General features: G+C 64.5%; 204 protein-coding genes and 1 tRNA gene (1 of these 205 cut by a window edge). 102 read left to right on the top strand and 103 right to left on the bottom strand.

Annotated features, from left to right (window positions below):
• Nucleotides 1-1,015, bottom strand: the 5' portion of a protein-coding gene (gene yccS, locus H3H45_RS03345; RefSeq protein ID WP_182832322.1) for a YccS family putative transporter. Its footprint begins 1,178 nt before the window's first position; 1,015 of the gene's 2,193 nt are visible here — the first part of the coding sequence; it begins with the start codon at nt 1,013-1,015; the stop codon falls past the left edge of the window.
• A gap of 247 nt (nt 1,016-1,262) precedes the next feature.
• Here yccS and H3H45_RS03340 point away from each other — a divergent pair, with 247 nt between their 5' ends.
• The gene (locus tag H3H45_RS03340; RefSeq protein ID WP_182832321.1) at nt 1,263-2,000 is read left to right on the top strand and encodes a substrate-binding periplasmic protein; all 738 of its coding nucleotides are present in this window, start codon (nt 1,263-1,265) and stop codon (nt 1,998-2,000) included.
• Nucleotides 2,001-2,023: 23 nt separating this feature from the next.
• On the opposite strand, the gene dbpA is transcribed toward H3H45_RS03340, so the two are convergent.
• Nucleotides 2,024-3,400, bottom strand: a complete 1,377-nt coding sequence (gene dbpA, locus H3H45_RS03335) for an ATP-dependent RNA helicase DbpA (protein ID WP_182832320.1) — start codon at nt 3,398-3,400, stop codon at nt 2,024-2,026.
• 118 nt (nt 3,401-3,518) lie between these two features.
• Between dbpA and torT the strand changes: the two genes are divergently transcribed.
• Nucleotides 3,519-4,547 (top strand): TMAO reductase system periplasmic protein TorT, encoded by a 1,029-nt coding sequence (gene torT / locus H3H45_RS03330; RefSeq protein ID WP_182832319.1) that lies wholly within the window; start codon nt 3,519-3,521, stop codon nt 4,545-4,547.
• Nucleotides 4,548-4,568: 21 nt separating this feature from the next.
• On the opposite strand, the gene H3H45_RS03325 is transcribed toward torT, so the two are convergent.
• The gene (locus H3H45_RS03325) at nt 4,569-5,456 is read right to left on the bottom strand and encodes an acyltransferase (protein ID WP_182832318.1); all 888 of its coding nucleotides are present in this window, start codon (nt 5,454-5,456) and stop codon (nt 4,569-4,571) included.
• Nucleotides 5,457-5,627: 171 nt separating this feature from the next.
• On the opposite strand from H3H45_RS03325, the gene H3H45_RS03320 reads away from it, so the two are divergent.
• From H3H45_RS03320 to H3H45_RS03285, 9 genes are all read left to right on the top strand, one after another.
• Nucleotides 5,628-6,872, top strand: coding sequence for an HD-GYP domain-containing protein (locus tag H3H45_RS03320; RefSeq protein WP_182832317.1), 1,245 nt, complete (start codon nt 5,628-5,630; stop codon nt 6,870-6,872).
• A 75-nt stretch (nt 6,873-6,947) separates the two neighbouring features.
• A complete protein-coding gene (gene creB / locus H3H45_RS03315) occupies nt 6,948-7,628 on the top strand; it encodes a two-component system response regulator CreB (RefSeq protein WP_182832316.1) in 681 nt (226 codons plus the stop codon).
• A complete protein-coding gene (gene creC / locus H3H45_RS03310) occupies nt 7,628-9,052 on the top strand; it encodes a two-component system sensor histidine kinase CreC (RefSeq protein WP_182832315.1) in 1,425 nt (474 codons plus the stop codon). Before creB ends, creC begins: the two co-directional genes overlap by 1 nt.
• 139 nt (nt 9,053-9,191) lie before the next feature.
• On the top strand, nt 9,192-9,626 hold the full coding sequence (locus H3H45_RS03305; RefSeq protein ID WP_182832314.1) for a CBS domain-containing protein: 435 nt from the start codon (nt 9,192-9,194) through the stop codon (nt 9,624-9,626).
• A gap of 206 nt (nt 9,627-9,832) precedes the next feature.
• A complete protein-coding gene (creD, locus tag H3H45_RS03300; RefSeq protein WP_182832313.1) occupies nt 9,833-11,182 on the top strand; it encodes a cell envelope integrity protein CreD in 1,350 nt (449 codons plus the stop codon).
• A 43-nt stretch (nt 11,183-11,225) separates the two neighbouring features.
• Complete coding sequence (locus tag H3H45_RS03295) at nt 11,226-11,528, top strand: hypothetical protein (protein ID WP_220494115.1); 303 nt, start codon at nt 11,226-11,228, stop codon at nt 11,526-11,528.
• Nucleotides 11,525-11,656, top strand: coding sequence for a hypothetical protein (locus H3H45_RS20260; RefSeq protein ID WP_268939301.1), 132 nt, complete (start codon nt 11,525-11,527; stop codon nt 11,654-11,656). The genes H3H45_RS03295 and H3H45_RS20260 overlap by 4 nt, the downstream gene beginning before the upstream one ends.
• A complete protein-coding gene (locus H3H45_RS03290; RefSeq protein WP_182832312.1) occupies nt 11,647-11,916 on the top strand; it encodes a hypothetical protein in 270 nt (89 codons plus the stop codon). Before H3H45_RS20260 ends, H3H45_RS03290 begins: the two co-directional genes overlap by 10 nt.
• Before the next feature lie 8 nt (nt 11,917-11,924).
• Nucleotides 11,925-12,437 carry a hypothetical protein gene (locus tag H3H45_RS03285; RefSeq protein WP_182832311.1) on the top strand — a complete coding sequence of 171 codons (513 nt, stop codon included), beginning with the start codon at nt 11,925-11,927 and terminating at the stop codon, nt 12,435-12,437.
• On the opposite strand, the gene H3H45_RS03280 is transcribed toward H3H45_RS03285, so the two are convergent.
• From H3H45_RS03280 to H3H45_RS03255, 6 genes are all read right to left on the bottom strand, one after another.
• Nucleotides 12,434-13,057 carry a glutathione S-transferase family protein gene (locus H3H45_RS03280; RefSeq protein ID WP_182832310.1) on the bottom strand — a complete coding sequence of 208 codons (624 nt, stop codon included), beginning with the start codon at nt 13,055-13,057 and terminating at the stop codon, nt 12,434-12,436. The two genes, H3H45_RS03285 and H3H45_RS03280, sit on opposite strands and share 4 nt — an antisense overlap.
• 140 nt (nt 13,058-13,197) lie before the next feature.
• Nucleotides 13,198-14,670 (bottom strand): flavin-containing monooxygenase, encoded by a 1,473-nt coding sequence (locus H3H45_RS03275; protein WP_182832309.1) that lies wholly within the window; start codon nt 14,668-14,670, stop codon nt 13,198-13,200.
• Between the two features lie 66 nt (nt 14,671-14,736).
• A complete protein-coding gene (locus tag H3H45_RS03270; RefSeq protein WP_182832308.1) occupies nt 14,737-14,901 on the bottom strand; it encodes a hypothetical protein in 165 nt (54 codons plus the stop codon).
• Nucleotides 14,898-16,025: a PepSY-associated TM helix domain-containing protein gene (locus tag H3H45_RS03265; RefSeq protein WP_182832307.1), complete on the bottom strand. Its 1,128-nt coding sequence runs from the start codon at nt 16,023-16,025 to the stop codon at nt 14,898-14,900. Before H3H45_RS03265 ends, H3H45_RS03270 begins: the two co-directional genes overlap by 4 nt.
• A 117-nt stretch (nt 16,026-16,142) precedes the next feature.
• Nucleotides 16,143-16,850: a 3'-5' exonuclease gene (locus tag H3H45_RS03260; protein ID WP_182832306.1), complete on the bottom strand. Its 708-nt coding sequence runs from the start codon at nt 16,848-16,850 to the stop codon at nt 16,143-16,145.
• The gene (locus H3H45_RS03255; protein WP_182832305.1) at nt 16,847-18,775 is read right to left on the bottom strand and encodes a DUF294 nucleotidyltransferase-like domain-containing protein; all 1,929 of its coding nucleotides are present in this window, start codon (nt 18,773-18,775) and stop codon (nt 16,847-16,849) included. Before H3H45_RS03255 ends, H3H45_RS03260 begins: the two co-directional genes overlap by 4 nt.
• A 149-nt stretch (nt 18,776-18,924) precedes the next feature.
• On the opposite strand from H3H45_RS03255, the gene H3H45_RS03250 reads away from it, so the two are divergent.
• Nucleotides 18,925-19,968 carry an NAD(P)H-dependent flavin oxidoreductase gene (locus tag H3H45_RS03250; RefSeq protein ID WP_182832304.1) on the top strand — a complete coding sequence of 348 codons (1,044 nt, stop codon included), beginning with the start codon at nt 18,925-18,927 and terminating at the stop codon, nt 19,966-19,968.
• Between the two features lie 214 nt (nt 19,969-20,182).
• Here the strand turns inward: H3H45_RS03250 and H3H45_RS03245 are convergent, their stop codons facing one another.
• The 3 genes from H3H45_RS03245 to H3H45_RS03235 are packed head-to-tail and all read right to left on the bottom strand — an operon-like array spanning nt 20,183 to nt 23,384.
• Nucleotides 20,183-20,587, bottom strand: coding sequence for a type 2 periplasmic-binding domain-containing protein (locus H3H45_RS03245; RefSeq protein ID WP_182832303.1), 405 nt, complete (start codon nt 20,585-20,587; stop codon nt 20,183-20,185).
• A gap of 11 nt (nt 20,588-20,598) precedes the next feature.
• On the bottom strand, nt 20,599-21,738 hold the full coding sequence (locus tag H3H45_RS03240; protein ID WP_182832302.1) for a porin: 1,140 nt from the start codon (nt 21,736-21,738) through the stop codon (nt 20,599-20,601).
• 23 nt (nt 21,739-21,761) lie between these two features.
• Entirely contained in the window at nt 21,762-23,384 is a 1,623-nt protein-coding gene (locus H3H45_RS03235; protein WP_182832301.1) for a methyl-accepting chemotaxis protein, read from the bottom strand.
• A gap of 263 nt (nt 23,385-23,647) precedes the next feature.
• Between H3H45_RS03235 and H3H45_RS03230 the strand changes: the two genes are divergently transcribed.
• The gene (locus H3H45_RS03230) at nt 23,648-25,327 is read left to right on the top strand and encodes an ABC transporter substrate-binding protein (RefSeq protein WP_182832300.1); all 1,680 of its coding nucleotides are present in this window, start codon (nt 23,648-23,650) and stop codon (nt 25,325-25,327) included.
• Nucleotides 25,314-26,024 (top strand): substrate-binding periplasmic protein, encoded by a 711-nt coding sequence (locus tag H3H45_RS03225; protein WP_182832299.1) that lies wholly within the window; start codon nt 25,314-25,316, stop codon nt 26,022-26,024. Before H3H45_RS03230 ends, H3H45_RS03225 begins: the two co-directional genes overlap by 14 nt.
• Nucleotides 26,025-26,161: 137 nt before the next feature.
• On the opposite strand, the gene H3H45_RS03220 is transcribed toward H3H45_RS03225, so the two are convergent.
• The gene (locus H3H45_RS03220; protein ID WP_182832298.1) at nt 26,162-28,339 is read right to left on the bottom strand and encodes a malate synthase G; all 2,178 of its coding nucleotides are present in this window, start codon (nt 28,337-28,339) and stop codon (nt 26,162-26,164) included.
• 169 nt (nt 28,340-28,508) lie between these two features.
• On the opposite strand from H3H45_RS03220, the gene H3H45_RS03215 reads away from it, so the two are divergent.
• Entirely contained in the window at nt 28,509-28,958 is a 450-nt protein-coding gene (locus tag H3H45_RS03215) for a GNAT family N-acetyltransferase (protein ID WP_182832297.1), read from the top strand.
• Between the two features lie 102 nt (nt 28,959-29,060).
• On the top strand, nt 29,061-29,579 hold the full coding sequence (locus H3H45_RS03210; RefSeq protein ID WP_182832296.1) for a glycine cleavage system protein R: 519 nt from the start codon (nt 29,061-29,063) through the stop codon (nt 29,577-29,579).
• Nucleotides 29,580-30,291: 712 nt separating this feature from the next.
• Here H3H45_RS03210 and rarD read toward each other — a convergent pair.
• From rarD to H3H45_RS03195, 3 genes are all read right to left on the bottom strand, one after another.
• Nucleotides 30,292-31,185: an EamA family transporter RarD gene (rarD, locus tag H3H45_RS03205; RefSeq protein WP_182832295.1), complete on the bottom strand. Its 894-nt coding sequence runs from the start codon at nt 31,183-31,185 to the stop codon at nt 30,292-30,294.
• Between the two features lie 149 nt (nt 31,186-31,334).
• Nucleotides 31,335-32,309 carry a serine/threonine protein kinase gene (locus H3H45_RS03200; protein ID WP_182832294.1) on the bottom strand — a complete coding sequence of 325 codons (975 nt, stop codon included), beginning with the start codon at nt 32,307-32,309 and terminating at the stop codon, nt 31,335-31,337.
• A 74-nt stretch (nt 32,310-32,383) separates the two neighbouring features.
• A complete protein-coding gene (locus H3H45_RS03195; RefSeq protein WP_182832293.1) occupies nt 32,384-33,121 on the bottom strand; it encodes a ComF family protein in 738 nt (245 codons plus the stop codon).
• Nucleotides 33,122-33,193: 72 nt separating this feature from the next.
• Here H3H45_RS03195 and bioB point away from each other — a divergent pair, with 72 nt between their 5' ends.
• From bioB to H3H45_RS03110, 17 genes are all read left to right on the top strand, one after another.
• Nucleotides 33,194-34,252, top strand: a complete 1,059-nt coding sequence (gene bioB / locus H3H45_RS03190) for a biotin synthase BioB (protein WP_182832292.1) — start codon at nt 33,194-33,196, stop codon at nt 34,250-34,252.
• Between the two features lie 85 nt (nt 34,253-34,337).
• Nucleotides 34,338-35,507, top strand: a complete 1,170-nt coding sequence (bioF, locus tag H3H45_RS03185) for an 8-amino-7-oxononanoate synthase (protein ID WP_182832291.1) — start codon at nt 34,338-34,340, stop codon at nt 35,505-35,507.
• Nucleotides 35,500-36,231 carry an alpha/beta fold hydrolase gene (locus H3H45_RS03180; protein ID WP_182832290.1) on the top strand — a complete coding sequence of 244 codons (732 nt, stop codon included), beginning with the start codon at nt 35,500-35,502 and terminating at the stop codon, nt 36,229-36,231. The genes bioF and H3H45_RS03180 overlap by 8 nt, the downstream gene beginning before the upstream one ends.
• Nucleotides 36,224-37,027: a malonyl-ACP O-methyltransferase BioC gene (bioC, locus tag H3H45_RS03175; RefSeq protein ID WP_182832289.1), complete on the top strand. Its 804-nt coding sequence runs from the start codon at nt 36,224-36,226 to the stop codon at nt 37,025-37,027. Before H3H45_RS03180 ends, bioC begins: the two co-directional genes overlap by 8 nt.
• Before the next feature lie 9 nt (nt 37,028-37,036).
• On the top strand, nt 37,037-37,726 hold the full coding sequence (gene bioD, locus H3H45_RS03170) for a dethiobiotin synthase (RefSeq protein WP_182832288.1): 690 nt from the start codon (nt 37,037-37,039) through the stop codon (nt 37,724-37,726).
• A gap of 92 nt (nt 37,727-37,818) precedes the next feature.
• Nucleotides 37,819-38,112, top strand: a complete 294-nt coding sequence (locus H3H45_RS03165; RefSeq protein WP_182832287.1) for a hypothetical protein — start codon at nt 37,819-37,821, stop codon at nt 38,110-38,112.
• A gap of 216 nt (nt 38,113-38,328) precedes the next feature.
• The gene (locus H3H45_RS03160) at nt 38,329-38,922 is read left to right on the top strand and encodes a putative metalloprotease CJM1_0395 family protein (RefSeq protein WP_235983315.1); all 594 of its coding nucleotides are present in this window, start codon (nt 38,329-38,331) and stop codon (nt 38,920-38,922) included.
• A 169-nt stretch (nt 38,923-39,091) separates the two neighbouring features.
• Nucleotides 39,092-40,897 (top strand): phenylacyl-CoA dehydrogenase, encoded by a 1,806-nt coding sequence (locus tag H3H45_RS03155; RefSeq protein WP_182832285.1) that lies wholly within the window; start codon nt 39,092-39,094, stop codon nt 40,895-40,897.
• 134 nt (nt 40,898-41,031) lie between these two features.
• The gene (locus H3H45_RS03150; RefSeq protein WP_182832284.1) at nt 41,032-42,366 is read left to right on the top strand and encodes a GGDEF domain-containing protein; all 1,335 of its coding nucleotides are present in this window, start codon (nt 41,032-41,034) and stop codon (nt 42,364-42,366) included.
• Between the two features lie 250 nt (nt 42,367-42,616).
• Nucleotides 42,617-44,395: an acyl-CoA dehydrogenase C-terminal domain-containing protein gene (locus H3H45_RS03145; protein ID WP_182832283.1), complete on the top strand. Its 1,779-nt coding sequence runs from the start codon at nt 42,617-42,619 to the stop codon at nt 44,393-44,395.
• 325 nt (nt 44,396-44,720) lie between these two features.
• Nucleotides 44,721-48,329 (top strand): DUF2339 domain-containing protein, encoded by a 3,609-nt coding sequence (locus H3H45_RS03140; RefSeq protein WP_182832282.1) that lies wholly within the window; start codon nt 44,721-44,723, stop codon nt 48,327-48,329.
• On the top strand, nt 48,326-49,690 hold the full coding sequence (locus tag H3H45_RS03135) for a DUF3999 domain-containing protein (protein WP_182832281.1): 1,365 nt from the start codon (nt 48,326-48,328) through the stop codon (nt 49,688-49,690). Before H3H45_RS03140 ends, H3H45_RS03135 begins: the two co-directional genes overlap by 4 nt.
• A gap of 136 nt (nt 49,691-49,826) precedes the next feature.
• On the top strand, nt 49,827-51,719 hold the full coding sequence (estP, locus tag H3H45_RS03130) for an esterase EstP (RefSeq protein WP_182832280.1): 1,893 nt from the start codon (nt 49,827-49,829) through the stop codon (nt 51,717-51,719).
• Nucleotides 51,720-51,889: 170 nt separating this feature from the next.
• Nucleotides 51,890-52,897 carry a class 1 fructose-bisphosphatase gene (locus tag H3H45_RS03125; RefSeq protein ID WP_160492483.1) on the top strand — a complete coding sequence of 336 codons (1,008 nt, stop codon included), beginning with the start codon at nt 51,890-51,892 and terminating at the stop codon, nt 52,895-52,897.
• A 3-nt stretch (nt 52,898-52,900) separates the two neighbouring features.
• A complete protein-coding gene (locus H3H45_RS03120) occupies nt 52,901-53,500 on the top strand; it encodes a DUF924 family protein (RefSeq protein WP_182832279.1) in 600 nt (199 codons plus the stop codon).
• Nucleotides 53,501-53,570: 70 nt separating this feature from the next.
• Complete coding sequence (bamE, locus tag H3H45_RS03115; RefSeq protein WP_182832278.1) at nt 53,571-53,825, top strand: outer membrane protein assembly factor BamE domain-containing protein; 255 nt, start codon at nt 53,571-53,573, stop codon at nt 53,823-53,825.
• Nucleotides 53,822-54,394, top strand: coding sequence for a lipocalin family protein (locus H3H45_RS03110; protein WP_235983313.1), 573 nt, complete (start codon nt 53,822-53,824; stop codon nt 54,392-54,394). Before bamE ends, H3H45_RS03110 begins: the two co-directional genes overlap by 4 nt.
• 285 nt (nt 54,395-54,679) lie before the next feature.
• Here the strand turns inward: H3H45_RS03110 and H3H45_RS03105 are convergent, their stop codons facing one another.
• Nucleotides 54,680-55,126 (bottom strand): DUF2141 domain-containing protein, encoded by a 447-nt coding sequence (locus tag H3H45_RS03105; protein ID WP_182832277.1) that lies wholly within the window; start codon nt 55,124-55,126, stop codon nt 54,680-54,682.
• A gap of 32 nt (nt 55,127-55,158) precedes the next feature.
• Between H3H45_RS03105 and H3H45_RS03100 the strand changes: the two genes are divergently transcribed.
• From H3H45_RS03100 to H3H45_RS03085, 4 genes are read left to right on the top strand one after another with little or no spacing between them, the layout of a single operon-like run.
• Nucleotides 55,159-56,076, top strand: coding sequence for a dialkylrecorsinol condensing enzyme (locus tag H3H45_RS03100; RefSeq protein WP_182832276.1), 918 nt, complete (start codon nt 55,159-55,161; stop codon nt 56,074-56,076).
• 19 nt (nt 56,077-56,095) lie between these two features.
• Entirely contained in the window at nt 56,096-57,241 is a 1,146-nt protein-coding gene (locus tag H3H45_RS03095; RefSeq protein WP_182832275.1) for a beta-ketoacyl-ACP synthase III, read from the top strand.
• Between the two features lie 3 nt (nt 57,242-57,244).
• Nucleotides 57,245-57,652: a hypothetical protein gene (locus H3H45_RS03090; protein WP_173210004.1), complete on the top strand. Its 408-nt coding sequence runs from the start codon at nt 57,245-57,247 to the stop codon at nt 57,650-57,652.
• Nucleotides 57,649-58,662: a BtrH N-terminal domain-containing protein gene (locus H3H45_RS03085; RefSeq protein WP_182832274.1), complete on the top strand. Its 1,014-nt coding sequence runs from the start codon at nt 57,649-57,651 to the stop codon at nt 58,660-58,662. Before H3H45_RS03090 ends, H3H45_RS03085 begins: the two co-directional genes overlap by 4 nt.
• Nucleotides 58,663-58,740: 78 nt before the next feature.
• Here the strand turns inward: H3H45_RS03085 and H3H45_RS03080 are convergent, their stop codons facing one another.
• From H3H45_RS03080 to H3H45_RS03055, 6 genes are read right to left on the bottom strand one after another with little or no spacing between them, the layout of a single operon-like run.
• Complete coding sequence (locus H3H45_RS03080) at nt 58,741-59,298, bottom strand: hypothetical protein (RefSeq protein ID WP_182832273.1); 558 nt, start codon at nt 59,296-59,298, stop codon at nt 58,741-58,743.
• Nucleotides 59,289-60,413 carry a beta-ketoacyl synthase N-terminal-like domain-containing protein gene (locus H3H45_RS03075; RefSeq protein ID WP_182832272.1) on the bottom strand — a complete coding sequence of 375 codons (1,125 nt, stop codon included), beginning with the start codon at nt 60,411-60,413 and terminating at the stop codon, nt 59,289-59,291. The genes H3H45_RS03080 and H3H45_RS03075 overlap by 10 nt, the downstream gene beginning before the upstream one ends.
• Nucleotides 60,410-60,679 (bottom strand): acyl carrier protein, encoded by a 270-nt coding sequence (locus tag H3H45_RS03070; protein ID WP_182832271.1) that lies wholly within the window; start codon nt 60,677-60,679, stop codon nt 60,410-60,412. Before H3H45_RS03070 ends, H3H45_RS03075 begins: the two co-directional genes overlap by 4 nt.
• Nucleotides 60,661-61,848, bottom strand: a complete 1,188-nt coding sequence (locus H3H45_RS03065; RefSeq protein ID WP_182832270.1) for an ABC transporter permease — start codon at nt 61,846-61,848, stop codon at nt 60,661-60,663. The genes H3H45_RS03070 and H3H45_RS03065 overlap by 19 nt, the downstream gene beginning before the upstream one ends.
• Nucleotides 61,845-62,729 carry an ABC transporter ATP-binding protein gene (locus H3H45_RS03060; protein ID WP_182832269.1) on the bottom strand — a complete coding sequence of 295 codons (885 nt, stop codon included), beginning with the start codon at nt 62,727-62,729 and terminating at the stop codon, nt 61,845-61,847. Before H3H45_RS03060 ends, H3H45_RS03065 begins: the two co-directional genes overlap by 4 nt.
• Nucleotides 62,722-63,129: a hotdog family protein gene (locus H3H45_RS03055; protein ID WP_182832268.1), complete on the bottom strand. Its 408-nt coding sequence runs from the start codon at nt 63,127-63,129 to the stop codon at nt 62,722-62,724. Before H3H45_RS03055 ends, H3H45_RS03060 begins: the two co-directional genes overlap by 8 nt.
• Before the next feature lie 105 nt (nt 63,130-63,234).
• On the opposite strand from H3H45_RS03055, the gene H3H45_RS03050 reads away from it, so the two are divergent.
• Nucleotides 63,235-63,789, top strand: a complete 555-nt coding sequence (locus tag H3H45_RS03050) for a methyltransferase family protein (RefSeq protein WP_182832267.1) — start codon at nt 63,235-63,237, stop codon at nt 63,787-63,789.
• A 75-nt stretch (nt 63,790-63,864) separates the two neighbouring features.
• Here H3H45_RS03050 and H3H45_RS03045 read toward each other — a convergent pair whose 3' ends face one another.
• Nucleotides 63,865-64,296, bottom strand: a complete 432-nt coding sequence (locus H3H45_RS03045; protein WP_182832266.1) for a hypothetical protein — start codon at nt 64,294-64,296, stop codon at nt 63,865-63,867.
• A 142-nt stretch (nt 64,297-64,438) separates the two neighbouring features.
• Here H3H45_RS03045 and pip point away from each other — a divergent pair, with 142 nt between their 5' ends.
• Both pip and dtd read left to right on the top strand, forming a co-directional pair.
• Nucleotides 64,439-65,410 carry a prolyl aminopeptidase gene (gene pip, locus H3H45_RS03040; RefSeq protein WP_182832265.1) on the top strand — a complete coding sequence of 324 codons (972 nt, stop codon included), beginning with the start codon at nt 64,439-64,441 and terminating at the stop codon, nt 65,408-65,410.
• Nucleotides 65,407-65,844, top strand: coding sequence for a D-aminoacyl-tRNA deacylase (dtd, locus tag H3H45_RS03035; RefSeq protein WP_182832264.1), 438 nt, complete (start codon nt 65,407-65,409; stop codon nt 65,842-65,844). The genes pip and dtd overlap by 4 nt, the downstream gene beginning before the upstream one ends.
• Before the next feature lie 73 nt (nt 65,845-65,917).
• Here dtd and H3H45_RS03030 read toward each other — a convergent pair whose 3' ends face one another.
• The 10 genes from H3H45_RS03030 to ubiE all read right to left on the bottom strand — a co-directional run bounded on the left by H3H45_RS03030 (nt 65,918) and on the right by ubiE (nt 72,365).
• On the bottom strand, nt 65,918-66,331 hold the full coding sequence (locus tag H3H45_RS03030; RefSeq protein ID WP_182832263.1) for a UPF0158 family protein: 414 nt from the start codon (nt 66,329-66,331) through the stop codon (nt 65,918-65,920).
• Between the two features lie 51 nt (nt 66,332-66,382).
• On the bottom strand, nt 66,383-67,090 hold the full coding sequence (locus tag H3H45_RS03025) for a 16S rRNA (uracil(1498)-N(3))-methyltransferase (RefSeq protein WP_182832262.1): 708 nt from the start codon (nt 67,088-67,090) through the stop codon (nt 66,383-66,385).
• Entirely contained in the window at nt 67,087-67,875 is a 789-nt protein-coding gene (tatC, locus tag H3H45_RS03020) for a twin-arginine translocase subunit TatC (RefSeq protein ID WP_182832261.1), read from the bottom strand. The genes H3H45_RS03025 and tatC overlap by 4 nt, the downstream gene beginning before the upstream one ends.
• Complete coding sequence (gene tatB, locus H3H45_RS03015; RefSeq protein WP_182832260.1) at nt 67,872-68,237, bottom strand: Sec-independent protein translocase protein TatB; 366 nt, start codon at nt 68,235-68,237, stop codon at nt 67,872-67,874. Before tatB ends, tatC begins: the two co-directional genes overlap by 4 nt.
• Nucleotides 68,238-68,246: 9 nt before the next feature.
• Nucleotides 68,247-68,516 carry a twin-arginine translocase TatA/TatE family subunit gene (locus tag H3H45_RS03010; protein ID WP_182832259.1) on the bottom strand — a complete coding sequence of 90 codons (270 nt, stop codon included), beginning with the start codon at nt 68,514-68,516 and terminating at the stop codon, nt 68,247-68,249.
• A 21-nt stretch (nt 68,517-68,537) separates the two neighbouring features.
• The gene (locus tag H3H45_RS03005) at nt 68,538-68,873 is read right to left on the bottom strand and encodes a phosphoribosyl-ATP diphosphatase (protein ID WP_182832258.1); all 336 of its coding nucleotides are present in this window, start codon (nt 68,871-68,873) and stop codon (nt 68,538-68,540) included.
• Nucleotides 68,866-69,267 carry a phosphoribosyl-AMP cyclohydrolase gene (gene hisI, locus H3H45_RS03000; RefSeq protein WP_182832257.1) on the bottom strand — a complete coding sequence of 134 codons (402 nt, stop codon included), beginning with the start codon at nt 69,265-69,267 and terminating at the stop codon, nt 68,866-68,868. Before hisI ends, H3H45_RS03005 begins: the two co-directional genes overlap by 8 nt.
• A gap of 127 nt (nt 69,268-69,394) precedes the next feature.
• Entirely contained in the window at nt 69,395-70,984 is a 1,590-nt protein-coding gene (ubiB, locus tag H3H45_RS02995; protein ID WP_182832256.1) for a ubiquinone biosynthesis regulatory protein kinase UbiB, read from the bottom strand.
• Complete coding sequence (locus H3H45_RS02990) at nt 70,981-71,595, bottom strand: ubiquinone biosynthesis accessory factor UbiJ (protein WP_182832255.1); 615 nt, start codon at nt 71,593-71,595, stop codon at nt 70,981-70,983. Before H3H45_RS02990 ends, ubiB begins: the two co-directional genes overlap by 4 nt.
• Nucleotides 71,595-72,365 (bottom strand): bifunctional demethylmenaquinone methyltransferase/2-methoxy-6-polyprenyl-1,4-benzoquinol methylase UbiE, encoded by a 771-nt coding sequence (gene ubiE, locus H3H45_RS02985; RefSeq protein ID WP_173209962.1) that lies wholly within the window; start codon nt 72,363-72,365, stop codon nt 71,595-71,597. The genes H3H45_RS02990 and ubiE overlap by 1 nt, the downstream gene beginning before the upstream one ends.
• A gap of 114 nt (nt 72,366-72,479) precedes the next feature.
• On the opposite strand from ubiE, the gene H3H45_RS02980 reads away from it, so the two are divergent.
• From H3H45_RS02980 to H3H45_RS02970, 3 genes are all read left to right on the top strand, one after another.
• The gene (locus H3H45_RS02980) at nt 72,480-72,758 is read left to right on the top strand and encodes a polyhydroxyalkanoic acid system family protein (protein WP_160078213.1); all 279 of its coding nucleotides are present in this window, start codon (nt 72,480-72,482) and stop codon (nt 72,756-72,758) included.
• 119 nt (nt 72,759-72,877) lie between these two features.
• On the top strand, nt 72,878-73,321 hold the full coding sequence (locus H3H45_RS02975) for a phasin family protein (protein WP_173209960.1): 444 nt from the start codon (nt 72,878-72,880) through the stop codon (nt 73,319-73,321).
• Between the two features lie 11 nt (nt 73,322-73,332).
• A complete protein-coding gene (locus tag H3H45_RS02970; protein ID WP_182832254.1) occupies nt 73,333-74,088 on the top strand; it encodes a phasin family protein in 756 nt (251 codons plus the stop codon).
• Nucleotides 74,089-74,138: 50 nt separating this feature from the next.
• On the opposite strand, the gene H3H45_RS02965 is transcribed toward H3H45_RS02970, so the two are convergent.
• The 10 genes from H3H45_RS02965 to H3H45_RS02920 form a co-directional block, all read right to left on the bottom strand.
• A complete protein-coding gene (locus H3H45_RS02965) occupies nt 74,139-74,753 on the bottom strand; it encodes a TetR/AcrR family transcriptional regulator (protein ID WP_182832253.1) in 615 nt (204 codons plus the stop codon).
• 77 nt (nt 74,754-74,830) lie between these two features.
• Complete coding sequence (phaC, locus tag H3H45_RS02960; RefSeq protein ID WP_182832252.1) at nt 74,831-76,513, bottom strand: class II poly(R)-hydroxyalkanoic acid synthase; 1,683 nt, start codon at nt 76,511-76,513, stop codon at nt 74,831-74,833.
• A 156-nt stretch (nt 76,514-76,669) separates the two neighbouring features.
• Nucleotides 76,670-77,527: a poly(3-hydroxyalkanoate) depolymerase gene (gene phaZ / locus H3H45_RS02955; protein WP_182832251.1), complete on the bottom strand. Its 858-nt coding sequence runs from the start codon at nt 77,525-77,527 to the stop codon at nt 76,670-76,672.
• A gap of 200 nt (nt 77,528-77,727) precedes the next feature.
• A complete protein-coding gene (gene phaC / locus H3H45_RS02950; RefSeq protein ID WP_182832250.1) occupies nt 77,728-79,407 on the bottom strand; it encodes a class II poly(R)-hydroxyalkanoic acid synthase in 1,680 nt (559 codons plus the stop codon).
• A 270-nt stretch (nt 79,408-79,677) separates the two neighbouring features.
• Nucleotides 79,678-80,049, bottom strand: a complete 372-nt coding sequence (locus H3H45_RS02945) for a gamma-butyrobetaine hydroxylase-like domain-containing protein (protein ID WP_182832249.1) — start codon at nt 80,047-80,049, stop codon at nt 79,678-79,680.
• 55 nt (nt 80,050-80,104) lie between these two features.
• Nucleotides 80,105-81,445 carry an HslU--HslV peptidase ATPase subunit gene (gene hslU, locus H3H45_RS02940; protein WP_182832248.1) on the bottom strand — a complete coding sequence of 447 codons (1,341 nt, stop codon included), beginning with the start codon at nt 81,443-81,445 and terminating at the stop codon, nt 80,105-80,107.
• A 27-nt stretch (nt 81,446-81,472) separates the two neighbouring features.
• Nucleotides 81,473-82,003 carry an ATP-dependent protease subunit HslV gene (hslV, locus tag H3H45_RS02935; RefSeq protein WP_068824557.1) on the bottom strand — a complete coding sequence of 177 codons (531 nt, stop codon included), beginning with the start codon at nt 82,001-82,003 and terminating at the stop codon, nt 81,473-81,475.
• Between the two features lie 96 nt (nt 82,004-82,099).
• Nucleotides 82,100-82,789 carry an SPOR domain-containing protein gene (locus H3H45_RS02930; RefSeq protein ID WP_182832247.1) on the bottom strand — a complete coding sequence of 230 codons (690 nt, stop codon included), beginning with the start codon at nt 82,787-82,789 and terminating at the stop codon, nt 82,100-82,102.
• Nucleotides 82,790-84,529, bottom strand: a complete 1,740-nt coding sequence (gene argS / locus H3H45_RS02925) for an arginine--tRNA ligase (RefSeq protein ID WP_182832246.1) — start codon at nt 84,527-84,529, stop codon at nt 82,790-82,792.
• 148 nt (nt 84,530-84,677) lie between these two features.
• Nucleotides 84,678-86,897 carry a primosomal protein N' gene (locus H3H45_RS02920; RefSeq protein WP_182832245.1) on the bottom strand — a complete coding sequence of 740 codons (2,220 nt, stop codon included), beginning with the start codon at nt 86,895-86,897 and terminating at the stop codon, nt 84,678-84,680.
• Nucleotides 86,898-87,057: 160 nt separating this feature from the next.
• Between H3H45_RS02920 and rpmE the strand changes: the two genes are divergently transcribed.
• The 4 genes from rpmE to H3H45_RS02900 all read left to right on the top strand — a co-directional run bounded on the left by rpmE (nt 87,058) and on the right by H3H45_RS02900 (nt 90,896).
• Nucleotides 87,058-87,270, top strand: coding sequence for a 50S ribosomal protein L31 (gene rpmE, locus H3H45_RS02915; protein ID WP_182832244.1), 213 nt, complete (start codon nt 87,058-87,060; stop codon nt 87,268-87,270).
• Between the two features lie 26 nt (nt 87,271-87,296).
• Nucleotides 87,297-88,097: a thermonuclease family protein gene (locus H3H45_RS02910; protein WP_182832243.1), complete on the top strand. Its 801-nt coding sequence runs from the start codon at nt 87,297-87,299 to the stop codon at nt 88,095-88,097.
• Nucleotides 88,098-88,099: 2 nt separating this feature from the next.
• Entirely contained in the window at nt 88,100-89,533 is a 1,434-nt protein-coding gene (locus H3H45_RS02905; protein ID WP_456237032.1) for a M48 family metalloprotease, read from the top strand.
• A gap of 94 nt (nt 89,534-89,627) precedes the next feature.
• Nucleotides 89,628-90,896 carry a malic enzyme-like NAD(P)-binding protein gene (locus H3H45_RS02900; RefSeq protein WP_182832242.1) on the top strand — a complete coding sequence of 423 codons (1,269 nt, stop codon included), beginning with the start codon at nt 89,628-89,630 and terminating at the stop codon, nt 90,894-90,896.
• A 63-nt stretch (nt 90,897-90,959) separates the two neighbouring features.
• On the opposite strand, the gene H3H45_RS02895 is transcribed toward H3H45_RS02900, so the two are convergent.
• On the bottom strand, nt 90,960-93,371 hold the full coding sequence (locus H3H45_RS02895) for a penicillin-binding protein 1A (RefSeq protein WP_182832241.1): 2,412 nt from the start codon (nt 93,369-93,371) through the stop codon (nt 90,960-90,962).
• A gap of 184 nt (nt 93,372-93,555) precedes the next feature.
• Between H3H45_RS02895 and H3H45_RS02890 the strand changes: the two genes are divergently transcribed.
• The 12 genes from H3H45_RS02890 to hemE all read left to right on the top strand — a co-directional run bounded on the left by H3H45_RS02890 (nt 93,556) and on the right by hemE (nt 109,872).
• Entirely contained in the window at nt 93,556-94,620 is a 1,065-nt protein-coding gene (locus H3H45_RS02890; protein WP_182832240.1) for a pilus assembly protein PilM, read from the top strand.
• Nucleotides 94,620-95,243 (top strand): PilN domain-containing protein, encoded by a 624-nt coding sequence (locus H3H45_RS02885; protein ID WP_182832239.1) that lies wholly within the window; start codon nt 94,620-94,622, stop codon nt 95,241-95,243. The genes H3H45_RS02890 and H3H45_RS02885 overlap by 1 nt, the downstream gene beginning before the upstream one ends.
• Nucleotides 95,243-95,866 carry a type 4a pilus biogenesis protein PilO gene (pilO, locus tag H3H45_RS02880; RefSeq protein WP_182832238.1) on the top strand — a complete coding sequence of 208 codons (624 nt, stop codon included), beginning with the start codon at nt 95,243-95,245 and terminating at the stop codon, nt 95,864-95,866. The genes H3H45_RS02885 and pilO overlap by 1 nt, the downstream gene beginning before the upstream one ends.
• A complete protein-coding gene (gene pilP / locus H3H45_RS02875; RefSeq protein WP_182832237.1) occupies nt 95,863-96,390 on the top strand; it encodes a type 4a pilus biogenesis lipoprotein PilP in 528 nt (175 codons plus the stop codon). The genes pilO and pilP overlap by 4 nt, the downstream gene beginning before the upstream one ends.
• A 53-nt stretch (nt 96,391-96,443) precedes the next feature.
• Nucleotides 96,444-98,501 (top strand): type IV pilus secretin PilQ, encoded by a 2,058-nt coding sequence (pilQ, locus tag H3H45_RS02870; protein WP_182833117.1) that lies wholly within the window; start codon nt 96,444-96,446, stop codon nt 98,499-98,501.
• A 4-nt stretch (nt 98,502-98,505) separates the two neighbouring features.
• Nucleotides 98,506-99,024 (top strand): shikimate kinase AroK, encoded by a 519-nt coding sequence (gene aroK / locus H3H45_RS02865; protein ID WP_182832236.1) that lies wholly within the window; start codon nt 98,506-98,508, stop codon nt 99,022-99,024.
• A 50-nt stretch (nt 99,025-99,074) separates the two neighbouring features.
• Nucleotides 99,075-100,178, top strand: a complete 1,104-nt coding sequence (gene aroB / locus H3H45_RS02860) for a 3-dehydroquinate synthase (RefSeq protein WP_182832235.1) — start codon at nt 99,075-99,077, stop codon at nt 100,176-100,178.
• A gap of 10 nt (nt 100,179-100,188) precedes the next feature.
• Nucleotides 100,189-101,787: an AAA family ATPase gene (locus H3H45_RS02855; RefSeq protein ID WP_182832234.1), complete on the top strand. Its 1,599-nt coding sequence runs from the start codon at nt 100,189-100,191 to the stop codon at nt 101,785-101,787.
• Between the two features lie 245 nt (nt 101,788-102,032).
• Nucleotides 102,033-106,478: a glutamate synthase large subunit gene (gltB, locus tag H3H45_RS02850; protein WP_182832233.1), complete on the top strand. Its 4,446-nt coding sequence runs from the start codon at nt 102,033-102,035 to the stop codon at nt 106,476-106,478.
• A gap of 32 nt (nt 106,479-106,510) precedes the next feature.
• Nucleotides 106,511-107,929, top strand: a complete 1,419-nt coding sequence (locus H3H45_RS02845) for an FAD-dependent oxidoreductase (RefSeq protein WP_182832232.1) — start codon at nt 106,511-106,513, stop codon at nt 107,927-107,929.
• A gap of 220 nt (nt 107,930-108,149) precedes the next feature.
• On the top strand, nt 108,150-108,590 hold the full coding sequence (gene cynS / locus H3H45_RS02840; RefSeq protein WP_182832231.1) for a cyanase: 441 nt from the start codon (nt 108,150-108,152) through the stop codon (nt 108,588-108,590).
• 214 nt (nt 108,591-108,804) lie between these two features.
• Nucleotides 108,805-109,872 carry a uroporphyrinogen decarboxylase gene (gene hemE / locus H3H45_RS02835; protein WP_182832230.1) on the top strand — a complete coding sequence of 356 codons (1,068 nt, stop codon included), beginning with the start codon at nt 108,805-108,807 and terminating at the stop codon, nt 109,870-109,872.
• Between the two features lie 43 nt (nt 109,873-109,915).
• Here the strand turns inward: hemE and H3H45_RS02830 are convergent, their stop codons facing one another.
• From H3H45_RS02830 to H3H45_RS02725, 22 genes are all read right to left on the bottom strand, one after another.
• On the bottom strand, nt 109,916-110,374 hold the full coding sequence (locus tag H3H45_RS02830) for an Sbal_3080 family lipoprotein (RefSeq protein ID WP_182832229.1): 459 nt from the start codon (nt 110,372-110,374) through the stop codon (nt 109,916-109,918).
• Nucleotides 110,375-110,521: 147 nt separating this feature from the next.
• Nucleotides 110,522-110,971: an excinuclease gene (locus H3H45_RS02825; protein ID WP_182832228.1), complete on the bottom strand. Its 450-nt coding sequence runs from the start codon at nt 110,969-110,971 to the stop codon at nt 110,522-110,524.
• Between the two features lie 24 nt (nt 110,972-110,995).
• The gene (locus H3H45_RS02820) at nt 110,996-111,397 is read right to left on the bottom strand and encodes a hypothetical protein (protein WP_182832227.1); all 402 of its coding nucleotides are present in this window, start codon (nt 111,395-111,397) and stop codon (nt 110,996-110,998) included.
• A gap of 20 nt (nt 111,398-111,417) precedes the next feature.
• Complete coding sequence (locus H3H45_RS02815) at nt 111,418-112,644, bottom strand: beta-ketoacyl-ACP synthase (protein WP_182832226.1); 1,227 nt, start codon at nt 112,642-112,644, stop codon at nt 111,418-111,420.
• Nucleotides 112,644-113,372: a 3-oxoacyl-ACP reductase FabG gene (gene fabG, locus H3H45_RS02810; protein ID WP_182832225.1), complete on the bottom strand. Its 729-nt coding sequence runs from the start codon at nt 113,370-113,372 to the stop codon at nt 112,644-112,646. Before fabG ends, H3H45_RS02815 begins: the two co-directional genes overlap by 1 nt.
• Nucleotides 113,369-113,833 (bottom strand): ApeP family dehydratase, encoded by a 465-nt coding sequence (locus H3H45_RS02805; RefSeq protein ID WP_182832224.1) that lies wholly within the window; start codon nt 113,831-113,833, stop codon nt 113,369-113,371. The genes fabG and H3H45_RS02805 overlap by 4 nt, the downstream gene beginning before the upstream one ends.
• Nucleotides 113,830-115,014 carry a beta-ketoacyl-[acyl-carrier-protein] synthase family protein gene (locus tag H3H45_RS02800; RefSeq protein WP_182832223.1) on the bottom strand — a complete coding sequence of 395 codons (1,185 nt, stop codon included), beginning with the start codon at nt 115,012-115,014 and terminating at the stop codon, nt 113,830-113,832. Before H3H45_RS02800 ends, H3H45_RS02805 begins: the two co-directional genes overlap by 4 nt.
• Entirely contained in the window at nt 115,014-115,517 is a 504-nt protein-coding gene (locus H3H45_RS02795; RefSeq protein WP_407926670.1) for a DUF3261 domain-containing protein, read from the bottom strand. Before H3H45_RS02795 ends, H3H45_RS02800 begins: the two co-directional genes overlap by 1 nt.
• 7 nt (nt 115,518-115,524) lie before the next feature.
• Nucleotides 115,525-116,772 (bottom strand): NAD(P)/FAD-dependent oxidoreductase, encoded by a 1,248-nt coding sequence (locus tag H3H45_RS02790; RefSeq protein ID WP_182832222.1) that lies wholly within the window; start codon nt 116,770-116,772, stop codon nt 115,525-115,527.
• A complete protein-coding gene (locus tag H3H45_RS02785) occupies nt 116,759-117,916 on the bottom strand; it encodes a cation:proton antiporter (RefSeq protein ID WP_182832221.1) in 1,158 nt (385 codons plus the stop codon). Before H3H45_RS02785 ends, H3H45_RS02790 begins: the two co-directional genes overlap by 14 nt.
• Nucleotides 117,913-120,255: an MMPL family transporter gene (locus H3H45_RS02780; protein WP_235983311.1), complete on the bottom strand. Its 2,343-nt coding sequence runs from the start codon at nt 120,253-120,255 to the stop codon at nt 117,913-117,915. The genes H3H45_RS02785 and H3H45_RS02780 overlap by 4 nt, the downstream gene beginning before the upstream one ends.
• Nucleotides 120,245-120,841 carry an outer membrane lipoprotein carrier protein LolA gene (locus H3H45_RS02775; RefSeq protein WP_182832219.1) on the bottom strand — a complete coding sequence of 199 codons (597 nt, stop codon included), beginning with the start codon at nt 120,839-120,841 and terminating at the stop codon, nt 120,245-120,247. Before H3H45_RS02775 ends, H3H45_RS02780 begins: the two co-directional genes overlap by 11 nt.
• A complete protein-coding gene (locus H3H45_RS02770) occupies nt 120,838-121,263 on the bottom strand; it encodes an acyl-CoA thioesterase (RefSeq protein ID WP_182832218.1) in 426 nt (141 codons plus the stop codon). The genes H3H45_RS02775 and H3H45_RS02770 overlap by 4 nt, the downstream gene beginning before the upstream one ends.
• Nucleotides 121,264-121,373: 110 nt before the next feature.
• The gene (locus tag H3H45_RS02765; protein ID WP_182832217.1) at nt 121,374-122,915 is read right to left on the bottom strand and encodes an HAL/PAL/TAL family ammonia-lyase; all 1,542 of its coding nucleotides are present in this window, start codon (nt 122,913-122,915) and stop codon (nt 121,374-121,376) included.
• Nucleotides 122,896-123,840, bottom strand: a complete 945-nt coding sequence (locus tag H3H45_RS02760) for an LpxL/LpxP family acyltransferase (RefSeq protein ID WP_182832216.1) — start codon at nt 123,838-123,840, stop codon at nt 122,896-122,898. The genes H3H45_RS02765 and H3H45_RS02760 overlap by 20 nt, the downstream gene beginning before the upstream one ends.
• On the bottom strand, nt 123,837-124,571 hold the full coding sequence (locus tag H3H45_RS02755; RefSeq protein WP_182832215.1) for a glycosyltransferase family 2 protein: 735 nt from the start codon (nt 124,569-124,571) through the stop codon (nt 123,837-123,839). The genes H3H45_RS02760 and H3H45_RS02755 overlap by 4 nt, the downstream gene beginning before the upstream one ends.
• Complete coding sequence (locus H3H45_RS02750) at nt 124,564-126,228, bottom strand: acyl-CoA synthetase family protein (RefSeq protein ID WP_182832214.1); 1,665 nt, start codon at nt 126,226-126,228, stop codon at nt 124,564-124,566. Before H3H45_RS02750 ends, H3H45_RS02755 begins: the two co-directional genes overlap by 8 nt.
• The gene (locus tag H3H45_RS02745; RefSeq protein ID WP_182832213.1) at nt 126,225-126,770 is read right to left on the bottom strand and encodes a COG4648 family protein; all 546 of its coding nucleotides are present in this window, start codon (nt 126,768-126,770) and stop codon (nt 126,225-126,227) included. Before H3H45_RS02745 ends, H3H45_RS02750 begins: the two co-directional genes overlap by 4 nt.
• Nucleotides 126,771-126,772: 2 nt before the next feature.
• Nucleotides 126,773-127,036, bottom strand: coding sequence for an acyl carrier protein (locus H3H45_RS02740; RefSeq protein ID WP_160082829.1), 264 nt, complete (start codon nt 127,034-127,036; stop codon nt 126,773-126,775).
• A gap of 10 nt (nt 127,037-127,046) precedes the next feature.
• Nucleotides 127,047-127,307 carry a phosphopantetheine-binding protein gene (locus H3H45_RS02735; RefSeq protein WP_160082827.1) on the bottom strand — a complete coding sequence of 87 codons (261 nt, stop codon included), beginning with the start codon at nt 127,305-127,307 and terminating at the stop codon, nt 127,047-127,049.
• Nucleotides 127,288-128,097 (bottom strand): lysophospholipid acyltransferase family protein, encoded by an 810-nt coding sequence (locus H3H45_RS02730; protein ID WP_182832212.1) that lies wholly within the window; start codon nt 128,095-128,097, stop codon nt 127,288-127,290. Before H3H45_RS02730 ends, H3H45_RS02735 begins: the two co-directional genes overlap by 20 nt.
• On the bottom strand, nt 128,070-128,786 hold the full coding sequence (locus H3H45_RS02725; protein WP_328822237.1) for a beta-ketoacyl synthase chain length factor: 717 nt from the start codon (nt 128,784-128,786) through the stop codon (nt 128,070-128,072). The genes H3H45_RS02730 and H3H45_RS02725 overlap by 28 nt, the downstream gene beginning before the upstream one ends.
• 238 nt (nt 128,787-129,024) lie before the next feature.
• Here H3H45_RS02725 and H3H45_RS02720 point away from each other — a divergent pair, with 238 nt between their 5' ends.
• Nucleotides 129,025-129,786 (top strand): ParA family protein, encoded by a 762-nt coding sequence (locus H3H45_RS02720; protein WP_182832210.1) that lies wholly within the window; start codon nt 129,025-129,027, stop codon nt 129,784-129,786.
• 82 nt (nt 129,787-129,868) lie between these two features.
• Here H3H45_RS02720 and H3H45_RS02715 read toward each other — a convergent pair whose 3' ends face one another.
• From H3H45_RS02715 to H3H45_RS02685, 7 genes are all read right to left on the bottom strand, one after another.
• A complete protein-coding gene (locus H3H45_RS02715; RefSeq protein WP_182832209.1) occupies nt 129,869-130,663 on the bottom strand; it encodes a universal stress protein in 795 nt (264 codons plus the stop codon).
• 175 nt (nt 130,664-130,838) lie between these two features.
• Nucleotides 130,839-134,084: a response regulator gene (locus H3H45_RS02710; protein ID WP_182832208.1), complete on the bottom strand. Its 3,246-nt coding sequence runs from the start codon at nt 134,082-134,084 to the stop codon at nt 130,839-130,841.
• A complete protein-coding gene (locus tag H3H45_RS02705) occupies nt 134,081-134,983 on the bottom strand; it encodes a transporter substrate-binding domain-containing protein (RefSeq protein WP_182832207.1) in 903 nt (300 codons plus the stop codon). The genes H3H45_RS02710 and H3H45_RS02705 overlap by 4 nt, the downstream gene beginning before the upstream one ends.
• A 129-nt stretch (nt 134,984-135,112) precedes the next feature.
• Nucleotides 135,113-135,556 carry a PaaI family thioesterase gene (locus H3H45_RS02700; protein ID WP_182832206.1) on the bottom strand — a complete coding sequence of 148 codons (444 nt, stop codon included), beginning with the start codon at nt 135,554-135,556 and terminating at the stop codon, nt 135,113-135,115.
• Between the two features lie 91 nt (nt 135,557-135,647).
• Nucleotides 135,648-136,082, bottom strand: a complete 435-nt coding sequence (trxC, locus tag H3H45_RS02695) for a thioredoxin TrxC (RefSeq protein WP_182832205.1) — start codon at nt 136,080-136,082, stop codon at nt 135,648-135,650.
• A gap of 59 nt (nt 136,083-136,141) precedes the next feature.
• Nucleotides 136,142-137,419 (bottom strand): bifunctional O-acetylhomoserine aminocarboxypropyltransferase/cysteine synthase, encoded by a 1,278-nt coding sequence (locus H3H45_RS02690; RefSeq protein WP_182832204.1) that lies wholly within the window; start codon nt 137,417-137,419, stop codon nt 136,142-136,144.
• Nucleotides 137,420-137,549: 130 nt separating this feature from the next.
• Nucleotides 137,550-138,530, bottom strand: coding sequence for a sulfite exporter TauE/SafE family protein (locus tag H3H45_RS02685; RefSeq protein ID WP_182832203.1), 981 nt, complete (start codon nt 138,528-138,530; stop codon nt 137,550-137,552).
• A 201-nt stretch (nt 138,531-138,731) separates the two neighbouring features.
• On the opposite strand from H3H45_RS02685, the gene H3H45_RS02680 reads away from it, so the two are divergent.
• Nucleotides 138,732-139,982, top strand: a complete 1,251-nt coding sequence (locus H3H45_RS02680) for an MFS transporter (RefSeq protein WP_182832202.1) — start codon at nt 138,732-138,734, stop codon at nt 139,980-139,982.
• Between the two features lie 42 nt (nt 139,983-140,024).
• On the opposite strand, the gene H3H45_RS02675 is transcribed toward H3H45_RS02680, so the two are convergent.
• The 5 genes from H3H45_RS02675 to H3H45_RS02655 form a co-directional block, all read right to left on the bottom strand.
• Complete coding sequence (locus H3H45_RS02675; RefSeq protein WP_182832201.1) at nt 140,025-140,816, bottom strand: substrate-binding periplasmic protein; 792 nt, start codon at nt 140,814-140,816, stop codon at nt 140,025-140,027.
• A 108-nt stretch (nt 140,817-140,924) separates the two neighbouring features.
• Nucleotides 140,925-142,388, bottom strand: a complete 1,464-nt coding sequence (selO, locus tag H3H45_RS02670; protein ID WP_182832200.1) for a protein adenylyltransferase SelO — start codon at nt 142,386-142,388, stop codon at nt 140,925-140,927.
• 87 nt (nt 142,389-142,475) lie between these two features.
• On the bottom strand, nt 142,476-145,835 hold the full coding sequence (gene mscK / locus H3H45_RS02665; RefSeq protein WP_182832199.1) for a mechanosensitive channel MscK: 3,360 nt from the start codon (nt 145,833-145,835) through the stop codon (nt 142,476-142,478).
• A 94-nt stretch (nt 145,836-145,929) separates the two neighbouring features.
• The gene (locus tag H3H45_RS02660; RefSeq protein ID WP_182832198.1) at nt 145,930-147,678 is read right to left on the bottom strand and encodes a potassium/proton antiporter; all 1,749 of its coding nucleotides are present in this window, start codon (nt 147,676-147,678) and stop codon (nt 145,930-145,932) included.
• Nucleotides 147,679-147,936: 258 nt separating this feature from the next.
• On the bottom strand, nt 147,937-149,739 hold the full coding sequence (locus tag H3H45_RS02655) for an acyl-CoA dehydrogenase (RefSeq protein ID WP_182832197.1): 1,803 nt from the start codon (nt 149,737-149,739) through the stop codon (nt 147,937-147,939).
• Nucleotides 149,740-149,942: 203 nt separating this feature from the next.
• Between H3H45_RS02655 and H3H45_RS02650 the strand changes: the two genes are divergently transcribed.
• Entirely contained in the window at nt 149,943-150,782 is an 840-nt protein-coding gene (locus H3H45_RS02650) for a 23S rRNA (adenine(2030)-N(6))-methyltransferase RlmJ (protein ID WP_182832196.1), read from the top strand.
• Between the two features lie 40 nt (nt 150,783-150,822).
• On the opposite strand, the gene H3H45_RS02645 is transcribed toward H3H45_RS02650, so the two are convergent.
• Nucleotides 150,823-152,082 carry an HD-GYP domain-containing protein gene (locus H3H45_RS02645; RefSeq protein WP_182832195.1) on the bottom strand — a complete coding sequence of 420 codons (1,260 nt, stop codon included), beginning with the start codon at nt 152,080-152,082 and terminating at the stop codon, nt 150,823-150,825.
• Nucleotides 152,083-152,197: 115 nt separating this feature from the next.
• Nucleotides 152,198-152,734, bottom strand: coding sequence for a PadR family transcriptional regulator (locus H3H45_RS02640; RefSeq protein ID WP_182832194.1), 537 nt, complete (start codon nt 152,732-152,734; stop codon nt 152,198-152,200).
• 126 nt (nt 152,735-152,860) lie between these two features.
• Between H3H45_RS02640 and H3H45_RS02635 the strand changes: the two genes are divergently transcribed.
• The gene (locus tag H3H45_RS02635; RefSeq protein ID WP_182832193.1) at nt 152,861-154,510 is read left to right on the top strand and encodes a phytoene desaturase family protein; all 1,650 of its coding nucleotides are present in this window, start codon (nt 152,861-152,863) and stop codon (nt 154,508-154,510) included.
• Between the two features lie 394 nt (nt 154,511-154,904).
• On the opposite strand, the gene H3H45_RS19995 is transcribed toward H3H45_RS02635, so the two are convergent.
• From H3H45_RS19995 to H3H45_RS02620, 3 genes are all read right to left on the bottom strand, one after another.
• Nucleotides 154,905-155,600: a methyl-accepting chemotaxis protein gene (locus tag H3H45_RS19995; RefSeq protein WP_407926679.1), complete on the bottom strand. Its 696-nt coding sequence runs from the start codon at nt 155,598-155,600 to the stop codon at nt 154,905-154,907.
• A gap of 441 nt (nt 155,601-156,041) precedes the next feature.
• Nucleotides 156,042-156,689, bottom strand: coding sequence for a peptide-methionine (S)-S-oxide reductase MsrA (msrA, locus tag H3H45_RS02625; protein WP_182832192.1), 648 nt, complete (start codon nt 156,687-156,689; stop codon nt 156,042-156,044).
• Nucleotides 156,690-156,827: 138 nt separating this feature from the next.
• Entirely contained in the window at nt 156,828-159,518 is a 2,691-nt protein-coding gene (locus H3H45_RS02620; protein WP_182832191.1) for a putative bifunctional diguanylate cyclase/phosphodiesterase, read from the bottom strand.
• A 79-nt stretch (nt 159,519-159,597) separates the two neighbouring features.
• On the opposite strand from H3H45_RS02620, the gene H3H45_RS02615 reads away from it, so the two are divergent.
• The gene (locus tag H3H45_RS02615) at nt 159,598-160,125 is read left to right on the top strand and encodes a hypothetical protein (RefSeq protein WP_182832190.1); all 528 of its coding nucleotides are present in this window, start codon (nt 159,598-159,600) and stop codon (nt 160,123-160,125) included.
• 64 nt (nt 160,126-160,189) lie between these two features.
• Here the strand turns inward: H3H45_RS02615 and H3H45_RS02610 are convergent, their stop codons facing one another.
• The 3 genes from H3H45_RS02610 to aceE form a co-directional block, all read right to left on the bottom strand.
• The gene (locus H3H45_RS02610; RefSeq protein WP_182832189.1) at nt 160,190-160,399 is read right to left on the bottom strand and encodes a hypothetical protein; all 210 of its coding nucleotides are present in this window, start codon (nt 160,397-160,399) and stop codon (nt 160,190-160,192) included.
• Nucleotides 160,400-160,511: 112 nt separating this feature from the next.
• Nucleotides 160,512-162,194, bottom strand: a complete 1,683-nt coding sequence (gene aceF, locus H3H45_RS02605) for a dihydrolipoyllysine-residue acetyltransferase (RefSeq protein WP_182832188.1) — start codon at nt 162,192-162,194, stop codon at nt 160,512-160,514.
• Nucleotides 162,195-162,205: 11 nt separating this feature from the next.
• Nucleotides 162,206-164,851, bottom strand: a complete 2,646-nt coding sequence (gene aceE, locus H3H45_RS02600) for a pyruvate dehydrogenase (acetyl-transferring), homodimeric type (protein ID WP_182832187.1) — start codon at nt 164,849-164,851, stop codon at nt 162,206-162,208.
• 243 nt (nt 164,852-165,094) lie between these two features.
• On the opposite strand from aceE, the gene glnE reads away from it, so the two are divergent.
• From glnE to H3H45_RS02520, 16 genes are all read left to right on the top strand, one after another.
• Nucleotides 165,095-167,998 (top strand): bifunctional [glutamate--ammonia ligase]-adenylyl-L-tyrosine phosphorylase/[glutamate--ammonia-ligase] adenylyltransferase, encoded by a 2,904-nt coding sequence (glnE, locus tag H3H45_RS02595; protein WP_182832186.1) that lies wholly within the window; start codon nt 165,095-165,097, stop codon nt 167,996-167,998.
• 61 nt (nt 167,999-168,059) lie between these two features.
• On the top strand, nt 168,060-168,983 hold the full coding sequence (locus H3H45_RS02590; protein ID WP_182832185.1) for a branched-chain amino acid transaminase: 924 nt from the start codon (nt 168,060-168,062) through the stop codon (nt 168,981-168,983).
• 59 nt (nt 168,984-169,042) lie between these two features.
• A complete protein-coding gene (gene waaF / locus H3H45_RS02585; RefSeq protein ID WP_182832184.1) occupies nt 169,043-170,077 on the top strand; it encodes a lipopolysaccharide heptosyltransferase II in 1,035 nt (344 codons plus the stop codon).
• Between the two features lies 1 nt (nt 170,078).
• Nucleotides 170,079-171,083: a lipopolysaccharide heptosyltransferase I gene (gene waaC / locus H3H45_RS02580; RefSeq protein ID WP_182832183.1), complete on the top strand. Its 1,005-nt coding sequence runs from the start codon at nt 170,079-170,081 to the stop codon at nt 171,081-171,083.
• Nucleotides 171,083-172,204, top strand: a complete 1,122-nt coding sequence (locus tag H3H45_RS02575) for a glycosyltransferase family 4 protein (protein ID WP_182832182.1) — start codon at nt 171,083-171,085, stop codon at nt 172,202-172,204. Before waaC ends, H3H45_RS02575 begins: the two co-directional genes overlap by 1 nt.
• Nucleotides 172,205-172,292: 88 nt before the next feature.
• A complete protein-coding gene (gene rfaP, locus H3H45_RS02570) occupies nt 172,293-173,123 on the top strand; it encodes a lipopolysaccharide core heptose(I) kinase RfaP (RefSeq protein ID WP_182832181.1) in 831 nt (276 codons plus the stop codon).
• On the top strand, nt 173,120-173,857 hold the full coding sequence (locus H3H45_RS02565) for a lipopolysaccharide kinase InaA family protein (protein ID WP_182832180.1): 738 nt from the start codon (nt 173,120-173,122) through the stop codon (nt 173,855-173,857). The genes rfaP and H3H45_RS02565 overlap by 4 nt, the downstream gene beginning before the upstream one ends.
• Nucleotides 173,854-174,597, top strand: a complete 744-nt coding sequence (locus tag H3H45_RS02560) for a lipopolysaccharide kinase InaA family protein (RefSeq protein WP_182832179.1) — start codon at nt 173,854-173,856, stop codon at nt 174,595-174,597. The genes H3H45_RS02565 and H3H45_RS02560 overlap by 4 nt, the downstream gene beginning before the upstream one ends.
• A complete protein-coding gene (locus tag H3H45_RS02555) occupies nt 174,597-176,075 on the top strand; it encodes a lipopolysaccharide kinase InaA family protein (protein WP_182832178.1) in 1,479 nt (492 codons plus the stop codon). The genes H3H45_RS02560 and H3H45_RS02555 overlap by 1 nt, the downstream gene beginning before the upstream one ends.
• Entirely contained in the window at nt 176,066-177,820 is a 1,755-nt protein-coding gene (locus tag H3H45_RS02550; protein WP_182832177.1) for a carbamoyltransferase family protein, read from the top strand. The genes H3H45_RS02555 and H3H45_RS02550 overlap by 10 nt, the downstream gene beginning before the upstream one ends.
• Complete coding sequence (locus tag H3H45_RS02545; protein WP_182832176.1) at nt 177,807-178,943, top strand: glycosyltransferase; 1,137 nt, start codon at nt 177,807-177,809, stop codon at nt 178,941-178,943. The genes H3H45_RS02550 and H3H45_RS02545 overlap by 14 nt, the downstream gene beginning before the upstream one ends.
• The gene (locus H3H45_RS02540) at nt 178,940-180,205 is read left to right on the top strand and encodes a capsule biosynthesis protein (protein WP_182832175.1); all 1,266 of its coding nucleotides are present in this window, start codon (nt 178,940-178,942) and stop codon (nt 180,203-180,205) included. Before H3H45_RS02545 ends, H3H45_RS02540 begins: the two co-directional genes overlap by 4 nt.
• Nucleotides 180,206-180,209: 4 nt before the next feature.
• Nucleotides 180,210-181,286, top strand: a complete 1,077-nt coding sequence (locus H3H45_RS02535) for a polysaccharide pyruvyl transferase family protein (protein WP_182832174.1) — start codon at nt 180,210-180,212, stop codon at nt 181,284-181,286.
• A gap of 57 nt (nt 181,287-181,343) precedes the next feature.
• Nucleotides 181,344-182,453, top strand: a complete 1,110-nt coding sequence (locus H3H45_RS02530) for a capsular polysaccharide export protein, LipB/KpsS family (RefSeq protein ID WP_182832173.1) — start codon at nt 181,344-181,346, stop codon at nt 182,451-182,453.
• The gene (locus H3H45_RS02525) at nt 182,395-183,639 is read left to right on the top strand and encodes an O-antigen ligase family protein (protein WP_182832172.1); all 1,245 of its coding nucleotides are present in this window, start codon (nt 182,395-182,397) and stop codon (nt 183,637-183,639) included. The genes H3H45_RS02530 and H3H45_RS02525 overlap by 59 nt, the downstream gene beginning before the upstream one ends.
• 4 nt (nt 183,640-183,643) lie before the next feature.
• Nucleotides 183,644-184,462 carry a lipopolysaccharide core biosynthesis protein gene (locus H3H45_RS02520; protein ID WP_182832171.1) on the top strand — a complete coding sequence of 273 codons (819 nt, stop codon included), beginning with the start codon at nt 183,644-183,646 and terminating at the stop codon, nt 184,460-184,462.
• On the opposite strand, the gene H3H45_RS02515 is transcribed toward H3H45_RS02520, so the two are convergent.
• A complete protein-coding gene (locus tag H3H45_RS02515; RefSeq protein WP_182832170.1) occupies nt 184,432-185,046 on the bottom strand; it encodes a BUD32 family EKC/KEOPS complex subunit in 615 nt (204 codons plus the stop codon). The two genes, H3H45_RS02520 and H3H45_RS02515, sit on opposite strands and share 31 nt — an antisense overlap.
• Nucleotides 185,047-185,080: 34 nt before the next feature.
• Here H3H45_RS02515 and msbA point away from each other — a divergent pair, with 34 nt between their 5' ends.
• Together msbA and hldE are read left to right on the top strand one after the other, a co-directional pair.
• Complete coding sequence (msbA, locus tag H3H45_RS02510) at nt 185,081-186,904, top strand: lipid A export permease/ATP-binding protein MsbA (RefSeq protein ID WP_182832169.1); 1,824 nt, start codon at nt 185,081-185,083, stop codon at nt 186,902-186,904.
• A 181-nt stretch (nt 186,905-187,085) separates the two neighbouring features.
• The gene (gene hldE / locus H3H45_RS02505; RefSeq protein WP_182832168.1) at nt 187,086-188,507 is read left to right on the top strand and encodes a bifunctional D-glycero-beta-D-manno-heptose-7-phosphate kinase/D-glycero-beta-D-manno-heptose 1-phosphate adenylyltransferase HldE; all 1,422 of its coding nucleotides are present in this window, start codon (nt 187,086-187,088) and stop codon (nt 188,505-188,507) included.
• Between the two features lie 40 nt (nt 188,508-188,547).
• Here hldE and H3H45_RS02500 read toward each other — a convergent pair whose 3' ends face one another.
• From H3H45_RS02500 to H3H45_RS02485, 4 genes are all read right to left on the bottom strand, one after another.
• Complete coding sequence (locus H3H45_RS02500; protein WP_182832167.1) at nt 188,548-189,450, bottom strand: metal ABC transporter ATPase; 903 nt, start codon at nt 189,448-189,450, stop codon at nt 188,548-188,550.
• Between the two features lie 163 nt (nt 189,451-189,613).
• Nucleotides 189,614-190,432 (bottom strand): aldo/keto reductase, encoded by an 819-nt coding sequence (locus H3H45_RS02495; protein ID WP_182832166.1) that lies wholly within the window; start codon nt 190,430-190,432, stop codon nt 189,614-189,616.
• Nucleotides 190,429-191,604, bottom strand: a complete 1,176-nt coding sequence (locus H3H45_RS02490; protein ID WP_182832165.1) for an NAD(P)/FAD-dependent oxidoreductase — start codon at nt 191,602-191,604, stop codon at nt 190,429-190,431. Before H3H45_RS02490 ends, H3H45_RS02495 begins: the two co-directional genes overlap by 4 nt.
• 63 nt (nt 191,605-191,667) lie before the next feature.
• Nucleotides 191,668-192,000, bottom strand: a complete 333-nt coding sequence (locus tag H3H45_RS02485) for a DMT family transporter (RefSeq protein ID WP_182832164.1) — start codon at nt 191,998-192,000, stop codon at nt 191,668-191,670.
• 83 nt (nt 192,001-192,083) lie between these two features.
• Here H3H45_RS02485 and H3H45_RS02480 point away from each other — a divergent pair, with 83 nt between their 5' ends.
• The gene (locus tag H3H45_RS02480) at nt 192,084-192,968 is read left to right on the top strand and encodes a LysR family transcriptional regulator (RefSeq protein ID WP_182832163.1); all 885 of its coding nucleotides are present in this window, start codon (nt 192,084-192,086) and stop codon (nt 192,966-192,968) included.
• Nucleotides 192,969-193,001: 33 nt separating this feature from the next.
• Nucleotides 193,002-194,276 carry a lipid IV(A) 3-deoxy-D-manno-octulosonic acid transferase gene (gene waaA, locus H3H45_RS02475; protein WP_182832162.1) on the top strand — a complete coding sequence of 425 codons (1,275 nt, stop codon included), beginning with the start codon at nt 193,002-193,004 and terminating at the stop codon, nt 194,274-194,276.
• On the opposite strand, the gene H3H45_RS02470 is transcribed toward waaA, so the two are convergent.
• Both H3H45_RS02470 and H3H45_RS02465 read right to left on the bottom strand, forming a co-directional pair.
• On the bottom strand, nt 194,250-194,798 hold the full coding sequence (locus H3H45_RS02470; protein WP_182832161.1) for a metal-dependent hydrolase: 549 nt from the start codon (nt 194,796-194,798) through the stop codon (nt 194,250-194,252). The two genes, waaA and H3H45_RS02470, sit on opposite strands and share 27 nt — an antisense overlap.
• On the bottom strand, nt 194,795-196,339 hold the full coding sequence (locus H3H45_RS02465; RefSeq protein WP_182832160.1) for an AhpA/YtjB family protein: 1,545 nt from the start codon (nt 196,337-196,339) through the stop codon (nt 194,795-194,797). Before H3H45_RS02465 ends, H3H45_RS02470 begins: the two co-directional genes overlap by 4 nt.
• Nucleotides 196,340-196,505: 166 nt before the next feature.
• Here H3H45_RS02465 and serB point away from each other — a divergent pair, with 166 nt between their 5' ends.
• On the top strand, nt 196,506-197,720 hold the full coding sequence (gene serB, locus H3H45_RS02460; RefSeq protein WP_182832159.1) for a phosphoserine phosphatase SerB: 1,215 nt from the start codon (nt 196,506-196,508) through the stop codon (nt 197,718-197,720).
• A 60-nt stretch (nt 197,721-197,780) separates the two neighbouring features.
• On the opposite strand, the gene H3H45_RS02455 is transcribed toward serB, so the two are convergent.
• From H3H45_RS02455 to H3H45_RS02430, 6 genes are all read right to left on the bottom strand, one after another.
• Nucleotides 197,781-199,850 carry an EAL domain-containing response regulator gene (locus H3H45_RS02455; RefSeq protein WP_182832158.1) on the bottom strand — a complete coding sequence of 690 codons (2,070 nt, stop codon included), beginning with the start codon at nt 199,848-199,850 and terminating at the stop codon, nt 197,781-197,783.
• Nucleotides 199,851-199,915: 65 nt separating this feature from the next.
• Entirely contained in the window at nt 199,916-201,724 is a 1,809-nt protein-coding gene (locus tag H3H45_RS02450) for a molecular chaperone (protein ID WP_182832157.1), read from the bottom strand.
• Between the two features lie 157 nt (nt 201,725-201,881).
• Entirely contained in the window at nt 201,882-202,847 is a 966-nt protein-coding gene (locus H3H45_RS02445) for an HPP family protein (RefSeq protein ID WP_235983306.1), read from the bottom strand.
• A 9-nt stretch (nt 202,848-202,856) separates the two neighbouring features.
• Complete coding sequence (gene asd / locus H3H45_RS02440; protein ID WP_220494111.1) at nt 202,857-203,717, bottom strand: archaetidylserine decarboxylase; 861 nt, start codon at nt 203,715-203,717, stop codon at nt 202,857-202,859.
• 70 nt (nt 203,718-203,787) lie between these two features.
• Nucleotides 203,788-204,603 carry a rhodanese-like domain-containing protein gene (locus H3H45_RS02435; RefSeq protein ID WP_182832156.1) on the bottom strand — a complete coding sequence of 272 codons (816 nt, stop codon included), beginning with the start codon at nt 204,601-204,603 and terminating at the stop codon, nt 203,788-203,790.
• A 113-nt stretch (nt 204,604-204,716) separates the two neighbouring features.
• Entirely contained in the window at nt 204,717-206,234 is a 1,518-nt protein-coding gene (locus H3H45_RS02430) for an HDOD domain-containing protein (protein ID WP_182832155.1), read from the bottom strand.
• A gap of 119 nt (nt 206,235-206,353) precedes the next feature.
• Here H3H45_RS02430 and motA point away from each other — a divergent pair, with 119 nt between their 5' ends.
• Together motA and motB are read left to right on the top strand one after the other, a co-directional pair.
• Nucleotides 206,354-207,205, top strand: a complete 852-nt coding sequence (gene motA / locus H3H45_RS02425; RefSeq protein ID WP_182832154.1) for a flagellar motor stator protein MotA — start codon at nt 206,354-206,356, stop codon at nt 207,203-207,205.
• A gap of 5 nt (nt 207,206-207,210) precedes the next feature.
• Nucleotides 207,211-208,254: a flagellar motor protein MotB gene (gene motB, locus H3H45_RS02420; protein ID WP_182832153.1), complete on the top strand. Its 1,044-nt coding sequence runs from the start codon at nt 207,211-207,213 to the stop codon at nt 208,252-208,254.
• 54 nt (nt 208,255-208,308) lie between these two features.
• Here the strand turns inward: motB and rsgA are convergent, their stop codons facing one another.
• Nucleotides 208,309-209,340 (bottom strand): small ribosomal subunit biogenesis GTPase RsgA, encoded by a 1,032-nt coding sequence (gene rsgA, locus H3H45_RS02415; RefSeq protein ID WP_182832152.1) that lies wholly within the window; start codon nt 209,338-209,340, stop codon nt 208,309-208,311.
• A gap of 122 nt (nt 209,341-209,462) precedes the next feature.
• Between rsgA and H3H45_RS02410 the strand changes: the two genes are divergently transcribed.
• Together H3H45_RS02410 and orn are read left to right on the top strand one after the other, a co-directional pair.
• Nucleotides 209,463-210,233: a class I SAM-dependent methyltransferase gene (locus H3H45_RS02410; RefSeq protein ID WP_182832151.1), complete on the top strand. Its 771-nt coding sequence runs from the start codon at nt 209,463-209,465 to the stop codon at nt 210,231-210,233.
• Between the two features lie 41 nt (nt 210,234-210,274).
• The gene (gene orn, locus H3H45_RS02405) at nt 210,275-210,820 is read left to right on the top strand and encodes an oligoribonuclease (protein ID WP_182832150.1); all 546 of its coding nucleotides are present in this window, start codon (nt 210,275-210,277) and stop codon (nt 210,818-210,820) included.
• A 17-nt stretch (nt 210,821-210,837) separates the two neighbouring features.
• Here orn and queG read toward each other — a convergent pair whose 3' ends face one another.
• Nucleotides 210,838-211,908, bottom strand: coding sequence for a tRNA epoxyqueuosine(34) reductase QueG (queG, locus tag H3H45_RS02400; RefSeq protein ID WP_182832149.1), 1,071 nt, complete (start codon nt 211,906-211,908; stop codon nt 210,838-210,840).
• Nucleotides 211,909-211,972: 64 nt separating this feature from the next.
• On the opposite strand from queG, the gene H3H45_RS02395 reads away from it, so the two are divergent.
• The 13 genes from H3H45_RS02395 to H3H45_RS02335 all read left to right on the top strand — a co-directional run bounded on the left by H3H45_RS02395 (nt 211,973) and on the right by H3H45_RS02335 (nt 227,010).
• Nucleotides 211,973-213,472: an NAD(P)H-hydrate dehydratase gene (locus tag H3H45_RS02395; protein WP_182832148.1), complete on the top strand. Its 1,500-nt coding sequence runs from the start codon at nt 211,973-211,975 to the stop codon at nt 213,470-213,472.
• Nucleotides 213,460-213,924 (top strand): tRNA (adenosine(37)-N6)-threonylcarbamoyltransferase complex ATPase subunit type 1 TsaE, encoded by a 465-nt coding sequence (gene tsaE, locus H3H45_RS02390; RefSeq protein ID WP_182832147.1) that lies wholly within the window; start codon nt 213,460-213,462, stop codon nt 213,922-213,924. The genes H3H45_RS02395 and tsaE overlap by 13 nt, the downstream gene beginning before the upstream one ends.
• A gap of 19 nt (nt 213,925-213,943) precedes the next feature.
• Nucleotides 213,944-215,395, top strand: coding sequence for an N-acetylmuramoyl-L-alanine amidase (locus H3H45_RS02385; RefSeq protein ID WP_220494110.1), 1,452 nt, complete (start codon nt 213,944-213,946; stop codon nt 215,393-215,395).
• Nucleotides 215,392-217,269, top strand: coding sequence for a DNA mismatch repair endonuclease MutL (gene mutL / locus H3H45_RS02380; RefSeq protein WP_182832145.1), 1,878 nt, complete (start codon nt 215,392-215,394; stop codon nt 217,267-217,269). The genes H3H45_RS02385 and mutL overlap by 4 nt, the downstream gene beginning before the upstream one ends.
• A gap of 31 nt (nt 217,270-217,300) precedes the next feature.
• Nucleotides 217,301-218,272 carry a tRNA (adenosine(37)-N6)-dimethylallyltransferase MiaA gene (miaA, locus tag H3H45_RS02375; protein WP_182832144.1) on the top strand — a complete coding sequence of 324 codons (972 nt, stop codon included), beginning with the start codon at nt 217,301-217,303 and terminating at the stop codon, nt 218,270-218,272.
• 96 nt (nt 218,273-218,368) lie between these two features.
• Nucleotides 218,369-218,623: an RNA chaperone Hfq gene (gene hfq / locus H3H45_RS02370; protein WP_173209726.1), complete on the top strand. Its 255-nt coding sequence runs from the start codon at nt 218,369-218,371 to the stop codon at nt 218,621-218,623.
• Between the two features lie 12 nt (nt 218,624-218,635).
• Nucleotides 218,636-219,937, top strand: a complete 1,302-nt coding sequence (hflX, locus tag H3H45_RS02365) for a ribosome rescue GTPase HflX (protein WP_182832143.1) — start codon at nt 218,636-218,638, stop codon at nt 219,935-219,937.
• A gap of 96 nt (nt 219,938-220,033) precedes the next feature.
• A complete protein-coding gene (hflK, locus tag H3H45_RS02360) occupies nt 220,034-221,182 on the top strand; it encodes an FtsH protease activity modulator HflK (protein ID WP_182832142.1) in 1,149 nt (382 codons plus the stop codon).
• Nucleotides 221,182-222,051, top strand: a complete 870-nt coding sequence (gene hflC / locus H3H45_RS02355) for a protease modulator HflC (RefSeq protein WP_173209720.1) — start codon at nt 221,182-221,184, stop codon at nt 222,049-222,051. The genes hflK and hflC overlap by 1 nt, the downstream gene beginning before the upstream one ends.
• 111 nt (nt 222,052-222,162) lie before the next feature.
• Nucleotides 222,163-222,348 carry a DUF2065 domain-containing protein gene (locus H3H45_RS02350; RefSeq protein WP_182833113.1) on the top strand — a complete coding sequence of 62 codons (186 nt, stop codon included), beginning with the start codon at nt 222,163-222,165 and terminating at the stop codon, nt 222,346-222,348.
• Nucleotides 222,349-222,383: 35 nt separating this feature from the next.
• Nucleotides 222,384-223,571, top strand: a complete 1,188-nt coding sequence (locus H3H45_RS02345) for an ATP phosphoribosyltransferase regulatory subunit (RefSeq protein ID WP_182832141.1) — start codon at nt 222,384-222,386, stop codon at nt 223,569-223,571.
• Nucleotides 223,572-223,626: 55 nt separating this feature from the next.
• A complete protein-coding gene (locus H3H45_RS02340) occupies nt 223,627-224,922 on the top strand; it encodes an adenylosuccinate synthase (protein ID WP_182832140.1) in 1,296 nt (431 codons plus the stop codon).
• A 153-nt stretch (nt 224,923-225,075) separates the two neighbouring features.
• On the top strand, nt 225,076-227,010 hold the full coding sequence (locus H3H45_RS02335) for a methyl-accepting chemotaxis protein (RefSeq protein WP_182832139.1): 1,935 nt from the start codon (nt 225,076-225,078) through the stop codon (nt 227,008-227,010).
• A 96-nt stretch (nt 227,011-227,106) separates the two neighbouring features.
• Here H3H45_RS02335 and H3H45_RS02330 read toward each other — a convergent pair.
• A tRNA-Leu gene (locus H3H45_RS02330) sits at nt 227,107-227,193 on the bottom strand.
• Nucleotides 227,194-227,204: the final 11 nt, after the last annotated feature.

The following is a 227,204-nucleotide window of genomic DNA, read 5'->3' as shown; positions in this document are numbered from 1 at the left end:
GCGAGCGCAGCAGGCGGCGCCAGGCCGGGTTGTTCTGCTCGCGCAGGTAGGCCATGGAGGCGTTGAGGTCGGCCATGGCCTGGCTGTTGTCGTTGTAGTCGAACGGCTGGCGCATGCGGATGGCCGTGCCGAGAGCCTGGCAGGCCTTGCCCTGCTGACTGAGCAGGCGCCCGCAGCGGAACATCACGTCGCTGTGGAAGAAGGCCTCGGCCAGGGCGTTGTAGGGGTGGTGTGAGGAACTGGCGCGCTCGTGAATGTCCTGGGCGATGAAGTACAGCTTGAGGTAGCGGTTGGTCTTCTGCCCGCTGCGCTTGCGGCTCATGCGGTTGAGGATGATGTCCTTGGCCTGGTTCAGCGCGCTGACCACCTTGCCGTTCTGCTTGGCCACGGCCAGGCGCCGGGCTTCGATGTCGAGCTGGCGCTGTGGCTCGAACAGCGCGGCTTTCAGGCGCAGGAACGCGCCCAGCTCGATGAACACCCGCGCCAGTGCCTGCTGCACCGGCTGCTGGCTGAACAGCGCGCTCCAGATCACCCCGAGCAGGCCGTACCAGGCGGCGCCGGCGATCAGCAGCAACGGTTCCTGCCAGAAGCTGCCCATGCCGCCGCCCCGGTGTTCCAGGCCGATGGCCGTGTAGATCGCCAGGATCAGGGTGGCCGAGGCCACCGCCGCATAGCGTTCGCCGATGCCGCCTAGCAGGGTCATGGCGAATGCGGCCAGGGCCAGGCCGATGCCGAACAGCCAGGGGTAGGGGAACAGCAGCTGCACCGCCGTGGCGGTGGCGGCGAAGCAGACCAGGGTTACCAGCAGCGCCTGCAGGCGGCCGCGCCAGTGGTCGTCGCTCTCGGCCAGGGCGCTGGCGATGCAGCCGAGGAACAGCGGAATGACCAGGGCGATCTTGTCCAGGTACCAGCACAGGGCCATGGAGCCGGCCAGCGCGATGAACACGCGGATGCCGTAGGTGAATTTTTCGCGCGCCCACAGGCTGCGCAGGGTGAAGTCGAGCGATGAAGGCATGGGCGAACGGCTACCCGCCGGGTGATGAAATAAAAAATGGATACCGGGAAAAGACGGTTGCGAGTGCGCCTGAGGCACGCGGTTATCGACCGACTGATCAAAAATAGCAGGTCACGACGCTGGCTTCTGCAGGGGAGTGGCGAGTGGCAGACGCTTGAATGAAATTGTCACGTTTTGCCCGGGCCTGTTTGGCGAGAAAACTCAGTTGCTGACTACGCTTGAATGATTCTCTGCGCCAGGGGCGGGCATGAGCCGAGTTGGTGGTATTGCATTGTTGCTTGTGCTGCTCACAGGGATTCCCGCCAGCGCCGAACACCTGCGCCTGGCTGGTGACGCCTGGCCGCCGTTCACCGATCAGAAACTGGCCGACAATGGCCTGGCGGTGGACCTGGTCAGCACTGCACTGCGCCGCGCCGGCTATACCAGCGAGTATGTCGAAGTGCCTTGGGCGCGGGTGTTGCGCGGTCTCGAACAGGGCGACTACGACATCATCGTCGCCGCCTGGTACAGCGCCGACCGTACCCGTTTCGGCCTGTTTTCCGACCCCTATCTGGTCAACCGCATTCGTTTCCTCAAACGCAAGGGCGCATCGCCGCAGGCCTATACCAGCCTGGCCGAGCTGCGTCCGTACAGCATCGCGGTGGTGCGTGGATACAGCTATGCGCCGGCGTTCGATCAGGAACCGGGGCTGACCCGGGTGCCGGTACTGGAGTTCGGCATGGGCGCGCGGATGTTGGCCGCCGGGCGGGTACAGTTGACCCTGGAGGATGAACTGGTGGCGCAGTACCACCTCAATCGCGAGCTGAAGGAAGTGCAGAACGCCCTGGAGTTCCTGCCCGAACCGCTCAGCGAGAGTCCGCTGCATATCCTGGTGCGGCGTAGTCATCCGCAGCACCAGCAGATCGTCGAGGACTTCAATCGGGCCATCGAGCAGATGCGTGCGGATGGCACCTACCAGCGCATCTACCAGCGCCACGGTTTGTAGGGAGGGGGCTGAGCGCCCGCCTTCTAGAGTGTGCGCACGCGCAGCGAGCGGCCCTTGATCTTGCCTTCGCTGAGGCGCTTGAGCGCGAGTTTGGCCACATCGCGCTCGACGGCGACGAAGGCCTGGTAGTCGAACAGGGCGATCTTGCCGATCTTCGCCCCAGGCAGGCCGGCCTCGCCGGTGAGGGCGCCGAGGATGTCGCCGGGGCGCAGCTTCTCCTTGCGCCCGGCGCCGATGCACAGGGTCACCATCGGCGGTTGCAGTGGCTCGTTGCTCTGCACCTTGAGGCTGCTCAGCGGGTGCCAGTTCAGTGGGCTCTTCTGCAGGGTTTCGATGGCCTGGGCGCGATGGCCTTCGGCCGGGGCGACCAGGCTCATGGCCAGGCCCTTGGCCCCGGCGCGACCGGTACGGCCAACGCGGTGGATGTGGATTTCCGAATCCCGCGCCAGTTCGACGTTGATCACCATGTCCAGGGCATCAATATCCAGGCCACGGGCCGCCACGTCGGTGGCGACCAGTACCGACAGGCTGCGGTTGGCGAACATCGCCAGCACCTGATCACGGTCGCGCTGTTCCAGGTCGCCATTCAGCGCGGCGGCGGAAATGCCGTTGGCCGTCAGGTGCTCGACCAGCTCCTGGCACTGCTGCTTGGTGAAGCAGAAGGCCACGCAGGACTCCGGGCGGTAGCTGTGGAGCAGCTTGAGCACGGCATCCATACGCTGCTCGGGTGCGATCTCGTAGAAGCGCTGTTCGATCTGCGCATCGTCGTGCAGGGCCTCGACCTTGACCTGCTGCGGGTCGCGCATGAAGGTCGCGCTGAGCTGCTTGATGCCCGTCGGGTAGGTGGCGGAAAACAGCAGGGTCTGCCGCTTGGCCGGGGTCTGGTTGATGATCTCGGCGATGCTGTCGTAGAAGCCCATGTCGAGCATGCGGTCGGCTTCGTCGAGGACCAGGCAGTTGAGGCCGTCGAGCTTGAGGGTGCCCTTCTTCAGGTGTTCCTGAATACGCCCCGGGGTGCCGACGATAACGTGGGCACCGTGCTCCAGCGAGCCGATCTGCGGGCCGAACGGCACGCCACCGCAGAGGGTGAGGATCTTGATGTTGTCGGCGGCGCGGGCCAGGCGGCGCAGCTCCTTGGCCACCTGGTCGGCCAGTTCGCGGGTCGGGCACAGCACCAGCGCCTGGCAGCCGAAGAAGCGCGGGTTGAGCGGGCTGAGCAGGCCGATGCCGAAGGCCGCGGTCTTGCCGCTGCCGGTCTTGGCCTGGGCGATCAGGTCCATGCCCTTGAGGATCACCGGCAGGCTCTGCGCCTGGATCGGCGTCATCTCGGCATAACCGAGGGCGTCGAGGTTGGCCAGCATGGCGGCGGAAAGGGGCAAGGAGGAGAAAGCGCTGTTCACGGGAGGAGCCTGCAAGAAGGAATGAAGCGAAGTGTATCAGGCGAGGCTGCAGCTACCCTTGGGAAAATCCTGCTGCAGTGCCTAAGCTGCAGAACAAGTCATCGCCAAGGCATTATCGATGCATCTGCTCAAGGGTCTTTTGTTCTGCCTTTGCCTGACCAGCCTGCAGGCTCTGGCTGACTGGTATCCAGTGGCCGTGCAGGCCGTAGGGCAGCCGCTGAACTACCAGCCACTGGCCCGTGCGGCGCAGCCTTGGCGTATCTGCGCCCTGCTGCCGCATGGCAAGGATCGCTACTGGTGGGGCGTGGCCTGGGGACTGGATGGCGAGGCCTCGCGCCAGGGGGTGCGTCTGGGCATCTACGAAGCCGGCGGCTACGAGAACCCGCAGACGCAGATCGCGCAGCTGCAGGCCTGCCGTGCGCAGCAAGCCGATGCCTATGTGATCGCCGCAATCAACACCACGGATCTATGCCCGCAGATCGCCGAACTGCAGGCCCAGGGCAAACCGGTCATCGACCTGGTCAACCGTCTGGATTGCTCGGGCATCACTGCCCGCTCGCAGGTGAATTTCGCCGACATGACCCGCGAAGTAATGGCCTATATCGAGGGGCGCCGGGAAAGCGGGGCGTTCAGCCTCGGCTGGTTGCCAGGGCCGCAGGGCGCGGGCTGGGTGATGGACTCCGAAAGCGGGCTGCGACAGGCGCTGCTGGGACAGTCGGTGGCGCTCTATCACGGCGGCTATGGCCCGGTGGATCGGGCCAGTCAGGCGCAACTGGTGCGCCGTCTGCTTGATGCCCATGCCGATGTCGACTATCTGTTGGGCAATGCCGAAGCTGCCGGCTTTGCCGCGCAACTGGTGCGAACCTCAGGCAACCAATATCGCACGCAGGTGCTGGCGACCTATGCGACAGAGCGCATCATCGAGCAGATTCGCGATGGTTTCATTCTCGCAGCACCCACCGATTCACCGGTGCTGCAGGCGCGTATTGCCATCGACCTGGCCGTGCGTGCGCTTGAGGGGAAGCCTTATGAGCCACTTGTCAGCCCACTGATCGAAGTGCTCGATCAGCGCAGCTTGCAGCAGTTCGACATCAGCCGCCTCATGCCACCCGAGGGGCATTGGATGATCCGCCGCGAATTGCCATAGCCATAGCAAGTCGGTGCTGCCTTACAGCTGCCGCTTCAAGTCGGCGATCCGCACATCCTTTTCTTCCCACAGCCCGCTGACCCAACCCTGCACCAGTTGTCGGAATTCGGGATCACGCTCGTAGTCGCCGGCCCACAGCTGCGGGTCGAGTTCGCGGGGCTGGATGTCGACGATGATCGTCGGTATCTGCCCACTGAGCAGCGCCCAGAAGCCCGGAGCACGGTTGCCCGGATAAACCACCGTGACATCCAGCAAGGCATCCAGTTGCGGGCCGAGTGCGGCCAGGGTGAAAGCCACGCCCCCGGCCTTGGGTTTGAGCAGGTGCTGGTAGGGCGAGCCTTGCTGGGCCTGCTTGGCCGGGGTGCAGCGGGTGCCTTCGAGGTAGTTGACCACGGTTACCGGCAAGTCCTTGAAGCGCTCGCAGGCGGCTTTGGTGATCTCCAGATCCTTGCCCTGCATATGCGGATGCCTGGCCAGGTAGGCCTTGGAGTAGCGTTTCATGAAGGGGTAGTCGAGGGCCCAGAAGGCCAGGCCGAGGAACGGCACCCAGATCAGCTCCTGCTTGAGGAAGAACTTGAAGTAGGGCGTCTTGCGGTTGAAGGCCAGGACCAGCGCCGGGATGTCGACCCAGGACTGGTGGTTGCTCACCACCAGGTAGGAGCGGTCGCGGCGCAGCCCGGCACCGCCGCGGATGTCCCAGACGGTTGGGACGAGCCAGGCGAAGATCAGTTTGTCGATTTCCGCCCAGGTCTCGGCGACCCACATCACCCCACGCGAGAACAGCGCGCGCAGGCGCCGATTGGGGGCAGCCAGCTTGAGCACAGCGATCAGCAGCAGCGGGCCGATCAGGATCAGGGTATTGAGCAGAAGCAGCAGGATGATGCTGCCGGCGGTCAGCAGTCGACGCATGGCAAGTCCTTGTCGCCTTCGTGGAGGATGCATGATAACCGCTCGTCTGCCGGCTGCATCCGACTCGACTAAAGAGCTGTCGGTTGACTGATGTCAATGTGCCTCTGTGGCGTTCTATCGCATATGCTTGGTGGGTCGTTGCATTTCTCTTACCTGCCCCTGGTTTCTACCGTGCTCAAGCGCATTGCGGTTTCCGAGCTGTGTCTCGGTATGTATATCCACGAATTCTGCGGCTCATGGATGGACCACCCCTTCTGGAAAGGCCGCTTCCTGCTCGACAGCGAACGCGACCTGCTGCGCATCCATGCCAGCGAAGTCAGCGAGGTGTGGATCGACGTCGGCAAGGGCCTCGACCTGGCGCCTGGCCAGGTCAGCAAGACGGTCGAGGAAGTCGAGGTGGAAACCGAGGCGCGCCTGCTGGCTGCCGAGAGCAAGACGCCCCCGGCGCGGGTCAGCCTGGAGCAGGAGTTGGCACGGGCGCAGAAGCTCTGTGCGCGCTCCAAGGCGGCGGTGGTCGAGATGTTCAGCGATGTGCGCATGGGCCATGCCGTTGAGCTGGAGCACGCCGCCGAACTGGTGGAGGAAATTTCCGACTCGGTGCTGCGCCACCCCAATGCACTGATCAGCCTGGCGCGGCTGAAAACCTCCGACGAATACACCTACATGCACTCGGTGGCGGTGTGCGCGCTGATGATCGCCCTGGCCCGCCAGTTTGGCCTGGCTGAGGACCAGGTGCGTGAGGCGGGCATGGCCGGGCTGCTGCATGACATCGGCAAGATGGCGATCCCGGATGCGATCCTCAACAAACCGGGCAAACTCACCGACGCCGAATTCGGCACCATGCGCAGTCACCCCGAAGCGGGCAGCAAGATGCTGCGTGACCTGCAGCAGGTTAGCGCCCTGGCGCTGGATGTGTGCCTGCACCACCACGAGAAATTCGATGGCACCGGCTATCCGCACCGCCTGGTCGGCGAGCAGATCAGCCTGTTCGCGCGCATGGGCGCGGTGTGCGACGTGTATGACGCGATCACCTCAGACCGCCCCTACAAGCAGGGCTGGGATCCGGCCGAGTCGATCCGCAAGATGGCCGAATGGAAGGGCCATTTCGATGAGAAGGTGTTCCAGGCCTTCGTCAAATCGGTCGGTATCTACCCGGTCGGCGCGCTGGTGCGCCTGGAAAGCGGCCGCCTCGGCGTGGTTATGGAGCAGCATGAAAAGTCGCTGCTGACGCCACGGATCAAGGTGTTCTTCTCCACCCGCTCGAAGGTGCCGATTCCCCCGGAGATCATCGATCTGGCCAAGCTGGTTGGCCGCGACAAGATCGTCGGCCGTGAGTCAGCCGAGGATTGGGGCTTCAAGAATATCGAAGAACTCTGGTCTGGCCTGCCATCGCGCAAGGGCTCGTACTTCGACTGAATGCCGCGCCCGGATTGACGCCGCGCCTGGTGCTGCGGCACCGTGCCGACATCAGCCCCTGTTTGCACGGACGCCATGCCGCACATCCTGATTGTCGAAGACGAAGCCGCCATCGCCGACACCCTGGTCTATGCCCTGCAGGCCGAGGGTTTCACCACCACCTGGCTGCAACTGGCCGAGCCTGCTCTGGCGTTGCAGGAGCGAAGCCCGGCTGATCTGCTGATCCTCGATGTCGGCCTGCCGGATATCAGTGGCTTTGAGGCCTGCAAACGGCTGCGGCGCTTTTCCGACGTGCCGGTGATCTTCCTCACCGCCCGCGATGCCGAGATCGATCGCGTGGTGGGTCTGGAAATCGGTGCCGACGACTATGTGATCAAACCCTTCAGTCCGCGTGAAGTGGCGGCGCGGGTAAAGGCCATCCTCAAACGTATGGCACCTCGCATGACCGCCCCGGTCGAGCCTGCGAACAGCCCGTTCCAGCTGGATGCCGAACGGGTACAGATCCACTACCACGGCCAGTTGCTCGGCCTCACCCGCCACGAATTCCGCCTGCTGCAGACCCTGCTCGGCCAGCCGGAACGGGTGTTTTCCCGCGAGCAGCTGCTGGATGGCGTCGGCGTGGCCGCCGATGTCGGCTACGAGCGCAATGTCGACAGTCACATCAAGAGCCTGCGCGCCAAGCTGCGCCAGGTAGCTGCCGACGCCGAGCCGATCCAGACCCATCGTGGCCTGGGCTACAGCCTGAGGCTGGTGTAATGCCCTTAGGCGTACGGATCTTCCTGGTTTATTTCCTCTTCGTCGGCCTGGCCGGCTGGTTCGTGCTGAGCACGGTGATGGACGAGATCCGTCCCGGCGTGCGCCAGAGCACCGAGGAAACCCTGGTCGATACGGCCAACCTGCTGGCGGAAATCCTCCGTGACGAGGTCAAGGCCGGCAGCCTGGCGCAGAGTCGTCTGCCCGCGCTGCTCAAAGCCTACGGCCAGCGTCAGCCGCAGGCGCAGATCTGGGGTGTGCAGAAGAGCGCGGTCAATCACCGCATCTATGTCACCGATGCCCAGGGCATTGTCCTGCTCGACTCCAGCGGCGCGGCTCTGGGCCAGGACTACTCGCGCTGGAACGATGTCTACCTGACCCTGCAGGGCCAGTACGGCGCCCGCTCGACCCGCGAAGATCCGGCCGACGAGGACAGCTCGGTGATGTACGTGGCCGCACCGATCAAGGATGGTGAGCAGATCATCGGCGTGGTCTCGGTGGCCAAGCCGAACAAGTCGCTGCAACCCTATATCGAGCGTTCACAGCGCCGCTTGGGCTGGCTTGGCGCCGGGTTGATCGTGCTCGGTCTGCTGATTGGCGGGCTGCTGTCCTGGTGGCTCAGCGGCTCGCTACGCAAGCTGACCCGCTACGCCCAGGCGGTCAGCCAGGGCCAGCGCGCCGAGTTGCCGGCCCTGCGCGGTGGCGAGCTGACCCAGTTGGCGACGGCGGTGCAGAAGATGCGTACCGAGCTGGAGGGCAAGGACTATGTCGAGCGCTACGTGCACACCCTCACTCACGAACTGAAGAGCCCGCTGGCAGCCATCCGCGGTGCCGCCGAACTGCTCGAAGGCGAGATGCCGGCCGAGCAGCGTCAGCGCTTCGTGGCCAATATCGCCAGCGAGGGCGCGCGCCTGCAGCAACTGATCGAACGCCTGCTCAACCTGGCCCTGGTCGAACAGCGCCAGGGACTGGAGGAGCGCGTGCCGGTGCTGCTACGCGAGCTGGTCGAGGAGCTGCTGCTAAGCCAGGCGGCGCGTATCGAGGCGGCCGGGTTGCAGGTAGAAAATCATGTCGACGCCGGGTTGAGCGTCAGCGGTGAGCGCTTTCTGTTGCGCCAGGCCATCGCCAACCTGCTGGACAACGCCCTCGACTTTACCCCGCCCGGCGGCTTGCTGCGCTTCTCTGCCGAGGAGCAGGGCGACGCCATACTGCTCAGACTGTTCAATCAGGGCGAGGCCATTCCCGACTATGCCCTGCCACGCCTGAGTGAGCGCTTTTACTCGCTGCCGCGCCCCAGCAGTGGGCGCAAGAGCACAGGTCTGGGGCTCAACTTCGTGCAGGAAGTGGCCGGCCTGCATGGCGGTTCGTTACAGGTCGGCAATGTGCCCGGCGGTGTCCAGGCTGTGCTGCGGCTGGCCTTGAGTTAGCGCCGCTGATGCGCGCGGGCCCGCTTGTTGCATTTGTCCGTATGTCGAGAGTGATTTGGCCTGCGAGCTATGCCGATAGTCGTGAAACGCGCCGGTCTCTGCTAAAACAATGGGGTCATTGCCAGGGAGTAGAACAAGAGTGAGATCAGTCGCAGAAATTCTCAGAACCAAAGCCAATGCCCATATCTACAGCGTCGGCCCCGATGACACGGTGCTCGCGGCCGTGCAGCTGATGGCGGAAAAAGGCGTCGGCGCGCTGGTGGTCATGGCCGGTGGACGCCTGGTTGGCATCGTCAGTGAGCGTGACTATGCACGCAAGGTGGCCCTGTTGGAGCGTTCGGCATTCGGCGCCAAGGTTAGTGAAATCATGACCGCCGAGGTGATCACCGTCGGCCCGCGTCACACGACCCAGCAATGCATGCAACTGATGACCGATCGTCACCTGCGCCACCTGCCGGTGCTGGCCGAGGGCGAACTGATCGGCCTGTTGTCGATCGGTGACCTGGTCAAGCAGACCATCGCCGACCAGGCCAGCCTGATCCAGCAACTGGAGCAGTACATCCGCGGCGAGTAAGCCGGACCTGCTACCGGCGCCGGGTCTGCTCGTGTGGGGGCGGATTTATCCGCGATGTGCTCTAGCGCAAAGCATCGCGGCTGAAGCCGCTCCCACAGAGTCCCTTGCACCACACAAACTCCACGCGCTCTCCATAATCCGCGCATTCGCCGCCCACAACCCCGTCGCAGACTCTCCCCCACATTAACCCCCCGGAGAGTCTCACCATGAACCGAAGCCTTGCCATCAAGCTGGGGCTGATCGCCCTGCTGATCTTCCTGCTGATGATCCCGATCATCATGATCGACGGCATGATCGAGGAGCGTCAGGGGCTGCGCGACGAGGTGCTGCAGGATATCGCCCGTAGCTCCAGCTACAGCCAGCAAATCACCGGTCCGCTGCTGGTGCTGCCATACCGCAAGACCCTGCGCGAGTGGAAGACCCACGCCAAGACCGGCCAGCGCTACCTCGAGGAAAGCGAGGAGCGCGGACGCCTGTACTTCCTGCCCGAGCGTTTCGTCATGGGCGGCGATGTCACCACCGAGCTGCGTGCCCGCGGCATTTATGAGGCGCGCCTGTACCACAGCAACAACCGCATCAGCGGCCATTTCGAGCTGCCGGCGCAGTTCGGCATCAGCGAGGATTTCGCCGACTACCGCTTCGAGGCGCCGTTCCTCTCGGTCGGCATCAGCGATATTCGCGGCATCAAGAACGACCTCAAGCTGCAGCTCAATGGCCAGACCCTCGGCTTCCAGCCGGGCAGTGCCGACAGCCTGCTCGGGGCCGGCGTGCATGCCCCGTTGCCGGTGCTCGATCCGTCCGCGGCGCAGCGCCTGGAGTATTCGTTCGACCTGCAGCTGCAGGGTACCGGCCAGCTCGACGTGACCCCGGTCGGTCGCGAAAGCCAGGTCGAACTCAAGGCCGACTGGCCGCATCCGAGCTTCGTCGGCGAGTACCTGCCGAGCGAGCGCGAGATCCGCCAGGATGGTTTCAACGCGCGTTGGCAGACCAGCTTCTTCGCCACCAACCTGGAAGAGGCGTTGGCTGATTGCGTCGGCGGCGGCGAGTGCCGGGACTTCCAGGCCCGCCACTTCGGCGTCAGCTTCGTCGACCCTGTGGACCAGTACCTGAAGAGCGACCGGGCGATCAAGTATGCCCTGCTGTTCATCGCCCTGACCTTCGCCGGCTTCTTCCTCTTCGAAGTACTCAAGCGTCTGGCCGTGCACCCGGTGCAGTACGGCCTGGTCGGCCTGTCGCTGGCGTTCTTCTACCTGTTGCTGCTGTCGCTGGCCGAGCACATGGACTTCGCCCGTGCCTACGCCCTGGCTGCCTCGGCCTGCGTGCTGCTGATCGGCTTCTACGTTAGCCACGTGCTGCACAGCTGGCTGCGCGGTGCGGCGTTTACCGCCGGCCTGGCCGGGCTCTACGCGATGCTCTACGCCCTGCTCAACGCCGAGGATTACGCCCTGTTGATGGGCTCATTGCTGGTCTTCGGTCTGCTGGCTGCGGTGATGGTGCTGACCCGCAAACTGGACTGGTACGGCATTGGTAAAACCCCTTCCGTAACGCCCGCCTGATCACTGCGGGCGCGGCCCCCGGCCGCGCCCCGAGGAGTCTCTGATGATTCGCCTGATGATGCAGTTTTCCGCCTGTTTCGCCCTAGGCCTGGTAGTGGCTGGGCTGTTGCTGATCGGCCTGATGTTCGTCGGCCAGTTCAGCCTGATCGATGGTCTGATACTGACCGGCAAGCCGCTGGCCAGCGTCGGCCTGCTGCTGCCGGAGGCCTTCTGGAACGGCCTGACCGGTGTTCCGGATGCCGCCGCCAATAGCCATGTGCAGTCCTTCCTGCAGCTGTGCGTGGCGCTGGCCCAGGTCGCCCTGTTGCTGGCGTTGGGTTTCTTCCGCCTGTGGTACGTGCGATGAGCGGCCATGTCGGCTTGCGCGAGGATGCGCGCCACGGCCATCTGCTGGCGCGGCGCATCGCCCGCCTGTTCGCTGTGCAACGCGGGCTGGATAAACCGCAGCACAAGGAACTGCCGAAGTGTCGCTAAGCAGATTTCACGCGTGGGACTTCAGCGTAGGCCTGATGAGCGGCAGCACCCTGGCTTACCTGTTGGCGGTACTGCTTGGCCTGCTGCTGCCGTCCTGGCCGTTCAATGCTTTCTTCACGCCGTTGGCGCTGCTCAGCCTGGCGCTGCAATGGCCGTCCTGGGCGGTGGCCGATGTCGAGCGCGGCGCCTTCCAGCGCCGCGGTCTGCAGGTCGGCGGAGTGTTGGTGGTGGTGCTGTGGCTGGGTTATTTCCTGTGCTGAACACGCGATTGGCGAGAGCTGTCCGCTGGCTCGGCCGCCTGCTCTATCGCGGCCTGTTGCTGTACTGCTGGTTGCTGTTGGTGCTGTACCTGGGGTTCAAGGTCGCCGAACGGCAACATTCCATTGCGGCCTTGCCGGCAAGCATCGAACCGGCCGGGGTGCTGCTGATCGGTAGTGAGAGCGGGCTGCGCGAGGGTTGCGGGGTGGCGGTGTGGCGCATGTCGGCGGCCATGCGGCAGCGTCTGGCCAGCCATGGACTGGAGGCGTTGGCAGAGGCCCGTCAGGCCCGTGGGCATGCCGACGAGCCTTATTACCGCTATGCGCCCTGGCAGCCGACCCCGGTTCCGGAGTCGGCTTCTCAGGTGGCGCTGGGTTTGAGTTGCGCCGGCGCTGACGAAGCGCTGACGCAGCGGATCGGTCGCGCGCAGGGCAGCCCGGGCGCCTTCTATAGCCGTAAGGACGAAGGTCTGCTGCTGATGATCCCGGCCGAGGGGCTGATCGTGTTCGGCTACTTCGGTTAAGCCGGCGGCATGCTCGCCAGCATCGACGGACGCTGGCTGACCTCGGCGTACCAGGCGGCCAGCCCGGCATAGCGCTCGCGCCAGCCCAGCTCGGGTTGGCGCAGGTCGAGATAGCCGAGGGCGCAGGCCAGGCTGAGTGCGGCGATGTCGAAGTGGCTGCTCAGCTCGGCCAGGCAGTCCTGCTCGAAGTAGGCCAGGGCCCGTTCGATTTTCTCCTGTTGCCCGGCCAACCACTCGTCCCAACGCTTTTCCGGCGGCCGCAGGAAGGTCTCGTAGCGCATCAGCACCGCCGCATCGAGTATCGCATCGGCCAGCGAGGCCAGGGTCAGGCGCCGCCAGCGCGCACTGCCACTGGGCGGGATCAACGGCGCGCCGACATGCTGCTGGTCGAGGTAATCGAGGATCACTCGGCTGTCGTGCAGCACCGAGCCATCGGCCAGGCGCAGGGCGGGAATCTTGCCGGCCGGGTTGCTCTCGACGACCCCGGCGTCCGGGCTGATCGGCGTCAGCTGCGCTGCCTGCAGGGCCACACGGTCGCTCTGGCCGGTCTCGTGCAGCAGTACCAGCACCTTGCGCACGAAGGGCGAAGAGGGCGAATGGAACAGGGTCATGGTGCTCATCGGGGTTCCTTGGCAGGTGTAGCCCGGATGCAATCCGGGAGCGGGATTTCCCCGGATTGCATCCGGGCTACGGTGTGGGCGTAATGCTCGTTTATACATCAGGCAGCGCCGACTTTGCCTTGCCTGGCACTACGCAGAACTCAGGCCCGGCTTTCCAGAACAAATTCACTGGCGCGCCAGTGCCGGGTACGGCGCCAGTAGGCCAGGGTGCTGGCCGGCCACAGGGTAGTGTTGAGGCCGGCGGCGTCCAGGTACCAGCTGCGGCAGCCGCTGGCCCACACCGAGCCGGCCATGCGCTGGCGCACTTCGTGGGCGAAGGCCTGCTGCACCTCGCGGCGCACTTCGATGCTGCGCAGGTTGGCGCGGCGCAGGTGCTGGATGGCCTGGCGGATGAAATGGATCTGCGCCTCGATCATGAAGATCATCGAGCTGTGGCCCAGGCCGGTATTCGGCCCGGTGAGCATGAAGAAGTTGGGAAAGTCGGCGCAGGCGATGCCCAGGTAGGACTCGGCGCCCGCCTGCCAGGCCTGGCTCAGGAGCAGCCCGGCGCGGCCGCGGATATCCACGCCGCTGAGGTATTCGGTGGCGCGAAAGCCGGTGGCGAAGATCAGCGTATCGACCGGGTGGCGCCCGCCGTCGGCGCTGACGATGCAGTCCGCACCGACCCGAGTGATGGCGCTCTGCACCAGCTGCACGTTGGGCCGTTGCAGGGCCGGGTAGTAGTCGTTGGCGATCAGAATGCGCTTGCAGCCGATGCGGTAGTCCGGGGTCAGCGCGGCGCGTAGGGCCGGGTCGGCGACCTGGCGCTGCAGATGATGGCGGGCCATGGCTTCGGCCGGCTTGAGCAGCCAGTCGCTGCTGCGGGTAAAGCCGGGCGCGCGGGACTCGTTGATCCAGTAGATCAGCGCGCGGTAGGCCTTCTGCCAGGGCGCCAGCTGCAGCAGGCGCTGCTCCGTGGCGCTGAAGCGCCGGTCGGCCTTGGGTAGGATCCACGGCGGCGTGCGCTGGAACAGCAGCAGCTGCGCGGCCTGCTGGGCGATCTGCGGGACGAACTGGATGGCGCTGGCGCCGGTACCGATCACCGCCACGCGCTTGCCGCGCAGGTCGTGCTGATGATTCCACTGCGCCGAGTGGAACTGCACCCCGCGAAAGTCCGCCAGCCCCGGCAGCGGCGCAATGCTCGGCTCGCTGAGCGCGCCGACCGCGCTGATCAGCACCCGCGCGTGCAGCGTCTCGCCATCGGCCAGGTGCAGGCACCAGAGGCCGGCCGCCTGGTCATACTCGGCGGCAGCGAGCGCGGCATTGCAGCGGATGCGCGAGGCCAGGCCGTAGCGCGCCACGCAGTGCTGCAGGTAATCGAGGATTTCCGCCTGCCCGGAGTACTTCCGTGACCAGTGGGCGCGCGGCTCGAAGGAGAACGAATAGAGATGCGATTCGACATCGCAGGCCGCGCCCGGGTAGTGGTTGTCGCGCCAGGTGCCGCCGATGCCGGCGGCCCGTTCGAGGATCAGGTAATCGTCGATGCCGGCCTGTTGCAGGCGGATCGCCATGCCGATGCCGGAGAAGCCGGCGCCGATGATGGCAACGCCGAGAACGGGGGATTCGCTGACCATGAACTCACCTGCTGGGGCTGGTGCGCCCACTCTAGGCGATCATTCCGGGCCGCGCGAGTGCAGGCTTCAGGCGCGCCGTGGCAACAGCGGCCAGACGCCGAGCACGGCCGGCAGGCCCAGGCCGAGCCAGGCCAGGGCATCCCACCAGCCGTCGCCGAGCAGGGCGGCGAACAGCCCGGTGGCGCCCAGCAGGGCCAGCACGGCGGGAATGGCGAAGGTCGCTTGCCTCATGCCACGACCTCGTCGCGCAGGGCCGCGCGGGGGGCGCGGCGGCGCACCCACCAGAGGTACAGGCCACTGCCCAGCACGATGATGGTCAGGACATCCAGAACGGCCCAGAGGATCTGCATCGGCCGGCCGCCGTAGTCGCCGAAGTGCAGCGGCTGCGACATGGCCAGGGCGTCCATGTACCAAGGGCGCGTGCCGACGGCGGTGACGGCCAGGGTCTGCGCGTCGATCAGCACCGGGGTCCACAGATGCGCGGTGAGGTGCGTGCTGCCGACCATGAACACTGCGTAATGATGCTCACTGGAGAAGCGCGTGCCGGGGAAGGCGATGAAGTCGGCCTGCATGCCCGGTGCGGCCTGGCTGGCGATCTGCAGCAGGTCGCTGGCCGGGGCGCGCTGGGTCAGCGGCGGGGCGTCGCGGTAGGGCGCGACCATCGCCGCCAGGGTGTCATTGCGCCAGGCCTCGATCAGCAGATCGGCGGTGGCGCTGATCACCCCGGTGACGCCGACCACCAGGGCCCAGGTCAGGGTGACGATGCCGATCAGGTTGTGCAGGTCGAGCCAGCGCAGGCGCGTGGACTTGTCGCGGCGCACGGCGGCGAAGGGCAGGCGGCGCATGAACGGGGCGTAGAGCACCACGCCGGAAATGATCGCGACGACGAACAGGATGCCCATAAAGGCCAGCAGCAGCTTGCCCGGCAGGCCGGCGAACATATCCACGTGCAAACGCAGCATCAGCATCATGAACCCGCCGTTGGCCGCCGGCATGGCCACTGCCTCGCCGCTGCGCGCGTCGAGCATGAAGGTGTGCGAGGAGTTGGGTTCGGTGCCGGCGGTGGCGGCCATGATGGTGACCACGCCGTTGGGTTCGTCCGCCTCCCAGCCGAGGTATTGCACCACCTCATGGGGACGTGCCCGTTCGGCCGCCTCGACCAGTTGCTGCAGATCCAGGCGCGGGCTGTCGGCCGGCAGCTCGCGCAGTTGCGGCGCCTCGCCGAGCAGGTGTTCCAGCTCGTGGTGGAAGATCAGCGGCAGGCCGGTCAGCGCCAGCATCAGCAGGAACAGGGTGCAGACCAGGCTGCTCCAGGTGTGGATGACGGACCAGCGGCGGATCGTGCGTGCGTGCATGGGGTTCAGGTGCGCAAAAGCTGTCGGCAGGAGAAGTGCCGCCATTCTAGTGAGCGCCTAGTGTCAGGGGAATCGAGAATTGTTTACTAATGATATTGAGTCAGGCTATCAGCCGATCTACAGCGAAGGTGCGCGCTGGCGTCGCCGCCGACCCTGCAGACGCTGGTCGAGGACGAGCAGGCTGTCCAGCTGCTGGCGGCGCGCCTTGCTGAACAGGATCAGCGCCAGCTCGGCGGTGGCCAGGGCGTCGGCGCTGGCGTTGTGGCGCTCGGCGGCCTGCAGCTGGAAGTGCGCCAGCCAGTCATCCAGCCCGGCGTGGCGCAGGCTGACCTCGGGGCACAGCAGCGGCGCCAGCTCGGCGACATCGAGAAACGGGTGACGCAGGCGGTAACCGAGGCTTTCGCGCAGGGCGCGACCGAGCATGTGCTGGTCGAAGCCGGCGTGGAAGGCCAGCAGCGGGCTGTCGCCGAGGAATTCCATGAATGCCAGCAGCGCTTCGACCGGGTCGGTGCCGGCGGCGATGGCGCTGGGCGCTATGCCATGGATCAGGGTGCTGGCGCTGGCCTGGTGTCCGGCGCGGTGCAGGGTACATTCGAACTGCTGGCTGAAGTCGATGGCGCCACCTTCGATCACCACCGCGCCGATCGCCAGCAACTGGTCACGTTGCAGGTTGAGGCCGCTGGTTTCCAGGTCGAGCACCACCAGGCGCTGCCTGGCCAGGGGCGTATCGCTCAGGGCCGCGGCCGCCGGCAGCGCGGCCAGGCGCTGCTGCTGGGCATCGCTCAGTTGTGGGGTGTCGCGGCGGATCCAGTTGAAGATGCTCATAGCTGGTAGCGTAGCGTCAGGCTGGCTTGCAGGCGCTGGGCCTGGCGGAAGGACTCGCGCAGGATGCGCCGGTCCAGCTGGTTGAGACTGTCCGGGTCGAGGCGGTTGGAGAACGGCAGGCCCTGCAGCGCCTGCTGCTGGTGCAGCTGCAGGCGGGTCTGCTGGATGAAGTGGTAGGCCTCCTCGTAGGCGGCGCCGTCGAGGGCATCGATCACCCCTTTTTCGACCAGTTTGGCGAAGCGTCGCTGGGTGTTGCAATCCTCGACCCCGTGGACCAGGGCGAGCAGCCGCGCACCGTCGACGAAGGGGGTGAGGCCTTCGATCTTGAGGTCGAGGGTGTCTTTTTCCGCACCGCTGCGGGCCACCACGAAGTCGCGGAAGCGCCCCACCGGCGGCCGGTGCTGCAGGGCGTTGGCCGCCAGCATGCGCTGGAACAGGCTGTTATCGCGGATATCGGCGAACAGCTGCTCGCGCAGTTGCTCGCCGCCGTCCTCGGCGCCCCAGACCACGCGCAGATCGAAGTAGATGCTGGAACCGAGCAGGTTCTCCGGACTGGCCTCGCGCACGAAGCTGCTGAAGCGTCGCGCCCACTCGCTGCGTGACAGGCACAGCGCCGGGTTGCCGGCCATGATGTTGCCCGGACAGAGGCTGAAGCCGCAGTGCGCCAGCTGCTGGTTGATGCGCCGGGCCAGGGGCAGCAGACGCTGGCGGATGGCTTCGGCTTCCGCGCTGCTGGCGGCATCGAACAGGATGCCGTTGTCCTGGTCGGTGTGCAGGGTCTGCTCGCGGCGGCCTTCGCTGCCGAAGCACAGCCAGCTGAACGGCACGCCGGGGTCGCCGAGTTCCTCGATGCACAGCTCGATCACCCGGCACACGGTGTGATCGTTGAGCAGGGTGACCAGCTGGGTGATCTGCGTCGAGCTGGCGCCGTGGGCCAGCATGCGCTCGACCAGCAGGCGAATGTCGCTGCGCAGGGCAGCCAGGGTCTCGACCTTACCGGCATGGCGGATGGTGCGCGCCAGGTGCACCAGGTCGACACGCTGCAGGGAGAACAGGTCGCGCTCGGAGACCACGCCGACCAGCTGGCCGTGCTCGACCAGGCAGACGTGGGCGATATGCCGCTCGGTCATCGCCAGGGCGGCGTCGAAGGCACTGGCCTGGGGTGACAGGTGGAAGGGGCGCTGGGTCATCAGGGCCTCGATCGGCTGCTCCAGCGAGCTGCCGTCGGCGACCACCCGGCGCAGGTCGCGCAGGGTGAAGATGCCCAGCGGGCGGTTGCCTTCATCGACGATGACGATGCTGCCGACATGCTGCTCGTGCATGCGCCGCACCGCCTCGCGCAGCGGCGTTTCGGCACCGCAGCCGACCGGTTGCTGCATGGCCAGTTCGCGCAACGAGGTGTCCAGCGAATACTGCGCACCAAGGCTTTCCGCGGCGCGCAGCTGCACCTGCTGGTTGACCTGGTCGAGCAGGCTGCTCACCCCGCGCAGGGCGAAGTCGCGAAACGGCGCGCTCTGGGAAAACAGGCGGACGAAGGCCTGCTTGCCCAGCAGCAGGCAGAAAGTATCTTCGCCGGCCAGGTGTTCGGTGCGGGTGGCGCGTTCGCCGAGCAGGGCGGCCAGCGGGAAGCACTCACCGCTGGCGATCTCGAAGGTAGTCTCGCTGCCGCGCTTGGCCGAGTGCGGGCGCTCGCCGACCACCAGGCCCTGCTTGACGATGAAGAAGTGCTGCACCGGGCCGTCGGCGGGCTTGATGATGCTCTCGCCGGCGCCGTAGAAGCGCAGCTGGCAGTGCTCGACCAGATAGGCCAGCTGGGCGCTGTCCATCTGGTTGAACGGCGGGTACTTGCGCAGGAACTCCATGGTGCCGTGGATGTTCTGCAGCACGGCGGTCTTGCCGGCGGCGCTGCTTTCCTTGGACTGCATGCGGGCTGCCCTGATGGCGGAGATACCAGCATGGTCGGCGATTGCCGCACATCTGCCCATTGGACCTAGGTCGAAGAGCGGACCTGGCGCTGGCGGCGCGGCGCGGATTGCGGCAGATTGATGGCCCCTCGAGTCAGGAGTTCTTCGCCATGTCTGCCGCGCTTACCGAACTGCTGGGTATCCGCCATCCGCTGATCCAGGCGCCGATGGTCGGCGTGTCCACCCCGGCGCTGGCGGCGGCGGTGTCGAACGCTGGTGGCCTGGGCTCGCTCGGCATCGGTGCCAGCACGCCGGAGCAGGCGCGCGCGCTGATCAGTGCAACCCGCGCGCTGACTGCCGCACCCTTCAACGTCAACCTGTTCTGCCACCGCCCGGCGCAGGCCGATGAGTTCCGCGAGGCGGCCTGGCTGGAGCAGCTGCGGCCGTTGTTCGGCGAATTCGGCGCCGAGCCGCCGGCCCGCCTGACGGAAATCTACCGCAGCTTCCTGGCTGATCCGGCCATGCAGGTGATGCTGCTGGAGGAACGTCCTGCGGTGGTCAGCCTGCACTTCGGGCTGCCACCGCAGGCCTGGATCGCGGCGTTGCAGCAGGCTGGCATGCGTGTGCTGGCCTGCGTCACCAATCTGGCCGAAGCACGTCTGGCCGAAGCGGCGGGCGTCGATGCGCTGGTCGCCCAGGGCATCGAGGCCGGCGGGCACCGTGGGGTGTTCGAGCCCGAGGCGGGCGATGCGGGTCTTGGCACCCTGGCGCTGGTGCGCCTGCTGGTGACACAGACCACGCTGCCGGTGATCGCCGCCGGCGGCATCATGGACGGCGCCGGGATCAACGCGACGCTGGCCCTGGGCGCGGCCGGCGTGCAGTTGGGCACGGCCTTCGTGCTCTGTCCCGAGTCGGCGGCCAATGCGCCGTACCGGGCGGCGCTGCGCAGCGAGCAGGCCACGCGCACGCAGATCACCGCGAACATCTCCGGGCGCGCGGCGCGCGGCCTGCCCAATCGCCTGTATGGCGCGTTCGCCGCGCCGCTGCCGGATTACCCGATTGCCTACGACGCCGCCAAGGCCCTGCACGCGGCGGCCAGCGCCCAGGGCTGCCATGACTTCGCCGCGCAGTGGGCCGGGCAGGGCGCGCCGCTGGCCCGTGAGCTGCCGGCGGCCGAACTGGTTGCCGTGCTGCTGGCCGAGATGGCGCAATAGCAGACTGTTGAAAAACTACCTGCGTTGCCATCGCGGCGTTAAAAACAGGCTAAAAATGCTCATTTACAGCTCGTAAACTGCGCTTTTTCGCCTGTTTTTGCCTTGCGCTGGCTGCCTCGCCAACGTTTTTCAACAGCCTGCTAGCGCAGGATTTCTGCGGGCAATAAAAAAGCCGACGGGTCGCCCCGTCGGCTTTTTCACCGCAACCCCCGCCTTACGGCAGGGTCAGTAGCACTTTCACCTGGTCGGTGACTGCGGCCTTGTCGACATAGCCGATGGCATCGGCTTCGGCGGCGACCTTGGCCACCACTTCGGCATCGCCGGCTACGCTCGGCAGCGGCTGGCCCTTGCCGGTGAACACCAGGCCGGACCAGTAGGACTTCAGCTGCGCTTCACTCTTGCTGGCGACCGTGGCGTAGAACTTCTCCTTGGTCGGGTTCCAGTCTTTCTGGTCGACGCCTTTCAGCGACTTGTTCTTGCCCAGGAAGATGTTGGCCACGTCGGCCTGCGACGGGCTGGCAGTGGCGGCCGGGTTGACGATCACGGCGACTTCCGCCTGGACCAGGCCGGTGGCAGCCAGCAGAACGGTGGTGCACAGAGCACGGATGGATAGGTTCATCGATGCTCTCCTCAGAACACGAAGTCAACGCCGACACTGAAGATGTCGCCGTCGAAGTTGTGAGCGGGAGCCAGGCCGAGACGGTCGTCCACGGTCTGCTGGGCGTTGCGTACGAATACGCCTTCGTAGCTGTCGCCACTGGTTTCAACGCGCTTGTACTCGCCCTTGAGCACCACGGTGGGCATCAGGTTGTAGTTCAGACCGAAGGTCCAGGAGTTCTGCCGGCCGGCATCTTCGTCCAGCTGGGCATAGGTGACGTGCGGCAGGAACTCGCCGAAACGACGGCCGCCCATCAGGTAGAAGGCATCGGTGCTACCCGAACCATCGGCCTCGATCACGCGACTGGTCCACTCGTTGGCGGTCAGCCAGGTGCCGTTGTCGTACTGGTAGCCGAAGCTGGTGAACTTGCCTTTCTGGTGGTCCAGCGGGTTGAGGCTGACGTTGATGTTGCCGAAGAACGGCACGGTGACGTCATCTTCGATGTTGGCCTTGATGTCGGCCTCGACGTAGCCGGCGCGGAAGGTACCGAAGTCGTTGGTGGACAGGCTGATGTTGCCGCCGAAGATGTCGTTGTAGTCGATGTCGTGCATGTCATCGACGGCGAAGATGTCGCGATTCTTGGCCATGCCGCCGGCGACCTGGAAGGACACGGTGCCGAAGGAAACCGGCAGGTTGTAGACCACGTCGGCGCCTTCGTAGTTGGACAGCTGGACCTGGCTGTAGACCTCGTCGGGCAGGCGCAGCCAGGGGTAGCTGAAGCCCACGTCGATGCTTTCCGAGTACATGTACACCGGTGTACGCAGGCGGCCGGTGCGGACCATCAGGTTGTCGCTGGCCTGCCAGGACAGGTACAGCCACTCGACATTGGCCTGCCACTCGTCCTGGGCGGGTTTGATGGTGCCCTGGGCGGTGAAGCCGATGGTGTCGGTGATGCCGTACTGGAATTGACCACCCAGCTTGCTCAGCTGATCGCCGCGCCAGGAGTCGGTAGTCTGGCCGTTGACGCCGTAGCCCTTGCTATCGTCTTCGCCGCCCAGGTAGGTGAGGCCGGCAGTGCCGAAGCCGTTGAGCCGGTATTCGCCTTGCTCCAGCGCCAGGGCTGGGGTACTGGCCAGGCAGATGGCCAGACCAAGGACGCGTGCTGTAGTCATGTAGAGGTGCTCCGTTAGCAGTGTTAAACGCGGAATTGGGCCGTCGCCGAGCGCAGGTGATCCCCTGTGCTGACCAGTTGCTCGCCTAGACGGGCAGTGGCCTCGGCCCCATGTGCGGTTGCTTGTGCGTCCTGCTGCAACACTTGGGTTTCTTGTTGGATCGAACTCGACAGGCCGATCTGTTCATGGGTGAACTGAGCGATGCCGGCGTTGAGCTGGTTGATCTGGTCGACGGCCTGGGCAATCGCTTCGAGCACCTGGGTAGCCTGTACCGAGCGTTCGATGCTGGCCTGGGCCTTCTCGCCGTTGCTGGTCATCACGTTGAGCACACCATTGGCGCTGCTCTGCAGCCGCTGGATGATCTGCTGGATCTCGGCGGTGGAGGCGGCGGTCTTCTGCGCCAGGTTGCGCACTTCGTCGGCGACCACGGCAAAGCCACGGCCCTGCTCGCCGGCACGGGCCGCTTCGATGGCTGCGTTGAGGGCCAGCAGGTTGGTCTGCTCGGCGATGCTGCGGATCACGGTGAGGACCGAGCCGACCTGCTGGGTTTCTTCTTCCAGCTGCTCCATGGCCTGCACGGCGCTCATCACGCTGCTGCCCAGGTCGCTGATGCTGGTCGACAGGCTGCCGATGCTCTGCCGTGCGGTATCCGCCTGGCGGGCTGCGGCATTGGCTTCTTCGGAGGCCTGCTGGGAGCGGTGGGCGACTTCCTGGATGCTGCTGGTCATGGTCTGGATGTCGCGGCCGATCGAGTCGGTGTGCTGCTGCTGCGACTGGGCGTTCTGCTTGGCGCCCTGGGTCAGTTGATACAGCTCCTGCGACATCTGCCCCAGCGGGCTGGCGGCATCGATGGTCTGGCGGATGGTGCCCTGGAGTTTTTCCAGGAAGCGGTTGAACAGCTGGATCATCTCGCCGATCTCGTCATTCGAGTCGACGTTGACCCGCCGGGTCAGGTCGCCTTCACCGCGGGCGATGGCTTTCAGCGAGTCGATCACGCCATGCACGTTGCCCATGATGCCGCGGATCACCAGCACCGAACCGATGCTGACCAGCGCCACCAGCAGGATCGACAGGCCATAGCCGACGCGGGTGGTGGTGGCATTGTCGGTGCGGGCTTGCGCCAGGGTGGTCTGGAAGTCTTCGTAGGCATGGGCGCGGAAAGCATCGCCGAGCTTCTGCGCCTGGCTCAGGTCAGTGGCCATGCGGTCGAGGCTGGGGCGCAGATCCTCGAAGCTGGCGCTGCCCTTGACCAGTTGCTCGGAGGCGGCCAGGGCATTGTCGGCATAGCGCTGGATGGCGCTGCGCCAACCCTGCAGTTCATCGCTGCGGGTCGCGTTGTCCTTGGCCAGGCCCTGCAGCTCCTGCTGTTTACTGGCGATTTCTGCGAGCACCTTGCGCGCATCGTCGAGGGTCGCCAACTCGCCGGCGGCCACTGCGTTGTTAAACAGACCGGGCAGGCGCGAGAACTGGAAGATCACCGCGTCGGCTTTCTCCAGGGTAGGGAAACTATGGGTTTCCAGCGCCACCAGGCGCACATCGTTATCCGCCAGCTGCAACGAGCTGTAGCCCACATAGAGCAACAGGCCGCACAGGGCAACGGCGGGTAACAGCGACAACTTCAAGGTTAGCGACAGATTCTTCAACATGGCAGGTGTACCCAAATGGGGGCGCGAAGTGTACAGGAAGCCAGTTAGCAGCCTAGAGGCCACTTATTGGTCATGGTTTGACCATGCTCTTTTTGATGGTCTGCCCTAACTGTCGGCCGACCGTTGTATTGCTATAGCTAGAAAACCGCGCTTTTGCCCGCCAACCGCGGCAAATCGCCATATTTGCGCCGGTATTGGCTCGGTTGGAGGGACGAACGGCAGATGCCGCACTAGAATGGCCAGATAAGAAAAAGGAGAGACGAATGCGCTCCGTGATGTGGCTCGTCTTGCTATTCAGTACCCTGACCCACGCTGCCAACCCCCTGCAGGAAGCCATCGCCGAGCTGCAACCCAGCTCTCTGGCGGCGGCCGAGCAGCGCGCCGAGCTGGCCTGGTTCGCTGCTGCGGGCAAACCGTTTGCGGGGGTGCAGGTGCGCGTCATCGCCGAGCATATTCCCACTCACTGGTACGAGGCGACGGTGCTGGCGCCGTTGTTCAGCCGGCTCACCGGCATCCGCGTGATCCACGAGATCAGTGGCGAAGACGACGTGGTGAACAAGCTGCGCACCCAGCAGCAGACCGGTTTGCCCCTCTACGATGCCTATGTCAGTGATAGCGATCTGCTCGGTCAGCACTTTCGCGATGGCCAGGTGCTGGTGCTCTCCGACTTCATCGACGGCGAGGGTGCCAGCGTCACCTCGCCGACCCTCGACCTCGCCGATTTCATCGGCCTGCCCTTCGTCACCGCGCCGGACGGCAAGCTCTACCAGCTGCCGGACCAGCAGTTCGCCAATCTCTACTGGTATCGCCAGGACTGGTTCGAGCGTCCGGAGCTGCGCCAGGCCTTCCGCGAGCGCTATGGCTACGAGCTGGATGTGCCGCAGAACTGGTCGGCCTATGAGGACATCGCGGCCTTCTTCACCGAGCAGGTCGGCGAGATCGACGGCCAGCGCGTCTATGGCCACATGGACTACGGCGGCTACGACCCGTCGCTGGGCTGGCGCCTGTCCGATGCCTGGCTGGGCATGGCCGGGGTGGCTGACCTCGGTTTACCCAACGGCCTGCCGGTGGACGACTGGGGCATTCGCGTCGAAGGCTGTCGCCCGGCGGGTGCCAGCATGGCCCGTGGCGGTGGGCTGGACAGCCCGGCGGCGGTCTATGCGCTGCAGCAGTATGTCGACTGGCTCAAGCGCTACGCGCCGCCGGAGGCGCAGCAGATGAGCTTCAACCAGGCCGGCAATATCGCCGCCCAGGGCCATGTGGCGCAGCAGATCTTCTGGTACACCGCCTTCACCGCCGACTACACCAAGCTTGGTACGCCGGTGGTGGATGGCGAAGGCAAGCCCAAATGGCGGGTCGCGCCGTCACCGCGCGGCGCCTACTGGCAGGACGGCATGAAGTCCGGCTACCAGGATGTCGGCGCCTGGACCCTGCTCGCCAATACGCCGCTGCGTCAGCGCCAGGCTGCCTGGCTCTACGCCCAATTCGTCACCGCCAAGAGCGTGTCGCTGCGCAAGACCCTGGTCGGGCTCACGCCGATCCGCCGCTCCGATCTGGATTCCCCAGCCCTGCTCGCCGAGGCACCACGCCTCGGGGGACTGGTCGAGTTCTATCGCAGCCGCGCGGCGCGGCGCTGGACCCCGACCGGGGCCAACGTGCCCGACTACAGCGGCATGGCCAGTCTATGGTGGCGCCAGCTGCACCCGGCGATCAGCGGCCAGCTCAGCGCGGCGCAGGCGCTGCACAACCTGGCGGGCGCCTTCGACCAGCACCTGCAGGTTGTGGCGCAGCGCCAGCAGAATGCCTGTGCACCGCAGCTCAACCCACCGCGCGGGGCGCAGTACTGGTTGCCACAGCCGGGCGCGCCCTGGCCGCAACTGGCGGATGAACGCCCGCCGGGCCGTACCTTGAAGTACCAGGAGGCCTTGCGTGCGTGGGATTAGCCTGTTGTTACTGGGCCTGCTCAGCTTGCCGTGCGCGGCCGCCGAAATCGAGCTGTACGCCTGGGAGCGGCCACCGCTGGTGCAACAGACGCTGGATGGCCAGGGCGCCGGGCTGGTGCCCGAGTTGACCCGCGAGCTGTTCCGCCGTGCCGGCATCTCCTACCAGTTGAGTTTTCTGCCGCTGCAGCGAGCGCTGGTGAAGGTCCAGCAGAAGCCCAACAGTTGCGTGTTGCTGGTCGAACGTCGGCAGGAGCGCGAGCCCTACTATGCCTGGATCGGTCCGCTGCTGATCTCGCGTCTGGGGCTGTACGCCAAGGCTGATGACGATCTGCAGCTGGACAGTCTGGAACAGGCGCGCGGCCTGCGCATCCTCAGTCACCAGGGTTCTGGTGCCGGTGACTACCTGCAAGGCGTCGGGCTCGACGTGCTGTATTCGAACAAGGAGTCGCTCAACCTGAGCATGCTGCAGCGCAGTCGCGCGCGACTGTGGGCAACCAGCGCGGCGGTGGTTCACTCGCTGGGGGCCAAGCCCGCACCGCGTGAGGTGCTGCCCTTCCTGACGTTGATGGAAGACATCGCCTGCCACCCGCAGGTCGATCCGGCGCTGCTGCAGCGCCTGCAGACGAGCTTGCAGCAGATGTACCGCGAAGGCTGGGTGCAGGCGCTGTACCAGCAGCATGGGGTGAGTCTGGAGTAAGCGGCGGGGTGGCTCAGCCGCGCCTGGCTGCCAGTGCCGGCATGAGGCCCGTTCACTGAGTGCCTAGTTAAGGCAGGCTGATTCACGGGCATAAAAAAAACCGCCCCGGAGGGCGATTTTTTCACAGCAGCGACGAGTTACAGACCGTTGGCGGCCTTGAACTCGCGGCGGCGGCGGTGCAGCACCGGCTCGGTGTAGCCGTTCGGCTGCTTGGTACCTTCGACCACCAGTTCCAGGGCAGCCTGGAAGGCGATGTTGCTGTCGAAGTTCGGCGCCAGCGGACGGTACAGCGGGTCGTTGGCGTTCTGCCGGTCAACCACCGGCGCCATGCGCTTGAGGCTGGCAACGATCTGCTCTTCGGTGACGATGCCGTGACGCAGCCAGTTGGCCAGTAGCTGGCTGGAGATGCGCAGGGTGGCGCGGTCTTCCATCAGGCCGACATCGTTGATGTCCGGCACCTTGGAGCAGCCGACGCCCTGGTCGATCCAGCGCACCACGTAGCCGAGGATGCCCTGGGAGTTGTTGTCCAGTTCGTTCTGGATTTCTTCCGGGGTCCAGTTGGTGTTCGGCGCCAGCGGGATGCTCAGGATGTCGTCCAGCGAGGCGCGCTCGCGCTTGGCCAGCTCGGCCTGGCGGGCGAACACGTCGACCTTGTGGTAGTGCAGCGCGTGCAGCGCGGCGGCGGTCGGCGACGGCACCCAAGCGGTGTTGGCACCGGCCAGCGGGTGGGCGATCTTCTGCTCGAGCATGCCGGCCATCAGGTCGGGCATGGCCCACATGCCTTTGCCGATCTGCGCGCGACCCTGCAGGCCGGTGGCCAGGCCGATGTCGACGTTCCAGTTCTCGTAGGCGGCGATCCACTTCTCGCTCTTCATGGCGGCCTTGCGCACCACGGCGCCGGCTTCCATGGAGGTGTGGATTTCGTCACCGGTGCGGTCGAGGAAGCCGGTGTTGATGAACACCACGCGCTCGCTGGCGGCCTTGATGCAGGCTTTCAGGTTGACGGTGGTGCGGCGCTCTTCGTCCATGATGCCGACTTTCAGGGTGTTGCGCGGCAGGCCGAGCACGTCTTCGACGCGGCTGAAGATTTCGCTGGTGAAGGCGACTTCTTCCGGGCCGTGCATCTTCGGCTTGACGATGTACACGCTGCCGGTGCGGGTGTTCTTGCGGCTGGTGTTGCCATTCAGGTTGTGGATGGCGATCAGGCTAGTGAACAGGCCGTCCTGGATGCCTTCAGGAATCTCGTTGCCCTGGGCATCGAGGATCGCCGGGTTGGTCATCAGGTGACCGACGTTGCGCACGAACAGCAGGCTGCGGCCGTGCAGGGTCAGCTCGCTGCCGTCGGCCTTGGTGTAGACGCGGTCCGGGTTCATGGTGCGGGTGAAGGTCTGGCCACCTTTGGCCACTTCTTCCGCCAGGTCGCCTTTCATCAGGCCCAGCCAGTTGCGGTAGACGATGACCTTGTCATCGGCATCGACGGCGGCGACCGAGTCTTCGCAGTCCATGATGGTGGTCAGGGCGGCTTCCATCAGTACGTCTTTGACGCCGGCGGCATCGGTCTGGCCGACCGGGCTGTTGGCGTCGATCTGGATCTCGAAGTGCAGGCCGTTGTGCTTGAGCAGCACGGCTTTCGGTGCGGCAGCTTCGCCCTGGAAGGCGATGAACTGGGCGGCGTTCTTCAGGCCGGTGCTGCTGCCGTTTTTCAGGCTCACGGCCAGTTGGCCGTTCTTCACTACATAAGCAGTGGCGTCGACGTGGGAAGCACCTTCCAGCGGCGCGGCTTCGTCGAGGAAGGCGCGGGCGAAAGCGATGACCTTGTCACCACGGACCTTGTTGTAGCCCTTGCCTTTCTCGGCGCCGTTTTCTTCGCTGATCACGTCGGTGCCGTACAGCGCGTCGTACAGCGAACCCCAGCGGGCGTTGGAGGCGTTCAGGGCGAAACGGGCGTTCATTACCGGCACTACCAGCTGCGGGCCGGCCAGGCGGGCGATTTCTTCGTCGACGTTCTGCGTGGTGGCTTGGAAGTCAGCCGGTTCTGGCAGCAGGTAGCCGATTTCCTGGAGGAAGGCTTTGTAGGCGGCGGCGTCATGCGCCTGGCCGGCACGGCCTTGATGCCAGGCGTCGATCTTGGCCTGGAAGTCATCACGCTTGGCGAGCAGGGCGCGGTTTTTCGGGGCCAGATCGTTGATCACGGCTTCGGCGCCAGCCCAGAACTTGTCGGCAGCGATGCCGGTACCGGGGATGGCTTCATTGTTGATGAAGTCGTAAAGGGCTTTGGCGACCTGCAGGCCACCGACTTGAACGCGCTCAGTCATTGCTTGCCTCACTTGATTCCAGACAGCTCTAAATCCGGGCCGGACGGCCATGTAGTACGAGCCGCGGGATACTACATGACTCAAACGAAAAAATCAGTCACGGCCTGTGAGTGCCCGCCAGGCGGCGCTCTACCTATACTGGCGCGATCAACTGACAGTGGAGGTTGCAATGCGCGTGGTGCAAGCGGGTGTGAATGATCTGGATGAACTGGTCGGCCTGTTCGCCGCCTACCTCGAGTTCTACGAGGTGCCCAGGGCGGCCGGGGAGATCGCCAAGTTCATCGGCGCGCGCCTGCAGCGTGGTGATTCGACCCTGTTCATTGCTCGCGATGAACAGGGTGTGGCACAGGGCTTCGTGCAGCTCTACCCGTTCTTCGCCTCGCTGCACATGGCCCCGGCCTGGCTGCTCAGCGACTTGTATGTGGCGCCCAGTGCGCGCCGCCAGGGGGTCGCCGAGGCACTGATGAACAACGCCCGCGCCCACGGCGTGGCCACGGGTGCCTGTGGTCTGCAGCTGGAAACGGCAAAGAGTAACCTGGGCGGCCAGGCGCTCTATGAAAAGCTAGGCTATGTACGAGATGAGGTGTTTTATACCTATTGGCTGAGCCTGGCGGATTGAAGGCTTACAGTCGCAGGAGCGAGCTCCGCTCGCGAAGCATCGTGCTGATCGGGTTCGCGAGCAGAGCGCGCTCCTACATTTAAAAACAACAGGGGTTTCTCCATGAATCATCTGGTACTCACGGTAATCGCCCCGGACCAGCCAGGCCTGGTCGAGCGCATCGCCCAGTGCATCGCCGGCCACGGTGGCAACTGGCTGGAAAGCCGCATGTCGCGCATGGCCGGGCAGTTCGCCGGCATCCTGCGCGTGGCGGTACCGGCGGAAAGCTACGACGAGCTGGTCGAGGCGCTGCAGGCCCTGAACGCCCAGGGCATCCGCGTGCTGGTGGCGGAAAGCGGCATCGAGCCGTCCTGCACCTGGAAACCGATCCTGCTCGACCTGGTCGGCAACGACCGCCCCGGCATCGTCCGCGACATCACCCGCCTGCTGGCCGAGCAGGGCGTCAACCTGGAAAGCCTGACCACCGAAGTGGCGCCCGCGCCGATGAGTAGCGAACCGCTATTCCATGCCGAGGCGGTGCTGGCGGTGCCACTGACGCTGTCGCTGGATGTGCTGCGCGACAAGCTGGAAAACCTCGCCGATGATCTGATGGTTGAGCTGAACCTGCGCACCGATCCCTGAGAATCTGCCGACGATCTCTTGATCGTCGGCCATGCTGCGTTGAAATTGGGCTCGGGCTGCTCATTTACAGCTCGTAAACTCCGCGCCCTCGCCCAATTTCGCCTTGCCTGGCTCTAGCTCAAAAGATCGTAGACAGATTCTGATATCCCCGATTAGCGGGGATGGAGCTGTGGATAAACTGGGGAGCCCCGGCGCACGCACTAGTGCCCCGGGGCTTTTCTTTAAGTGCTTAAAAAACCAGCAGTTTCCCAATGTTGTGCACAAAGGCCGGGGATGCTTCTGTGGATAACCACGGGATGAACGGCCACAGGCCAGGGCTGCTGTGGGTTACGCCGGGTTGAGTGTTTTCTGAGCGACTATGCGACGGCTTCAGTCTTGGCAGCCGAGCCTTTTGCGCTAGGTTGCCCAGCGCAGTTCAGCGCATGGTGATATCCCCGATTAACGGGGATGGGCTTGTGGATAAGCTGGGGAGTGGCGGCGCCACCCCTAGTGCCCCGCAGCTTCTCGGTAACTGACTAAAAAACCAGCAGTTTCAAGGCGTTGTGCACAAAGACCGGGGATGCTTCTGTGGATAAGGCGGGGATGACTGGCGCCAGGCCAGGTGTGGCGCCGTCTGTGGCTGATTGGGTGTTTTCTGCACAATGGCCCTCGCAGGCTGTCGCATCGTCGTAGGGGGCGTTGTGTGCACGATGCCCCCTACGCTGGACTCTCCTCAGGTCGCCTGCCGGCGGCGCAGGCTCAACCAGATATCCAGGCTGTACAGCGCCAATCCGGCCCAGATACAGATAAAGGCCAGCAGCTTGCTCGGGTCGAAATGTTCGCCGAACAGAAAGATCGCCTGCAGCATCACCAGCGTCGGCGCCAGGTACTGTAGGAAGCCCAGGGTGGTGTAGGGCAGATGGCGCGCGGCGGCGTTGAAGCACAGCAGCGGCACCAGGGTGATCGGGCCGGCGGCGATCAGCCATAGTGCCTCCGAGGTGCTCCAGAAGGCGCCTTGCGTGCTCATGGCTGCCGGATGCCAGAGCAGCCAGCCGAGCGCCAGCGGCAGCAGCAGCCAGGTTTCCACCACCAGGCCGGGCAGGGCGGCCACTGGCGCCTGCTTGCGGATCAGGCCGTAGAAGCCGAAGGTCAGCGCTAGCACCAGCGAGACCCAGGGAATGCTCCCCACCTGCCACAGCTGCTGCAGCACGCCCAGCGCGGCCAGGCCCACGGCCAGCCACTGCAGGCGGCGCAGGCGTTCGCCGAGCAGCAGCATACCGAGCAGCACGTTGATCAGCGGGTTGATGTAGTAGCCCAGGCTGGCTTCGAGCATGCGCCCGTTGTTCACCGCCCACACATAGACCAGCCAGTTGCTGGCGATCAGCAGACCGCTGATGGCAAGCACGCCGAGACGCCTGGGATTGCTGCGCAGCTCGCGCAGCCAGCCCGGATGTTTCCACGCCAGCAGCAGGGCGGCGCCGAACAACGCCGACCACAGCGCGCGATGAACGATGATCTCCAGCGCTGGCACGTTCTGGATGGCTTTGAAATACAGCGGGAACAGACCCCAGATGGTGTAGGCGATGATGCCCAGCAGATACCCGCGCTGCGGGTTGGCGGTGGCCATGCAGAATCCTTGGTTAGGCAGCTAACTAAGCCAGCGATTCTAGTGGGGTAGGGCGAGCTTGTCTGGTCGTTCAGCTTTGTTCGAGCGGTCGCTGCAGCGATTCCCGTCAGGCTTTCTTTACGCTAGCCCGGATGTAATCCGGGCCATGCTCAGAACAGCTTCAGCGGCTCTTCATCCAGCGCCGCCATCTGCTCGCGCAACATCAATATTTGTTCGCCCCAGTAACGTTCCGTGCCGAACCAGGGGAAGCTCATGGGGAATGCCGGGTCGTCCCAGCGCCGTGCCAGCCAGGCGCTGTAGTGCATCAGGCGCAGGGCGCGCAGGCCTTCGATCAGTGGCAGTTCGCGGCTGGCGAAGTCGTGGAACTCGTTGTAGCCGTCGACCAGTTCGGCCAGTTGCCCCAGGCGCTCGTGGCGTTCGCCGGCGAGCATCATCCAGATGTCCTGCACCGCCGGGCCCATGCGGCAGTCGTCGAGGTCGACGATATGGAAGCTGTCGTCGCGGCACAGCAGGTTGCCCGGATGGCAGTCGCCGTGCAGGCGGATCGGCGTGTAGCGCACGCTGGCGAACAGCTGGTCGAGGCGCTTGAGCAGGTCGCGCGCTACCGATTCGTAAGCCGGCAGCAGGCTGCGCGGGATAAAGTTGCCATCCAGCAGGGTGGCCAGCGATTCGTGACCGAAGTTGACCACGCCCAGCGCTTCGCGATGGGCGAAGGGGCGGCTGGCGCCGACCGCGTGCAGGCGTCCGAGCAGTTGGCCGAGGCGATACAGCTGGTCGAGATTGCCCGGCTCCGGGGCGCGGCCGCCACGGCGCGGGAACAGGGCGAAGCGGAAGCCGGCGTGCTCGAACAGGGTCTCGCCGTCGCGCACCAGGGGCGCCACCACCGGGATCTCGCAGTCAGCCAGTTCGGCACTGAAGGCATGTTCCTCGCGGATTGCCGCATCGCTCCAGCGTGCCGGGCGGTAGAACTTGGCGATCAGCGGCGTCTCGTCCTCGATGCCCACCTGATAGACGCGGTTCTCGTAGCTGTTGAGGGCCAGCACGCGGGCGTCGCTGAGGTAGCCGAGGCTCTCCACGGCATCCAGCACCAGGTCGGGGGTCAGCGTGGCGAAGGGATGGGACATGGGCGACTCCGGTTGCGGGGCGCAGAGTGTAACCCCTGGCCGGCGCAGGTCGTGCGTCATCTTTCAGAACCGCTTTAGCTGTCGCCGGGCTTGGGCGTGCGTGCCAGGCAATAGATATCCACCCGCGCCGCACCGGCCTTGCGCAGCAGGCGGGCGACGGCCTCGGCGGTGGCGCCGGTGGTCAGCACGTCGTCGATCACCGCCAGGTGTTTGCCCTTCACCTCCGCCCTGGCAGCCAGGGCAAAGGCGCGGCGCAGGTTGCGCAGGCGTGCGGCGGCGTCCAGATCCTGCTGGTGGGCGGTGTCCTGCGGGCGCTGCAGCCAGTGCTTCTGGGTGGGCAGGGCGAGGCTGGCGCCGAGCCAGTCGGCGAGCATTTCGGCCTGGTTGAAGCCACGCTGGCGCAAACGCTTGCCGGCCAATGGCACCGGTAGCAACAGGTCGGGGCGCGGCAGGCCTTCGGCGAAGGCGTGCTGCAGATGATGTGACAGCAGGTCGGCCAGCAGACGTCCCAATGGCCAACGTGCCTGGTGCTTGAAGCGGGTGATCAGGCTGTCGATCGGGAAGGCGTAGCGCCACGGCGCTTCCACTCGTTCGAAAGCCGGCGGTCGCTTGAGGCAGGCACCGCAGACCAGACCGCTATCCGGCAGTGGCACGGCGCAGACCGCGCAATGCCCGCCCAGCCAGGGCAGTTCGCTCTCGCAGGGGCCGCATAGCGGCAGCGCGGATTCACTGGGTTCGGCGCAGAGCAGGCAGGATTGTTTGTTTTTTGTCCAGATGTAAACCTGGTTATCCCGGTGTGGTTGACAGCGCATGGTCCTTCCCTGACGATGCCGAACAGCCGTGTTGCGACCAGCCTAGCAGCCAACGAATAAGGAATACCCCCGATGAGTGCCAGCATTTCTTCCGTCACCCGTCACGACTGGAGCCTCGCCGAGGTCAAGGCCCTGTTCGAACAGCCGTTCAACGACCTGCTGTTCCAGGCCCAGACCGTACACCGCGCGCATTTCGACGCCAACCGCGTGCAGGTCTCGACCCTGCTGTCGATCAAGACCGGCGCCTGCCCGGAAGACTGCAAGTACTGCCCGCAGTCCGGCCACTACAACACCGGCCTGGACAAAGAAAAGCTGATGGAAGTGCAGAAGGTGCTGGAGGCGGCTGCCGAGGCCAAGGCCATCGGCTCCACCCGCTTCTGCATGGGCGCGGCGTGGAAGCACCCGTCGGCCAAGGACATGCCCTACGTGCTGAAGATGGTCGAAGGCGTGAAGAAGCTCGGCCTGGAAACCTGCATGACCCTCGGCAAGCTCGACCAGGAGCAGACCCGCGCCCTGGCCGAGGCCGGTCTCGACTACTACAACCACAACCTGGATACCTCGCCGGAGTTCTACGGCAACATCATCACCACCCGCACCTACAGCGAGCGCCTGCAGACCCTGGCCTACGTGCGTGAGTCCGGGATGAAGATTTGCTCTGGCGGCATCCTCGGCATGGGCGAGTCGCTCGATGACCGCGCAGGGCTCTTGATCCAGCTGGCCAACCTGCCGGAACACCCGGAAAGCGTGCCGATCAACATGCTGGTCAAGGTCAAGGGCACGCCGCTGGCCGAGGAGCAGGACGTCGATCCGTTCGACTTCATTCGCATGCTCGCCGTGGCGCGGATCATGATGCCGAAATCCCACGTGCGCCTGTCCGCCGGGCGCGAGGCGATGAACGAGCAGATGCAGGCTCTGGCCTTCATGGCCGGCGCCAACTCGATCTTCTACGGCGAGAAGCTGCTGACCACCAAGAACCCGCAGGCGAGCAAGGACATGCAGCTGTTCGCCCGTCTCGGCATCAAGCCGGAAGAGCGCGAAGAGCATGCCGACGAAGTGCACCAGGCCGCCATTGAGCAAGCCCTGGTCGAGCAGCGCGATTCCAAGCTGTTCTACGACGCCACTTCGGCCTAAACCGCTCTTCATGTAGGAACCAGCTTGCTGGCGATCCGTCGTCATAACCGATCGCCAGCAAGCTGGTTCCTACCGGGTATTGCATATGCCTTTCGATCTTGCCGCCCGCCTCGCCGAGCGTCACGCCGCCCACCTGTTCCGGCAGCGGCCCTTGCTGGACAGCCCGCAGGTGCCGTTGGTGCAGGTCGACGGACGCCAGCTGCTGGCCTTCTGCTCCAACGACTATTTGGGACTGGCCAATCATCCCGAGGTGATTCGCGCCTTGCAGCAGGGGGCGGACAAGTGGGGCGTTGGTGGCGGCGCCTCGCACCTGGTGATCGGCCACAGCGCCCCGCACCATGAGCTGGAAGAGGCCCTGGCCGCGTTCACCGGCCGGCCGCGCGCATTGCTGTTTTCCACCGGCTACATGGCCAACCTGGCGGCTGTTACCGCGCTGGTCGGGCAGGGCGACACGGTGCTGGAAGACCGCCTCAACCACGCCTCGCTGCTGGATGCCGGTCTGCTCTCCGGCGCGCGGTTTTCCCGCTACCTGCACAACGATGCGGTCAGCCTGAGCAACCGCTTGCGCAAGGCCACGGGCAACACCCTGGTGGTCACTGACGGCGTGTTCAGCATGGATGGCGACCTGGCCGATCTGCCCAACCTTTGCGCGGAGGCCAAGGCCAGCAACGCCTGGGTGATGGTCGACGATGCCCACGGCTTCGGCCCGCTGGGCGCCAGCGGTGGCGGCATCGTCGAACACTTCGGCCTGGGGCTGGACGATGTGCAGGTACTGGTCGGCACCCTGGGCAAGGGGTTCGGTACGGCCGGGGCTTTCGTCGCCGGCAGCGAGGAGTTGATCGAGACGCTGATCCAGTTCGCCCGTCCTTACATCTACACCACCAGCCAGCCGCCGGCGGTGGCCTGCGCCACCCTGAAGAGCCTTGAACTGCTGCGCACGGAAGGCTGGCGCCGCGAGCACCTGAACAAGCTGGTCGCGCGCTTCCGCCAGGGCGCGGCCGAGATCGGCCTGAGCCTGATGGACAGCCCGACACCGATCCAGCCGATCCTGATCGGTGACAGCGAGCGTGCGCTGAAATTATCTGCACTATTGAAAGAGCGTGGCCTGCTGGTCGGCGCGATCCGTCCGCCGACGGTGCCGGTGGGCAGCGCCCGCCTGCGCGTGACCCTGTCTGCGGCGCACAGTGAGGCGCAGCTGGAACAACTGCTCGCAGCCCTGGCCGAGTGCTGGCCGCAGGTACGCGACGATGCGTGAGCAACTGATTCTGCTACCCGGCTGGGGCCTCGGCAGCCTGCCCCTGGAAGTGCTGGTCGAGGCCCTGCGCGGCCTGGCCCCGCAACTGCAGGTGACTATCGAAGCGCTGCCTGAACTAGAAAGTGGCGAGCCGCGCGACTGGCTGCTGGAACTGGACGAGCGCTTGCCCGAGCACACCTGGCTGGGCGGCTGGTCGCTAGGCGGCATGCTCGCCAGCGAGCTGGCGGCGCTGCGCGGCGAGCGCTGCCGTGGCCTGCTGACCCTGGCCAGCAACCCCTGCTTCGTGGCCGGCGGCGACTGGCCGCACGGCATGCCCGAGGCGACCTTCAACGCCTTTGTCGACGCCTGCCGGCAGGATCCGCGCGCCACCCGCAAGCGCTTCAGTCTGCTCTGCAGCCAGGGCGCCGACACCGCGCGTGATCTGGCGCGCCAGCTGCAGGCCGGCGCACCGCAGCTGCCGCCCGAGGTGTTGCTAGCTGGGCTGGAGGTGCTGGGTAATTTCGACGGGCGCAGTGCCATCCAGCGCTTCGCCGGGCCGCAACTGCATCTGCTGGCCGGCGCCGATGCGCTGGTGCCGGCCGAGGTGGCGGGTGATCTGCTGGCGCTGCAGCCGGATATCGAGGTTGGCCTGATCGAAGACGTCAGCCACGCCTTCGTGCTGGAGCGCCCGCATGAAGTGGCGGCGGCGATCCTGGCGTTCCTCAGCGAGGCGGATGATGACTGACTGGCACGAACAGAGCGGCTTGCCGGACAAACGCCGGGTCGCCGCTTCCTTCTCCCGCGCGGCAGAGAGTTACGACAGCGTCGCCGCTCTGCAGCGTGCGGTGGGTGTCGAACTGCTGGCGCGCCTGCCGCTGCAGTTGGCGCCGCAGCGCTGGCTGGATCTGGGCTGCGGTACCGGGCATTTCAGTCGGGTCCTGGCGGTGCGCTTCCCCGGCGCCGAGGGCGTGGCTCTCGATCTCGCCGAAGGCATGCTGCGCCATGCCCGTCCGCTGGGCGGTGCGCAGCGTTTCGTCGCCGGCGATGCCGAGAGTCTGCCGCTGCGCGATGGCTGCTGCGACCTCCTGTTTTCCAGCCTGGCAGTGCAATGGTGTGGCGATTTCTCCGCCGTGCTCGCCGAGGCGCGCCGCGTGCTCAGGCCCGGCGGCGTGCTGGCTTTCACCAGCCTGTGCGTCGGCACCCTGCAGGAGCTGCGTGACAGTTGGCAGGCGGTGGATGGTTTGGTTCACGTCAATCGTTTCCGCCGTTTCGCCGACTACCAGCAGCTGTGTGCGGATAGCGGTTTGCAGGTGCTCGGGCTGGAGCGTCGGGCCCAGCGCCTGCACTTCCCCGATCTGCGCGAGCTGACCCATGAACTCAAGGCGCTCGGCGCGCACAACCTCAATCCGGGACGCCCCGGTGGTCTGACCGGGCGGGCGCGGATTCGCGCGCTGGTCGAGGCCTATGAGGTTTTCCGCCAGCCCGAGGGCCTGCCAGCCACCTACCAGGTGGTCTATGGCGTGCTGCAGAAACCGTTCTAGAGAGTCGCCATGACCCAGGCTTATTTCGTCACCGGCACCGACACCGAAGTCGGCAAAACCACCATCGCCGCCGGCCTGTTGCACGCCGCGCGTCTGGCCGGGCTGAGCACGGCAGCCGCCAAGCCGGTGGCCTCCGGTTGCGAGGTGACGGCAGAGGGGCTGCGTAACAGCGATGCCTTGGCCCTGCTCGGTGAATGCACGCTGCCGCTGACCTACGCACAGGTCAATCCGCTGGCCTTTGCCCCGGCCATCGCTCCGCATCTCGCCGCGCGCGAAGCAGGCGTGGCCTTGACGCTCGACGCGCTGCTCGCCCCGGTGCAGCAGGTGCTTGCTCAGGGCGCCGACTTCACCCTGGTCGAAGGCGCGGGTGGCTGGCGCGTACCGCTGGCCGGGCAGGCGAACCTGTCCGACCTGCCGATTGCCTTGGGGCTGCCGGTGATCCTGGTAGTTGGTGTGCGTCTCGGCTGCATCAACCATGCGCTGCTGACCGCCGAGGCGATTGCCCGCGACGGCCTGACCCTGGCCGGCTGGGTGGCGAATATCGTCGACCCGCACACCGCGCGTCTGGAAGAGAACCTGGCGACCCTCGCCGAGCGCCTGCCTGCACCGTGTCTGGGGCAGGTGCCGCGTCTGGCGCAGGCAAGCCCGGCGGCGGTGGCGGCGTACCTGCAATTGGACTTGCTGGAGATTCCGACATAAGTAGTGACATGGCCATAGCCATTTGCTTGTACAAAAAATGAGCATTTTCTGCTTAACTCTTTTGCACATCTCTGTACGAGTGGGATCGCAGCATGGAAATCTCTGGTAGTGCCTTCAATTCCGGCCTGAACGCCATTCAGGCTGGACAGCGTCGCGTTGACCAAGCCGCCACTGAAATTGCCAGCAACACCTTGCCTCAGGCTCCGCTGGAAACCCCGCCAACCCAGCAGGTCAACCCGCCGCCGGGCAGCGCGTCGAACACCCAGGCCGACCTGGCGGAAAGCTTGGTCGCCCTCAATGTCGGAAAGACCGAGGCACAAGCGGGTGCCAAGGTCGTGGAAACGGCTGACGAAGTACTGGGTACCCTGATCGATACCCGCGCGTAAGCGCACGCAAGAGCAGTCTCGCCCGGCAGCGGGGCGAGGAGGAGTTGGATGCAGATCGGCAGCGCTACGCCTTATGTCGCGCCTTCGCCGTCATCCTTGCCGGCGCGTGCGCTCTCGTCCGCTGATTCCGTTGCCCCTTCTTCTCCTGAGCTTAATCGCAGCAATCAAGCCCCTGTAACGTCTACCTCGGCTACTGGCTCGGATGAGCAGGCGTCGTTGCGCGAGGAAGCCGACAGTCCAGGCAATGGCGAAGACGCCAAGCCTTCTGCACGTGAAACCCAACAGGTGCGACAAGAGCAACTGCAGGTCGCCGAACTGGCCAGTCGTGATCGTGAGGTGCGTGCCCATGAGCAGGCCCATGCCGCCGTGGGGGGCGCCTATGCTGGCGCGCCCGCCTACACCTACAAGCGCGGTCCGGATGGCAAGTCTTATGTGGTGAGTGGCGAAGTCAGCATTGATGTCAGCCCGATTCCCAATGACCCGCAAGCCACCTTGCGCAAAATGGAAGTGGTGCAGCGCGCAGCCCTGGCGCCGGCAGAGCCTTCCTCCCAGGACCGTCGCGTGGCAGCGCAAGCCCAGGCCCTGGCTGCCCAGGCGCGTACGGATCTGGCCCAGCAACGGCGTGAAGAGGCTGCAGCGGCCAGCGAGGAGCGACGCCTGCTTGCCGAAGAGCGCGAACAGGAACAGCAAGAGAAGGAGAAAGAGGAGAAATCCGTGCAGCAGCCTCCGATATCTGCGCCTAGTCTTGATCTGTATCGGGGACTCAGCCAGTTGCAGAGCCCCGAACCGACGGTCGATCTGCTTGCCTGAGCGGTTGCTTTCGGATGCTTGACAAGGTTGGGGCGTAAACGTATGTTTCAAACGCCTGTTTGATTGCTGCGCCAGCTCATGGCTGCCGGGCTCTGGGAGAAATCCCACAAGCGACCGCGATTGTTCCGGTCAAACAAAATCAAGGAATCCACCGTAGAGGTTTACCGCTATGCCTGAGTACAAGGCCCCCTTGCGTGATATCCGCTTCGTTCGCGACGAACTGCTCGGCTACGAAGCGCACTATCAGAGCCTGCCTGGCTGCCAAGACGCCACCCCGGACATGGTTGCCGCCATTCTGGAAGAAGGCGCCAAGTTCTGTGAGCAGGTAATCGCCCCCCTCAATCGTGTGGGTGACCTGGAAGGTTGCACCTGGTCCCCGGAAGGCGTGAAAACTCCGACCGGTTTCAAGGAAGCCTACAAGCAGTTCGTCGAAGGCGGCTGGCCTTCCCTGGCCCACGACGTTGACCACGGTGGCCAAGGCCTGCCGGAGTCCCTGGGTCTGGCGATCAGCGAAATGGTCGGTTCGGCCAACTGGTCCTGGGGCATGTACCCGGGTCTGTCGCACGGTGCGATGAACACCATCTCCGAGCACGGCACCGACGAGCAGAAGCACACCTACCTGACCAAGCTGGTATCCGGCGAGTGGACCGGCACCATGTGCCTGACCGAACCGCACTGCGGTACCGACCTGGGCATGCTGCGCACCAAGGCCGAGCCCCAGGCTGACGGCACCTACAAAGTGTCCGGCACCAAGATCTTCATCTCCGCTGGTGAGCACGACATGGCCGATAACATCGTCCACATCGTACTGGCCCGCCTGCCCGACGCGCCGCAAGGCACCAAAGGCATTTCCCTGTTCATCGTGCCGAAGTTCTCGGTCAATGCTGACGGCACCGTTGGTGCGCGTAACGCCGTTTCCTGTGGCTCGATCGAGCACAAGATGGGCATCCACGGCAACGCCACCTGCGTGATGAACTTTGACGGCGCCACCGGTTACCTGATCGGCCCAGCCAACAAAGGCCTGAACTGCATGTTCACCTTCATGAACACTGCCCGTCTGGGTACTGCTCTGCAGGGTCTGGCTCACGCCGAAGTCGGCTTCCAGGGTGGCCTGAAGTACGCTCGTGAGCGTCTGCAGATGCGTTCCCTGACTGGCCCGAAAGCGCCGGAAAAAGCCGCTGACCCGATCATCGTCCACCCGGACGTGCGTCGCATGCTGCTGACCATGAAGGCTTTCGCCGAAGGCAACCGCGCCATGGTGTACTTCACCGCCAAGCAGGTTGACATCGTCAAGTACAGCCAGGACGAAGCCGAGAAGAAAGCCGCAGACGAACTGCTGGCCTTCCTCACCCCGATCGCCAAGGCGTTCATGACCGAAGTCGGTTTCGAAGCCGCTTCTCATGGCATGCAGATCTATGGTGGCCACGGCTTCATCGCCGAGTGGGGCATGGAGCAGAACGTTCGCGACTGCCGCATCTCCATGATGTACGAAGGCACCACCGGCATTCAGGCCCTCGACCTGCTGGGTCGTAAGATTCTGATGACCCAGGGCGGCGCACTGAAGAACTTCACCAAGATCGTGCACAAGTTCTGCCAGACCAACGAAGCCAACGAAGCCATCAAAGGCCTCGTCGAGCCGCTGGCCAAGCTGAACAAGGAGTGGGGCGACATCACCATGAAGATCGGCATGGCTGCGATGAAAGATCGCGAAGAAGTCGGTGCCGCTTCCGTGGACTACCTGATGTACTCCGGCTACGCCTGCCTGGCCTACTTCTGGGCTGACATGGCGCGCCTGGCTGCCGAGAAGATCGCTGCTGGTACTGAAGACGAGGCCTTCTACAAGGCCAAGCTGCAGACTGCCAACTTCTACTTCGCACGCATCCTGCCGCGTACCCGTGCGCACGTTGAGGCCATGCTGTCTGGCGCCAACAACCTGATGGACATGGCCGAAGAAGACTTCGCCCTGGGTTACTAAACCCGGTCCGACCTCAGGTCAGAAAAACCGCGACCCTCGGGTCGCGGTTTTTTTTCGCCTGCACGAAAGCGACGGACGCAACCTGTCGAAAATGCGAGCTATTACTGATGCTGGAATACCTAGGTGCAGGCAGAATGCCGCATTCCGTTGCAGTGCCCTGTCGCACTGGAGTGCTTGCCGTGTTCCCGCTTGCCGCCGTCCGTTTCAGTCACTTCCTGTTGCCGTTGCTGTTGCTGCTTGGCGGGGTGTTGGCTGCACGTCTGGCCGTGCTCAACGAGTTTTTCCTGTCGTTGTTCAATGTGCTGCCGACCCTGCTGTTGCTGCTCGGTGGCGCCTTTTGCGTGGTCTACAACCGTCAGCGCGAGCTGTCGCTGCTGGTGGTGGTCTATCTGGGCTACTTTCTGCTCGATACGCAGACCGACTACTTCCGCCAGCACGCCAAGGTGCGTGAGGACGCCGCGCTGGTGTTCCACCTGTGCAGCCTGTTGCTGCCGTTGCTGTATGGCCTGTTTGGTGCCTGGCGCGAGCGCAGCCATCTGCTGCAGGACTTGGTGGCGCGCGCCGCTGTGCTGTTGGCGGTCGGGGGTGTGGCGGTAGCCCTGGCGCAGCGTTATCCCGATGCTTTGCAACGCTGGCTGACGGAGATCCACTGGCCGCTGCTGCATGGCAGCTGGATGAGCCTGATCCAGCTGGCCTATCCGCTGTTCTTGATTGCCAGCGTGTTGCTGCTGGTGCAGTACCTACGCCAGCCGCGGCCGCTGCATGCCGCCCTGCTGTTTGGCCTGCTCGCGCAGCTGTGGATGTTGCCGCAGACCTTCATCCTGCCCCATGCCCTGCAGGTGATGAGCAGCCTGAGCATGCTCATGCTGGTTTCTGCCGTGGCGCACGAGGCCTATCAGATGGCTTTTCGCGATGAACTCACCGGTCTGCCGGGGCGCCGTGCGCTGAATGATCGCCTGGAGCGCCTGGGACGCAGCTATGTGATCGCCATGGCCGACGTCGATCACTTCAAGAAATTCAACGACACCCATGGTCATGATGTCGGCGATCAGGTGCTGCGTCTGGTTGCCGCGCAACTGCGCAAGATCGGTGGCGGCGGCAAGGCCTACCGCTATGGCGGTGAGGAATTCACCCTGGTGTTCCCCGGCAAGACGCTGGCCGAATGCCTGCCGCACCTGGAGGTGGTACGCCAGGCCATCGAGGTCTACCGCATCCAGCTGCGTGACAAGCAGCAGCGTCCGCAGGACGACAAGCAGGGCCGTCAGCGCCGTGCCGGCAGCAAGGCCAGCGAGGTTTCGGTGACGGTGAGCATGGGCGTAGCTGAGCGCGGTCTGGAGCAGAGTCGCCCGGAAGAGGTGATCAAGGCCGCAGACAAGGCGCTCTACAGCGCCAAGAGTGCCGGGCGCAACTGCATTCGCAGCCCCGGCCAGCGGCGTGGCGCGGTCAAGCTGGAAAGTGTCGACAATTGAGCAGGGTGCTCTGGCGGATCGGTGCCGCGTCTGGTGGCGAGTACCTGCTGTGTTTGCCGGCTGAGCGTTGCGCTCCCTGACCAGTGGTCGAGCGGCGCAAAAGCCCGCCTTTTGGCGGGTTTTTTCTGTATCGCATGCAGTGCACGGCACGTGACCAATTGGTCACTACGCGACCCTATGTGTCTGAAAAGTTGTTCGGTTAAACTCTGAGCACTTCCGTATACCTGTTGGTTCGTTCGAGGATTGCTCCATGGCTGACTACAAAGCTCCCCTGCGCGACATGCGCTTCGTGCTCAATGAAGTGTTCGAAGTTTCCAAGCTGTGGGCCCAGTTGCCGGCCCTGGCCGAAGTGGTGGACGAAGACACCGCCAGCGCCATCCTCGAAGAAGCGGGCAAGGTCACTGCCGGCACCATCGCTCCCCTGAATCGCAGCGGCGATGAAGAAGGCTGCTCCTGGGAAGGCGGTGTGGTGAAGACTCCGGCCGGTTTCCCGCAGGCCTACCAGACCTATGCCGACGGCGGCTGGGTTGGCGTCGGTGGCGACCCGGTATTCGGCGGTATGGGCATGCCCAAGGTGATCTCGGCCCAGGTCGAGGAAATGGTCAACTCGGCCAACCTGTCGTTCGGCCTGTACCCGATGCTGACCGCCGGGGCCTGCCTGTCGATCAACGCCCACGCCAGCGAAGAGCTGAAAGAAAAATACCTGCCGAACATGTATTCCGGCGTCTGGGCCGGTTCCATGTGTCTGACCGAGCCGCATGCTGGCACCGACCTGGGTATCATCCGCACCAAGGCCGAGCCGCAGGCTGATGGCAGTTACAAGATTTCCGGTACCAAGATCTTCATCACCGGTGGTGAGCATGACCTGACCGAGAACATCATTCACCTGGTACTGGCCAAGCTGCCGGACGCCCCGGCGGGCCCGAAAGGCATCTCGCTGTTCCTGGTGCCGAAAGTCATGGTCAACGCCGACGGCTCGCTGGGCGAGAAGAACTCGCTGTCCTGCGGCTCGATCGAACACAAGATGGGCATCAAGGCCTCGGCTACCTGCGTGATGAACTTCGACGGCGCCACCGGCTGGATCGTCGATGCGCCGAACAAGGGCCTCGCTGCCATGTTCACCATGATGAACTACGAGCGTCTGGGTGTTGGCATCCAGGGCCTGTCCCTGGGCGAGCGCAGCTACCAGAACGCCGTGGAATACGCCCGCGACCGTATCCAGAGCCGTGCGCCAACCGGGCCGGTGGCTAAAGACAAAGCCGCCGACCCGATCATCGTGCATCCGGACGTGCGCCGCATGCTGCTGACCATGAAAGCGCTGAACGAGGGCGGTCGCGCCTTCTCCAGCTACGTGGCCATGCAGCTCGATACCGCCAAGTTCAGCGAAGACGCCGCCACCCGCAAGCGCGCGGAAGAGTTGGTCGCCCTGCTGACCCCGGTAGCCAAGGCCTTCCTCACCGACATGGCACTGGAAACCACCGTGCACGGGCAGCAGATCTTCGGCGGCCACGGCTTCATCCGCGAGTGGGGCCAGGAGCAGCTGATCCGCGACTGCCGCATCACCCAGATCTACGAAGGCACCAACGGTATCCAGGCGCTCGACCTGGTCGGCCGTAAAGTGGTCGGCAGCGGCGGTGCGTTCTACAAGCACTTCGCCGAAGAGATCAAGGCCTTCACCGACAGCGCTGATGCCTCGCTGGCCGAGTTCGTCAACCCGCTGAAAGACGCCATCGCCAACCTGGAGCTGATGACCGCCGACCTGCTGGAGCGTGCCAAGGCCAACCCGAACGAAGTCGGCGCCGCCTCGGTCGAGTACCTGCAGGTGTTCGGCTACACCGCCTATGCCTACATGTGGGCCCTGATGGCGCGTACCGCCCTGGCCAAGCAGGATCAGGATGAGTTCTACCGCACCAAGCTGGGCACCGCGCGCTTCTTCTTCGCCCGCCTGCTGCCGCGTATCCACTCGCTGACCGCTTCGGTCAAGGCCGGTAGCGAAAGCCTGTACCTGCTGGACGCCGCGCAGTTCTAAGATTGACGCAGCAACAGCAAAAGCCCCGGCCTAATCAGCCGGGGCTTTTTTTGCCTCATAAAAATGTTCGCCGGCTTACCGGAGGATAGCGACGCGATCATGACGTAGCCCGGATGAAAGCCGGGAGCGAAGTCGCCGGCCCCCCCGGATTTCATCCGGGCTACCTTATTGAGCCGGGTAGGGCAGATGTGCCTGTGGCCCAGTTGGCAATCGTCTCTGTGTGGTCAGGCGAGCGCGTCGATATACTCGGCCATCCGCGGTCGCACGAGCAGCGCCGGCTGCCGCGCGGAATGGATTTCGCCTCAACGGCTCGGGAAGCAAACGCATGCAATGGATCTTCATGCTGGTCGGCCTGGTGCTCGGTGCACTGGCCGGTGAATCGATCACCAGTGCCCTGCTCGGTGGCCTGATCGGGCTGGGGCTGGGGCAGGCCTTGCGTCTGCACCAGTTGGCGGGCGAGAACGCCAGGCTGCGCCAGGAGCTCAAGGGCTTTGCCGAGCGCTTCGAGCGTGGCACCACCGCCCTCTACGAGCGCTTGCTCAAGCTGGAGCAGGGCGGCCAAGCCTCCGAGCAACCCGTGCCCGCCGAACCGGCTGCCGTTGTGCCAGAGTTGGTGCTGCCGGCGGCGTCTGCACCGGCGCCGGTTGAGGCGGACAGCGAGCTGGTCTTCGAGCTGCCAGAACTGCCGCCCATCATCGAGCCGGCGCTATCCCGCGAGCAACCAGACAGCTGGCAGTCGACGCAGGCCCAGCCAGCACGCCCTGTCGAACCCGCCGCTCCACCGGCTCCGCGAAAGCCCCGCGAACCTTCGCCCATCGAGCGCGCCATCGGTCTGGCCAAGGCCTGGCTGTTCGGTGGCAATACCGTACTGCGGGTTGGTGTGGTGCTGCTGTTTCTCGGCCTGGCCTTCCTCCTGCGCTATGCCACCGAAGGCATGGTGGTGCCGGTCGAGATGCGTTATGCCGGCGTTGCCGCCAGTGCCATCGCCCTGCTCGGGCTGGGCTGGTGGTTGCGCGAACGGGTCGGCAGCTATGGCTTGATCCTGCAAGGCACCGGCGTGGCGGTGCTGTATCTGACCACCTTCGCGGCCATGCGCCTGCATCCGCTGCTCGACCCCAAGATGGCCCTCGGTTTGCTGGTGCTGGTCACCGTGTTCTCGGCGATCCTCGCAGTGGCGCAGAACGCCCTGGGCCTGGCGGTGGCGGCGGCGCTGGGCGGTTTCGCCGCACCGATCCTGACCTCCACGGGTAGCGGAAACCATGTGGCACTGTTCTCCTACTTCATCCTACTCAACAGCGGCATCTTCGCCATCGCCTGGTTCAAGGCCTGGCGCCTGCTCAACCTGGTCGGTTTCCTCGGCACCTTCGGCATCGGCTTCGCCTGGGGGCTGCGCTCTTACACGCCAGAGCTGCTGTGGAGCACCGAGCCGTTCCTGATCCTGTTCTTCCTGATGTACGTGGCTATCGGCCTGCTGTTCGCCCGGCGCAAGCTGCGCGAGGCCGAGGCGGCGCCCCAGGAGCGTGGCGAGCTGTTGCGCTGGGCGCGGGACAAGGCCGATTACGTGGATGGCAGCGTGCTGTTCGGCACCCCGCTGGTGGGCTTCGGCCTGCAATACGCGATCGTGCAGCATATCGAGTTTGCCGCCGCCTTCAGCGCCCTTGGCCTGGGCCTGTTCTACCTGCTGCTGGCCCGTGTGCTCAGCGGGCGCGCGCCGGGGCGGACGCTGTTGCTGGTGGAAACCTGCCTGGCCCTCGGGGTGATCTTTGCCAGCCTGGCCATCCCGCTGGGCCTGGACGCGCGTTGGACTTCCGCTGCCTGGGCAGTGGAAGGTGCCGGCATTTTTTGGCTCGGCCTGCGCCAGGGGCGGCCGCTGGCGCGCGCCTTTGCCCTGCTGCTGCAGTTGGGCGCAGCGCTGGCGTTCCTCGGTGAGCTCAGCTTCAGCATGCCCAGTGCCACGGTGCTGGAGGGCGCGCCATTGGGCGCGTTGATGCTTGGTGCGGCGCTGCTGTTCAGCTTCTGGCAGCTGCGCCAGGCTCCGCTGGAGGCCAGCAAGGCCTGGGAGCGCCGCGGCCTGCCGTTGCTGGCCGTGGGCGGGTTGCTGTTCCTCTATCTGATCGCGCCGCTGTGTTTCGCCGCCGAGGGCACCGCGATCAGCTGGGCTCTCGCCGGGTTGGCGACCTTTTGGGTCGGTCTGCGCCTGCAGTCGCGCACGTTCCTGTTCAGCGCCTTCGCCGTGCAGCTGCTGGGTGGCCTGATCTTCCTCACACGGCTGAAGGGTTCGGAGCTGGGCCATGCTGGCGTGCTCGATTCCGGCTGGCGTGGTCTGCTGGTCTGCTCGCTGATCGGCCTGGCGCTGGTGGCCGGCATGCTGATCGCGGCGCGCGACAAGCTGGTCAGCAACGATCGCGGCCTGCTGCGTGGCTTGTCACTGGTGATGCTGGTCGGCCTGGTGTTCATCAATCTGGCGGTGCTGTTCGTGCTGCCCTGGCACAGCGCCAGCGCGGTGTGGGCGGGCACTGGCCTGCTGATCATCTGGCTCAGCCTGCGCCTGCAGCTGCGCGTCAGCTTCTTCTTCGGCCTGCTGCTGCAGGTGGTCGGTGGCATTGCCTTCCTTGCGGCCAGCCCGCTGCTGCTCGGCTATTTGCCCAGCGAGGGGCTGCGTCCGCTGGCCCATGCCGGCTTCTGGACGCCGCTGGTGCTGGCGATTGCCGCGCAGATTGGCGCCTGGCGTCTGCGCCATGTGTTGCTGCGCCAGCAGGCCGGCGAATTGGGCAGCCTGAGCCTGCAGCGCCTGTCGCAGCTGCTGCTGGTGTGGGGGGCGGGTTGGTGGGCGCTGGCTCTGGCGGCGGAAATCGTGCGCTTTGTCGCGCCAGGTCTACAGGGTTCGCTGCTGTTGCTGGCCGCAGCGCTGAGCGTGGCGCTGTGGGCCTGGCTGGCCGAACGTCTGCGTTGGCGCTCCCTGGCCCTGCTGTGCACGCTGCTGATGCCGGTGGCTGGGGTGATCCTGCTGCAGATCGGCGAACGTAATTATCACCCGGCAGCGGATTTCGGCTGGTTGGCCTGGGGGCTGCTGTTCGCTGTGCACCTGCTGTCGCTGCGCCGCCTCGCTGGCCTGTTGCCGGGCGGCGCCTTGAGTGCCGCCCATGTGTTGGGCTGCTGGTTGATCCTCGGGGTATTGGCGCTGGAGCTGCGTTACCTGCTGATGCTGTTGTCCGAGCAGTACAACGCCTGGCGCTGGCTGGGCTGGGCGTTGCTGCCGAGTGCCTTCCTTCTGCTGATGGCAGCGCCGCGGCAATGGCCGTGGCCGGTGGCGGCTTATTCACGCGAATACCGAGTGTGGGCGGCGGCCCCGCTGGCGGTGCTGATGCTCGGCTGGTTCTGGCTGGCCAATATCGCCAGCGATGGCGGGGCCGAGCCGCTGCCTTACCTGCCGCTGGTCAACCCGCTGGAGCTGGGCCTGCTGTTTAGCCTGCTCGGGGTGTTCCAGTGGCTGCGCAGCGGATTGCCGCAGCTGGGCGTGGCTCCGCTGCGCACGGAGCAGGTGGCGCAGCTGCTGGCCGGCGTTTCGCTGTTTGCCTTGTTTACCGCCACGGTATTCCGCGCCGCTCATCACTGGGGCGGCGTGCCGTACCGGCTCGATCTGCTGCTCGACTCAATGCTGGTGCAGGCCGGCCTGTCCATCGTCTGGACTCTGATTGCCCTGCCGCTGATGATCGTCGGCCACCTGCGTGGCCGGCGCGAGCTTTGGCTGGTGGGTGCCGCGCTGATCGGCGTGGTGGTGGCCAAGTTGTTCTTCGTCGAGCTGGGCAACCGCGGTGGCCTGGAGCGCATCGTGTCCTTTATCGGCGTCGGCGTGTTGCTGCTGGTTGTCGGCTATTTCGCACCGCTGCCGCCACGCAAGGCGGAAGGTGAATCCGCACAGGTGAAAGCATGAGTAAAGTCTTGTTGTGTCGTCCGTTGCTGCTGGCCGCGCTGCTCCTGACGCCCTGGGCGAATGCGGATGAGCAGGCTGGCGACTACGCCACCCGCGTGCCGCTGACGCTGGCTGGTGAAGGTCCCTGGTATCGCCTGGAGCTGCCGCCAGCCCTGCATTTCGCTGCCCGCCATGCGGACTTGCGTGATCTGCGAGTATTCAACGGCGAAGGCGAGGCCCTGGCCTATGCGCTGACCCTTGGTACTGCGCAGGCCGCCGAGCAGCGCCAGCAGGTGGCGGTCAAATGGTTTCCGCTAATGGGCGATGCAGCGGCGTCGGGTGCTCCGGCCATCCGCGTGCAGCGCAGCACCAGCGGCACTCTGGTCGAAGTGGCGCCGGAAGAGTCGGCGCCGGTCGAGCAGGTCCTGCGCGGTTGGTTGCTCGACGCCAGTGCCGTGGACCTGCCGCTGCATCGCCTGCTGCTGGACTGGAGCGCCGATAGCGAAGGCTTCCAGCGTTTCACCATCGAGGCCAGCGACGACCTGCAGCATTGGAGCAGCTGGGGCGAAGGCAGCATCGCCCGCCTGAGCTTCGCCAATGAGCGTATCGACCAGCGCGAGGTCGCGCTGCCGGGATATAAGGCGCGCTATCTGCGCCTGCTCTGGCTGGCACCGCAGCAGGCAACGGCCCTGACGGCCGCGCAACTGGTCAGCATCGGCAATGCCGACGCGGCGCCGCCGCTGGTCTGGTCCGCAGCGTTGCCGGCACGCAGCACCAAGGCTGGCGAATACAGCTGGGAGCTGCCGCTGTCGCTGCCACTGCAGCGGGTCAGGTTCAGTCTCGATCAGGCCAACACCCTGGCGCCGGTGAGCCTGTCCAGTCGCCGTGATGGCAAGCTGGAGTGGCAGCCACTGGCCCGCGGTCTGCTCTATCGCCTGCCGCAGAATGGCAAGGAAGTGCGGCAGGACGAGATCGAGCTGTATGGCACGCCGGTGCAGCAGCTGCGCCTGCAGGTCGACGAGCGCGGCGGTGGCCTGGGCCAACAGGCGCCACAGTTGCAGGTGGCAATGCGTAGCACTCAGGTGGTGTTCCTCGCCCGTGGCTCGGCGCCTTACCAGCTGGCCATTGGCAACGCGGCCGGGCAGTCGGCGGCCTTGCCACTGAGCACGCTGATTCCCGGTTACGAACCGGCGCGCCTTTCCAGCCTAGGCGTGGCGACGGCGCCGCAGCAGGTGCCGGCGGCCGTTGAGGCTGCCGCGCAGCAGGCACAGTCGCAGGCGGACTGGAAGCGTGTCGGCTTGTGGACGGTGCTATTGGCTGGCGTGGCGCTGCTTGGCGGGATGGCCTTCAGCCTGCTGCGCAAGCCGCAAAGCGAGGCGTGATGCGGCGATCAAGTCGCCATCACAGGCGATCTACGACTTCTGGTCGATTCAAACAAGAGTTTGATGAATTGCGATACAAATCACGCTAAAGTCGGCGCGTAGCACCCAGTCCAATAACAATCACAAGGACATTTTAATGAAGCGCGTTCTGACTCCGCTGGCCGCGGCTTGCCTGCTTGCCAGTGCTTCCCTGCCCCTGCAGGCATCTCCCTATTCGACCATGGTGGTGTTCGGCGACAGCCTGGCCGATGCCGGACAGCGCGCCGACGCCGATGGCCCGGCGGGTGCCACTGAGCGTTTCACCAACCGTACCGGCCCTACCTATCAGCCTGGTAGTGGCGAGTCGTATGGCCTCAATGCCACTCAGATTCTGAATGGCAAGCTGGGGTTGGGCAGCATGACCGGCTCCACCTCACCGGTGAACCAGGCGCTGGGCCTGCCCGATGGCGATAACTGGGCTGTGGGTGGCTATCGTACCGATCAGATTCTGAACTCCATTACCGGCGTGGGCGGTTCCATCGTCGACTCGCGCTCCCGCGATGGTTACCTAGTGGAGCGGGGCTTCCGTGCTGATCCTAATGCTCTTTACTACCTCACCGGTGGCGGCAATGACTTCCTCCAGTTCCAGGTGACCAGTACGGCTACCGCCCAAGCCTCTGCTGGGCGCTTGGTCGACAGCGTTGAGGCGCTGCAGCAAGCGGGCGGCAAGTACATCATGGTCTGGTTGCTGCCGGACGTGGGGTTGACGCCCAACTTCTTTGGTGGCGGTCTGCAGAGCACCGTTTCGGGCCTGGCCCAAGACTTCAATACCGAGTTGGTTGCCCAACTCGCCCAGGTCAATGCGGAAGTCATTCCCCTCAACGTGCCCCTGATGCTCTCGGAAGTACTGGCTGACCCGGCTCGCTACGGACTGCTGGCGGATCGTAACGCTCTGCTCAGTACCTGCTTTGACGACTGCACCAACCAGAACCCGGTCTTCGGGCTCAACGGAACCAGCCCCGATCCGACCAAGCTGCTGTTCAACGACAGCGTACACCCGACTATCGCTGGGCAAACGTTGATCTCCGACTATGCCTACTCGTTGCTGTCTGCCCCTTGGGAAATCAGCCTGCTGCCGGAAATGGCGCATGGCAACCTGCGCTCGCACCAGGATCAGTTGCGTGCTCAGTGGCAGGCCGACTGGGAAGCCTGGCAGGCGGTCGGTCAATGGCGCGCATTCGTCAATGGCGGTGGCCAGCGTCTCGATTACGACATCTATGAAAGCTCTGCTGATGGCAACGGCTACAACCTCAACTTCGGCGGCAGCTACCGTCTCAATGAGGCTTGGCGCCTCGGTTTGGCGGCCGGCTTCTATGAGCAGAGCCTGGAAGCCGGCGATGCCGATTCCGATTATGAACTCAACAGCTACATTGGCACTGCCTTTGCCCAGTACCAGGAGAACCGCTGGTGGGCCGAGTTGGCGGCCAGCGTCGGCCACCTCGATTACGCCAATCTTGAGCGCAAATTCGAGCTTGGGACTGCCAACCGTACCGAGGAAGGTGATACCGATGGCTCGCTGTGGGCCTTCAGCGGCCGCTTCGGCTACGACATCGCCCAGCCGGGTAGCCAGTGGCACCTGAGCCCGTTCATCAGTGCTGACTATGCCCGTGTCGAACTGGATGGCTACTCGGAAGATGGCCAGCGTTCCACTGCGCTGACCTATGACGACCAGGAACGCACCTCCAAGCGTCTGGGTATTGGCCTGCAGGGCATCATCGACCTCAGTGCGCAGACCCGCCTGTTCGCCGAAGTGGCGCAGGAGCGCGAGTACGAGGATGACGTCAGCGAAGTGAGCATGTCGCAGAACGCTCTGTCGGGTATCGAGTACACGCTGGAAGGCTATGTGCCGACCGACAAGACCACTCGCGCCAGTCTGGGTGTCAGCCACAAGTTGGCCGAAGGCTTGTCGCTGCGCGGTAGCTACAGCTACCGCAACAGCGACGACGATGACCAGCAGGGCATCAACGTCTCCCTGTCCTGGGATTTGTAAGCCGTCTACTGCGACCGCGGCCCCGCAACGGGGTCGCGGTTACGGTTGGTTGTTGAGCTTCCCCCACCCGTGTCGCCATCCTCTCATCAGCTGTCGGGTTCTGCAGAGGCGCTGGCGCCCGCAAACGGTTAAACTGCGCGCGATTTTGACTTCCCTTCCGGAGCTCCTCCATGTCGCGCGTCACCCTCAGCCGCTATCTGATCGAACAGACCCGCAGCCACAACACCCCGGCTGATCTGCGTTTCCTCATCGAAGTGGTCGCACGTGCGTGCAAGGAAATCAGCCACGCCGTGTCCAAGGGCGCCCTCGGTGGCGTGCTCGGCAGCATGGGCACCGAGAACGTGCAGGGTGAAGTGCAGAAGAAGCTCGACGTGATCTCCAACGAGATCCTTCTCGAAGCCAACGAATGGGGCGGTCACCTGGCCGGCATGGCGTCCGAAGAAATGGACAATGCCTACCAGATTCCTGGCCAGTACCCGAAAGGCGCCTACCTGCTGGTATTCGACCCGCTGGACGGCTCCAGCAACATCGACGTCAACGTCTCGGTCGGCACCATCTTCTCCGTACTGCGTTGCCCGGATCGCAATGGCGAAAGCGGTGATCTCGGCGAAGAGGCCTTCCTCCAGCCGGGTACCCAGCAAGTCGCGGCCGGTTACGCCATCTATGGCCCGCAGACCATGCTGATGCTGACCCTCGGCGACGGCGTGATGGGCTTCACCCTGGATCGCGAAATGGGCAGCTTCGTGCTCACCCACGAGAACATCCGCGTACCGGAAAGTACCGCCGAATTCGCCATCAACATGTCCAACCAGCGTCACTGGGAAGCCCCGGTGCAGCGCTACGTCTCCGAGCTGCTGGCCGGCAAGGAAGGCCCGCTGGGCAAGAACTACAACATGCGCTGGATTGCCTCGATGGTGGCCGACGTGCACCGCATCCTCACCCGTGGCGGCCTGTTCATGTACCCGCGCGACGCTCGCGAGCCGGAAAAGCCGGGCAAGCTGCGTCTGATGTACGAGGCCAACCCGATGTCGATGCTGATCGAGCAGGCTGGCGGCGCTGCCACCAACGGCACCCAGCGCATTCTCGACATCCAGCCGGAGTCCCTGCACCAGCGCGTGGCGGTCTTCCTCGGTTCCAAGGAAGAAGTCGAGCGCGCCACGGCCTACCATCAGGCCTGACGCGTGTCTGCCTGGCAGCCCTTGCTCGACTGGTGGTTCGGTGACGCCGAAGCCGCCAGCGTGGTGGCGGCTCAGCGCAGCAAACTGTGGTTCGGCTATCAGGCCAGTCAGGATGCCGAGGCGCGTGAGCGCTTCGGTGAGCTGAGTGCCCAGGCCCTGGCCGGCGGACTGCAGGATTGGGCCGAGCAGGCCGAGGGCTGGCTGGCGCTGATCCTGCTGCTCGACCAGCTGCCGCGAATGATCCATCGCGCTACGCCACAGGCCTTTGCCGGCGATGCCCGCGCCCAGCAACTGGTGCGTTGGGGGCTGGCGCAAGGCCTGGAGCGGCAGCTGCCGGCGATTCGCCAGGTATTCGTCTACCTGGTGCTGGAGCACGCCGAAGACCTGACCACGCAGAACCTGGCCGTCGAACGTTTCCGTGCCCTGTGCGAACAGGCACCAGTAGCCGAGCGCGAGTTGTTTGGCGGATATCTCGACTATGCCGTGCGCCACCAGCAGGTGATCACCCGTTTCGGCCGCTTTCCCCATCGCAACGCGATTCTTGGCCGTGCCTCGACGCCAGACGAATTGGCCTTCCTGCAGGAACCCGGCTCACGCTTCTGACGTCCAATGGCGCACAAGCGGGCTGACTGTGCCAAGCTCTCCCGCAGTTAAAACCCCTCAGGAGTCTCCCATGTCGCTGCGCAATCTTGCCCTGCTGTCCGTCTGTGTCCTGCTCGCCGCGTGCAGCAAGGTCAATCAGGAAAACTACGCCAAGCTCAAGGCCGGCATGCCCAAGGCCGAAGTGGAAAGCCTGCTCGGCAGCCCCACCGAGTGCTCCGGCGCTATCGGTATTACCAGCTGCAACTGGGGTGATGAGAAAGTCTTCATCAGCGTGCAGTACGCTGGTGACAAGGTGATGATGTTTTCCGGCCAGGGCCTGAAATGATGGCGCGCAAATGGTATGGCCTGGGGCTCCCGCTGGTTCTGCTGGGCCTGATCGGTTGCGCCGGCCCGGGTGCCAGCAGCGAGGCGCCGCAGACTGCCGGCGCGGTGGACCTGCAACGCTACCAGGGCACCTGGTACGAGCAGGCGCGCTTGCCGATGTTTTTCCAGCGCAACTGCGCGCAGTCCGAGGCGCATTACCAGCTGCAGGACGATGGCGCGGTTGGCGTGCTCAACCGCTGCCGTACCCTCGACGGCGAGTGGATCGAAGCCAAGGGCCAGGCGACCCCGCAGGTGGCCGGGCAGACGGACAAGCTGTGGGTCAGCTTCGATAACTGGTTCAGCAATCTGTTCCCCGGCGTGGCCAAGGGCGATTACTGGGTGCTGTACCTGGATAGCGATTATCGCACCGCGCTGGTCGGCAATCCCAATCGCGAGTACCTCTGGCTGTTGACGCGTGACGCGCAGATTTCTCTGGAGACGCGCTCCGAAATGCTGCGGCAGGCCCAGGCGCGCGGCTACGACACCAGCGAGCTGATCTGGCGCGTGGCGGATGACAAGATCGGTCAGTAACAAGACCTGTAATGATCTTTCTTGCATCAGCGAGGCGGCGATAGGCAGATACCCGCGCTTCTGCCCTCTCTCCCGTTCACGGGAGAGGGCTGGGGAGAGGGGCGCTTCTCTGTGCCTGCTTTGTAGATACTGTTATTCAGCACAAGCTTTTGTAGGAGCCAGCTTGCTGGCGATCAGCGGGACGCTGTCTGCCTATCGCCAGCAAGCTGGCTCCTACAGGATCAGGCCGTGTGGATAACGCTCCGCTTATCCACCATTGCCGTCGACGTCGAGGCCTAAGCGTTTCTAAGGCTTGCCCCGCGGCGCCTGCAAACGAATCGTCAGCTGACTATCCGTCGCCCCATGCACGAACAGGCAATCCAGCGGCCTGGGCTTGCCATTGAGCAGGGCGGGGTTGTTCGAGAAACCCACCGGCTCCAGCGGTATGCCGCGTGGACTGAGGTCGAGACGGCCGTTGCCGTTGCTGTCCTGAAACAGCTGGATGGCGAAGCGCCCAGGCGGCAGGTTGCGCAGGCGCAAGACCGGCTCCTCGCCCTGGATTAGACGTAGCGGTGGCTCCTGCCACGCAGGGCGGTCGGCGAAGACCAGCGCCAGGTGCACGGCGCCATTGGCCTGTTTGCCTTCGAGGTTGACCAGAATGTCACCGGCCCAGGCTGGCGAGCTGACGAACAGCAGGCCTAACAGGCTTTGATAGCCGGCCCGGGTTACGGTTTGAAGAATTCGCTGTGGCATAATTCGGCCATTTTGCAGGGAATTCGCTCGCGATGCGCCAGGTTTTGGTGGTCCATTTTTCGCAAACCGGCCAGCTAGATCGGCTGGTGCAGTCGGTGTGCGCGCCGTTGCAGGCGTGCAGCGATATCCAGGTGGACTTCCTCGCCTTGCAGCCGGCGCAGCCCTTTCCCTTTCCCTGGCCGTTCCTCGGCTTCTTCCGCATCTTCCCGGAGACCGTGCTGCAGCGTCCGCAGCCGCTGCTGCCGCTGACGGTGGAGGCCGACAAGCGTTACGACCTGGTGATTCTCGCCTACCAGGTGTGGTTCCTCTCGCCATCGCTGCCGTTGACCAGCTTCCTCGCCTCACCCGAGGCCGCACGCCTGCTCAAGGACACCCCGGTGGTGACCCTGATCGGTTGCCGCAACATGTGGCTGATGGCCCAGGAGAAGGTCAAGCTGCGGCTCGCCGAACTGGGCGCGCGGCTGGTGGATAACATCGCCCTGACCGACGCCTGCGGCACCGCGGCGAGCTTCCTGGCTACCCCGCTGTGGCTGTTCACCGGCCGGCAGAAGGCTTACAGCTGGGTGCCGCGTGCCGGCATAGACCCGGCCGAGATCGCCGCCGCCAGCCGTTTCGGCGAGGCCATGGTCACGCGCCTGAGCGCCGACGGACTACCGATCGAGCAACCGATGCTCAAGGGCCTGGGCGCGGTGACAATCGACGAGAAGCTGATCGCCAGCGAGAAGGTCGGCAACCGCAGCTTTCAGCTGTGGAGCCGCCTGCTCGCCGCCCTCGGCCCGCAGCAGAGTCGTCGGCGCGGTGTAGGGCTGGTGGTCTATATCGTTTTCCTGTTGTGCCTGATCGTCACCGTGGTGCCGCTCAGTGCTCTGTTGAAGAAGTTGCTGGCGCCGTTGTTCAAGGCGCGTATCCAGCGTGAGAAGGCCTACTTTGCCGGCCCGTCCGGCGAGTGAAGTGACCCGAGGAATGCCCGTGGTACAACCCGTATTCATCAATCGCATCAGCGCCTGCCTGCCGCACGACCCGGTGGACAACGAGCAGATGGAAGCACGCCTCGGCCTGGTCGGCGGCCAGCCGTCGCGGGCGCGCAAGCTGGTGTTGCGGCGCAACGGCATCCAGCAGCGCCACTATGTGATCGACCCCGTCAGCGGCGAGCCGAGCCTGAGCAATGCCCAGCTCAGCGCCGCCGCCGTGCGCGGCCTGACCGGTGGCGGTTTCGAGCTGGCCGAGCTGGACTGCCTGGTGGCCAGCAGCTCGTCGCCGGACCAGGTAATGCCCAACCATGCAGTGATGGTCCAGGGCGAGCTGGGCAACCCGCCGTGCGAGGTGGTCTCCACCGCCGGCATCTGCCTGTGCGGCATGACCGCGCTGAAGTACGCCTGGATGAGCGTGGCCAGCGGCGAGAGCCGCAACGCCGTGGCTTGCGGCTCGGAAGTCGCCTCCAGCCTGATGCATGCGCGCAACTTCAACGCCGAATATGAGAGCCGCGTCGACGAGCTGGAACACCACCCGGAGATCGCCTTCGAGAAGGACTTCCTGCGCTGGATGCTCTCCGACGGTGCAGGCGCAGTGCTGCTGCAGGGGCAGCCGAATGCCAGCGGGCCGAGCCTGCGTATCGACTGGATCGACATCCTCTCCTTCGCCGACCAGATGCCGCCGTGCATGTACGCTGGCGCCGACATGCAGGATGGTCAGCTGACCGGCTGGAGCCGCTTTGATGGCGAAGAGCGCAACCGCCGCTCGGTGATGGCGATCAAGCAGGACGTCAAACTGCTCAACGACAACATCGTCAAATACACCGTGGAAGAGACGCTCAAGCGCATCATGGCGCGCCGCGAGCTGCGCGTGGCGGAGATCGACTACTTCCTGCCGCACTACAGCTCGGAGTTCTTCCGCGAGCCGCTGGCCGTGGGCCTGGCCAATGCCGACCTGCCGATTCCGCAGGAGCGCTGGTTCACCAACCTGACCAGCAAGGGCAACACCGGCGCGGCCTCGATCTTCATCATCCTCGAAGAACTGTTCAACGGCGGCAGCCTGCGCAGTGGTCAGCGCCTGCTTTGCTATGTGCCCGAAAGCGGGCGTTTTTCCAGTGCCTTTATGCACCTGACGGTGATTTAGCCCATGAAGCTCGACGAAGTGCCCCAGGACCATAGCTCCACCTACGGCGGTCACAGCAAGCTGGTCTACGCGGTGGACGCCAGTGGTCATTACCAGCGCGCGCAGAGCGATGGCTGGGAGCCGGAGGCCTATGCCACCCAGCTGGCGGTGGCCGAGCTGCAGGAGCAGGAAGCCGCCGCCGAAGCCGCCTGGCAGCGCGGCGAACTGTCGCCGCTGAAATGCCTGATGTACCGCTACCGCCTGGATGAGCCGGCGCTGGCGCAGATCACCGGGCTGTGGCAGTGGCGCATTCGCCGGCATTTTCGTCCGGCCATCTACCGGAATCTGAGCGCTGCCATCCTGGCTCGCTACGCCGATGCGTTCGGCCTGCCCGTCGCGCAACTGATCGCTTACCAGAAGGCCCCGGCATGACCCGCTTCGAACCGCATTTCCAGCACCGCCAGAGCGCCCATTGCGAGAGCGGGGTGATGGCCAGCCTGCTGAGCCATGCCGGCTTGCCGATGAGCGAGCCGATGGCCTTCGGTCTGGCGTCCGGCCTGGCCTTCGCCTACCTGCCGATCGTCAAGCTCAGCGGCATGCCGCTGATTGCCTACCGCATGCCGCCCAAGCAACTGATCAAGACCCTGAGCAAGCGCCTCGGCGCACGCCTGCACAGCCGCACCTTCGGCAACCCCGAACAGGGCCGTCGTGAGCTGGATGCGCTGCTCGACAGCGGGCGCCTGGCCGGCCTGCAAAGCTCGGTGTTCTGGCTGCCGTACTTCCCGCCGGAGATGCGCTTCCACTTCAACGCGCACAACCTGCTGGCCTACGGCCGTGACGGCGACGAGTACCTGATCAGTGATCCGGTGTTCGAGGAGCCGGTGCGCTGCGCCAGCGCCGACCTGCAGAAAGCGCGCTTCGCCAAGGGCGCGCTGGCGGCCAAGGGTCTGATGTACTGGCTTGACGACGTACCGCAGGAACAGGATTGGGAGAAACTGATCCGCCAGAGCGTGCTGTCGACCACACGTATCCTCGATGGCATGCCGCTGCCGTGGATCGGCATCCGCGGCATCCAGCACCTGGCCAAGCAGATCGAGCGGCTCGATCCTGCGCAGGCCAAATACAACCGCCTGTACCTCACCCATATCGTGCGCATGCAGGAAGAGATCGGCACCGGCGGCGCGGGCTTTCGCTTCATGTACGCCAGCTTCCTGCAGGAGGCGGGCGAGCTGATCGGCGCTGCCCCGCTGCAGCAGGCCTCGGTCCATCTCACCGCCATCGGCGACGACTGGCGCCAGTTTGCCTCGGCCTGCGTGCGTGCCAGCCGCAACAAGGGCGAGGCGCCGGATTTCCGCCCGATCGCGGAGATGCTGCGCGGTATTGCCGGGCAGGAGCGGGTATTGATGCAGGAGCTGGGCGCCTGGGCCAAGCGCAAGGGCTGAGGGGGAACGCCGAAGTCGTAGGGTGCGCCGTGCGCACCTCAAGATCCGTGCGAGGCGATCAGGTGCACACGGCGCGCCCTACAAACTGAGGCGCCGTACCTCGATGCCGGCGGTCAGCGCGGCGAAGTCCGTAGCTGGCGCGCCTGGCTGATTGCCTTCCAGCAACACCCCTTGCACGCGGAAGTCCTCGCTTTCCTCGACCAGCAGCAACAGCGCCTGGCCGATCAGCCCATCCTGCAAGTCCAGTTGGGCCAGCGCCTGTAGCTGCGTCCAGGCTCGTGGCCCGGCGCCGATAAACAGGTTAGGCCCTTCCAGGCCCAGCTGCTGGGCGACGTGGAAACCGGCGGCATTGCTCACGCTGTTGACGAATTCGAAGGGTTTCGGCTGCTTGTGCTGCACGCACACGGCATCCAGCAGCGCGCCCATGGTCGGTCGCGCCGGGTGGCGTGAGGCCAGGTACAGGCCGCAATCGCTGTGCACTTGCGCCTTCAGGGCCGCAGCTCCGAGCAGGGCCTGGAAGATCAGGCGGTCGATGCGTCGGGGCGGGCTTTCCAGCCACTGGCTCAGCGCCGCTTTCAGCTGCTTGTCGCTGGTGGCGGCGCTGCCGTGGATTTCACTGGCGGCGATCACTCGCATGAGGGTACTCCCGCGCTGCAGCCTTGCAGCACCAGGCTGGCATTGTTGCCACCGAAGCCGAAAAAATTGGCCAGCAGCAGGGCATCCGTTGCCACGTCGAGGGGCTTGTCCGGCAGGGGCAACAGCGCCTCGCTGGCGTAGTCCAGGCCAGGCAGGGTGCCCTGCTGCAGGCGCTGGGCCAGCAGCAGGGTTTCACTCAGGCCGCAGGCGCCCAGGGTGTGGCCGAGCCAGGGCTTGAGTACGCACAGCGCCGGCAGTTGTTCGCCGAATAGGCGGCGCATGCCGTTGTTTTCCGCGTGGTCGTTGGCGCCGGTGGCGGTGCCGTGCAGCTTGACCAGGGCCACCTCGGCGGCGTTGCGTCCGGCACTGCGTAGGGCCTGCTGCATCACCGCGTCGATATGGCTGCCGTCTTCGCGGGTGGTGGTCAGGCTGCTGGTGTCGCAGGCGCTGTAGCCGCCGAGCAGGCGCGCCAATGGTGCCGGGCCGGGTTGCAGGCTAAGCAGGCTGGCGGCATAGCATTCGCCGAGGATCAGGCCGTCGCGCTCGGGATGGAACGGCCGGTACTGGCCGCTGGCGCTGGTCAGCTCCAGCGCGCCGAAGCCCTGCATGGCCAGGGCGCTGGGCGTCTCGAAGGCCAGCACCACCACCCGTTGGAAGGCGCCGGCGGCGAGCAGGCGGGCGCCATACAGCAGACCGTTGGCCGCGCTGGTGCAGGCGGTGTTGAGGGTGAAAGCATCTAAGAAGCCGCGGCGCTGGCGCAGTCGCTCGGCCAGCAGATCGAGTGGCGTCGAGTGTTCCGGGCGAAAGCCCTGTTCGGCACTGGTGCGGCTTTCCAGCTCGGTGATATCCAGGCTGGTGCTGGCGATGATCAGCAGACAGTCGCTCAGATCCTTGGCGTCGGCACCGAGCAGCTCATCGAGCAGATGCTCCAGGCGCTGACCGAGGTCATCCGCGCTGGCGCCGGCATACAGGAAAGGGCGCGGCTGCTGTTGCTCATGCAGGAGGAACTGCTCTGCCTGCGGCAGCGTACCCTGGCCGAGGGCGCGGGCGGCACTGGCCAGGTCGTCGCCCAGGCAGCTGTGCAACACGCCGCGTTGCAGATAGACCGGAATCACTTTGTGCTGCTACGGATGTAGTCGGCAATGCTGGCGATGCTGCCAAGGATGCGCCGACCGTCCTTGGCGCCTTCGATACGCACGCCGTAGTGCTGTTGCAGGGCCAGGGACACCTGCAGGGCGTCCAGGCTGTCCATCGCGATGCGGCTCTTGCTGCCGAACAGCGGCTCGTCGTCGGCGATGCTCTGCCAGTCGATATCGTCTTCCTTGTCGCACTCGCGAATCAGCAGTTGCTTGAGTTGTTGTTCTAGTAGTGTGTGGTCCATTGCGTTTGCTGCACTCGGTGACGGAACAGGAGCAGCCCGGCGACCCCGCACACCGCTGCAAACAGCAGCAGGCGCGCGCAGTAGGGGGCGATGTCGAGCGATGAGCCGTGGCCCACCAGCAGGGTGAGGAAGGCGTCCAGCGCCCAGCTCATCGGGGAAACTTCGGCCAGTTGGGCCATGGCCGCCGGCATCACGCTTTTCGGCACCATGATCCCGCCGATGGCGGCGAGCAGGATGTTCAGCCCGCCGCCGAGCAGCAGCGCCTGCTCGCTGCTGCGCGCCAGGGCGGCCAGCAGCAGGCCGAGGCTGCAAGTGGCCAGGGCCACGCTGACTGCCAGCAGGGCATAAGCGGCGGTGCTGCCGGGCAGGCTCAGGGCCTGCAGGCCGATGGCGGGCAGGCCATACACACCGAGCGCCAGAAGCAGGGCGAACTGCAGCAGGTTGAGGGCGAAGTAGGGCAGCAGCTTGCTCAGGGCCAGGGTGCCGAGGCTCAGCCCCAGGCAGCGGAAACGCAGCAGGGTGCCGCTCTGCTGTTCGCGCTGGAAGCCGCCGGCCATCGGCAGGGTGATGAAGAACATGCCGAAGATCAGCCAGGCCGGCACGCTCAGCTGGCTGGCGTTGGCGCGGCCGCTGAGGTCGCCGCTGGCCAGCTCTTCCTGCTCGTCGATCTGGCTCTGGGTGCGTTGCTGCACCTGCTGCAGGCGTTCCTCCAGGCTCAGCGTCGGGTCGAGCATGCCGCTGTCGGCGAGGAAGGCCTGCAGGCGGGTCTGCGCCAGGGCGATGCTTACCGCGCTGTGCAGGCGCTGGCGCGCCAACTTGTCGAACTGCGCGGGGAAACTCAGGCTGGGGCCCTGGTGCGGGCTGTCCAGCAGGGTGGCGGCAAACTCGGCACTCAGGCGCACATGGGCCAGTGGCTCGGCGCTCTCGGCCAGCAGTTCGCTGCCTGGTAGCTGCGCCTGCAGGGCCGCCTGGAAGAACTGGCTGGAGTCGCTGGCGCTGGGGATGTCGAGCACCAGGCGCAGGGCTGGCGGGCGGTCCTGCAGGTAGCTGGACATGGCGCCAGCCATTAGCACTAGGAACAGCGCCGGCATGATGAACAGCACGGCCAGGGCATGGGGGTCGCGCAGCAGCAGGCGGATTTCCTTGCGCACCAGGGCTTGCAGCCTCATAGCCGGCCTCCGTTAAGGCGCAGATAGAGCTGCTCCAGCGACGGACGGCCGAAGCGCAGCAGACTGGGCAGCTGTTTTTGCGCGGCGATGAACTGGCTGATCTGCAGCAGTTGTTGCCCATCCAGCTGGGGTATGCGCAGGCCGCCGGGCAGTACCTCGACCGTTAGCTGCAGGCTGGCGAGCAGTTCCTGCAGGCCCGCCGGTGCGGCGTCCGGCCATTCCAGCAGCAGGCCATGGTCGTCGCCGAGCAGCTGGTGCTTGTCCAGGTCCAGGCGCACCTCTCCTTCGTGCAGCAGGAGGATGCGCTGGGCGACCCGTTCGACTTCTTCCAGGTAGTGGCTGGTGTAGATCACCGTCTTGCCGGCCGCACTCAGCTGTTCGATGGCGCCGAGCAGCAGTTGGCGGTTAGTGGCATCGACGCCCACCGTGGCTTCGTCGAACAGGTACAGGTCGGCCGGTTGCAGCAGGCCAATGGCGAAGTTCAGCCGGCGCTGCTCGCCGCCGGACAGGCCTTCGGCGCGGCGTGACAACTTGTCTTCTAGGGCGCAGGTGGCGATGCACTGCTCGAGGCGCAGGCGGCGCTCGTCGCCGCGCAGGCGATAGAGGTCGGCGAACAGGTCGAGGTTCTCGCGCACCTTGAGCCCGGCGTAGAAGGCCAGTTGCTGCGGCACCAGGCCCAGGCGCGGGGTGGCGCTCCAGCGCAGCTCGCCCTGTTGCAGCGGCAGCATGCCGCTGAGCAGCGAGAGCAGGGTGGTCTTGCCGGCGCCGTTGCTGCCGAGCAGGCCCAGGCACTGGCCGGCCTGCAGCTGCAGATTGATGCCCTGCAGCGCCGCCCGTTCGCTGCCCGGGTAGCGGAAACCGAGGTCGCGCAGCTCAAGCACGGACCAGCACCAGCAGCAGTTTGCCGTCGAGCAGCAGGCGCTCCTCGGCGTGGATGGTGAAGGCGTACAGTGCGCCGGCTGGGCTCAGGGTCTCCTGGCTGGCGGCGACCCGCAGCGCGCCCTGGCGCAGGCTCGGCTGGTGGTGCAGCTGCAGCTGCGAGAGCTTGCCGACCAGGGCCATTTCGATGGCACTATCGGCGCCGTATAGGGCACCATGCGCCGCGCACAATTGCGCCGCCGCCTCGAACAGCAGGCAGGGCGAGGCATCAGCGCCGAAGGCGGCGAGATGCTGCCAGGCGCTGAGCCCTTCGATACGCCGGGCGTCATGCGTCAGCAGGCCGTCCAGCCAGAGGGCGGGGCCTTGATGGGGCAGGAGCCTGTGCAGTTGGGTGCGATCCATTGCGGGCGGTCGAAACAGGTGGTCGGGCAGTGTAACAGAGGGCCTGCAGCAGGCGCAGCGCCTGGGCTGTGGCCTGCGGGGCAGATTGAACAAAGGAGTGCAAGGATGATGTGGCAGCAGTGGTTGGCCTTTGCCCTGGGCTCGGTAGCCCTGATCGGTATTTCCTGGCGGGTGCTGCGCCGTCCGCAGTCCCATGGTTTCTACCGCTTCTTCGCCTGGGAGGTGATGCTGGCGCTGCTGGTGCTGAATGCGCCGGTCTGGTTCGAGGACCGCTACGCCCTGCACCAGAAGCTGTCCTGGCTGCTGCTGTTCACCTCGTTGCTGGTGCTGGGGCTGGGCATCTTCCAGCTGCGCCGCGATGGCCGGCCGAGCGAGCAGCGGGTCGACGACGAGCTGTATGCCTTCGAGCGTACTTCGCAACTGGTCACCGGCGGCATCTACCGTTTTATCCGCCACCCGCTGTTCTGCTCGCTGCTGCTGCTGACCTGGGGCATCGCCTGCAAGCGCCTCGATGGCTTGACCCTTGGCCTGGGCCTGCTGGCCAGTGTGTTGCTGTACCTGGCGGCGCGGCGCGACGAGGCCGAGTGCCTGGCCTACTTCGGCGACGCGTACCGGGCGTACATGGCGCGCAGCAAGATGTTCGTGCCCTACCTGTTCTGAAGTCGTTGGCTTTGTAGCCCGGATGCAATCCGGGGGTGGAGTCGCCTGCTTCCCGGATTGCATCCAGACTCCCCATTATTCCCAGTCGAGCTTGGCCAGGCGCCATTCGCCGTCTTCCAGCCACCACTCCAGCTTGACGCTGTAGTGCTGGGCGCTGTCCGGGATCAGGCCCTCGGCGCCGCTCATGGCAATCTGCGCCTCGGTGTAGCCCTTGCTGCTGTAGGTCGGGTCGATGCGGCTGCTCTTGCTCAGGGCCAGTATCTTGACCTGCTTGTGGCGCAGGAACAGCAGGGCCATGGTGCGCCCCGCCCATTCACTGTCGTACTGCTGCTGGGCGCTGAACTGCGTGTGCAGCTGTTCCATGACCGTACTGGCTTTCTTGGCCTCCAGATTGTCCTGCAACTGCTGCACGGCGGCTTCCAGCGCCGCCTGCGGGTCGCTTTTGGTGCAGCCACCAAGCAGGGCGAGCAAGACGAGGAAAGGCACAGCAAATAGCTTGGTAGGCATGCTCAACTCCGTTTTCATGGTTATGATGGCCGCCACGACAGATGTTCGGCACCTGATCAAAAGGGACCTTAAAGTCTGCGCGGGATGGCTGCGAATACGCCGCGCCCGGGCAGGCTCTTTCGCACAGATTCGGGAGTGCAGCATGCAGACTTTGTATCCGGAGATTAAACCCTTTGCCCGCCACGAGTTGGCGGTGCAGGAACCGCACGTCCTCTATGTTGACGAAAGCGGCACTCCGGATGGGCTGGCGGTGGTGTTTATCCATGGCGGCCCGGGTGCCGGCTGCGATGGCGCCAGCCGCCGCTATTTTGACCCCAACCTGTATCGCATCGTCACCTTCGACCAGCGCGGCTGCGGCCGCTCCACCCCGCACGCCAGCCTGGAGAACAACACCACCCAGGAACTGGTGGCCGACATGGAGCGCATCCGTGAGCATCTCGGCATCGATAAGTGGGTGCTGTTCGGCGGTTCCTGGGGTTCGACCCTGGCCCTGGCCTATGCACAGACCCATCCGGAGCGGGTGCATGGGCTGATCCTGCGCGGCATCTTCCTGTGCCGCCCGCAGGACTTCCACTGGTTCTATCAGGAAGGCGCCAGCCGCCTGTTCCCGGATTTCTGGGAAGACTACCTGGCGCCGATCCCGGCCGATGAGCGCGGCGACCTGATGCAGGCGTTCTACAAGCGCCTCACCGGCCCCGACCAGATCGCCCAGATGCATGCGGCCAAGGCCTGGTCGACCTGGGAAGGGCGTACCGCCACCCTGCGCCCCAATCCGCAGGTGGTCGATCGTTTCAGCGAGCCGCACCGCGCCCTGTCGATCGCCCGCATCGAGTGCCACTACTTCGTCAACAATGCCTTCCTCGCCCCCGATCAACTGCTGCGCGATATGCCGAAGATCGCCCATCTGCCGGGGGTGATCGTGCATGGTCGCTACGACCTGATCTGCCCGCTGGACAATGCCTGGGCGCTGCACCAGGCCTGGCCCAACAGCGAGCTGCAGATCATCCGCGATGCCGGCCACGCCGCCGCCGAAGTGGGCATCACCGATGCTCTGGTGCGCGCCGCCGACCAACTGGCGCGGCGCCTGCTCGACCTGCCTCTCGAAGAAGCATGAAGGCACTGATCCAGCGCGTGAGTGGCGCACGCGTCGAAGTGGCCGGCGAAATTGTTGGTGCCATCGATCAGGGCTTGCTGGCGCTGGTCGGCGTCGAGCCGCAGGACAACCCGGCCAGTGTCGCCAAGCTGCTGCACAAGCTGCTCAACTACCGGGTGTTCAGCGATGCCGACGGCAAGATGAACCTGTCGCTCAAGGACGTCTGCGGCGGCTTGCTGCTGGTCTCGCAGTTCACCCTGGCCGCCGATACCAAGAGCGGCCTGCGCCCGAGCTTCTCCAGCGCTGCAGCCCCGGCGCTGGGTGCTGAACTGTTCGAACAGCTGGTCGAGCTGGCCCGCCAGCAGCACCCGCAGGTGGCCACCGGGCGTTTCGGCGCCGATATGCAGGTGCACCTGGTCAACGACGGGCCGGTGACCTTCCTGCTGGAAAGCTGAACGGTTCACTTTCGCTGCCCTAGCCCGGATGCAATCCGGGTTGGTGTTGCCGGTTTCCCGGATTGCATCCGGGCTACACACGCAACTCCAGTTCATTCTCCGCCAGCCAATCCAGCGCCAGCTCGCGCAGGCGTTCGGCCTCGAAGGCCTGCCAGGCAGATTGCACGTCGGGGAACTGGTTGAGAGCGTTGTGGAAGCTGCGTAGCGGCTTGCGGCTGTCCAGGGCGGCTTGCAGGGCGGTGTAGGCGGCCAGTTGCTCGACTTCCGGGAGAAACTCGGCCATCAACGCGAGCATCGCCCCTGGCGTCAGGCTATCCACCGCCAGCAGGCGCTCGGGCTCTTCTTCCAGCAGTTGTTCGATCTGTGGATCGGCGCCGACGGGTGGAATGTCGAGAATCCTGCCGCTGAGCAGGTCGAGGCGAAAGTCGCCGTTGGTGCTGACGAAGGCGGCGGCCAGGCGGTCGAGGTCGATGGTCAGTGGGCGCATGACGGACTCCGCAGTAGCTGGCGGTGTCTCAGACTATGCCGAAATCGATGATCAGAACAACCGCGCCAGCAGCACCGGCACCGCCGTTTCCACGCGCAGGATGCGTTCGCCCAGCTGCACCGGTTGCAGGCCGGCTTCGCGCAGCTTGTCCACCTCGTAGGGAATCCAGCCGCCTTCCGGGCCGATGGCCAGGGTCACCGGTTGCTCGATCGCGCGCGGGCAGGCTGGGAAGTCACCGGGATGGCCGACCAGGCCGAGGCTGCCGGCGGCGATGCCCGGCAGGCGGTCTTCGACGAAGGGCTTGAAGCGTTTCTCGATGATCACCTCGGGCAGCACGGTGTCGCGCGCCTGTTCCAGACCGAGGATCAGTTGCTCGCGCAGCGCTTCCGGTTCGAGAAAAGGGGTCTGCCAGAAGCTTTTTTCCACCCGGTAGCTGTTGAGCAGGATCAGCCGTGGCACGCCCATGGCGCTGATCGTCTGCAGCACGCGCTTGAGCATCTTCGGCCGCGGCAGGGCCAGCAGCAGGGTCAGTGGCAGTTTGGCCGGCGGCGTCTGGTCCAGGCTGACCTGTAGTGCGGCATGTTGTTCGCTCAGTTCCAGCAGGGTGCCGCTGCCCATCAGGCCGCCGAGGCGACCGACCCGCAGGCTGTCGCCGACAGCGGCGCGGTGCACTTCCTGCAGGTGCTTGAGGCGCCGCCCGGCGAGGACGACGCGATCCGCCGCAACGAAGTCGGCGTCTTCCAGTAGCAGCAGGTTCACGGCTGCGTTGCGGGCGGCTGGTCGCCGGCGTCGTCGTCCGGCTCATGCTCGCTGCGCTTGCGCACCAGGCCGCCAAACAGCAGGCCGACCTCGAACAGCATCCACATCGGCACGGCCAGTAGAGTCTGCGAGAAGATGTCCGGCGGGGTGAGGATCATGCCGACTACGAAGCAGCCGACGATCACGTAGGGACGGCTCTTCTTCAGGGTGTCGATGTCGACCACGCCGACCCAGATGACCAGGAATGTCGCCACCGGGATCTCGAAGGCCACGCCGAAGGCGAAGAACAGGGTGAGGACGAAGTCCAGGTACTCGTTGATGTCGGTCATCATCGCCACCCCTTCCGGGGTCACGCTGGCGAAGAAGTGGAAGATCAGCGGGAACACCAGAAAGTAGGCGAAGGCCATGCCGCCGTAAAACAGCAGGATGCTGGAGACCAGCAGGGGCATGGCGATGCGCTTCTCGTGTTTGTACAAACCCGGCGCGATAAAGCCCCAGACCTGATGCAGGATGATCGGCACAGCGAGGAACAGCGCGCACCAGGCGGTCAGTTTGAACGGCGTGAGGAACGGCGAGGCGACGCCGGTGGCGATCATCGTCGCGCCTTCCGGCAGGTAAGCGCGCAGCGGTGCCGAGACGATGGTGTAGATGTCCTGGGCAAAGTAGAACAAGCAGGCGAATACCACGAAGATCGCGATCACACAGCGCAACAGACGCGTACGCAGCTCGGTGAGGTGCGCTACCAGGGGCATCTCGGCATCCGGTTCGGTTTGGCTTTGACTCATGGCAGGCGCGTGGCCTCCGAAGGCTGGACGGGGGCGTTGCTGGCGGGACTCGGCACGGGCTCTGCGCTGGTTGCTGCGGGCGACTCGCCGGGCGCAGTGTCAGCCGGAGCAATGGCCGGCGGCAGGATCGACTGCTTGAGCTCGCGTTCCATCTGCAGGATCTGCTCGTTATGCAGCTGACGGCGTACCTCGTCGGCGCCGATCTCGCGTTCCACCTCGGCCTTGATCGCACTGAAGCTGCGCTTCAGCCGGCCGACCCACAGGCCGGCCGTGCGCGCGGCACCGGGCAAGCGCTCGGGGCCGAAGACGATCAGCGCCACCAGGCCGACCAGCAGCAGTTCGGAAAAGCCGATATCGAACATGGCCTGGGGTCAGTCCTTGCGCGCAGGCTCTTCGACCCGCTGGGCCTGGGCGTCAATAGTCTGCGGCTTGTGCAGCTGCTCGCCGGTGGCCGGGGCCGGGGCCGGTTGTTGCGGCTGCGGCTCGGCGGACTTGTCGTCTTCTTCGGTGTTCATTGCTTTGCGGAAGCCCTTGATGGTCTCGCCCAGGTCGGAACCGAGGTTCTTCAGGCGCTTGGTGCCGAACACCAGTACCACCACGATCAGAATGACGACCCAGTGTTTCCAGTCGAAAATGCCCATGTACTCAGTCCTCGCAAATGATCAGTCGGATGTGGGGCGCGCCGCTTTTTCGACGTGCCCGGACAGGCCGAAACGCCGGTCCAGCTCGTCCAGCACGGCCTGCGGGTGCTGGCCGAGAGCGGCGAGCATGACCAGGCTGTGGAACCAGAGGTCCGCGGTTTCGTAGATCAGGTCGCTGCAATCGCCGTTGATGGCTGCGTCCTTGGCCGCAAGAATGGTTTCGATCGACTCTTCGCCGACTTTTTCCAGAATCTTGTTGAGGCCCTTGTGATACAGGCTGGCAACGTAGGAACTGTCCGGCGCCGCGCCTTTGCGCGCCTCCAGCACCTCGGCCAGGCGGGTGAGGGTGTCACTCATGCTTGTGTTCCGTATGGTAGATGGCGTGCGGGTCTTTCAGTACCGGATCGACGGTGTGCCACGCGCCTTCTTGCCACACCCGATAGAAGCAACTTTCGCGCCCGGTATGGCAGGCAATCCCGCCTAGCTGTTCGACCATCAGGATGATCACGTCGGCATCGCAGTCCAGGCGCAGTTCGTGGAGCTTCTGCACATGGCCGGATTCCTCGCCCTTGCGCCACAGCTTGCCACGCGAACGTGACCAGTAGATGGCACGCTGCTCCGCGGCGGTGAGGGCCAGAGCCTCGCGGTTCATCCAGGCCATCATCAGCACGCGCCCGGTCTTGTGGTCCTGGGCGATGGCCGGAACCAGGCCATCTTCGTTCCAGGTGATTTCGTCGAGCCAGTCAGTCATCGCTATTCCGCCCGTCAGGGCTTGTCTCATGCTGCGCTGGGCGCAGCCGGTAAATGCTGGGCGCTGTTGGTGCAGGTGCTGCACACAATTGGCGCTCGGCTAGTGTGCCAGCCGTAGCCGGCACTGGCTATCGACGCAGGATCAGCAGCAGGCCGGCGCTCAGGCTGAGCCAGGCGGCCCAGCTGGCAACGGCAAGGCTCAGGCCCTGGCTGACGCCGCCGGCGATCAGAGCTGCGCCAACCAGGCGCAGTGGCCAGGCGTGCGTAGGCGCGGGCGCCACGGGTGCAGCCGCGGGCTGCTGGTTGAGACGCTCGAGGGTGTCGCGAGCCATCTGCGACAGATGCGGCACCTGCTCGGCCTGCTGCTGCAGGTTGCGCAACAGGTGCAGCGGGCTGATGCGTTCACGCATCCAGCGCTCGAGGAAGGGCTGCGCGGTACTCCACAGATCCAGGTCCGGGTACAGCTGGCGGCCCAGACCTTCGATGTTGAGCAGGGTCTTCTGCAACAGCACCAGCTGCGGCTGCACTTCCATGTTGAAGCGGCGTGCGGTCTGGAACAGGCGCAGCAGCAGCTGGCCGAAGGAGATGTCCTTCAGTGGCTTCTCGAAGATCGGTTCACAGACGGTGCGGATGGCCGCCTCGAAATCATTCACCTTGGTTTCGGCCGGCACCCAGCCGGAGTCGATGTGCAGCTGCGCCACGCGGCGGTAGTCGCGTTTGAAGAAGGCGATCAGGTTGCGCGCCAGGTAGTCCTGGTCCTCGGGGGTGAGGCTGCCGACGATGCCGCAGTCGATCGCGATGTACTGCGGGCTCCACGGCGTGCGGGTGCTGACGAAGATGTTGCCGGGGTGCATGTCGGCATGGAAGAAGCTGTCGCGGAATACCTGGGTGAAGAAGATTTCCACGCCGCGCTCGGCCAGCAGTTTCATGTTGGTGCGCTGGTCGGCCAGGGTGGCCATGTCGGTCACCGGCACGCCGTAGATGCGCTCCATAACCAGCACTTTCGGCCGGCACCAGTCCCAGTACACCTGGGGTACGTAGAGCAGGTCGGAACCATCGAAGTTGCGCCGCAGCTGGCTGGCGTTGGCCGCCTCGCGCAGCAGGTCGAGTTCGTCGTAGATGGTCTTCTCGTAGTCGCTGACCACTTCCACCGGGCGCAGGCGGCGCGCATCGGCCGAGGCCTTCTCGGCGAGACGCGCGGCGAGGAACAGCCAGGCGAGGTCCGAGCGGATGATCGGCTTGAGCCCGGGGCGGATCACCTTGACCACCACTTCCTCGCCGCTTTTCAGCTGCGCCGCATGGACTTGGGCTACCGAGGCCGAGGCCAGTGGTTCCACTTCGAAGCGGGCGAAGACCTCAGAGACGCTGGCGCCGAGCTGTTCTTCGATACGTGCCACCGACTCGGCGGCAGGGAAGGGCGGCACCTGGTCCTGCAGCTTAGCCAGCTCGTCGGCCATGTCCGGCGGCAGCAGGTCACGACGGGTGGAGAGCAGCTGGCCGAACTTGATGAAGATCGGTCCGAGGTCTTCCAAGGCCAGGCGCAGGGCTTCGCCACGGCTCAGCTGCGAGGCGCGGCGCGGCAGCCAGCGCCAGGGCAGGACGAAGCGCAACATGCGCATCCAGGTGGGCAGCGGCAGGTGCAGCAACTGGTCGTCGAGGCGGTAGCGAATCACCACGCGCAGGATGCGCAGCAGGCGGCGGGCGGCAAGCAGCTTCATTCGGAGGGTTTTACCTTGCGGGCGAGGTGCTCGATACGCGCGTCGAGGCGGTCGAGGGCGAGCTTGAGGTGGTCGAGTTCGGCGAAGCGTGCGTCAGCCTCACGCTGGCCGACCAGGTGGCGCGATTCTTCGCTGAGATAGTCGGCGAGGTTGTGGCGCAGGCTGTCCAGGCTGTTGCCGGCCCAGCTCGCCCGGCTGCGCAGGTGGCCACTGAGCAGCTGGCTGCCGACCGGGCCGAGCCAGCGCGACAGCTCGTATTCCCAGTCCAGTTCGAGGTCCTGGAGGATCTTGGTCAGCTCCAGCAGGACGGCGCTGTCGCCCTCCAGCTCGACTTCCGGGCGGTGCAGGACGCTGGTCTTGTCCTTGGCCAGGGCCAGGCGCAGCAAACTGGCAGCCGGGGCGCGCAGGGTGCAGTCGGCGCCACTCCACTGGCTGGCCAGCTGCAGACCCTCGCCGCTGGGCAGGAGGAACAGTTGCAGCGCCGGGCTCTGGCAATCGATGGCGATGACCTTGCCGTCCAGCCGGGCCAGGCGCGGCAGCGCGGTGCTGTCCATGGCCAGCACGCGGTTGAGGCCGTGTTCGACGCCGGCCAGTAGCCCGCTAAGTAGCATTACGGCTTGATACCACGGTGCAGGGCGACGATGCCGCCGGTCATATTGTGGTAGGTCACGCGCTCGAAGCCGGCTTCGACCATCATCGCCTTGAGGGTGTCCTGATCCGGGTGCATGCGGATCGATTCGGCCAGGTAGCGGTAGCTTTCCGAGTCGTTGGTGATCAGCTTGCCGGCCAGCGGCATGAAGGCGAACGAGTAGGCGTCGTAGGCCTTGGCCAGCAGCGGGCTGGCGGGTTTGGAGAACTCCAGTACCAGCAGGCGGCCACCTGGCTTGAGCACACGCAGCATGGAGCGCAGGGCGTCTTCCTTGTGGGTGACGTTGCGCAGGCCGAAGGCGATGGTGACCACGTCGAAGTGGTTGTCCGGGAACGGCAGTTTCTCTGCGTCGGCCTGGACGAACACCACGTTGCCGGCCACGCCCTTGTCGAGCAGGCGGTCACGGCCGACTTTCAGCATCGACTCGTTGATGTCGGCCAGTACCACTTCGCCAGTCGGACCAACCAGGCTGGAAAACTTGCGCGCCAGGTCGCCGGTGCCGCCGGCGATATCCAGCACGCGGTTGCCCACGCGTACGCCGGACAGTTCGATGGTGAAGCGTTTCCACAGGCGGTGCATGCCGCCGGACAACACGTCGTTCATCAGGTCGTATTTGGCCGCTACCGAGTGGAACACCTCGGCGACCTTCTCGGCCTTCTGGCTTTCCGGGACGTCCTGAAAGCCGAAGTGGGTGGTCGGTTCGCTGTCGTGGGCCTTGCGCGGGTCATTCATGTCGCGGTCACCGGAATCAAAGTGGCGGCCATTCTAAACCCGTGGCCGGCCTTTGTCTTGGCGCCAGGCGGCGCGGTATAGTCGTGCGACACTAGGTCGCTGTCGGAGTTGTGCATGGCCCGTATCACCGTCGAACGTTCTCACTCCCTTGGCCGCGAAGCCGCTCGCGAGAAAGCCGAGATGCTCGCCGAGCGCTTGGCCCGCGAATACGACGTGAAATACCGCTGGGCCGGCGACACCCTGGAGTTCAAGCGCAGTGGCGCCGACGGCACCATCGAGGTGAGCGCCGATCAGGTGCGCGTCAAGCTCAACCTCGGCCTGCTGCTGTCGGCCCTAGGCGGCACCATCAAGCGCGAAATCGAAGACACCCTGGACAAGCATCTGCAGGCTTGAAAGCCGGGGTGGACAATCTATTTCGCGACCTAGTATGTGATTTCTAATTTTTCTCCCTACCTTGAGCTCAAGTCCTGCAAAAGGACCAACTTTCCATCACATTGAGCGTGAGGTGCCCCATGGCCACTAAAGCCGTCGTTAAGAAGAAAGCCGAAGTCGAAAGCAAAGCTACCGTCCTGACCGATGTGAAGGCCTACGCCCACAAGGTCTGGCTGGCCGGTCTGGGTGCCTATGTCAAGGCAGGCCAGGAAGGCGCTGATTATTTCAAAGAGCTGGTCAAGGCCGGCGAAGGCGTTGAGAAGCAAGGCAAGAAGCTGGTGAACGAGCAGGTTGAAGCTGCCAACAGCCAGATCACTACTCAGCTGGAAAGCGTCAAGACCAGCGTTTTCGGCGTTAAAGAGAAAGTTGAAGTGCAGCTCGATAAGGTCGAAAAAGCTTTCGACAATCGTGTTGCCAGCGCGCTGAACCGCATGGGTATTCCCTCCAAGCAAGACGTTGAGGCACTCTCTGCTAAGCTGGACGAGTTGAATGCATTGCTTGAACGTGTCGCGCGTACCCAATAAGGAGAGGCAGGATGGCTGTTAAAAAAACTACCGCTGCAAAACCCGCAGCTAAGAAGCCAGTGGCAAAGAAGGAAACCAGTTCCTGGATCGGCGAGATCGAGAAGTACTCGCGGCAGATCTGGCTGGCAGGCCTCGGCGCCTATTCCAAGGTCAGCAAGGACGGCACCAAGCTGTTCGACGGTCTGGTCAAGGATGGCGAGAAAGCCGAGAAGCAGGCCAAGACCGAAGTCGACAAGCAGCTGGGCGCGGTGAAAACCACCGTTGATTCGACTGTTGGTTCGGCCAAGTCGAAAGTCGACGAAGTCAAAGACAAGGCCCTGGGTAAGTGGAACGAACTGGAAGAGGCTTTTGACAAGCGCCTGAACAGTGCGATCTCCCGCCTCGGTGTGCCGAGCCGCAACGAAGTGAAGGCGCTGCAGGCCAAGGTTGATACCCTGACCAAGCAGATCGAGAAGCTCACCGGTGTATCGGTGAAGTCGGTCGCCAAGCCAGCTGCCAAGGCCGTCGCCAAGCCTGCAGCTAAACCGGCCGCCAAGCCGGTTGCCAAAGCTGCTGCCAAGCCTGCGGCTAAACCGGCTGCCAAGCCGGTCGCCAAAGCTGCGGCCAAGCCTGTTGCGAAACCGGCTGCCAAGCCGGCAGTAGCGAAGAAGCCGGCTGCACCGAAAGCTGCCGCCAAGCCGGCCGCTGCCAAGCCTGCTGCTCCGGCCGCTGCACCTGCAGCCGCTGCTCCGGTAGCTGCTCCGGTAGCACCTGCTACCCCGTCCTGAGTTTCCGCTCAGTACCACAAACGCCCGGCCTAGTGCCGGGCGTTTGCGTTTCAGGCTTGCAGGTAGCGCTGCGCGATGTGTTCGGCGGCGTGGCGTGAACCCGGAGTGAGGTGGGGGGCGACCAGCATCATGATCTGGTAGACCACCAGGCGCACTTCGCCATCGGCACCGACGATGCGCTGGTAGTCGAGGGAGAACAGCAGGGTCAGGGTGATCTGTTCGACCAGTTGACCGAGTGACTGGGTTTCGCTGAGCAGCTGGCCTTCGGCCTTGAGGCGGGCCAGCAGGGTGGCCAGAGTACGCTTGAGCTGATTGAGCCAGTGGCGAATACCACGTGCCAGCTTGGGCAGGCGTCCGGCCAGGTTGGACAGATCCTGGAACAGGAAGCGGTACTGCGCCAGGCGCTCGACGATCAGGTGCAGGAACAGCCAGTAGTCCTCGGCGCCCAGTTCGACATCCAGCGGCGGATCCAGCAGCGGCGCCATATCGCTCTGGAAACGCTCGAACAGCTCGAGGATCACCGGCTCCTTGCCATGGAAGTGGTAATACAGATTGCCTGGGCTGATGCCCATTTCATTGGCGATTTCGAGGGTGGAGACGTTGGGTTCGCCCTCCTGGTTGAACAGGTTCAGGGCGCATTCGAGGATGCGGTCGCGAGTCTTCATTCCATGAGCATTTTATGGCCGCGGGGCTTCGACGATAACCGGCCGAGCGCTGCCCGGCCAGTCGTTTTCATTGTGCTTCAGCGTATATGCACATAGGTGCCGGGCGCGGCTTCCATGGCGGGATATTTGCTGTTGCCGATGGCGACCTGAGTCTCGCGCCGCTCGCCCGAACGCTGCTGAATCCACTCCAGCCACTCGGGCCACCAGCTGCCCTCGCGCTTCTTCGCGTCGTAGTACCAGGCGCGATGGTCGGAGCTTAGCTTGCCGTTTTCCATGAAGGTGGCTTTGGGGTTGCCTGGCGGGTTGAGGATGCTCTGGATATGCCCGCTGTTGGACAGCACAAAGCGGCTGTTGCCGCCCAGCAGCAAGGCCGAGCGATACACCGACTCCCAGGGCGTGATGTGGTCGTTGATGCCGGCCACGCTGAAGCTGTCCAGAGTGACCTTGCTCATGTCGATGGGTGTGCCGCAGATTTCCATGGCACCGCTGCGGGTCAGCGGGTTGTGCTTGAACAGCTCCAGCAGGTCGCCGTGCAGGGCCGCTGGCAGGCGCGTGTTGTCGTTGTTCCAGAACAGGATGTCGAACGCCGGTGGCTCCTTGCCGAGCAGGTAGTTGTTGACCCAGTAGTTCCATATCAGGTCATTGGGGCGCATCCAGGCGAACACCCGGGCCATGTCGCGGCCATCCAGCACGCCGCTCTGGTAGGAGCGGCGCTTGGCCGATTCGAGGGTCTGCTCGTCGGCGAACAGCATCGCCGGGCTGTCGACCTGGCTGTCCAGCAGGCTAACCAGGTAGGTGGCGCAGCCAATCTTGCGCAGCTGTTTCTTGGCTTGCAGGTGGCCTTGCAGGGCGGCGATGGTCAGGCCGCCGGCGCAGGCGCCGATCAGGTTGACTTCCTTGCTGCCGGTAATCGCGCGGCATACTTCGCTGGCTTCTTCGAGTGCCTGCACGTAGCTCGACAGGCCCCACTCGCGATGGCGCGCGTCGGGGTTGCGCCAGCTGATGGCGAAGGTCTGCAGGTCATTCTTCAGGCAGTACTGGATGAAGCTCTTTTCCGGACTGAGATCGAAAATGTAGTACTTGTTGATCTGCGGCGGGACGATCAGCAGCGGCGTGGCGAACTGTTTTTCGCTCATCGGCTTGTAGTGGATCAGCTCCAGCATTTCACTGCGGAACACCACGGCGCCGGTGGTGGTGGCCAGGTTGCGGCCGACCTCGAAGGCCTGCTTGCTGACCTGGCTGGGCAGCCCACTGTTGTGCAGCAGGTCGTCGAGCATATGCCGTGCACCGCGCAGTACGCTGCTGCCACCGGTATTGAACAGCTCCTTGATCGCCTGCGGATTGAGCAGGCTATTGGAGGGGGCGATGGCGTCGTTGAGCAGCGAGAATAGAAAGTGCGCGCGGGTGCGGTCATCCGGTGACAGGTCGCTCTCGTCGATCCACGCCTTGAGTTGTTTCTGCCAGGTCAGGTAGGCCTGCAGGCTGCGGCTGTAGAACGGGTTGAGCTGCCAGGTCGGATCGCTGAAGCGGGCGTCCTGCGGGTTGGGTTTGTGCAGTGTGTCGCCCAGCATCACGCGGCCGAGTTGTTTGCCGAAGGCCAGTGCATGGCGGGCGCTGTGCACAGGCTGGCGCAAGCCCTGAAAAGCCAGGGTGCGCAGGGTGGAAAACAGATCACGGCCGCGCAGGCCAACCATGGCACTCTGCGCGTTCATGAAGTTGGCGGGTACCGGCAGGGATCCCGGTGCAGTCTTTTCACGCATGGGGCAGGCTCCGTCGTCAAACTGTCACGCTAATGACAGCAAGGCTTGTACCAAGGCGCGCCGGAAGGCATTCCAGACTGCCGCGCTAAAATCCGTTTAGTCCGGCGGGGCCCTGTGTGGGGGCAAGCCTGCCGGGGCAGCACTACAGTTGTGCGATCAGTGACCGCGAATAGGCGTGGGTTGCGGGTGCATCACGGCACGGCGCCGTTCTTCCTCGAGGAACTTCATGATGATCGGCGCCACGGCCTCGGCACGGGTCACCAGGAACAGGTGGCCATCGTCGATGATGTGGAATTCCGAGTTGGGGATGCGCCACGCCAGCAGGCGCATGTTGACCAGCGGGATCAGCGGGTCATCATCGCCGGCCAGTACCAGCGTAGGCTGCTTGATTCGATGTAGCCAATGGATGCTGGTCCAGCCGAGGCCGGCAAACAGCTGCCAGTAGTAACCCATCTTGCCGCCCGAGCGGACCTTGCTGGCGTGCGCCAGGGCCAATTTGGGGTCGCGGCGGAAGGCGCCGCCGTAGATGTCCGGCGCGATGTGCACACCATACGACGGCTGGATATAGCGGCGCGGGCTGGCCATGCGCCAGAGCACCTTGGGCTTGCCCGGCACCATCACGGCGCCGGCAGAGGTGGCGGCGAGCACCAGTTTCTTGCAGCGCTCGGGATAGTCGTGGGCAAACTGCTGCGCCAGTGCGCCACCCCAGGACACGCCGATGGCATTGACCTGGCCGTAGTCCAGGTAATCAAGCATGCGTGCGGCCAGCTTGGCCAGGCCGGGAAAGCGGTAAGGCGTGTTGGGTGTCGACGAGCCGCCAACGCCGGGGACGTCGAAGGCGATGACTTCCAGCTCCGGGTCGAGGGCCTGGACAAAAGGCATGACCAACTCGAGGTTGGCACCAATGCCGTTGAAGATCAGCAGCGGTGTGAGCTTGCTGTTGCCGGGACGAACCGCCGTGCGGATGGTCTGGCCATCCAGTTCGATGGTGCGGAATGCGAAAGGTTGCGGCATGCGCTGAGCCCTATGGTTTGATCCGTGGCGAGCCGACATCCAAAGCGGCTCTCCAGTGACCCACCGGGAGGGTGGGCAGGCACTGCTCCGGCCATATGGCGCCGGAGCGGTGAGCGGCACTTCCGAGTGCCGCGGGCAGTACTGCGCAAGGTGCAGCGGTGCAAATGGTGCGGTTGCGGGTTATGGCGTGCAGCAAATGCTTAGCGCTCGTGTACGTAAGTGCCGGGAGCCGCCTCACCAGGCTGATAGGCCTTGTTGCCGAGGCTGGTCGGCGACTTCTTCAGTTTGCCCGAGCGATCGGCCAGCCAGGTCTGCCAGTACAGCCACCAGGAGTCGGCATGCTTGGTCGCGCTGGCCTGCCAGGCGCGCGGATCAAGCGGCATCTCGGTGTTGGTCATGTAGCGCGCTTTGGGGTTGCCTGGCGGGTTGAGAATGCTCTGGATATGCCCGCTGTTGGACAGCACGAAGTCGACCTTGCCGCCGAACAGGTGCGCCGACTTGTAGCAGGCGTCCCACGGGGTGATGTGGTCGGTGGTACCGGCCAGGCAGAACAGATCGCAGGTGACCTGCTTGAGGTCAATCGGCGTGCCGCAGACTTCCAGCGCACCGGCACGGGTCAGCGGGTTGGTCTTGAACATCTCGATGAATTCGCCGTGCAGTGCGGCCGGCAGGCGGGTGGTGTCGTTGTTCCAGTAGAGGATGTCGAACACCGGCGGCTCGTTGCCAAGCAGGTAGTTGTTGACCCAGTAGTTCCAGATCAGGTCGTTCGGGCGCATCCAGGCGAACACCTTGGCCATGTCGCTGCCTTCCAGTACGCCGGACTGATAGGAGCGGCGCTTGGCGGCCTCGAGGGTTTTCTCGTCGGCGAACAGGGCGACCTGGGTGTCCAGTTTGGTGTCGAGCACGCTGACCAGCAGGGTCAGGGCATGTACTTTCTGGTCGCCGATGGCGGCGTAGTGGCCGAGCAGGGAAGCGGTGGTCAGGCCGCCGGAGCAGGCGCCGAGCATGTTCAGGTCCTTGCTGCCGGTGATCGCCAGAACCACCTCGATGGCTTCCTTGAGCGCCTCGATGTAGGTCGACAGGCCCCACTCACGCTGCGCCTTGGTCGGGTTGCGCCAGCTGACCACGAAGGTCTGGATGCCGTTGCGCAGGAGGAAGCGGGCGACGCTCTTTTCCTGCGACAGGTCGAACACGTAGTACTTGTTGATCTGTGGCGGTACCACCAGCAGCGGGCGTTCCTGCACCTGCTCGGTGATCGGCTTGTACTGGATCAGTTCCAGCAGGTCATTGCGGAACACCACGGCGCCATCGCTGGTGGCGAGGTTCTTGCCGACTTCGAAGGCATCCATGTTGACCTGGCTGGGCATGCCACCGTTGTGCACGATGTCCTTGGCCAGGTGCGACAGGCCGTCGAGCAGGCTCTTGCCGCCGGTCTCGAAGAAGCGCTTGACCGCGGCCGGGTTGGCCATGCTGTTGGTCGGCGCCATGGCTTCGGTCAGCAGATTGATGACGAAGTGACCGCGACTGGTGTCCTGCTCGGTGAGGTTGCTGTCCTCGATCCACTCGTGCAATTCCTTGCGCCAGGCCAGGTAGGTCTGCAGGTAGCGGCGGTACAGCGGGTTCTGGCTCCAGGCCGGGTCGGCGAAACGACGGTCGCCTTCCTCGGGGGTCAGTTCCGATTGTCCGAGCAGAACGTTCTTCAGTTCGAAGACGAAATGGGTGGCATGTTTGGCGCTGTGGAAGGGTTGCTTCAGTGCTTGGGCCAGCACCATACGGGCAGAGCTCAGGATGTCCTTGCCACGCAAGCCAATCACCGGGTTGAGACCCAAGGTGCTTTCCGAGGCCTGCTGCTTCAAATCTTCGTTGTTCTTGTTGGTCATCTTCTACGACGCTCCATTGTCCTGAGACGAATACCTGCACGCTGACACAGGGCGAGGGGCTGGTACTGCTCGGGTTACCGGTTGCGGAGGTTCTCCGCGATTTCTCAACATCTGGCTTTGCCAAATGCATGGAACTTGCCAGTTCCTTGGTTACCCGAGTTTCCGCTTTTGCGCAAGTTCGCGAATCCTGATTGCACAGCGCGCGGCAGTATGCCCGGGTGCATTAGAAAGTGCGCCCTAACCATTAAGGCAATATTGCGCGGGGCCGATCTAGAGCATCAGCTTGACGATGGACTCGTTCGGGTCGCGACTTTTTCCGGCTTTGGCCAGTTGCGCGAGGTAGTCGGCCCAGAGCTCGTCGCGGCGGGTCGCCAGTTGATAAAGATAGTCCCAGGTGAACAATCCGCTGTCATGGCCGTCGTCGAAGCACAGTTTCAGTGCGTAGTTGCCGGCTGGCTCCAGGCTGTTCAGGCCGACGTGGAGCTTGCCGGTTTGCAGGATGGGTTTGCCGTGGCCTTGCACTTCGGCCGAGGGCGAGTGCACGCGGAGGAATTCGGCGCTGAGGGTATAGCTCTGCGCGTCGTACTGCAGCTCGAGGGTCTTCGACGCCTTGTGCAGTTTGATCGCGGTGGGCATGCGCATGACGGGGCTTCCGAGTGGCGGGTGGATAACGCTGGGCATTATCCACCCGCTGCCGTCAGAGGATATAGCGCGACAGGTCTTCGTTCTGCGCCAGCTCGCCGAGGTGGCTGTTGACGTAGGCGGCGTCGATGCGGATCGGTTCCCCGTTCTGCTGGCCGGCCAGGTCACCGGCGCTGAAGGAGACTTCCTCGAGCAGGCGTTCGAGCAGAGTGTGCAGGCGACGTGCGCCGATGTTCTCGGTCTTCTCGTTGACCTGCCAGGCGATCTCGGCGATGCGCTTGATACCGTCCTGGAGGAACTCGATCTGCAGGCCTTCGGTATTCAACAGCGCGGTGTACTGCTCGGTCAGCGCCGCATGCGGCTCGGTGAGGATGCGCTCGAAGTCCTGCGGCGAGAGGGCCTTGAGCTCGACGCGGATCGGCAGGCGGCCCTGCAGCTCGGGCACCAGGTCGCTCGGCTTGCTCAGGTGGAAGGCGCCGGAGGCGATGAACAGGATGTGGTCGGTCTTGACCATGCCCAGCTTGGTGTTGACCGTGCAGCCTTCGATCAGCGGCAGCAGGTCGCGCTGCACGCCTTCGCGCGAGACATCGGCGCCGCCGACATTGCCGCGTTTGGCGACCTTGTCGATTTCGTCGATGAACACGATGCCGTTCTGTTCCACCGCTTCCAGGGCCTTGGCCTTGAGCTCTTCCTCGTTGACCAGGCGCGCGGCTTCCTCGTCGCGCACCAGCTTGAGGGCCTCCTTGACCTTGAGCTTGCGGCTCTTCTTCTTGCCCTTGCCGAGGTTGGCGAACAGGCTTTGCAGCTGGTTGGTCATCTCCTCCATGCCGGGCGGGGTCATGATCTCGACGCCGGCCGCTTGCTCGGCGACCTCGATGTCGATTTCCTTGTCGTCCAGCTGGCCTTCGCGCAGGCGTTTGCGGAACAGCTGGCGCGTGTTGGAGTCCTGGCTCGGCGCCGGGTCTTCGTTGAAACCGGTGCGCGCCGGCGGCAGCAGGGCATCGAGGATACGTTCCTCGGCGGCGTCTTCGGCGCGGTGCTGGACGCGGACGATTTCCTGTTCGCGCAGCAGCTTGATGGCGGCGTCGGCGAGGTCGCGGATGATCGACTCGACATCGCGGCCGACATAGCCGACCTCGGTGAACTTGGTCGCTTCCACCTTGATGAACGGTGCGTTGGCCAGCTTGGCCAGGCGGCGGGCTATCTCGGTCTTGCCGACGCCGGTGGGGCCGATCATCAGGATGTTCTTCGGCGTGACTTCCTGGCGCAGCTCGGCTGGCAGCTGCATGCGCCGCCAGCGGTTGCGCAGGGCGATGGCCACGGCGCGCTTGGCGTCGTCCTGGCCGATGATGTGGCGGTTGAGCTCGGAAACGATCTCGCGGGGCGTCATGGACATGCAGCGTTACTCCAGCGGAAGCCGCGCTTATTCAGCGCAGTCTTCTTCTTCGATAGTCAGGTTTTGATTGGTGAAGACACAGATGGAGCCGGCAATGTTCAATGCGGTTTCGGTGATTTCACGGGCGGACAGTTCGGTTTTCTGCAGCAGGGCCATGGCCGCGGCCTGGGCGAAGCCGCCGCCGGAGCCCATGGCGATCAGGCCGTGCTCGGGTTCGACCACGTCACCGTTGCCGGTGATGATCAGCGAGGCGTCCTTGTTGGCCACCGCCAGCATGGCTTCCAGGCGGCTCAGGCTGCGGTCGGTACGCCAGTCCTTGGCCAGTTCGACGGCGGCACGCACCAGGTGGCCCTGGTGTTTCTCCAGCTGGCCTTCGAAGCGCTCGAACAGGGTGAAGGCGTCGGCGGTGGCGCCGGCGAAACCGGCCAGCACCTGGCCGTGATAGAGGCGGCGGACTTTCTTGGCATTGCCTTTCATCACGGTATTGCCGAGCGATACCTGGCCGTCGCCGCCCATGACGACTTTGCCGTTGCGGCGCACTGAAACGATGGTGGTCAAGGGGAGAGTCTCCACACAGCGGGGCGAAGTTGCCCGAATGGAGATCAGATGGGGTGGCCGGCCCGGCTTTTCAACCGGGCGGTCACAAATCGCGGATTAGCGGCTCTGTCGCTGTTGTAGCAAGAGATTGCTGAAGCCACTGCCAGCCAGCTGTTTCTGCGCACTGGCCAGCTGCTCGCGGTTGGCGTAGGGGCCGACCAGGACGCGGTACCAGGTTTCCTCACGCACGGTGCCGGACTCTACCTGCACGTTCTGACCAAGCAGGATGATCTGCGCGCGCACCTTGTCGGCATCGTCCTGCTTGCGGAAGGAACCGGCCTGGAGGAAGAACAGGGTCCTGGCCGGCGCCTTGGCGATGACTGGCGGTGGCGGCGGGGTCTGGCCATTGAGCAGGGCTTCGGCGCGGGCGGCGTCGATTTTCGCTGCTTCTTCCGGGGTGACCGGTTTGCTTTCGGCGGCCTGTTTTTCGGTCGGCAGGGCCTCCGGCGGCACGATGACCTCGGATTCCGGCAACAGGGTGTAGAAGTCGTACTTGGGCTTGACCGCTTCCGGCTTGGTTTGTGGCTTGGCCTGAGTCGTGGTCTGCGCGCCGCTCGGGCGCTGGGCGTCTTCGGGTTTGGCGCGCTTGACGTCATCGCGGCCCGGTTCGAGGCTGAACAGGAACACCATGAAGCCGCCTATAACCAGGCCGCAGGCCAGCCACACCCAGCCCGGAACCGGGCTTTTCGCCGGGGCCTGGTAGCGACTGGCGCCGCGTTTGGGTGCCGGTTTTTTCTTCGCCGCCACTTACATGCGCTCCAGAGTGTCCAGGCCGAGCAGCTGCAAGCCCTGCTTGAGGGTACGGCCGGTCAGCGCGGCCAGGCGCAGGCGGCTGTTGCGCACGGCCTCGTCTTCGGCGCTGAGGATCGGGCAGTTCTCGTAGAAGCTGGAGAACAACCCGGCCAGGTCATACAGGTAGGCACACAGCAGATGCGGGGTGCCCTTGTCGGCGATGCCGCCCAGCACATCGGCGAACTGCGCCAGCTTGCCGGCCAGGGCCTGTTCTTGCTCGGCACCCAGGCTGATCTGCCCGCCGATCTCCTCGACGCTCTTGCCCAGCTTGCGGAACACGCTGGCCACGCGGGTGTAGGCGTACAGCAGGTAAGGCGCGGTGTTGCCCTCGAAGCTCAGCATCAGCTCGAAGTTGAAGCTGTAGTCGCTGGTACGGTGCTTGGACAGATCGGCGTATTTCACCGCGCCGACGCCTACGGCACGGGCGATCTGGCGCAGCTCGGCTTCGTCCAGCTCGGGGTTCTTGCCCTTGACCAGGGCGTAGGCGCGTTCTTCGGCTTCGTTGATCAGGTCGACCAGCTTCACCGTGCCGCCGTCGCGGGTCTTGAACGGGCGGCCATCGGCGCCGTTCATGGTGCCGAAGCCCATGTGTTCCAGCTGCATGTCGGCCGGGACGAAGCCGGCCAGGCGCGCGGCGGCGAAGACCATCTGGAAGTGCAAGGCCTGGCGCTGGTCGACGAAGTACAGCACACGGTCGGCTTTCAGTACGTTGGCGCGGTAGCGGGTGGCGGCCAGGTCGGTGGTGGCGTACAGGTAGCCGCCGCCGGCCTTCTGCACGATCAGCGGCAGCGGGTTGCCTTCAGCGTTCTTGAACTCGTCCATGAACACGCACTGGGCGCCGTCGCTTTCGCTGAGCAGGCCCTTGGCCTTGAGGTCGGCGACCACGTTGGCCAGGTCGTCGTTGTAGGCGCTCTCGCCCTTGACGTCGGCCATGCTCAACTTGACGCCGAGGCGGTCGTACAGGGCCTGGCAGTGGCTCAGGGAAATGTCGTTGAAGCGGTGCCACAGGCGCAGGCACTCGGCGTCGCCGGCTTGCAGCTGCACCACCAGCTCGCGGGCGCGGTCGGCGAACTCGGACGACTCGTCGAAGCGCTTCTTCGCCGCGCGGTAGAAGTTTTCCAGGTCGGCCAGCTCGCTTTCGGCGGCGGCCGGGTTTTCCTGCATATAGGCCAGCAGCATGCCGAACTGGGTGCCCCAGTCACCGACGTGGTTCTGCCGGATCACGGTGTCGCCGAGGAACTCCAGCACGCGCGCCACGCCGTCGCCGATGATGGTCGAGCGCAGGTGGCCGACGTGCATTTCCTTGGCCAGGTTGGGCGCCGACAGGTCGACCACCACGCGCTGCGCCGGGCCGGCCTTGCGTACGCCGAGCCTGGCGTCGGCCAGGGCCGCTTCCAGGCGCTGGGCCAGGGCGTCGCTGTTCTGGAAGAAGTTGAGGAAGCCGGGGCCGGCGATGTCGACCTTGCTCAGTTCGGCACTGGCGGGCAGCGCGGCGACCAGCTTCTCGGCCAGCTCGCGCGGCTTCATGCCGGCCGGCTTGGCCAGCATCATGGCGATGTTGCTGGCGAAGTCGCCGTTGCTCTTGTCCTTGGTGTTCTCCACCTGGATCACCGGGCTCAGGCCCTCGGGCAGCACGCCCTCGGCGGTGAGGCGGGTCAGGGCTTGCTGGATCAGGTGGCGAATAGTGTCTTTCATGGTCTGCTCGGTCGGCCGTGGCGGGTCGAAAACTGCGGATTATAGAGGCAGGTAGCAGTTGCAGGCGAGCGCGTAGGGTGCGCCGTGCGCACCGAGGATTGCCAATTGGGGCCTCTGTGCCTGTGGTGCAGCCTGCGTGATGGGCAATCTAGAACAGGTCGATCGGGTCGATATCCAGCGACCAGCGCACCGCACGACCAGCGGGCATTGCTTCGAGAATCGGCAGCCAGGCGGCCAGCAGCTTGTGCAGCGGCACGCGGCTGCCGGACTGCAGCAGCAGCTGGGCACGATGGCGGCCGGCGCGACGCTCCATCGGTGCCGGCACCGGGCCGAGCAGTTCGATGGCGGGCAGGCGCAGTTCCTGTTGCAGTTGCTCGGCGTAGCTGCAGGCTTCGTCGAGGAAGCCTTCGGCCTGGCCCGGCTTGTGCGCTTCGGCGCGCAGCAGGGCGAGGTGGGCAAACGGCGGCAGGCCGGCGCCACGGCGTTCGCTCAGGGCCTGCTCGGCGAAGGCCGGGTAGCCCTGCTCGGTGAGCTGGACCAGCAGCGGGTGGTCGGCCAGATGCGACTGAATGATCACCTTGCCCGGCTCCTCGGCCCGTCCGGCGCGGCCGGCGACCTGGACGATCAGCTGGGCCATGCGCTCGCTGGCACGGAAGTCGGCGGAATACAGGCCGCCGTCGGCATCGAGGATCGCCACCAGGGTCACGCGCGGGAAGTGGTGACCCTTGGCGAGCATCTGCGTGCCGACCAGGATGCACGGCTCGCCACGGCTGATGGTGCTGAACAGCTTGTCCATGCTGCCCTTGCGCGCCGTGGTGTCACGGTCGATGCGCAGCACCGGAATGTCCGGGAAGAGGATGTTCAGGCGTTCCTCGGCGCGCTCGGTGCCGGCGCCGACTGGGCGCAGGTCGACCTTGCCACAGTCCGGGCATTGCCGGGGCGGCCGTTCGGCATGCCCGCAGTGGTGGCAGCGCAGTTCGCCGGAGCGCTGGTGCAGGGTCATCCGTGCATCACAGCGCTGGCACTGGCTGATCCAGCCGCAGTCGTGGCACAGCAGAGTCGGCGCGAAGCCGCGGCGGTTGAGAAACACCAGCACCTGCTGGCCGGCGGCAAGGGTCTGACCGATGGCCTGCTGCAGCGGGCCGGAAATGCCGGAGTCCAGCGGCAGGCTTTTCACGTCAAGGCGCAGGAACCGCGGTGGCTGTGCGCCGCCGGCGCGTTGGTTGAGTTTGAGCAGGGCGTAGCGGCCGGCGTGGGCGTTGTGCAGGCTTTCCAGCGATGGCGTGGCCGAACCGAGGACAATCGGCAGGTTGTCCTGGCGGGCACGCACGAGGGCCAGGTCACGGGCGTGGTAGCGCAGGCCCTCCTGCTGTTTATAAGAAGCGTCGTGTTCCTCGTCGATGATGATCAGTCCCGCATTCTTCAGCGGGGTGAACAGCGCCGAGCGGGTGCCGATTACGATATCCGCCTCGCCGTCGCGCGCCGCCAGCCAGGCGTCCAGGCGCTCGCGGTCGTTGACCCCGGAATGCAGCAGGGCGATCCGTGCATTGAAGCGACGGGCGAAGCGTTCGAGGGTCTGTGGGCCCAGGTTGATCTCCGGGATCAGCACTAGCGCCTGTTTGCCCGCTTGCAGGCATTGATGGATCAGTTGCAGGTAGACCTCGGTCTTGCCGCTGCCGGTGACCCCGTATAGAAGGAAGGCGCCAAAGCCATCCATGCCTGACTGAATGGCAGTGAAGGCGGCGCGCTGCTCGGCATTCAGCGGCAGCTCCGGCTGTGCCAGCCAGCCGCCGTGGCGCACCAGGGGAGCGCTGCGGCGCACTTCGACCTGTACCAGGCCCTTCTCCAGCAGCAGGTCGAGGCTGTCCTTGTTCAGCAGCAGCTTGCTCAGCAGGCTGTGTGCCACGCCATGGGGATGCTGGGCCAGGGTGCGCAGTGCCTCGCGCTGGCGCGGTGCGCGGGCCAGACGCGGGTCATTCAGGTCGGCGCCTGGGGTCGCGTGCCAGAAGCGCTCCTGGCGCGCCTCGGCCGGCTCGCCCTGACGCAGCAACACCGGCAGGGCCCAGCTGAGGGTGTCGCCGAGGCTGTGCTGGTAGTACTGGGCAGTCCACAGGCACAGCTTGAACAGCGCTGCGGGTAGCGGTGTGCGGCGGTCGAGCAGTTCCAGGGCCGGCTTGAGCTTGTCCAACGGCACTTCGCTGTGTTCGACCACCTCGATCAGCACCCCGATCATCTCGCGGCGGCCGAACGGCACGCGCAGGCGCATGCCCGGCTGCAGGGCGCTGCGCGGCACACCGGCGGGAGCGCGGTAGTCGAACAGGCGACGCAGTGGCGAGGGCAGGGCGAGGCGAAGAATGGTGTCGGGCACAGCAGGCTCCCAGTGGACGCGGCGATGCTAACACGGCCACACGTCGCCGAGATTGACCGGTGGCTTGCGCAGATAGCGCGCTCTGGTATGATCCGCGGCCTATTTCCGTGCGGTACTTGGCAACCAGCCAAGTGGCGGCACACCAACCGAGGAAAGTGCGATGAAAGCCGAAATCCATCCCCAGTACGAAGAAGTCACCGCGACCTGCAGCTGCGGCAACGTGATCAAGACCCGTTCCACTCTGTGCAAGTCGCTGAGCCTGGACGTCTGCTCCGAGTGCCACCCGTTCTACACCGGCAAGCAGAAAGTGCTGGACACCGGCGGCCGTATCGATCGCTTCAACCAGCGTTTCGGCGTGTTCGGTACCAAGTAAGTACCCGAGCTGCCACGGGAGACCTGATGGGTTATTCCGCGCTGCTGAAAAAGGCGTCCCTGGTGGGCGCCTTTTTCGTTTCCGTCTTCCTGGTTGCCCCGGCATGGGCGTTCTGTCCCGCGCCAGGCAAGCTGCCGCAGATCAAGGTCGAGCGGGTGGTGGATGGCGACACCCTGCGCCTGACCGATGGCCGCAACGTGCGGCTGATCGGCCTGAATGCGCCCGAACGCGCGCGCGACGGGCGTCCGGCCGAGCCCTTCGCCGAGGCGGCGCGTAAGCGCTTGCAGGCATTGGTGGCAGCCAATGACGGGCGGATCGGCCTGCGCCAGGGTGAGCCGGCGCGTGATCACTACGGGCGTACCCTGGCGCATGTCTATGATGCCGCCGGGCATAATCTGGAGGCGCAATTGCTGGCCGAGGGCCTGGCTTATCTGGTGGCGTTCGCTCCGGATAGCGGACTGGTCGGCTGTCAGCAGGTGGCCGAGCGCCAGGCGCGCAGCGCGCGGCTCGGGCTTTGGCGGCAAACTCAGGTGGTCGCGCCAGAGACGGTCAAGCGCGGCGGCTTCGCTCTGGTGCGTGGGCGCGTAGTGAGTGTGCAGCGTAATCGCGGCGGGCTATGGCTTGAACTCGACGGCCCGTTGGTGCTGCGGGTGGCGCCCAAACTGTTGCGCTACTTTGATGTTGACGCGCTGCAGCGCCTCGACGGGCGTCAGGTCGAAGCGCGCGGCTGGGTGGTTGACCGGGCGCGCAAGGGCGGCGTAAAACCGGGCCAGGCACGCTGGATGTTGTCACTCACCCATGCGGCCATGCTTGAGGTGTTGCCATGATGGTGCGTGTTGCGTTGCTGCTGTTGTTACTGGGCCAATTGGTGGGTTGTGCGGTCAATCCGGCGACCGGGCGCAATGACTTCGTGATGATGAGCGAGCAGCAGGAAATCGAGCTGGGCCAGCGCTACAACGAAGAAATCCGCAAGCAGTACCCGCGCTACGCCGACGAGAAGCTGCAGGCCTACGTGCAGCAAGTGGGTGAACGCGTTGCCCGCTACGGCCATCGCAGCAACCTGAAGTACAGCTTCACGGTGATCGACAGTCCGGACATCAATGCCTTCGCCCTGCCGGGCGGACATATCTACATTCATCGCGGGCTGATGGCCTACCTCAGTTCGGAAGCCGAACTGGCGGCAGTGCTCGGTCATGAAGTTGGCCATGTCACGGCGCGCCACAGTGTGCGCCAGCAAAGCCAATCGACTGCCTGGGGGTTGCTCGGTCAGGCCGTGGCGATCGGCACCGGCGTCGGCGCCGCTGGCGATTTGACCAGTGCCCTGGGCGGCGCTTTTGTCAGCGGCTACGGCCGGGACATGGAGTTGGAGGCCGATGGCCTTGGCGCTCAGTACCTGGCGCGCAGTGGCTATGACCCGCAGGCGATGATCGAAGTGGTCAAGGTGCTCAAGAGTCAGGAGGATTTCGCCCGCGACCAGGCACGGGCCACGGGGCAGGAGGTGCCGGCGGCGGGCTACCACGGCCTATTCGATACCCATCCGGACAACGATACCCGCCTGCGTCAGGTGGTGGCCGCAGCCAGTCCTCTGGCCACCGGGCAGGGTGAAGTCGGCCGGGATGTGTACCTCAAGCACATCGAGGGTATGCCCTTTGGTGATTCGGCTGAGGCCGGTGTGCGCCGCGGTCAGCATTTCTACCATTCGGGTCTGGATTTCACCCTGGCCTTCCCGCCGGGCTGGGAACTGATCAATCGCGCCGATGCGCTGATCGTGCACAGCGCCGATCAGCAGGCGTTCGTGGTCATGAGCCTGGAGCCACTGCCCAAGGCGCTGAGCGCCGAGCAGTACCTGCGGCAGCGGGCTGGGCGCCAGCAGTTGGTGCAGCAGGACAATTTCCGCCAGGCCGGCCTCGATGTCGCGACGGCCGTGGTGCCGGGCACGGCAGCCAAGCGCGTGGCGGTAATCACTCGTGAGCGCCAGGCCTTCCTGTTTATCGGGGCGGTCAAGGGGCATGCCTCCCTGGAGAGCGAGGATGAGCGTTTCCTCGAGGTGGTGCGCAGTTTCCGTCCCCTGCGAGCGCAGGAACGCGCCTTGAGCGAGCCGCGTCGACTGCGCCTGCTGCAGTTCAAAGCGGGCCAGAGTCTGGAGGGGTTGAGCCAGCAGATGAGTGGCGAGGGCGATCAGCTGGTGCGTTTACGCCTGCTCAACGGCCTTTATCCCGAGGGGCAGCCGAGCCCGGGTGACTGGCTGAAGACGGTGCGTTAGGGCGTTGTAGTCCCCGCCGGTCGGCTTGTGGGGTGATGCCTTCTTGCGTATGCTCGCTCGCCTGCGTTTCACAGCAAAAGCGGAAATAGCCAACATGTCAGATCTGAAAACTGCCGCTCTCGAGTACCACGCTCAGCCCCGCCCGGGCAAACTGAGTGTGGAACTGACCAAGCCCACTGCCACCGCCCGCGATTTGTCCCTGGCCTATAGCCCGGGTGTGGCTGAGCCAGTGCGCGAAATTGCCCGCGATGCCGAACTGGCCTACCGCTATACCGGCAAGGGCAATCTGGTGGCAGTGATCTCCGATGGCACCGCCATTCTCGGTCTGGGTAACCTCGGTCCGCTTGCTTCCAAGCCGGTGATGGAAGGCAAAGGTGTGCTGTTCAAGCGTTTTGCCGGCATCGACGTGTTCGACATCGAAGTCGAGTCCGAAAGCCCGCAGGCCTTTATCGACACCGTGCGTCGTATCTCCATCACCTTCGGCGGCATCAACCTCGAAGACATCAAGGCCCCTGAGTGCTTCGAGATCGAGCGTACGCTGATCGAGCAGTGCGATATCCCAGTGTTCCACGATGACCAGCATGGCACTGCCATCGTCACCGCTGCCGGCATGCTCAACGCCCTGGAAATCGCCGGCAAGACCCTGCCGGAAGCCAAGATTGTTTGCCTTGGCGCGGGTGCTGCCGCGATCTCCTGCATGAAGCTGCTGGTCAGCATGGGCGCCAAGGTCGAGAACATCTTCATGCTTGACCGCAAGGGTGTGATCCATGCTGGTCGCGATGATCTCAATCAGTACAAGGCAGTGTTCGCTCATCAGACCGAAAAACGCACTCTGTCCGAAGCGCTGGATGGTGCGGATGTCTTCGTCGGTCTGTCCGGTGCCAACCTGCTTAGCGCTGAAGATCTCAAGCGCATGGCACGTGACCCGATCGTCTTTGCCTGCTCCAACCCGGATCCGGAAATCAAGCCGGAGCTGGCTCGCGAGGCGCGCCCGGATGTGATCATGGCCACTGGCCGCTCGGACTATCCGAACCAGGTCAACAACGTGCTCGGCTTCCCCTTCATCTTCCGTGGTGCCCTGGACGTTCGCGCGACCCGCATCAACGAAGAAATGAAGATCGCCGCCGCCCTGGCCCTGCGTGATCTGGCCAAGCTGCCGGTGCCGCAGGAAGTCTGCGACGCCTACGGTGGTATCGCGCTGTCCTTCGGTCGCGAGTACATCATCCCGAAGCCGATGGATGTGCGTCTGATTACTGTGGTGTGCGATGCGGTGGCCAAAGCTGCTATCGAAAGCGGTGTGGCGACCCTGCCGTATCCGAAGCACTATCCGCTGCAGTCGGTGGATGACGTGTTCAACGGTTGATCACTCAGCCAATAAAAAGCCCCGCGATTGCGGGGCTTTTTATTGGGCGTCTGTCCGGTCTACTTAAAACAGATCGATCGGCGCGGCTTCGTCAGCCGGCAGTGGGCTGCCGGGGATGGCCAGGCCATCCAGCTCGCTGGTCGGTGGTGGCGAGTCCTCACTCTTAAATAGCTCGAAGTAGGCATCGGGTGCGCCGGGGGAGGCGGCACGGCCGCTGATCGGGTCGATGCGCAGGGTCAGCAGGCCGGCTGGCTCGGGTGGCAGGTGCTCTGGCTTGTCCTTTAGGGCTGCGCTCATGTAGCTCATCCAGATCGGCAGCGCCACGGTGCCACCGTACTCGTGGCGGCCGAGGCTTTCCGGCTGATCGAAACCGGACCAGACAGTGGTGACATAGTCGGCGTTATAGCCGGAGAACCAGCTGTCCTTGGACTCGTTGGTGGTGCCAGTCTTGCCCGCCAGGTCGCCACGACCCATAGCCAGCGCGCGGCGGCCGGTGCCGCGTTTGATCACGTCCTGCAGCATGTTGGTGAGAATGTAGGCAGTGCGCTCGTCGACAATCTGTTCGGCAATTACTGGTTTGACGATTTCGGCATTGGGATCCTGTGACAGAGCCACGGCGTTCTGCTCTTCCAGATTATTCGCACTGATCGCCGTACGCGGCGGGTTGGCGATGAACAATGCTTTGCCGTCTCGGCTGTCGATGCGTTCGATCAGGTAGGGCTGGATCTTGTAGCCGCCATTGGCAAAGGCGGTCCAGCCAGTGGCGATTTCCAGCGGGGTGAGGTTGGCGGTACCGAGGGCCAGCGACAGGTTGCGTGGCAAGTCCTGTTTGTTGAAGCCGAAGTTACTGATGTAGTTGAGGGTGTAGTCGATGCCAATGGTCTGCAGCAGGCGAATCGATACCAGGTTGCGCGACTTGTACAGGGCCTCACGCAGGCGGATCGGGCCGAGGAAGGTGTTGTTGTCGTTCTTCGGGCGCCAGGCCTCATCCATGCCAGCCTCCTGGAATACGATGGGGGCATCGTTGACCAGGCTGGCGGCGGTGAAGCCGCTGTCGAGCGCGGCGCTGTAGATGAAGGGTTTGAAGCTGGAACCGGGTTGGCGCTTGGCCTGAGCGGCGCGGTTGTAATTGCTCTGCTCGAAGGAGAAGCCACCGACCAGGGCGCGGATGGCGCCGTTCTGCGGGTCGAGTGATACCAGTGCGCTCTGCGCGGCCGGAATCTGGCGGAACAGCAGATTATTGTCTTTCGCTTCGCGCTCGACACGTACCAGATCGCCAATCTGCACTACATCAGCAGGCTGCTGCGGGCGAGGTCCCAGGCTGTTGGTGTTGAGGAAGGGGCGTGCCCATTTCATGCTATCCCAAGCGACGGGGGATTCCTGGCCACTGCGATCGAGCACCAGGATGCCGCTCTTTTCGACCTGGCTGACGATCACCGGCTCCAGGCCGCCAATGCTTTTGTGCTTGCTCAGCTCCTCTAGCCACGCCTCGCGGGTCAGGCCGGGTAAGCGGGTTTCCGGGCCGCGGTAGCCATGGCGCTGGTCATAGCTGATTAGCCCGTCATGCAGGGACTGGTTGGCTGCTTCCTGCAGTGCTGCGGGTACGGTGGTGGTGACACGGAAGCCTTCGGTATAGGCATCGCTGCCATAGCGGCCGACCATTTCTGCGCGGGCCATTTCAGCAATATACGGTGCGTTCAGCTCTGGTGGTTGGACATGCTGCCGGACAGCGACAGGCTCGGCGACGGCGGCGTCATAGCGGGCCTGATCAATGGCGCCGAGCTTGAGCATGCGGCCGAGAATCCAGTCGCGGCGCTCCATGCTGCGCTCGGGATTGACCAGTGGGTTGTAGCGCGATGGGGCCTTGGGCAAGCCGGCAATCATGGCCATCTGGGCCAGGCTGGTGTCGCGTATCGATTTGCCGTAATAGACCTGAGCCGCAGCCTCGATGCCGTAGGCGCGGTTGCCTAGGTAAATCTTGTTGACGTAGAGCTCGAGAATTTCGTTCTTGCTCAGTTCGCGTTCGATTTGCAGGGCCAGGAGGATTTCGCTGATCTTGCGCGAAAAGCTCCTCTCGTTGGTGAGGAAGAAATTCTTCGCCACCTGCATGGTGATGGTGCTGCCCCCGGTCTGGATGTGCCCGCTCGACAATAACTGAGTGGCAGCGCGCATCAGGCTGGTGAAGTCGACGCCATAATGATTGGCAAAATTGTCGTCTTCGGCAGCCAGCAGAGCGTGGATGAAATCCTGCGGGATGTCCTCGAAGCGGATAGGTGAGCGGCGCATCTCGCCAAACTCGGCAATCAGCTTGTTATCGCTGCTATAGACTCGGAGTGGTATCTGTAGCTGGATGCTGCGCAGTGACTCGACGGATGGCAGGCCGGGGCTAAGATAGAGAAAGGCGCCGCTGAAACTGAGCGTTAGCCCACAAAAAACGGCGACGCAAGACCACCAGAAAAACTTCAGCAGACGCATTAGGGCTCTTGGATTTCCAGATAAAAGAATGGGTTAAGCGCTGGTTGGTGCGAAAAGAGAAAAACTGTTCACATTATAAGCGGTTTTTTTGCAGGGTAGCCATTTGCGCTTCTGTCAAGACTGCTATTTAATGTGGAAAAACATAAATAGTCCGTAAGTCTCGGATGCAGATAGGAAATCGGTCGTGCTAGGGCTCTTCAATAAGAAAGCGAATACGCTTCTGGGGATCGACATCAGTTCGACCTCGGTCAAGCTCCTCGAATTGAGTCGCTCAGGAAGCCGCTACAAAGTAGAGGCCTACGCTGTCGAGCCGCTCCCCCCAAATGCTGTCGTCGAAAAGAACATTGCCGAGCTGGAAGGTGTCGGGCAGGCGCTTTCGCGGGTGCTGGCCAAGGCCAAGACCGGTGTGCGTTCGGTTGCCGTAGCCGTTGCCGGTTCTGCGGTGATCACCAAGACGATCGAGATGGAGTCTGGTCTCAACGATGACGAGCTGGAAAACCAGCTAAAAATCGAAGCGGATCAGTACATCCCCTATCCGTTGGAAGAAGTTGCCATCGACTTCGAGGTTCAGGGTGCTTCTGCGCGCAACCCCGAGCGCGTCGAAGTGCTGCTGGCGGCTTGCCGGAAAGAAAACGTCGAAGTCCGTGAGGCAGCTCTGGCATTGTCCGGGCTCACTGCCAAGGTCGTCGATGTCGAGGCTTATGCGCTTGAACGTGCCTACGGCTTGCTTGCCGCGCAATTGGGCAGTGGTCATGACGAGCTGACGGTTGCGGTGGTCGACATTGGTGCGACCATGACCACGCTGAGTGTTCTGCACAATGGGCGAACTATCTACACCCGTGAGCAGATGTTTGGTGGCCGTCAGCTGACTGAAGAAATTCAGCGGCGCTACGGCCTGTCGGTAGAAGAGGCTGGACTTGCCAAGAAACAGGGCGGTCTGCCGGATGACTATGACAGCGAAGTGCTGCAGCCGTTCAAGGAGGCTGTAGTGCAGCAGGTCTCTCGTTCGCTGCAGTTCTTCTTCGCTGCAGGACAGTTCAATGATGTCGACTACATCCTGCTTGCGGGTGGGACGGCATCTATCCCAGATCTTGATCGACTGATTCAGCAAAAGATCGGTACTCCTACCCAGGTTGCCAACCCGTTTGCCGATATGGCGCTGGGGAGCAAGGTCAATGCGGGTGCGCTTGCAAGTGACGCACCGTCCTTGATGATTGCCTGTGGTCTGGCGATGAGGAGTTTTGACTGATGGCACGGATCAACCTTCTTCCCTGGCGCGAACAGCTGCGAGAAGAGCGCAAGCAGCGTTTTCTGGTGGCCCTTGGTGGCGTGCTTGTGGTTTCGGCTGGCGTGGTATTTCTCGCCGGTCAATATTTGAACTCGGCCATTGAGCAACAGACTGCGCGTAACGAATTCGTACGCAAGGAAATTGCTGTGCTTGATGCTCGGATCAAAGAGATCAGCGAGCTGAAGACTCGCCGTGAACAGCTGCTGGAGCGGATGAAAATTATCCAGGACCTGCAGGGTAATCGTCCGATCATTGGCCGGGTTTTCGATCAGTTCGTACGTACCTTGCCTGATGGTGTCTACTTCACCGATCTGAAAATGACGGGCAAGTCGATTGCCATCATGGGGGCTGCAGAGTCGAATAATCGAGTCTCCAACCTGATGCGTAATCTGGACTCCTCCGACTGGCTGAAAGAGCCGAACTTGACTGAGGTCAAGGCGGTCACCGCTGGAGCGGTTGATCAGGCCAACGTATTCAAGCTCACAGTCAAACAGACTCGGCCGGGTGAAGAGGCTGAAGAAGAGGTTGTTATCGAGAAAGGCGGCAAGAAAAAAGCACAGGGCAAAGCAGGGGGTAAAAAATAATGAGCCTTTCTGAGTCTCTGGAGTCCTTAAAGAAGTTTGAGCTGTCAGATCTTGATTTTAATAATGTAGGTTCCTGGCCTGTTGCGATTAAGTGCATCGCTTGCATACTGCTGCTAATCGGTGCGGTTGCTCTCGGCTATTATCTTTACCTTCAGGATCTGCAGGGGCAGTTGGATGTTAAGCGTGCTGAAGAGGGTACGCTGAAGCAGCAGTTCTCCAGCAAGGCTTTTCAGGCGGCTAACCTGGATGCTTACAAGGTTCAGATGAAGGAAATGGAAGAGTCATTTGGTGCATTGCTACGGCAATTGCCCAGTGATACTGAAGTGCCCGGCTTGCTTGAGGACATCACCAGGACTGGTTTGGGTAGCGGCTTGGAGTTTGAGGAGATCAAGCTCCAGCCGGAGGTGGTCCAGCAATTCTATATTGAGCTTCCAATCCAGATATCGGTTGTGGGTGGTTATCACGACTTGGCCACCTTTGTCAGCGGTGTTGCCAGCCTGCCGCGAATTGTGACGCTGCACGATTTCGAGATTAAACCAGCTGAGGCAGATAGTGTTTCACGGTTGCGCATGAGCGTTCTGGCGAAGACCTATCGATACAACGACCAGGAGCTGAAGAAATGACAGTGGCTCGTTTATTCTTTAGTTTTTTTCTGGCTTCTGCTTTGTCCGGTTGCCTGGGGGGCAATGATTTTTCTGATCTGCAAGCGTTTATGGATCAGGAGCGTGCTCGCCCCAAAGGTTCCATAGAGCCTTTGCCGAAATTCCAGCCTTATGAAGCTTTTACTTATGGCGCCGCGGCGCTGCGCAGTCCGTTCCAGCCGCCGATTAAGATTGATCTTGCTGCGCAGCAGAAAGGCTCGAAAGATATCAAGCCTGATGAAGCGCGTGTTCGTCAGTTCTTGGAAGGCTTCAACATTGAAACTTTCGAGATGGTTGGAACCTTGGCCAATGATGGTGCCACTTATGCACTGGTTCGCGGTGCGGGTGGCGTGCATCGAGTCAAGGTTGGTGACTATCTGGGGCGCAATCACGGTCGAGTGACCCTGATTGACGAGGCAAAAGTGGATGTGACTGAAATTGTTCCCGATGGTGAGGGTGGATGGCTCGAGCGTCCTCGCAGTCTAACTCTCAAAGAGCGCTCTTAATGGCGGGGTCAATCATGAAAAACAATTATAGATCTGCAGAATGGAACAGGCTGATGAATAGCTCTTTATCTCGTCTTGGCATTTCGCTTGTTGTTGCCATGTTTGCGCCTGCATTATTGGCTGCAAACCTCGAAGCTCTAGATGTGGCTTCGCTACCTGGTGACAAGGTCGAGCTGAAGCTTACATTCGACGAGCCTGTTGCCGCTCCGCGGGGTTACACCATTGAGCAGCCTGCTCGAATCGCTCTGGATATGCCAGGTGTTGCCAATAAGCTGGGTACGAAGAATCGTGAGCTCGGCGTGGGCAATGCGCGTAGCGTTACAGTTGTAGAGGCAAAAGATCGTACTCGTCTGATTATCAATCTCTCTACTCTCGTTCCATACAGTACCCGTGCCGATGGTAAGAACCTTTACGTTGTGGTGGGTGATGCTGCGAATGCAAGTACGGCATCGAGTGCTTCAAACGCGGTTCCTCAGCCTGTGCGGGCATATGCCCCCGTCGGTCGTGCAATCAAGGGTATTGACTTCCAGCGCGGCGAAATGGGCGAAGGTAATGTTGTCATCGATTTGTCTGATCCGGCAGTGAGTCCGGATATCCAAGAGCAGGGTGGCAAGATTCGTTTGGACTTCGCCAAAACCCAGCTGCCGGAAGCACTGCGTGCTCGCTTGGACGTGAAGGACTTCGCTACCCCTGTTCAGTTCGTTAATGCGGTTGCCAAGGGTGATGGCGCCACCGTAACTGTCGAACCTACCGGTTTCTATGATTACTTGGTTTTCCAGGCAGATAATAAGTTGACCATCAGCATCAAGCCGCTCACGCAGGATGATGTTGAAAAGCGCAAATCTGAACGCTTTGCCTACTCCGGTGAGAAGTTGTCGCTGAATTTCCAGGATATTGATGTTCGTTCGGTTCTTCAGCTAATTGCCGACTTCACCGATCTGAACCTGGTGGCCAGCGATACGGTTCAGGGCAATATCACCCTGCGTTTGCAGAATGTGCCGTGGGATCAGGCACTGGATCTGGTGCTGAAGACTCGTGGGCTCGATAAGCGCAAGGTTGGTAATGTGCTTCTGGTGGCTCCGGCCGATGAGATCGCTGCGCGGGAGCGTCAGGAGCTTGAGGCCAAGCAACAGCTGGCTGAACTTGCTCCGCTACGCCGTGAAGTTGTTCAGTTGAACTATGCCAAGGCTTCCGATATCGCCAAACTCTTCGAGGATGCAAATGAAGAGGGGACTATGGATCAGGATATGCGCGGCAAGATCATTTTCGATGATCGAACCAACAGCCTAATCGCTTATCTGACTCAGGAGCGAATAGACGAACTGCGTCGTATCGTGACTCAGCTTGATATTCCGGTGCGTCAGGTAATGGTCGAAGCTCGCATCGTTGAGGCGAATGTGGACTTTGACAAAGAACTGGGGGTTGAGTGGCGTGGTGTAGGGCTCGGGGATAACAACTGGGTTGCTGGTGGCACCAACAGCGTTGAGAAAGGTACAGATCCGCTGGAGTTTCAAGCCGGTAACTTCGTTGATCTAGGTGCAGCTGGTCGTACTGCGGGGCTGAATCTGGGTTTTATTACTGATAACACTCTGCTGGATCTTGAGTTGTCGGCCATGGAGAAGACCGGTAACGGTGAAATCATCTCCCAACCGAAAGTGGTTACCTCGGACAAAGAGACCGCCAAAATCCTCAAGGGCGCCAAGATTCCATATCCGGAAGCGTCTTCCAGTGGTGCAGCCACCACGGCTTTCGCTGAGGCCAACCTGTCCTTGGAAGTGACCCCGCAAATCACGCCAGACAATCGCGTAATTATCGAAGTGAAAGTCAACAAGGATGCGGCTGACTTCTCCAACCAAGTGAATGGTACGCCTTCGATTCTGACCAACGAAGTCAATGCCAAGGTGCTGGTGAACGATGGTGAAACCATCGTAATCGGTGGTATTTTCAGTAACACGCAGTCCAAGTCTGTCGACAAGGTGCCGCTGCTGGGCGATATGCCTTACATCGGTCGCCTGTTCCGTCGCGACGTGGTACAGGACTCCAAGTCCGAGCTGCTGGTGTTCCTCACTCCGCGTATCATGAATAACCAAGCCATTGCAGTGAGCCCGTGATGCTGTGCGGAATTTGATCCTGGTTGGCCCGATGGGGGCTGGTAAAAGCACCATCGGGCGCTTGTTGGCAAAAGAGTTGAAGCTGCAGTTCAAGGATTCAGACAAGGAAATCGAGCAGCGCACAGGTGCTGATATTCCCTGGATCTTTGATGTGGAGGGTGAGCAAGGCTTTCGTGAGCGCGAGCAATCGATGATCGCGGAGCTTTGCGAGCTTTCGGGTGCGGTGATCGCGACGGGTGGGGGCGTGGTGTTGCGTGCGGAGAATCGTCAGGCGCTCAGTGCCGGTGGTCGCGTGGTTTACCTGCATGCCTCGGTTGAGCAGCAGCTGGATCGCACCTCTCGTGATCGCAATCGTCCACTTTTGCGTAACTCTGACCCAGCTAAAGTGCTCGCCAATCTGATGGAAATTCGCGACCCGTTGTACCGCGAGATCGCTGATGTGATTGTCGAGACCGATGAGCGCCCGCCGCGCATGGTGGTTCAGGAAATCATCGACCGGCTTGATGCGCTTTCTCCCCATTAAAGGAAGGGCCTAACTGCGCTATCCTAGTGCCCTTTCATAGCGGGGGCGTCATGCGGACTCTTACAGTCGATCTAGGTGAGCGCAGTTATCCCATCTACATAGGTGCGGGTCTGCTGGCTCGTGCTGATCTGTTCAAAGCGCATCTGACGGGTCGCCAGGTGGCTATCGTCACCAATGAAACCGTTGCTCCTCTCTATCTGCAAAAGCTCGAAGCCAGTTTGTCTGGCTGCGAACTGATGGCAATCGTGTTGCCCGATGGTGAGGCCTTCAAGACATGGGAAACTCTTCAGCTGATTTTCGACGGCCTGCTGCAGGCTCGGCATGATCGCCGTACCACCGTGATCGCTCTGGGCGGCGGGGTGATTGGTGATATGGCGGGCTTCGCTGCTGCTTGTTACCAGCGTGGTGTGGACTTCATTCAGGTGCCGACCACACTGCTGTCCCAGGTTGACTCGTCTGTTGGTGGCAAGACCGGGATCAATCATCCGCTGGGTAAGAACATGGTCGGGGCTTTTTATCAGCCTCAGGCCGTAATTATCGATACCGCAGTGCTGGCGACCCTGCCTGCGCGCGAGTTGTCCGCCGGATTGGCCGAAGTGATCAAGTACGGTCTGATTTGCGACGAAGACTTCCTCGCCTGGCTTGAGCAGCATATCGATGCTTTGCGTGCCCTCGATGGTCAGGCGCTCATCGAGGCCATCGAGCGATCCTGCGCCGCCAAGGCGCGGGTTGTCGGTGCGGATGAGCGTGAGTCTGGTCTGCGTGCGATTCTTAATCTCGGCCATACATTTGGCCATGCCATAGAAACCCATATGGGTTATGGCGTCTGGCTGCATGGCGAGGCCGTCGGTGCTGGAACTGCAATGGCACTGGAGATGTCTACGCGCCTGGGGTGGATTTCCTCGGATGAGCGAGATCGCGCGTTGCGGCTGCTGATCAAGGCTGGTCTGCCAGTGGTGCCACCAGCTGAGATGACCCCCGAGCACTTCCTCGAACACATGGCGGTAGACAAGAAGGTCCTCGATGGCCGTCTGCGCCTGGTGTTGCTGCGCCGAATGGGCGATGCCACCGTGACCGATGAATTTCCGCGTGAAGTGTTGGATGCCACGCTGAGCGCTGATTACCGCGCTCTGGTGGCACAACTTGATCAATAACGAGAGTTCCATGACCAGTCTGCATGCCGATGAGGCCTATCTGGGCCACTACCAGTTCAGCCATGACCCGTTCGCTGCACGCGTCCCTGGTTTTCGCTTCTTCCCTGCACAGCGCAAGCCGGTACTTGGACAGTTGCATCATCTCGCGCGCTACAGTCAGCTGCTGTTGGTGGTCACTGGCCCGCTCGGTAGCGGCAAGACACTGTTGCGTCAGGCGCTGGTTGCAAGTACCAACAAGCAGGCCGTGCATAGCGTGGTTGTCTCTGCACGTGGCGCGGGAGATGTGGCCGGTGTCTTGCGTCAGGTCGCTCAGGGATTGGGGATTCAGCAGCTGGATGTGCGGAGCATCCTGGCGCACATTGCCCAGCTGGCGCTTACAGGTCAGGAAGTCTACCTGCTGGTCGATGATGCCGAGCTGTTGGCAGATGCTGCCATTGAAGGTCTGCTGACGCTGGCGGCGGGTACCGCCGAAGCTCGCCCGCATGTATTCCTGTTTGCCGAGCCTGAGCTTGTCTCGCGCCTGGAAGCCCTGGCTGACGGTGAGGAGCGCTTCCATGCGATCGAACTGCTGCCTTACAGCGAGGATGAAACTCGCGAATATCTGGCGCAGCGCCTGGATGGTGCAGGTCAGGGTATCGAGCTGCTTACCGATGACCAGATCAGCGATATCCATATCAGCTCCGGCGGCTGGCCGGGCGGGATCAATCAGGTTGCGCGCGATGTGCTGATCGAAGCGATGCTGGCGCAGCGCGGCGCAGCGAGCGCGGCAAGTGGTGCGCTGGGTTTGCCGAAGAAGCATCTGTTGGCGGTGGCAGTGGTGATTCTTGGGTTGGGTGCCGCTTGGTTCATGCAAGGGCGCCAGGAGCTTGCGGCTGTAGATGCACCAGTGGCGGTGCTGCCTGATGCGGTGGCGCCCGTAGCGGCAACCGAGAGTGCGGCGCCGGCGCCAGCTACCAAGCCTGAGGGGGGCGCCGCCATAGAGTTCGCCGGCACCAGTCAGCCGTTGCCCTTGCCTCTGGTGGGGGAGGCGCAGCCGGTTATTCGTGAGCCCTTGGCGCAGGCATCCGGTATGGACGAAGGTGAAGAAGGCGGTGAGGCGGAAAGTCTGACGGCTTTGCCTTCTGCTCAGCCTGTTGCTCCGGTGAATCCCGTCGCCGCGCCAGCACCAGTCGCTCCGACTGTACCTGCAGTGCCGGTTGCTCCAGTGCAACCGGTTGCTGCGGTTACTCAGCCGGTGCGGCCTATTGCCGCGCCAGCTCCCGCAGTCAAGCCGGTAGAGGTCAAGCCTGCACCAGTCGCGGTGGCCAAGGTTGGTTCTGCCAGTACCGGTTGGTATGGCGCGCAGCCAGCCAGTCAGTTTGCCCTGCAGATTCTCGGTACCCGTTCCGAGGCAGGTGCGCAGACCTTTGTGAACAAGAACGGCGCCGAGTACCGTTACTTCAAAAAGATCCACCAGGGGCAGCCGCTGTATGTGGTGACCTACGGCAAGTTCTCCAGCCGGGCGGCGGCGCAAGCGGCGATCAAGTCGCTGCCGGCTAGCGTGCAGGCGGGCAAGCCGTGGCCGCGCAGTTTTGCCAGTATTCAGCAAGAGGCTGTGCAGGCTCGTTAGTGGCCTGTGATTTGCCTGTCATTTGGTGACCGGTCGGTGCTAGCACGAGCCGCCGGTCGCTGCCTTTCGCTAGTGCGACATAAGAATTCATTCCGCCGTCACGAAGATTTGTGACGCCAGGGGTGCGTATGTACAATGTCTGCCCTTTGCCTGCACCAAGCTGGAGCTTGCTCCTGCGCGCGCGGCAGGTAGGTCGATGAATTAGAAAGCAATTTGCCTATAAAGGCAGCCTGGTGAGAGTCCCTATGAAAGCAGGTCTGTACCATCCTGATGAGTTCAAGGATAACTGCGGCTTCGGTTTGATCGCCCATATGCAGGGCGAGGCAAGCCATCACTTGCTGCAGACTGCCATTGAAGCCCTGACCTGTATGACCCACCGCGGCGGGATTAACGCCGACGGCAAGACCGGTGACGGTTGTGGTCTGCTGATCCAGAAGCCGGACCAGTTCCTGCGTGCCATGTCCGTGCAGCATTTCGGCGTCGAGCTGCCGCAGCAGTACGCCGTCGGTATGGTGTTCTTCAATCAGGACAACGCCAAAGCCGAAGCCGCGCGCGAGAACATGAACCGGGAAATCCTCGCCGCCGGCCTGACCCTGGTTGGCTGGCGCAAGGTGCCGATTGATACCAGCGTGCTCGGCCGCCTGGCCCTGGCGCGCCTGCCGCAGATCGAGCAGGTGTTCATCGGCGGCGAAGGCCTGTCCGACCAGGACTTCGCGATCAAGCTGTTCAGCGCCCGTCGTCGCTCCTCGGTGGCCAACGCCGCCGACACCGATCACTACATCTGCAGCTTTTCGCACAAGACCATCATCTATAAAGGCCTGATGATGCCGGCCGACCTGCAGCAGTTTTACCCGGACTTGGGTGACGAGCGCCTGCAGACCGCCATTTGCGTATTCCACCAGCGCTTCTCCACCAATACCCTGCCGAAATGGCCGCTGGCGCAGCCGTTCCGCTTCCTCGCCCACAACGGCGAGATCAACACCATCACCGGCAACCGCAACTGGGCCCAGGCCCGTCGGACCAAGTTCGCCAACGAGCTGATCCCCGATCTGGAAGAGCTCGGCCCGCTGGTCAACCGCGTCGGTTCCGACTCATCGAGCATGGACAACATGCTCGAGCTGATGGTCACCGGCGGCATCGACCTGTTCCGCGGCGTGCGCATGATCATCCCGCCGGCCTGGCAGAACATGGAGACCATGGACGCCGACCTGCGTGCGTTCTATGAGTACAACTCCATGCACATGGAGCCGTGGGACGGCCCGGCCGGCGTGGTGCTGACCGACGGTCGCTACGCGGTCTGCCTGCTCGACCGTAACGGTCTGCGCCCGGCGCGCTGGGTGACCACCAAGAACGGCTACATCACCCTCGCCTCGGAAATCGGCGTGTGGGACTACCAGCCGGAAGACGTGATCGCCAAGGGCCGTGTCGGTCCGGGGCAGATCCTCGCGGTGGATACCGAGACCGGCCAGGTGCTCAACACTGACGACATCGACAACCGTCTGAAGTCGCGCCATCCCTACAAGCAGTGGCTGCGTCAGGGTGCCGTGCGCATCCAGGCGACCCTGGCCGACGACCAGGGCGTGGCCAGCTACGACGCTGACCAGCTCAAGCAGTTCATGAAGATGTTCCAGGTCACCTTCGAGGAGCGTGATCAGGTGCTGCGCCCGCTGGCCGAGCAGGGCCAGGAAGCGGTTGGTTCGATGGGCGACGACACGCCGATGGCCGTGCTGTCAAAGCGCGTGCGCTCGACCTATGACTACTTCCGTCAGCAGTTCGCCCAGGTCACCAACCCGCCGATCGACCCGCTGCGCGAAGCCATCGTCATGTCCCTGGAGATCTGCCTCGGTGCCGAGCGCAACATCTTCCAGGAGTCGCCGGCGCATGCCAGCCGCGTGATCCTCAGCTCGCCGGTGATCTCGCCGGCCAAGTGGCGTTCGCTGATGGCTCTCGATGAGCCGGGCTTCGAACGCCATGTCATCGACCTTAACTATGACGAGAGCATCGGTCTCGAAGCCGCGGTGCGTAACATCGCCGACCAGGCCGAAGAAGCCGTGCGCTCCGGCAAGGCGCTGCTGGTGCTGACCGACCGTCATATCGGCCCGGGCAAGCTGCCGGCCCACGCCTCGCTGGCCGTCGGTGCCGTGCACCACCGCCTGACTGAGACCGGCCTGCGTTGCGACAGCAACATCCTGGTCGAGACTGCCACCGCCCGTGACCCGCACCACTTCGCCGTGCTGCTTGGCTTCGGCGCCTCGGCGGTGTACCCGTACCTCGCCTACGAAGTGCTGGCCGACCTGATCCGCACCGGCGAAGTACTCGGCGACCTGGACGAAGTGTTCAAGCACTACCGCAAGGGCATCTCCAAGGGCCTGCTGAAGATCCTGTCGAAGATGGGTATCTCCACCGTCGCTTCCTACCGTGGTGCGCAGCTGTTCGAAGCGGTTGGTCTGGCCGAAGAAGTGGTCGATCTGAGCTTCCGTGGCGTGGCCAGTCGCCTGAAAGGCGCGCGCTTCGTCGATATCGAGGCCGAGCAGAAACTGCTGGCCGCCGAAGCCTGGAACAACCGCAAGCCGATCCAGCAGGGCGGCCTGCTCAAGTTCGTCTACGGCGGCGAGTACCACGCCTACAACCCGGACGTGGTCAACACCCTGCAGGCCGCTGTGCAGCAGGGCAGCTACGAGAAGTACAAGGAATACGCGGCGCTGGTCGACACCCGCCCGGTGTCGATGCTGCGCGACCTGCTGCAGGTCAAACTGGCCGAGCAGCCGCTGCCGCTCGATCAGGTCGAGCCGCTGCAGGCAATCTTCAAGCGTTTTGACGCTGCGGGGATCTCTCTCGGCGCGCTGTCGCCGGAAGCCCACGAAGCCATCGCCGAGGCGATGAACCGCATCGGTGGTCGCTCTAACTCTGGTGAGGGTGGTGAAGACCCGGCTCGCTACGGCACAGTGCGCAGCTCGAAGATCAAGCAGGTGGCCACCGGCCGTTTCGGCGTGACCCCGGAATACCTGGTAAATGCCGAAGTACTGCAGATCAAGGTGGCCCAGGGCGCCAAGCCCGGTGAAGGCGGCCAGCTGCCGGGTGGCAAGGTCAACGGCCTGATCGCCCGCCTGCGCTATGCGGTGCCCGGCGTGACCCTGATCTCGCCACCGCCGCACCACGACATCTACTCGATCGAAGACCTGTCGCAGCTGATTTTCGACCTCAAGCAGGTCAACCCGCAGGCGCTGGTCTCGGTCAAGCTGGTGGCGGAGGCCGGCGTCGGCACCATCGCCGCCGGTGTGGCCAAGGCCTATGCTGACCTGATCACCATCTCCGGCTACGACGGCGGCACCGGCGCTTCGCCGCTGAGCTCGATCAAGTACGCCGGCAGCCCGTGGGAACTCGGCCTGGCAGAAACCCACCAGACCCTGCGCGGCAACGACCTGCGTGGCAAGGTACGGGTACAGACCGACGGCGGCCTGAAGACCGGCCTCGACGTGATCAAGGCCGCCATCCTCGGCGCCGAGAGCTTCGGCTTCGGCACCGGGCCGATGGTCGCCCTGGGCTGCAAGTACCTGCGCATCTGCCACCTGAACAACTGCGCCACCGGCGTCGCCACCCAGAACGACAAGCTGCGCAAGGACCACTTCATCGGGACCGTCGAGATGGTGGTGAACTACTTCACCTACGTCGCCGAAGACACCCGCGAGTGGCTGGCCAAGCTGGGCGTGCGTAGCCTCGGCGAGCTGATCGGGCGTACCGACCTGCTCGAGATGCTGCCGGGTGAAACCGACAAGCAGCAGCATCTGGATCTGTCGCCGTTGCTCGGCAGCGACCACGTGCCGGCCGACAAGCCGCAGTTCTGCGAAGTCGACCGCAACCCGCCGTTCGACCAGGGCCTGCTGGCCGAGAAGATGGTCGAGCTGGCCAAGGGCGCCATCGCCGGCAAAACCGGCGGCGAGTTCGAACTGGATATCTGCAACTGCGACCGCTCGATCGGCGCGCGGATTTCCGGCGAGATCGCCAAGGCCCACGGCAACCAGGGCATGAAGGACGCACCAATCACCTTCCGCTTCAAGGGCACTGCCGGGCAGAGCTTCGGCGTGTGGAACGCCGGCGGCCTGCACATGTACCTGGAAGGCGACGCCAACGACTATGTCGGCAAGGGCATGACCGGCGGCAAGCTGGTCATCGTTCCGCCCAAGGGCAGCCCGTTCAAGACCCAGGAATCGGCGATCATCGGCAACACCTGCCTGTATGGTGCCACCGGCGGCAAGCTGTTCGCCGTGGGTACCGCAGGTGAGCGTTTTGCCGTGCGCAACTCCGGCGCCCACGCCGTGGTGGAAGGCACCGGCGACCATTGCTGCGAATACATGACCGGCGGTTTCGTCTGCGTGCTGGGCAAGACCGGGGTCAACTTCGGTTCCGGCATGACCGGTGGCTTCGCCTACGTGCTCGACCTGGACAACACCTTCGTCGATCGCGTCAACCACGAGCTGGTGGAAATCCAGCGCATCAACAACGAAGCCATGGAAGCCTACCGCAGTCACCTGCGCGGCGTGCTGGCCGAGTATGTGGCGGAGACCGGCAGCGAGTGGGGCAGCAACCTGCTGGAAAACCTGGACGACTACCTGCGCAAGTTCTGGCTGGTCAAACCGAAAGCGGCAAGCCTGGGCTCGCTGCTCAGCAGCACCCGTGCTAACCCGCAGTAATTGCGCCTGAAGTAGTTTGATGAGGTTTTGAAATGACTGAACGTCTGAATAACGACTTCCAGTTCATCGAAGTCGGGCGCAAGGATCCGAAGAAGAAGCTCCTGCGCCAGCGCAAGAAGGAGTTCGTGGAAATCTACGAACCCTTCAAGCCGGCCCAGGCCGCCGACCAGGCACACCGTTGCCTGGGTTGCGGCAACCCGTATTGCGAGTGGAAGTGCCCGGTGCACAACTTCATTCCCAACTGGTTGAAGCTGGTTTCCGAGGGCAACATCCTGGCTGCCGCCGAGCTGAGCCACCAGACCAACACCCTGCCGGAAGTCTGCGGCCGCGTGTGCCCGCAGGATCGTCTGTGCGAGGGTGCCTGCACCCTCAACGACGGCTTCGGCGCGGTGACCATCGGTTCGGTGGAGAAGTACATCACCGACACCGCCTTTGCCATGGGCTGGCGCCCGGACATGTCCAAGGTCAAGCCGACCGGCAAGCGTGTCGCCGTGATCGGTGCCGGCCCGGCCGGCCTGGGCTGTGCCGACGTGCTGGTGCGCAACGGCGTGACCCCGGTGGTGTTCGACAAGAACCCGGAAATCGGTGGCCTGCTGACCTTCGGCATCCCCGAGTTCAAGCTCGAGAAGAGCGTACTCAGCCGTCGTCGTGACATCTTCACCGGCATGGGTATCGAGTTCCGCCTGAACACCGAGATTGGCAAGGACATCACCCTCGACCAGTTGCTGGCCGAATACGATGCCGTGTTCATGGGCATGGGCACCTACACCTACATGAAGGGCGGCTTCCCTGGTGAAGACCTGCCGGGCGTCAGCGATGCCCTCGACTTCCTGATTGCCAACGTCAACCGCAACCTCGGTTTCGAGAAGTCCCCCGAGGATTTCATCGACATGAAGGGCAAGCGCATCGTTGTGCTCGGCGGCGGCGACACGGCTATGGACTGCAACCGCACCTCCATCCGCCAGGGTGCCAAGTCGGTCACCTGCGCCTACCGTCGCGACGAAGAAAACATGCCGGGCTCGCGCAAGGAAGTGAAGAACGCCAAGGAAGAGGGCGTGAAGTTCCTCTTCAACCGCCAGCCCATCGCCATCGTTGGCGAGGACAAGGTGGAGGGCGTCAAGGTGGTCGAGACCCGTCTCGGCGAGCCGGATGCCCGTGGCCGTCGCAGCCCCGAGCCGATCCCGGGTTCCGAGGAAATCATCCCGGCCGACGCCGTGCTGATCGCTTTCGGTTTCCGTCCGAGCCCGGCGCCATGGTTTGCCGACTTCCAGATCGCTACCGACAGCCAGGGCCGCGTGGTGGCGCCGGAGCAGAGCCAGTTCAAGCACCAGACCAGCAACCCGAAGATCTTCGCCGGTGGCGACATGGTCCGTGGTTCCGACCTGGTGGTGACGGCGATCTTCGAAGGCCGCAACGCCGCCGAAGGTATTCTCGACTACCTCGGCGTCTGATCCTCGACGCCCCATCCTGGGGCGTCTGCGCGGCTAGGCCCGCTAGCCGCGCGGATCAATCCTCTCGCTACACAAAGCCCCAAGGCTACCCCGGTGCGCTGCCCGCACGAGCTGGGCATGGCCGTCGTCGGCCTGGTACGACTCCTGCTTCGTCTCTTCACACACCCTATCCGGCATCGCCGCCTGGCGCTGCCCATGACTGTCGTGAAGGAGCTTTTCCATGGACAAGCAGCAGATGAGCGCAGCCATCATCAAGGCCCGCCAGCGTCTCGACCTCAGCTGGGCCGACCTGGCCCGCGCTATCGAGATGTCGCCGGTGTGGACCACCTCGGCCTGTCTGGGCATGAACAGCATGCCGGCCGACAAGGCCGAAGCCCTGTGCCACAGGCTGGGCCTGCCCGCCGAGGTCGCCCTGGCCCTGCAGGCGTTCCCGCACAAGCACTGGGACAAGAGCGTGCCGACCGACCCGTTGGTGTACCGCTTCTACGAGATGATCAATGTCTACGGCGACACCATCAAGGAGCTGATCAACGAGGAGTTCGGCGACGGCATCATGAGCGCCATCGACTTCAGCATGGATATCTCGCGGGTTGCCGACCCCAAGGGGGACCGCGTGCAGATCGTGCTCAACGGCAAGTTCCTGCCCTACAAGGCCTGGTGACACGGGCGCGGCATAAGGTCGCGAAAGACGAAAGGCACGGCGCTCGCCGTGCCTTTTGTTTTGCGGTCTGCGAAAATGCCCGCACTTTTTCTGTGCCACGCTGCGTGGGCCCCTGTGATCCGGGAGCCCGCCCGGAGGAGGGGGCTGACGCTGGTCGGTGCCCGCATACTCTACCGCGTGAAATTCCTTTGCCGCATTTCCAGGAATCCTGCCGATGTCTGTCCTGAAGAACGACCGTTTCCTCCGTGCCCTGCTCAAGCAGCCCGTCGACGTCACCCCCGTGTGGATGATGCGCCAGGCCGGTCGTTACCTGCCGGAATACCGCGCCACCCGCGCCAAGGCCGGCAACTTCGTCAACCTGATGAAGAACCCCGAACTGGCCTGCGAAGTCACCATCCAGCCGTTGGACCGCTACCCGCAGCTGGATGCGGCGATCCTGTTCTCCGACATCCTCACCATCCCCGACGCCATGGGCCAGGGCCTGTACTTCGAGACCGGCGAAGGCCCGCGCTTCCAGAAGGTGATCAGCAGCATGGCCGATATCGAGGCCCTGCCGATCCCGGATCCGGAACAGGACCTGGGCTACGTGATGGACGCGGTGCGCAACATCCGTCGCGAACTGAACGGCCGCGTGCCGCTGATCGGCTTCTCCGGCAGCCCCTGGACCCTGGCCACCTACATGGTCGAGGGCGGCTCGTCGAAGGACTTCCGCAAGTCCAAGGCCATGCTCTATGACAACCCGCAGGCCATGCATGCGCTGCTCGACAAGCTGGCGCAGTCGGTCACCGCCTACCTCAACGGGCAGATCAAGGCCGGCGTCCAGGCCGTGCAGATCTTCGATTCCTGGGGCGGCAGCCTGTCGGCGGCGGCCTATCAGGAATTCTCCCTGGCTTACATGAAGAAGATCGTCGACGGCCTGATCCGCGAGCACGATGGTCGCCGCGTGCCGGTGATCCTGTTCACCAAGGGTGGCGGCCTGTGGCTGGAGTCGATGGCCGAGACCGGCGCCGAGGCCCTGGGCCTGGACTGGACCTGCGACATCGGCAGCGCCCGCGCCCGCGTCGGCAGCAAGGTAGCCTTGCAGGGCAACATGGACCCGAGCGTGCTGTACGCCAATCCGGCGGCGATCCGTGCCGAAGTCGGGCGCATCCTCGCCAGCTACGGCCAGGGCAGTGGCCAGGTATTCAACCTCGGCCACGGCATCACCCCGGAAGTCGACCCGGAACACGCCAAGGCCTTCTTCGAGGCGGTGCACGAGCTGTCGGCGCAGTACCACGGCTGATTGTCGACGGATAAAAAAGGGCCGCTCATGCGGCCCTTTTTTGTTACGGCGTGGCGCTGGGAACCTCCGCCAGCAACTGGTCGATCACTGGGGTCATCTTGGTTTCCGTACTCTGGTACTTCTTCACTGCCAGCATGCCGCGGCCGCGGAAGCGGTAGTAGGCACTGGCCAGTATCTGCCCGCGTTGGTCGCGGATGGTCAGCTCGGCCAGGGACAGATAGGTCACCACCGACCAGGAGCGGCGGGCCGTGTAGGTGAGCACCATCGGGTAACTGCCATCGGCGGGCTGCTGAATGCGGCGGGTACTGATGCCGTGGCGGGCGAAGCCACGTTCCACCACTCCGAGGAAGTCATCGACCTGCACCGCCGGGTTCTCCTGGATGCACATCGACGCGCTCGCGGTTTTCAGGGGTTCGACGCGAATCACCGTACAGGCGCTGCTCAGGCCGATCAGGGCCAGCAGCACGAGAAGGCGGGTGCGGTACAAGGGCAGAGTGGACATGTGCAGCTTCCTGGGGTGATCGCCTGACATGCCGCCGAGCGGCCACTGCGCCAGTGACAACGCCTGGGCGTTGCCGGCTAAAACGAAGCCCGCATCACGCGGGTGATGCGGGCTGGGGCGGGATGGCCGAGAGGGCCGCCGCGGGGCTTACTTGACGGTGGCCAGGTCACCCTTGAGCGCAACACCGGCCATGATCGCGCCGGCGTGGCATTCGTAGTTCTGCGCGTTCTTGTACTCGATGTTCTTGTAGTTGCTGGCCAGGTTGACCACGGCATTGGCGCCGGCGGCCTTGGCGGCGTTCTGGAAGGCGATCAGCGCCGATTGCAGGGCCCAGGAGCAGGCACCTTCGTCGCTCTTGTTGAAGGCGTTGGTCTTCTTGCTGGTGGTCACGCCCGAACGCACGATGCTGACCTTGCCCGCAGGCTGGGTGCCGGCCAGGTAGAACTTCACGCTGCCATCCAGGCGACCGGCAGCGGTTGCTTCCTGCACGGCGGCCTGGAAGTCCGGGAACAGGGTGGTGTCGCGGGCCTGGCTGATGCTCGGCAGGGTAGCGGCACACAGCAGGGCGGCCAGGGTCCAGTTCTTCATTGTTTTCATGCTTCTCTCCTTGATGAGGCGTGGTTAAAGCGGGTTCTGCGCAAGGTGCAACTGGCGCTCGATTTCGGCGCGCAGGTTGTTGACCCAGCGATTGTAGTTGCGATGAATCCGACCGTCCTTGTAGTCCAGGCCCTGGCTACCGACATAGCGGATTTCAAGGTCGAACGGGCTGTAGTCGATGGCGATCTGTGCATGGTGGCGCTGGCGCACGCTGATGGCGGCGCGAATCTGCGTTGGTTCGATGCGTCCCACTCGCCACTTGTTGGCTTCCAGCGCGGCGATGATCGCCTGCTGCAGCTCGACCTGGCTGAACTCGCGATCCGGTGGCAGGCCGATGCTGGGGTTGAGCACGGGCTTGCTGGTGCTGCAGGCCGCCAGGCCGAGCAGCAACAGGCCCAGAGCCAATAGACGAGTGAGTCGGTGCATTCCTTGGCTCCGTGTCCGCCTCAGTTCCAGCGCTTGAAGATCAGCGAGGTATTCACCCCGCCAAAGGCGAAGTTGTTGTTCATCACGTACTGGTTGCTCATCTGGCGGAACTCGCCGCGCAGGTAGTCCAGTTCGGCGCAGGCCGGGTCGATCTGCTCGAGGTTGAGGGTTGGTACGTAGCTGTCGGCATTCATCATCTCGATGCTGAACCATGACTCCAGCGCCCCGCAGGCGCCCAGGGTGTGACCGAAGAAGCTCTTCTGCGAGCTGATCGGCATCTGCGCGCCGAACAGGCTGTTAGTGGCCTGGCTCTCGGCGATGTCGCCCTGCTCGGTGGCGGTGCCGTGGCCGTTGATGTAGCCGATGGCACTGGGCGGCAGACCGGCATCGGCCAGGGCCAGTTCCATGGCGCCGCGCATGGTCGCCTGTTCCGGCTTGGTCGCGTGGATGCCGTCGGAGTTGCAGCCGAAGCCGACGATCTCGGCATGGATGGTGGCGCCGCGCGCCAGCGCGTGTTCCAGCTCTTCCAGCACCAGGATGCCGGCGCCCTCGCCGATCACCAGGCCGTCGCGGCCGCTGTCGTAGGGACGTGGCGACAGGTGCGGGGTATCGTTTTTCAGGCTGGTGGCGTACAGCGCGTCGAACACCATGGCCTCGGTCGGACACAGCTCCTCGGCGCCGCCGGCCAGCATCATCGGCAGGCGACCGAACTTGATCGCCTCATAGGCGTAGCCGATGCCCTGGCTGCCGCTGGTGCAGGCGCTGGAGGTGGGGATCAGGCGGCCCTTGAGGCCGAAGAAGATGCTGATATTGGCCGCCGTGGTGTGCGGCATCATGCGGATATAGGAGTTGGCGTTGAGGCCATCGGCCACCGAATTGAGCAGCATATTGCCGAACGCCTTGATCTCGTCGGTGCTACCGGTGGACGAGCCGCAGGCCACGCCCATGCGCCCGTCCTGGATGCGCTCGTCGCCGAGCAGGCCGGCGTGCTCCAGAGCGCGCTCGGCGGCATACACCGCCAGCTTGGACACCCGCCCCATGCTGCGTGTCTGCTTGCGCGTCCAGCGCTTGGGCTGGACGAAGTCGTCCACCGGGCCGCCGAGGCGGGTGTTCAGCTCGCCGAAGCGGTCCCACTCGGCCATGTAGCGAATGCCGCTCTTGCCGGCGCGGAAGTTGGCTTCGATGCTCGGCCAGTCGCTGCCCAGCGAAGTGATGCCGGCCATGCCGGTGACGACCACACGTTTCATCAACACAATCCACCATTCACGGCGAGGACCTGGCGGGTAATGTACGCCGCCTCCTCGGACATCAGGAAATTCACCGCGCCGGCGACTTCTTCCGGGGTGCCCATACGCGCCGCCGGGACCATCTTGAGGATTTCCTCCACCGGTACCTGCTCGTCGAGGATCTCGGTGTCGATCAGCCCCGGCGCCACGCAGTTGACCGTGATCTTGCGCTTGCCCAGCTCGATGGCCAGGGCCTTGACCGCGCCGATCACGCCGGCCTTGGAGGCGCTGTAGTTGACCTGGCCGCGGTTGCCTATCAGCCCCGACACCGAGGTGATGCAGACGATGCGCCCGGCCTTGCGGCGACGGATCATCGGCATGCACAGCGGGTGCAGGACGTTGTAGAAACCGTCCAGGTTGGTGCGCAGCACCTGGTCCCAGTCGTCCTCGCTCAGCGCCGGGAAGGCACCGTCGCGGGTCAGCCCGGCATTGCACACCACGCCGTAGTAGGCGCCATGCTGCTCGACGTCCGCTTCCAGGGCCTCGCGGCAGGCGGCGCGATCGGAGACGTCGAACTGCAGGATGCGCGCCTGTTGGCCCAGCTCGGCGATCTGCGCTTGCACCGCTTCGGCTTCATCGCGGCGCGAGCGGCAGTGCAGCACGAGGTCGTAGCCGGAACGCGCCAGGCGCAGGGCGATGGCGCGGCCGATGCCACGGCTGGAGCCGGTGACCAGAATGGTTTCGCTCATGACTGCTGATCCTGAAATTGTTCCTGAAGATAACTGGCCACCTGCGGTGGGCGGAATACGTTGAGGCGGGCGAAGACCTCTATGCCGGGGCCGCTCAGGCGGCATTCGAACACACCCATGCCGTTGTCGTCCTGCAGGGTGCGGGTGGCCTGGATATGCAGCTCGGCACCGAGCGGGAAACACTCGACATTGCACTCGTACTTGCGTGTGCCGAGCAGGAAGCCCAGCTCCACCGGCAGGCCGGCCTGGCGCGCCTGGCAGCCGGCATAGGCAGCCACGCTTTGCGCCATCAGCTCGATGCCGACCCAGGCCGGCAGGCTGCCATCGGCCTGGTTGAACAGGCCGCCGGGGCGCACGCTCAGGCGGGTCTCGACGTCGTCGTCGCCGAAGCGCAGCACTTCGTCGATGAGGATCATGTTGCCGGCATGCGGGAGCAGCTCGGCGATCGGCCAGCGGCTCATGGCGCATCCCCCAGGATCAGACTGACATTGCTGCCGCCGAAGGCGAAGGAGTTGCTCATCAGCCGGTGGCCGCTGGCCTTCTTCAGGCGCGTGCCGGGCGTGACCAGCTGCAGGGTGGGCAGTTCGGGCTCGCCCTGGCCGTCCCACAGGTGCGGCGGCAACAGCGCGTCCGGGTTGTACTCGCTCAGGCTCAGCCAGCAGAACGCCGCTTCCAGCGCCCCGGCGGCGCCGAGGGTGTGGCCGGTCAGCGGCTTGGTCGAGGAGCAGGGCACCCCGGCCGGGAAGATCGCCGCGGTGGCCAGGCTTTCCATGGCGTCGTTGTGCGTGGTGGCGGTGCCATGCAGGTTGAGGTAGTCGATGTCGCTGGCCGCCAGGCCGGCGCTGCGCAGCGCCTGGTGCATCGCCGCCTGGGCGCCGAGGCCTTGCGGATGCGGCGCGGAAATATGGTGGGCGTCGGAGCTGGCGCCGCCGCCGAAGAAGGCGATCGGGGCCGGCTCCTTGGTCATCAGGAAGAGCGCCGCACCCTCGCCGATATTGATGCCGTGGCGGTTGCGCGAGAACGGGTTGCACGGCTCGGCGGACACCGCCTCCAGCGCCGAGAAGCCGTTCAGGGTCAGCCGGCAGAGGCTGTCCACCCCGCCGCAGATCACCGCATCGCACAGCCCCTGCTGCAGCAGGCGATGGGCGCTGAGCAGGGCGCGAGCGCTGGAGGTGCAGGCAGTGGAGATGCTGTAGCACGGACCGTCCAGGCCCAGCCAGGCGGCGAGGAAGCTGGCCGGGGCGACCAGCTCCTGCTGGGCGTAGTGGTAGTGCGCCGGCAGCGCGCCCTGGTTGTAGTACTGGGCGATGCTCTGGCTGGCTTCGTCGATGCCCGAGGTGCTGGTGCCGAGCACCACGCCGACGCGGCTGGCGCCATAGCGGGAGATGGCTTCGCGCAGCGGCGCTTCGATCTGCAGGGCGGCGGCCAGCAGCAGCTGGTTGTTGCGGCTCGGCGGCAGCGCCAGGCCGGGCAGCGCCGGCAATGCGCCGCGCACCGCGCCCACGGTCAGCTCGCGTTCGGCAACCCAGCCGGGTTCGGCGCGCATGCCTGAGGCATCGCCGGCGAACAGGGCGCGGGCGACGGCCTGCTTGCCCTGGCCGAGGGCGCAGAGCAGACCAAGGGCGTTGAGGTAACTGGGCATCAAGGGCTTGCTTCCGGTTGTAGCGGCGCGACCTGGTAGTGCAGGTCGGGCGGGGTGTTCAGGGTGAAGTGCAGCGGCGTGCGGTAGCCGATCCGCCAGTCCGGCTTGAGTCGGCGCTGGCCCGCGCCGGCCAGTTGCCAGTCGCCGTGCGGATAACGCTGCGCCAGCTCGGCGCTGGGCGTCAAAGCGAACAGCAGGGCAGCGAACAGCTCGCGGGCCTCGGCATTCGGCGGCAGCAGGCCGTCATTGCGCCACTGGCCGTCATCCAGCAGCTGGCGCGCCAGCGGCACGCCGAGCGGATCGAACAGCGACCAGCGCAGCGCGCTGCCTTCTGCCTGCACCACCAGCAGCCAGTCCGCATGGGTTCCGGCCTGCGCGCGCTGGATATGCAGCGACAGCGGCAGGCCCAGGTTCGGCGCGGATTCCGGCAGCGGCGTGCGGCTGGCGCAGGCGCCGAGCAGCAGACCGAGCAGGAGGACGAAGGTGGCGCGCAGCAAGGGCATGTCCGACTCAGTTCATCGCACAGATTTCGGCGAGCACGCCGAGGCGGCGCTTGGGCTCGGCGACATAGGGGTTGTTCAGGTCCCAGGCGTAGCCGGCGAGGATCGAGCAGATCATCCGGCGGATTTCCGGCTGGGCCTTCTCGTAATAGATCACGTCCTGGAAGCTGCCGTCGTACCAGCCCTCGACGTAGGCGCGGAAGGTGTCGACGCCGCGTTTCAGCGGGATGGCGAAGTCCTGCTCCCAGTCCACCGCCTCGCCGCTCAGCTGGCGATGCAGCAGGCCGGCGGCCATGCTCGCCGAGCGCATGGCGATGGTCACCCCGGAGCTGAACACCGGGTCGAGGAACTCGGCGGCGTTGCCCAGCAGGGCGAAGCCGGGGCCGTGCAGGCTCTTGACGTTGGCCGAGTAGCCTTTCAGCTCGCGCACCGGGGTATCCCACACGGCGTTTTGCAGGACGTTGCCGAGCGATGGGGTTTCCGCGACGAACTGGCGCAGGCAGGCCTCCATGTCTTCGGGATAACCCTCGTAGCGCCCGGCTTCGGCGACCACGCCCAGCGAGCAGCGGCCGTTGCTGAACGGGATGGTCCAGAACCACACGTCGCGCAGGGTCGGGTGGGTGGTGATGAGGATCTTCTCGCGGTCGAAGCCGGCGTCGGCGGCGATGCGGTCCTCGACATGGGTGAACAGCGCGCGGCGCATCGGCATGCTGGACGGGGTGTCGAGGTCGAGCAGGCGCGGCAGCACACGGCCGTAGCCGCTGCCATCGAGGACGAAGGCGCACTCGACCTGATACTCGACACCATCGGCCAGGCGCCGCACGGTCAGGCGCGGGCAGGCGCCGCCGAAGTCGACGGCAGTGATCTCTTCCTCGTAGCGGATCTCCACGCCCTGGCGCTCGGCGTCATCGGCCAGCACCTTGTCGAAGCTGGCGCGCAGCACCTGGTAGGTGGAGCCTTTGCCTTCAGTGAACTTGTCGCGGAAGTCGAACTCGGTGTAGCGCTCGCCCCAGGCGAAGGCCGCACCGTGCTTGGTCTGGAAGCCTGCGGCCTGCACCGCATCGAGCATCCCGGCTTCCTCGACGAAGTCCAGGCAGTGCGACAGCAGGCTCTCGCCGATGGAGAAACGCGGGAAGCGCTGGCGCTCCAGCACCAGTACATCGTGGCCGTTGCGCTTGAGCAGGGCGGCGGCGATGGCACCGGAGGGGCCGGCGCCGATCACCACGACCTGGCGTTGTTCGAGTTCAGGAGTGTTCATAGTGGCTTCTTGCCTCATGGGTCGTGGTGGCAGGACGAGGGTAGGCGCCGGTGAAGGCCGGCAGCAAGGTGGAGATCAGGCCCATCAGCATCAGGGCAAAGTACAGCTGGGTGCTGATCACCTGCTGATGCAGCAGCAGGTTGAGGAAAACGATTTCGGTCAGGCCGCGGGTGTTCAGCAGCACGCTCTCACGCCAATGCCCGGGGCTCGGTGCCAGGCGTCCGGCTGCCCAGCTCAGGCCCAGCCAGTTGCCCAGCAGCTTGCTGGCGATCGGCAGCAGCAACAGCGCGCCGAACTGCAGCCAGGAATAGCCCAGCCAGGCATTCTGCCAGTCGATCTGCAGCAGGCCGTAAGCGAGGATCAGCGGCACCGCCAGCCAGGTCTGCAGGGCGGCGAACACGCTGTTCGGCAGCGGCAGGCGCAGCGGTACACGCAGCGCGGCGCTGCACAGCAGGTAGGCGATACCGAACACCAGGGCATTCAGTTTGAGCTGCTGCATGACCAGCAGCAGCACCAGGAAACACAGGCCGTTGAAGCGTGCCGAACGGCACGGCAGCAGCTTGAACAGCAGCGGCAGGCTGGCGGCCAGCAGCGGCCAGAGCAGGGTGGCCGGCTGGCTGCTGCCCTGGGCCAGGCCGAAGATCAGCCAGCACAGCAGGTCCATGAGGATCGCCGCCTGCAGCAACTGGCGGATGCGTGGGGCGGGGTAGCCCAGGTGCTGCAGGTAGAGGAACAGCACCGGGATGGCTGTGAGGGCGAACAGCAGGCCGACGGCGATGCTGCCCAGCAGGCTCTGCGCCGGCAGCAGCCACAGCGCACAGGCCAGGCCGCAGAAGAACGGCAGGAAGAAGCTCGGCAGGGCGATCTTCACGCTGTCGGCCTGCAGGTCGAGGTCGATCACATCGCTGAGGATATGCCCCAGCAGCAGGGTGAAGGCCACGCCGTACAGCGGCTTGAGCCAGTCGGCGGCGAGCAGCTCGCTGGCGCCGAAACCCAGGGGCGCGCTCCACAGCATCAGCAGCGGCAGGCCGAGGGTGGCCAGCAGCAGCTGGCTGACAATCGGGATCAGGCGCAGGCGGCTGCCCAGCCAGGTGGCGGCGGCGAACAGGCCCAGCAGGCCGAGCCAGAACAGCGCGATGCTCATGCCGGCACCGCCTTGGCCTGGGGCTCACGGGTGCCGGCCCAAGGCGCGAGGATGAAGCAGAACAGCAGGCCGAGGCTGATCGCCAGGCCGAAGTTGGCAATGGCCGGGGTGTCGCTGATCAGCAGCAGGCCGAATGACAGCCAGCTGGTCAGCGCCGAGAGCAGGGTGCCGAGCAGGCTGACGGCGGCGCCGCCGATGTTCTCGCGCATCAGGATGGCGTAGTCGACGCCGATGGCGGTGATCAGCAACAGGCCGAACAGGCTGAACAGGGTCAGCGGCTGGCCCAGCCAGCCAAGCCCGGCCAGGGCGGCGAGGGCCGCCAGCAGCGGCAGGCAGACCACGCGCAGGGCGCCGGCCAGGCCGAAGGGGATGCACAGCAGCAAGAGAATGGCGGCGCTGGCGACCAGCTTGAGTTGCGCGGCGCTGAGCTGGGTGGCACTGAACAAGCCGTTCAGCTCGCCGAGGCGGTCGACCAGCTGCACGCCGGGCAGGTCTGCGCCAAGGCTGTGCAGCAGGGCGCTGTCGGCCTGGCCCTGCAGGCTGACCAGACCGGCCACGCCTTCGGCATGGCTGCCCAGCCACAGCGGCCGCCAGGCTTCGCCCAGCGGGCCGGCCAGGGCCTGCTCGAGGCTCGGTTGTGGGGCGTTGGTCAATTGGTTCAGCTCGGCCTGCAGCGCGGCGGCTGGAATGCCCATGGCCAGCAGCGGCTGCCAGTGCTGTGGCAGGCGTTGCAGGGCGTCGCGCAGCGGCTGGTGCTGGCTGTCGGCGGCGACCAGCTGGCTGAGCGCGCGGTAACCGCGCAACTGGCCGGCGGCCACGGTCTGGTCGAGGCGCTGGGCGAGGGCGGCCTGGCGTTCGAGCAGCTGCGCCTCGTCGCGGGCGCGGACCAGAAAGAACTGGCTGGTGGGCTGCTGCCCGGTCAGCTCGGCAATGCGCTTGGCCTCGGCGAGCAGTTGCGGCTCCTGACCCAGCCACTGGCGGATATCGTTCTGCGTGTGCAGCTGCCACAGGCCGCCGGCGCAGAACAGCAGCAACAGGGCCAGCAGCGGCAGGCTGCCGACACGGCCCAGCAGGCGCGCGCGCAGGATCAGCAGGGCGCTGCTGAAACCGAGCAGGCTGGGCGGCGGACGCAGGCGCAGGCCATTCAGCCAGGCCGGCAGCAGGCACACCGAGCAGAGGTAGGCGCCGATCAGCCCGGCGGCGGAGAACAGGGCGATCTGGGTCAGCGCCGGGAAGGGGGTGAAGGCCAGCGCCAGGTAGCCGACCAGGTTGGTGCCCAGGCTCAGGGTCAGCCCCGGCAGGGTGGCGCGCAGGGCGCCCCAGCTGGTCCACTCGGAACTGCCCCAGCTCTTGCTCAGGTAGTGCTGCGGGTAGTCGGCGGCCACGCCGATCAGGCTGGCGCCGAGCACCAGGGTCAGCACGTTGATCTGGCCGAACACCAGCACGCAGGCGGTGCAGCCGGCAATTAGCGCGATGCCTATGGGCAGCAGGCTGACCAGCACGCGCGGGCGGCGGAAGGCCAGCAGCAAGAGCAGCAGGGTGCCGAGGATGGCGATGCTGCCGATCCAGCTGACTTCGCGGGTGGCCTTGGCCTGGCCGGCGGCGGCATACAGCACACCGCCAGCGGCCAGCAGCTGGCCCCCGGCAGCCGTCACCTCGGCGCGTGCCGCCGCCACGCTGGTGGCAATCGCCGGCGGTGCCTGCATGTCGAAGGCGCTACCGAGGGTGCGTACGCGCAGCAGGGCCCAGGTCATGCCCGGTTCTTCCAGCAGCAGGGCACCGCTGCCGAGGTCGGCCTGAATCCGGCTGTTGGGGTTCAGCGCCTGTTGGGCGCGAGTGCCGAGACCGAGCCAGTCCTGCTCCGGCGGCAGCAGGCTGAAGCCGGCGAAGGTGTCGAACAATTGGGCGCTGCGCTGCTGGATAAAGATCTCCGGCTGCTTGATCAGCAACTGGCGATCCGCCGCCGGCAGCAGGGCCAGGCGGTTACCGCGCAGTTGCTGACGCAGCACGGCCAGGTCGCTGTCCAGGCTCCACTGCACCCGCTCGAAGCGCTGGCTGGCCTGCCACTGCAGGCCGAGCCGCTGCACCAGGGCTATCGCCTGCTGGCGCTGCGGATGGCCGACCAGCACCAGCAGATCGCGATTCAGCGGCTCCTGCATGCGCTGCTCGGCCTGCTGCACCAGCTCGTCACCGGCGCCCTTGGGCAGCAGGGCGAGCATGCTCGCCGCCACTGGCGGGCCGTTGCGCCACTGCCAGGCGGCCAGGGCCAGCAGCGCCAGCAGGGCGATGCTGAACAGGCGCGGCAGGCTGCGCTGGGCGGCGAAGGGCTTAGCGGGCAAAGGCGGCTCGCTCCTGCGCGCTGAGGGCATCGCCCGCCTGGCTCTGCGGCATGCGCATGAGCGTGCGGTCGCCCTGGGTCTCGTGCAGTTCGATGCGCTCGACCAGGGCGCCGCCGTCGATGCGGATGCTGCTGAAGATCTGCTTGAGCAGCAGCGAGTGCGGGATCAGGGTCAGTTGCCAGGCCGCGCTGCTGCCGCTCAGTTGCAGCTCGAAGTCGCGCGCCAGGCCCGAGTGGTCGCCCTTGAGTACGGCGAGGAACAGCCGGCTCTGCTGGGCGGCGACGTCCTGGCCGGGCTGCAGTTGCCAGCCTTGTGGTGTGCGGCGGGCAATGCCGGCGGCGTCGATGCGGTAGTCCTGGGTCAGCGGGCTGCGCAGCTGCCAGAGCAGGCCGGCGTCGCGGCTGAGAACGAACTCGCCCTGACTGGTTAGCGGCTGGGGCAAGGCGCGCAGGTGCTTTTCCTGGATGAACGGGCCGCGCACCACGGCCGGCTTGGCCAGTTGCGCGCCGAGCTGGTCGAGGTCGAAGGCCTGCGCGGTCGGCATCAGCACGAGTAGCAGCAGGCCTAGGCAGCGGCGCAGTTTCATCCGAGGATCCTGGCGACGGCGTCGGTGAACGCCTTGGGTGAGGCCAGCAGCATCTCCCGCGTAGCGATCTCCACCGCCACCTGCACGCTACTGCCACGGGTCATGCGCTCACCCGTGGCGGCGTCGGTGATCAGATAATTGATCTTCAGACGGTTCTCCCACTCGACCAGGTCGGCGCGCACGATGATCTTCTGGCCGAACTGGGCGCCGCGGATGTAACGCAGCTGCAGGTCGATCACCGGCCAGGCGTAGCCAGCTTCACGCATCTGCCGGTAGTTGTGGCCGAGCTTGTCGAGCAGGGCGCAGCGCGCTTCCTCGAAGTACTTGACGTAGTGGCCATGCCAGACCACTTCCAGCATGTCGACGTCGAAGAACGGCACGGCCAGTTCGACTTGGGCCTGCAGTACGCCTTCCTTACGCATGGGCAGTGACTCCAGGCGCACTGCGCTGTTGTAGGAGCCAGCTTGCTGGCGATCCGGGCTGGCACAAGGGCATCGCCAGCAAGCTGGCTCCTACACAGACAAGTCGCGGCTTACGCATACAGCCTCCAGTGCTGGGCGCGGATGCGCTGCAGGCACAGGCGCAGTTCGCCTTCCAGGGCGCGGTCCTCGATTACCGGGTGGAAGTCGGCGGCCAGCTGCTCGCGCATGGCGGCAACGGGGGGCGGGATATCGATCTTGCCGTCGCGCTGACGCAGCCAGACGCCCTGATTGGCGGCCAGCAGGGTGGCGGCGGCGACCTGTTCGGTCAGCTCCAGGCTGCGCAGGGCGTCGCGCGCGGCGATGGTGCCCATGCTCACTTTGTCCTGGTTGTGGCATTCGGTGGAACGCGAGAACACGCTAGCCGGCATGGTGTTTTTCAGCGCTTCGGCGGTCCAGGCGCTGGTGCCGATCTGCACGGCCTTGAAGCCATGGTTGATCATCGCGGTGACGCTCGGCGCGCCGGACAGGTTGCTCGGCAGGCCGTGGTTGTAGCGCACGTCGACCAGCAGGGCGAGCTGGCGGTCGAGCAGGTCGGCGACGTTGCCGACCAGGTTTTTCAGGCTGTCCATGGCGAAGGCGATATGCCCGCCGTAGAAGTGCCCGCCGTGCAGCACGCGCTCGGCCTCGGCGTCGATCAGCGGGTTGTCGTTGGCGCTGTTCAGCTCGGTTTCGATGAACTGCCGCAGCAGGCCCAGGCTGTCGGCCAGCACACCGAGCACATGCGGCGCGCAGCGCAGCGAGTAGCGATCCTGCAGGCGGTGCAGCGGCGCGGTCGGCGCGTCGATGGCCAGGTCCTGGCGCAGCCAGGCGGCGACCTGCATCTGCCCCGGGTGCGGCTTGGCGGCGAACAGGCGCTCGTCGAAGTGTTCCGGGTTGCCCTCCAGCGCCACCACGTTGAGCGCGGTGATGCGGGTGGCCAGCTTGAGCAGGTAGTCGGCGCGGGAGAACGCCAGGCAGGCCAGGGCGGTCATCACCGCGGTGCCGTTCATCAGCGCCAGGGCTTCCTTGGGGCGCAGGGTCAGCGGCGTCCAGCCCAGTTCGTTGTGTACTTCGGCGGCGCTGCGCCGTTCACCCTGGTACAGCACCTCGCGTTCACCGCTGAGGGTGGCGGCGACGTAGGACAGCGGTGTGAGGTCGCCGCTGGCGCCGACCGAACCTTCTTCCGGGATCAGCGGCAGCACATCGTGATCGAGGAACGCCTGCAGGCGCTCCAGCAGCTCCACGCGCACCCCGGAGATGCCGTAGCACAGCGACTGCAGGCGCGCGGCGAGCACGGCGCGGGTGCTGGCCGGGTCGAGCAGCTTGCCCAGGCCGCAGCCGTGGAAGGTGAACAGGTGCTTGGGCAGCGCCTCGACCTGGTGCAGCGGCACGGCCACCACGCAGGAGTCACCGTAGCCGGTGGTGACGCCGTAGATCACGCCTTCCTTGTCCAGCAGGGTGTCGAGGAAGCGCGCGCCCTTGGCGATCTTCTCGCGGTAGGCGGCGTCGTTCTGCAGCTGCGCGCGGGCCTGGCGCTGGGACAGGGCCACGACCTGCTCGATGGACAGGTGGGCTTCGCCAAAGATCACCGGGTCAGGCTGATGTGTCGTCATGTGCATTCCAGAACGGATAGAAGTTGAACCATTGCAACGGCGCGTCCAGGCAGCGTTGGCCCAGGCGCTCGGCATAGCGTTGTACCCATTGGCGGATCACCGCCTCGCGCTCGCTGCGCTTCCACTCGATGCGCTCGGCAAACGGCTCGATGATCACCTGGTAACGGCCGTCGATCTTCAGGCAGTTGAGCAGGTTGACCGAGCAGTGCAGCAGCCCGGCCAGCAGCCACGGTCCTTGCGGGAAGGCGGCGGGCTGGCCGAGGAAGTCCACGCTGACATTGCGCCCGCCGTGCAGCGGCACGCGGTCGCCGGCGATGGCCAGCCACTCGCCGCGCTCCAGGCGTTCGGACAATTGCAGCATGATCGCCGGGTCCAGTTCGCTGACCTGGATCAGGCGCAGATGACTGGCGCCGGCCTCGCCGAGCAGGCGGTTGAACTGTTCGGCGTGCTTGGTGTGCACCAGCACGTTCATCGTTACGTGCTCGCCGAGTTCGGCCAGGGCGCGACAGACCTCGAGGTTGCCCAAGTGCGCGCCGACCAGCATCTGCCCGCGTTCCTGGCGATGCAGCTGGCCGCGCAGGTCGTGCGGGTCGACCAGGGTGATCTGCTCCAGGCCGAGCTTGCCGTTCCACACGTCGAGCTTGTCGAGCAGGGTGTCGGCGAAGCTCATGAACTGGCGGAACACCTGGCGCCAGGTCGGGCGCAGCTCGTTGCGGCCGCTCCAGGTGGCGAGATTGGCCTGGTACTGCCAGATGCTGCGCCGCGCCTGGGCACCGAAGACGAAGAAGTACAGGACGATGGCGTAGATCAGCGGGCTGATCAGGCGCCGGCCGAGAAGGCGTGCCAGCACCGCGGTGAGCTTCATCAGCGCGTAGCTGCCGCGCTCGCGCTGGCCGGCCCAGTGGGCTGCCGGTTGCTCGCTCATGCCTGCCACCGTCGCCAGAGGATCATTGGGGCGCGCAGCAGCATGCCGAAGAACAGCTTGGCGTGCATCTTCGAGATCAGCGCGTTGTCCAGCCATAGACGGAAGTGCGAGAGGCCGTCGAGCGGGTAGTGCACCTGGGTCGGCAGCCAGCGCATCGGCTGGTTGCGCCAGGCCAGGCGCACCAGGATCTCGGTGTCGAAATCCATGCGCTTGCCCAACTGGCAGCTGTCGATCAGCGCCAGGGTGGCGGGCAGCGGGTAGACGCGGAAGCCGCACATGGAGTCGCGGATCGCCAGCGACAGGCTGTTGATCCATACCCAGACGTGGGTCAGGTAGCGCGCGTACAGGCGGCTCTTCGGCACGCTGTCGTCGTACACCGGATAGCCGCAGACCAGCGCCTGCGGGTGGGCGCGGGATTCGCCGAGGAAGCCGGCGACATCGCTGAGGTCGTGCTGGCCATCGGCGTCGACCTGCAGCGCGTGGCTGAAGCCCAGGCGCTGCGCCTCGCGCAGGCCGGCCATCACCGCGCCGCCCTTGCCCTGGTTGACCGGCAGGCGCACCAGGAAGGTATCGGCCTGTTCGGCCAGTTGATCGATTACCGCGGCGCAGGCGGGGCTGGAAGCGTCGTCGACCAGCACGCAGGGCAGGCCGGCGTCGCGCAGGGCGGCGACCACGATAGGCAGCGCATGCTCGTGGTTGTATACCGGAATCACCGCGCAGGCCTTATGCACCGGCGGCCTCCAGCAGGATGCGACCCGAGGAGCAGGCCGCCTCGCCGTTGCGATAGGCGAAGTACAGTTTGCCGCGCTCGGCGTCGAAACGCAGGCTCAGCTGCAGGCGGTCGCCGGGGCGGACCAGCTGCTGGAACTTCAGCACTTCCATGCCGCAGAAGCGCGGCGGCAGGTCGGCAATCAGCTCGCGAGCCAGCTGCTGGGCCCAGTCGACCTGGACCACGCCGGGCAGTACCGGGGTCTGCGGAAAGTGGCCGGTGAAGTGTGCCAGGTCCGGCGGTATGTCCAGCTCCAGCTGCCATTCACCGTCCTGCTCGACAGCCGAGCGCGGCGCCACACGGGTCGGCCGCTCGCTGGCCAGAATGCGCTCGACCTCGGCCTGGGCCAGCTTGCCCTGGTTGCTGTAGGGCAGCTCGGCGAGCAGGCGCCAGCGGCGTGGTAGGGCCAGCGCCTCGCAGTGCCCGGCCAGGTGTTGGCGCAGGGTTTCGATCAGGGTCTTGCGTCCCTGGTTGCGCAGGGCGTGCAGGCCGCTCGGGCTGAGGGCGACCAGCGCGCCGAGGTAGGCACGGCCTTGCTCGATCACCCCCAGACGCGCGTCGGCGACCCACTCGTGGCTGAGCAGGGCCTGTTCCAGCATGGGCAGGGAGATGCGTTTTTCTTCCAGTTTGACGATGCGGTCCAGGCGCCCGCGCAGGACGAAGCGCCCATCGCTGCCAATCTCCACCGCGTCGGCGGTCTGTTCGCGCTGCCCGGCTGGGAGGTATGGCGAACTCAGGTTGAGCGCGCCGTCGGCATTCTGTCCCAACTCGACGCCAGCAAACGGCGTCCAGTATTCGCCGCCCTGGCGCCAGGCGATGCCACCGGTTTCCGAGCTGCCATAGATTTCGGTGGGCCACTGGCCGAGCAGGCCGTACAGCTCGGCGGCGGTCTCGGCCGGCAGGGCGCCGCCGGAGGAAAACACCCGACGCACCTGGCGCAGGGCCGGCCAGTCGAGGTTGTCGCCCATGCGCTTGAGCAAGGCCGGGCTGGCGATCCAAGCAAATGTCGGATGCTGCAGACTTTCCCGTTGCAGGTCTTCGGGGAACGGCTGGGCGCGGCGCAGGAACGGCCGCCCGGCGCACAGCGGCCAGAGCACGCGGAACAGCAGGCCGTAGATATGCTGGGCGGCGACGCTGCCGAGGAGGGTGGCAGCGCCAAGTTCGGCGCCCCACAGTTGTTCCAGGGCCTCCACTTCGTTGGCCAGCTGGCGCAGGGATTTGTCGATCAGCTTGGGCTCGCCGCTGGAGCCGGAGGTGCACAGGGTCAGGTGGCACTGGTCGAGATCGAGGGCGGCAGCGGGCAGTGGCTCGCCATTCAGCGCAGCGTCATCCAGGCTGTCCAGCCACAGCTCGACCTGGGCGCCCAGGCGCTCGCGGGTCTGCGCCTGCGCATCGGCCGGCAGCAGCACTTGCACGCCAGCGCGCCAGGCGCCGAGCAGGGCGATGGCCAGCTCGCCGGCATCCTCGATATGCACGGCCAGGCGGCGCACGCCGCGCGCCTGCAGGGCGCCGGCCAGGGCCAGGGCGCGCTGGCGCAGGGCCGCATGCGTCATGTCCGGCGTGACCGTACGGCCCGGCTGGGCCTCCAGCAGCAGGTCGCTGAGGGGCAACCAGGTCATGCACTTCTCCTTACACGCTGGCGCACCAGCCACTCACCGGCAAACAGCAAGCCCATCAGGCCGTAGGCGATCAGCCCGGTATACAGGGTCCACCAGCTCAGCGGCGCCCACAGGTTGAGGGCGATCACCACCAGGCCGTTGGCCAGAAAGAACAGTGCCCACACCTGGGTCACGCGGCGCGTGTAGCGCACCGCCGCGTCCGGCAGGTCGGGTTCGCTGAGGCGCGCCAGGCGCTCGATCAGCGGCGGGCCGAACTGCAGGCTGAGGCCGAACAGCGCCAGCAGCAGGCCGTTGAGCAGCACCGGGTACCAGCGCAGCAGCTCCGCTTCGCCGGCCAGGCCGAGCAGCAGGCAGAAGGCCAGGGCCACGCCGGCCATCCAGCGGTTGCCCGGCTTGCCGCGTTGCACCACGGCGCGCGCCAGCCACAGGCCGCCGAGCAGCAGGGCGAACACGCGCGGCGACAGGTGCTCCATGCCGAAATACACGGCAAACGGATAGAGCAACCCCGCCACCACCAGCAGCAGGCCAAGCAATTTACTCATGTTCAGTCTTGCGCCGGCGCGGCGTTGACCACCTGGTACACGGCTTCGACTACGTCGCCGACGGTGCGCACGGCCTTGAACTCTTCGGCGGCGATCTTCTTGCCGGTCTGGCGCTTGATATGGTCGATCAGGTCGACGGCGTCGATGCTGTCGATTTCCAGATCCTGGTACAGGTTGGCGTCCAGGGTCACGCGCTCGGCGTCCAGCTCGAAAAGCTCGACCAGCGCCTCCTGCAGGGTGACGAAAATCTCTTCACGGCTTTGCATCACGGCGTCCTCAGGCAGCCTGTTTCGCGGCAACGAAGGCAGCCAGGCTGGCCACGTTGGCGAAATGTTGGCGGGTGTCCTTGGCTTCTGCGTCGATCTTGATGCCGAAACGCTTCTGGATTGCCAGGCCCAGCTCCAGGGCGTCCACCGAATCCAGGCCCAGGCCGTCACCGAACAGGGTCAGGTCGGCGGCGATGTCTTCGGCCACCATGTCTTCGAGGCCGAGGGCTTCGATGATCAGGTTCTTGATCTCAGTTTGCAGATCGCTCATCTGTTGCGAGCTCCTTCATAAAGTGTTGGTGCAGATGGTCGTTGAGTTTGCGCGAGGCGATGGGCAGCGGGGCCTGCGCGGTGAATTGCTGTGGGTCGATATCCTCGCCCACACGCAGGCGAAAGTGAAAACGGCGCGACGGAATGCTGTACCAGGGCTCGGCCTTGGTCAGGGTGGTCGGGCTGACGCTGATCACCACCGGGGTGACCAGGCGTGCGCCGCGCACGGCAATGGCTGCCGCGCCACGGTGAAACTCGGGGGTGTGCCCCGGTGTGGTGCGCGTGCCTTCGGGGAAGATCACCAGGGTCTGGCCTTCCTGCAGGGCGCCGGCGGCCTCGTCGAGCATGTCCAGGCTGCCGCTGTTGCTGATGAAACCGGCGGCACGGATCGGCCCGCGCATGCTCGGGTTGTCCCACAGGCTCTGTTTGACCACGCAGTTGGCGTCGCGGATGAAGGCGATCAGCACCACCACGTCGATCAGCGAGGGGTGGTTGGCGATCACCATCTGCCCGGGACGGCCGAGGCGCTCGATGCCTTCGACTTCGTAGGTCAGTACGCCGCTGTGGTACATGAAACGCACGAACTTGTAGAAGGTCCAGCTGACCACGGCGCGCGCCCGGGTGCGCCGGGTCAGGGCGTCGCCGGGCAGCAGGCTGAGCAGCGGGAACACCAGCACCCGCAGCAGCACGCCGCCGATGCCGAACAGGCTGAAGCTGGCGGCCGTGGCGAACAGGCGCCAGAGGTAGGGCGCGCTGCGCGGGCTCAGGCCGTGTTGCGAGACCATGTCCATTGCCTGTTCTTCCAGTGGTGGTGCAGGGAGGTTTGCCCGTTGCACAGGGCACGAACCAGTTCGAGCGCATGGGGCCAGGTGCTGCGCGGCCCGCTGCCGGGCTGCAGGCGCAGTTGCCAGTCGGTGCCGGGGGTGAGCAGCAGGGCGACGGCGTAGGAAAACGGCACGTCGTCGATAAAGGGCGCGTACAACGCCGGCGGGGTTTCTTCGGCGACCACCAGGAGCACGGCGGGCGCGCCGTCGCCGAGCAGGCTGGCGGCTTCCAGCAGGCCCTGTTCGAGGCCATCGCCTTCGCCGGCCAGGGCACTCATTTCGCTGCTGTCGGCGCGCAGGATTGACCACAGGCCGATGATCGCGTTATGCACCGAGAGGCTGAATTGGGTCGGTGACAGCGGCTCGTTGCGCGCCAGGTCGGCGAGGATGTTCAGAGTGCGCGGGGTTTCCCCGTGGCGGCTTACGAACACCAGCGGCAGCGGGGCCTGGGTTTCGGCGATGGGCCAGCAAACGTGGAACAGCATGCGCGCCAGACGGCTGAGGCGCCGGCGCTGCATGGCGGGGAGAAAGCTGACATCCGGCTGCTGGCCTTCATCAGCGGGCGCGAAAGGCGCCTGCTGCCAGGCCTGCCAGTCATCCACTGTGTCGAGGCCGGGTGCCCAGGCGCGCCATTGATCGATCTTGAAATAAGTCACGCGGCGCACTCTTCCTGGCCCCTTGCGGCCTTCCTTGTCTACGGCGAAACCCCCGTCGGCAGTGGAATTGCGGTCGGGGTCATGGCGAGGTGCCGGCATTATCCCGTCCCGGCCCGAGCTGTGCAAACTTTGACACAATTGAGTCGTTAGCCGTGTTTTTGCCCGATTTTGCGAATTCCTCGCCCTTGTCATGCGCTTTGCATAGAATCCACCCCAATCGGGCTCAGGGAGGTGTGTCATGCGGCGAGTGGTATTCAACCAGAAGGGCGGTGTGGGCAAGTCCAGCATTGCCTGCAACCTGGCAGCGGTAAGTGCAGCGGAGGGCTATCGCACCCTGCTGGTCGACCTGGATGCCCAGGCCAACTCGACCCATTACCTGACCGGCCTGACCGGCGACGATATCCCCATGGGGATTGCCGAGTTCTTCAAGCAGTCGCTGTCGTCGTTTGCCAAGAAAGGCACGGTGGACATCTACGAGACGCCGTTCGAAAACCTGCATGTGGTCACCGCCACCGCCGAGCTGGCCGATCTGCAGCCCAAGCTTGAGGCCAAACACAAGATCAACAAGCTGCGCAAACTGCTGGAAGAACTGGGCGAGGAATACGACCGGATCTATCTGGATACCCCACCAGCGTTGAACTTCTACACCGTTTCCGCGCTGATCGCCGCCGATCGCGTGCTGATTCCTTTCGATTGCGATAGTTTTTCCCGCCAGGCCCTGTACGGCCTGCTGCGCGAGATCGAGGAACTCAAGGAAGACCACAACGAGGGCCTGGAAGTCGAAGGCATCGTGGTCAATCAGTTCCAGCCGCGGGCGACCCTGCCGCAGCAACTGCTCGATGAGCTGATTGCCGAAGGGCTGCCGGTACTGCCGGTCAACCTGATGAGCTCGGTACGCATGCGCGAGTCGCATCAGGCCTGCATTCCGCTGATCCACCTGGACCGCAGCCACAAGCTGACCCAGCAGTTCGTCGAGCTGCACCGGCTGCTGGAAAGCTGAGTCTGCGGCACAAACAACAAAGGCGCCTGCGGGCGCCTTTGTTGTTTCTGGCTTGAAAGCCTGGCTCTCTAGCTCGCAGGCTTCAGCGCACCACGAATACGTCGCACGGCGCCTTGTGCAAAAAGTGCTGGGCCAGGCTGCCGAGCAGGGCCTGAGACAGTGCGCCGCGGCCATGACAGCCGAGCACCAGCAATTGCGGCTGGCGTGTGCTGATGGATTCCTGCAGGCCACGCAGGATACCGCACTGCTTGATCTCGTAAGACAGGGTCGGGCTGCCCGGCGGCAATTGCGCAGTCTCATCGGCAATCAGTTGATCGATCAGGGCGTGCTGGGTGGCTACCTGCGTGGCGCTGTCGGCCTGCTTCTTCTGTGGCTCGAAGACATGCAGGGCATGGATATTGGCCTCGGCCGGCAGCAGCTGGCAGGCGCGGTTGAGTGCGGTGCAGGCACACAGGGAGAAGTCCAGAGCCGATAGCGCGCTGGTGTAGGGCGTCGCTTCGTCACGGGCCACCAGCAGCAGCGGCACCGTGCAGCGCCGGGCGATACGGTCCAGGGTGGTGCCGGAGAAAAACTCGTGGCGCTGGTGGTGGGCGCCCAGTACCAGCAGGTCGGCGCCAAGCAGTTGCACCTGTTCGAGCACGGCATCGGAGGGCTTGCCCTGGCAGATCTTGAGCTCACTGCCGGGTGGGGCGAACTGGGTGAGGCTGTTGTCCAGGCTCTGCTGAACCTTTTCCTGTTCAGCCTGGCTGAGGCCGCCGTCGAGGACATGCAGCAGGGTCAGGCGGGCATTATGCTGGCGGGCCAGTTGCGTAGCACGGCGTAGGGCGAGGTCGGCAGTGCTGCGCAGGTCATGGGCAATAAGGATGTGACTGATCATCTGGTGTTCCCCTCCGCGTAGCGAACTCCCGCCACGCTGTAAAACCTCTATTGGGTTCTTAATCTGGCTCCCATTGATAGACCTGCTTTTGATCTACGGCAAGTCCCGTGCGTCTGGGTTTTTCAATTGTGCGGGGCTTTTCTCCGTGTGCCGGCAAGTTTGCTGTTTTGCTGCACTACTCGATGGTTTCTTGCCGGCCGAGGGTTCTCTGCCGCAGCCAGTCGTTGAAGGCGCGCAGCAACCCATCAAGCTCGTTGTCCAGCAGTTGTAGCTGCAGTTCGATCTGTGCCTGGTCGCCACGCCGGATGGCGTCTTCCAGGCGCAGACTCATGGGTGGCAGGCTGATCGCACCGAGGCTGCCGAGGCTGCCGCGCAGGGTGTGGATCAGGCTGATGGCGTCGGCCTCGCGGCCTTCCTGCAGGGCCTGGGCAGTTTGCCGGAGCGGCTCGTTGCCGCGGGCGATGAGTTCTTTTACCAGCGCCCGCAGACTCTGCCGCATCTGTGGGTTGACCGTGCAGAGCAGGTCGAGGGTGTCTACGGCCAGCAGCGCCGAGCTTTCGCCGGGCAGCGGCAGGTGGGCGCCGATGGTCTTGAGGTCGCCAGGGGTATAGCGCAGACGCTTGAGGTTACTCAGCAGGGCGCTGATATCCACCGGTTTGGCGATGAACAGGTCCATGCCGGCCTGCTCGCACTCGGCGCGTTCGGCATGGCTGACGCCGGCGCTCATGGCCACTACCGGCAGGCGCAGGCGCAGATCCTGGCGAATGATGCGGGTGGCGGTGATGCCGTCCATGCCGGGCATCTGTACGTCCATCAACACCAGGTCGAAGGCCTCGGGCTGCTGGCGCAGCAGGTCGATGGCATGCCGGCCGTCGCTGGCCAGGGTCAAGCGAGCACCCTGCTGTTCGAGGATGCCCTGGGTGACGATCTGATCCAGCAGGTTGTCCTCTACCAGGAGGATGCGCATGGCCTGCAGTTCGCGTCGCGGTGCCGGTTCGCTGCTGGGGGTGGTGTGCGGCTGGCTGAGGATTTCCTGGAGCGCACCGAGCAGGCTGGAGCGGATGACCGGCTTGAGCAGCAGGTCGTTGACCGGTAGCTGGCGGCCATTGGCGGTGAGGTGCTCGCGGGCGAAGGCGTTGACCATCAGCAGGCTGGGCGGCAGGGCTGTCGGCGAACTCTCGGCGAGCATGGCGAGGGTCTGCAGGCCGTTGAGTTCGGCCATGTTCCAGTCGACCAGCAGCAGATCGTAGGGCTGTTGTGCCGCGCCGGCCTGCTGCAGCAGCAGGTGCGCCACCGAGCCGGAGTCGGCCTGGTCGACCTGACAGTGCAGGCTCTCGAGCAACTGTAGGAGGATCTGCCGGCTTTTCTGGTTGTCATCCACCAGCAGCACGCGCAGGCCATGGAACTGCTCGGGCAGATCCGGCAGTGGCGGTCCGTCGAGATGGTTGGCCAGCGGCAGGCTGAACTGAAAGGCACTGCCTTGGCTGGGTGTACTGCGCACAGCCATGCGCCCGCCCATCAGTTCCACCAGGCGGGCACTGATCTCCAGCCCCAGGCCGACATCGGTGTGTCGGCGCGACTGGCTGGCGTGTTCCTGGGTGAACACCTCGTGCAGATTGTTCAGCTGGGTCTGGCTCATGCCGATGCCGGTATCGATAACGCTGAACAGCAGCTGCCGGCCTTCGCCGGAAGCTTGCAGCTCGATGCGCAGTTCGACCTCACCCTGCTGGGTGTACTTGATGGCATTGGCAACCAGGTTGACCAGCACCTGTTGCAGGCGCTGGCGATCGGCATGCAGTTGCTGTGGCACCTCGGGCGTTACCTGGATGAGCAGCTCGACATCGCGATTGCCGGCGAGCAGGGTCATCAGCGAGGCCATCTGCCGCAGCAGCTCTTGCAGCTCGAAACGCACCGGTTCCAACTGCAGGCGGCCGGCTTCGATCTTGGAGAAGTCGAGGATGTCGCTGATCACTGCCAGTAGCGACTTGCCAGCATCGCGCAGCATGTCCAGGTACTTGCGCTGGGTGGCGTTGAGCTCGGTATTGCCGAGCAGGTGGGCGATGCCCAGCACGCCATTCATCGGGGTGCGGATCTCCCGGCTCATGTTGGCGAGGAACTCGCTCTTGGTGCGGTTGGCCTTTTCCGCGGCGATGCGCAGCAGGTTGAGCTTGTGCTGGGCCTCGACCTTGTCGTTGATGTCGTCGATCTGCACGATCAGCTCGTCGGCACCGTCATGGCCGGGCAGGTGTGCCACCGTGACATGCGCCCAGAACGGCTGGCCGTCGTGGCGCAGCAGGCGCTTGTCGAGGGCGTAATAGGCAATCTCGCCGGCCAGCAGTTCGGCGAGCTTGTCGTGGCTGCTGGTGCGGTCATCGGGGTGACTGAGGTCAAGGTGGTGCATGCCGAGCAGCTGCGCGCGCGGGTAGCCGAACATTTCGCACAGGCGGCTGTTGGCTTCGCAGATCTGGCCCTGCGAATTGGCCAGGGCGACGCCAGTGCCGGCAAACGCCAGGGCGCCGCGGAAGCGTTGTTCGCTGATGCGGAAGTCGCTCTCGCGCAGGCGCGCCTGCTGCAGGCTGCTGGCCAGCAGCAGGGCTGGCAGCATGACCACCAGAATCGGCAGGTACAGCAGCAGGTGCTGCCATTGGGCAATGAATGGTGGCGGAATGAAGTAACCGAATGACAGCAAGGCGCTGACCAGCAGCGCCACGCAGAGATTGAACAGGGCGACATTGATCACGTTCAGGTACAGCGCAGTGAGGATCAGCGGCACGCTCAGGTAGACGAAGGGGAAGGGTAGAAACAGCAGCGCGAGGATGCTCACGCCCATGCTCAGCATCAGCAGCGCCGGGGTCAGCAGTGGGTCCAGCGCAGCCAGCAGGGCGGCGCTGCCGCGCTGGCGCCAGATCAGCGCCAGCGGCAGCACGGCCACAGCGCCGGTGCAGGCACTGGCGAACCAGCTCAGCCAGAGGTCACGGTAGCTGCCCATCTGCATCTGGCTGAGGGCCAGGGCGCCCAGGCTGGCACCGGCCAGTGCCGGCCAGAAGCAACCGTTGAGCAGGATTGTCAGCAGTGCCCGCGGGTTATCGGTGAATGCACTGGCCATGCCGCAGCGCTGCACCAGCCAGGCGGCCAGGGCGATTTCACAGAGGTTTACCGCGGTGAAGTACAGGGCAACCCTCAGCGCATCGCCAAACAGCAACTCACAGGCGATGTTGGTCAGGGCCACGGCCAGCAACAGCAACGGCCAGCGGCGCAGCGGATGCATCACCAGGAAGGCGCAGGCGATGGCGTTGGCAGGCCACAGGTTGGCCATGCTCGACGGTTGTCGGGTCAGGTACAGAGCCAGCAGGGCAGCGCCGGCGTAGCACAGGGCCAGCAGCAGTGCTTCACGCAGTAGAGGTGGCTGGCGGCTGTTCATGATGGCTGGGCGCGGCGCTGGCGCCGGTAGGCGAGGAATACCAGCAGGCTGGTGAGTGCCAGCAGGCCCATAGCAACTGCGGCGAGCAGCAGGCTACCGGGCTGTTGGCTGGTGCCCGGGAGTTGTTCCAGCCAGGGCTGCATCAGCTCCTCGCGTTCGGCCAGGCTGAGGGAGTGCAGGCCTGCTTCGAGGATGCGCCCCAGTTCGGGCCAGTCCTTGCGGTAGGCAAAACTCAGTGGGTAGTTGAAGCCGATCTTCGTGCCGATCTGCAGGTCCTGGAAGGCTTCTTCCTTGAGCAGGTAGCTGGCGCTGCCGAGGTCCATCACCACTGCAGCAACCTGGCGTTGCTGCAGTGCTTGCAGGCCAGCGCGATCGGTCGGCAGGGCCAGCCATTGCACCGTGGGATAGCTATCGCGGACAAAGCGCTCGACCGCATAGCCGTCGCCTACGGCCACGCGCATGCCGGCCAGTTGCTTGAGGGTCAGGCTGGTGCGCTGTTCGCCGCGCACTACCAGCACCGTGGGCACCTCTACATAAGGTGAGGTGAAGGCCAGGTATTCGGCCCGCTCGGCGGTCGGGCGCAGTGAGGTGAGCAGATCGAGATGACCGCGCCGGGCCTGGTCGAGCAGTTCATTCAGCGGCAGCGCCGGCTTTTGCTGCAGGGGCAGGTCGAGGCGCTCCTGCAGGGCGCGCAGCACATCATGGGAGAGACCTTGGGCCTGGCGCTGTGGGTCAACGAAGATGAACGGCGCGTAATCGGCCTCGGCGGCCCAGTTGATTGTCGGGTGACTTGCCAGCCATTGCTGCAGCTCCGGTTCCAGTTGCAGCGGTGCGGCTGCCAGCCGGGTACTGGCCAGTACGAGCAGAAGAATGGGGAAGAGACGCCACAGGCGTTGCATGTCCAGCCGGTCCTTCAGCGTCCTGCTGTGGTGGTTGAACGATGAGGCGGCATGCCGCCAGGGCGCTGTTCCATGAGGGTAGCTGCTCTGTCGGCGGTTGCATGGCTTATCCCGCCTCAGAACGGCTGGTCAGTGCCGACGCAGCTGGTAGAGCGCCTGGCTGACGGCGACGACCTCGCCGCTGCTGTCGGTCAACTGCAGTTCCAGGCGGTATTCGGCCTTGCCCTCGCGCTCGGCTTCGCCCTGGATGCTGGCGATCTGCTCGGCGCTCAGGCTGGCCTCGACCAGGATGTCGCTGCTGGCCGGGCGGCGAAAGCGCAGGTTGAGTTCCTTGATCACCGGATAGAAGCGCTGCACGTCGAAGCTGGTGAGAAACAGGGCGCCACCGGGGATTTCCGCCAGGGTGAACAGGGCGCCGGCGTACATGCTGCCGATATGGTTCTGGTTGCCCTGCAGCGGCATGCGCAGGCGCACATGGCCGGGCTCCAGCAGCTCGGCCTTGAGTCCGCTGCGTTTGACGAAGTCGATCTTCTCTTCGGTAAAGACACGGGCCATTTCGGCGGGCAGTGGCATGGGCGGCATTCCTGCTGGGAGATGCCGCCAGCCTAGCGCCTGGCGGGCGAGCGGCAATGACAGTGGTGCTCGTCGGGGCTGACCGATTCGCTCAGATGCCGTGCTGGCGCAACCAGCCGAACAGCTGCGGCAAGGGCAGGGCACCGCTCTGGCGGGCGACTTCGACGCCGCCCTTGAGCAGGATCAGCGTGGGGATCGAGCGGATGCCCATCTCCGCCGACAGCTGCGGGTTGGCTTCGCTGTCCAGCTTGGCCAGGCGACAGTGGCCCTGCAGCTGCGCGGCGGCCTGTTCATAGATCGGCGCAAAGCTGCGGCAGGGGCCGCACCAGCTGGCCCAGACATCGATCAGCAGCGGCAGGTCGCCCTTGTTCTGCGCGGCGAAGCTAGCCTGGGTCAGGTCGAAGGGCTTGCTCGGCAGCACCTCGGCCTTGCAGCGGCCGCAGCGCGGCGCATCGCCCAGGCGTTCGGCGGGAATGCGGTTGAGGCCATTGCAGTGCGGGCAGGGGATCAGCAGGGGATTGGACATGGGCGACTCCAGAGGCGGTATGCCTAATCTGGAGTCGCTTGCGCGGATATCAAGGGCGATCAGCCCGCTGCGGCGTCCAGTGCCTGGGCCAGGTCGGCGAGGATATCGTCGCTGTGCTCGATGCCAATCGACAGGCGCACCATGTCGCGCGGCACGCCGGCGCGCTCCAGCTCCTCGTCATTCAACTGACGGTGGGTGGTCGAGGCCGGATGGCAGGCCAGCGACTTGGCATCGCCGATATTCACCAGGCGCACCACCAGCTTGAGCGCATCGATAAAGCGCGCGCCGGCTGCCTGACCGCCGACAATGCCGAAGGAAAGGATCGACGCTGGTTTGCCGCCGCAGAAACGCTGCGCCAGGGTGTGCTCGGGATGATCCGGCAGGCCGGCGTATTTCACCCAGGCCACCTGCGGGTGGTTCTGCAGGTAATGGGCGACCTTGAGCGCGTTCTCGCAGTGGCGCTCCATGCGCAGGGCCAGGGTTTCCAGGCCTTGCAGGATAAGGAAGGCATTGAACGGCGACAGCGCCGCGCCGGTGTTGCGCAGCGGCACCACACGGCAGCGGCCGATAAAGGCGGCGGGGCCGAAGGCTTCGGTGTAGGTCACGCCGTGGTAGGACGGATCCGGGGTGTTGAGTAGCGGGAAGCGCGCCTTGTTATCAGCCCAGGGAAATTTGCCGGAATCCACCACGATGCCGCCGATGCTGGTGCCGTGGCCGCCGATGTACTTGGTCAGCGAGTGCACGACGATGTCGGCGCCATGCTCGAGCGGCCGGCAGAGAGTCGGCGTGGCCACGGTGTTGTCGACGATCAGCGGCACGCCGTGGCGGTGCGCAGCCGCGGCGAGGGCAGCGAGGTCGACGATGTTGCCGGCCGGGTTGCCGATCGATTCGCAGAACACTGCCTTGGTCTTGTCGTCGATTAGTGCTTCCAGGGCAGCGATATCGTCATGGGCGGCGAAGCGGGTCTGGATGCCGAAGCGCGGCAGGGTGTGGGCCAGCAGGTTGTAGGTGCCGCCATACAGCTTGGCCACCGAGACGATGTTGTCACCAGCTTCGGCCACGGTCTGGATCGCGTAGGTAATGGCCGCCATGCCCGAGGCCACGGCCAGCGCGCCGACGCCGCCTTCCAGCGCTGCCACGCGCTCTTCGAGCACGGCGTTGGTCGGGTTCATGATCCGTGAATAGATATTGCCGGCGACCTTCAGGTCGAACAGGTCGGCACCGTGCTGGGTGTCGTCGAAGGCAAAGGAGCTGGTCTGGTAGATCGGCACCGCCACCGCCTTGGTGGTCGGGTCGGGGCTGTAGCCGGCGTGGATGGCCAGGGTTTCCAGTTTCATGCGGGGCGTTCCTTCAGGGCAGAGTGGAAGGCTCGCAGCATGGGCAAAGCGCAAAGGCCCGGTCAATGCGCTGGAGCAATGACCCGGGCCTTTTTCTAGAACCTTTTGCTCGGGGCTTATGCCCCGCCAGTTAGGCCAGGGCCATGTAGATGTTGTAGGCGCTGATCAGGGTGATCAGGCAGCCGACGATGGTCAGCAGGGTGCGCGCCGACAGCTTCTTGCACAGCAGGGCGGCGAACGGCGCGGCGAACAGGCCGCCGAAGACCAGGCCGGCAACCATCATCCAGGTGCTCGGCTCGCCGGCCAGGAGGATGAACGAGGTGGCGCTGGAGATGGTCAGGAAGAACTCGGCGAAGTTAACCGAGCCGATGGTGGTACGCGGGTCGCTGCCGGACCCGAGCAGGCTGCTGGTGACCACCGGGCCCCATCCGCCACCGCCGGCGGCATCGACGAAGCCACCGAACAGGGCCAGCTTGGCCACGTGCTTGGGCTCGCGGCGTTGTTGCTGAACGTGGCGATAAGCCTTGCGCAAGATATACAGGCCCATCAGCAGCAGGTAGGCGGAGATAAAGGGCTTCATCACTGCGCCATCGAAGCTGGTGATCAGCACCGCGCCGAGTACCGCTCCGATGATGCCCGGCAGTAGCAGACGCAGGAACAGTGACTTGTTGACGTTACCCAGCTTGACGTGGGAAATGCCCGACAGGCCGGTGGTGAATACTTCGGCAATGTGCACGCTGGCGCTGGCAGCGGCCGGCGAGGCACCGGTGCCAAGCAGAAAGGTGGTAGCAGTGATGCCGTAGGCCATACCCAGGGCGCCATCAATGGCCTGGGCAAAGAAGCCGACCGCCACGGCGCTCCAGAATGCCGGACTGTTCAGGGTTGTCTCGATGATTTCCAGACCGCTGTGCCCGCCGTTGTCGCCAAAGAACAGGCGCCAGGCCAGGGTGCCGAGCAGGCTGAGCAGGATCATTACCGCCGCCCACATCGCCGCCCGCAGGACCGGGTGGTTACCAGGATGGCTGACGAAGTCTTCTACGGGCGGCAGGCCAAGTGCTTCGTGCTCGGCGTTGAGCGGGCTGGAGCTGAGGTCGAGATCGCGAATTTTCATGCAGTGATGCGCCTGACAGTGTGCGGTAGAACAGGCCGGAATAAAGCAGCGGGCAAAGATAAGCGGCTTTGCTTAGAGAGTCTAAGAATGTTTAGGCAGGTTTATATTCGATTCTGTTTTGTTTCGCGAGCTTGATCCCGCTGTTGCACCTCGCCGCCCGGGCAACCTACGCTGGGTGCCTTTCCCCGGAGCGCCCCCTGCATGACTGCCACTGATCGTCCCGCGAATACCACCTTGCTGCTCCTGGCTTCGCTGTACTGTGCCCAGGGCTTGCCGTCCGGCCTGGTGGCGCATTCGCTGCCGGTGCTGCTGCGCCAGCATGGGGTGGATCTGGGGCTGATCGGTTTGCTCAAGCTGCTGGCCCTGCCCTGGCTGCTCAAGGTGCTCTGGGCGCCGTGGATCGACCGTATCGGCTCGCAGCGTCTGGGCCATCATCGCGGCTGGATCCTGCCCCTGCAGGGCACAGTGATCCTCTGTCTCGGTGGCCTGGCGCTGCTGGCGCCGCACTTGCTGTTCGGTAGTGCATTCTGGTTGCTGCTCGGCTTGCTGCTACTGATCAACCTGGCGGCCGCCAGCCAGGACGTGGCCACCGATGGCCTGGCCGTACGCCTGCTGCCGGAGCGCTGGCGCGGCCTGGGCAACAGCCTGCAGGTGGGCGGCTACAAGGTCGGCATGCTCGCCAGCGGTAGCGGCCTGCTGTTGCTGATCGGCCCGCTGGGCTGGAACCTCTCCATCGCCCTGCTGGCTGTTGGCCTGCTGCTGCTGACCCTGCCGATCTGGCGTTTCCGCGAGGCTCAGCTGCTGCCACGCCACACAGCCCTGGCCGAACCGGCCGGCCCTGGTCTGCTGCTGCGTCACTACCGTGGCCTGCTGGCACAACCGGGCATGCTCGCCTGGCTGCTGGTGGTGCTGACCTTCAAGCTCGGCGATGCCCTCGGCTCGCCGATGATCAAGCCGATGCTGGTGGACCTGGGCTGGGATACCGCCGCGCTGGGCCAGCTGACCCTGATCAGCAGTCTGGCCGGGATCGCTGGCGCGCTGCTCGGCGGCCTGCTCTATGCACGACTCGGCGCACTGCGCTCGCTGCTGGCGTTCGGCGCGCTGCAGGCGCTCGGCCTCGCCGGCATGGCCCTGCTGGTTGGAGCGGGCGGTAAGCCGTTGCTGGTCTATGCGCTGTGCCTGTTCGAGCAGGCGGCCGATGGCATGTCCACGGTCGCCCTGTTCGCCGTGATGATGAGCCTGTGCCGCGCCGAGCATGAGGGGGCGGACTTCACCCTGCAGGCCAGCGCGCAGATTCTCCTGGCCGGCCTGGTCGGCGCTTGCAGTGGCGTGCTGGCCAAGCTGCTCGGCTATCAGACGCTGTTTGTCGGTGCCGGGATGCTAGCGGCGGCGATGCTGGGGTTGGTGCTGTGGTACTTCCTGCGGGTCAGGCGGGCGCTGGTCGTCGCGTAGCGGGGTAGCGGCGTTGCGTAGGGCGGGTGGAGCCGGCGCCTGCTAGAAATCGAGGGCCTGCTCGGTTTGTTGCGGGGGCAGGTACTTGAGGAAGATGCCGCGCAGGGTGCCATCGGCCTTCATCTCGTCAATCAGGCCTTTCATTTCCAGGTAGGCCTGCTCTGAAAAATGCGCCTTGCTGAGGATCAGGCCGAGCCCGGTCGGCGGCTGTTCGGGCTTCCAGTCATGCACGATGACGCTGTCGTTGAGCCCCAGCTCATTCAGTTCCTTGGCATAGAAAACCGGCTGGGAAATGATCAGGTCGACGCGGTTGCCGGCTTTGAGCATGAGGAACAGGTTGTGCGCCGTCAGCACTTCATTGACCCGGCCCTGGGCGCGCAGCTGGTCGAGCAGGTCATCGAAATACTCGCCGTGCTTGAAGCCGCGAACTACCGCGGCAGTCGCCTCGGCATCCTGCAGCAGGCTGTCGGCCGTGGCGTATCGGGCATCTGTCACCAGCGCCATGTTCTTCTGCGCGATGTAGGGAATGAAGAAGGCGAACGCGTCGCGCTCGGCGGTGCGCAGGCCGGATACGCTCATGGGCAGTGAGCCTTGTTCCAGCTCTTTCCAGATCCGTGCGCGGGGCCGTTCGACGTAGTCGAAGCTGTAACCGCCGCGCTTCTTCAGCTCGTCGACCACGTCCTTATCGATGCCAGCGCCGTTCGAGTAGAGGTAGCCGGCCTCGTAAAAGGCGACGGTGTAGGTGTTGTCGAGCCGGTCCTGGGCAGCGGCCAGCATCGGCAGGCAGCTGAGCAGGGCGCTGAGCCAGGTTCTGAGGCGTTTCGGGGTAGCCATGCAGGGTGCTTCCTTGGCCTACTCATGGCAGGGCTGCGAGCTACGGAGTGCCATGCAGTGTAGTTGGCCTCTTTACGCAGTGCGGCGGCTTGCAGCGTGCCAGCGGCGTTACGACGAACAGCTGATTTCCAGATGCTTGCCCCACTCCGGTGGGCGCTCGGCGTAGCGTTGCATGCCGTCTTGTTCCTCGAAGGGCCGGCTGAGTACCGCGTGCAGTTCGCGCACCGGGGCGTAGTCGCCGTTCTCCGCCGCTTCAATGGCCTGCTGCGCCAGGTAGTTGCGCAGTACATACAGCGGGTTGACCGCGTGCATGCGGATGCGTCGCGCCTCCTGGCTGCTGTTCTCGCGGGCGCTGCGGGCGCAATAGCTCTCGGCCCAGGCGTCGAATGCGCTGCGGTCGACAAAGTCGTCACGCAGCAGGTGCACGGCTGCTTCGGGGGCCTGCTCGCCCAGGCGGCGGAAGAACAGGCTGTAGTCCACCGAGCGGCTCTGCTGCATCAGTTGCAGCAGCTGTTGGATCAGTGCCTCGTCGCCGTCCTCGGCGCTGCTCAGGCCCAGGCGCTTGCGCATCAGGTCGAGGTAGTGCGCCTGGTACAGCGGCAGGAACAGTTCCAGGCTGGCGCGCAGCTGCTCGAGCTCGACCAGCGGCGTCAGTGCCTGGCCAAGGGCGGCCAGGTTCCACTGGGCGATCGGCACCTGGTTGCTGAAGCTGTAACGGCCACTGCCATCGGAGTGGTTGCAGATATGGTTGGCGTCGAAGTCGTCGAGGAAGGCGTAGGGGCCGTAGTCGAAGGTGATGCCGAGGATCGACATGTTGTCGCTGTTCATCACCCCGTGGCAGAAGCCGTAAGCCTGCCAGTGGGCGATCAGCGCGGCGTTGCGCTCAACCACTTCCTGGAACAGTGCGGCAAAGGGCTGCGGTTGCGTTTGGCAGGTGGGGAAATGACAGGCCAGCACGTGCTCGGCCAGCTGGCGCAGCTGCGCGTGCTGGTTGGTGTAGTAGAAGTACTCGAAGTGGCCGAAGCGCACATGGCTCTGCGCCAGGCGCAGGACCATCGCCGCGCTCTCGCGTTTCTCGCGCCACACCGGGGTATCCGAGCCGGTCACGCACAGTGCGCGGCTGGTGGGGATGCCGAGGGCGTGCAGGTATTCGCTGGCGAGAAACTCGCGGATCGAGCTGCGCAGCACTGCGCGGCCATCGCCCATGCGTGACCAGGGCGTCTGCCCGGCGCCTTTCAGGTGCAGGTCCCAGTATTCGCCGGCAGCGTTGACCGCCTCGCCGAGGAGCAGGCCGCGGCCATCGCCCAGGCGCGGGTTGTAGCTGCCGAACTGGTGCCCGGAATAGACCATGGCACGCGGCTCGGCATCGCTCCACAGCTTGTGCCCGGCGAAGACCTGGGCGAATTCCTCGCTGTCGGCTTCGGCTGGATCCAGGTCGAGCAGGGCCATGGCCGCTGGACTCGCCACCACCAGGCGCGGCGCCTCGATCGGTTCGGGCAGCACGTGGCTGGAGAAGGCGTCGCCGAGGCGGGCGTAGCGGTTATCGAAAACGAGGTCGGTGAGGGCTTTCACTGCGGGGCTCCGCGACAATTCCGAGTATTTTGCTTGGTTTTGTCGCGGGGCGTCCAGCCGGCCCGTCACACGGGCCGGCGTGCGCCATTACTGCGGGTCGATGGAAGGTGCTGGCGGCGGCAGAGGTTTCTGCTGGGTGTCCGCAGCGGCCGTGGCCGCGACCATCTGCCCGGTGGTCAGGTTGAGTTCCTGGCCATGCAGGTTCTTGATCATCACCTCGACCTGGTTGAACGCCATCTCCACTTTGTGCTCACGGAAGCTCAGGGCGATGCGCGTGAGGATTTCGTCGGTGGCGGCGTTGCGGTCACCCAGCTCGCGCACGTGGAAGCGCAGTTCGTAGTCGAAGGTGCTGGCGCTAATGGTGAGGAAGTACAGCAGCGGCTCGGGGTCGCGCAGCACTCGCGGATTTTCGTGGGCGGCCTGCAGCATCAGCTTGCGTGCCAGTGGCAGGTCGGTTTCGTAGGCTACACCAACCTTGATGATGACCCGGGTGATCGTGTCGTTGAGCGACCAGTTGATCAGTTGGTCGGTGACGAAGGTCTTGTTCGGCACGATGATTTCTTTGCGGTCGAAATCAGTGATGGTGGTCGCGCGGATGCGGATCTTGCTGACCGTGCCGGACAGGTTGCCGATGGTCACCACGTCGCCGATGCGCGCCGGGCGCTCGAACAGGATGATCAGGCCGGAAATGAAGTTGGCGAAGATCTCCTGCATGCCGAAACCGATGCCCAGCGACAGGGCTGCCACCAGCCACTGCAGTTTGTCCCAGCTGACGCCGAGCACCGACAGGGTCATGACGAAGCCGATGCCGCTGATCGCGTACGACAGCAGGGTGGTGGTGGCGTAGGCGCTGCCCTGGGCCAGTGACAGGCGCGACAGCACCAGCACTTCCAGCAGTCCTGGCAGGTTGCTGGCCAGAACCACGGTGATGGCTACGATGATCAGGCCGCCGATCAGGTCGAGCAGGCTCAGTGGCACCAGGGTCGCCGCATCGCCGCTGCCGCTGCTGTATTCGTAGAGGGTGATGTTGTCCAGGTAGGTGAATACGCTGAGCAGGTCGGCCCACACCCAGTACAGGCAGAGCACGAAGCCGCTGAGCAGCGCCAGACGGATCAGGCGCATGGACTGCTGGTTGATCTGTTCGATGTCCAGGGTCGGTTCCTCGACCACCCCTTCGCTGCCTTCCACACCTTCCCTGGGTTGCGCCTGGCGTTGGCTCAGGGCGCGGGCGTAAGCCAGGCGCCGGGCCGCTACGGCCATGCCGCGCTCGAAAGCGGCTTCGAGGATGAACCACAGCACCAGCAGGTAGAGGGTGTCGATCAGTCGATCGGTCAGTTTCAGTGCGGTGTAGTAGTAGCCGAAGCACACCGCGACGAACAGGCCGATCGGCAGGGCGGTGAAGCCCACGCCGACCACCACGCGGAATGCGGTGGAGCGTTCATGCATCGGCCCGGCCAGCAGCACGCGGCCAAGCAGCCAGGCCATCAGGGCATAGCAGCTGAGTACCACGCCGATGCCGATGACATCCTCGGCCAGCGCCGCCGGCTGATGCTCGGCTACCGCGACCACACCGACCAGTGCCATGACCACCAGGCCCAGGCGGCGCACCTGGGTATTGAGGAAGGCTACCCGTGGCCGCTCCCAGCGGAAATGCAGTTCGCCAACGCCATGCGGCGCGAGGATGCGATAGAGGGTGTAGAACACCAGCCAGGCCTGGGCCATTTCCAGCAGGGCGGTGCCCAGGTTGGCGTTCTGGCCACGGGCATCGATCAGCAGGGCCACACCGCAGAGGGTGAGGAACAGGGTGACCGGCAGGGCCAGCAGGATGTTGATGAAGATCGCCATTGGCGTGTGCAGCTGGCTGTCGTGCTTGTAGTGGCCGATGTCCTGGTGCAGGCCGCGCAGCTTTTCGTACAGCCAGCTACGCCGCCAGATCAGCGCACCGATCAGCAACAACAGTGGAATGAACAGCCAGGGCCGGTCGACCAGGCCGGCGCCCAGCTCGCGTACGGCAGAGCCCCAGGGCACGGCATTCAGCTGACGCTCCAGCAAGGTTGGCACCTGTTGCAGCCAGGCCAGGCTCAGTGGCTTGTTGCTGGGGATCCAGAACATCTGTTCTTCGAGGGTATTACGCAGGGTGCTGGCCGTGGCCTGCAGCTGCTTCTGGTTGAGCTGCAGGGTGATCGACTCGTTGAGCAGGGCATTCAACTCGCGGTTCAGGCGATCGAGCAGATCGCTGCGGGTGGTGACCAGCTCCAGCAGGGTCTTGCGCAGCTCCGGGGTGATCTGTTCCTGCGGCTGCTGGGCCAGCAGGCTGTCGACGTACTCGGCGAGGTTGCTCAGGGCATCACGCTTCTGGTTCAGTTCGAACTGGTACAGGCGGATGTCGGCGATCTGGTCAGCCAGGTTCTTGTCCAGTTGCAGTTGCGGCAGGGCCTGCTTCTGCTGGTAGAGAATCTTGGCCAGCAGCAGGCTGCCCCTGAGTACGTCGATCTGTTCTTCCAGGGCCTGGTCGGCCTGGTTGACGCTGTCCAGCTGCTGCTTGGTCTGCAGGTTGAGGCGGGTCAGCTCGTTGAGGCGGTCGGTGATGCGCAGCAGGTAGTCGGAGAGCTTGAGGTTTTCCGCGCTTTCCTTGGCCAGCAGGCTGTCCGGGGTGGCTTTCTCGGCTTCACGCGACAGCTCGGCGACGGTCTGCTCGCTGCTTTCACGGCGCTTGTCGTTGATCAGCGACTGCAGGTCGAGGCTTTCCTGCTCCAGACGGCGGATGCGTTCGGTGAGCAGGTCGTGGCGGCTGTTGCCGAGATCCTGCAGCAGGCTGTTGCCGGCCAGTTCCTGGCGGCGCAACTCGGTCAGGGCGTTCAGCGCCGCCAATTCGGCATTGAGTTGGTCGCGCTGCTCGGGACCGATCGGCTTGCCGGCATCCTTGCCGACCTTGAGCATATTGTTGATCTTCAGGGTGCGGGTCTGGTTGCTGCTGATCTCGGCCTGGGCGCGCTCCGGACGGGTCTGTGCGGTGATCAGCAGGCTGTTGGCTTCGGCCAGCTCCTGCTGCCAGGCGGAGAGCTGGCTGGTGCGTTCACTGAGCAGGGTTTCCAGCTGTGCGGCGCTGGACTTGCCATAGCGCTCGCCAACCGGCTTGACCGGGCTGGCCTTGAGCCGGGTGAATTCGCGCTGGGCTTCGCCGATCAGGCGCGGCGCATCATTGAGCTGGCGTTTGAGATCGCTCAGGCGCTTCTCGCTGTCGGCCTGGTTGGCGAGGAAGGTCAGGGTCTGTTCCAGCGTCTGCTGCAGGGCTTTCTGCTCGGCTTCCGGCAGCTTGCGCTCGGCCAGGCCGTCGAGGCTCTGCTGCACGGTCTTGGCGGTTGGCGCCTGGGCAGTGGCTTGGCCCGCGGCGAGAAGACAGAAGCCCAGCAGGGCGGCGGCGAGATAGGGGCGTAATACAGGCATGGTCGCTTCGGGCGGCTCGGAAAATGATGCGGCTAATGATATGCCAGACGGGCAGTCGCGTGACGTGCGCGGCTGCCGATTGCCGGTCAAGTGCTCACAGAAAGAGGCCTGGACCGGGCTTACCCTGGCCTTCGGGGAATCTGACGCCGACTTTGCGCACCTTGTTCCCGTCCATCAGGGCGACGGTCCAGGTCAGGCCGTTCCACTCCACCTGGTCGCCGACCACCGGCTGGCCGCCGATCTGGTGGGCGATGAAGCGGCCCAGGTGCAGCTGGCCTTCGGCACCTTCCAGTTTCAGGCCGTAGAGGGTGGCCACGGCGCTGAGCTGGGCATCGCCTTCGAGAATGAAGTCACCAAAGAAGCGCAGGTCCTGGGTGCGGGTCGGCGCCTCGATAAACAGTTTGCCGAGGGTCGGCAGGTTATGTTCATGGCCAACCACGCAGAGCACGTCGCCGGCTTCCAGTTTGGTACTGCCGGAGGTGTGCAGCAGCTCGCGGCCACGGAACAGCGCAGCGATGCGCGTGCCTTCGGGCATTTTCAGGTCGCGCAGTGGTGCACCGATGCACCATTTCTCCGCGCCCAGGCGGTAGATGAACAGCTCCCACTCGCTGGTCGGGTGGGTCTCCAGGCCGGCGCGGGAGATCGGCGCCGGGTCCGGAGGTACCGTGACTTTCAGCAGCTTGGCCGCCCACGGCAGGCTGGTGCCTTGTAGCACCAGTGACACCAGCACAATAAAGAAGGCCACGTTGAAGAACAGCTGGGCATTCGGCAGGCCGGCCATCAGCGGGAACACGGCGAGAATGATCGGCACCGCGCCACGCAGGCCGACCCAGGCGATGAAGGCCTTCTCGCGGTCATGGAAGGCGCGGAACGGCAGCAGACCGAGGAACACCGACAGCGGCCGGGCGAACAGGATCATCCACAGTGCCAGGCCGAGGGCCGGGAGGATGATTGGCAGCAGCTCGTGAGGGGTGACCAGCAGGCCGAGGACCAGAAACATGCCGATCTGCGCCAGCCAGGTGAGGCCGTCGAGAATATGCAGGATGCCGTGGCGCGAGCGGATCGGCCGGTTGCCCAGCAGCAGGCCGCACAGGTAGATGGCGAGGATGCCACTGCCACCGACGGCGTTGGTGATGGCGAAGATCATGATCCCGCCGCTGACCACCAGCAGCGGATAGAGGCCGTTGGCCAGGCTGATGCGGTTGATCACCTGCAGCAGCAGCCAGCCGCCGCCGAGGCCGAGCAGGCCGCCGATGCCGAACTGCTGGATCAGGTGCACGACGAAGGTCCAGCTGAAACCGGATTCGCCGCTGGCGAGCATCTCGATCAGGGTCACGGTGAGAAACACCGCCATCGGGTCGTTGCTGCCGGACTCGATTTCCAGGGTGGCGCTGACCCGCTCGTTGAGGCCACGCCCGCCGAGCAGGCTGAACACCGCTGCGGCATCGGTGGAGCCGACGATGGCGCCGATCAGCAAGCCTTCCAGCAGGCTCAAGTTGAACAGCCAGGCGGCGGCCACCCCGGTCAGGCCGGCGGTGACCAGCACGCCGACGGTGGCCAGTGACAGCGACGGCCACAGCGCCACGCGAAAGCTCGACACTCGGGTACGCATGCCACCGTCGAGAAGGATGATGGCCAGTGCCAGGTTGCCGACCAGGTAAGCGGTTGAGTAGTCGTTGAAAGCAATGCCGCCTGGTCCGTCGGTGCCGGCGAACATGCCGACCACGAGGAAGATCACCAGGATCGGGATGCCGAAGCGCGAACCGAAGGCGCTGACCAGGATGCTCATCGCTACCAGCAACGCACCGATCAGAAACAGGCTGTTGATGGTACTGGCGTCCAAGGGCGTACTCCGGGCGAATGGGCGGGGGCGCCGCTGCTATGCAGAGGTCATGCCGGATTCTAACCCGCTGCTTTGCCAGGCTGTCAAAAGAAAAGCCCCGCTTGGACGGGGCATATTCTTCCCAGATAAATCAGATGCTTAGATGCGGCCTGCAGGGCTTGTCACGGCGCAGGGTGGATGAAACGGAGCGCTGTCGTAGCCCGGATGCAATCCGGGAGCGTGCTGCCTGCTCCCCGGATTACATCCGGGCTACAAAAGCTAGAACCAGGCATCCTGCATGCCCAGGCAGGTATCGTCGCGGGCTTCGAGGATGGCCAGGTCGTGGTGGCAGCTCGGCACTTCCCAGGTCAGGAAGTAGCGTGCAGCCTGCAACTTGCCCTGGTAGAAGTCGGCATCGGCGGCGTTGCCGCGCGCCAGGCCCTCTTCGGCGCGGATCGCCTGCTCCAGCCAGCGCCAGCCGATCACCGTGTGGCCGAACACCTTGAGGTACAGCGCCGAGTTGGCCAGGCCCTGGTTGACCTTGCCTGCCATCAGGTCGCCGAGCAGGGCCAGGGTCACTGTTTGCAGGCGGGCCAGCAGTTGCTCCAGCGGCTGGCGCAGGGCGGTCAGCGTGGGGTGAGCTTCGGCGCGCTGGCAGGTACCGTGGATCAGCTTGAGCAGTTGCTTGAGCGCCGCACCGCCATTCATCGAGACCTTGCGCCCCAGCAGGTCGAGTGACTGGATGCCGTGGGTGCCTTCATGGATCGGATTCAGGCGGTTGTCGCGGTAGTACTGTTCCACCGGGTATTCGCGGGTGTAGCCGTGGCCGCCGAGAATCTGGATGGCCAGCTCGTTGGCCTTCAGGCAGAACTCCGAGGGCCAGGATTTGACGATCGGCGTGAGCAGGTCGAGCAGTTCTAGGGCGGTCTTGCGCTGCTCCTCGGTCTCCAGGGTCTGGGTGTCGTCGAACAGCCGCGCAGCGTAAAGGCCGAGGTCGAAGGCACCTTCTACATAGGCCTTCTGGGTCAGCAGCATACGGCGTACGTCGGCGTGCTCGATGATCGACACCTGCTGCGAAGCCGGGTCCTTGCCATCCGGGTGACGGCCCTGCGGGCGGTTGCGTGCGTAGTCCAGCGAGTACAGGTAGCCGGCGTAGCCGAGCATTATCGCGCCCATGCCGACGCCGATGCGCGCCTCGTTCATCATCTGGAACATGTAGCTCAGGCCGTGGTGCGGCTTGCCCACCAGATAGCCGACGCAGTCGTCGTTATCGCCGAAGTTCAGCGCGGTGGAGGTGGTGCCGCGCCAGCCCATCTTGTGGAACAGGCCGGCCAGCAGGGCGTCGTTGCGCTTGCCCAGGCTGCCGTCGTCGTTGACCAGGAACTTGGGCACGAGAAACAGGCTGATGCCTTTCACCCCGGGCGGTGCGTCCGGCAGCTTGGCCAGCACCATGTGCACGATATTCTCCGAGATCGGCTGGTCGCCGCCGGAGATGAAGATCTTGTTGCCCTTGATCCGGTAGCTGCCATCGGCGTGCGGCTCGGCCTTGGTACGGATGTCCGACAGCGAGGAGCCGGCATGCGGCTCGGTCAGGGCCATAGTGCCGAAGAAGCGGCCGTCGATGATCGGTTGCAGGTATTTGTGCTTCTGCTCGTCATTGCCGAAGGCTTCGATCAGGTTGGCCACGCCCATGGTCAGCATCGAGTAGGAACTGGTGGCGATGTTGGCCGACTGGAAGTGGGCGAAGCAGGCCTGCGACAGCAGGTTGGGCAGCTGCATGCCGCCGTGCTCGAAGTCGCGGGTGGCGTTGAGGAAACCTGCTTCGTGGAAGGCGCGCAGGGCCGGCTCGACTTCCGGGATCAGCACCGCGGCGCCGTCCACGTATTGCGGCTCATGTTCGTCGTTCTTGCGGTTGTGCGGGGCGAACAGCTCCTCGGCGATGCCGCGGGCGGTGCCGATGGCGGCATCGAAGGTCTCGCGGTTGTGTTCGGCGAAACGCTCGCGCTGGGTCAGGGCTTCGGCATCGAGTACTTCGTAAAGCTCGAAGGCCAGGTTGCGGGAACTGAGCAGAGTCTCGGACATGGGGCGTGCCTCCAATGGAATGGCTGGAGTCTAGGTCGGTGAATGAAGGCTGCCTAGCAACATCCATAAGCGTGATAAAGCGATAGAACTTGGCGCTTTCTCACTTCTCCCATTAATGGGGGTTGGTGGGGGAAGGTGTTGCCCCGTGCCATGCGTCGTGGCAGGCATCCGGGCTACAATTCGCGCCTCGCGAGGATTTTTCCATGAACTACCGTCACGCCTTCCACGCCGGCAACCATGCCGACGTGCTCAAGCACATCACCCTGAGCCGCCTCATCGCCTTGCTGTCGCGCAAGGAGGCGCCGTTCGTCTGCCTCGACAGCCATGCCGGCGTCGGCCTCTATGACCTCAAGGGCGACCAGGCCAGTCGCACCGGCGAATGGCTGGAAGGCATCGCCCGCCTGTGGGATGCGCCGGACCTGCCCGAACTGACCGCCGACTACTTCGGCGTGCTGCGCGCGCTCAACCCGGATGACCAGCTGCGCTACTACCCCGGCTCGCCCGAGCTGGCGCGCCAGCTGACGCGCATGCAGGACCGTGTGCTGCTTAATGAGAAACACCCGGAAGATGGCCAGCTGCTGAAAGACAACATGCGCGGCGACCGCCGCGTGGCCGTGCACCTGGGCGAAGGCTGGCACGTGCCGCGCGCCCTGTTGCCGGTCGCGGAGAAGCGCGCCTTGCTGCTGATCGACCCGCCGTTCGAGCAGGCCGACGAGCTGGAGCGCTGCATCACCGCGCTGAACGAAAGCATCGCGCGCATGCGCCAGACCGTGGTGGCGATCTGGTACCCGATCAAGGACGAGCGTCAGCTCAAGCGCTTCTACCAGGGCCTGGAGAAATCCAGCGCGCCCAAGCTGCTGCGCGTCGAGCTGTTCGTGCACAGCCCGGACGACGCCACCCGCCTCTCCGGCTCCGGCCTGGCCATCGCCAACCCGCCCTGGGGGCTGGAAGACGAGCTGAAACAGCTGCTGCCCTGGCTGGCGGGCAAGCTGGCGCAGAGCAAGGGTGACTGGCGGTTGGATTGGCTGATCGAGGAAAAGTGATCCACGGCCCGGTCCCAGCGCGGGTAGCCGAGTCGGTGCCTTATTTGCTGCGCTGACGCGGGTCGACGTAGTAGCTCAGCTGCTGGCGCGGATTGAGGTATTCGAGTGCCTCCACCGGTAGCTGCGCGGGGCGCAGGCTGCGGACGATGGCCAGGTTGGGTTCTTCTTCGAGGTTGACGATCAGTGCCTCTTCCTTGGGGATCTTGGGCTCGAACAGAATCAGCGTCGGCTTCAGCGGCAGGCTCGGGTGCATGCCCAGCACCAGGGCGTAACGTTCGTCCTCCAGCTGCACCAGGCTGCCCGGCGGGTAGACACCCATGCTGCGGATAAAGGCTTTCAGCGCCACCTCGTCGAAGCGCTCGCGCTGCTGGCTGAACATCTTCGCCAGGGCTTCGTGCGGGCTGATGGCGTCGCGCGGGTTGAGCGGGTTGCACAGGTTGTCGAAGTGGTTGGTGATGCACACCACCCGGCTCAGTCGGCCGATTGCTGCTTCGTGCAGGCCGCGTGGGTAGCCGCTGCCGTCGCAGTGTTCATGGTGCTCGTGGATGATCCGCAACACTTCGTCGTCGAGCATCAGCTGCTGGCCGCGGCGCAGGCCGAACTCGGTGTGCAGCTGGAATAGTTGTTGCTCGGGACGGGTCAGCGGTTCGGTCTTGAGCAGCACCTTGCTCGGCACTTCCATCTTGCCGATGTCGTGCAGCAGCGCGCCCAGGCCCAGGCTGTGGCAGGCCTCGGCGTCGTAGCCGAGCTGGCGCCCGAGCATCACCGACAGCACCGTGACGTTGAGCAGGTGCGAGTAGGCATCATCGGCGGCCTTGCCATTGATGCTGTGCAGGGCCGCACCGTCTTCGCCGAGCAACGCCGCGACCAGTTCGCGGACCACTTCGCCGGCCTGCTTGAGCGCTTCTTCCGGCTGGTTGCGCAGGGTCTGGTTAAGTGTCTTGACCCGCTGGCTGGCCTGGACAAAGGTGCGATCCACTTCGGCCAGGCGCTTGCGTAGTACGCCGAGCTTGGCGGCGCGGGCCTGGCGAGCGAGTTCCGCGGGGTCCGGTTTGGCCTGCTCGACGGGCGCCGCTACCGGCTCGCTGGGTTGCAAGGGCAGTGGCGTGCAGTCGCTGCGCGCCGGGTCATAGCGCAGGCGCTGCAGGCCGAGGGCACGCAAGGCCTTGAGCTGCGCCTCGTCCTTGATCTTGAAGTTGCTGAAAGTGAAGTCGTGCTCCCACCAGCCGAGCTCGAGCTGGACATACAGGCCGATGCACAGTTGCTCGGGGGTGATGTAGACGGCGGGGGCTGCGGGCATGCTGGTGTCGAAGGCTGCTGGCTATGTGCTGGCAGTCTAGCGTTTCGTGCGCGAACTGGCAGTAGTGCGCGGGCCTGGTGCGTGGTTAATCCTGGGAGTCTGCTGCGCTGGTTTCTCAGTCGCGGCCGAGTTCCTGTTCGACTTCATCCGCCCAGGCCAGCCAGGACTGCTCGCCGAGGATGCCGCGGCGTAGGGTCAGGTAGGGCAGGCGCAGCGCCTGGCGTTGCTCCTCGGGCAGGGCCTGGTAGTCGCGTTCGATGCTGAGCAGGCTGTCCAGGGTCTTGCGGTGCACGGCTACATGGCGCTGCATTTCTTCGCGCAGGTTGGCGGTCGAGGTATGCGCGCCCGCGTACAACTTCACCAGCAGCGCATCGTTGATCTTGTTCGGCTGCACCGGCTCGCCCAGCCAGCGCAGTAGTTCGGCGTGACCGGCGGCAGTGAGGCGGTAGATCTTCTTGTCCGGGCGGGTTTCCTGGGCCTCGGCCTCGAACTCCAGCCAGCCGGCTTCGCTGAGCTTCTTCAGTTCCAGGTAGACCTGCTGATGCTTGGCGTTCCAGAAGTAGCCGAGGCCATCCTTGAAGCGCTTGAGCAGGTCGTAGCCGCTGCCGGGTTCGCTTTCCAGGAGGATGAGGATGGCGTGCTTGAGCGACATGGGCGGGGTTTACCGGCGGCTGTAGAGATGCACCGCAGTATACGGATTATGCAAAAAGTTGCATACTCGACCGATGCTGCCTAGTATGCAAAAAATTGCATAACAACAATAACGCAGGAGCCCTCCATGAAACGCACCGGTACCCGCTTCCGTCCGCGCCTGGTTCGCGATGACTACGACGCCATCATCATCGGCTCCGGCATCGGCGGCCTGACCACCGCCGCGCTGCTGGCCAAGCTCGGCAAGCGCGTGTGCGTGCTGGAGCAGCACTACACCGCCGGCGGTTACACCCACAGCTATGAGCGCGAAGGCTACGAGTGGGATGTGGGCGTGCACTATATCGGCGAGGTGCACAAACCCTGGTCGGCGATCCGCCGGGTGTTCGATGTGATCAGCGACGGCAACCTCGAGTGGGCGCCGATGGATGCCCATTACGACCGCATCGTCATCGGTGAGCAGACCTACGACTACGTGGCCGGTCGTGAGGAATTCAAGGCCGAGATGGCGCGCCACTTTCCCGGGGAAACTGCGGTGCTCGAGCGTTATGTCGACCTGCTCAGCGAGGTCAGCGCCAAGGTGCCGCGCTTTTTCGCCGGGCAAGCCCTGCCACGCTCGCTGGGCATGCTCTACGGCAAATTGCGCCGCCTGTGGCTGCCGGATTACTTCTTCAAGACCACCCGCGAAGTGCTCGAAGGCCTGACCAGCAATCAAGAGCTGATCGGCGTGCTCACCGCGCAGTGGGGCGACTACGGCCTGCCGCCAGCCGAGGCAGCCTTCGTTATGCACGCCATGGTCGCCAAGCACTACATCACTGGCGGCAACTACCCGGTGGGCGGTGCGACGAAGATTTCCGAAACCATCATCCCGGTGATCGAAGCGGCCGGCGGCCATGTGTTCACCTATGCCGGGGTCGACAAGATCCTGGTGGAGAACGGTCGTGCGGTCGGCGTACGCATGCAGAAGGATGGCTTCGAGATTCGCGCGCCACAGATCGTCAGTTGCGCCGGCCTGGTGCCGACCTATACCCGTCTGCTCGAACCACAGGTGGCCAGTGACCATGGCCTGCTGGAGCAACTGCCCAAGGTCAAACTGTCGGCCGCCACCCTGTGCCTGTACGCCGGCTTCAAGGGCAGCGCCGCCGAGCTGAAGCTGCCGAAGACCAACTACTGGGTCTACCCGACCCATGATCACGACCACAACGTCAGCAGTTTCATGGCCGGGCAAAATCCGGCGATGCCACTGATCTACATCAGCTTCCCCTCGGCCAAGGACCCAGCCTGGGATGCGCATTACCCGAACAAGGCCACGGTGGAAATCGTCGCGCCGACCCAGCCGCAGTGGTTCGCCCAGTGGAAGGGCACTACCTGGGGCAAGCGTGGCGCCGACTACGAGGCGTTCAAGGCGCAGCTCACCGAGCAGTTGCTGGAGACCCTCTACCAGCACCAGCCACAACTGCGCGGCGCGCTGGATTTCTGCGAGCTGGGCACGCCGCTGTCCACCGAGTGGTACCAGTGGAACGAGCAGGGCGAGATCTATGGCATCGACCACACGGTAGAGCGCTTCGAGCAGCACTGGATTCACAGCCAGACACCGATCAAGGGCCTCTATCTGACCGGAGCCGATACGGTGACGGCAGGGGTTGGCGGCGCGCTGATGGCCGGCGTACTGACCGCCTCGCGCATGCTCGGTTGGCGTGGCTACCGGGTCGGCCAGCTGCTGAAGAGCTGGAAGCCGGAGATGAAGGCCGAGGCCGGAGAGCCGACGCAGGCTCTGTAAGCGCCGGTTCGCTCCCTCGCGCCGGAGCGCACCGAGCCATTGGGGTGCTGGATAGGCAAAGCGTTATCCACCCCCAGCCGCATTCGGCCATGGATAGCGGCTCGCCATCGTCGACGATGAAGTTCGTGGGGGGGGAAGCCGCGGGGTTCACCCGCCCTAAGGCCTGATTCTGTAGGAACCAGCTTGCTGGCGATGCGCAGGCAGCGATTCCGCTGATCGCCAGCAAGCTGGCTCCTACAAAAGCTTGTGCTGAGAAACAGTCTCTACAATGTTTGCCAGTCCGCGTAGAGTGGATGACCACCCAACTGCGCAACCTTTTCCACCGATGAGCTAAGGCAGGCCGCTGCTGTGGGCGATGCGTCTGCCCCAATGGGGGCTGCCCCCCCGCTTAGTTTCAGCCGGCCTCTGTTGCCCGCTGCTGCAACTGCTCGGCCAATTGCCCGAGGGCCTGACCGTGTTGCTGCAGTTCAGCCATGGTGCTGGTATCCAGCGGTGGCGGGTTAATGGCGTTGGCCTGGTCGGCGCTTGCCTGCAGCAGTTGCTCCAGCTGAGCAGCGGCATCCAGGGCCTGGCTGTGCTGCTGGGCGAGTGTGGCGATGTGCCCGGCAATCTGCAGGCGGGCGTCTTCGACGGCCGACTGATCGGCCTCGGCCAGGTTGCTGGCGTGTTGGTCGGCGCGCTGTAGATCGTCGCGGATGCCGACCACGGTGCGGCGGATTTCCTGGGAAAAATCGGCCGAGCGGCTGGACAGGGCGCGCACCTCGTCGGCGACCACGGCGAAGCCACGCCCGCTGTCGCCCGCTCGCGCGGCCTCGATGGCGGCATTCAGGGCGAGCAGGTTGGTCTGTTTGGCAATCGAGTCCATGTCATCGCTGGCGCGCAGGATCGCCTCGGCCTGGGTGGTGACCTGACGCATCTGGCTGGCCAATTCGCCGGCCTGCTGGCGGCTTTGCTGCAGGCTGGCGGTCAGGCTGGCAAGCGCCGCCTCGCTGTCTGGCCGCGCGTCCTGGCTATCCTGTGGGGCGCTCTGGATCGGCGCCAGCAGGTGGGCGGCGTGTGCGCGTTGTTGTGCCAGCTGCTCGAGCAGCATCTGCCAGTGCTGGTGCTGGACGGCATCATGGGCGTGCAGTTGCTGCTGCAGCTGTTCGAGTCGCTGCAGTTGCATGGCGCTGTGGTTGCTCAGATTGGCGGCCAGCGGTGGCAGCCAGTCGGGCGTGGCGGCGATGATCGGGCGCGGCTGCGACAGCGCCTGCCAGTGGGTTGCGGTGGCCAGAGCCGGCAACAGGCCGAAGCTGAGGATGGCGCCGCAGGGCACGGCAATCCACAGCGGCAGGCCGCCCCAGAGCGCTGCGCCGATCAGCAGCCAGGGCGTGATCTGCAACGCCAGCGCGACCGGGCCGAAGGCTTTCGGTGGAATCTCGTGGATATCGGAAAAGCGCGTGCTGTGCATGGCTGGCCGTGAACACGGACTCCTGGCTGGAATGAGTGGCCCGCCATGTGGCGGGCGTGCTGCCAGTGAGTGTAAGCGTTCTTAGGCGGGCAGGCACACGCCGGTGCCACCCAGCCCGCAGTAGCCGCCCGGGTTCTTCGCCAGATACTGCTGGTGGTAGGCCTCGGCGTAATAGAAGGTCGGCGCCGCGGCGATTTCGGTGGTGATGGAGCCGAAACCGGCGCGCTCCAGCTGGCCCTGGAACATCACCTGGCTGACTTGTGCCGCCTGTAGCTGGGCATCGTCGCTGCAGTAGATGGCCGAGCGGTACTGGGTGCCGACATCGTTGCCCTGGCGCATGCCCTGGGTCGGGTTGTGCGCTTCCCAGAACACCTTGAGCAGTTGCTCGTAGCTGGTCTGCTGCGGATCGAAGACTACCAGCACCACTTCGGTATGGCCGGTCAGGCCGGAGCAGACTTCGTCGTAGGTCGGGTTCGGCGTATGCCCACCGGCATAGCCGACCGCCGTGCTCCACACCCCCGGTTGCTGCCAGAAACGCCGCTCCGCGCCCCAGAAGCAGCCGAGGGCGAACACCGCCTGCTGCAGGCCGGCGGGGAAGGGTGGCTGCAGCGGGTTGCCGTTGACGAAGTGCTGGGCCGGCACCGGCATGGGCGTTGCGCGACCGGGCAGAGCCTGTTCGGCCGTCGGCAGTTCGAGCTTGTGGGCAAGGATTTGCGAGCGCAGGACCATGGGAGTTCCTCGGTGCGGCGAAATGGGCGGGTTATAGCTTACCCCGGTCAGGCTGACCGGTCGGCGCTAAGTGATAGACGTCGTCGAGCGGCAAAAATTACCAGCTTGCGGCTCTATCTCCGATTCAGGGGGAAGGGCTTACGCGCCCCGACAGGGATAACGCCGCAGGCGCTCGATCAGCTCGCGACTGGAGATCGGTCGGTCGAACAGGTAGCCCTGGCCGACATCGCACTTGTGCCGACGCAGGAAGGCCAGCTGGGCGGCGGTCTCAATGCCTTCTGCGACCACCTTGAGCTTGAGGTTGTGGGCCATGGCGATCACCGCCGAGGTGATCTCCATGTCGTCCTGGTTCTCGGGAATGTCCTTGATGAAGCTGCGGTCGATCTTGATCACGTCGATCGGGAACTTCTTCAGGTAGCTCAGCGAGGAGTAACCGGTGCCGAAGTCGTCCATCGCCAGGGTCAGACCCAGGGCCTTGAGGCGGGCGACCTGCTGGCGGGTGTCGTCGCTGCCTTCGAGCAGCAGGCTCTCGGTCAGCTCCAGCTCCAGCAGGTGCGGCGGCAGTTGTTCCTCGTCGAGGATGGCAGCGATCGAGCCGACCAGATCCGGGTCGGTGAACTGCTTGGGTGACAGGTTGATCGCCACCTGCACCTGGCCCATGCCGAGGGCGGCCAGTTCCAGGCTGACGCGGCAGGCCTGGCGCGCCACCCATTTGCCGATCGGGATGATCAGCCCGGTTTCCTCGGCGACGCTGATGAACTGCTCCGGATTGATCATGCCTTTTTCTGGATGCAGCCAGCGCAACAGGGCTTCCAGGCCGGTGAGCTGGCCGGTCTTGAGGCACAGCTTGGGCTGGTAGTAGACCTCCAGCTCGTTCTGGGTGAGGGCGCGGCGCAGGTTGTTCTCGACGAACAGCTTGTAGTGCGCCTCGGCATTCAGCGCCTCGGTGAAAATCTGCACCTGGTTCTTGCCGTTGGCCTTGGCCTTGTGCAAGGCCAGGCCGGCGTGCTTCATCAGCACATGCGGGTCGTCGCCGTGGGCTGGCGCGCAGGCCAGGCCGACCGAGGCAGTGACGCTGATCAACTGGTTGTCGACGAACAGCGGCTTGTCCAGGGTCTGCAGGATTTCCGCGGCCAGCTGCAGGCCGCCCTGTTCATCGGCGCCATCCAGCAGCACGGCGAATTCGTTGCTGGCAAAGCGCGCCAGGCTGGTGTTCTGGCTCAGGCTGTTGCGCAGGCGGCGGGCCAGGCTCGACAGCAGCTTGTCACCGGTCTGGTGGCCGAGGCTGTCGTTGATCCGCTTGAAGTTGTCGATGTCGACCAGCAGCAGGTTGAACGGCCGGCCGTTGTTGCGCGCGAAGCGCTCTTCCAGGCTGCGGATGAAGTATGGCCGATTGCCCAGGCCGGTGAGGTTGTCGCTGTAGGCCAGGCGCTCGATGCGCTGCTGGGCCAGCTTACCCTGGGTGATGTCTTCGTAGATGCCGATGTAGTGAGTCAGCTCGCCGTCGTCGTTGTACACCTTGGAGATCGACAGCTGGCCCCAGTACGGCTCGAAGTTCTTGCGCCGACTGCGGAACTCGCCCTGCCAACTGCTGCGTTCTGCCAGGCCGGACTGCGGGTCGAACAGCACGTCGCCGAGGTTCTCCAGGGCCGGCAGGTCGGAGATGCGCCGGCCGTGGACTTCCTCGCTGCTGTACTGGGTGATCGAGGTGAAGCTTGGGTTGACGTACTCCACCAGGCCGTCACGGTCGATCAGCAGGAAGGCGCTGGCGCTCTGTTCCACTGCGCGCTGGAATAGGTGCAGGGCGCTGGTGGCGTCACGCCGCTGCTGGTGGCTCATGACCTGACCGAACTGGTCGGCCAGCTCGCCGGCGAAGGCTACTTCGTCGCTCTGCCAGATGCGCGGCGCGCCGATATGCTCCAGGCACAGCACGCCGACCACCTCGCCACCCAGGCGCACGCTGGCGTCGAGCAGGGCATTGATACCCAGCGGCTTCAGGTAGTCCTGCGCCAGCTCGGCGGTGCGTGGGTCGAGTTGGGCGTTGTGTGCGTCGATGGCGCGGCCGCTGTGCAGAGCTTCGAGGTACTGCGGATAGGGGCGCGCATCGATGGCGGCCGGCAGCTCGTGGCGATCAATATCGCGGCGGTACATGGCCACCGGCTGCAGGTTGTCGCCGTGCAGTAGCCAGACACTGGCGCGGGCCACGTCGTAGGTTTCGCAGGCGGCTTGGGTAATCAGCTCGGCGGCCTCGCGCAGCGGGTCCAGCGCGCTGTAGCGATGCCGGGCCAGGCGCACGATCAGACTTTGCTGGGCGCGCGAGCGGATCAGGTGCTGCAGATGCTCGTCCTGGGCGCGCTGGTACAGCTCCACTGCGGCTTGCAGTTTGACGTTCTGCGCTTCGAGTTCCTGCAGGCGTTCACCGGGGCTGTCGTCGTGGCGGGCGGTGACCAGCAGATAGCCGCGCAGCAGCGGGCGGTTGTGCAGCAGATAGGGTTCGCCGATTTCCAGCAGGCTGAGGGTGCCGCGAGGTGAATGCAGGTTGTAGCGCACTGCGTAGTGCTGGCTGGCAACTAGTTGCTGCTGGATCTCGTCGTGCAGGCGGTAGCGTGCTTCCGGCTCCATCAGGCTGGCGAAGGGTGAGTCGATCAGCGCGCAAAGGTCGCTGGCGGCCACGCCCAGCTGACGTTCGCAGGTCGGGTCCAGATAAAGCAAGGCCCAGCTGGCCTCGTTCAACCGCTCGAAACGCAGCATGCCCAGGCGCGATGGCACTGGCAACTGCGTCACAACCTCGGCCGCCGTACGGCTGGCGGCATCGGGATGGCTTTTCATCAAGCGGTTGGCTTCCAGTATGCTGCTGGGGTTCAGGCCAAGAGCCTGTGTCATCAATCAAGTTCGGCAAGGGTGCATTATGCAGCTGGGACTGACAAGAAGACTTAGCGGGTTATTGCTGTTACTCAGCCTGGGTGGCGCTGCCCCCGTGGCGGTAGCGGCCGAGGCTCAGCTGGGCGGGGATGAGCAGGCGCGTTACCTGGCCGAGCTCAAGCGCCTGTACCTGACTCAGGATGAGCGCAAGGCGTTGCTGGCGCACAGCAATACCCTGCTGGATACCTATGCCCTGCGCGCCGCCTACCAGGTGGGCCAGGCGCAGCGCAGCGACCTGCGTTACCAGCTGAGTGTTCCGGCGCCCGGCGAGCTGCTGATACGCCAGGAGGTGCGGGCCGAGAAGGGCATGGACCTGACCGTGAGCAATCAGCGCCTCTCGGTGTTCGGCCTCGACCCCTACATCCGCTACGAATGCCCGACCACCGGCATCGTCTGCGTGCTGCAGAATCCGGCCGATGGCAGCCCCTGGTTGCGCGTGTTGCGCGACCACCAAGGCGCGGCCGAGCTGGCCAAGGCGATCAGTTTCCTGATTCGCAATATGCAGAAGAGCTGATCCCGCACAGAACAAGGCCCGGAATTCCGGGCCTTGTTGCATCTGCAGTCGTCAGCGTCCGGCGTCAGAGTACGGAGAAGGGCGCAGCATCATCGGCCTGTCCGACCCGGGCGCTGCTGAGCAGCACCTGGCGGAAGGGTTTGCGATTGCTGAGGGCTGCCTTGTAGGCAGTGTCCTCGGCCTCGGCTGCGCTGTGGCAGATGATGAAGAAGGTATTGAGGTAGACCCGCCAGATCGGTGGCTGGCTCTCGATGGCGACGATGCGAATGTCCACTGCTCTTCCACCACTGCTTTAGAGGTCAGGGAAACCTTAGCAGTTGCGGTGAATCCTGCAGGCGTAAAAAAGCCGCCAGGCCCGGTCGGGCGTGGCGGCCTGGTTTGCGCCGTTACAGCAGCATGGTGCGGATATCGCCAAGCACCTCGCCGAGGCGCTTGGTGAAGCGCGCAGCGGCGGCGCCGTTGATCACCCGGTGATCGTAGGACAGCGACAGCGGCAGGGTCAGGCGCGGCTGGAAGGCCTTGCCGTCCCATACCGGCTGCATGGTCGCCTTGCTCACCCCGAGGATCGCCACTTCCGGCGCGTTGACGATCGGCGTGAAACCGGTGCCGCCAATGTGGCCGAGACTGGAGATGGTGAAGCAGGCGCCCTGCATGGCATCCACCGAGAGCTTCTTGGTGCGCGCCTTCTCCGCCAGTTCGGCGGCCTCGGCGGCCAGCTGCAGCAGGCTCTTCTGGTCGACGTCGCGGATCACCGGGACCAGCAGGCCGTCCGGGGTGTCCACGGCAAAGCCGATGTGCACGTACTTCTTGCGGATCAGCGCCTTGCCCGACGGTGCCAGCGAACTGTTGAAGTCCGGCAGCTCGCGCAGCAGGTAGGCGCAGGCCTTGAGCAGCAGCGGCAGCACGGTCAGCTTCACCCCGGCCTTTTCTGCGACCGCTTTCTGGGCAACCCGGAAGGCTTCCAGTTCGGTGATGTCGGCGTTATCGAACTGGGTCACGTGAGGCACGTTGAGCCAGCTGCGGTGCAGGTTGCTGGCGCCGACCTGCATCAGGCGGGTCATCGGCACTTCTTCGATGGCGCCGAACTTGCTGAAGTCGACTTCCGGAATCGGCGGGATGCCGGCGCCGCCGGTTGCACCAGCCGGCGCTTCTTTGGCCTTCTGCAGCATGGCCTTCACATAGGCCTGTACGTCTTCCTTGAGGATGCGGCCTTTCGGCCCGCTGCCGCTGATGGCGGCCAGGTCGACGCCGAACTCGCGGGCGGTCATGCGCACGGCAGGGCCGGCATGCACCTTGCTGCCGTCACGCACCGGCGCGCTTACCGCGGCTGCGGCTGCCGCCAGAGCGGCGATCGCGCCGACTTCCGCGGCTACGGCCGGAGCGGCGCCGGCTGGAGTAGTGTGTACTGGTGCCGAGGCAGCGGGTGCTGGGGCTGCAGCCGGTGCAGCACCGGCCCCTTGCGGGGCGGATGATGACGCTGCTGAAGCAGCGCCTCCTGCCACGCGCAGCTTGAGGATCAGGTCGCCGGTGCCGACGTCGGCGCCCAGCTGCACCAGCACGGCTTCCACGGTGCCGGCAGCCGGCGCGGGGATTTCCATGCTGGCCTTGTCCGACTCCAGGGTGATCAGCGACTGCTCGGCGGCGATCACGTCGCCTGCCTTGACCAGTACCTCGATGACCTTGGCCTTGCCGGCCGAGCCGATGTCCGGCACCTGGACGTCCTGCACGCTTTCGGCGGCGGTAGCGGCGGGTGCCGGAGCGGCGGCCACGGCAGCCGGCTCGGCAGCAGGTGCCGCCGGTGCGGTGGCAGCGGGAGCAGGCGCCGGTGCGGCAGCGTCCGCGCTGTCCAGTTCCAGCAACTCGTCGCCGGTTTTCAGTTTGTCGCCCAGCTTGACCTTCAGGCTCTTGATCACCCCGGCCTTGGGTGCGGGAATTTCCATGCTGGCCTTGTCCGACTCCAGGGTCAGCAGGCTCTGGTCGGCTTCGATACGGTCGCCGACCTTGACCAGCAGTTCGATCACTTCGCCCTCGCCACTGCCGATGTCGGGCACGCGAATCAATTCACTCATCGCTCAGCTCCTCAGCAATCCAGTGGGTTGGCTTTGTCGGGGTTGAACCCGAACTTGACGATGGCCTCGGCCACCACCTTGGCGTCGATTTCGCCGCGTTCGGCCAGGGCCTCCAAGGCGGTCAGTGCGACCCAGTAGCGATCCACCTCGAAGAAGTGGCGCAGCTTCTGCCGCGAGTCGCTGCGGCCGAAGCCGTCGGTACCGAGCACCTTGTATTCCTTGCTTGGCACCCACTGGCGGATCTGCTCGGCGAACAGTTTCATGTAGTCGGTGCTGGCCACTACCGGGCCCTTGCGCCCGGACAGGCACTGCTCGACGTAGCTCTGCTGCGGCTTCTGCCCCGGATGCAGGCGGTTCCAGCGCTCCACGGCCAGGCCGTCGCGGCGCAGCTCGTTGAAGCTCGGCACGCTCCACACGTCGGCACCGATGTTGAACTCGTCGCGCAGGATCTTCGCCGCCTCGCGCACTTCGCGCAGGATGGTGCCGCTGCCCAGCAACTGGACGTGGTGGGCGGCTTCCTTCTTGTCCTCTTCTAGCAGGTACATGCCCTTGATGATGCCGTCCTCGACGCCTTCCGGCATGGCCGGCTGGGCGTAGGCCTCGTTCATCACGGTGATGTAGTAGAAGACGTTCTGCTGCTCTTCGGTCATCGCCTTGATGCCGTGACGGATGATCACCGCCAGCTCGTAGGCGTAGGTCGGGTCAAAGGTGCGGCAGTTGGGGATGGTCGCGGCGAGGATGTGGCTGTGGCCGTCCTCGTGCTGCAGGCCTTCGCCGTTCAGCGTGGTGCGCCCGGCGGTGCCGCCGATCAGGAAGCCACGGGCGCGGCTGTCGCCGGCGGCCCAGGCCAGGTCGCCGATGCGCTGGAAGCCGAACATCGAATAGAAGATGTAGAACGGCAGCATCGGCTGGTTGTGCGTGGAGTACGAAGTGCCGGCGGCGATCCAGCTGGACATGGCGCCCGCCTCGTTGATGCCTTCCTCGAGGATCTGGCCCTTCTTGTCCTCGCGGTAGAACATCACCTGGTCCTTATCCACCGGCTCGTACAGCTGGCCGACCGAAGAGTAGATGCCCAGTTGGCGGAACATGCCTTCCATGCCGAAGGTGCGCGCCTCGTCCGGCACGATGGGCACGATGCGCTGGCCCAGCTCCTTGTCCTTGACCAGCTGCGAGAGGATGCGCACGAAGGCCATGGTGGTGGAAATATCGCGGTCGCCGGTACCGTCGAGGATGGCCTTGAGGGTTTCCAGCGGCGGCGTCGGGATGCTGAAGCTCTCTGCCCGGCGCTGCGGCACGAAGCCACCGAGCTTGTCGCGGCGTTCCTGCAGGTAGCGCGCCTCGGCGCTGCCCGGCTCGGGTTTGACGAAGGGCAGGTTTTCCAGCTCGTCGTCCTTGACCGGGATGTCGAAGCGATCGCGGAATTTCTTCAGGCTGTCGACGTCGACCTTCTTGGTGTTGTGCGCGGTGTTCTTCGCTTCACCGGCGCCGGTGCCGTAACCCTTGATGGTCTTGGCCAAAACCACGGTCGGCTGGCCCTTGTGGTTGACCGCCTGGTGGTAGGCCGCATACATCTTGTAGGGGTCGTGGCCGCCGCGGTTGAGGTTCCAGATTTCCTGGTCGGAAAGATCCTTGACCATCTCCTTCAGCTCGGGGCTGTTGAAGAAGTGCTCACGCACGAAGGCGCCGTCTTTGGCCTTGTAGTTCTGGTAGTCGCCGTCGACCACCTCGTCCATGCGGCGTTGCAGGATGCCGTCCACATCCTTGGCCAGCAGCGGATCCCAGAAGCGGCCCCAGATCACCTTGTTGACGTTCCACTCGGCGCCGCGGAATACGCCTTCGAGTTCCTGGATGATCTTGCCGTTGCCGCGCACCGGGCCGTCCAGGCGCTGCAGGTTGCAGTTGATCACAAAGATCAGGTTATCCAGCTTCTCGCGGCCGGCCAGGGAGATGGCGCCGAGGGATTCCGGCTCGTCGCACTCGCCGTCACCCATGAAGCACCAGACCTTCTGCTTGCCGGCGGGGATGAAGCCGCGGCTTTCCAGGTACTTCATGAAGCGCGCCTGGTAGATCGCCTGGATCGGGCCCAGCCCCATCGAAACGGTGGGGAACTGCCAGAAGTCCGGCATCAGCCAGGGGTGCGGGTAGGAGGACAGGCCCTTGCCGTCCACTTCCTGGCGGAAGTTGTTCATCTGCTCTTCGCTGATGCGGCCTTCCATGAAGGCGCGGGCGTAGACGCCGGGCGAGGCGTGGCCTTGGAAGAAGATCAGGTCGCCGCCGTGCTCGTCGGTCGGCGCCTGGAAGAAGTAGTTGAAGCCGATGTCGTACAGGGTGGCGCTGGAGGCGAAGCTGGAGATGTGGCCGCCCAGATCCGGGTCTTTCAGGTTGGTGCGCATCACCATGGCCAGCGCGTTCCAGCGCACCAGCGAGCGGATCCGTCGCTCCATGAACAGGTCGCCGGGCATGCGTGCCTCGTGGCCGACCGGAATGGTGTTGCGGTAGGGCGTGGTGATCGCATACGGCAGCTGGGTGCCGCTACGGGTGGCCAGTTCACCCATGCGGGTCAGCAGGTAGTGGGCGCGTTTCTCGCCCTCTTGGTCGAGGACGGATTCCAGGGCGTCCAGCCACTCCTGGGTTTCGACGGGATCAAGGTCTTGCATGGCTTGCTCCAGGGCGGAAAGGCTTCCAGAATCGGAAAGCCTGGGCTCGTGCACGCTTTTGGGGCGGGCGACGTGAAAGTCGTTATTGCCGGGGTTAGACCGGCTGTCTGTAGTTTTACTACAAAATGACGGCTCGCGCAGCGCTTGAGGCACATTCTTTAGTAGTAAAACTACAAGTATTCGATCATCGGAAAGTTGTCGCAACCCACATTGGCCGTTGCTTTCCGCTCCCAAGGATAGACCATGAGCCTGCCTCCACTGGCCGCCGTGCCGGCCCCGCTCCAGCCCCTCGCCGACCGAGCCCGCAGTGTGCTGCTCGCGTCCTGGCCGGCCCTGCGCCAGGAGGCGCTGCAGCGCGTCTGCGCCTGCAGTGACTTTGTCTATGAACAGGCCGTACGCGACCCGCAGCTGTTGCCGACTCTGGCCGATAGTGGCGAGCTGGAGCGGGCTTTTACCCCCGGCGAGCTGCGCGGTCAGTTGCAGGCGTTGCTGACCGACTGTGCCGATGAGGATGAGCTGGGCCGTCGTCTGCGCCGCTTCCGCAATCGCCAGCAGGTGCGCATCGTCTGGCGCGACATCAGTCGCCAGGCTGATCTGGCGGAAACCTGCCGCGACCTTTCCGACCTGGCCGACGCCTGTATCGACCTGGCTTACCACTGGCTCTACCCGCGCCACTGCGAGCAGTTCGGCACGCCCATCGGCCGGCGCAGCGGCGAGGCGCAGCACATGGTCATCCTCGGCATGGGCAAGCTCGGCGCCCATGAACTGAACCTGTCTTCGGACATCGACTTGATCTTCGGCTACCCGGAAGGCGGCGAGACCGAGGGCGTCAAGCGCTCGCTGGACAACCAGGAGTTTTTCATTCGCCTCGGTCAGCGGTTGATCAAGGCGCTGGACCCGATCACCGCCGAAGGCTTCGTCTTCCGCGTCGACATGCGCCTGCGCCCCTACGGTTCGGCCGGCGCCCTAGTGCTCAGCTTCAACGCCCTGGAGCAGTACTACCAGGACCAGGGCCGCGACTGGGAACGCTACGCGATGATCAAGGCGCGCGTGGTCGGCGGCGACCAGGCCGCCGGCAAGCAGTTGCTGGAAATGCTGCGGCCGTTCGTCTACCGGCGTTACCTGGACTTCTCCGCCATCGAGGCGCTGCGCGCGATGAAGCTACTGATCCAGCAGGAAGTGCGGCGCAAGGGCATGGCCGACAACATCAAGCTCGGCTCCGGCGGCATCCGCGAGATCGAGTTCATCGCCCAGGCCTTCCAGCTGATCCACGGCGGCCGCGACCTCAGCCTGCAGCAGCGGCCGCTGCTCAAGGTGCTGGCGACTCTCGAAGGTCAGGGCTACCTGCCGGCGCCGATCATTGCCGAAATGCGCCAGGGCTACGAGTTCCTGCGTTACGTCGAGCACGCCCTGCAGGCCATCGGCGACCGGCAGACGCAGATGCTGCCGGACAACGACCAGGATCGCGCGCGGGTTGCGCTGATCATGGGCTTCGATTCCTGGACGGCGTTCCGCGAGCAGCTGATGCACTGGCGCGGGCGCATCGAGTGGCACTTCCGCCAGGTGATCGCCGATCCCGACGAAGAGGAGGGCGCCGAGGCCGAGCTGTGTGTGGGCAGCGAATGGCTGCCGTTGTGGGAAGAGGCGCTGGACGAGGAAATGGCCGGCCGTCAGCTGGCCGAAGCCGGTTTCAGCGAGCCGGCGGCGGCGCTCAAGCGCCTGATCGACCTGCGTGGTGGTTCACAGGTGCGCACCATGCAGCGCCTCGGTCGCGAGCGCCTGGACGCCTTTATCCCGCGCCTGCTGGCCCAGGCGGTGGAGCACGCCGATCCGGACCTGGTGCTGGAGCGTGTGCTGCCGCTGGTTGAGGCTGTGGCGCGGCGCTCGGCCTACCTGGTACTGCTCACCGAGAACCCCTCGGCGCTGCAGCGCCTGCTGACCCTGTGCGCGGCCAGTCCGTGGATCGCCGAGCAGATCACCCGATTCCCGCTGCTGCTCGACGAGCTGCTCAACGAGGGCCGCCTGTTCAGCCCGCCGCTGGCGCCGGAGCTGGCCGCCGAGCTGCGCGAGCGCCTGACACGGATTCCCGAGGACGACCTGGAGCAGCAGATGGAGGCCCTGCGTCACTTCAAGCTGGCCCACCGTCTGCGTGTGGCGGCTTCGGAGATCGCCGGCACCTTGCCGCTGATGAAGGTCAGCGACTACCTGACCTGGCTGGCCGAGGCCATTCTCGAACAGGTGCTGGCCCTGGCCTGGCGCCACACCGTGGCCAAGCACGGTACGCCGAAGCGCGCCGATGGCAGCCTGTGTGATCCAGACTTCATCATTGTCGGCTATGGCAAGGTCGGCGGCCTGGAGCTGGGGCATGGCTCAGATCTGGACCTGGTGTTCATCCACGACGGCGACTCGCAGGCCGAGACCGATGGCGCCAAGCCGATTGACGGCGCGCAGTTCTTCGCCCGCCTCGGCCAGCGCATCATCCACCTACTGACTACCCAGACCACCTCCGGCCAGCTGTACGAGGTGGATATGCGCTTGCGCCCGTCCGGTGCCTCGGGATTGCTGGTCAGCTCGCTCGGTGCATTCGAGCGCTATCAGCAGAGCGAGGCCTGGACCTGGGAGCACCAGGCGCTGGTGCGCGCCCGCGTACTGGTCGGCTGTGCGCGGGTTGGCGCGGCCTTCGAACAGGTGCGCGCCGCCGTGCTAGGGCGTGAGCGTGATCTGCCCAAGCTGCAGGCGGAAGTCAGCGAGATGCGCGCGAAGATGCGCGACAACCTCGGCACCCCGGCAACCGCCGCCGGCCGGGGCGCCAATGCCTTCGACGCCGCGGCTTCCTTCGATCTGAAGCAGGACGCCGGAGGTATCGTCGATATTGAATTTATGGTGCAATACGCGGCCCTGGCGTGGTCGCGGCAACATCCGCAACTGCACCGCTACACCGACAATATCCGCATCCTCGATGGCCTGCGCGATGCCGGGCTGATGCCCGCCGCCGACGTCGAACTGTTGCAGGAGGCTTACAAGGCCTACCGTGCCGCCGCCCACCGGCAGGCGTTGCAGAAGCAGCCGGGCAAGGTCAGTGGTGAGCAGTTTGCCGAGGAGCGCCGCAGCGTGATGCGTCTGTGGCATGAGCTGGGCCTGAGCTAAGCGGCGCACTTAGAGCCGCGACGAATTGATGATTTAGACGAGCACTGAGGAGTAGGCAACGATGTCGATGGCCGATCGTGATGGCGTGATCTGGTATGACGGCAAGCTGGTTGAGTGGCGCAGCGCTACCACCCACGTGCTGACCCACACCCTGCATTACGGCATGGGCGTGTTCGAGGGCGTGCGTGCCTACAACACCCCGCAGGGCACCGCCATCTTCCGCCTGCAGGCGCACACCGACCGCCTGTTCGACTCGGCCCACATCATGGGTATGAAGATCCCGTTCACTAAGGACGAGATCAACGAAGCCACCCGCGCCGCCGTGCGTGAGAACAACCTGGAAACCGCCTACATCCGTCCGATGGTGTTCTATGGATCGGAAGCCATGGGCCTGCGCGCTACCGGCCTGAAGACCCAGGTGATCGTCGGTGCCTGGCACTGGGGCGCCTACATGGGCGAAGAGGCGCTGCAGAAGGGTATCAAGGTGCGCACCAGCTCCTTCACCCGTCACCACGTCAACATCTCGATGACCCGCGCCAAGGCCAACGGCAACTACATCAACTCGATGCTGGCCCTGCAGGAAGCAATCTCCGGTGGCGCCGACGAGGCCATGCTGCTGGACCCGGAAGGCTACGTGGCTGAAGGCTCGGGCGAGAACATCTTCCTGGTCAAGAACGGCGTGGTGTACACCCCGGAAGTGACCTCGTGCCTGAACGGCATCACCCGCGACACCATCCTGACCCTGGCTGGCGAGCTGGGCATCCAGGTGGTCGAGAAGCGCATCACCCGCGACGAGGTGTACATCGCCGACGAGGCCTTCTTCACCGGCACCGCCGCCGAAGTCACGCCGATCCGCGAAGTGGACGGCCGGCAGATCGGTATCGGCAGCCGTGGCCCGGTCACCGAGAAGCTGCAGAAGGCCTATTTTGACCTGGTCACCGGCAAGACCGATGCCCACCCCGAGTGGCGTACCCTGGTCAAATAAGCGGTTGTCTAGGCTGTGCTAGGGAGGCGTATGCCTCCCTGGTCGTTTCTGGAATGAGCATGAAAATACTGATCGTAGGCCCGAGCTGGGTCGGTGACATGGTGATGGCGCAGACCCTGTTCGTCTGCCTCAAACAGCGTCACCCCGACTGCGAGATCGACGTGCTGGCCCCCGAGTGGAGCCGGCCGATCCTCGAACGCATGCCCGAAGTGCGCGCGGCGCTGAGCTTCCCGCTCGGCCACGGGGTGCTGGATATCGCCAGCCGCCGGCGCATCGGCAAGTCCCTGGCCGGCCAGTATGATCAGGCGATCCTTTTGCCCAATTCGCTCAAGTCCGCCCTGGTGCCGTTCTTCGCCGACATCCCGCTGCGTACCGGCTGGAAGGGCGAGATGCGCTACGGTCTTCTCAACGACATCCGCAACCTGGATAAAGAGCGCTACCCGCTGATGATCGAGCGCTTTATGGCGCTGGCTTACGAACCCAATGCGGAGCTGCCCAAGCCCTATCCACAGCCCCGTCTGCAGATCGACGAAGCCAGCCGCAGCGCGGCCCTGGCCAAGTTCGGCCTGAGCCTGGATCGCCCGGTGCTGGCGCTGTGCCCCGGCGCAGAGTTCGGCGAGGCCAAGCGCTGGCCGGCCGAGCACTACGCCAAGGTCGCCGAAGTGAAGATCCGCGCCGGCTGGCAGGTATGGCTGTTCGGCTCGAAGAACGATCATCCGGGCGGCGAAGATATCCGCAATCGCCTGATTCCTGGCCTGCGCGAGGAAGTGGTCAACCTGGCCGGTGAAACCTCGCTGGCCGAGGCTATCGACCTGATGTCCGCCGCCGGCGCGGTAGTCTCCAACGACTCCGGGCTGATGCATGTGGCCGCCGCGCTGAACCGTCCGCTGGTGGGCGTGTATGGCTCTACCTCGCCACAGTTCACCCCGCCGCTCGCCGACCAGGTGGAGATCGTCCGCCTAGGCCTAGAGTGCAGCCCGTGCTTCGAGCGCACCTGCCGCTATGGTCACTACAACTGCCTGCGTGAGCTCAAGCCGCGCCCAGTGATCGAGGCGCTGCAGCGCCTGGTCGCCGATCCGGTCGAGGTCGAATAGTTTGCGGGTACTGCTGATTAAAACGTCTTCCCTAGGCGACGTGGTCCACACCCTGCCGGCGCTGACCGACGCGGCGCGGGCCATTCCCGGCATCCAGTTCGACTGGGTGGTGGAGGAGGGCTTCGCCGAGATCCCGGCCTGGCATCCGGCCGTGGCCCAGGTGATTCCGGTGGCTATCCGCCGCTGGCGCAAGAGCCTCTGGCAAACCCTGAAAAATGGCGACTGGCGCCGCTTCAAAGCGCGCCTGGGCGAGCCCGATTATGACCTGGTGATCGACGCCCAGGGTTTGCTGAAAAGCGCCTGGCTGACCCGCTACGTCAAGGCGCCGATTGCCGGCCTGGATCGCGATTCGGCACGCGAGCCGATTGCCTGTCGCTTCTATGATCGCCTGTACGCGGTACCCAAGGATCAGCATGCCCTGGAACGTACCCGCCAGCTATTTGCTCAGTCACTCGGCTACCCACTGCCGGCCAGTATCGGCGACTACGGCCTGGATCGCGCGGCCATGGCCGATGCCTCGCAGGCGCCTTACCTGCTGTTCCTGCATGGCACCACCTGGGCCAGCAAGCACTGGCCGGAAGCCGACTGGCGCGCGCTGGCCGAACGCATGGCCGGGCAGGGCTGGGCCGTGCGCCTGCCTTGGGGCAACGAGACCGAGAAGGCGCGTGCCGAGCGCATCGTCGCCGGCATCGATGGCGCCGCCGTGCTGCCGAAACTGAATCTGGCAGGCGTGGCCAAGGTGATCGCCGGCGCCACCGCCTGCGTGGCGGTGGACACCGGACTCGGCCATCTGGCCGCAGCGCTGGATGTGCCGAGCATTTCCCTGTACGGCCCGACCCTGCCGGGCCGTGTCGGCGCCTACGGCCGTGGCCAGGTGCACCTGTGCGCCAGCGGGCCGAATGCCGGCAGCGGTGACCGGAACAAGCCCTGCTTCGATGGCCTGGGCGCTGAGCGAGTGGGCAACGAGCTGAACGCCTTGCTCCTGGCGCAGCAGGAGGCGGTGTGATGCAGTTGGCGTTCGTCCTCTACAAGTATTTTCCCTTTGGCGGCCTGCAGCGCGATTTCCTGCGCATCGCCCTGGAGTGCCAGGCGCGTGGCCATGCCATCCGCGTCTACACGCCGATCTGGGAGGGCGAGGTGCCCGCCGGTTTTGACGTGCGCGTTGCGCCGATCAAGGCGTTCTTTAACCACCACCGCAACGAGAAGTTCAGCGCCTGGCTGGCTGCTGACCTGGCGCGCGAGCCGGTGGATCGGGTCATCGGCTTCAACAAGATGCCCGGTCTGGACGTGTATTACGCCGCCGACGGCTGCTACGAAGACAAGGCGCAGACCCTGCGTGCGCCGATCTACAAGCGCTGGGGCCGCTACAAGCATTTCGCCGACTACGAGCGGGCGGTGTTCGCCCCCGAGTCGAAGACCGAGATCCTGATGATTTCCGAGGTGCAGCAGCCGCTCTTCATCAAGCATTACCAAACCCCTGAAGCGCGTTTCCATCTGCTGCCGCCGGGTATCGCCGCCGACCGTCGCGCGCCGGCCAATGCCGGCGAGATCCGCGCCGAGTTCCGCCGTGAGTTCAAGCTGGCCGACGACGACCTGCTGCTGGTGCAGATCGGCTCCGGCTTCAAGACCAAGGGCCTGGACCGCAGCCTCAAGGCGCTGGCCGCCTTGCCGCACGAGCTGAAACAGCGCACCCGGCTGATCGCCATCGGTCAGGACGACCCGCGTTCGTTCCAGCTGCAGGCCAAGGCGCTGGGCGTGTCCGAGCAGGTACAGATCCTCAAGGGGCGCAGCGACATTCCGCGCTTCCTGCTGGGTGCCGACCTGCTGATCCACCCGGCCTACAACGAGAACACCGGCACCGTGCTGCTGGAAGCGCTGGTTTCCGGCTTGCCGGTACTGGTCAGCGATGTCTGTGGCTACGCCCATTACATCGCCGAGGCCGATGCCGGCCGCGTGGTGCCCAGCCCGTTCCAGCAGGAGCGGCTCAACGCCATGCTCGCCGAGATGCTGGTCGACGATGCGGCGCGCAAAAAGTGGAGCGCCAATGGCCTGGCCTTCGCCGACACGGCCGACCTGTATTCCATGCCGCAGCACGCGGCAGACGTGATCCTAGCGGAGCGGGCATGAGTGTTCTTGATCTTGGAGGAGCCAGCTTGCTGGCGATGCTCTTGTGCTGCTCGGATCACCAGCAAGCTTGCTCCTACAGGAAGGTTCCATGCGCCTGATCCTCGCTGAACCTTTCCAGTCGCTGTGGCAGGGCAAAGACCCGTTTATCGAGGTCGAGCGTCTGCAGGGCCAGGTCTACCGCGAGCTGGAAGGCCGCCGCACCCTGCGCACCGAAGTCGCCGGGCGCGGTTATTTCGTCAAGATTCACCGTGGTGTCGGTTGGGTCGAGATCGCCAAGAACCTGCTCAGCGCCAAGCTGCCGGTGCTCGGCGCGGCCCAGGAATGGCAGGCCATCCAGCGTCTGACCGAGGCGGGCGTGGCGACCATGACGGCGGTGGCCTATGGCGAGCGCGGCAGCAATCCGGCGGCGCAGCATTCCTTTATCGTCACCGAGGAGCTGGCGCCAACCACCGACCTCGAACAGCTCAGCCTGAACTGGCTGCAGCAGCCCCCTGAGCCGCTTCTGAAACGTGCGCTGATCGCCGAAGTGGCGAAGATGGTTGGCAGCATGCACCGTGCCGGGGTCAACCACCGCGACTGCTACATCTGCCACTTCCTGCTGCATACCGAAAAATTGGTAACGGCGGACGATTTCCGCCTGTCGGTGATCGACCTGCACCGCGCCCAGGTGCGCCGCACCGTGCCGCTGCGCTGGCGTAACAAGGACCTGGCCGCGCTGTATTTCTCGGCGCTTAACATCGGCCTGACCCGGCGTGACAAATTGCGTTTTCTGCGCGGTTATTTCAGCGCCCTGCAGGGCGCTCAGCCGCTGCGCACCCTCCTGCGTGATGAGGCCCGCTTGCTGGGCTGGCTGGAGCGCAAGGCAGATCGGTTGCTGGCGCGCTATGCCCGCAAATACGCACCGGGAGCGCAGGGATGAGTGGTTGGCGTCTGAATGCCGAGCTGTCTGCGCCGCTGGCGGCTGAGCTGGCCAGCCTGGAGCGGGTGTTCGCCCTGGAGGGCAAGCGCCTGACACGCGATCCGCTGTCGGAAGTGATCCTGATCGAGCGCGATGGCGTGCGCTACTACGTCAAGCGCTACTGGGGCGCCGGCAAGGGCTTGCGCCGCTACCTGGGGCGGCCGCGGGTCAAGGCCGAGTGGCAGAACCTGAAGAATTTCGCCAAGTGGGGCATTCCCACTGCGCCCATCGTCGGCTACGGCCTGGAGCGCAAGGCTGGCGCCTTCCTGCGCGGCGCGTTGATCACCCGCGAGCTGGAGAACACCCAAGACCTGGCGCTACTGGCCAAGCGCCGCGACGAGCGCTTGCGCGACCTGCAGTGGGTGGATGGTGTCAGCCGCCAACTGGCGACGGCGACCCGTGCCTTGCACGACCACCACTTCGCCCACAACGACCTGAAGTGGCGCAACCTGCTGGTCAACGATCGCGCCGAGCTGTTCCTGATCGATTGCCCGACCGGCACCTTCTGGTGGGGGCCGTTCCTGCGTTACCGCATCATCAAGGACCTGGCCTGCCTGGACAAGGTGGCCAGCCAGGTGCTGTCGCGCAGCCAGCGCCTGCGTTTCTACCTGCAGTATCGCGGTCGCCAGCGCCTGAGCGCCGGGGACAAGCGGCGGGTGAGAGAGATAGTGAAATTCTTCGAGGGCAGGGAATGAGCGACTTTATCGCCGCCGAGGATCGCGCGATCCTCGAACGCCACGGACTGGTTGATTTCGACGCGCTGTGGGCGCTCAAGCTGGAGGCGGTGGACGAGCCCAACACCGAGCGCGGCGGCTGGAGCAGCGTGTATCGCCTGGAGCTGGGCGAGACGGCCTTCTACCTCAAACGGCAGAGCAACCACCTGACCCGCAGCCTGGCGCATCCCTTCGGTGAGCCGACCTTTGCCCGTGAGTTCCGCAATATCCAGCGCTACCGCGAGCAGGGCATTCCTGCGCTGCAGGCGGCCTTCTTTGCCGAGCGGCGCTTACCCGGTGAGCGCCGCGCCATCCTGCTGACCCGTGCATTGGATGGTTGGCAGGATCTCGACCATTGGCTGCAAGGTTGGGAGAGCGTGCTCGGGTCTACTCGCCAGGCCATTTTGCGCGCCTGCGGCGAACTGGCCCGGCGCCTGCACGATGCCGGGCAGATGCATGGTTGCTTCTACCCCAAGCATATTTTCCTCAAGGCCGCCGGTGAGGGTTTTGCCGCGCAGCTGATCGACCTGGAGAAGACCCGTCCGCTGCTGTTCGGCCGACGCGACCGTATCAAGGACCTGGAGCCGCTGCTGAGGCGCGCCAGTGCCTGGAGTGAGGCCGAGGTGCGCGAGCTGCTGGCGGCCTATCTGGGCGCGGCGGGGGATCTGGAGGGCTGGTGGCAGCACCTGGGTGCTCGGCGTCGGCACAAGGAAGCACGCTGATGCGGCTTGCCCAGTTGGCCCAGGCCGGCCGTCAGCCTGCGCTGCCGCTGCGCATCGAACTGGCCGGCGAAGAGCTGGAGCTGCAACGCCTGTTGCGCGTGCTGCCGGATCAGCGCTACGTCGGTCTCGCTCTGTGGCAGGGGCGTCCGGTTCTGGCCAAACTGCTGGTCGGCGGCAAGGCCGATCGGCATTTCCAGCGCGAGCTGCAGGGCGCCCGCCTGCTCGCTGAGCAGGGGTTGCGCACGCCCGAGTTGCTGGCCCAGGGCTGGCAGGCGGGCCAGGGCGGCTGGCTGCTGTTCGACTATCTGGACGGTGCCGAAAGCTTGTGGGACGCCTGGCGTGCAGTGGAGCGTGAGCCACTGCTCAGCGACGCGCAGCAGGCCGTGCTGGGCGAGGCCCTGGCCGCGATCGCGCAGATGCACGCCAGGGGGCTGTGGCAATCCGACCTGCATCTGGACAACCTGCTGCGCCATGCCGGCTGCGTGTCGATCATCGATGGCGGCGGGGTGCAGGTCGAAGTCGCCGGGCAGCCGCTGTCGCGCGCGCGGGTGCTGGCCAATCTGGGCATGTTCTTCGCCCAGTTGCCCGCCGAGCTGCAGCCCTTCATCGAGGAACTGCTGGTGCACTACCTGCTGGCCAATGGCGAGCACGCCCTGCCGCTGGAGGCCCTGCTGGTCGAGGTGGGCAAGGTGCGGCGCTGGCGCCTGCGCGACTATATGCAGAAAATCGCCCGCGATTGCAGCCTGTTCAGCGCCCGGATCGGCGCATTCGGCTTGCGCGTGGTGCGCCGTGACTGTGCCGCCGATCTGGCGCCTCTGCTCGCTCAGCCCGATGCGTTGCTCGCCCAGGGGCGTGCCCTGAAGCTGGGCGGTTCCGCCACGGTGGCCCAGGTGCGTCAGGGCGGGCGTGAACTGGTGGTCAAGCGCTACAACATCAAGGGCCTTGCTCACTGGCTCAAGCGCTTTTGGCGCCCCAGTCGCGCCTGGCACAGCTGGCGCGAGGGCCATCGCCTGGAGCTGCTGGGTATCGCCACCCCGCGTCCGCTGGCCGTGCTAGAGCGGCGCTGGTGCTGGTTGCGCGGCCCGGCCTACCTGATTACCGAATACTGCGGCGGGCAGGATATAATCGCCCGTTTTCAGCCCTACCTGGCTCAGGATGGGCTGAGTTTGCCTCCTGAAATCGACTTGCAGGCCCTGGATCGCCTGTTCGCCGCTCTGCTGCGCGAACGCATCAGCCACGGGGATTTCAAGGGCAACAACCTGTTTTGGGATGAGGCGCGGGCTTGCTGGTCGCTGATCGACCTGGATGCCATGCAGCAACATCGCCGCGCGCGCAGCTTCGCCCGGGCCTATGCCCGCGATCGCGCGCGCTTTCTGCGCAACTGGCCGGCTGACTCACCGCTGTTCCAGCTGCTCGACGAACGTTTACCGCAGGTGCCCGGCACCTGCCCTGAATTGAGGTTTTCTCTGTGGCACTGACGATTCTTGGCCTGTCCGGCGCGCTCAGTCACGATCCATCCGCCGCCCTGTACATCGACGGCAAGCTGATCGCGGCCGCCGAAGAAGAGCGCTTCGTGCGCGACAAGCACGCGAAGAACCGCATGCCCTACGAGTCGGCCAAGTTCTGCCTGGAGCAGGCCGGGATCAAGCCGGGCGACGTCGACGTGGTGGCGATTCCGTTTGCGCCCATCAGCATCTTCGAGAAAGCCCGCTGGCAGTACGCCAAGCGCTACTGGTACGCGCCGGACCGTGCTCTCGACGCCATCCTCATGGGCAACCGCCGCTACAAGCGTTACTACAAGCACATCCAGTGGTGCCTGCAGCAGCTCGGCTTCGACCTGAAGAAGGTCAAGATCGAGCCGGTCGAGCACCACCTGGCCCACGCCGCCAGCGCCTACCACTGCTCGGGCTTTACCGAGAAGACCGCAATCCTCGGCATCGACGGCAAGGGTGAGTACGCCACCACCTTCTTCGGCTACGGCGAGAACGGCAAGATCCACAAGATCAAGGAATTCTACGACCCGGATTCCCTTGGCGGCCTGTACGGCGCGATCACCGAATTCCTTGGCTTCGAGATGCTCGACGGCGAGTTCAAGGTCATGGGCATGGCGCCCTACGGCGACGCGGCCAAGTACGACTTCTCGCGCCTGGCCAAGTTCGAGAACGGCGAGCTGATCATCAACACCGACTATGCCAACGTCATCGGCTTCCGTCGCTACAAGGAAAACGGCAAGGGCTACTACTTCTCGCCCAAGCTGATCGAGTGGCTGGGGCCGAAACGCCAGGGCGATATCGCCGACGATCCCTACATTCACTACGCCGCCAGCATGCAAGCGCTGTTCGAGAAGCTGGCGCTGGAAATGATGGATTACTACCTGGGTGACATCATCAAGGAAACCGGCAAGATCGCCTTTGCCGGTGGCTGCGCGCTGAACGTCAAGCTGAACCAGAAGATCATCGCCCGTCCGGAAGTGAAGGAGCTGTTTGTCCAACCCGCTTCCGGTGACGCCGGCACCTCGGTCGGCGCCGCCGCCTACGTCTCGCACCAGCGCGGCGTGCCGGTGGAGAAGATGGAGCACGTTTACCTCGGCCCTTCGTACTCCAACGAAGACGTGATTGCCGCCTGCGCCCGTCACCCGAGCAAGCCGGTGTTCAAGCAGATCGACAACATGCCGCAACGCATCGCCAAGATCATGGTCGACGCGAATCCGGTGGCCTGGTTCCAGGGCCGCATGGAGTTCGGCCCGCGCGCCCTCGGCGGTCGCTCGATCATCGGCTGCCCGAGCGTGGCCGGTGTGGCTGACCGGATCAACGAGCAGATCAAGTTCCGCGAGCGCTGGCGCCCCTTCTGCCCGTCGATGCTCGACACCGTCGGCCCGCAGATGCTCAAGGTCGACCACCCGAGCCCGTTCATGACCTTCACCTTCGAAGTCAACGAAGAGTGGAAGACCCGCGTAGGCGAAGTGGTGCACGAGGATGGCACCTCGCGCGCCCAGGTACTCAAACGCGAGTACAACCCGCGCTACTACGACATGATGCTGGAGCTGGAGAAGCTCACTGGCAACGGCGTGTCGCTGAACACCTCGCTCAACCGCCGCGGCGAGCCGATGATCTGCTCGCCGACCGACGCACTGAACATGTTCTACGGCTCCGACCTGCAGTACCTGATCATGGAAGACATCCTCGTGGTCAAGGACGGCAAGGACTGGTATGACAACATCTGAGGTTGCAGGGGCCGGACAGCAATGGATATTGCAGTTTTGCCATGGCTATGACGGCCCCTTCCTCGATTGCGCGCGGCAGTACGCCGCGCTGTTTGCCGGTACGCGCTACAAAGTCTGCACCGTCTACCTGACTGGTGCGCCGAGCGCGGAGGTCGAAGCCGGCTCGGTTTCCGACGAAGTTATTTTCCTCGATTACTCCAGTCGTGAGGTCCGTGGCCTCAAGCTCAAGGCGATTCGCGACCTCAAGCGCATCGCCGCTTCGCGCGATTTCAAGCTGTGTATCGCTCATCGCTTCAAGCCGATCTATATCGCCCTGCTCGGCAGCGATCTGCCGGTGTTCGGCGTGCAGCATGCCTTTGGCGTGTACCAGCGGCGCTCGCGCCAGCTGTTCATCAATTGTTTCCGCCGCCGCCTGACCTTGCTCGGTGTCTCCGATGCGGTACGCGACGATATGCGCGCCTGCTTGCCAGGGTGGCCGGCCGAGCGCATCGCGACCCTGTACAACCGCATCGATATCGCCACCGTGCAGGCTGCCCAGTGCAGTCGTGCAGTGGCTCGCGAGGCCCTGGCCCTGCCGCAGGACGCCTGGGTGATCGGCAATGTCGGCCGCCTGCACCCGGACAAGGATCAGGCCACCTTGATCCGCGGTTTCGCCCTGGCCCTGCCTGCGCTGCCGGCCGGCAGCCTGCTGGCGATCATGGGTAGCGGCAGGCTGGAAACGGCGCTGAAGCGCCTTGCCAGTGAGTTGGGCGTCAGTGAGTCGGTGCGCTTTCTCGGCCAGGTGGCAAACGGGCGTAACTACTTCAAGGCCTTCGATGTGTTCGCCCTGAGCTCCGACCACGAACCGTTCGGCATGGTCTTGCTGGAGGCCATGGCCGCCGGTGTGCCGCTGATCGGTAGCGACTGTGGCGGTGGCCGCGAGGTAGTGGCCGGCTGTGGTCAGCTGTTCCCCCTCGGCGATGCTGTGGCGCTGGCCCAGGCTCTGGTGCAGCAGGCGCAAGAACCGGCCGACCCGGCACTGCAGCAGCGGATGGTGCAGCGCTTGCTGGAGGTGTTTTCCGATGCGGCGGTGCGCCAGTGCTTCTGGGCGCTGCCGCAACTGGCGGCGCTGAGGTTGGCATGAGTGCTGACACCGTTGGCAGGCAGTGGGCGGGCAAGGCGGCAGCTCTGGATCGCTATCGCTGGTTGCTGCTGCGCGAGCGGCATGGCTGGCTCGGCAGCGCGTTACGCTTCCTGCGCGAGGCGCTGGGCGACACGCTGTTCGGTTTGCTCGCGCGCTTTCGCCTGGCGTCAGGGGCGGGTGGCGAGCCCTGCGACTTCCTGTTGCTGCAGTCGGCACCCAAGGTCATTGGCTTCCAGCGCAAGAAGCTGCTGATCGAGGCGTTGCGCAATCGTGGCCACGTCCTGATCGAAACAGCCCTGCCCGAGGCGAGCACCCTTCTGCGCGAACGCCTGCTGCGGCGGCCACCCCAGCCCGTGCCGCTGCGTTATTTCGCTTATGCGGCGCATGCCGAGTGGCTGGTTGAACATTACACGCCGAAGGTTGTGCTGAATGATCGCAACGGTAGTTTGTATTCGCCGTTCCTGCGTCTGGCGCTGAGCGCTCGGCAAGCTCTGCTGGTGCACCTGGCGCATGCCACCACGGTGGAGAGCTCACGGCGGCTGGGCATGAATGACTACGACTACTACTTCCTGTTCGGGCAAAGCTCGCTGGAAGCCCTGCAGGCGCGCGCGTTGCGTTTCGGTAGTTCTACCGCGTTGCTGGCTGGCTCGCACATGATCGATACGGCCTTCGACCTGGCCCCAGCCGATCCGGGGCGGCGGGTGCTGCTGGTACTGGGGGTCGGGCCGGACAAGGAAAAGGAGGCGGGCTACCAGCGCACCTATCGGCTGTTACGCGACTGGGCGGCACGCAATCCCGACTACCAGGTGCTGGTCAAGGCGCATCCGCGCAGCCAGGTACCGTTCTGGCAGCAAGAGGCTTCGGTGCTGGATAATGTCCAGGTGCTGCCGCGCGACTGTGGTCTGGCCGAGGCCTTGGCGTGCGCATCGGTGGTGGTCAACATCATGTCCAACGCGGTGATCGAAGCCGCCCTGGCGCGGCGCCCGCTGCTTTATGTGAATGCCAGCGATGATGCGGATATCTTCGCCCAGGAGCGCTTTCTGGGCCCTTGTGTTGCGACCCTCGAAGGCTTGCAAACAGCAGTCAGTGGGATTGAGCAGGATCATGCGGCAGCCTTGGCGCGCAGTGCCGATTTTGCCGAATATCATCTAGCCCATGGCTGCTCCGGGCTGGCCTGGAATATCCAGGCGCTAACGAACCTGCTTGAAGGTCGTCGTCCATCGGGCGTGTCCGTAGCCCTCACCTCCACCGTCGAGCAGTAACCGCATGCTGAAGGCCATCCTCTTCAACGACACGTCGCACAACAAACATTACGGCTGTCAGATCGTCGTTAAGCAGATCTATGAGCTCGCCGCGGCGGCAGGGATTCGTATCGTCAGGGCCTGTCCGATGCGCCACGATTGGCGAGACGACCCGCAGTTGCAGAAGGATATCGCCAGCGCCGATCTGTGCCTGATCAATGGCGAAGGCACGCTGCACGATGATGCGCGGGCGGCGCAGATGCTGGTGGCGCTGGCGCCGTTCTGTCGCGAACGCGGTGTGCCGTGCTTCCTGATCAATAGCGTGTGGCAACGCAATACCCAACTGATCGAGCCGGCCCGGGCGTTTAGTGGGATCTACCTGCGCGATCAGCGCAGCCAGGCTGAATTGGCTGCCGTCGGGATCGCCAGCCGAGTGGTGCCCGATCTGACCCTTAGCATGATTCCGCCGTCCTCACAGGCGCAGCGCCAGGGTTTCCTGGTCAATGGCAGCTTCTATGAGGAGCGCACTCAGGAAGCCTGGGCGGCGCTGCAGCAGGCGGCGGACCCTGCGATTGGCTACCTGAGCATCCAGGCGTTGCCGCTGATCCAAACCGGCAAGGGCTTTCCAGCTTATGTCTGGAAGAGTCTGCGCAGCCGTTTCAAGGCCTGGCGGGCGCGCCGCCAGGCGCAGCAGACAACGCTGGGAAAGACGATCGAGCGCAAGCAGATCAGGCTTCTGCGCTGGAAATACTGTGCGACCAGTGATGCCGCGTTCCTCGGGCGCCTGGCCGCTAGCCAGGGCGTCATTACCGGGCGTTTTCACTGCGTTACGCTCTGCCTGCTGACGGGCACTCCATTTTTCGCGATCGGCTCGAATACCCACAAGATTGAAGCATTGCTTGAGGCCTGCCAGTTGCAAGGCCGTGTTTACCCCGACTATGCCTCGGCGCTGGCGGCGCGTGCTGGTATTGCCTTCGACGACGCGGAGCGCCAGGCAGTGGCTAACTTCGTGCGTGGCAGTCGCCAGCAAGCCCAGCAGATGTTTGTAGAAATTGCCGAGGCTGTTGTAGCCGCGCGCTTGCCGCAAGGGCGCCCGCAATAGCCTGACGGCGGCTCGGGTCGCATGGCCCGAGTGAATGGAAGCTAGCGAGATCAAGAGATGAACAAGGTTTTATTCTTCGCCCTGGCCAAGCATCAACGCCTGTATTTCCAGCGCCTGCTCGATGAAACGGCGCTTGAGGGCAAGGTGGTGGTTCCAGCCCAGATGCCCTGGCCAAGGCCCTGGCAATTGCCGCATGTGGTCAAACGCATCAATTGGTCGCAGCTGATCGAGGAGAAGTGCCACGAGCGGCGGGTCAAGCGTAAGTACGAGGGCGGGCTGTACAAGCTGTTGCTGCGCCTGGAGCTGGCCTGGATGGCCCTGCGTGTGCAGGCTTTGCTGCTGCGCGAACAGCCCGTCAATGTGGCGATGTGGAACGGCTCGCACCGCTATTGTCAGCTGCTGTTGGCGCTGCTGCCGCAGGACTGCCAGACGTTCTTCTTCGAGAACGGCCTGCTGCCGAACACCACGACCCTGGACACCAAGGGCGTCAACTACCGCAACTCGGTGCCGCGCGATGCCGCTTTCTTCCGCGACTACCAGGCGCCGGAGGGTGCTACCAGTGCTGAGCTGGCGCTGGTGCCGCGCAAACCGCGCAATACTGGGCTGCCGGAGATCGAGCTGCCCGAGCGTTTCGTCTTTATCCCGTTCCAGGATGACCGTGATACGCAAGTGCGGCTGTTCTCCCCCTGGGTCGCGGATATGCGTCAGCTGTTTGCCCTGGGTGAGCGCCTGGTGGCAGAGACCGGTATGACGGTGGTGTTCAAGGAGCACCCGGCCAGCCGAGAGTCCTATCCGGAGCTGCAGGCACGCAGTAATGAGCGGCTGCTGTTCGCCAATGGCAACAATACCCAGGCGCTGATCCAGGCGAGCCAGTTCGTCATCACGCTGAACTCGACCGTGGGTCTGGAAAGCATCCTGCTCGGCAAGCCGGTGCTGACCCTCGGGCAGGCGTTTTTCAATATTCCGGGCCTGGTCAGCCATGCCGATTCCGCAGACGAGCTGATTGCACAGGCACGCGCGTTTCCCGACTGGTCGCTGGATGAGCGGATCCGCGAGAACTTTCTGCGCTACATGGCTGGCGAATATTGTGTCGAGGGTGGCTGGTTGAATGCCGATGTGGCGCAATTGCAGCGAGTGGCGAGTCGAATGCAAAGATTGGGGCGATAACGTGCGATTGAGTGAATGGTTGTCGCCGCAGCTGTTGTCGCGTTGGGCCGCGCTGGGCTTGCTAGTGCTGTTGTGTGGTGCATGGGTGCTGCCAAGCAGCAAGCTTTATCATCAGTCGCTTATTTTACTGTTATGGCTGCCTGCGCTGCTGGCCCTGTTCCTGCGCGATTTTCGCAAGCTGCTGAAGCAGCCGGAGCTGGTGCTGTTTATTGCCCTGTCTGCCTGGGTCATGGTCGTGCTGGTCGTGAAGGGCGGGCAGGATCCACTGGGTGAAGCCAAGCGGCCGGTTTATGTCCTGCTGTCCCTGCTTGGGGTGGTATTGGCTTCCAGAGGCCAGTGGTCGATCGAGATGCTCCTGCGTCCTGCAGCTCTGCTCGGCGGTTTATTCGCTCTGCTGTCCGTGCTTTATTTTCAGTTTGCCTCTCCGCTTCCAGCAGGCTCGCGGCTGATTGCCATCGGTCTTTGGGATAGGGCGATCATGGCTGCCCATGCAGTTGGCGCGCTGGCCGTGATTGGGGCCTTTCTCTGGCAGAAACCGCGCAGTTTCCTCTGGCTGACGCTATATGCCGTAAGTGCGCTCGGCTATCTGACGTTTCTGGGGCTTAACCAGACGCGTGGGGTCTGGCTGGCACTGTTCATGGTGCCCTTGGTTATGGCCTTTGCCCGACCAACCCGTTTGGGCGTGCTTGCGGCCATAACGGTAATTTTGCTCAGCGTGCTGGCTGCTCTTTTGATACCCGAAGTCCTGATGCAGAGAGGATTGTCGTACCGACCGGAGTTATTGGCTGGAGGGCTGCGCCACCTGCTGGAAAACTGGACGCTGGGCTTTGGCTTCAATACTTATGAGATCCTCGTGCCAAGCAGTGGGCAGGTGTTCAAACACCCGCACAATATGTACCTAGACGTGGCTATCCGCCTGGGCGTGCCGGGGCTGCTGCTGTTCGCTCTACTCTGGGGCAGCGTGGCCTGGCGGGCGTGGCAGAACAGGGCCGAGCCTTTGGGGCGGGCGTTACTGGCGCTATGGGTGTTCTCCAGTATTGCCCTGTTGACGGATGGCATCGGCCTTTGGCTCAAGCCCAATGCAGACTGGTTGATCACCTGGCTGCCCGTTGCGCTGAGCATGGTTCTCGCGGCAAGGCGGCCGGCAAGTGACGGTGTAAGCCTGCAAGCCTCAAAGGGAATATAGAGAAATGACTGTGGTGGGAAACGGGACGCCGCTCAAGTCCTTTGCAAGCTTGCGTGGTACCTGCCAGGGCGCATTGTTCATCATCGCGTCGGGGCCGTCGGTCAAAGACTTCCCGCTGCAGCGCTATGCCAGGTACCCCATGCTGGCCATGAACGGCTCAATCAGCTGCTTCGCCGAGGCCGGGATTACTCCGTATTTTTATCTCTGCGATGACAGCAGCTTCGTGCGCAATCGTTTACCTCTGCTGCTGCAGGCCACCGCGCTGGCCGCGAATCTGGCCCTGAGTCCGCGCGTGATCGAAAGTCTGCTGGAGCGTGAGCCACACGCGCTGGATGGCCGTTCGGTATATGACTTCGAGCGAGTCAATCGTCCGCCGGAAGGGGGCGAGGCGCTGGGCGACCGGGCGTTTGCTCGCATGGCGCGATGTGATGCAGATTTCGAGTGCAATTTTTCCTGGTTCCGCCAGAAGCCCAATCGCATTGGCTTCAGTCGTAATCTGGAGAAGGGTTATTTCAGTAGCAGGACCATTCCCTACGCCGGCATCCAGATGGCCTATCACCTGGGGTTCAGCCAGGTTTTCGTGGTCGGCATGGACCTGGATTCCAGCAAGGGACGCTTCTACGAGCAGGGTGGGGATGCTGTGCGCAGTCGCCTCGATGGTGACTACGACGATTACATCCTGCCGTGCTTCGAACTGATGGCTGAGCGGGTGATCAAGCCTGACTTCCAGGTCTACAACCTGTCACTGCACAGCCGCCTGCCCACCGAGCTGGTACCCAAGCTCTGCCTGGATCAGCTGGATCGCTTGCTCGCCAGCTCGTAGGCCGCCAGCAGCTCGTTCCAGGGAAACAGCGGCACCTTGCGCCGCTGCAGGTAGCTATGCAGATGGCGGAAGTTGCGCCGCACGAGCATGCGTCCCAGTGGGCGCCCTTTGAAGCGCAAATCGAGGAAATCGATAAGGCCGAAGCCGCCATCCGGGGTGTGCAGGACATTGCCCAGGTGCAGGGAGCGAAAGTAGATGCCGCGCTGATGCAGGTCATGGATATAGCCTGCCAGTTGCGGGAGCAAGGCGTCGAACTGGGGGCGTGAGTCACGAAACAGCTTGTCCAGCGGCTGACCTTCCAGGGGCTGGTAAATGCATGCACTGATGGCTTTCTTGCGTTCGATCCAGCCGAGTTCGAGTACCTGCGGGGTTTGGATGCCCAGGCTCTGCAGGCGGCTGGCATTCTCGCTGAAACGGCTGGCGTCCGGGCGCAACCTGGCGATGAGCGGATGGCGGCGGCTGCGGAATATTTTCAGAATCCGGCCATCGGCAAGCCGCACGACCTTCACGCCGTGACTGTCTTTTTCCAGCACCTCGCCCTGGCTCAGCCAATCTTGCAATTCGTTCGCTGTTACAATCCGCATCTTGTCTCTCTAGTCGTCGTACGAGGCGTGCCGAATGGCCAATTCTAACCAGCAATCCGGTCTCAAGGTTTACTTGCGGTTGCTGAAATATGTCCTGCCCTATTCCGGGCTGTTCGCGATCAGCCTGCTGGGTTTTCTGATTTTTGCCTCAACCCAGCCGATGTTTGGCTACATCCTGAAGTACTTCGTCGATGGCCTGGCCAATCCGGATGCCAGCTTTTTTGCCGCCGTGCCGTATTTGCAGGACGTGCCTTTTCTCGTCGAACTCAAGCTGGTTCAGGTCGTGCCACTGCTGATCGTACTGATCGCCCTGTGGCAGGGCGTGGGTTCCTTTCTCGGTAACTACTTTCTGGCGCGGGTCTCGCTGGGGCTGGTGCATGACTTGCGCGTCGCCCTGTTCAACAACCTCCTGACCTTGCCCAACCGTTACCTCGACAATCACAACTCCGGGCACCTGATCTCCCGCATCACCTACAACGTCACCATGGTCACCGGGGCCGCTACCGATGCGATCAAGGTGGTGGTACGCGAAGGCATGACGGTGATTTTTCTCTTCGCCTCCCTGCTCTGGATGAACTGGAAGCTGACTCTGGTCATGCTGGCCATCCTTCCGGTGATCGGGCTGATGGTCACCAGTGCCAGCCGCAAGTTTCGCAAGCAGAGCAAACAAATCCAGGTGGCGATGGGCGATGTCACTCATGTCGCCTCGGAAACCATTCAGGGCTACCGCGTGGTGCGCAGCTTCGGTGGTGAGGAATACGAGCGGGCGCGGTTCATGGCAGTTACCGATGACAATCGGCGCAAGCAGCTGCGCATGGTCAAGACAGGCGCAGTCTATACGCCCATGCTGCAGTTGGTGATCTACAGCGCCATGGCAGTGCTGATGTTCCTGGTTCTGTACATGCGCGGTGATGCATCGGCCGGCGACCTGGTGGCCTACATCACCCTGGCGGGTCTGTTGCCCAAGCCGATTCGTCAGCTGTCCGAAGTGAGTTCGACCATCCAGCGCGGGGTGGCGGGTGCCGAAAGCATCTTCGAGCAGCTCGACGAAGAGCAGGAGGTTGATCGTGGTACCGAGCAGCGCGAGCGGGTTAGTGGCCGTCTCGAGGTGCGGGACCTGACCTTCCAGTACCCGGGGGCCGAGAAAGCGGTGCTGAATAACATCTCTTTCGTTGTCGAGCCCGGGCAAATGGTGGCACTGGTGGGGCGTTCCGGTAGCGGCAAGTCGACCCTGGCCAGCCTGATTCCGCGTTTTTATCACCACGAACACGGACAGATCCTGCTGGATGACCTGGATGTCGAACAATACGCTTTGCGCAACCTGCGCCGGCATATCGCCTTGGTAACCCAGCATGTCACCCTGTTCAACGACACAGTGGCCAGTAATATCGCCTATGGTGATCTGGCCGGGGCGCCGTTGGAGGAAGTGCGCAAGGCTGCCGAGGCCGCCTTCGCTGCGGAGTTCATCGAAAAGTTGCCGCAGGGCTACGACACGCTGGTGGGCGAGAACGGCGTGCTGCTCTCCGGTGGCCAGCGCCAGCGCCTGGCGATTGCTCGTGCGCTATTGAAGAATGCGCCGCTGCTGATTCTCGATGAGGCCACTTCGGCACTGGATACCGAGTCCGAGCGGCATATCCAGGGCGCGCTGGATGAAGTGATGAAGGGGCGTACGACCCTGGTTATCGCTCACCGCCTGAGTACTATCGAGAAGGCCGACCTGATCCTGGTTATGGATCAGGGGCAGATCGTCGAGCGCGGCACCCATGCCCAGCTCTTGGCCCTGAATGGCTACTACGCCCGCCTGCACGCCCGGCACTTCGAGGAGCCGAATGAAGTTGTTGCCGATCAGGACGCCTGATGTCTCGGTTGCTGCCCAACAACGACCTCGGGTGATGCTCTGTGGCCGGTCGCCACAGGGCTTACCGGTTGGAAGCGCCTGAACCAGTAGGCGCAGAGCCTGCGTGAAGTTCGTATCTGGCCGGGCCTTTTTCCTCCACATGTTATGATCCGCGGCGATTTCGCCGCTCCGGAGTACCCCCATGAAGTTGTCCATGCCCCGTTACGATCAAGCCACCGTTCTGGTGGTGGGCGATGTCATGCTCGACCGTTACTGGCACGGTGGCACTTCGCGGATTTCCCCGGAGGCGCCGGTGCCGGTGGTCAAGGTCGAGCAGATCGAGGATCGTCCGGGCGGCGCGGCCAACGTTGCGCTGAACATCGCCGCCCTCGGTGCGTCGGCGCTGCTGGTTGGCGTTACCGGGCGTGACGAAGCGGCCCATAGCCTCACTGATAGCCTGCATGCCGCCGGCGTGCAGGCGCATTTCCAGCGCATCGACGAGCAGCCGACCATCGTCAAGCTGCGCGTCATGAGCCGCCACCAGCAACTGCTGCGCATGGACTTCGAAGAGCCGTTCAATACCGACGCCGAGGCCCTGGCCGCCGAAGTCGATGGGCTGCTCGACGGGGTCAAGGTGCTGGTGCTGTCGGACTACGGCAAGGGTGCCCTGAAGAACCACCAGGCCCTGGTGCAGCTGGCGCGAAGCAAGGGCATTCCGGTGTTGGCTGACCCCAAGGGCAAGGACTTTTCGATTTATCGCGGCGCCAGCCTGATCACTCCCAATCTCAGCGAGTTTGAGGCGATTGTCGGTCATTGTGCCGATGAGGCCGAGCTGGTCAGCCGTGGCGCCAAATTGATGCTGGAGCTGGAGCTGGGCGCCTTGCTGGTGACCCGTGGCGAGCACGGCATGACCCTGCTTCGTCCGGATCACGGCCCGCTGCATCTGCCGGCGCGCGCCCGCGAAGTGTTCGATGTGACTGGTGCCGGCGACACGGTGATCTCCACCCTGGCCGCCAGCCTGGCGGCCGGCGAGGAGCTGCCGCATGCGGTGGCGCTGGCCAACCTGGCCGCCGGCATCGTGGTTGGCAAGTTGGGTACGGCGGCCATCAGCGCGCCCGAGCTGCGCCGTGCGGTGCAGCGCGAGCAGGGTTCCGAGCGTGGCGTGGTCAGTCTCGAACAGCTGCTGGTGGTGATTGAGGATGCGCGTGCCCATGGCGAGAAGATCGTCTTCACCAATGGCTGCTTCGACATCCTGCATGCCGGTCACGTGACCTACCTGGAGCAGGCCCGTGCCGAGGGTGATCGCCTGGTGCTGGCGGTCAACGACGACGCTTCGGTCAGCCGCCTGAAAGGCCCGGGCCGGCCGATCAATGCAGTGGATCGGCGCATGGCCGTGCTGGCCGGCCTCGGTGCGGTGGATTGGGTGGTGAGCTTCGCCGAGGACACCCCGGAAAACCTGCTGCGCGCGGTCAAGCCGGACGTGCTGGTCAAGGGTGGTGATTACGGTATCGAAGGCGTGGTCGGCGCCGATATCGTGCGTGCCTACGGTGGTGAAGTGCGGGTGCTGGGGCTGGTGGAAAACAGCTCGACCACCGCTATCGTCGAAAAAATCCGCAACAAGTAAGGCGCCTCGTTTTGCAGGAGCATGCTCCTGCAAAACGCCTTTAGCCGGCCAGGCGGCCGGTTTCCTGCTCTTCCTGCGCCAGGCGTGCCAGCCAGTCCTTCCAGCGGATGCGCTCATCACGCACCAGCCAGCCATCCTGCTCGGCAAAACTTTCCGATAGCCACAGCCCTCGGCAGCTGGCCGGCTGCAGCTCGCCCTGGCGTAGGGTGAACAGCTCGCCAGTGGGGTGGCCCTGACGCAGCGGCAGCAGGTACAGGTCGGGGCGACGACGTTCCAGGCGGGCGATCAGCTGGCCGTCTTCCAGGCACTCATCGACATGGAACAGGCTCGGCAGACGACAGTCCTTGGGCAAGTCCAGGCGCATGTCATAAACCAGCTGCAGTGACGCGGTGGGCAGGTGCACATAGGCCAGCGGGCGTTCTATCAACATCAGGTTGCCGCACTGCACCGGCCGCGCCGCGCCGGATAACGGGCTGAGGCGAAAGTGGCAGGTCTCGCGATATCGCAGCGGCTGATACGGCGTAGGTAGCCAGGTATCGCCGAAGCGCCCGCCGAGCCAACCGTCGGCTGTCTCAATCAGGCACTCCTCGGCCACCTCCTGGATGGCGGTGAGCAGCGGCAGGTTCAGTTCGTGGGCCGGCACGTAACCTGAGATCAGCTTGAGCACCACGTCGCCGCGATCCGGGCGGCGCTGGCGTACCAGCAACCAGTAGTCGCGGCCCTGCCAGTTGAGGGTCAAACGCACCGAGACGCCGAGGTTGGCCAGTTCCGCCGCGAAATGCCGGCTGTCGGCCACGCTGATGGGGCGGCGGCGTTCCTGCATCTGCACAAAGTTCAGTGGCAGGCCCTGGCTGCGGTAATACAGGCCCTCTGCAGTGGCCTCGACATACAGCGGCAGGGTCTTGAAGGTGCTCGGGTCTTTGCGGGCGAGTTGTCTAGGCATGTGGGCTCCTGCGGTGCTGCGCCTCGGCTCGATCCATGATCTTGTCCCGCCCTGGCAGCAAGGCCCTGACTCGGGGGCTAGGGGCTCTTGCGTGGTACCTACTGTGCATCTGCGAGCTAGGCAGTGCTTGCGATATGCAGGGCGAGATCTTGAGCGCAGCGATCTATCGGAGCTGTGCAGTGTAGTCGCGGATCACCGCAGCGGCGGTGGCGACGTTGGCCGCCAGGTGTTGCGGGTTGATGGTGCCGACGATGGCGCTGCTCACCCCGGGATGGCCGAACAGCAGCTCGAAACTGGCACGCACCGGGTCCTGCCCGGCAGCCAGGCAGGCGTGGCCGCTGGCCAAGGCCTTCTTGATCAGGATGCCTTTGCCGTGCGCAGCAGCATGGTCGAGAACCGGCTTCTCGGCCTGTTCCGCGAGGTTGTAGGTGACCATCGCGCAGTCGCCCTGTTCGAGGGCCAGCAGGCCGCCCTCGACCGTCTTGCCGGACAGACCGAAGGCGCGGATCTTGCCCTCGCGCTTGAGCTCGGCGAGGGTCTGGTAGATGCCGCTGTCACGCAGGATGGCCACGTCGTTGCCGTTCGAGTGCACCAGCAGCAGGTCGATGCAGTCGGTCTGCAGGCGTTGCAGGCTGCGCTCGACGGAGAAACGCGCATGTGCCGGGCTGAAGTCGAAGTGCGACTGGCCGTCTTCGAACTCCTCGCCGACCTTGCTGACGATTAGCCAGTCCTGGCGCTGGCCACGCAGCAGCGGGCCGAGGCGTTGCTCGCTGACACCGTAGGCCGGCGCCGTGTCGATCAGGTTGATGCCGAGGTCGCGGGCCTGGGCCAGCAGGTTGCGCGCGGCGGTGTCGTCGGGAATGGTAAAGCCGTTGGGGTACTTCACCCCCTGGTCGCGGCCGAGTTTGACCGTGCCCAGACCCAGCGGCGAGACCCGCAGGCCGGTGCTGCCCAGCGGGCGATGCAGGTCGTGCAGAGTCATGGCAGCAGCTCCTCCCACACCGGGCGGGCCACGGAGGGGCGCGGCAGCTCGGGCAGGGACGGTTGCGCGCTGGGCTGGATGCCGTCGCGCTGCAGGGCGGCCAGTACCCGGTCGCTGAAGTCCGGCGAGAGCGCCAGCTTGGTCGGCCAACCGACCAGCAGCTTGCCCTGGTCGGCTAGGAAGGCATTGTCCGGACGGACCAGGCCGGACTGGGCCGGCTCGGCACGGTCGACGCGCAGGGTGGCCCAGCGCGCGCTGGAGAGGTCGACCCAGGGCAGCAGGTCGCCCAGTTCCTGCTGCGCTGCCTTGATCTGCGCGGCCTCGTCGCGGGCCACACCAGCGGCTTCGGCGATATCGCCACCGAGGTACCAGACCCATTGGCCGTCGGCGGCCGGGTGCGTGGTCACGGTGACACGCGGCTTCGGCCCGCCACCCAGGCAGTGGGCATATAGCGGCTTCAGGCTCGGCCCCTTGACCAACACCATGTGCAGCGGGCGCAGCTGCTGCGCTGGTTGGCTGATGCCGAGGCTGGCGAGCAGGGTGGCATTACCCTGGCCGGCACTGAGCACCACGCGCTGGGCGCGGATCTCGCGGCCATCGACCCGCAGGCCGGCCAGCTCGTTGTTTTCATGCAGCGCGGCGATCTCCTGGCCAGCCAGCAGGCTGTCGCCGGACAACTCAGCTAGGCGGCTGATCAGGTTGGGCACGTCGAGCACCAGCTCGGCCAGGCGATAGACCTTGCCCTTGAACTTGGGGTGTTGCAGCGCGGGCGGCAGCTGTTCGCCCTTGACCTGGTCGACTCGGCCGCGCACCGCTTTGCTGGCGAAGAAGCTGGTCAGGTTGCCGGCCAGGCTACCCGGTGACCACAGGTAATGCGCTTCGGACAGCAGGCGTACGCCGCTCAGGTCCAGCTCGCCGCTGCCGGCCAGGGCCTCGCGCCATCGTCGCGGCATGTCGGCGATGGCTTCCGAGGCGCCGGTGAGGGCGCCGTGCAGGGCGTACTTGGCGCCGCCGTGGATGATGCCCTGGGATTTGACGCTCTGCCCGCCGCCGAGGCTGGCGTTTTCCACCAGCAGGGTGGCGTAGCCCAGCTGACGCAGGCGGGCGTTCAGCCAGAGGCCAGCGATACCGCCGCCGACGATCAGAACGTCAGTGCTCAGAGCTTGGGACATGCGCACGCCTCGAAGGAAAACCGGCGCGCAGTATACCGCGAGCGGCTTATAGCGCTCGCCCGATCAGTGGCCGATGGTGTTGGAGAACAGCTGGATCACCACCACGCCGGCGACGATCAGGCCCATGCCGAGCATGGCTGGCAGATCCAGGCTCTGCTGGTAGAGGAAGGTCGCGGCGATGCTCACCAGCACGATGCCCAGGCCCGCCCATACCGCATAAGCCACGCCGACCGGGATGGTCTTCACCACCAGGCTGAGCATCCAGAAGGAAATCGCGTAGCCGACTACCACCAGCAACAGGGGCAGCGGTTTGTTGAAGCCGTCGAGTGCCTTCATCGAGGTGGTGGCGATCACTTCGGCAGTGATGGCGACGGCAAGGTAGAGATAGCCGGTCATGAGAGCCTCCTGTTTAGCTGGAGGTCATTTTAGGGATCTGCCTGATGGGATAAAGTGATTACCTATCTGCTATGGAGATTGCTATGCAGTGGAACCTGGAGCAGATCCGCCTGTTCGTCAGCGTCGCTGAGGGCCAGTCCTTCTCCGCCGTAGCGCGGCGCCTGCAACGGGCGCAGTCGGCGGTGAGCAACGCCATTGCCCTGCTGGAGGCCGACCTCGGCGTATTGCTGTTCGAACGCAGCAGCGGCCGCCAGCCACGGCTGACCGCGGCCGGCCTGTCGTTGCTGGAAGAGGCGCGCGAAGTGCTGCGCCAGTGCGAGCGCCTTGAGGGGCGGGCACGGGGCCTGGTGCGCGGCGAAGAAGTGCGCCTGCGTCTGGCGCAGGATGAAGCCATGCCTTATCAGCCGGTGCTGGACAGTCTCGAGGCCCTGGCCAAGGCCTTCCCTTTGCTGGAAGTGCAGCTGGCCAGCGGCGCCCAGGGCGAGGTGGCGCGCAAGCTGCTGGAGCGGCGTGCCGATCTCGGCCTGCTGTTTCACCATGAGCAGATGCCCGATGCCCTGGAGCGTCAGCGCCTGGGCACCATCGAAATGGTCACCGTGTGCGGGGCCGGGCATCCGCTGGCTGCTGCCGGGCTGGTCGACCGTCGCGAACTGGCCCGCCATCGGCAATTGCTCATGGCGCCGCAGGACAGCCACTACCCTGGTGGCGAGCAGCTCAGTCCAGCGGTCTGGCGTACCGACAGTTTCTACGCCATGGCCGAACTGCTGATGCGCAACCTCGGCTGGGCCTGGTTGCCGCGCCATGTGGTGCAGTATCCGACTTACCAGGGGCAGTTGGTCGAGCTGAACTGCGACTGGACGCCGCCGCCGCTGGTGGTGGAGTTGGTCTGCCGCCGCGATGAGGCACTGGGACCGGCAGCGTTGTGGCTGGCGGCCGCCTTTGCCGAGCACTTGCAGGCGCTGAGCTGATTGACGCGGGCCGCTCTGCTAAGCTGCGCGCCCATGAATAGAGCCCTGTACAGCCTGTTGTTTCATCTGCTCCTGCCGATTATTGCCGGGCGCCTGGCCTGGCGTGCCTGGCGCGCGCCGGCCTATGGTCGGCGTATCGGCGAACGCTTCGCCATCGGCCTGCCTGCCATGCGCAAGGGCGGCATCTGGGTGCACGCGGTATCGCTGGGAGAGAGCATCGCCGCCGCCCCGCTGATCCGCGACTTGCTGGCGCGCTACCCGGAGTTGCCGATCACCGTCACCAGCATGACGCCGACCGGCTCGGAGCGCATCCAGGCCCTGTTCGGTGAGCAGGTTCAGCACTGCTACCTGCCCTATGACCTGCCCTGGGCCTGCGCACGGTTTTTCCGTCAGGTGCAGCCGCGCCTGGCGCTGATCATGGAAACCGAGCTGTGGCCCAACCATATCCACCAGTGCGCCAAGCACGGCGTGCCGGTGGTGCTGGCCAACGCACGGCTGTCCGAGCGCTCGGCGCGTGGCTATGCCCGCTTCGCCAAATTGACTGGGCCTATGTTGGCCGAACTGAGCCTGATTGCCGTGCAGACCGAGGCCGAGGCCGAGCGCTTTCGTCAGCTCGGTGCGCGCCCCGGCTGTGTCGAGGTGACCGGCTCGATCAAGTTCGATCTGAGCGTGGATGCTGCCTTGCAGGTGCGCGCCAGCCAACTGCGTGACACGTGGGGCGCCACGCAGCGCCCGCTGTGGATCGCCGCCAGTACCCATGCCGGCGAGGACGAGATCATCCTTGCTGCCCATCGCCAATTGCTTGAGCGGTTCCCGCAGACGCTGCTGATCCTGGTGCCGCGCCATCCGGAGCGTTTCGCCAGCGTCTTCGAACTGTGCAAGCGGGAGGGCTTCGCTACGGTGCGGCGTTCCCTCGAAGAAGTTGTGACGGCGGATACCCAGGTGCTGCTCGGCGATACTCTGGGCGAGCTGCTGTTTCTCTACGCCCTGGCCGACCTGGCCTTTGTCGGCGGCAGCCTGGTCGAGAATGGTGGGCACAACCTGCTGGAGCCCGCGGCGCTGGGCAAGCCGCTGCTGAGCGGGCCGCACCTGTTCAACTTCCTCGAGATCGCTGCGCAGTTGCGTGCGGCCGGTGATCTGCTGGAGGTGCAGGATGCCGCTGAGCTGCAGGAGCAGTTGCAGCAGCTGTTCGCCGAACCGCAACAGGCGGCGCAGATGGCGGAGGCCGGGCTTGCTGTATTGCGCGCCAATCAGGGCGCCCTGGCGCGCCTGCTCGCCGGGCTAGCGCGCCTGTTGCCGCGAGCCTAGTGCCAGCAGCGCGCGTAGCAGCATCCCGCCAAGGGCGACCAGCAGGTATGGTAGCCACACCCAGCGCGCCTCGGAGGCCAGTACGGCGAGGCCGCGCTGACTGAAGAAACCATTGATGAAGGGTGAGACCTCGATCGGCCGCCAGGGCAGGAAGAAGCGCTGCTCACTCCATGGCCACAGCCAGGCCACGCCCAGGCCGCCGTCGGTGGCTGCATCCAGCAGGCTGTGCGAGGCGGTCGCCAGGGCTATCCAGGTAAAGGTTTTGAGCGGGCCGCAGCCGAGCAGGCGGCAGGCGAGGGCGGCTAATAAACCAGTCAATCCGGCAAATAACAGCGAATGGCTGAAACCACGGTGGCCGAAGGCGTCGGTATAAGCGATGCCCAGCTTGAAGGCCAGCATGTCGGCATCCGGCAGCAGGGTGAACAGCAGGCTGGCCAGCAGCAGGCGTGGCGGAATAATCCGCGAGCCGAGGGCCAGGCCCACTGCCAGCAGCGGCAGCGGGTGGCTGATCAGAGTGGTCACGGCTGTGTGCGGTGCTCGTGCATGCGCGCCAGTTGGCGCTCCAGCAGCGACGGGTAAGGCTCCAGCAGGCGTTCGACGCAGCTGGCGCCTTCCGGGCTGGCAATCGGGCGGATGCGCGCGCGCTGGCGCACCAGCGGCGCATCGGCGATCGCCCGTTGCACCAGCAGCAGATTGCGGCTGTGCTGGGACAGGGCCAGGGCATCCTGCGCCGCTTCGCTGAGCAGCACTTCGGCCTGGCTGGGGGCGATGGGCTGGTCGGTGCAGGTCAGGCCCAGCTGCAGTTGCAGGGTGATGCCGCTGTCGGCCACCTCGATCTGCAGGGCGTGGCCGAGGGCGCGCAGCAGTTCGCCGCAGCACAGGGCGTGGGTCAGGTAGTCCTCACCGCTGTATTCACTGCTGAACAGCAACAGACTGCTGCCATCGTTGAGCGTGTAGAGCTTGCCCTGATACAGCGCGGCGGCCTGTTCCAGGCAGTCGCGATAACGCTGCAGCAGTTCCAGCAGGCGTGCCCGTGGCAGGTGGCGCAGTTGTTCCTGAGCGCCGAGCTGGACCGCCAGTACTGCGCTGAGTACCGGTTCGCTGGGCGCGGGTTCGGCATACGCCACGGGTTCAGGTGTCGGTAGCGACTCGGGTTCATCGACCGGGCGCAAATCGGCAAAGGGATCGTGATCTACTGGGCTGCTGCGCGGCAAGTCGCGGTCTTCTTCCAGGTAATCTTCGTCGCGTTCGTCGAAGTCCGGCTCGCTGAGGTTGGGCACCTGGAATTCGTGGTCTTGCTCCGGTTCTTCGGCGTAGAACGTCTCGTCCTCGGCGAAGTCGTCAGTGGCGGGTGCCACCATCGAGGGCTTCTCCGGCACCAGGCGGGCCTGCAGCTGGCGGGCCAGGTCGCCGATCTCGTCCTGGCGACCGGCGCCGGGGGCCGGATCATCCGGGTCGCGCAACCACAGGCGCAGTTGCAGCAGCGGGGTGGATATATGCCGACCGAGGCGCAGGCTCAACGACATGGCCAGGGCCAGCAGGATCAGGCTGAGCAGGCCCATGCTCTGCAGGCTGATGGTCATCGGCTGCTGGAACTGCTGCATGTCCAGGCTGATGCGCAGTTGCCCGGCGATCACTTCCTGGAAGGTGATGGGTGTCGAGTAGAGGCCTTCGGTGTCGCCAAGCAGGCCTTGAGTCGGGCGCGAACCGGCCTCGGCGAGGATGCGGTTGTCCACACTGTAGATGGCGGCATGGGCTACCAGCGGGTTCTTCGCCAGGTTGCTGAGCAGCACGTTGAGACTGAGGATGTCGTTGGACACCAGTAACTCGGTAGCCGAGGCGGCCGTTTGCACGGTCAGGCTCTGGCCGAGGGCATCGGCCTGTTGCTGCATGGCCTGCTTGAACTGCATGCCCATGACCCAGGCGTAGATCACCAGCGCCAGGGCCACCAGCAGAATGCTGTGGCTGGCGATGCGCAGGGCCAGAGGCACGCGCCGCTGGCGCAGGGCGTGAAACAGCAAGAGGAAGAAATTGTCGGGTTTGACCTGGGCTGGCCGGTTCACAGAGCGCGGCTCTTCTTGAATGGAATTGCCGCGCAGTATAACCACGCCCCCTAGGCGGGCAAAGCGCCGTGCATGCCCCGGCAGCGCTGAAACTGGTTAGAATGTGCGCCTTTTCATGGGGCCGCCGGCCCCGTGCGGACCATCTGCCAAGCTGGGAGTGAACGCCTTGCGCGAAATCGTCCTGATCAACATCACCGGGGAAGATCGCCCGGGCCTGACTGCGGCCATTACCGGCGTCCTCGCCCAGGGCGGAGTGAATATCCTCGACATCGGTCAGGCGGTGATCCACGACACCCTGTCGTTTGGCATCCTGGTGGAAATCCCGGATACCGAGCAGGCCTCCTCGGTGCTCAAGGATGTGCTGTTCACCGCCTACAAGCTGGACCAGCAGGTGCGTTTCACCCCGGTTTCCGAGTCGGACTACCAGCAGTGGGTCGGTGGCCAGGGCAAGCCGCGCTATATCGTCACCCTGCTGACGCGCAAGGTCACCGCCGAGCAGCTGCAGCGAGTCAGCTCGATCACCGCCAAGTACGGTCTGAATATCGACCATATCGATCGCCTCTCCGGACGCATGCCGCTGGATACCCCGGCTGACCAGGGTAAGGGTTGCATCGAGTTCTCCGTACGCGGCGAACCGGCGGATGCGGTGGCGCTGCGCGCCGAGTTCCTCAGCGTGGCCCAGGAGTTGAACGTCGACATCGCCTTCCAGCGCGACTCGTTGTTCCGTCGCAACCGGCGCTTGGCGGTGTTCGATATGGATTCGACGCTGATCGAGGCCGAGGTCATCGACGAGCTGGCCAAGGCCGCCGGCGTCGGTGCGCAGGTGTCGGAAATCACCGAGCGGGCGATGCGCGGTGAGCTGGATTTCCGCGCCAGCTTCAAAGAGCGTATGGCTTTGCTGCAGGGTTTGCCGGAAAGCGTGCTGGCCGAAGTCGGTGCTTCGCTGCGCCTGACCGAGGGCGCCGAAGTGCTGTTCGCCGAGCTCAAGCGTCTGGGCTACAAGACCGCCATCCTCTCCGGCGGTTTCACCTACTTCGCCAAGCAGCTGCAGGCCAAGCTGGGCATCGACTATGTGTTCGCCAACGAGCTGCAGATTGTCGATGGCAAGGTCACTGGCCAGGTGGTCGAGCCGATCGTCGATGCCCAGCGCAAGGCTGATCTGCTGCGCGAACTGGCGGCGAAAGAGGGGTTGCGTCTGGAGCAGACCATCGCCGTCGGCGACGGCGCCAACGACCTGCCGATGCTCGGTCTGGCCGGCCTCGGCGTGGCTTTCCGCGCCAAGCCGCTGGTCAAGCAGTCGGCCAAACAGGCGATCTCTACCCTGGGTCTGGATGGCATCCTCTACCTGCTCGGTTTCCGCGATCGCGACGGGCATGAGTGAGGTGTTAGTCAGCCATAAAAAAACCGCCTTCCGGCGGTTTTTTTATGGCTGCAAGGTCGGTTATTCGTCACCGGCGGAGAAGTCGTAGTCCATCGACTGACTGGGGCCCTGCAGGTAGTGGCCCTGGATGTAGTTTACCCCGGCCTGCCAGAGAGTGGCCAGCACACTGGCGCTCTCGACGAAGGGCACGATGGTCAGCTTGGCCTGGGCGTGCAGGCTGGCCAGCAGGGTTTTCAGAGCCTCCTGGTTCTCGGCGTTGGACAGATCCTGGGCAAAGGAGCCGTCGACCTTGACGAAGTCCACGTTGAGGTACTTGAAGGTGTTGAACGGGTTCAGCGCACAGCCGAACTGGCTCAGGGCGACCTTGCAGTGCAGTTCGGCTAGGCCATGGGTCAGGGCCTTGGCCTGCTTGAGGAAGGCAATCGCGTCCGGTTCGCCGATTTGGAATACCAAGGCGTCCGAGGGCAGGCGTGCGGCCTTGAGCGCCACGCTGAGCCAGGGCAGCAGGGTCTGATCCTGCAGGCTGTTGGCCGACAGGTGCACGAATAGGCGGGTGCTGTGGCCCTTGCTGCGGTGTTCGGCCAGTAGCTTGATCGAGTTGAGGATCACCCAACGGTCAATCTTCTCGGCCAGTCCGGCTTCCTTGGCGGCAGTGAGGAAGTCGCCGGGCGGTACTTCCACACCTTGCGGATTGAGCAGGCGCAGCAGTACTTCGTAGTGTTCGTCGCTGTCGCCACGCAGGCTGATGACCGGCTGGAACAGCAGGCGGAAACTGTTGTTCTCCAGCGCCTGTTGCACCATCGCCACCAGATTGCCGCGGTTGGCGGCAGCTGCCAGTTCATCGGCCGGGTTGTACAGTTTGAGCGCATTGCCGCCGTCGATCTCGTCGGCGCAGCGGTGGGCGCGATCGATCACGTCCTGGGCGCGTGCAGTCTTCTCGTTGAGCCCGGCGACGCCAATCGACAGGGTGGTCTGCACGGTGCGGCCGCTTACGTCGAACAGGTGACCTTCGACTTTTTTCAGCAGATTGTGCAGCGATTCGCTGGTCTGTTCCGGTGCCTGTGTGGGCAGCAGAACCGTGAACACGTCATCGGCAAAGCGTGCCAGCTGGGCGTCGGTGCCGAAGTGATTGCGCAGCAGGTTGGCGATGTCGGTGAGCAGCAGGTCGATGCCGGCCAGACCGACCTCACCGACCATGCCCGCATAGCGGTCGATGCAGATGTAGGCCAGGCTCGACACTACGCCGGCATTGACTGCGCGCTCGGCGGCGGCGTCCATCAGCTCGATGAAGTGGGTACGGTTGAACAGGCCGGTGACCAGGTCCTGGCTGCTGATTTCGCGCAGCTTTTCGGCCAGCTCGGCGTTGTCGCTTTCGGCGCGGATCACCACCTGGATGCACGGCTCGCCATCGTAGGTGGCAGGGGAGAAACCCATGCGTGCCTGGAAGCGCTGACCGTCGGCCTTGACCCCGGTACAGGCCAGTTCGGCACTGCCGTCGGCGCTGGAGTAGTTCTTCAGGAAATCCTTGAAGGCGCTTTGATCCTGCGCCGCGATCAGGTCGATCATCGGCATGCCTTCGAGTTCGTCGGCATCCTCGTAGGCGAACATCTGCAGGTAGGCGCGGTTGGCATAGATGTGCATGCCATCGTGGACGTAGGTAATGGCGTCCACCGAGCTATCGAGCAGCAGCTGGCAGCGCTTCTCGGCTTCGCGCAGGGCCACTTCGGCGGCGCGGCGGGCGCGGCGCTCTTCGAGGTTGGCCAGTTCGCGGTTGGCGACCAGGATCAGGCGCTCGTCTTCACCCTGTGGAAGGGCATCCTGAGCGCCAAGCATCAGCGCTTCGGTGATGCTGTCGGAGTCGTTGCCGTCGACCAGCAGGATGACCGGGATGTCCTTGGCCTGGCGGCGAATGGCGCCGATCACTTCGCTGGGTTCGAGGTGCTCGCTGGTCGGCGCGGCAATCAGCAGATCCCAGCTTTGCTGCAGGGCCTCGGCCAGGTTGTCGCCGGAGGTGATACGGTGAACGCGCGTGGCGCGACCAGAGTTGCGGAACAGGCTGACGAGTCGCTCGGCCTCGTTCTGCGAATCTTCAAGAATCAGCAGACGGATGGTTTTTTTTTCGATGGCCATGGTTTTTGCTTGGAAAGCGCCGAAGAACGGGCGCAAAAAGGCGACAAAAGGTGCGTTCCGGCAATCTACAGTGACTTCCAGAGCGAGTCAAAATCTTCCTCCCCGCTCTTGCCGGGCCGTTCTTGAGCTGTGACCGGGCTCCCGGCTGGAGCTGCCGGCTGCTCCAGTTTGCGATATTCGAACTGGCTGAAGCTGCCGGTGCTGGTCTGTCGTCGGCTAAGAATGGCGCGCAGTTCCTGGCCATTCAGGTTGACGCTGACCTTGTTGCTTTCCTGGAAGGGCAGGCGTGGAGTAATCAGCGTAGCCGGGCGCGAAATGGCACTGATTGCCGGCAGCAGCAGGGCGCGCAGGTAGTTGCTGCTTTGCTCGTTCTTGCGCAGCAGCTGCAGGCCACAGGGTTGTGCCTGCGGGGCGATCAGTTCGATGCCCATCTGCGTGCCGCCACCACGCACTTGGCGAATCCAGCGCACCACTGCCACGCTCCAGTTGTGTCCGGGGGCATCCTGGATACCGAGCAGTTCGCCGGCCTGCATCTGCCCCGGCACTTCGCGCGGCCAGCTCAGGCAATACCCGCCAGGGCTGTGGTTGATGATTGGCAGCTCGAAGGTCGGGTAACTTTCTTCGACCTCGGCGGGGGCGCTGGCAATCTTGTTGCCGCCGCTCTTGTACTCGATTTCCTCCATCGCCGAGCCCCAATGCTTTTCGCGCTGGGCATCGAAGGCGCCAGCCCACACGTCCGGGCCGTCACCATTCTTCTTCGGTTTGAACTGGGCACTACTGTGCGCAGCCTCGGGACGTTGCAGGACATCGGCAAAGCTTTTTCTGCCAGCCAGGAAGAAATGCACGGCAGTCATGCCAATGCACAGGGTCAAGCCGCCCTTGCCCGGATTGCGCTGGAAGGTGCGCTCGGAGATATCGCCCCAGGCGGAACTGAGGTGTTGCAGTAGATCCAGGCTGACCCCTTCGGGTACCGGGAATTTTTGCGGATCGCGACTTTCTGGCGGCAGCAGCAGGTATTCCTTGATCGAGTCGACCAGGCCGTGGGGGTCGAGGCCGAGCAGGTTGTGCAGTTCGTTTTCGCTGAACAGCGATTTGTAGCGTGGCGGGCCGTCCTGTTGCGAAGCAATCACGAACAGGCTGTGCGACTGATCGGCGCCCTGCAGTTCAACCCGGCTGCTCCAGCCTTCAAGCGCCTCTGCCAGACGCGCAATGCTGCTCTGGCGCAACTGGTTGCAGCGGGCGCAGCCAAGCAGCAGGGCGGCCAGGTAGGTCTGTTCCTGGCTCAGGCTTTTACTGCTGTGGGCCAGCGGGTCACTGACCTGAGCCTGCTCCAGGCCGTACTTGCGGGCAATCCGATGCAACTGGTGCAGCTCCAGCCACAAGCCTTCCGGTACCGGGCAATACAGTTGGCTGGCGCGCACCAGCGGGCCGTACAGGCTGTGGGTGGCGCGCTGCAGGGCGACGGCCAGCAGTTGGCTGCGGTCTTTGCTGAAGCGCGGTACTTCCTGGGTGATGATCAGCTTGTAGCCGACGGCCAGGTGGTTCTGCAGGGCCTGGCAGAGATTGGCAACCTTGCGTGGGCGCTCGTCGAGGACGATGGACTGGTTGAGAAAATGGCGCTCCAGATGACGGCAGACGTAGTACACCTCAGGGCGAATCAGCTCCAGCAATTGCAGGCGATTGTCGGCGGGGGTGATCAGTTGGTTGAGCTCGACCAGGCTTTGATAAAGCTGGCGTGCTGTTTCGCCGATATTGGCCTTGGGCAGGCCGGCGATCCAGCGCTTGAGTTCGCGCGGGTTGGCTTCGCAGAAGGACAGGCCCTGCTTCTCGGGAACCGGGACGCGTAAATGCAGATGGGGGCTCTGTTTATCCATTCTCGATGATTGTCCGCAGGGCTCTGGCTGACATGGCCAGGCACGGCTGCTCTAGTCTGTTGTTTCGGAACTCTAGCAGCATCCCGTGGGCACTGCAGCCAGAGGATGGCTGGGGTGTTATCGGTAAGTGGGACGTTGTGCGCTGGCTCGCGTTCCCTTAGGCATCCTGCTGCGTGGCCGCTGCCGACTCGGTTGCGCTGACGCGAATCCAGCCATCGCCGGCGCGTAGCACAGCACTGGCCGCCCAGTTGGCCAGGTCCTGGCGCCGGCATACCCCCGTATTGCCCATGCCGGAGCCGGCGACCACCTTGTAGATCACCTGGTCGCGCAGGCCGCGCCCTGGCTTGCCGGCGTCGATCACCTGGCGTACGGCCCAGGCATTGCCGGGCAGGGCGTTGCTGTAGCAGGCGCCGAGCAGGATGTCGCTGGCCTCCAGGCGCCTGGCTTGGGCGTGCTGCTGGGCCAGCTGCATGATTTCCAGCAGGTCGTCGAAGCGAATATCCATATAGGAATCGACCTGGCGCAGGGCGTGGTAGAAGTCTTCCGCGCTGAGGCCGCCGGGATTGCTGGTGGGTTGCTGCGGGGCTAGTGCCGCTGGATAGCGGCGCCAGGGGAACAGGCAGTTGAACAGCACGGCGACCAGCAGGATCACCACGACATTGAGCAGAACCGGGCTGAGCACGAAGGCGAAGCCCAGGTCATGGATCGCCGCACCGCCGACCACTGCACTGAGTGCCGTGGCGCCACCCGGTGGGTGAATGCAGCGGGTGTACTGCATGACCAGGATGGCCAGGGCCACCGCCAGCGCCGGGGTGAAGGGCGAGCCCGGCAGCAGCTTCTGGCAGATCACCCCGACCAGCGCCGACAGGCCATGCCCGCCGATCACCGCCCAAGGTTGCGACAGAGCACCGTGCGGCACCACGAACAACAGCACGGCGCTGGCGCCCATCGAGGCGACTACCCAGAACGCCGCTTCGCTGGGCAGCAGCCAGTGGGTGACCGCGTAGATCAGGCCGATGCCGACAAAGGCACCCAGGGTTGCCAGGTACTTTTCCAGATGGCTGGTGGCATCCGTACCCCAGCCCAGCAGGCGCAGGCAGCGTTGCCAGAAACCGTTGTGCATGGCCCGAAGTTAGCTGCGTGGTTGTGCCAGCGCCTGACCCATGCGTACCGGGCTGCCGGCGACCAGACCTTCGGCCCACTGCACCTGTTGCGGGCCGAACAGCACGATGGCGGTGGAGCCTAGCTTGAAGCGGCCCAGCTCGCCGCCCTTGGTCAGTTCGATGGCAGCGCGCGCGGCGGCGTCGTAACGGGTGGTTTTCAATTCGCGCTTGGGCGGCGTGACCAGGCCGGCCCAGACGGTTTCTATGCTGGCGACGATCATGGCACCGACCAGTACCACGGCCATCGGCCCGCGCTCGGTGTCGAACAGGCAGACCACGCGTTCGTTGCGGGCGAACAGCTCGGGGACGTTTTCCGCGGTGGTCTGGTTGACGGAGAACAGCCGGCCGGGCACGTAGACCATCTCCTTCAGCGTGCCGCCCAGGGGCATGTGTACGCGATGGTAGTCCTTGGGCGACAGATAGATGGTGGCGAAGTCACCACCCATGAACGGTGCGGCGCGCTCGGCGTCGCCACCTAGCAGCTCCAGCACGCTGTAGCTGTGACCCTTGGCCTGGAAGATACGGCCCTGCTCGATCGGGCCGAGCTGGCTGACCGCACCGTCGGCCGGGCAGAGAATGGCGCCGGGTGTTGCATCCAGCGGGCGCGCGCCGTCTTTCAGAGCGCGGGTGAAGAACGCGTTGAAGTGCTCGTAGGCGCTCAGGTCCTCGACCTGGGCTTCGCTCATGTTGACCTGGTACTGCTTGGCGAACCAGCCGATGAGGCGATCCTTGAACCAGGCCGCGCGGCATTCGGCGGCGCAGCCGATCAGGCGCGACAGCAGGTGGTGCGGCAGCAGGTATTGGCTGAGGATGAAAAGGCGCTGTTTCATGAAGATTCCTTGAAGTGTGGCAAGTCGTTGCGCACCTGGCCGCCGTACGGCAGATCCGCGAAGTAGAGGGTTAGCGCTCGACCGGTGTGTCGGGATGGTTGCCCCATTCCGACCAGGAACCGGCATAGGCCTTGACCCGTGGGTAGCCGAGCGCCTTGGCGGCGAGATAGGTGAAGCCGGAGCGGCGATGAGTCTGGCAGTGAGTGATCACTTCCTTGTCGGCCGTGATGCCCAGATCAGCTAGTACCTGCGCCAGGTCGCTGCGGATGCGCAGGCCATGTTGCGCATCCATGCCGGCGGTCCATTCGAAATTGATCGCCCCGGGAATATGCCCGCCCTTGGCGGCGAGGACTTTTTCGCCGCTGAACTCGGCCGGCGAGCGTGCGTCCCAGATCGCCAGGTCGGCAGCGCCCAGGCGGCTCAGCAGGTATTCGCGCGAGGCCGTGGGTTCGTCATGCAGGCTCAGTGTCAGCGTGCCATTGGCGCTGGTGGTTGGCGCCTGGGTGACCGCGCGACCTTCGCTCAACCAAGCCTGCAGGCCGCCATTGAGGTAGTGGTAGCGAGCATGGCCGATCACGTCGAGCAGCCAGATGAAGCGCCCGGCCCAACCACCACCCTCGTCGTCATAGACCACGTAGACCGCATCCGCGCGATGGCCCAGTTCAGCGAACAGGGCTTCCAGTTGGGCCTTTTCCGGCAGCAGGCCGGGGGCTGGCGGCTGGCCCAGCTGGGTGCGCTTGCTGTCGACCCAGTGCGCCCCGGCGATATGCCCCTGCTCGTAGCGGGTGGCGGCGCTGAAGTCAACCAGAATTAGTTCGGGTGCTTGCAGGCGGTCGGCCAGCTCGGCCGGTTCAATCACCAGCGGCAGGGAGGAAAAGGCAGACATGCATGGCCTCGGGGTCGGTCAAAGGGCGCAATTGTAGCGGAAGACCAGGCGCCGCGGCGGGCCAAGCTGACTCTATAACGTGGTATGGCTGACAGTCAGAGGTCGTAGAGGTTCTAAGCGCCGCGGCGGGCAAAGCTGGTCAGGGCACGCTCGATGCATTGAGCCGTCTTGCTGAATACCTGCAGCTGGCTGTCACTGATCGCACCACCGTTCTGGTCGACGATCAGCAGCATCACCACCCGGCCATTGCTGGCCAGCGAGCGCAGCAGCAGGTGTTCGCCGGCAAACAGGGCTTTCAGGCTGCCCGGCAGCAGGGCAGAGAACTGCGCCATGTTGGCGGGGCTCAGGCGCAGCTGTCCGGGCTGGGCGAGCAGGCGTTTGAGAACCTGGCTGTGCGCCGGTTCGAGGCGCAGCTGTCCGGCCTCCACCGGCAGACCGGCAGCCTGCTGGGTGATCAGGCGCGTGTGAGTGCGATCGGCCAGCAAGAGCAGCACGCGCGGGAAGCCGCTGGCGAGCAGGGCGGCACGGGCACAATCGGTCAGTTGCAGGGTGTTGGCAAACGGCGAGGGGGTGGCCAGCAGGCGTGCGCACTGGGTTTTCCATTCGTTCGGTTCGCCTTTGGCCACCGCAGGGGGTGGCTTCAACTTCAGGTGGCAGGCATTCCACGGCCACAGCAGCGCTTCTGCCGGATGCCAGAGATCAGTCTGGGCATGTTGCCTGGCGCTCTGCACGGCTTGCTGGTGCACCAACTGTTGCACTTCACCCAGGGAGTTGTGCAGATACAGGCCGGTCAGGCGCTGCCAGCGTTGGCTATGCTGGCAGCTCCAGTTGTGGTGGGCCGACAGGGCCAAGCCGTTGGCCAGAAGGATGCTATTGGCCGGCTGCGTGAGCCAGCGGCGCAGGTGCGGATCGGCGTCGAGCATCTGTTGCTGGTGCAGGGGATGTTCATTGTCATGGGCGATGTGCAGTGCCTTGACCAGCAGGCGGCGATCCTCGACCAGCAGGCGATAGCCCTGCACGATCCAGTCCGGCAGGCGCCAGTGGCGGGCCAGTGCCAGGCATAGCTGCAGCAGCGGAACGCCGAGCAGTTCGCGCTCGACGCGCGCCGCCGGCTCACCTTTGCCCAGTACCCGTTGCTCCCATTCGTTGAACAGCTGTGGATGGTTGTATACCAGTGGCCACAGCGGGGCGAAGAACAGCAGGCTGCCCCAGTGGATCTCCTGCCACAGGCGTGCCAGGCGATTGGCGAACAGACCATTGGCCTGTTGCGCGGCATGCAGGCTGATCAGTTGCAGCTGGCGTAGCTCACGCGGAATCTGTGCCACATCCAGTGCCGGAATCTGGTTCAGCAATGCTTCGGTGCGGCTCAGGCCCAGGCGGGTGAGTGCCTGCTCCAGGCTTTCGGCCGGTTCGCTGAGGCTGCTGCCTTTGCGGTTGGCTTCGCGCATCAGAGTCAGGGCGATGGCCGGGCTATCCTGCATCAGCTCGGCGAGCTCGCGTAGCGAGCGACGGCTGTCGAGCAAGGCTTTGCGCACGCGTTCGTGCTGTTCGCTGGCAACGGGCAGGCGAGCGCCGTCGAGCTGCTTGAGCCAGGCGTCGAGCGTCTGTGGAACGGGCTTTTGAGTGGGCATGCAGGTTGAGCCAAACTGGCTTTTCGCCTTTACTGCCTATAGTCTGGCGCAATACTTCCGATAAATAGAAGGGTTGTTTTGCAGAACCCTTACGACTCACCCTTCAAGCTTATGTCCCTATGGTAAAAATCCTCGGCATTTTGGTCGTATTCGGCAGCGTGCTCGGCGGCTTCATTCTGTCGGGCGGCAAGTTCATGGCACTGATCCACCCCTTCGAGGTGATGATCATTGGTGGTGCTGCATTGGGTGCCTTTCTCCAGGCCAACCCCGGCAGCACCTTCATGCATGTGTTCAAGAAGTCGCTGAAGATGTTCAGCTCGCGCTTCACCCATACCTTCTATCTGGAGGTGCTGAAGCTGCTCTACGAGATCCTTAACAAGAGTCGTCGCGAAGGCATGATGGCCATCGAGGCGGATGTCGAGGATCCCAACGCCAGCCCGATCTTCAGCAAGTATCCGGCCGTGCTCAAGGATGCGCACATGACGGCCTTCATCTGCGACTACCTGCGCATCATGTCTTCCGGCAACATGGCCCCGCATGAGCTGGAAGGCCTGTTCGACATGGAGCTCAATGGGCTCAAGGAAGAACTCGAGCATCCCTCCCACGCCGTGGCCAAAGTGGCGGACGGCATGCCGGCCATGGGTATCGTCGCCGCGGTACTGGGTATTGTGATCACCATGTCGATTCTCGCTTCTGCGGACAACGCGCAGATCGGCGAGAAGGTCGGTACCGCCCTGGTGGGTACCTTCCTCGGCATTCTCGCCTCCTACGGTTTCTTCGGCCCTCTGGCTGATGCTTTGGGGCACGACGCCAAGGAAGAGCTGAATCTCTACGAAGCGATCAAGGCAACCCTGGTGGCCTCGGCATCTGGCATGCCGCCCACGCTGGCCGTGGAGTTCGGGCGCAAGGTGCTGTTCCCCGCACATCGGCCGAGCTTCAGCGAGCTCGAACAGGCCATGCGCGGTAGCTAAGGGCCATGGAAAACAACCAGCCAATCATCGTCAAGCGGGTCAAGAAGGTCGCCGGCGGCCACCATGGTGGTGCCTGGAAGATTGCCTTTGCCGACTTCGCCACCGCGATGATGGCGTTTTTCCTGGTGATGTGGCTGATGAGTTCGGCCACGCCCGAACAGAAGCGGGCGATTTCCGGCTACTTCCAGGATCCTATTGGCTTCACTGAAAGCGCCAGTCCCTACGTCATCGACCTCGGTGGTACGCCGACACCAGCGCCTGATCGCACGCTCAATCCGGAGATGAAAGATGCCCCGGATGCTCCGGAGTCCACGGTGGATACCGAGGACACGCCCGAGGAGCTGGAGATCAAGCAGGCCGAGCAACTGGCCGAGCAGATCGAGCAGGAGCGTCTGGAGATGCTCCTGCAGGAGTTGCAGACCAAGGTCGACGAGAACCCGCAGCTGCAGAAATTCAAGGACCAGATCCTCTTCGAGATCACCCAGGACGGCCTGCGCATCCAGATCATGGATGCCGAGAACCGGCCGATGTTCGACCTTGGCAGTGCGCGCCTACAGCCGTACTTCGAGGACATCCTGCTGATCCTCGCCGAAACCATCAAGGCCGTGCCGAACAAGATCAGCGTCAGCGGTCACACCGATGCCAAGCCCTTTGCAGGCGAAGGCGAGTTCGGCAACTGGGAACTGTCGGCCAACCGTGCCAACGCCGCGCGCCGCACCCTGGTCGCCGGTGGCTACCCGGACGAGCGCGTTGCGCGGGTGGTGGGTTACGCATCGTCAGCCTTGTTCGACCGCACCGATCCGTTCAATTCGGTCAATCGGCGCATCGATATCATCGTGCTGACCAAGAAGGCCCAGCGCGCCATCGAGGGTGAGCAGGACGGTGATGGTGAGGTCGCCCCGCCTGCCGATGGATTGCCGGATGCCGGAATTGATCCCTTCGGTGCCGAGCCACCGGCGGCAGACGCACCGGTGGCGGCACCGGAGCTGCGCGAGAAGCTGAATATCTTCGAAGACGGCGCCCTGCAGTTCGATGAGCCCAGCGAGTAGTAGGTGCGTAGAAACAAGAAGGCCGCGGATTTCGCGGCCTTCTGCTTTCTAGACTCAGTATTCCGCGGTAGGCAGGCTGGCCAGGATGTGCCGGTAGCTGGCCATCCGGTTTGGTTGGATGCGGCCATCTTCCAAGGCCTTGAGCAGCGCGCAGCCCGGCTCACGGTCGTGCTTGCAGTCGCGGAAGCGGCAGGTGCCGAGCAGGTCGCGGAACTCGATGAAACCAGCCTCGACGTCTTCGCGGCTGACATGGCCGAGGCCGAATTCGCGGATGCCGGGGGAGTCGATCAGTTCGCCACCGCCAGGGAAGTGGAACAGGCGCGCGGTGGTGGTGGTGTGGGTGCCCTTGCCGGTGACTTCAGACAGCGGGCCGACGCGGGTGTCGACGCCGGGCAGCAGGCTGTTGACCAGGGATGACTTGCCGACCCCGGACTGGCCGACGAACACGCTGACATGCCCATCCAGGCGCTTCTGCAGTTCATCCATGCCGCCACCTTCGTGGGCGGACACTTCCAGCAGCGGGTAGCCCAGCTGACGGTAGGTGGTGAGCAGTCCGTTGAGATGGGCCGAGTTCTCCTCATCGACTAGATCCGCCTTGTTCAGCAGCAGTTGTGGCTGGATGCCGGCGTGCTCGGCAGCGATCAGGTAGCGGTCGATCAGGTTGGCGTGGGCGTGTGGCAGCGGGGCGAAGACGATGACGATCAGGTCGACGTTGGCGGCCACCGGCTTGAGCTGACCACGCATGTCCGGGCGGCACAGCTCGGAGCTGCGCGGCAGCTGCGCGACGATCACGCCGATGCCCTGGTTGCCGGCACGCCAGACCACGCGGTCACCGGTGACCAGGGTTGGCAGGTTAGTGCGCAGGTGGCAGCGGCAGACCTGGCCGGCCTGTTCGCCATCCAGCGCCTCGACCTCGACCTGAATGCCGAAGTGGGCGATTACCAGGCCGATCTGCTCCGGGCCAAGGTCACCACCCTCCAGCTCGTCGATCATGCGTGATTCGCGCTTGGCAGCGCGGGCGGCACGCTCTTCTTGAACTTTATCGATGCGCCAGCTTTGGCGGCGGGTGAGTTGGCGTTTGGCCATGACCTTTCCGGGGGAAGTGAAACGGCCGCGAGTTTAGCACGCGGCCCGGGTGCTGGCTGTGGAGAGTCCTGAGCTGGTACAACAGGCGCTGCCTTCAATGACTGCTGGATGCCCGTCGAGCCATGTTCGATCTTTTGCGTAATCGCTACCCGGCCATGCTGGCGTTGCTGGCCCAGTTGCTGGCCCTGCTCGGCGTGGCGCTGCTGCTGGTGCTGTGCAAGCAACTGGCGGGTTGGCGCCTGCCGCTGTGGCAGGCTGCCGTCTTGCAGGGCGGCCTGGCCGCAGCGCTGGGGCACTGGCTGGGCTTGCGCCGTTGGTGGTTGCCGCTCAACTTCGTCTTCGTGCCGGCGCTGCTGGCCCTGCAGGTGCGCGAGTTGCCGTCCTGGTGGTTTCTCGGCGCTTTTCTGCTGCTGTTGCTGATCAACTGGAACAGCTTTCGTGAACAGGTGCCGCTATACCTCAGCGGCGCGCGCACCCGCCAGCGCCTGAGCGAGCGCCTGGCCGGGCTGCCGGCGGATTTTCGCTTCATTGACCTGGGTTGCGGCCTGGCGGGCACTCTGGTGCAGCTGGCGCGTGACTACCCGCAGGCGCGCCTGCATGGGGTGGAGACGGCGCCGTTGGTATTCCTCTGCGCCTGGCTGCGTTGCCTGCCGTACCGCAATTGCCGGGTGCGCTACCGCAGCCTGTGGCGTGAGGCGTTGGCCCCGTACAATGTGGTCTATTGCTTCCTCTCGCCGGCACCGATGGCGCAGCTGTGGCAGAAAGCGCGCGAAGAAATGCGCCCTGGCGCTCTGCTGATCAGCAACAGTTTCGAGATTCCGCAGGTGCCGGCGCAGGAAATCATCGAGCTGCACGATTGGCGCGACTCACGCCTGTTGCTCTGGCAGCTGTAGCCTGCTGCTAAACTGGCGCCTTGGACTCAGGAGTAACCGTCATGCCGCAGAACCCCAACAACCTGATCTGGATCGACCTGGAAATGACCGGGTTGGAGCCGGAGCGGGACGTCATCATCGAGATGGCCACCATCGTCACCGACAGCGACCTGAATATCCTTGCCGAAGGCCCGGTGATCGCCGTGCACCAGAGTGATGAGCTGCTGGCGAGCATGGACGAGTGGAACACCCGTACCCACGGCGAGAGCGGCCTGACCCAACGCGTGCGCGAGAGCAAGATCGGCCCGGCCGAGGCGGAGGCCATGACCATTGCCTTCCTCGAGCAGTGGGTGCCGAAAGGCAAGTCGCCGATCTGCGGCAACAGCATCGGCCAGGATCGGCGCTTCCTCTATAAATACATGCAGAACCTGGAAGCCTACTTCCACTACCGCTACCTGGACGTGTCGACCTTGAAGATCCTCGCCGGCATGTGGGCGCCGCAGGTCAAGGACTCCTTCCAGAAGCAGGGCACCCACCAGGCGCTGGACGATATCCGCGAGTCTATCGCCGAGCTCAAGCACTATCGTCAGCACTTCCTGAAAGTGTGAGATGACTCAAGGCCCGCCTAGTGCGGGCCTTTTTCATGGCGCGTCAGCGCCCACTCGACATGCTCGCGCACCAGTGCCGACGGATGTTCGCGACGTGCCTTGAGCGCTTCCAGCACCGGAATGCTCGACGGCGCATTGCCCAGGCCAACGGCCAGATTGCGTAGCCAGTTCTCGTAGCCGCTGCGGCGTAGCGGCGAGCCTTCGGTGCGGCTGAGGAACTCCGCCTCGCTCCACAGGAACAGTTCGGCCAGCGAGCTGTTATCCAGGCCGTGACGCGGCTGGAAGTCGCCCTGGCTGGTGGGGCGGGCGAAGCGGTTCCATGGGCAAACGATCTGGCAATCGTCGCAGCCGAATACACGGTTGCCGATCAGGCTGCGCAGCTCGACGGGAATCGCGCCTTTCAGCTCGATGGTCAGGTAGGAAATGCAGCGGCGCGCATCCAGCACATAGGGGCCGACGAAGGCATTGGTCGGGCAGATGTCCAGGCAGGCGCTGCAGCGCCCGCAGTGCTCGCTGGCATGCGGCTCGTCCACCGGCAGCGGCAGGTCGACGAACAGCTCGCCGAGGAAGAACCAGCTGCCAGCCTTGCGATTGAGTACCAGGGTGTTCTTGCCGATCCAGCCGAGCCCGGCTTTTTCGGCGATGGCTTTTTCCAGTACCGGTGCGCTGTCGACGAAGGCGCGGTAGCCGAACGGGCCGATGGTGGCCTGGATGCGTTCGGCCAGTTGCTGCAGGCGCTTGCGGATCAGCTTGTGGTAGTCGCGACCCAGCGCATAGCGCGATACATAGGCATGCTCGGGCTGGGCCAGGCGCTCGGCCATCTGGGTGTCGCCGGGCAGGTAGTCCATGCGTAGCGAGACCACGCGCAGGGTGCCCGGCACCAGTTCATCCGGGTGCGAGCGTTTGCTGCCGTGCGCGGCCATGTAGTCCATCTCGCCCTGGTAGCCGGCGTCCAGCCAGCGCTGCAGGTGCTGCTCGTGCTCGCCCAGCTGCACGTCGGTGATGCCGACCTGCTGGAAGCCCAGCTCTCGTCCCCAATCCTTGATGGATTGCGCCAGGTGCACGAGATCGGGAAGGGAGGTCGACATGCTGGAGTGGTAACCGGAGGGAGATGGGTATAATTCTGCCAGACCTCGCCGGAATCACCGAACCATGTCGCTTACCCAAGACCAATTGCCCTTGCCGTTGTACAGCGCCGCCCAGGTACGTGAGCTGGATGCACGCCTGATCGCCGCCGGTACGCCCGGCTTCGAGTTGATGCAGCGCGCCGCCCATGCCGCCTGGCGTGCCTTGCGCCGGCGCTGGCCGCAGGCGGGGGAGGTCAGCGTGCTGGCCGGCTCGGGCAATAACGCGGGCGACGCTTATCTGCTGGCGGCGCTGGCGCACAAGGCCGGCTGGGCGGTACGGGTGCTGGCAGTGGGTGCGGTGGACAGGCTGGCCGGCGATGCCGCGGCGGCCTACCAGGCCGCGCTGGCGGCTGGCGTGGCGATCGAGCCTTGGAGCGCTGATGCGCAACTGTGCGGCATCGTGGTCGACGGGCTGCTCGGCACCGGCTTCCACGGAGCACTGCGCGAGCCCTACGCCGCCGCCATCGAGCAGATCAACGGCAGCGGCCTGCCGGTGCTGGCGCTGGATATTCCCTCCGGGCTGCATGCCGATAACGGCCAGGTAGCCGAGCATGCCGTGCGTGCCGACCTGACGGTGAGCTTTATCGGCCTCAAGCTCGGCCTGTTCACCGGCGATGCGCCGGACTGGATTGGCGATCTGCAGTTCGACGACCTGCAAGCCGACCCGCAACTGGTTGCGGCGCAGCCCTGCACGGCACTGCGCCTGGCTGGCGCCCATGTGCCGCGCCTGGCGCCGCGCTCGCGTACCGCTCACAAGGGGCTGTTCGGCCATGTGCTGGTGGTGGCCGGTGATCGCGGTTTCGGTGGCGCGGCCCTGCTGGCGGCGGAAAGCGCCCTGCGCAGCGGGGCGGGTCTGGTGACGCTGGCAACCCGCGGCGAGCATGTGGCCGCCAGCCTGGCGCGGCGTCCGGAAATCATGTGCATGGCGACCGACTCGACCTATCAGCTGCCGCGCCTCTGCGAGCAGGCCGATGTGCTGGTGGTCGGCCCAGGCCTGGGGCGCCAGGCCTGGGGGCGTAGCCTGCTCAGTGCGGTGGCGGCCAGTCCGCGGCCGCAGGTATGGGATGCCGATGCACTCAACCTGCTGGCTGACGGAGCTGCCGAATTGCCGGCCGACAGCGTGCTCACCCCGCACCCCGGCGAGGCCGCGCGCCTGCTCGGTTGCAGCACGGCCGAGGTGCAGGTCGATCGGCCGGCGGCGGCGCTGGCGTTGGCGCAGCGCTACCAGGCTGTGGTGGTGCTCAAGGGCGCTGGCAGCCTGATCGCCTCACCTGACGGGCGCCTGCTACTGGCTGATCGCGGCCATCCGGCAATGGCCGGCGCCGGCCTCGGCGATGTCCTGGCCGGGCTGATCGGTGCTCTGCGCGGTCAGGGGCTGGACGCCTTCGATGCAGCGGCGCTGGGTGTCTGGCTGCATGCCAGCGCCGGGCAGCTGCTTGGTGCTGGTGGTCGAGGTCTGGCGGCCAGCGATCTGATTCCTACCATTCGTCAGTTGCTTGAGGAGCATTGTGCATGCCTGCAGTAAGTCTTTATGCCGAGGGCGAGGAGGCCATGCTGGCCCTTGGTGCACGCCTGGCCGTACTGACCGAAGGGCGGGGCATCATCTATCTGCATGGCGATCTTGGGGCGGGCAAGACCACCCTCTCGCGCGGCATCGTGCGCGGCTTGGGCCATGCCGGGGCGGTGAAGAGTCCGACCTTTACCCTGGTCGAGCCCTACGAGCTGGGTGACAAGCGCATCTTCCATTTCGACCTGTACCGTCTGGCCGATCCCGAGGAGCTGGAGTTTCTCGGTATCCGCGACTACTTCGACGGCGCGTCACTGTGCCTCATCGAGTGGCCGCAGCGCGGTGTCGGCGTTTTGCCAAAGGCTGACCTGGACATTACCATTAGCCCGCAAGAGGCCGGTCGTGCGCTGCTGCTGCAACCGCACAGTGCGCGGGCCGAGGCGTGGTGCACGGCCTTATGTGCTGCCTAATAAGAGTTTGTCTATAAAAATGGGGAAGGCTATGCGCATGCGTGCGCTGTTTGGCGGAGTAGGGCTGTTGTTGGCGGCGTTGGCTGTCGACGTGCTGGCCGCGACGGAAGTGCGCAGTGTGCGCCTGTGGCGTGCGCCGGATAACACCCGCCTGGTCTTCGACCTGTCTGGCCCGGTGCAGCACAGCGTGTTCACCCTGGCGGCGCCCAATCGCATCGTCATCGATGTCAATGGCGCCACCCTGGCTGCCCGACTCGATCAACTGTCGCTGAGCAATACGCCGATAACCTCGGTGCGCTCGGCGCAGCGCTCGCCCACCGATCTGCGCCTGGTGCTCGACCTGTCTGCGACGGTATCACCCAAGAGCTTCACCCTCGCGCCTAATCAGCAATATGGCCATCGCCTGGTGGTCGACCTGTTCGATGAGGAGGCCCCTGGTGCCTCAAGCGCTCCTGCGGCTGCACCGGCGACGAACACTGGCAATGTCGCGCAAGCTCCAGCGGTCCCCGCTGTGCCTGCGGTTGCGCCGAGCAAGCTACCACCAATCCCCGGTGGCAAGCGTGAGATCGTCGTGGCCATCGACGCCGGTCATGGTGGCGAAGACCCAGGCGCCCTCGGCCCAGGTAAGAAGCTCTTCGAGAAGAACGTGACCCTGGCGATCTCCAAGGAACTGCAGCGGCAGATCAATGCCGAGAAGGGCTTTCGTGCCGAACTGGTGCGTACCGGTGATTACTTCATTCCGCTGCGTCGGCGTACCGAGATCGCCCGCAAGAAGGGCGCCGACCTGTTCGTCTCCATTCATGCCGATGCCGCGCCTCGTGCTGCAGCCTTTGGCGCTTCGGTATTCGCCCTGTCGGATCGCGGCGCCACCTCGGAAACCGCACGCTGGCTGGCGGATAGCGAAAACCAGTCTGATCTGATCGGTGGTGCCGGTAACGTCAGCCTCGACGACAAGGACCGCATGCTCGCCGGTGTATTGCTCGATCTGTCGATGACCGCTTCGCTGTCTTCCAGCCTGAATGTCGGGCAGAAAGTGCTGAGCAACATGGGCAGCATCACCCCGCTGCACAAGCGCCGGGTCGAACAGGCCGGTTTCATGGTGCTGAAGTCGCCGGATATTCCCTCGATTCTGGTCGAGACCGGCTTCATCTCCAACCCCAACGAAGCGCGCAAGCTGTCCAGCCACAGTCATCAGCAGGCCCTGGCGCGCTCGATCACCACGGGGGTCAAGCAGTTCTTCCAGCAGAACCCGCCGCCCGGCACCTATGTCGCCTGGCTGCGCGATACCGGCAAAATCGCCCCGGGGCCGCGTGAGCATGTGGTCACGTCCGGCGAGAGCCTGGCGCTGATCGCCCAGCGCTATCAGGTCAGCCTGTCTGCCCTGCGCAGTGCCAACTCGCTGCGTTCGGACGTGATCAAGGTCGGCCAGACCCTGAGTATCCCTGCTACTGCGCTGGCGGCTCAGCCGTGAGTGGTGGGGCGCGCATCCAGCTGCTCAGTCCGCGGCTGGCGAACCAGATTGCTGCCGGTGAGGTGGTCGAGCGGCCGGCTTCGGTGATCAAGGAGTTGCTGGAGAACAGTCTGGATGCCGGCGCCAGGCGCATCGACGTGGAAGTCGAGCAGGGTGGGATCAAGCTGCTGCGGGTGCGCGACGACGGCGGCGGTATTCCTGCTGACGACCTGCCGCTGGCCCTGGCCCGGCATGCCACCAGCAAGATTCGCGAGCTGGAAGACCTGGAAAGCGTGATCAGCCTGGGCTTTCGTGGTGAAGCGCTGGCCTCGATCAGTTCGGTGGCGCGCCTGACCATGACCTCGCGCACTGCCGACGCCGAGCAGGCTTGGCAGGTGGAAACCGAAGGCCGCGATATGGAGGCGCGGGTGCAGCCGGCGGCGCATCCGGTTGGTACTTCGGTGGAAGTACGTGACCTGTTCTTCAATACCCCGGCGCGGCGCAAGTTCCTGCGCGCCGAGAAAACCGAATTCGATCACCTGCAGGAAGTCATCAAGCGCCTGGCCCTGGCCCGCTTCGATGTGGCTTTTCACCTGCGCCATAACGCCAAGACCGTATTCGCCCTGCACGAAGCGCCGGATGAGGTCAGTCGTGCCCGCCGTGTCGCCACGGTGTGCGGCCCGGCTTTCCTCGAGCAGGCCCTGCCCATCGAGATCGAGCGCAGCGGCCTGCGCTTGTGGGGCTGGGTCGGTCTGCCGACCTTCTCGCGCAGCCAGGCGGACCTGCAGTATTTCTACGTCAACGGCCGCATGGTGCGCGACAAGCTGGTCGCCCATGCGGTGCGCCAGGCTTACCGTGACGTGCTGTTCAACGGCCGTCATCCGACCTTTGTGCTGTTCCTCGAAATCGATCCGGCGGTAGTCGACGTCAACGTCCACCCGACCAAGCATGAAGTGCGCTTCCGCGATGGGCGCATGGTGCATGACTTCCTTTACGGCACCCTGCATCGCGCCCTCGGTGAAGTGCGTCCGGAAGATCAGCTGGCGGCCCCGGCAGCGGTGAGTCAGATGGTACGTCCGAGTGGGCAGGCTGCTGGTGAATTCGGCCCGCAGGGCGAGATGGGGCTGGCGGCCAACATGCTTGAGCAGCCTGCTGCGCAGGGCTCGGTCTGGCGTTCGCCGGGTGCCGGCTACCAGGCGCCGCGTCCCGAGTCGTCTGTACCGGTTGCCGAGTCCCAGGGCGCCTATCGCGAGTATTTCGCCCCACTGCCCGAGTCGGCGCCGGTTGGTCTGCCGCAGGCTCAGGGCGATATTCCGCCGCTGGGTTACGCCCTTGCTCAGCTCAAGGGTGTGTACATCCTCGCCGAAAACGCCCAGGGCATGGTGCTGGTGGATATGCACGCGGCCCACGAACGCATCACCTACGAACGCCTGAAAACCGCCATGGCCAGCGAAGGCCTTCGCGGCCAGCCCTTGCTGGTGCCGGAGTCCATTGCCCTGAGCCAGCGCGAGGCGGATTGCGCCGAGGAGCATGGCAGCTGGTTTCAGCGTCTGGGCTTCGAGCTGCAGCGCCTGGGCCCGGAAAGCCTGGCAATCCGCCAGATCCCGGCCTTGCTCAAGCAGGCCGAGGCGACCCAGTTGGTGCGCGACGTGCTCGCCGATCTGCTCGAATACGGCACCAGTGACCGCATCCAGGCCCATCTCAACGAGCTGCTGGCGACCATGGCCTGCCATGGCGCGGTGCGCGCCAATCGGCGCCTGACCCTGCCCGAGATGAACGGGCTGTTACGTGACATGGAGCAGACCGAGCGCAGTGGCCAGTGCAACCATGGCCGGCCGACCTGGACCCAGTTGGGCATGGATGATCTCGACAAGCTGTTCCTGCGCGGCCGCTGAGTCGCATTCCGCGCCTGGAGCGCCGTTGTCTATGAATGCACTACCTCCCGCTATATTCCTGATGGGCCCGACCGCCGCCGGTAAGACCGATCTGGCCCTGGCCCTGGCCGATGCCCTGCCCTGCGAGCTGATCAGCGTCGACTCGGCCTTGATCTACCGGGGCATGGACATCGGCACCGCCAAGCCGGATCGCGCCACCCTGGAGCGTTATCCGCATCGGCTGATCGATATTTGTGACCCGGCCGAAAGCTATTCCGCTGCCGAATTCCGTGCCGACGCCCTGGTGGCGATGGCCGAAATCACTGCGCGTGGACGTATTCCTCTGCTGGTTGGCGGCACCATGCTGTATTTCAAGGCGCTGCTTGAAGGACTGGCCGATATGCCCGGCGCCGATCCGAGCGTGCGCGCTGAGATCGAGGCGCGCGCCGCCGTCGATGGCTGGCAGGCCCTGCATCGCGAGCTGGCCGAAATCGATCCGGAGTCGGCCGCGCGTATCCACCCTAATGATCCGCAGCGTCTCACCCGTGCGCTGGAGGTTTATCGGGTCAGTGGCCTGAGCATGACGGCGCACAGGCAGCAGCAAGCCGCTGAAAATAGCGGCTGTGGCGCACCCGGAATGGCACATTTGCCTTATACTGTGGCGCACTTCGCCATTGCGCCGGAGCAGCGACAAGTGTTGCACGCCCGGATTTCCCAGCGTTTTCACCTGATGCTGGAACAAGGCTTTGTCGAAGAGGTCGAAGCGTTGCGCCGGCGTGGTGATCTGCACGCAGGTTTGCCGTCGATTCGCGCAGTCGGTTACCGCCAGGTGTGGGATTATCTGGACGGTCAGCTGGATCGCGACGAAATGACGCAGCGGGGGATCATTGCCACGCGTCAGCTGGCCAAACGGCAGTTTACGTGGCTGCGCAGCTGGGAAAACCTGCATTGGCTGGACAGTCTGGCCAGTGACAATCTTTCTTGTGCCTTGAAATACCTGAACTCGGTCTCCATATTGAAGTGAGACCTCTTCGGCGGCCGTCTATCCTTGCTTATTGGGTGTGATACGGCATAAGCCACCTTTGCTTTACTACATTTTGACCCTACAGGAGTGCGGCACATGTCAAAAGGGCATTCGCTACAAGACCCTTACCTGAATACCTTGCGTAAGGAACGCGTACCGGTTTCCATCTATCTGGTGAACGGCATCAAGCTGCAAGGCCAGATCGAATCCTTCGACCAGTTCGTCATTCTGCTGAAGAACACTGTCAGCCAGATGGTCTACAAACACGCCATCTCTACCGTTGTGCCGAGTCGCCCAGTCCGCCTGCCGAGCGCAACCGAAGGCGAGCAGACCGAGCCGGGCAACATTTGACGGGAGTCTGCCTTGTTTTTTGAGCGCCACGGTGGTGGTGAGCGGGCCATCCTCGTTCACCTGGATGGCCAGAATCCCGAGGCGCGTGAAGACCCGCAGGAGTTCCGCGAGCTGGCGTTGTCTGCCGGTGCGGATGTGGCAGCCTTCGTCAACGTGCCGCGTCATCAGCCGACCGCCAAGTTTCTGGTTGGCAGTGGCAAGGTTGAGGAGCTGCGTGACCTGGTCAAGGCCGAACAAGTCGACCTTGTCATCTTCAACCATACCCTCACACCCAGCCAGGAGCGCAACCTAGAGCGCGTCTTCGAGTGCCGGGTGCTCGACCGTACCGGCCTGATTCTTGATATCTTCGCCCAGCGCGCGCGTACCCATGAAGGCAAGCTGCAGGTTGAACTGGCCCAGCTGGATCACATGAGTACCCGTCTGGTGCGCGGCTGGACCCACCTTGAGCGGCAGAAAGGTGGTATCGGTCTGCGCGGCCCGGGTGAAACCCAGCTGGAAACTGACCGCCGTCTGCTGCGTGTACGCATTCGCCAGATCAAGCAGAAGCTCGAGAAGGTGCGCAGCCAGCGGGAGCAGGCGCGACGCGGGCGCAAGCGCGCGGACATTCCTTCGGTATCCCTGGTGGGCTATACCAACGCCGGCAAGTCCACCCTGTTCAATGCGCTGACCACCTCCGAGGTGTATGCCGCCGACCAGCTGTTCGCCACCCTCGATCCGACCCTGCGTCGTCTTGAGCTGGATGATCTGGGGCCGGTGGTGCTGGCCGATACCGTGGGTTTTATCCGTCACTTGCCGCACAAGCTGGTCGAGGCGTTTCGCGCCACCCTGGAAGAGTCGAGCAACTCTGATCTGCTGCTGCATGTGATTGATGCTTACGAGCCGGAGCGCGACCAGCAGATCGAGCAGGTCATGGCCGTGCTGGGCGAGATCGGTGCCAACGAGCTGCCGATGCTTGAGGTGTACAACAAGATCGATCTGCTGGAGCACGTCGAGCCGCAGATTCAGCGTGACGGCGACGGCAAGCCGCTGCGCGTATGGCTGTCGGCGCGTGACGGCAAGGGTCTGGAGTTGCTGCGCCAGGCTGTGGCAGAGCTGCTCGGTGAGGATCTGTTTGTCGGTACCCTGCGTTTGCCGCAGCGCCTGGGGCGTTTGCGTGCGCAATTCTTTGCGTTGAACGCAGTGCAGAGCGAAGAGCATGACGAAGAGGGCGATATTCTCTTGGCCATTCGCCTGCCGCGTGTAGAGTTGAATCGGCTGGTCAGTCGCGAAGGCTGGCAGCCGCAGGAATTCCTCGAACAACACACTTTGCAATAAAGCCTGCCGCATCGTTTTTGCGGCAAGCCGCGGGCATTCTGTAGCATTGGGCGGCGCGCCGTGGGCGCGTCTTCGCTTTATCAGATGGAGAGCGCTATGGCTTGGAATGAGCCGGGTGGCAATTCGAACAATCAGGATCCCTGGGGTGGCCGCAAAGGCGGTGGCCGGCAGGGGCCGCCGGATCTCGATGAGGCCTTCCGCAAGCTGCAAGAGAGCCTCAACGGCATCTTTGGTGGCGGCAAGAAACGCAGTGGCAATGGCGAAGGTGGTGGCGGCTTCGGCCTGCTCGGCATCGGCCTGGGTCTGCTATTCCTGGTCTGGCTTTGGAATGCCGTGTACATCGTCGATGCTCAGGAGCAGGCGGTGGTCCTGCGTCTCGGCAAGTATCACGAGACGGTAGGGCAGGGGCTGAATATCTATTTCCCGCCTTTCGACAAGAAGTTCCAGGAGAACGTGACGCGCGAGCGGACCTTCTCCGTGCAGGGGCAGATGCTCACCGAGGACGAGAATATCGTCGAGGTGCCGCTGACTGTGCAGTACAAGATCAGCAATCTTGAAGACTTCGTGCTGAATGTCGATCAGCCGGAAATCAGCCTGCAGCACGCCACCGAGAGTGCCCTCCGCCATGTCGCCGGCTCCACCTCGATGGACGAGGTGATTACCCTCGGCCGTGAGCAGATGTCGGTGGAAGTGAGCACGCGTCTGCAGACCTTCCTCAACAACTACGGCACCGGCATCACGGTTACTCAGGTCAACATCCAGCGTGCTACGGCGCCGGCTGAGGTCAAGGATGCCTTCGACGATGTGATCCGTGCTCGTGAAGACGAGCAGCGTGAGAAGAACCAGGCGGAAACCTATGCCAATGGCGTGGTGCCTGAGGCGCGTGGTCAGGCCCAGCGCATCATCGAGGATGCCAACGGTTACCGCGATGAAGTGGTTTCCCGTGCCCAGGGTGAGGCTGATCGCTTCAGCAAGCTGGTGGCCGAGTACCGCAAGGCGCCGGAAATTACCCGTCAGCGCCTGTACCTGGACACCATGCAGGAGGTCTACCGCAACACCAGCAAGGTGCTGGTAACCGGTAAGGACGGCCAGAGCAACCTGCTCTATCTGCCCCTGGATAAAATGATCGAAGGTCGTGGCGCCGCAGGTGCTGCCAGCGCCGCGCCGGCGGCCAGCAGTGAAACGGCAACCCGGATCATCAGTGATCTGGAGCGTCGTGACCTGCGCGCGAGGGAGAGCCGCTGATGAGCAATAAATCGCTGTTTGCCCTGATCGCGGGCCTGGTCCTGGCTGTGGTGGCCTGGAACAGTTTCTACATCGTTACCCAGACGGAAAAGGCCGTACTGCTGCAGTTCGGTAAGATCCAGGTGGCCGATGTGCAGCCCGGTCTGCATGTGAAAATGCCGATCGTCAACCAGGTGCGCAAGTTCGACGGTCGTCTGCTGACCCTGGAATCGCCGATCCAGCGTGTACTGACCCTGGAGAAAAAGGCGGTGATGGTCGACGCCTACGCCAAGTGGCGAGTGGCCGATGCCGAGCGCTTTTACACTGCGACTTCGGGCCAGAAGCAGATTGCCGATGATCGCCTGTCGCAGCGTCTGGTCTCCGCACTGTCCAACCAGTTCGGTACCCGCTCGCTGCATGAGGTGGTGTCCGGTGAGCGCGATGCGCTGATGGCGGCGATCACCAAGTCGCTCAATGGCATGGCGCAGAAGGAGCTGGGCATCGAAGTGGTCGACGTGCGCGTCAAGGCCATCGATCTGCCCAAAGAGGTCTATCGCAGTGTGTTCGATCGCATGGCGTCCGAGCGTGAGCGAGAGGCCCGTGAGCATCGTGCCAAGGGCAAGGAGCTGGCCGAAGGTATTCGCGCCGATGCCGATCGGCAGAAGCGCGTGCTGCTGGCTGAAGCCTACCGCGAGTCCGAGGAGGTGCGCGGTGATGGTGATGCCAAGGCGGCGTCCATCTATGCCGCAGCTTACGGCCAGGACCAGGAGTTCTACGCGTTCTATCGCAGCCTGGGCGCCTACCGTGACAGCTTCTCCAGCAAGAATGATGTGCTGGTGCTCGATCCGGATAGCGAGTTCTTCCGCTATATGCAGCAATCCAAACCTTGATTCAGAGAGTCCCGGCGCGGCCATTCGGCCCGTCGGGGTGACCATCGGGGAAAACGTGTTATCATGGGCCAGCCGGGTAAAAAGCCCGGCTTTTTTGCGTCTGCAGGAATCATGTGGCAGGAATTTGGCATCGCGTTGTGTCTGATGTTGGTGCTGGAAGGCGTCTTGCCTTTCCTCTATCCGCGACGCTGGCGCGATGCACTCGCGCAGTTGGTGCAGCTGTCTGATCGGCAGCTGCGTCTGATGGGGCTGGCCAGCATGCTGCTGGGAACCGCTCTCCTGTATCTGCTTCACTGAAGGCTTGCCGCCCGGACCGAGAGGGGAATGGCGAAATGGCAACGGTAGACCGCTGGCTGCTGCCAGATGGCATCGAAGAAGTACTGCCGCCAGAAGCGGCGCGTATCGAGGCGGCACGCCGCCAGGTGCTGGATCTGTTCCAGTGCTGGGGTTACGAATTTGTCGTGACGCCGCACATCGAATACCTCGAATCCCTGCTCACCGGAGCTGGCCAGGATCTGGATCTGCGCACCTTCAAGGTGACCGATCCGCAATCCGGTCGCCTGATGGGCTTTCGTGCCGACATCACGCCGCAAGTGGCGCGCATCGATGCGCACACCCTGCGCCGCGAAGGACCGAGCCGTCTGTGCTATGCCGGCAGCGTGCTGCATGCGCAGCCGCGCGCCCTGTCCACTTCGCGCAGCCCGATTCAGCTGGGCGCCGAGTTGTATGGCGACGCCAGTCCGGCCAGTGACGTAGAAGTCATCAGCCTGATGCTCGACATGCTTGAGCTGGCCCGCGTGCCCGATGTGCATATGGATCTCGGCCATGTCGGCATCTACCGTGGTCTGGCGCGTGCCGCCGAGCTGTCTGGCGAGGTCGAGCAGCAGTTGTTCGACGCCCTGCAGCGCAAGGCCGTGGATGAAGTGGCGGCATTGACCGACAACCTGCCTGTCGCGCTGGCTTCCATGCTGCGTGCGCTGGCCGAGCTGTGTGGCGGGCGCGAAGTACTGGAGCTGGCCCAGGCTTGCCTGGTCGATGCGCCGGCCGACGTGCATGGGGCGCTCGATGAGCTGGTGTCCATCGCCGACGAGCTGGAGTTGCGTTATCCCGAGTTGCCGCTGTACTTCGACCTGGGCGAGTTGCGTGGTTACCGCTATCACACGGGGGCGGTGTTCGCTGCGTTCGTGCCGGGTGTCGGTCAGTCGATCGCTCAGGGTGGTCGCTATGACGACATCGGCGCCGATTTCGGTCGTGCCCGCCCGGCTACCGGTTTCTCCACCGACCTGAAAACCCTGGTCAGCCTCGGCAACATGCAGGTCGATGAGCCGGCGCCGGGTGTCTGGGCGCCGGACAGTCACGATGTCTACCTGTGGCAAGCCGTGCAGCGCCTGCGCCGTGAAGGCGTGCGCGTAGTGCAGGCGCTGCCCGGTCAGGAAATTGCTGCTGCCGCCGAGGCTGGCTGTGATCGTCAGTTGCAGCTGTGTGACGGTCGTTGGCAGGTCGCGCCCCTGGCGTTCTGAATGATTTTCCGCCGGCTGCGGCCGGCATCGAGCTTCCGCAAAGAGGAAAAGTGTTATGGGTAAGAATGTCGTGGTCCTGGGCACCCAGTGGGGTGATGAGGGCAAGGGCAAGATCGTCGACCTGCTGACCGAGCACGTAGCGGCCGTTGTGCGCTACCAGGGCGGCCACAATGCCGGCCACACGCTGGTCATCGACGGCGAGAAGACCGTGCTGCACCTGATCCCGTCCGGCATCCTGCGCGAAGGTGTGCAGTGCCTGATCGGCAACGGTGTGGTGGTTGCTCCCGATGCCCTGATGCGCGAGATCACCAAGCTGGAAGAAAAGGGTGTGCCGGTGCGCGAGCGCCTGCGTATCAGCCCGTCCTGCCCGCTGATCCTTTCCTACCACGTAGCGCTCGACCAGGCTCGCGAGAAGGCCCGTGGCGCTGCCAAGATTGGCACCACTGGCCGCGGCATCGGCCCGGCTTACGAAGACAAGGTGGCGCGCCGCGGCCTGCGCGTTGGCGACCTGTTCCACCGTGAACGTTTCGCTGCCAAGCTCGGCGAACTGCTGGACTATCACAACTTTGTACTGGTCAATTACTACAAAGAGCCAGCTGTGGATTTCCAGACCACGCTCGACGAGTGCATGGCCTACGCCGAGTTGCTGCGTCCGATGATGGCTGACGTCACTGCCACCCTGCATGACCTGCGGCGTGCCGATAAGGACATCATGTTCGAGGGGGCTCAGGGTTCGCTGTTGGATATCGACCACGGCACCTACCCCTATGTCACTAGTTCCAACACCACCGCAGGCGGTACTGCTACCGGCTCCGGTTTCGGTCCGCTGTACCTGGACTACATCCTCGGTATCACCAAGGCCTACACCACCCGTGTCGGTTCCGGCCCGTTCCCGACTGAGTTGTTCGACGAGACCGGTGCCTTCCTGGCCAAGCGCGGCCACGAATTCGGTTCGACCACTGGTCGCGCTCGTCGCTGCGGCTGGTTCGATGCCGTGATCCTGCGTCGCGCCATCGAGATCAATAGCATCTCCGGTCTGTGCCTGACCAAACTGGACGTGCTGGATGGTTTGGAGTCGCTGCTGATCTGCACCGGTTACAAGGACGCTCAAGGCGTGCTGCTGGTCGATGCACCGACCGATGCCGACAGCTATATCGGTCTGCAGCCGGTGTACGAGGAAATGCCGGGCTGGAGCGAGTCGACCCTGGGCGCCAAGAGCCTGGAAGAGCTGCCGGCGGCCGCGCGTGCCTACATCAAGCGCATCGAGGAGCTGGTCGGTGCGCCGATCGACATCATCTCCACCGGCCCGGATCGCAACGAGACCATCGTCCTGCGCCATCCGTTCGCCTGATTGCTGCTGCGTTGACAGAAAGGCCGCTCTCGAGCGGCCTTTCTGCTTTTAAGCGCAAGCCACCAGGCTGGCCTATACCTTGCTTTGGGGTACAGCTTTATGGCCCGCTGCCGATGCAATGGCGTGGGCATCTCTGGCGGAAGGAGTTGAGTAGTGTCCGTTCTTTTCTCGTTGTTACGTAGCCGACTGCTGCGGCCGGTGTTCATCGCGCTCGGTGTGGCCATGCTGGTGCAGGTCGGGCTGGCGGTATGGTTGACGCATGCCACGGTCGATGGCCTGGTGCGTGAGCTGACTCAGCGCTTGAGTGGTGAGAGCGAGCGCCTGGCGGTTGAGCTGGGTAAGGCCGAAGAGGAAATGCGTACTGGTATGGCCGCACTTTCGGTCAATACGCGTGAGCGCCTGGGTAGTGGCCTTTCGACCCAGTTGAAAAGCGAGCAGGCGCAGCTGCGCTTGGTACTGGAAGAGAGCCTCAAGCAATCCGGCAATTCCATGGCGCAGCTTTTGGCTGGCGTGGCGCCCAAGGCTATCTGGGACAACGATGCGCCAGCCCTGACCGCATTCACGCGCATCGTGCAGCGCGATCCTGCTGTGCTGTTTGCGGTCTACTACGACGCGCAGGGCCAGCGCCTGACCCGCAACTTCAATCGCAGCAGTGCGCAGGTGCGCGAGCTGGTGGCGGCTGGGCAGGGCAAGACGCCGCTGGAGCGCCTAGTGGACGCTGCGTCACGAGATCCGCGGGTGCATATGGTTGAGGTCGAGATCAATCCGATGGGCGCCCCCATTGGAAAGATCCAGCTCGGCCTTTCCTTGGATGCGATTGAGAAGGAGCTGACGGCCCTTGATGGTCGCTTTGCCACCCTGGTCGGCAATGCCGGCCAGCTGGTCGACAACAGCCTGGCGGGTGCGGCGCAGGAGAGTGCTCAGGCCTTGCAGCAGCGTCTGCAGCTGGCCGAGCAGGCGACTCAGGATATGGCGCGCAATGGTGGTGAAACCGTGCAGGCAGCTGCCGAGACCCTGCGCTGGCGCATCGCGGTCGGTCTGCTGGTAGTGGGGCTGCTGATGCTGGTGGCGGTGGCGCTGGTGCTGGGTTGGCGGGTGTTGAGTCGACTGCAGTTGCTGATCGCGGCATTGCAGGATCTGGCGGCGGGCGAGGGCGATCTGACTCGGCGCGTGCAGCTGGATAGCGCTGATGAGGTCGGCGATATGGCGGATGCGGTCAATCGTTTCATTGCTAAGTTGCAACCCATCGTGCGCGAGGCGGGCGAGGTGGCGCAGCGTACCGGCGAGGAAATTCGCAGTCTGGCCCTGCGCAGTGCGTCAGCCGAGGCGGCGTCTGTGCGTCAGCGTGATGAAGTGGCTGGCAGTCTGCAGGCGCTTGAGGAAATGGCCGGTGCTGCTCAGGCGGAAAGTCAGGCCATGCATGATGCCCAGCAGCGGGTCCTGGCGATCCGGCAGGCAGCCCATGAAAATGCCGCCATTGCCCAGAAGGTCGGCGGCTTGATCGAGGCGCTGGTGGCACGGGTGGATAACGGCTCGGCAGTGATCGAGCGTCTGGCCCAGCAGAGCGAGCAGATCGAAGTAGTGCTGACGGTGATTCGCTCGATCGCCGAGCAGACCAATCTGCTGGCGCTGAACGCGGCCATCGAAGCGGCACGTGCAGGCGAAAGTGGTCGCGGCTTTGCCGTGGTGGCGGATGAGGTGCGCGCGCTGGCCAGCAAGACCCAGCAGTCTACCGGCGATATCCAGGCGCACATAACGGCACTACAGCAAGGTGCGCGTGAAGCGGTGGCGGTGATTGGTCAGGCGGGTGAGCAGGCGACCGAAGGTTTGCAAGCGCTGCGTGATAGTGCGCGCCTGCAGCAATCGGTGCAGGCGTCGGTGGATGAGGTGCATGGTGCCATCGATACCGCCACCCGCGCAGCGGCGCATCAGGCCGATGGCGCCAGCGCGGTGCGCGGTCGCGTCGAGGTGATTCATAGCGAGGCCCAGCGCGCGGCGGGGGAGGTCAGTGCAACCGCGGCCAGTGGCCGGGTGCTGGAGGGGCTGGTCAATCAGCTCAAGGCCAGCTTCGCCCAGTTCAAGGTTTGAATGTGTGTGCGTCGGGCGGGGGGCGCTCCGCCTCGGGTATTTTCAGATGCCAGAAAAGACAAAACCGAGCCAGAGGCTCGGTTTTGTTTTGAAGAGTGGTGCCCAGGAGAAGACTCGAACTTCCACGGTGTTGCCACCGCTAGGACCTGAACCTAGTGCGTCTACCAATTCCGCCACCTGGGCACATTGCGATG

Source organism: Aquipseudomonas guryensis (genome assembly GCF_014164785.1).
GTDB lineage: Bacteria > Pseudomonadota > Gammaproteobacteria > Pseudomonadales > Pseudomonadaceae > Aquipseudomonas > Aquipseudomonas guryensis.
The sequence above is the reverse complement of the archived record's forward strand: the minus strand, read 5'-3'. Positions and strand labels throughout refer to the sequence as shown.

Bases quoted from the DNA above. Each gene is read 5' to 3' on its own strand.
- H3H45_RS03340 (WP_182832321.1), top strand. From the start codon at position 1,263: ATGAGCCGAGTTGGTGGTATTGCATTGTTGCTTGTGCTGCTCACAGGG.
- torT (WP_182832319.1), top strand. From the start codon at position 3,519: ATGCATCTGCTCAAGGGTCTTTTGTTCTGCCTTTGCCTGACCAGCCTG.
- H3H45_RS03325 (WP_182832318.1), bottom strand. From the start codon at position 5,456: ATGCGTCGACTGCTGACCGCCGGCAGCATCATCCTGCTGCTTCTGCTC.
- creB (WP_182832316.1), top strand. From the start codon at position 6,948: ATGCCGCACATCCTGATTGTCGAAGACGAAGCCGCCATCGCCGACACC.
- creC (WP_182832315.1), top strand. From the start codon at position 7,628: ATGCCCTTAGGCGTACGGATCTTCCTGGTTTATTTCCTCTTCGTCGGC.
- creD (WP_182832313.1), top strand. From the start codon at position 9,833: ATGAACCGAAGCCTTGCCATCAAGCTGGGGCTGATCGCCCTGCTGATC.
- H3H45_RS03295 (WP_220494115.1), top strand. From the start codon at position 11,226: ATGATTCGCCTGATGATGCAGTTTTCCGCCTGTTTCGCCCTAGGCCTG.
- H3H45_RS20260 (WP_268939301.1), top strand. From the start codon at position 11,525: ATGAGCGGCCATGTCGGCTTGCGCGAGGATGCGCGCCACGGCCATCTG.
- H3H45_RS03280 (WP_182832310.1), bottom strand. From the start codon at position 13,057: ATGAGCACCATGACCCTGTTCCATTCGCCCTCTTCGCCCTTCGTGCGC.
- H3H45_RS03275 (WP_182832309.1), bottom strand. From the start codon at position 14,670: ATGGTCAGCGAATCCCCCGTTCTCGGCGTTGCCATCATCGGCGCCGGC.
- H3H45_RS03270 (WP_182832308.1), bottom strand. From the start codon at position 14,901: ATGAGGCAAGCGACCTTCGCCATTCCCGCCGTGCTGGCCCTGCTGGGC.
- H3H45_RS03265 (WP_182832307.1), bottom strand. From the start codon at position 16,025: ATGCACGCACGCACGATCCGCCGCTGGTCCGTCATCCACACCTGGAGC.
- H3H45_RS03260 (WP_182832306.1), bottom strand. From the start codon at position 16,850: ATGAGCATCTTCAACTGGATCCGCCGCGACACCCCACAACTGAGCGAT.
- H3H45_RS03255 (WP_182832305.1), bottom strand. From the start codon at position 18,775: ATGCAGTCCAAGGAAAGCAGCGCCGCCGGCAAGACCGCCGTGCTGCAG.
- H3H45_RS03250 (WP_182832304.1), top strand. From the start codon at position 18,925: ATGTCTGCCGCGCTTACCGAACTGCTGGGTATCCGCCATCCGCTGATC.
- H3H45_RS03245 (WP_182832303.1), bottom strand. From the start codon at position 20,587: ATGAACCTATCCATCCGTGCTCTGTGCACCACCGTTCTGCTGGCTGCC.
- H3H45_RS03240 (WP_182832302.1), bottom strand. From the start codon at position 21,738: ATGACTACAGCACGCGTCCTTGGTCTGGCCATCTGCCTGGCCAGTACC.
- H3H45_RS03235 (WP_182832301.1), bottom strand. From the start codon at position 23,384: ATGTTGAAGAATCTGTCGCTAACCTTGAAGTTGTCGCTGTTACCCGCC.
- H3H45_RS03230 (WP_182832300.1), top strand. From the start codon at position 23,648: ATGCGCTCCGTGATGTGGCTCGTCTTGCTATTCAGTACCCTGACCCAC.
- H3H45_RS03220 (WP_182832298.1), bottom strand. From the start codon at position 28,339: ATGACTGAGCGCGTTCAAGTCGGTGGCCTGCAGGTCGCCAAAGCCCTT.
- H3H45_RS03215 (WP_182832297.1), top strand. From the start codon at position 28,509: ATGCGCGTGGTGCAAGCGGGTGTGAATGATCTGGATGAACTGGTCGGC.
- H3H45_RS03210 (WP_182832296.1), top strand. From the start codon at position 29,061: ATGAATCATCTGGTACTCACGGTAATCGCCCCGGACCAGCCAGGCCTG.
- rarD (WP_182832295.1), bottom strand. From the start codon at position 31,185: ATGGCCACCGCCAACCCGCAGCGCGGGTATCTGCTGGGCATCATCGCC.
- H3H45_RS03200 (WP_182832294.1), bottom strand. From the start codon at position 32,309: ATGTCCCATCCCTTCGCCACGCTGACCCCCGACCTGGTGCTGGATGCC.
- H3H45_RS03195 (WP_182832293.1), bottom strand. From the start codon at position 33,121: ATGCGCTGTCAACCACACCGGGATAACCAGGTTTACATCTGGACAAAA.
- bioB (WP_182832292.1), top strand. From the start codon at position 33,194: ATGAGTGCCAGCATTTCTTCCGTCACCCGTCACGACTGGAGCCTCGCC.
- bioF (WP_182832291.1), top strand. From the start codon at position 34,338: ATGCCTTTCGATCTTGCCGCCCGCCTCGCCGAGCGTCACGCCGCCCAC.
- H3H45_RS03180 (WP_182832290.1), top strand. From the start codon at position 35,500: ATGCGTGAGCAACTGATTCTGCTACCCGGCTGGGGCCTCGGCAGCCTG.
- bioC (WP_182832289.1), top strand. From the start codon at position 36,224: ATGACTGACTGGCACGAACAGAGCGGCTTGCCGGACAAACGCCGGGTC.
- bioD (WP_182832288.1), top strand. From the start codon at position 37,037: ATGACCCAGGCTTATTTCGTCACCGGCACCGACACCGAAGTCGGCAAA.
- H3H45_RS03165 (WP_182832287.1), top strand. From the start codon at position 37,819: ATGGAAATCTCTGGTAGTGCCTTCAATTCCGGCCTGAACGCCATTCAG.
- H3H45_RS03155 (WP_182832285.1), top strand. From the start codon at position 39,092: ATGCCTGAGTACAAGGCCCCCTTGCGTGATATCCGCTTCGTTCGCGAC.
- H3H45_RS03150 (WP_182832284.1), top strand. From the start codon at position 41,032: ATGCCGCATTCCGTTGCAGTGCCCTGTCGCACTGGAGTGCTTGCCGTG.
- H3H45_RS03145 (WP_182832283.1), top strand. From the start codon at position 42,617: ATGGCTGACTACAAAGCTCCCCTGCGCGACATGCGCTTCGTGCTCAAT.
- H3H45_RS03140 (WP_182832282.1), top strand. From the start codon at position 44,721: ATGCAATGGATCTTCATGCTGGTCGGCCTGGTGCTCGGTGCACTGGCC.
- H3H45_RS03135 (WP_182832281.1), top strand. From the start codon at position 48,326: ATGAGTAAAGTCTTGTTGTGTCGTCCGTTGCTGCTGGCCGCGCTGCTC.
- estP (WP_182832280.1), top strand. From the start codon at position 49,827: ATGAAGCGCGTTCTGACTCCGCTGGCCGCGGCTTGCCTGCTTGCCAGT.
- H3H45_RS03125 (WP_160492483.1), top strand. From the start codon at position 51,890: ATGTCGCGCGTCACCCTCAGCCGCTATCTGATCGAACAGACCCGCAGC.
- bamE (WP_182832278.1), top strand. From the start codon at position 53,571: ATGTCGCTGCGCAATCTTGCCCTGCTGTCCGTCTGTGTCCTGCTCGCC.
- H3H45_RS03110 (WP_235983313.1), top strand. From the start codon at position 53,822: ATGATGGCGCGCAAATGGTATGGCCTGGGGCTCCCGCTGGTTCTGCTG.
- H3H45_RS03105 (WP_182832277.1), bottom strand. From the start codon at position 55,126: ATGCCACAGCGAATTCTTCAAACCGTAACCCGGGCCGGCTATCAAAGC.
- H3H45_RS03100 (WP_182832276.1), top strand. From the start codon at position 55,159: ATGCGCCAGGTTTTGGTGGTCCATTTTTCGCAAACCGGCCAGCTAGAT.
- H3H45_RS03090 (WP_173210004.1), top strand. From the start codon at position 57,245: ATGAAGCTCGACGAAGTGCCCCAGGACCATAGCTCCACCTACGGCGGT.
- H3H45_RS03085 (WP_182832274.1), top strand. From the start codon at position 57,649: ATGACCCGCTTCGAACCGCATTTCCAGCACCGCCAGAGCGCCCATTGC.
- H3H45_RS03080 (WP_182832273.1), bottom strand. From the start codon at position 59,298: ATGCGAGTGATCGCCGCCAGTGAAATCCACGGCAGCGCCGCCACCAGC.
- H3H45_RS03070 (WP_182832271.1), bottom strand. From the start codon at position 60,679: ATGGACCACACACTACTAGAACAACAACTCAAGCAACTGCTGATTCGC.
- H3H45_RS03065 (WP_182832270.1), bottom strand. From the start codon at position 61,848: ATGAGGCTGCAAGCCCTGGTGCGCAAGGAAATCCGCCTGCTGCTGCGC.
- H3H45_RS03055 (WP_182832268.1), bottom strand. From the start codon at position 63,129: ATGGATCGCACCCAACTGCACAGGCTCCTGCCCCATCAAGGCCCCGCC.
- H3H45_RS03050 (WP_182832267.1), top strand. From the start codon at position 63,235: ATGATGTGGCAGCAGTGGTTGGCCTTTGCCCTGGGCTCGGTAGCCCTG.
- H3H45_RS03045 (WP_182832266.1), bottom strand. From the start codon at position 64,296: ATGCCTACCAAGCTATTTGCTGTGCCTTTCCTCGTCTTGCTCGCCCTG.
- pip (WP_182832265.1), top strand. From the start codon at position 64,439: ATGCAGACTTTGTATCCGGAGATTAAACCCTTTGCCCGCCACGAGTTG.
- dtd (WP_182832264.1), top strand. From the start codon at position 65,407: ATGAAGGCACTGATCCAGCGCGTGAGTGGCGCACGCGTCGAAGTGGCC.
- H3H45_RS03030 (WP_182832263.1), bottom strand. From the start codon at position 66,331: ATGCGCCCACTGACCATCGACCTCGACCGCCTGGCCGCCGCCTTCGTC.
- tatC (WP_182832261.1), bottom strand. From the start codon at position 67,875: ATGAGTCAAAGCCAAACCGAACCGGATGCCGAGATGCCCCTGGTAGCG.
- tatB (WP_182832260.1), bottom strand. From the start codon at position 68,237: ATGTTCGATATCGGCTTTTCCGAACTGCTGCTGGTCGGCCTGGTGGCG.
- H3H45_RS03010 (WP_182832259.1), bottom strand. From the start codon at position 68,516: ATGGGCATTTTCGACTGGAAACACTGGGTCGTCATTCTGATCGTGGTG.
- H3H45_RS03005 (WP_182832258.1), bottom strand. From the start codon at position 68,873: ATGAGTGACACCCTCACCCGCCTGGCCGAGGTGCTGGAGGCGCGCAAA.
- hisI (WP_182832257.1), bottom strand. From the start codon at position 69,267: ATGACTGACTGGCTCGACGAAATCACCTGGAACGAAGATGGCCTGGTT.
- ubiB (WP_182832256.1), bottom strand. From the start codon at position 70,984: ATGAAGCTGCTTGCCGCCCGCCGCCTGCTGCGCATCCTGCGCGTGGTG.
- H3H45_RS02990 (WP_182832255.1), bottom strand. From the start codon at position 71,595: ATGCTACTTAGCGGGCTACTGGCCGGCGTCGAACACGGCCTCAACCGC.
- ubiE (WP_173209962.1), bottom strand. From the start codon at position 72,365: ATGAATGACCCGCGCAAGGCCCACGACAGCGAACCGACCACCCACTTC.
- H3H45_RS02980 (WP_160078213.1), top strand. From the start codon at position 72,480: ATGGCCCGTATCACCGTCGAACGTTCTCACTCCCTTGGCCGCGAAGCC.
- H3H45_RS02975 (WP_173209960.1), top strand. From the start codon at position 72,878: ATGGCCACTAAAGCCGTCGTTAAGAAGAAAGCCGAAGTCGAAAGCAAA.
- H3H45_RS02970 (WP_182832254.1), top strand. From the start codon at position 73,333: ATGGCTGTTAAAAAAACTACCGCTGCAAAACCCGCAGCTAAGAAGCCA.
- H3H45_RS02965 (WP_182832253.1), bottom strand. From the start codon at position 74,753: ATGAAGACTCGCGACCGCATCCTCGAATGCGCCCTGAACCTGTTCAAC.
- phaC (WP_182832252.1), bottom strand. From the start codon at position 76,513: ATGCGTGAAAAGACTGCACCGGGATCCCTGCCGGTACCCGCCAACTTC.
- phaZ (WP_182832251.1), bottom strand. From the start codon at position 77,527: ATGCCGCAACCTTTCGCATTCCGCACCATCGAACTGGATGGCCAGACC.
- phaC (WP_182832250.1), bottom strand. From the start codon at position 79,407: ATGACCAACAAGAACAACGAAGATTTGAAGCAGCAGGCCTCGGAAAGC.
- H3H45_RS02945 (WP_182832249.1), bottom strand. From the start codon at position 80,049: ATGCGCATGCCCACCGCGATCAAACTGCACAAGGCGTCGAAGACCCTC.
- hslU (WP_182832248.1), bottom strand. From the start codon at position 81,445: ATGTCCATGACGCCCCGCGAGATCGTTTCCGAGCTCAACCGCCACATC.
- argS (WP_182832246.1), bottom strand. From the start codon at position 84,529: ATGAAAGACACTATTCGCCACCTGATCCAGCAAGCCCTGACCCGCCTC.
- rpmE (WP_182832244.1), top strand. From the start codon at position 87,058: ATGAAAGCCGAAATCCATCCCCAGTACGAAGAAGTCACCGCGACCTGC.
- H3H45_RS02910 (WP_182832243.1), top strand. From the start codon at position 87,297: ATGGGTTATTCCGCGCTGCTGAAAAAGGCGTCCCTGGTGGGCGCCTTT.
- H3H45_RS02900 (WP_182832242.1), top strand. From the start codon at position 89,628: ATGTCAGATCTGAAAACTGCCGCTCTCGAGTACCACGCTCAGCCCCGC.
- H3H45_RS02895 (WP_182832241.1), bottom strand. From the start codon at position 93,371: ATGCGTCTGCTGAAGTTTTTCTGGTGGTCTTGCGTCGCCGTTTTTTGT.
- H3H45_RS02885 (WP_182832239.1), top strand. From the start codon at position 94,620: ATGGCACGGATCAACCTTCTTCCCTGGCGCGAACAGCTGCGAGAAGAG.
- pilO (WP_182832238.1), top strand. From the start codon at position 95,243: ATGAGCCTTTCTGAGTCTCTGGAGTCCTTAAAGAAGTTTGAGCTGTCA.
- pilP (WP_182832237.1), top strand. From the start codon at position 95,863: ATGACAGTGGCTCGTTTATTCTTTAGTTTTTTTCTGGCTTCTGCTTTG.
- pilQ (WP_182833117.1), top strand. From the start codon at position 96,444: ATGAATAGCTCTTTATCTCGTCTTGGCATTTCGCTTGTTGTTGCCATG.
- aroB (WP_182832235.1), top strand. From the start codon at position 99,075: ATGCGGACTCTTACAGTCGATCTAGGTGAGCGCAGTTATCCCATCTAC.
- H3H45_RS02855 (WP_182832234.1), top strand. From the start codon at position 100,189: ATGACCAGTCTGCATGCCGATGAGGCCTATCTGGGCCACTACCAGTTC.
- gltB (WP_182832233.1), top strand. From the start codon at position 102,033: ATGAAAGCAGGTCTGTACCATCCTGATGAGTTCAAGGATAACTGCGGC.
- H3H45_RS02845 (WP_182832232.1), top strand. From the start codon at position 106,511: ATGACTGAACGTCTGAATAACGACTTCCAGTTCATCGAAGTCGGGCGC.
- cynS (WP_182832231.1), top strand. From the start codon at position 108,150: ATGGACAAGCAGCAGATGAGCGCAGCCATCATCAAGGCCCGCCAGCGT.
- hemE (WP_182832230.1), top strand. From the start codon at position 108,805: ATGTCTGTCCTGAAGAACGACCGTTTCCTCCGTGCCCTGCTCAAGCAG.
- H3H45_RS02830 (WP_182832229.1), bottom strand. From the start codon at position 110,374: ATGTCCACTCTGCCCTTGTACCGCACCCGCCTTCTCGTGCTGCTGGCC.
- H3H45_RS02825 (WP_182832228.1), bottom strand. From the start codon at position 110,971: ATGAAAACAATGAAGAACTGGACCCTGGCCGCCCTGCTGTGTGCCGCT.
- H3H45_RS02820 (WP_182832227.1), bottom strand. From the start codon at position 111,397: ATGCACCGACTCACTCGTCTATTGGCTCTGGGCCTGTTGCTGCTCGGC.
- H3H45_RS02815 (WP_182832226.1), bottom strand. From the start codon at position 112,644: ATGAAACGTGTGGTCGTCACCGGCATGGCCGGCATCACTTCGCTGGGC.
- fabG (WP_182832225.1), bottom strand. From the start codon at position 113,372: ATGAGCGAAACCATTCTGGTCACCGGCTCCAGCCGTGGCATCGGCCGC.
- H3H45_RS02805 (WP_182832224.1), bottom strand. From the start codon at position 113,833: ATGAGCCGCTGGCCGATCGCCGAGCTGCTCCCGCATGCCGGCAACATG.
- H3H45_RS02800 (WP_182832223.1), bottom strand. From the start codon at position 115,014: ATGCCCAGTTACCTCAACGCCCTTGGTCTGCTCTGCGCCCTCGGCCAG.
- H3H45_RS02795 (WP_407926670.1), bottom strand. From the start codon at position 115,517: ATGCCCTTGCTGCGCGCCACCTTCGTCCTCCTGCTCGGTCTGCTGCTC.
- H3H45_RS02790 (WP_182832222.1), bottom strand. From the start codon at position 116,772: ATGAACACTCCTGAACTCGAACAACGCCAGGTCGTGGTGATCGGCGCC.
- H3H45_RS02785 (WP_182832221.1), bottom strand. From the start codon at position 117,916: ATGAGCATCGCGCTGTTCTGGCTCGGCCTGCTGGGCCTGTTCGCCGCC.
- H3H45_RS02775 (WP_182832219.1), bottom strand. From the start codon at position 120,841: ATGAAACTGCGCCGCTGCCTAGGCCTGCTGCTACTCGTGCTGATGCCG.
- H3H45_RS02770 (WP_182832218.1), bottom strand. From the start codon at position 121,263: ATGCGTAAGGAAGGCGTACTGCAGGCCCAAGTCGAACTGGCCGTGCCG.
- H3H45_RS02765 (WP_182832217.1), bottom strand. From the start codon at position 122,915: ATGACGACACATCAGCCTGACCCGGTGATCTTTGGCGAAGCCCACCTG.
- H3H45_RS02760 (WP_182832216.1), bottom strand. From the start codon at position 123,840: ATGAGCGAGCAACCGGCAGCCCACTGGGCCGGCCAGCGCGAGCGCGGC.
- H3H45_RS02750 (WP_182832214.1), bottom strand. From the start codon at position 126,228: ATGACCTGGTTGCCCCTCAGCGACCTGCTGCTGGAGGCCCAGCCGGGC.
- H3H45_RS02745 (WP_182832213.1), bottom strand. From the start codon at position 126,770: ATGAGTAAATTGCTTGGCCTGCTGCTGGTGGTGGCGGGGTTGCTCTAT.
- H3H45_RS02740 (WP_160082829.1), bottom strand. From the start codon at position 127,036: ATGCAAAGCCGTGAAGAGATTTTCGTCACCCTGCAGGAGGCGCTGGTC.
- H3H45_RS02735 (WP_160082827.1), bottom strand. From the start codon at position 127,307: ATGAGCGATCTGCAAACTGAGATCAAGAACCTGATCATCGAAGCCCTC.
- H3H45_RS02730 (WP_182832212.1), bottom strand. From the start codon at position 128,097: ATGGACATGGTCTCGCAACACGGCCTGAGCCCGCGCAGCGCGCCCTAC.
- H3H45_RS02720 (WP_182832210.1), top strand. From the start codon at position 129,025: ATGCGGCGAGTGGTATTCAACCAGAAGGGCGGTGTGGGCAAGTCCAGC.
- H3H45_RS02715 (WP_182832209.1), bottom strand. From the start codon at position 130,663: ATGATCAGTCACATCCTTATTGCCCATGACCTGCGCAGCACTGCCGAC.
- H3H45_RS02710 (WP_182832208.1), bottom strand. From the start codon at position 134,084: ATGAACAGCCGCCAGCCACCTCTACTGCGTGAAGCACTGCTGCTGGCC.
- H3H45_RS02705 (WP_182832207.1), bottom strand. From the start codon at position 134,983: ATGCAACGCCTGTGGCGTCTCTTCCCCATTCTTCTGCTCGTACTGGCC.
- H3H45_RS02700 (WP_182832206.1), bottom strand. From the start codon at position 135,556: ATGCCACTGCCCGCCGAAATGGCCCGTGTCTTTACCGAAGAGAAGATC.
- trxC (WP_182832205.1), bottom strand. From the start codon at position 136,082: ATGTCCAATCCCCTGCTGATCCCCTGCCCGCACTGCAATGGCCTCAAC.
- H3H45_RS02690 (WP_182832204.1), bottom strand. From the start codon at position 137,419: ATGAAACTGGAAACCCTGGCCATCCACGCCGGCTACAGCCCCGACCCG.
- H3H45_RS02685 (WP_182832203.1), bottom strand. From the start codon at position 138,530: ATGAAAATTCGCGATCTCGACCTCAGCTCCAGCCCGCTCAACGCCGAG.
- H3H45_RS02680 (WP_182832202.1), top strand. From the start codon at position 138,732: ATGACTGCCACTGATCGTCCCGCGAATACCACCTTGCTGCTCCTGGCT.
- H3H45_RS02675 (WP_182832201.1), bottom strand. From the start codon at position 140,816: ATGGCTACCCCGAAACGCCTCAGAACCTGGCTCAGCGCCCTGCTCAGC.
- mscK (WP_182832199.1), bottom strand. From the start codon at position 145,835: ATGCCTGTATTACGCCCCTATCTCGCCGCCGCCCTGCTGGGCTTCTGT.
- H3H45_RS02655 (WP_182832197.1), bottom strand. From the start codon at position 149,739: ATGTCCGAGACTCTGCTCAGTTCCCGCAACCTGGCCTTCGAGCTTTAC.
- H3H45_RS02650 (WP_182832196.1), top strand. From the start codon at position 149,943: ATGAACTACCGTCACGCCTTCCACGCCGGCAACCATGCCGACGTGCTC.
- H3H45_RS02645 (WP_182832195.1), bottom strand. From the start codon at position 152,082: ATGCCCGCAGCCCCCGCCGTCTACATCACCCCCGAGCAACTGTGCATC.
- H3H45_RS02640 (WP_182832194.1), bottom strand. From the start codon at position 152,734: ATGTCGCTCAAGCACGCCATCCTCATCCTCCTGGAAAGCGAACCCGGC.
- H3H45_RS02635 (WP_182832193.1), top strand. From the start codon at position 152,861: ATGAAACGCACCGGTACCCGCTTCCGTCCGCGCCTGGTTCGCGATGAC.
- H3H45_RS19995 (WP_407926679.1), bottom strand. From the start codon at position 155,600: ATGCTGCTCGAGCAGCTGGCACAACAACGCGCACACGCCGCCCACCTG.
- msrA (WP_182832192.1), bottom strand. From the start codon at position 156,689: ATGGTCCTGCGCTCGCAAATCCTTGCCCACAAGCTCGAACTGCCGACG.
- H3H45_RS02620 (WP_182832191.1), bottom strand. From the start codon at position 159,518: ATGAAAAGCCATCCCGATGCCGCCAGCCGTACGGCGGCCGAGGTTGTG.
- H3H45_RS02615 (WP_182832190.1), top strand. From the start codon at position 159,598: ATGCAGCTGGGACTGACAAGAAGACTTAGCGGGTTATTGCTGTTACTC.
- aceF (WP_182832188.1), bottom strand. From the start codon at position 162,194: ATGAGTGAATTGATTCGCGTGCCCGACATCGGCAGTGGCGAGGGCGAA.
- aceE (WP_182832187.1), bottom strand. From the start codon at position 164,851: ATGCAAGACCTTGATCCCGTCGAAACCCAGGAGTGGCTGGACGCCCTG.
- glnE (WP_182832186.1), top strand. From the start codon at position 165,095: ATGAGCCTGCCTCCACTGGCCGCCGTGCCGGCCCCGCTCCAGCCCCTC.
- H3H45_RS02590 (WP_182832185.1), top strand. From the start codon at position 168,060: ATGTCGATGGCCGATCGTGATGGCGTGATCTGGTATGACGGCAAGCTG.
- waaF (WP_182832184.1), top strand. From the start codon at position 169,043: ATGAAAATACTGATCGTAGGCCCGAGCTGGGTCGGTGACATGGTGATG.
- H3H45_RS02575 (WP_182832182.1), top strand. From the start codon at position 171,083: ATGCAGTTGGCGTTCGTCCTCTACAAGTATTTTCCCTTTGGCGGCCTG.
- rfaP (WP_182832181.1), top strand. From the start codon at position 172,293: ATGCGCCTGATCCTCGCTGAACCTTTCCAGTCGCTGTGGCAGGGCAAA.
- H3H45_RS02565 (WP_182832180.1), top strand. From the start codon at position 173,120: ATGAGTGGTTGGCGTCTGAATGCCGAGCTGTCTGCGCCGCTGGCGGCT.
- H3H45_RS02560 (WP_182832179.1), top strand. From the start codon at position 173,854: ATGAGCGACTTTATCGCCGCCGAGGATCGCGCGATCCTCGAACGCCAC.
- H3H45_RS02555 (WP_182832178.1), top strand. From the start codon at position 174,597: ATGCGGCTTGCCCAGTTGGCCCAGGCCGGCCGTCAGCCTGCGCTGCCG.
- H3H45_RS02545 (WP_182832176.1), top strand. From the start codon at position 177,807: ATGACAACATCTGAGGTTGCAGGGGCCGGACAGCAATGGATATTGCAG.
- H3H45_RS02540 (WP_182832175.1), top strand. From the start codon at position 178,940: ATGAGTGCTGACACCGTTGGCAGGCAGTGGGCGGGCAAGGCGGCAGCT.
- H3H45_RS02535 (WP_182832174.1), top strand. From the start codon at position 180,210: ATGCTGAAGGCCATCCTCTTCAACGACACGTCGCACAACAAACATTAC.
- H3H45_RS02530 (WP_182832173.1), top strand. From the start codon at position 181,344: ATGAACAAGGTTTTATTCTTCGCCCTGGCCAAGCATCAACGCCTGTAT.
- H3H45_RS02525 (WP_182832172.1), top strand. From the start codon at position 182,395: ATGCCGATGTGGCGCAATTGCAGCGAGTGGCGAGTCGAATGCAAAGAT.
- H3H45_RS02520 (WP_182832171.1), top strand. From the start codon at position 183,644: ATGACTGTGGTGGGAAACGGGACGCCGCTCAAGTCCTTTGCAAGCTTG.
- H3H45_RS02515 (WP_182832170.1), bottom strand. From the start codon at position 185,046: ATGCGGATTGTAACAGCGAACGAATTGCAAGATTGGCTGAGCCAGGGC.
- msbA (WP_182832169.1), top strand. From the start codon at position 185,081: ATGGCCAATTCTAACCAGCAATCCGGTCTCAAGGTTTACTTGCGGTTG.
- hldE (WP_182832168.1), top strand. From the start codon at position 187,086: ATGAAGTTGTCCATGCCCCGTTACGATCAAGCCACCGTTCTGGTGGTG.
- H3H45_RS02500 (WP_182832167.1), bottom strand. From the start codon at position 189,450: ATGCCTAGACAACTCGCCCGCAAAGACCCGAGCACCTTCAAGACCCTG.
- H3H45_RS02495 (WP_182832166.1), bottom strand. From the start codon at position 190,432: ATGACTCTGCACGACCTGCATCGCCCGCTGGGCAGCACCGGCCTGCGG.
- H3H45_RS02490 (WP_182832165.1), bottom strand. From the start codon at position 191,604: ATGTCCCAAGCTCTGAGCACTGACGTTCTGATCGTCGGCGGCGGTATC.
- H3H45_RS02485 (WP_182832164.1), bottom strand. From the start codon at position 192,000: ATGACCGGCTATCTCTACCTTGCCGTCGCCATCACTGCCGAAGTGATC.
- H3H45_RS02480 (WP_182832163.1), top strand. From the start codon at position 192,084: ATGCAGTGGAACCTGGAGCAGATCCGCCTGTTCGTCAGCGTCGCTGAG.
- waaA (WP_182832162.1), top strand. From the start codon at position 193,002: ATGAATAGAGCCCTGTACAGCCTGTTGTTTCATCTGCTCCTGCCGATT.
- H3H45_RS02455 (WP_182832158.1), bottom strand. From the start codon at position 199,850: ATGGCCATCGAAAAAAAAACCATCCGTCTGCTGATTCTTGAAGATTCG.
- H3H45_RS02450 (WP_182832157.1), bottom strand. From the start codon at position 201,724: ATGGATAAACAGAGCCCCCATCTGCATTTACGCGTCCCGGTTCCCGAG.
- H3H45_RS02445 (WP_235983306.1), bottom strand. From the start codon at position 202,847: ATGCACAACGGTTTCTGGCAACGCTGCCTGCGCCTGCTGGGCTGGGGT.
- asd (WP_220494111.1), bottom strand. From the start codon at position 203,717: ATGAAACAGCGCCTTTTCATCCTCAGCCAATACCTGCTGCCGCACCAC.
- H3H45_RS02435 (WP_182832156.1), bottom strand. From the start codon at position 204,603: ATGTCTGCCTTTTCCTCCCTGCCGCTGGTGATTGAACCGGCCGAGCTG.
- H3H45_RS02430 (WP_182832155.1), bottom strand. From the start codon at position 206,234: ATGCCCACTCAAAAGCCCGTTCCACAGACGCTCGACGCCTGGCTCAAG.
- motA (WP_182832154.1), top strand. From the start codon at position 206,354: ATGGTAAAAATCCTCGGCATTTTGGTCGTATTCGGCAGCGTGCTCGGC.
- motB (WP_182832153.1), top strand. From the start codon at position 207,211: ATGGAAAACAACCAGCCAATCATCGTCAAGCGGGTCAAGAAGGTCGCC.
- rsgA (WP_182832152.1), bottom strand. From the start codon at position 209,340: ATGGCCAAACGCCAACTCACCCGCCGCCAAAGCTGGCGCATCGATAAA.
- H3H45_RS02410 (WP_182832151.1), top strand. From the start codon at position 209,463: ATGTTCGATCTTTTGCGTAATCGCTACCCGGCCATGCTGGCGTTGCTG.
- orn (WP_182832150.1), top strand. From the start codon at position 210,275: ATGCCGCAGAACCCCAACAACCTGATCTGGATCGACCTGGAAATGACC.
- queG (WP_182832149.1), bottom strand. From the start codon at position 211,908: ATGTCGACCTCCCTTCCCGATCTCGTGCACCTGGCGCAATCCATCAAG.
- H3H45_RS02395 (WP_182832148.1), top strand. From the start codon at position 211,973: ATGTCGCTTACCCAAGACCAATTGCCCTTGCCGTTGTACAGCGCCGCC.
- tsaE (WP_182832147.1), top strand. From the start codon at position 213,460: ATGCCTGCAGTAAGTCTTTATGCCGAGGGCGAGGAGGCCATGCTGGCC.
- H3H45_RS02385 (WP_220494110.1), top strand. From the start codon at position 213,944: ATGGGGAAGGCTATGCGCATGCGTGCGCTGTTTGGCGGAGTAGGGCTG.
- miaA (WP_182832144.1), top strand. From the start codon at position 217,301: ATGAATGCACTACCTCCCGCTATATTCCTGATGGGCCCGACCGCCGCC.
- hfq (WP_173209726.1), top strand. From the start codon at position 218,369: ATGTCAAAAGGGCATTCGCTACAAGACCCTTACCTGAATACCTTGCGT.
- hflK (WP_182832142.1), top strand. From the start codon at position 220,034: ATGGCTTGGAATGAGCCGGGTGGCAATTCGAACAATCAGGATCCCTGG.
- hflC (WP_173209720.1), top strand. From the start codon at position 221,182: ATGAGCAATAAATCGCTGTTTGCCCTGATCGCGGGCCTGGTCCTGGCT.
- H3H45_RS02350 (WP_182833113.1), top strand. From the start codon at position 222,163: ATGTGGCAGGAATTTGGCATCGCGTTGTGTCTGATGTTGGTGCTGGAA.
- H3H45_RS02345 (WP_182832141.1), top strand. From the start codon at position 222,384: ATGGCAACGGTAGACCGCTGGCTGCTGCCAGATGGCATCGAAGAAGTA.
- H3H45_RS02340 (WP_182832140.1), top strand. From the start codon at position 223,627: ATGGGTAAGAATGTCGTGGTCCTGGGCACCCAGTGGGGTGATGAGGGC.